Below are 230,686 nucleotides of genomic sequence, written 5' to 3' on the forward strand. Positions count from 1 at the left end.
GCGAGGACCGCGCCGAGCGCGATGGAGAACACCGAGGCGAAGGCGAAGGCCCGCAGCGTGTTGCCGAGCCCGCGGAGCAGCAGTTCCTGGATGCCCTTGTACTCGAACGGCGACCACTTCGCGGAGGTGAACTGGTCGGTGTCGAAGAGGAGATAGACGACCCAGCCGACCAGGGCGAGGATCAGGGCCGTCGAAATGATCCCGTAGACCAGGTGCCGCTGCTGGGTCCTGGGTCCCGGGAAGTCGTAGAGAGCGGTGGATTCCTTGGCCAGTTGCGCGGTCATCGGGCGACTCCCCAGCGCTTTTCGAGGATGTTGAAGACGGCGCTGATGAAGAGGGTGATGATCAGGTAGCCGATCGCGATCCAGACGAAGGTCCAGATGATGTTGTAGCCGAGCTCGCTCAACGTCTTGTACGTGCCCAGGAGTTCGGTGACGCTGAACGCCCCGGCGATCGCGGAGTTCTTCGCGAGTGCGATCAATGTGGAGCCGATCGGCGGGATCACGGACCGGAAGGCCTGCGGAAGCACCACCGTGGACAGGGTCTGCCCGAAGGTCATCCCGAGGCTTCTGGCCGCCTCGCCCTGCCCCTTGGGCACGGTGTTGATGCCGGAGCGCAGCGCCTCGCAGATGAACGACGAGGTGTAGCAGCCGAGCGCGAGCACCGCGAAGAGCTGGAAGGGCAGCACCAGGCCAAAGCGCGGCAGGCCGAGCAGCACGGCGAAGAACAGCAGGGTCAGCGGGGTGTTGCGCAGCACGGTCACCCACACCGTGCCGAGCACCCGGAACGAGCCGACCGGCGAGACCCGGCAGGACGCCATGACGAAGCCGAGCACGAGCGCCAGGACCGAGGCGTAGACGGTCAGTTCGACGGTGCCGAGGAAGCCCTTGCCGTACAGCGAGAAGTTCTTGGTGAGTACGTCCATTGCGGCCTCAGCTCGCCGGGTAGCGGTCGATGGGCGGGGCGGGGGCCGCGGGGCGCCCGGACAGGCCGAGCGTCGCGGCGTAGGCCTTCTTCCAGTCGCCGTTCTTCTCGTGGGCCTCGATGGCGTCGTCGAGCGCGAACCGCAGGGTGTTGTCGCTCTTGGGCACGCCGACGCCGTACGGCTCCTTCGAGAACGGCTTGCCGACGACCTTGAGTTCGTCGGGCACCTTGGCCGCGTAGCCGCTCAGGATGGTGTCGTCGGTGGTGACGGCGGCGACCTGGAAGGTGAGCAGGTTGTCCACGCACACGGAGTACGTGTCGTAGGCGACCATGTCGACCTTCGGGTAGTCCTTCTGCATCCGCTGGAAGGGTGTGGATCCGGCGGCCGAGCAGACGCGCTTGCCGTCGAAGTCCTGGGGCGCGGTGAGCTTGTTCTCGTCCTTGCGGACCAGCAGGCCCTGGCCGGCCATGTAGTACGGGCCGGCGAAGCCGACCAGCTTCTTGCGGTTGGCGTTGATGGTGTAGGTGCCGACGTAGTAGTCGATCTGGCCGTTCTGCAGGGCGGTCTCGCGGTTCGCCGAGGCGATCGTCTTGAACTCGATGGTCCCCGGGTCGAAGCCGAGCGAGGCGGACATCATCTTGGCGATCTCGATGTCGAAGCCGGTGTAGACGCCGGTGGCCGGGTCCTTCTCGCCGAGGTAGGGCTGGTCCTCCTTGGCGCCGACGATCAGGTGGCCGCGGTTCTTCGCCCGCCGCCACACCGAGGACTCGGGGAGGCTGATGTCCTTGGCCACCGTGTAGTGCGGCAGCAGTTCGGCCTTCGGGCCCTTCACCGGCGGGCTGCCCGACTTGCCGCAGCCGGCCACGGCCAGGGCGAGGAGCAGGGCGGCGGCGAGCGCGCGTCGTTTGCCCATCATCGTTGCGTACACCCCCGCTCAGTGCTTGAGGATCTTGGAGAGGAAGTCCTTGGCCCGGTCGCTGTGCGGGTTGGTGAAGAAGTCGTCGGGGGTGCGGTCCTCGATGATGCGGCCGTCCGCCATGAACACGACGCGGTTGGCGGCGGAGCGGGCGAAGCCCATCTCGTGGGTGACGACGACCATGGTCATGCCGTCGCGGGCGAGTTGCTGCATGACTTCCAGCACCTCGTTGATCATCTCCGGGTCGAGCGCGGAGGTGGGCTCGTCGAAGAGCATGACCTTGGGGTCCATGGCCAGGGCGCGGGCGATGGCCACGCGCTGCTGCTGGCCGCCGGAGAGCTGGGCGGGGAGCTTCTCCGCCTGGGAGGCGAGGCCGACCCGGTCGAGGAGCTCGTGGGAGCGCCGGTCGGCGTCCTCCTTCTTGCGGCCCCGGACCTTGATCTGGGCCAGCGAGACGTTGGCGAGGACGGTCTTGTGCGCGAAGAGGTTGAACGACTGGAAGACCATGCCCACTTCGGCGCGGAGCTGGGCGAGGCCCTTGCCCTCCTCGGGGAGGGGCCGGCCGTCGATGGCGATCGATCCGGACTCGATCGTCTCCAGTCGGTTCATCGTCCGGCAGAGCGTCGACTTGCCCGAGCCGGACGGGCCGATGACCACCACCACCTCCCCGCGCCCGACGGTGAGGTTGATGCCCTGGAGGACGTGCAACGTCCCGTAGTGCTTGTTGACGTCACGCAGCTCGATCAACGGATCGACGGCCATACGCTGTCCTGCCCACTCATCGCGGTGTCGAGGTCAGCGCAAACTATCCAGCCCGGTAGGGCACTTCATCTCGACACGCATAAATAGGGCATAAAGCGTATTTTGGCCGCACCGGATCCGCGGGCGCTCAGGTGCGGAGCCGATCAGGCCTCCGAGGCCTCGGCGTACACCTGGAACAGCTCGGGAGCGCCGGTCGTGGCCCAGGTCAGGCCCGCGTCCACGACGTCGATCTCCCGGCCGGAGGCGAGCCGCACCACCGGCTGGCCGCTGGGCCACACGTCCCAGCTCGCGCCCGGGACGGTGCGCACGATGACGGTGCCCAGATACAGGCCGGCGTCATTGCCCAGCCAGGGCAGCTCCTCCGGGTCCTCGCGCCAGCGCGGGGGCAGTTGGTCGAGCGCCTCCAGCGACGTCGGCGAATCGTCGAGTTCGAGCTTGTTCTGCCAGGCCCGGGTCCGCAGCAGCTCGCACTCCGAGAGCAGCTCGGCGACGCCCTCCGGGTCTTCCCTGACGGCCCCGGGGACCGCCACCCCGGGCGCCGTTGCGTGCCGCTTTCGCCAGTTCTGGAGGAAGTTCATACGATCCAGACTCCCATTCGAGGCTCAGTTGCACTACAAGGCACGCGGGGTGCCACGTCAACCCCGGGGTGACGCCAGGACCTCAGACCTCCAGGTCCACGACGACCGGCGCGTGGTCGGACGCGCCCTTGCCCTTGCGCTCCTCGCGGTCCACGTAGCTGTCCTTGACGGCCTTGGCGAACGGCTCGTTCCCGTAGACCAGGTCGATGCGCATGCCCCGGTTCTTGGGGAACGCGAGCTGGCGGTAGTCCCAGTACGTGTAGGGACGGTCGTACTTGAGCGGGCGGGGCACCACGTCGGACAGGCCCGCCTCGCGCAGGGCGGCGAGCGCGGCGCGCTCGGCGGGGGTGACATGGGTGAGGCCCTCGAAGACCGCCGGGTCGTAGACGTCCTCGTCGGTCGGCGCCACGTTGAAGTCGCCGAGCACCGCGAAGGGGCGCTGCCCCGCGGCGTCCTCGGCGACGGCCGCCTTGAGGGCTTCGAACCAGGTCAGCTTGTACGCGTAGTGGTCGTGCTCGACCTCACGGCCGTTGGGCACGTACACCGACCAGAGGCGGACGCCGCCGCAGGTCGCCGAGATCGCGCGGGGCTCCTCCGTCCCCTCGTAGTCGGGGCCGCCGGGCAGCCCCAGCACGACGTCGTCGAGGCCGACGCGGGAGACCAGGGCCACCCCGTTCCACCGGCCGGTGGCGTTGACCGCGGACTCGTAGCCGAGCTCGCGCAGCTCGGCGGCGGGGAACCCCTCGGCGGTGGTCTTGGTCTCCTGGATGCACAGCACGTCCGTGCCGGTGCTCTCCAGCCAGGCCAGCAGGCGGGGCAGCCGGGCGGTGATCGAGTTGACGTTCCAGGTGGCGATGCGCATGGATCCCAACCTACCGCCCGGGTGTGACACTCACAGCTGCGTCGAGTCCCCTGGCGTCAGGCGGGCGTGCTCGGCGCCGCCGAGGCCGCCGATCTGCGAGTCGTAGATGGGCCGGGCCAGGTCGGTGAGCAGGGCGTCGTGGATGTCGATGGCGCGGCGCGGCTTGACCTCGCGCACGTAGTCGATGACCTCGGAGATCTTGTTCCAGGGGGCCATCACCGGAAGCATCAGGGTGTCCACGGGCTGGTCGGGGACGGTGAGCGCGTCGCCGGGGTGGAAGACCGAACCGTCCACCAGGAAGCCGATGTTGGTGATGCGCGGGATGTCCGGGTGGATCACCGCGTGCAGTTCGCCGTGCACCTGGACGTCGAAGCCGGCCGCGCTGAAGGCGTCGCCGTGGCCGACCGTGTGGACGCGGCCGGGGAACGCCGCCGAGATCTTCTCCGCGACACTGCGCAGGGTCCAGATCTCGGCGGCGGGGTTGGCTTCGAGGCCGGTCCGCAGCCGCTCCTCGTTGAAGTGGTCGAGGTGCTCGTGGGTGACCAGGATGGCGTCGGCACCGAGCGCCGCGTCACTCTCGCTGAACGTACCCGGGTCGATGACGAGGGTGCGGCCGTCCTTCTCCAGCTGGACGCAGGCATGGGTCTTCTTGGTCAGCTTCAGGTTCATGCCCCCATCCTGCTCCGGGCGCCGCGGACAGGCGCGGAATCAGGTCATCCGCGCGGGGTCGTTTCCTCGCGGATGACCGCGCCCGCGACGCGGAACGCGGCGTTCGCCGCGGGGACGCCGCAGTACAGGCCGGTCTGGAGCAGCACTTCCTTGATCTCGTCGGGGGTGAGCCCGGCGCGCAGCGCGGCCCGGGTGTGGGCCGCGAGGTCGTCGAGGTGGCCGCCCGTCGCGAGCGCGGCGAGGGCCACCGCGGCCCGGGTCCGCCGGTCGAGGCCGTCCCGCGCCCACACCTCGCCCCAGGCGTGGCGGGTGGTGAGCTCGTCGAAGTCGGTGCCGAACGCGTCGGCACCGGCCGTCTCGGCGTCCACATGGGCGTCGCCGAGCACCTCGCGCCGGATCTTCATGCCGAGCTCGTACGCGTCCGGGCTCGCGGGCGGCTCGACGGGGGCGGGGGCCGTTTCCTCGGCCGGAGCCTCGGGCTCGAACGGAACCGCCGGCGCCATCGGCGCGGGCACGGCGAGCGGCGCCGGAACCGCGGTGAGCCCCGTAGTCGAATCGGGCACAGCCTGCCAGGCCGTGGAGAAGTGGCGTACGAGGAGGTCGGTGACGGCGGCCGGCTGCTCGACCGGGGCCAGGTGGGACGCACCCGGCACCACGGCGAGGCCGGCGCCGGGTATGCCCGCGACCAGGGTCCGCGCGTCCCCGGGCCCGGTCACCCGGTCCTCGGCGCCGACCAGGGCGAGCGTGGGGGCGGTGATGCGGCCGAGCTCGGCACGGATATCGAAGGCGGCGAGCGCCTCGCAGGCCGCGATGTAGCAGGCGGGGTCGGTGGTGCGGACCATCTGCACGGCCCACTCCACGATCGCGGGCTGGGCGGCGGCGTAGCCGACGGTGAACCAGCGCTCGGGTGCCGAGCGGGCCATCGGGTCCATGCCGTTGGCGCGGACGATCACACCGCGCTGGCGGAACTCGTCGGCGGTGCCGAACCGGGGAGACGCGGCGACCAGGGCCAGCGAGGCGACCCGGTGCGGGTGGCGCAGCGCGAGATCGGCGCCGATCGCACCGCCGATGGAACAGCCGGCGTAGCCGAACCGCTGGACGCCGAGGCCGTCGAGCGTGGCGATCAGCCGGTCACCGAGCTCGGCGACGGAGTGGGCAGGCTCGGCGGGGGCACCGCCGTGCCCGGGCAGATCGAACCGGACCACCCGCCATGTGCCGGCCAGCTCGGGTATCTGGCGGTCCCACATGTGCCATGTGGTACCCAGGGAGGGGCCCAGAACCAGGACCGGAGCGTCTTCTGGCCCGTCAACGCGGTATTGCAGGGTATTCGCAGTCGTCTCACTCACCCGACCACGCTCCCACGTCTCACATTTCTCTCACCACAGGGGTCGGGAGGCCGGTGAGACCAGTCCATGCATGGGCCGCCGCACGAAGATCTTCCACGTCCGGCTTCACGTACCAGCGCTTCGTGGCCCTGACGTCGGTGTGTCCCGCCCATCGGGCGAGGAGGTGGTCAGGGACCCCATGGTTCGCCAGGTAGGTAAAGCAACTCGCGCGGGCATCGTACAAACGCACCCGCCGCAGCGCGTTCTCCGCCATAACTCCGTACGCCTGCCCGCGCAACTGCCGCACGTCGAGCGGCGCCCCGAGTTCGTCCACCAGCACGTACCCGCTGCCCTCGTACGCCCGCCCCGCCGCCAGCTCCTCAGCGGCTTGAGTGGCCTTGAAGTTCCTGAGGGCTTCTCTGACCGGAGCGGGCAGCGGAAGGCCCCGCTCGCCGGCGAGCGACTTCGTGTCTTTCTCCACCACGGTCTTGTTCCCCACCAGCGTGCGGGTGTTGGCAACGGCCAGGGTGGCTTTGTCCAGGTCGAGATCGGCCCAACGCATGCCGCACACCTCCGCCGGGCGCAGACCCATCAACGACAGGAGGAACGGGGCGTACAGCCGGTGGTCCCTCACCGCGCGTACGAAGGCATGGACCTCCGTGACACTCCAAGGCGGCACCTCGGCCTTGGCCCGCCGCTCCGCCTTGCGCGCCTTCCGGGGGATCCTGACCTCCTGGGCCACGTTCACCGCGACCAGACGCCGCGCCACGGCCCGGTTGAGGGCCTCCTTCAGCCGCGCGAGGGACATCTCTACCGAGGTCACCCTCAGACCGGGACCCGCCTTCGTGGCGCGTATGCGGCCCTCCCGAAGCGCCCACAGCATCCATGCTTCGACATCGTCCTCGGTGAGCTCTTGGAGCCGGATGTGCCCAAGCCTGCCCCGGACACGGTCCAGGGTCACCCGGTAGGTGGAGATCGTGCTCTCTTCCAGGTCTTCCGCCTTCTTGGCGAGCCACTGATCGAGCCACTCGTTCACGGTCATCTTGTTGCGCGACACGAGCGCCCCATTGTGGCGACGGACCGCAATACGTGCGTACTCGGCCTGCGCCTCCTTGAGCGTGCCGAGGGTACGGGTCAGCTGCTTACGCTTCCCAGTGGCCGGGTCGGTCCCGACGTCGACCACAAACCGGTACCGGACCTGCCCCTTCGCGTTCGGCGGCAGCTTCTTGATCGGTTCAGACAGGATCACTCACTCTCCTTGAGGGCGTGGAAAATCCACATTGGCGGCGCCATCGCTGCCTTTCAGCGAAGGGACACCGCAGTCATCAGGACAGCAGACAACAGCGCCCTCCTCGCGCGGTTTGCAGCGCTGTCTGCTTCATCCGCCACGGCTCCACTGCCAAGCACAACCGAATGCGAACACCCTCAATACTCGGGACGATCCCCGGTTTCGGTAACCGGGGATCACCTGCTATGTATCGCCCTGCACGGCGAGACCTTGCGCACCCCTGCCATATCGTTCTCGGGTCACGACCGGAACACGCCCCTGGGCCCCCGCGCGACTGGCTGGGACAGCGCGGCAGCCCGCCTCAGTCGGGCACACCTCTGGCGAAAACGGGAGGTGGGTCCCCAACTGCTTCCAGGGACCCACCCGGACCTGACGGACCTGGGTCTCATCGCATCGGTCAGACCTGCAGGATCAGCGCTTCGACCTGTTCGAGCGTCGCCATGCTGGCCTGGGCCGCGGCCCGTACCTTCGTCAGCTTCTCCATCCACTCGATCCGCTGCTCGGCCGGGAGCGCATCCTCTCCGAGCTGGACTCGCAGACGGTGAGCCTCCTCGAAATCGGTCATCAGGGTGTGGGCGGAGTCCACCGCCTGCTGGTAGCCCCCCTCAACGAGCTCGACACGGGCGGGCAGCTCCCGCCGCAGTGTGGCCAGCAGATCGCGCGGGTCGGCCAGCGGTACGCCGTGTGCGGTGGTGGCAGTGGGATCCGTGTTAGTCCCGGCGGCCGTGGAGGAGTTGGCGGTGCTTCCGGCGGCGGCCGGGACGGGGCGACCGAGCTCCACGGGGAACGTCTCGTCGAACCATGCCTTGTCGGCGACGTAGTTGGTGGGCCGTCCCTCGGTGTCAGGAGCGATCACCATCCCTGCGGTGATCGGCGTCCGGTCCTCAACCCAGTGCTGCTCCCCGTAACAGATCAAGGGCGTGCCGTCTTCCGCCTCGGGCGGCTTCATCGCGTCCGGGTGTTCCAGCACGGCCTTCGCGAATGCGAGGAGAAGAGCCCGGCTGATGTCCGGAGCGCTGCTCGCCGTGTACGCCAGTGTGAGGGCGGCGAGGGCGCTTTTGGGGGTGCGGCGTACGCCCTTGCGGCCGTCGCCCGCCTCGCTGCCCTGGCCGGGAGTGATGAACGGCTGCGGAGCGTGGATCAGGGCCGGTGCCAGCCGCTGGACAAGGGCGGCCCAGGCGGTCGCGTCGCCGGCCTCTGCCCTGAGGAAGAGCGCCTTGAGTGACCGCGGGTCCTGTCCGGCTCCCTTTGTGGTCTCTGGGACGCCGAAGAAGCCGAGGGCGGAGAGGATGTTGCCTCGGTGCAGGAACAGTTGGGCGACGGCGGCGGACCACAGACGGGTGCGTGCCTCTGCTGTCTTCGCCTTGGTCTGGCTCCACGCCGGCTCCTGCAACGTCCCCCTGACGATCGGCCAGAAACGTCCCGTGTCAGTGCGCGCGTTCGTCACCTTCGGGGTCTCGGGCGGGATCTCGGGAAATACGAGCGCAGTGATGGCGCGCACCGCGATGTCGCGGAGCACTGCCGGGGAGACGACGTCGCCCGCAGGAACAAGCGGCACAAGCGGGTCGAGTGATCCGTTGGCCGTCAGCGCGTCGCGTACCCCGGCCGGATCAAGCAGGTCCACGCCACGCGCGTCGGGGAACGCCTCGGCGAGCGCGTCCGCGAGGAGGGATTCGCGGGTGTAGGAGTCGACGAGCGTTGCGAACAGGGCGATCAGGCGCGCGTCCTCGTCGTAGGGCTGGATGCCACGCAGGTGGTCGTTGACGTTCAGCGTCCGCAGGACGTGTTCCAGTGCCGCCGGCTTGGTGCAGCCGATCACGATCTCTGCGGAGACCGTGGCGACCTTTTCGGCCCGGATGGACGGGTCGGTCGCCTCCGTTTCCGGCTTGGCGCCGGCCTCGTTGAGCCGGGCGGAGAGCCGGTTGAGGATTTCCCGCTGACTCAGCAGCAGACGTCCGGAGTCGGCCTTCTTGTCCTTCGGCATCGGCAGAAGAGACTGGGGCACTCCCGTGACCAGGTGCTCCGGACGCACGCGGAAGATATTGAGACGGGACTGCGCGCGGTTGTTCCCGGTCACGGCAGCCAGCCGCCAGAGCTTCGACACCATGCCGTCGGGGTGGGTGATCTGCCACTGCTGCAGGACATTCATACCCTTGGAGAGCTGCCCCGCGTCCACCAGCGACTCGGCGAGGTCGTAACCGCGGGTCTTCCCAGCACGCTCCAGACACTCAGCGGCGTACCGTTGCATGTGGAAGGCCACCGCGTACGGCTGCTCAGCAAGAGCCAGCGCCGCCTTCGACTCCCCGTCCTCCACCGCGGCGCGGACCACTGGACGCGGCCGTCGGCCACCGAGGGCAGTGAGGATGGCCTGACACTCGCCTTCGAGCTCCCGCACCCGGCGCTCAGCGTCCTCGTGCTTCTGCACGGCCGCCGACAGGGCCTGCGCGGTGTATGTGTCATCCCCGGCCGCGCGACGACAGGTCTCTCGCTCCTTGTCGGCGGACTTCGCGGTCTTCCTCGCCTCGTGCAGCGCCAGCTCGGCGGCGATGAGGTCCTTGACGCGCTGACTGGCCTCCACGACGGGCGGCGACCAGCAGCTGACGGTGCGGTCGTTGAGGTCCCACGGAACCACCGCAGCGCCGTGGACATCGCACATGAGCAGGAGTACCTGTTCCTCGCCGGCCTGTACGAGACGGTAGGCCGAGGGCTTGAGTACCTTCTTGCTGTTCCGGGTGGCGATCAGGCCCTTGATCTCGGTGTCCGGGAGAGCGGTGGCCAGACCCTCGGTGATCGCCTGCCGGGGAGGGGGCACGACCCCGAGTTCCGCGCAGGTGTTCTCGATGGCGTCTGCGAGGTTCCGGCCCCAGACTTCGGTGCCGATATGCGGGAAAATGCCATCAGGTCGTTTTGCGACCATGGTGTTGTCCTTCCACCCAGGCGTCCTGGGCGAACACAGAAACTCCCGCCCGTCGGGAGCGTGTCACGCGCCCGAGCGCCGAAGCCTCGTGCCGACGAGGGACAAGCCGACACCTGTGAGTGGGTGTGCGACGGTCCTCGCCCCGTACGGTCCACCTGCCAACGCCCGAAGAACGACCAGCCCAACAGCGCCTCGGCGGCACCTGGACATCTCGCAGCTTGCTCCTGCTCCGCCGATGGCGGCATGAGGCGGACGCCAGTGATGAGCCACCGACGTGCACCACGGAATCTGCCACTACGGCCGAAGATGCGGCGATCCTAAGCCGCCGAGTTCACCAGATCAGATGAAGTAGTTTGCCAACCGGCTACATTCTTACGTGGGTTGAGATAAGTCGCCGCCGCAGGGGTCCCTGGTGAGATGGCACCCCGGTACTCCTCTACGAATCTCGGCCACCCTCTGATTGGCACCGGACCTCGGCTCAAATGGTGAAGGTCACAAGCATTGACCGCGGGAAAACCTGTGTCAGCAACGGCTGTCGGCCCGCCACCATGGGTGCATGAGGGTGATCCTGGACAACAACGTGTGGTCGTACGTAGGCATCGAGGGCGCGAAGGCCGATCTCGAGGCCCTGTCCAAGAGCAAGCGTCTGTCCATTCGGACGCCACCAGCCACGCTGCTCGAGGCCCTGCGCACCAGCGACCCGGAGAAGCGGGACCGCATCATCGACGCGATGACTTCGCGACACTGGGTGCGGCTGCGTACCGAAGTCGATGTCGAGTGTGAGGAGTTCGTGGCGGAGGCGCGTCGAACACGCCCTCAGTGGGTACGCCAGCTGCCCCAGCCCGGACGGCCGGCTGACCTGCGGGATTTCTGGACGCGCGGTATCTGGCGGGAGGCGGCACGAGACAGCGCTCCGCTCGCGGCCCGCCAGCCGAACCTCACGGACACGGACGAGGACCGGGTCTTCGACGTCATGAAGAGCAACAGCCTCTCGATGCGTGAGGCCAAGTGGCACGGGGAGAACCTGTCCAAGGTCACCTACACGGCCGCCGAGGTCGCCTCGGACGCCTACCTCGCGGGCTGGCAGCGCGGAACTCACGTCGCAGGATGGCGCGCCGAAGGGCGAGACGTGTTCCGGCAGGCCCTAGACCGCCACGACCTCAAGACGTGGGCGGGGCACGACACAACGTACGGCGACTGGCTCGCCCCGTATCTGAAACTCAACCACGTGCTGCGGGACCCCGAGGACTTCACCCGGTTCTGGCTCACGGACGTCAACGAGGAACGAATGCCGCGCAATTGGCTGCGCTGGGTCTCTGGCGTCGCACTGCTCGAACACAAGGTCACCAAGAGCACCGGCCGCGACAATCAGCTAGCCTGCTATCTCCCGGACTGCGACGTCTTCCTCTCTGAAGACCGGCGCTTCGTCAGCGCCTTGCTCCGAGTTAAGGAGACGGCGCCCATGTCTCTGCCGGAGATCCACTGGGTCGACATCGAAGCGAGCGGCGGCAAGGTCGTGGACGTGATCGCAGCCGCCCTCATCTGACGGGCGCGGCGCCCAGGCCGTACAAGACGCGACTTCGCGCACTTCCAGAGACGGTCCACGCACTCGGTTCTCCTGTGGCGGCGCCGCGGTCGGCACAGGAGAACCGTAATCCTGCCCACCTGGGGCTTCAGTGCCCGGACGGGAGCCCTGAGCTCCGGTACCACCGGCGGGCAAGCAATGGGCTTGCAGCACAGCACCGGGAATCAGTCCTGCCCTTGGGGCAGCCTGGATCGCACTCCGGCCGAGCGCTACGCGCCACGCTCCGACACCTTCGTTCAGGTCGCTTCATGACCGGCATGCCCTCTTCACCGCAGTATGCGCCACGAAGTCAGGGCACACACGCGGGAGTTCGAACCAATCCAGCGGCTGACCCCGCGGCGGCTCCGCCGGTTGTGGGCCCTCCACGCGTTCACAGACGCCGTCCGCCCAGTGCGGCACGACGTGGCCGCTGGACACTCGGAGGGCTACCCCCAACCACGGTCAATGGGAGTGCAGTTGGACTGTCCGCAGTGCGTGGTATCCCTGGATACACACCACCGTGCAGATCATGCTCGGAATATTTTGAGGCATAAAACCGTGTATCCTTAGCAGAGTTGAGACTTGCCGAGGTTGGAGGTGGGCCGTGAGTGATCAGAAGGAGTTGGTCGCGGATCCCGCCATGCTCACCCTGGCACGCGACTCGCGGGGTTGGACCCAATCCGAGCTTGCTGACCATATGTCTCGCGTGGACGGCAACCGCATCACGCAGGGGTACGTAAGCCGGGCAGAAGCCGGACGGATCCCGGTCCGGGCTGAGCGGGTGTACCTGTTCGCCACCGCTCTTCGCTTCACGCCCGAAATGCTGTGCCGGGTTGCCAATACAGCCGGGGTGGGCATCGGGCTGATACACCACCGCAAGCGGGCCTCACTGGGAGCCCCCGCGCTGCGCCGGATCCACGCGACGCTGGCGCTCACCCGCCTCCAGGTCGAAGCAGTGACGCACGCGGCGGCCCTCCACCGTCCCCACCGGTTCAGGCCCATCGGGGTCAACGACTTCGATACCCCCGCGGACGCCGCGGAGACGCTGCGCGAAGAATGGAACGTTCCCGCCGGTCCCATCGACGACCTAGTCGCGCTGCTCGAAGACGCCGGCGCCCTAGTCGTCGTCCGCGATCTGGGCACCACCGAACTCGACGCCGTCAGCCAGTGGCCGCACGACCGGACACCGCTGGTGCTCCTCAACTCCACTGCTCCTGCTGATCGTTCACGTTTCAGTCTCGCTCACGAGCTGGGCCATCTGATCATGCACCGCGAGCCGGGCGAGGGACGTGCACAGGAGACGCAGGCCGACCGGTTCGCCGCCGAGCTCCTCATGCCACACGAAGTGATCCTGAGCGAGCTCAAGCCCGGCATCGACGTCGGCCGCCTCATGGACCTCAAAGCCCGCTGGGGGGTCTCCATGGCCGCCCTCATCCGGCGGGCCGTGGACCTAGGCGTGATCAGCGAATGGCAGTACCGCACGCTCATGGTCGAGTTGTCCGCACTCGGCTACCGCACCAACGAACCAATCGCCATCCGGCGCGAGACCCCGCGCCATATCCCTCAGGCCGTCATCCGGCTTGAGGGACAGCACCACCTCAGTGCGACCGAGACCGCTCACCTGGCGGGCCTGGGCCGTGAGGAGTTCCACGAGATCTACTTGTGCGCTTCTTCTCCGTCCGGACACAAGGACGTGTCGGACCCTTCTGCGAGGTGATTCATGAGCAACGCCCCCGATCCCAGGCGGCGACCGCCCGCCGTGAAGACGCTCGACCACACCGTGGCAGCGGTGCCGCTCCTGCAGGGACGCGTACTGCTGCACGAACACCCCCAGCCAATTCCCCGGCCTCGTCCTGCCCTGGATAATGACCTGGGCGGCGTGGTCATGACCGGCCCCAACGCCGACGCACGCGCCTTCCAGCTCCGCACCGACGTCGGCTACCAGGGCACTCTGCTGATCGACAGCGCCGTGTACACCGCGTACACGGCAACGGCGGAGGAACCGTTCATGGCTCCGCCCGACGAACTGTTCGGCGCCGTGGACGACTCTTTGAACTTCCAGAAGGCTCGGGGGGCAAGCGCAGCACTGACACCCACCGGCTACATACCGCCGGCGAACTCCCGTGCCCTCAAGGCGGTACTGAGGGAAGCCAACCGGATCGAGCGAGCAGACACCCTGGTCTCCCTTCCGATCGACGTCACCTGGCTAAACCGAGAGAACATCAGTCAGCTGATCGCGGTCTGCGTCAAGATCCGTCACCCCAAGGCCGTCATCCTCTTCCGCCAGTTCGACCCGCTGGAGCAGACGAAGGACGTCCCAGCCAACCTACGCCGGCTGTTCACCGAGGTCGAGCACATGTCACTGTTACGCACAGATCTCGCAGCACTCGACGTGATGGCGCATGGTGCCCTCTGCGCGGGAATCGGTGTCCGAAGCTCACTCCGCCACGCGATACCGCCCGACGAGAAGGCGCAGATAGGCAAGCGTGGTGGCGGGCCGACATATCCGCACGTGTTGATGCCGCAACTGATGTGCTTCAAGGGCGCCGAGTCACTGTCCACCCTCTACGCCAACGCAGATCCGGCGACCTGCGCCTGCGAGGAGTGCAACGGGCGGGGTCTCGACCGCTTCTTCCTGTCTGACGGCGCCACACGACGTGAGGCCGACAGCCACAACATCTTCACCTGGAGCGAATGGGTCAGCGACATGGCCAGCTACCCCGCGGGCACCGAGAGCAAGACGTGGTGGCGCAACAAATGCGCTGCGGCCGTCGACCGCTACGCACTGGAAAACCAGCGCATCGGCCTGGGCGCGAGCCCCAGGTCCGGGTTCCAAGTACCCGCGCCGCTCAGGGCATGGGCGACGCTGCCGGTCACGCCGTAGCCGGACGCGAGACCTCAGGCCAGCTGACGGTGGACGTCTTCCAGGAACTTCCAGCCGGCAACCGTATGGCGCCTGCGCACGAAGGGGCTTGGCGGCACAACAACCTCGACCGCAGCCCCCTGAACGTGCAGCAATCCGATGCCGTAGAAGTCAGCGCGCATCACAGCCTCGTCCTTACGCCGCAACACACCATCGATCAATACGGAACGAGCAGCGAATGGTGTGAACCGCTCGGCCTGCTCCATCGCCGACTCCCAGCTGCGTCCAGGCACGAACACCATGTCGACGTGGACCGGCTGGGTCGCCAGACGGATAATCAATCCATCGCGTCGCACCACCGCCCCCTTGCGCAGGTATTTCAACGCTCGACGCTCCCTGTCGCTCAGTGATCCGGCAGGAACAGGCTCACCGAGTGGCAGCGCCATCAAGAGGTTCAGAGCATCCGGTCGCGTCAGCGGAGCCATCCCCGCTGCTGCCCGTCGCTTCCGCTCGAGCGCCTCAAATCGGTAGGCCACAACGACCTTCGCCCCAAAGGCTTCCACGACCGCCAGGCTCGCATCGCGGGGTACGAGGTCGCCGGGAGCCAGCGCTCCCGCAACCACACCCAAGGGCTCTCGTGCCGCGATCGCCATCGACCAACCCGCCCTCGTCCTGCACCGACGCTCTCCCCAGCAGGGCTGTACGCGCTCATCCTTACCGCTTGCCCCGCGCCACCGGAAGCAGCCTCAACAACAAAACCAACGGACCTCAACCGGCCCTAGACACGGGAACGCGTCCAAACGAACGGCAAGGCTAGTACGGACACTCGTGCGATCGTCGGCAGCCTCCCCGGATAGCTCGACATCGGTCATCCGCCAACCTCTGGCTGCACAGTCTGCACCCACAACGGGTCGCGGACGGGCAACTGCGATCGTAACCATCTCGCGCCACGATGCCTACAGTTGTTCTGAGCCGCCCCGAAGTTCTCGGACAGTGGTCCCCGATAGGATCATGGTCAGGAACGGCGGAGAGAGTACGTGGCACCAAAGCGCAGGAAGTTCAGTCCTGAATTCAGGGACGAGGCAGTCAAGATGGTGATCGTGGAGTCCGGCCGATCGCCGAGGTCGCGCGGGAAATCCAGGTGAACGAGGGAACTCTGGGTACCTGGGTCAGCCGCTACCGGCAGGAGCACGTCGGCGAGGAACCGCCCCTCAATATCAGCGAACGTGCTCGCCTGCGTGAGCTGGAACGCGAGAACCGTGAACTGCGGATGAAGGCCGACTTTTTGGGAAAAGCGGCAGCCTTCTTCGCCCAGGAATACCGGTGACGGAGAAGTACGAGTTCATCGACGGTGAGTCCGACAATTTCTCCATACAGCGTATGTGCGCCTGGGCAGGTGTATCCACGTCCGGTTTCTATCACTCGCGTTCGCGGCCTCTGTCGGCAACCGCCGAGCGCCGCGCAGAGCTCAAGGCGATCATCCAGCGGGTGTTCGCCGACTCGCACGAAACCTATGGTTACCGGCGCGTCCATGCAGCCCTGGAGCGGATGAACGTGCAGGCCGGGCCGGAGCTGGTCCGCGCCCTCATGCGCGAGCTGGGTCTGGTACCATGCCAGCCCCGCCCGTGGCGGACCACGACCATCGCCGACGAAACGGTGTCGGCCACGCCCGACTTGATGGCCCGCGACTTCACCGCGGATGCACCGGGACGTAAACTGGTCAGCGATATCACATATGTTCACAACTGGGCTGGGTTTCTGTATCTCGCGACGGTCATTGGCTGTCACACTAAGGCCGTGGTCGACTGGGCGATGGCTGACCACATGAAGACATCGCTCATATCGGACGCACTCAACATGACGGCACGGAACATCGACCTCGCCGACGGCTACATATTTCATTCGGATCGCGGCAGTCAATACACTTCCCGAGAACTCCGGACGAAACTTGGTCCGTTGGGGCTCAGAGCCTCCGTCGGCCGTACCGGAGTCTGCTGGGACAATGCCATGGCCGAATCATTTTTCGGGGCCCTGAAAAATGAGCTTGTACATCGAACGTCGTTCCCGACGCACGCGCACGCTCGCCAGGCAATCGTCCGATACATCGAGATGTTCTACAATCACAAACGCCTCCACTCCGGCCTCGGCTACCGAACCCCCGCAGAAGTGCACGCCGAGTACGAAGAGTTGCAGGCCACAGCATAGAAACCCCTCAACGTCACTGTCCGAGGAACGCAGGGCGGCTCAGTCCTGGGTGCGCGGGTCGACCCGCAGACGGGTGAACACGATGCGATGGAGCGCGGCATTGGCCTGACGGTCGCCACCACGGTTGAGGCGACGGTAATGCCGGCATCCCGAGGAACGCTCGACAGGACTGACCCCGCACAGCGCAGCAAAGGACGCCTCACTGTCCAGGCGTTCCGGGTTGTCCCCACCGTGATCAGCAAAGCGAGAGCCGTGTCCGGACCGATCCCCACCACTTCGAGCAGCTGCAGGGCATGACATTCCACGAGCCGGGCCAGACGAGCGTCCATATCCCGGATCTGCTCGGAGAGCTGGCCGATCCGGTGAGCCAGCAGCCCCAGCGTGATCCGAGTGGCCTGCAGAACCGACTCCTCGCCGACCTCCTCGTGACCGCTCACGTCGGCGAACCGCGCACAGGTACGGAAGAGTTCGGCATTGCCCAGTCCGGCCAGCTCTTCTCGCAAGGCTGGGTCAGCGGTAATGAGGACGGACTTGAGCTGGTTGATGGCCTGGGTACGGGCTTTGACGGCCGACACCTTCGTGAGTTTGTACATTCTCGCGATCTGCACCGGCCCGTCGCCCCCTTTGGCCCGGGCGCGGGCCCGCCCGCTCAGCACGGCTCGCGCCGCGTTCTGGGCATCGAGCGGATCCGATTTGCCGCGCAGACGGCGATCTGCCCCGTCCATCCGATTCACGTCAAACACGTCTATGCCCTGGGCCAGCAGATAGCGCGACAGGGACGCCCCAATGGAGCCGGTCCCCTCCACCCCGGCCCGCCCCACCACACCCAACTTCCTGGCCCACTTCAGCAGATCGCGGTATCCAGCCGCGGTCGCCGGGAACTCGGCAGTGGCACGCACCGTCCCCATCATGGAGAGCACCGCAGCCACATGCGCATCCCGGTGCGTATCCACTCCCAAAACCACCTCCCCCGCAGGGCGACGACGGGTCTGCGGAGCAGGCGACCTACTGGACATGCCCGTTCCCCTTCCGGTCCGATGGTGCGTCGCGTTGCCGGCACCGGGCCGCGTCGGGCGGTCAGAATCGTGAGGACGCCACAACAATCGGCAGGCCCCTATCGGGACACACCCCGCCAGCCCGGCACCGACAACGCACCATCCCCGGCCAACAGCCGACACTGCGTGACGAGGGCACTTCGGTCAAACATGTCATGAGTCAGACCCCAGACCCGGGACAGCACCCGCCCATCCTCCCGCCCCTCACAACACATCGACCCCCGTGCTCAAACCTGATCGTCAATCGAGACCATTCGACAGCCGACGCCCAGTACCGACAGGGCATGCGCAAACAAGAACAGTGGCTATGCGTGTTCTGCCCGCGCTGAGGATTCGGCGCAACACGCTGGATCGGCACTTCCGACCACGGCCTGTGCGGGCTTGACCGTCACATGGGATCATGCGGGTCGGACTCAGCGGCAGTGGTTCCGCCGAACTCCAGCTCAATTTCGTTCATGTCCTGCCGAGTGAAGAAGCGCAGCTGCGCATTCCGCTGCACAGTCACCTCCAGCATGTGCTCGTTGACGTCTCCCACCAGGCTGACATCGTGTGCGGAGATGTAATAGTCACTCTTCAGCATGCAGCCTTCGAGGACTAGCTCGGCGTCCACCGTCAATTGCCCGAGAACCAGGCCGTACTCGTACTCCTCCACAATGTCCCAGGCGATCGAATCCATGTCCGGAGTGATGTCCTGGATCCTCAGGTCCGTGAGGCCGGGCGGTAGTGCCACACCGTTCAGCGTCCAGGAGCTGTCCATGGCCTCGTCCGTGGACCCATCCTCGACGGAATCGCCCAAGAGCTGCTCACAAGCCGACTCCACCGCACCGGCCAGGGTGTCCTGCCTGAACCCGCTGATGCCAAGGGAGGGGTGTATTGCCTCACGCCCAGCCGCTTCGATGACTGTTTCGGAGTCGTGGGTGTGGTGATCCGGGACAGGTAGCCGCATGGTCACGAGACAGGATTTCTCGCCGTCGGCAAACACCGCCGCGTTCATGGTGGAGACGCAGTCGACGAGATCGGACACCTCGGCCCGCGCCTCTCGGTCAAGCACGAGTTCGAAACTCACCGAAGGCTCGGCGTTCCAACTACGAGCGGCTCCGTCACGCGCGACGCGGATTTCGAACAGGCCGGCTTCCGAAGACCAGACGATATCGTCGCGAGCCATGTCACGTTCGGCGGGGATTCCCCGGTCGACGAGGAAGTCTTGAACGGCGTTGACCAGTGCCATCTCACTGTCGGCCTGCTCGACTCCGTCGATGAAGCCCGCTGCGAAAGCGAGCAGCGCGAGCAGAAGACGATCCGCATCCCTCCGGAAAGCATCTCGATAGGTGACAGGAAGAGCCGACCGGAGGTGCTGTTGGACCGATCTGTAGACCGCCGCGACCGGAGCGGCGGCGTCGACTCCTCCCTCCTCGTGAGACTGGGTCGAGGAAGACCGGGATTGCCAGGGCCTCCGTCCGGTGACGTCATCTTCTGCCTCGGCCGAGGCCACGATGGCCTCGCCGAGACGGGCGGGGCTGCCTGTGTAGAGCCAGCCGCCGGCGCGGTCCGCCGAGTCGGAATCGAGCGGTGCGAACTGCCCCTGTTCCGCTGGTTCGACCAACTCCGCAACCCCGCGACGAAAAGGCTCGGACACGGCGAAGAAGACATGGTCAGAGCCCTGCACCGCTCGGCGGAACCCGCCGAGGAATGCCTGCTGAGCGAGGCGGCGCGCCTCACCCGCCGCCGGGGCGGTCTCCCCTGCGGACGCGGCGATTCCCAGCGTGACGACAAGGTCCTGGAGTCCTTCGTTGTACGAGGCCAGGGCGTCGGGCAGAGCGGCGAGGAGACGGCCGGTGCCGAGCAGGGCCGATGCGCCCTCGATCACGACCATCAGATCGGGTGAGCCTGCGGCGGGCGTTTCAGTCACCGTCCCGTCCACGTGTGCCTGGCTCACGAGCGTGGTCAGGATGCCCGCGACCGCGCGGTCGACTTCCCGCGGACCGATAGGCAACTGCGCTCGGCTGTATGCCTTCACCTCGATGGCGAGGCAAACCGAGGCCGGGACAGCGGCCTGGGCGGGGCCGATCTCCTCCAGCTCGTACGGTGTACGCAGGTATCGGGTCAGTGCAGTTCTGAACGCACGGTCCGCGATGAGCGCGCGCGCCGTCAGGGTCAAGAGCCTTTGAGGTTCCCGGTAGTGTCCGACGACGAAACCCACGAGAGCGTCGTCGTACGACACTGCCGCGCCGGAGAGCTGTGGCCAGCCGGTCGCGGGGTGCGGCTCGGTGACCTCCACGACAGGCAGTCTCCACTCAAGGTCGATGTCACCGCCCAGCGTGACGGGGTCGCTCACCTCCGAGTGGGCATGGATGCGCACCGGCATCTGCCGACGTCCGGTCGGCGCCGCCCACCTCAGCCGGGTGGGAACGCGGTCCGCCCACGTGGCCGCGTCGATGACGTGCTCCTCAGCCATCAGGAGGGCGACTCCGGGCCCGCTCCCTTCGGAAGACCACACGCGCCGGCCGCGCACCGTGGCTCTGCCGTGAATCAGCCAATGCTCCGCCCCCGCTGTGGCCGCACCCTGAGCACAGGTGAGAACCAGGCGTGGCGTCAGCAGAATGCCGGCCCCTTGCACGGACCCTGGTTCCGGGGGGGTGCTCGTCCCGACGGTAACCATGCGCTCCGACAGACCATCGGAACGGGCAAGGATCGGCTCGTGGGGTTCGCCGGACGCGGCCACCTCCCACGACGTTCCGGAGAAGGACGTCAGCTCCCTGCTCGTCGGCAGTACGGCCTGTGCGGGCCCGGCACCACGTTCAACCAAATCCTCTATTTTCTCACGCTGTGCGTCAATGACAGCGGTGAGGCGTTCGTGCGCGTCTAGAACTTCAGGAGTGGCGTAGAGGCGACACAGGTCCTCGTAACCCGTGCGGTTTCCGGGCGACATGCTGAGCTGATGCAGCGGCTCGTGCGGGGACGAGGACCTGAGGAAGTAGCCGACAGTGAGGCCCTCGAGGCCGGTGCCCTGCCGCAGCTTGGCGCCGCCGACGGCCACGACGCTCAGGCCACTGTTGGGGTACTCGTTCCATGGCGGCATAGTGTCGGAGATGCCGTTGACGCTGATGACCATGATCGTGCTCACTGCGGCGGCCAGGTGTCCGGGCATCTCGTCCCACGAGATCGCCTGTTGGTTCGCCGTAGGAAACGCCTTACTGGTCGGGACGAAGTCGGTGCGCCACAGCTGTTCGAAACGGGCCATCATGCGGCGCGCCTCCGGACTGCCCGGCTTTCGGAACCCCTCGACGATGGCTTCGAGACGCTTAGCCAACAGCTCGCGCACCTGTGTCTGTACGGCTACGAACCGACTGACCGACACCAGCATGGAGTTGTGCGCCCCGACATGGCCTCTCAGCCGACGCACGGCGCAGGCCAGTATGAACGCGTCAATGGCCGAGGACAGTGACTCCGGCAGCTCGCGACTCGGCACGTGGTCAGAGCGGTGCCGACTCGGCAGCCAGGGCTGCTCGTCGAGCACTTCGCGCACGGGGGATGGCTGTCCTTCGAGATCGAAGGGGTTCAGCGGTGGCTGGATGCTGTAGACGAAATCCGGGATCAGATCCGGGAGCGGCAGGACGGGGGCGTAGGTGCAGCTGACGTAACCGGTCCTACTGGAGGTGGACAATAGGCGGTGCACTCTACCGTCCACGGCCGCAGAGGTTCTTTCCCTCCCCATTCCGCTGTTGCTCGTGTCGATGATGAGCAGCGGGCGGCCAGTGGACGACCCATGTGCCTCCAGCCATTGGCACAGGGCGTTTACGGTTCGGGCATTCTTCTTGATCACGCAGACTTGAGGAAGAGGCTCCTCCCGTCCGGGGACCGGCCGCAGTCCCATCGCTGGTGTGAAGTCACCGTGCTCGGTGCTGTCTGTAAGGGAGAGGATGTCAAGTCGGCGGGAGTCGACCATGGCGCCTGCGCCGATGTAGCGAACGTCGTCCTCGGACAGTACGGATCTATTCCTACTGTCGAACCCCAGCAACCCCTCGTCGACTCGTCGTTGCATCTGGGCTCGCTCGGTATTGGTCGTGCCAGCGAGGATGACGATCCTTCGGTAGCCGGAGTCGATCGCCTTGGCCGCGAGGCCGATCACGGTCATGTTCTTGCCCGTGCCGATGGGGGTGATGACCAAGCCCGACCGGCTCCAGGGGCCCGGGCGTTCCGGGTCCTCGAGCCGGGACAGGATGTCGTCCGTTACCCGATCAAGTTGGGGGGAACCTCCCAGGGGGAGAGCCTGCCCCTGGTCCAGGAAGGTCTGGTAACGGTCCCAGAACCGCAGTTCCCGCGCGAAATCGCCGTTGCGGAACCACGGCACATGCCCCCGTGCATCGTCCAGGACTGCGGCAGGCACGAACTGGCTTACCACAGCCTCCAGTTGCTTGCGCAATTCGGACCTGTCGGCAGCCAAGCCCTGCTCGGCGAGCATGTTGACGACTACGTCCACGGCATGGTCCACCTCCTGGCGGCGCGCGGCCCGGTCCTGAGGCAAGAAAGCCAGCGCGAGCCGCAGGGCGTGGTCGGTAGTGCCTGAGGGCTCCGCAGTCCCGGTCCGCTCCGGAGGAGCCGTGCCGTCGGGCGGCGTCGGCGTAGGGAACCCGAGAAGTTCCAGCGTCCGCACCAGGGCCATCCCGGAGGGCGTTGCCTCTGCAGCGAGCTCCTCCGTACCGTCCGCTCCGCCCACTACCGCAGGCAGCCGTCCCCCGCTGTCCCGGCCGGAGGAGATGTGGCGGCTCAGCACCTGGCTAAGCAGCAGTACCTCGTGCTCGGTCAGCGCCTGCTCAAGACGCTCTCTTACTCGGGGGGCGAGCTGCAGGACCACGCGGCCCGAGGGGTCTGTGTCCAGCGTGTACAGGCCAGATCCGAGCAGCTCGGCGAGGTCTTCTGTAGTCGCGTCAGGTACGAGTTCCTTACGGAGTACGTGCAGGAGATGCAGGCTCAGTCTGTCAAAGGCGGAGGAGAGCACCGCCAGCCGCGCGGCGGCGGGTGCCGCCGTGCGCAGAAAGCCCTCCGTGCGCTCCTCGGGGGTTCTGCGCATCATGGGCCGGGCGGCGCCAAACGGCCTTAGCCGACCGCCAGGTGGGATGAGGGCCACCGAGCAGCCGTCAGGCGCCGCGCGCATCACCGCCCGGGACCAGCGCCCCAGGGAGTACGGCGAGAGGGACAGTACGGGCAGCGCGAGCCAGTCGTCCCGGCCCGTGCCGTCCACGCGTTCCGCGCCGTGGGCCAGCAGCGGTGGCAGCCGGAAGGTGAACCCCGTATTGGGGGCGCCCGGTACGCCGAGGGACGCCCGGGCTGTCGGGAGGTCGAGACCTGTGCGGCGCCACAGCTTTGGAGGCAACGGGTTGAGCAGCGCGACGGGTTCGCGCTGTGACCAATCCCGCAGCTGCTGCCAGATCTCCGGTTCCCGCCAGGCTGCGGCGGTGCAGTCAGACACCACGATGACCAGACGGCGGCCGTCAGGAGAGCCCAGTTGTCCCGTCGATGTCGGCTGCCCCTGGCGGTCGGTTAGCTCAATGCCGGAATCGAGGCCCAAGTCTCGGACCTGGAGGGTGCGGAACGCTCCGAGCCGGTCGAACAGGCCTGTAAGGGCATCAACGGTTTCCCGCCAGACCTGCATCGACGGCGAGCGATCGACGACGAGCACCAGGTCGAACCAGCGCTCGGGGGCGGGCGCGAAGGCAGGGATCAGCTCCCCGCTGCGGGCGTAACCGTCTACGGTCGCGTCCAAGTCGAGCGCGTACCGCCGTCCCGCTCGCCACGGCCGCTTCCAGGCACGCAGCGCTCGCGTCAGCTCCAGCGCCGAGGAAAGAGCCGAGGCGCCGGGGACGGCGACCGCGTGCCCGGTGACTCGGCCGGAGGACCCGGGCAGCCTTTCGTGGAGCGAGCGGACCCCCTGGTCGCCCGCTTCCGTCGGACGATCACGCGACACGGGGTCCTCACCAGTCAGGGCCGGCGGGTCGGATGGCGGGGGCAGGTGTGCCTTCGCGGCGGGTTCAGGGACCGTACCGCCGGAGGCGGACGTGCCCGGCACCGCCGGTATCATGCGGGAAGCCAGCCAGATGGCTTCTGCGAGCGCCGTCGCGTCGAGCTCGGGACCCGCCGCGCCGAGCGCCGTCACTACCCGGCCCAGGGCCACGGCCGAAAGCGCCGGCTGCGTTGCGGACGGAGAGTCTTCAGGCACCGGTCAGCTCGCGCAGGATGAGATCCCTGACATCCCGCGCGGCCTCGCCCTCTGGAGCCCGGGCGCTGGTCAGCACGTGTACGGCGTTCAGCAGCTGGTCCACAGCCAGGCTCTCGCCCGCGTTCAGCCGTGCCACGAACGCGTGAATCAGCGCGTCCACCGAGCCGCCAGGCCCACCGCCCGTGCCGAAGTGGGCCTCGACGACCCGGCGTAGGGAGTCCGCGTCGGGCGTCGGCATCGTGTAGCGGATGCACCGCCTCAGGAAGGCGGCAGGGAAGTCACGTTCGCCGTTGCTCGTCAGCACGATGAACGGAAAGTTGTCGCACTGCACTCGGCCTTTGACGATCGGGTGGACGTCGTCACTGCCCCATGCGCGTACCTGCACGACGTTCTGCCGGTAGCGCGCCAGCTCCGGGACCTCGAACTCGCCATGCTCCAGTACGTCCAGGAGGTCGCTGGGCAGGTCGAGGTCGCTCTTGTCGATCTCGTCAATGAGCAGGGCGCGGGGACGCTCTGTCGGTAGCAGGGCCGTGCCCAGCGGTCCGAGACGCAGGAAGGGGGCGATGTCGTCGTCGCTGAAGCCCCCCGTCAGACGCTGCGCGTGGATACGGCCGAGCGCGTCATAGCGGTAGAGGGCATCGGTCAGTGTGCTGCGGGAGGTGATGTGCCATCGCAGCGGATCACCGAACCCCAGTTCAGCCGCGACCTGTTTGATGACGGACGACTTGCCCGACCCGGGAGCCCCAGTCAGGAGCAGCGGACGACGTAGGGCAATCGCGGCATTCACCGCCTCGACCAGCCGGGGCGGGGGCCGGAACCGCTCGGGCTTCGGGTCCCTGGGGAAGGTACGCCAAGGCGGCGGGTCGCCGAGGTCCACGTCCCGGGGGATGCCATCACCGACATAGAAGGGGGTCCAGGTCATTGCGCGCTCTCTCCGTCGCAGGAGTAAGTTTCGAACCAGTCGCAGAAGTTCAGCCATTGCTCGTCGAGCCACACGGACCGCACGCGTGCCAGGTCGGTGTGGCCGTCCGCCGAGCCCTGCTGCTCGGCCCCCTGCCTCCACAGGGCCCGGTACGCGGCGCTGAACTCCCCCGGGAGCTGTTCCCAATACCGCTCCACGCTGTCCCGCGAGGGCGTGGGCAAGTCTCCCGGGGTGTCCGGCCACAACACGATCGGAGCGGATGGGAGCAGGCAGTCCAGCAGCTCCGCGAGCCGCTCCGGCCGGTGGCTCAACGCCAGGGCGCCGTCGTACCAACCGTCGCCGAGGCGCTCGACAAGTTCGTTCAGCGCGGTGGTCTCCGTCTCACCAAGCCAGCTCACGGGGGCTCCCGCGCCGGACTTCAGCGCATCGAGCTGTTGTCGAGCGAACTCGTTGATCAGCCCGAGGTGGGCTGGCAGGGACAGCCTGTCGCTCCATCTCAGGACGACGTCGTAGTGGACCCCCAGCCGCTGGACCAGACGGGCCTGCTCGGGGCGCCAGTAGGCGAGCAATGCGGAGGAAGCGGCGATGTCAATGCGCCTGAGGCCGAACCCCATCCGGCGCGCCTGCGAGGTCGCCCACTTCAGCACCGCGCCCAGCTGCTGCTCGACGCCGTGCTGCGTCGCAGAGCAGCCGAAGTCCTTGCGGTCCACTGGTGTGTCACCGTCGAGAAGCCAGACCAGCAGGGTCTCGGGCCACTCGTCGGCAACGGCCGCATGCAGGCTGATCACCAGCCGCAGCCGGTGTCCGGCGGCCTGCTGCTCCTGCGCGGCGAAGGCGTCGGCGAGTTCCACGGCGGCACCGCGTCCCCTCGCCCACGCCGCAAGCCGGGGTGTGTCGCGGCCGAGGCCGTCCACTACGGCCAGCGTGGCGACAAAGTCGGTCAAGGGCGCCGTGGGGCTGCCCTTGGCGAGCGGTACGCGCAGGCAGAGCGACTCAACGCAGTCCCGCAGCAGTTCGTCGGCTTCGGACTCTGGTGCCGGACGGCGCGCCGCGACCGCGTAAGCACGCCGAATGCGGTCCGACTCCAGGGGTTTGCCCGGCCAGTCGGACGAGAGGAACTCGCAGGTCCGCACGGCGTCCATCAGCCGGTCGAGGACACGCTGGGCGTAGCCGATGTGCTGGCGGGTAGTCGCCACGTGTTGGTCCAGGGCATCCAGAGTCCCGCGCAGGCGCCCGAGATCGTTGACCGTTGTGATCGAGAAGCTGGTGACCGCCTCGCCGAACGGTTCGAGGGCCCGCCGCAAATCCGCCGCACCCACTGCCCTGAGTAGCCCTCCCGCCCGCGCCGTGTGCTGTGCGTTGCGCGCGAGCCAGGGTTCCGGCTGGTAGGCAAGACCATCCATGGTCACCAGCCGGGAGTCGGTGTCCGTCGTCCGATTGACAACGTCCCTGACCTCCGCCGGCGAGAGGAACTCCCCTGCACCGGGCAGACCCTCGCCGACGAAGCGTGCAAGGGCGCGGCTGAAGGCCAGATCGTGGGCGGACTCCCCAGCGCTCACGGCCATCAGGAGCGACAACCTGGTCACACCCTCACGCACGCCTCCGGCCAGCAGGCCGAGGTCCGGCACCGCCCCACCCGCGTGGCAGGCGTCCACCAGGGCGATGACCTCCCGCACACCGTGGACGTCCAGGGCCTGGCCGAGCAGGTGTCCGACGTCAACAACGCTGGTCGACACGTCTTGGAGCGAGTCGCTCGCCATGAAGGAAAGCTTGGGGACCCGGCCGAGGTTGGTGCCATGGCCGAGGAAGGCGAGCACGAGCACCGCCTCCGCCTCCCCAGCCCGTTCCGCCGCCGCCCGGACCATCCTCTCGACCTCGTCACGCTTGACGTCCACGCCACACAGCAGCGAAGGGACCTCGGGCCCGGCCTGGGCACAGCCGCCCAACTGCGGGTCCGTAAGGGCTCGGTGGAGGGCTCCGGCGGTCTCCTCCAAACCAGTGAGGAGCCCCATGTCCGGGCACTGCGGTGCGATCACCAGCAGATGGCGTCCCGGTGCGGACGGTCTCATCCGACGGTGGCCGCGTCGAGCGCCTCGACGAGAGGTCCCGCCACGGCAGGCTGCGCGAGGTACTTAGCGGCGGGGTGCACGTACAGCCCGTCGGAATCCACCCGGCGGCTCACCGGGGCTACCGCAGAGGCGTTCGGGGCGACGCACCGCTCCAGGCCGACGCCGCCCGTGACGAAGTCGTCGCGGTCCCAGAAGTTCAGCCAGCGGCCGACCACCGCCGGAGTCCGCACCGGCTGGGGGCGCATCCGGGGGTGTACGGCCGTGCGCATCCCGATCGGCGATCCGAGCGTGACGAGCAGCGGCACCTGCGCGGGGTGCTCCTGGAGGGTTTCGAACGCCACCACGGCGCCCAGAGAGTGCGCGACGACGACGGTGGGGCCGATGGGGTCCAGCTCTGCGGCCACCCGGGCGCGGATGCGCTCGTCGATACCGCAGCCCGCCTCGTCGACGTGCTTGCGGGCCAGATACCACCTGACCTGGCGCAGGTCACCCAACATCGCCGCCCCGCTTGCCCAGCCACCCAGCGTCCGTAGCCCGGGAAGCGCGAAGAGTGCGTTGGCCCCGGCAGACAACCGCCGTAGGATGTCACCGGTCCCCTGCTCCTCACCCGTCGGAGCCAGCTTGTTCCTGGTCAGCCGAAGCAGTTGTGCCTCGTAGTCGTCTTGGGGCGCGGCCAGACGCTCGTCGACCCCGTTGAGGAGTATCTCCCGCAGCTCTTCGTCCTCGGACGGCTCGACGGGAGCCGCCGATACCCGGCCGGGAGCTCCGTGGGCGGGAAACAGATCTCCGTAAGAGGCGAACCGTACGTCGACGGCTCCTCCGCCGATCAGTTCCACGACTCTTCGAGAGTGCCCGGCGGCACGCGCACCGTCGGTAACGGCGCGCAGCCATTCCTCCAGCACCAGCTCGGCGTCACGCGGCTTGCCTACGCCGTGCACGAAGACCAGACGCGGCCTCATCGAACCTCCCCCAGCTACGATCCCCCGCGCCCAGATATACCGTTGGGCGGCCCCCCAACAATATCAACGCGGTTGCGGCTGGTGGGGCCCGTCGGCTCGCGAAAAAGTCGTCAAGCCGAGACGTCTGGCCAGCCGCCCTGTAGCAGCCTGATCGTGCGTGCGGACCATGTTGATGGCGGTGGTGGTGAGGAGATGGTGCAGGTGTGTCCTGGCGAGCCCCCAATAGCGTGATCTGCGCATCTCGAAGGCGTGTACTGCCTGCCCGATCGTGCCCTCGACCCCGGCTCGCTGGTGGCATCGCTCATACCATTCTTCGGTCTGCTGGCCGGGCCTGATCTGCTGGAGGATCTCGTGTTCGGCGCGTGGTCTGAGGGTGAGGCCGCGACCGACGGCGGAGGTGGTGCAGTGTTCTCGCAGCGGGCAGAGCGTGCAGTGCCGTTCGGCGAACTTGACCCGAGTGACCGGGGTTCCCCGATGGCTGGTCGTCTCACGCCAGACCGTGCTGCGGCGCCCATTGGGGCAGATGGCGTGTCTGTTCTCCCAGTCGATGGTGAAGTGGCTGTTGTCGAAGCCCAGCCCTTCGGCCTTGGCCCGAGTGGTGTCGCGGGCGAGGGGGGCCAAGCAGTTCCAGCTGGTGGTCCCTGCGGGCCAAGAGGAGCTGTTCGGCGTCGATGTAGCCGGCGTCGACCAGGTGCACCGCCGGTAGCTGTCCGTGGGCCGCCAGTTCCCGATGGACTCGCTCGGTCACGGCGATATCGGGCACCGGAGCAGGTGTGGTGACGACGTTGACGATGAGATGCGGTGCATCGGATTCACATGTCTCCGTCAGGTGCGCCCTGTAGCCGCCCCACGACAGCTCCCTCTTCACGCCCGGCCGTACTTCGAGGTCGCGCGGGGTGCGCAGCCGCAGACTGCCAGGCGGGGCGTTTTTCATCTCACGCCACTGAACGATCCCTTCGCGGATCTGGAACTGCTGGACCCATATCTGACGCAGGGTCTCCACCCCGGCGAGGCCCCGCAGTCCCTCCGGTGCCGCGGGCGACATGACGGCGCGGAGCAGGTCCATGCCGTCCGCGCCGACCTGATCCGCCATCGCGCGCCGGGCAGCGCGCCGCTTGGGGTAGTGCGCCTCCTCCGGGCGGGCGATGTACCGGTCGAACCACTCCAGCGGCGCCAGACCCGCCAGCCACGGCCCCGCAACTCCGAGGGCGTTCAACGCCACCCGCATCGTCTCGACCACGAATCAAGGCGGCTCAGGTCCCGGGCGGCCGCCAGGACGTGGGTGGAGTCAGTGCGCTGGTGTCCTCCGCTGCTGAGCAGCCCCTTGTTCCGGGCGGCGTCCAGCAGGGCGTCGAAGAAGATCCGGCCGAGGTCCGCCGTGACCAGCCAGCCCCGGAAGTCACACAGCACCGTGAAGTCGAAGCCCGTGTAGGCCAGTTCCAGGCCCAGGGCGTACTTCCAGTCGAGCCGGGCCTTCACCGCATGGGCCGCCTGCCGGTCCGTGAGACCGGACCATCCCCGCGTGCGCGGGGAGCAGGCTGCCTGAGCTGTGTGTTCTCTGGCCAGCAGCCTTGTTTCCACTCACTTCCAAAAGAAGCCGACATACAGCCCTTAACGGAACCGTGAGCTCGCAGGTGAGCCGACGACTCGTGGTCCACTTCAGGAAGTACCGGATCAGGTAACGACGTTGGCTGGTCGCTCCGGCGATCCAGTCGTCGATGTGCTCTTGGGCGAGGTCGGCGAGAGCCAGGCCGTGTTGGTCCATCCAGGCCAGGAAGCCCAGGGCGCCGCTGACGCGGCGCCGCAGGTCTCGGCCAGCGGAGACAGGATGACGGCGGGTGGCGGCCCGCTGGCGTGCTCGCCGCTGAGCCGCCCGTTCGGCGCGCGAGCCGTGATGGTCGCGCTCGCTGTCGCGACGGTGGTCACGGCGCTGTTGGCCGTTCTCCTCAGCTGACGGCCAGCTGGGTCTGTTGGTGTCCTGGGCAAGGATGAATGGCCTTCCCTGGGCAGGGCTTTGTCCGTTGTGGAGGAGGAGACTTCCACCGAGGCCCTGCCTTGCGGGCCGTGGTCTGAGGAAGTGGGCCAGTGGAGATTCCTGCCGAGCAGCGCGGTGTCATCACAGAGATCGTGGAGGCGGTCCGTGCGGGGCAGCACTGGCGGGTCGGTGTCCTGATGGAGCGATTCGCGGCGAAGGCGGACCTGCCTGAGCTGTTGGCCCTGCGGGCGGCTTTGACCGAGGCGCTGTTCCGGCAGGAACGACCTCTCAGTGGCCATCAGAGCAGACTCCCAGACATCACAGGGCAGTACGAGACGCAGGGCGATACATAGCAGACGATCCCCGGTTAGCAAAACCGGGGATCCTCCGCACCATTAGTGGTCCACCGCCAATCCCTGCCCGTCACGTCGAAAGGCAGCATCACGACGACACCCCACAACTCCACACCCTGCTTGGGCCACCGCCTCCGCAGAAGATCTCTAAGCCGCGGCGTAGCTGAGGCGGAACAGGTCCTGGGCACGCTCCAGGTCCCGCTCCGTACGCAGCTGCAGCTCCAGGTCACCCGTGCCGTGGTGGCCAAGCCCCGTCACATCCCGGGTCAAGCCGGGGACGAGGTCGACTTCCTTCGGGTCGGCCTTGAGGTAGACGAGGAGCTTGGTCTGCTGCGGCGGGCAGACGCTGGCGAAGTTCCGCAGCCGCCGGTAGGCGCGGTACTGCTTGCGCTGCACCCGGGTGACGCCGTCCCCGAGTCCGACCAGGACCTCGTCGACCGCCTGGGCGAGCCCGGCCATCGCACCGCCCTGCTGTCCAACCGGCGGCGCCCCCGGCGCGCGGCGGCGTACCCGCTTGGCCTCGACCGAGCGCCCCGTGACCGAGGCCACGGTCTCCAGGCCGAAGTGGTCGCTGCCGTAGTACCGGTAGCGGACCAGGTCGATGCTGCGCAGGTGCTCGCGTACGGCATGCGCGTCGTAACGGGTGAAGTCGCCGGCCACACAGATCAACCGGGGAGCGCTCCACAGGATCTGAGACGCGGCCATCCCCCCGAGCCGGTCGCGGACCAGACTCCGGAAGGCATCCTTATGGTTCGTCATCCAAGCCATGTAGTAGAGGCCCTGGTTGATCACGCCTGCGTCGGTGCCGCGCTTGTACTCGACGATCACCGGCGCCCCGTTCTCGTCGAGACCCAGCGAATCGATCCGCCCGCCATCCACACAGTCGATGACGTACTCGCTCGCCAGGAACCTGACCCCCAGCATCGTCTCCATGTGCGCCTCGACGAGATCCTGCACATCCGCCTCGACCACAGCCAGACGCGGCATGACCTCACTCACTCCGCCCGCCGTGTTGAACAGCTTCAGACCGACCACTCCCCCACTCGCGATCACGATGCCAAAAGGCAACGTCACAGAGTTCGGGGATATTTCCACGGCCGAAGCCGTCTTGAAAGGACCGAAGAGTCACACATGCACAGCCAGAACGACGCGATATCCGATACGGACGCCCAGCACAGCCCCGCGCAGATCCGCGCCACCTGGGGCGGAACCGGCAGCGTAGAAGATGCCTCCCGGGCTTTCGGGTTCTCCCGGGCCAAGGGCTACGACCTCGTGCGCCGCGGCGAGTTCCCCTGCCGGGTCCTGCGCATCGGCCGCAGCACCCGCGTCGTCACCGCATCCCTCCTACGCGTCCTCGACACCGGCGAGCCCGAGTACAGCCGAACCCAGGACATAGGTTCCATGCCAGCCTGACCACCCCGCGCAAAAGCCCTACCAGCCGACCGCCTCGCGTGCTCCCGCGCGTACACGAAAACATCCTCATGCCACGCAAGCTTGCTCATAGGATCACCAGGTGCTCACTGGACAGCAGACCACACCTGTGCGCGTTCCTGACGTGCCGGAGACGCCTTCTGGCACTCCGCGCCATTTCATCGCGCGCCGCCGCCTACGAGAGCGCCAACGCCTGATTGACGTACGACGCACGCGAGTCAATCGGCATTGGGACCTCAACGAGTCTCTGGAGTTACCCGATGAATCTCAGAGACTGCTCCTGCGCCGGGAGATCCGGGGAGCGGCGTCCCGACGGGCCGCCGCAGCCTACAAAGCGAGCCGCCTGACCCGGCCGATCACCATCCTGCTGGGCGCCTTCGTCGCCTTCACCCTGGTGGCGCGAGGAGAGTTCACCCCAACGGGACCTGCCTCATCACTCATTGGCAGCTACGTGGCCGGAGCCGGTGCCGCTTGCTCTCTCCTTCTCGTTGCACCCATAACAGTTATTGCCACTGCATACTCCGTCGCCCCGTCACTTCGTGACCAGTTCGACCGATGGACCCTCTACGCTCTGGCAGGCGCGGCCCCACTCGTTTTCCTCCTTTTTGCGGTTATCAACCTCGCTCCCCCACCCGCCGGATCAACCTTCAACCCAGCGGCAGCTTCCAGCAGCGCGATGGCCCTCTCGGGAATCGCCCTCATCGCAGTTGGCAGCCTGGTAGGACATGAATGGCTCATGCGGCACTGCAATGCACGCCAGTGCCGCCCCTACGACCACGTGGCGCTCTACCTCGTCGATGCGGCCGCTTCACTGCATCGTGATCGGCATCGCTGGTCCAGCGACAACCACGTGGTCAAGTGGCGGGGCATGCTCGACGTTGTCGCAACACAGGCGGAACGCGACGCCCGGCTCACGCGGCGCATCGGCACCACATATGAAGGCACCCATTCGGAACTGCGAGACGAAGCCCGACGCATCGCTGCTGTCATCCGAGGCCACAAGCGTGATCTCGCCGAGGCTTATTCAGCCTCAGACGTGGAGGCCGTGGCCACCTCTCTTATTTGCGGAGCACAGGCATTCTGCGCCGGCGACCGCACGGCACTCTTGGCCAACGCCCCAGACCAGGTGCCTCAAGTGAACAGGTTCGCCGCAGCGACGGCACGCATCACCCCTGCGGTACTGCTCATCGCCGCGGGCATCCTGCTCCCCATGGTGCCTGCTATCGGGCACTCGGGACTGGCGTCGAGCCTGCGCTGGTATCTGATCTCTCTCGGGGTCATCATGTTCATCACGACGCGCCAAGATGTGACAACGAAGATCGGAGAGGCGGTAGCCAAGGCTCTCTTCAAGCAATAGAGCTCAGGACGACAGTCCGCAACTCCACACCCCCGCCCGGCAGGTGGCTCGGTCTCGGGACCGCTACGCCGCCGCGTATCTGAGGCTGAAGAGACCCTGGGCGCGCTCCAAGTCCCGCTCCGTACGCGGCTGCACCTCCAGCTGGCCAGTGCTGTGGTAACCAAACCCCACCACGTCCCGGGTGAAGCCAGGAACAAGGTCGATGCCCTTCGGATCGGCCTTGAGGTAGACGAGCAGTTTGGTCTGCTACGGCGAGCAGCCGCAGGCGAAGTTCCGCAGCCGTTGGTAGGCGCAGCACTGCTTGCGCTGGATTCGAGTGACACCGTCTCCGAGGCCAAGCAACACCTCGTCGGTGACAGCAGGCACCATCCGCAACGGCAGTCGACATGCCTGTGACAAGACGCTTCGGTCGAAGAAGTCGTGCATCAGACCCCGTCCGGAGCGGTGCTACGCAACCTTCCCACTGCCCTCAGCGCCACCGCATGCCCCGAACGCTCCCAGGGGACTTCGTCCGAACCGGCACCGAACCTGCTCTGGACGGGATAATGATGAGTTGACTGCTCGTCCGCCCGTGATCGGCAGTGACGGACTGCCCAGTGGCCCGCCCTGCCAGCTGCCCCTCGCAGACTTCCTCCCGCTCCTCCACCAGGTGGTGCGCTACGCAGTCCTGGCCGCTGGCGTGTGAGCACCGGCGGCTCACCCCGACTCGAGGTGCAGCGGCATCACACCGCGGGGCCCTGCCCCAGCGGCACATTCTCCCGACAGGCGAGCAGCCCGAGATAGCCACTCTCAGGGGCTGGCGCACCACGTCGGCGAAATCGACGGACAGGGCGACCACAATCCGCCAACGTTCGCCAGCATCGCGACCGCGCCGCATGGCGTCGGAGTGCTGGTGATCGATGACAGCGGGGACCGCAAGGACGGCAGCGCGGCCGCGTTCACCTGCCGGCAGTACCTCGGCCGTATCGGCAAGACCGACAACGGGATCGTCACGGTGACCGCGGTGTGGGCCGATGAGCGGGTGTACTACCCGGTGCACGCCGAGCCGTACTGCCCGGCGCCGCCGGGGACGGCGACAAGAAGGACCCGGTCTATCACACCAGGTGGTGGCTGGCCGCCGGCCTCGCCCTGCGGGCCGACGAGGATGGCTTCGCCTTCCGGGCCGTCACTGGCGACTGCGGCTACGGCGACGTCGACAACTTCCGCGCCGCGCGCTGCGCGAGGCTCACCTGCCGTTCGTGCTGGCCGTCCGCCCCATACGCGGCACCTGGGCCCGCGAGACGGACGCGCACACCCCCGTCGAGGCAGCCCGGCGCCTGGCCTGGGAACTGCCCCGCCGAACCGAAGCAGTTCAGGATGTCGTCGCGATCCATGAACCTGATCTGGCTCCGCTTCGCCGCGTAAAAGCGCTGCCGCTCCCGGAGTCCACAACCAGTACGAACTCCAAGCCGTGCAGCACCACCCAACCGCCGCAGGCGACATCCCGCGACCGGCAGCCCCAGCGACGGCGGAGGCGGCGAACCCGCCGCGATCATCACCGTCATCAGCCTGACCAGTTCGGTCCGGCCCGGGCTCCATGGAGTGTCACCCCGTGGGACCGGATCGTGAAGAAGCCCATCAGTCGCAATGGCGAATCCAGCATATAGTCCGCTAATCAGACACATGAACGCTATGCCCCATTATCGCCACGGCCATCATGCCGACCAGCAAGGTGACTGACTTCTGCGAACCCTCCCGAACTGACGGTAATGGCAGGGGTGTTGGCCTTGGCGGATCATCGCGGCCCGAGCGTCGTCGTGCGCCGAGATGACGTTCAGAGCGAGAGGTGACTGAAGGGGTTCCTGTGCGTAATTTGTGTCAACCCTGTGTTGGCATGTACAAACCTCTTTGCTGTTGATCATTTCTTGGTAGGGGATCTCTGTGCGCCCTGCGCGTCCGATCGTGCTTTGTGTTGCGTTCCTGATGGCCGTGCTGGCCGGAACGGAACAGGCCGCGCTGGCTGCGCAGCTCGGAAGTCCCATTGCGGTGGGCGAACTGCCGGGCCAGGGATGGGGATCGGCGGCCGGGCGCGGGCACGAGACGTCGCCCGACGCCACGTCGGCGGCGGCCTCGGGCGGGAACAACGGCGCCTTGCGGGCGCCGGGCGAGCTGCCCCGCGACGCCGCTGATGCGTCGAAGAACGCACCTCTCGGTGCGAAGCCGGCCCAGCCCGTCATGGGCAAAGCCGAGCCGGTACCTGCACCCGATGCCGCAAACCTGCACGGTTTCGACGAGCAGGCGAGCAAGGAGCAGGTCGCGGAGCGGGCCCGGCAGGCCCGGACGTTCCTGAACGAGGACGGCACGCGCACCACGCGTTTCTACGACGAGCCTGTCAACTTCCAGGACGGCGGCCAGTGGAAGGAGGTGGACACGCGTCTGGTGCGCTCTGCGGGAGCGCGCACGATGTCCGCGTCCGACCAGGGCTGGGCACCGGCCGCTACGGAGTCGCCGATTTCGTTCGGGGACTACGCGAACAGCGACCCCGTGGTGCAGATCGCCTACGGGCAGGGCGCCTCCGTCGGCTATGCCGTCGAAGGTGCCTCGGCTGCGAAGGGCACCGCGGACGGCAGCGTCATCCGCTACCCGGACATCCGCACGGCTGCGGACCTGGAGCTGCTGGCGGGCAGTGACTCCGTCAAGGAGACCGTTGTCCTCAAGAGCAAGGACGCCCCCACCGAGTGGCGTTTCCCCCTTGCGCTCAACGGGCTGACGGCGCGGCTCGCCGACAAGGGCGGCGTGGACTTCGTCGATGCGGGCGGCACCGTGCAGGCGTGGATGCCCCCGGGCTGGATGGAGGACTCGAAGTCCGCAGAGAACGCCAACCAGGGAGAGATATCCTCCGGCGTCCGCTACAGCCTCGTCGAGGAAGCCGGGCGGCAGATTCTGGTCGTCTCGCTGGACCAGCAGTGGCTTTCTGACCCGGCACGTGTGTTCCCCGTCAAGGTGGACCCCTCCGTCAACCGGTTCGACGCGACCGTGGCCACCTACGTGCAGTACCCGTACAACCAGAACTTCACCAGCGACACGGTGATGAAGGTCGGCACGCCCAATGGCGGCAGCAGCAAGGCGGCCGGGCTGCTGCGGTTCGCGGGCGTGGAGAACACACTCAAGAACGCCTGGGTGCTCAACGCGAACCTGTCGCTGTACAACACGTGGTCCTATTCGTGCGCGGCGCGGCCGGTGACCGTGCACCCGATCACGTCCAACTGGTCGGAGAAGACGACCACCACTTATCCCGGCCCGCCGACGGGCAGCGCACTGGCGTCCAAGAGCTTTGCGCACGGCTGGCGTCCCGCGGGCACCAACAACTGGGCCTGTGGACCGGCCTGGGAGGGGATACCGCTGGGCAGTGACGGCCGTCAGCTGGTGGATGACTGGACGCACGGGCGCAAGCCCAACTATGGACTGGCTCTGAAGACGTCTGAGTCCGACAGCGCGAGCTGGAAGCAGTTCGGCTCGGCCAATTACCCCGGTGGCAAGCCGAGCTTGGATGTGACCTGGAGCAAGTACGGCGCCGCCTATGAGGTGGGCGGGTTCGTGACTCCGGTGACGGCGACGGCGGAAGGGTCGATGAAGGTCACGGTCACCAACCGGGGACAGCAGACCTGGGCCAAGGGCGGCAACATCAAGCTGAAGTACGACCTGTATGACGGCTCCGGCAACCGGCTGGGGGACGCGAGCAAGATCCGCTGGACGCCCATGCCGAACGACGTGGCGCCCGGTTCCAGTGTGACGCTCGAAGCGAAGATCGCTCCGCTGACGCCGGCCACGTACACCCTGGTGTGGACGATGGACGACGTCGGAGTCAGCGCCTTCAACGTGGACGGAGTGCCCGGCTACGCCATCAAGTTCGACGCGGTCAACATCCCCCCGCAGCTCACGGCCGAGGCACCGCCGAGCGGCATGGTGGCGGACTCACTGACCCCCACACTCTGGGCTGAGGGCAAGGACCCCGATCACTACCCCGCCGCCCTGGAGTACTCGTTCGAGGTGTGCGAGGTCAACGGCAAGGACACGCGCGTCAACTGCCGTACCGGTGACCGCAGCGCGGCACAGCAGTGGTCCGTACCCGACACCTGGCTGTCGTGGGGCAAGCAGTACGCCTGGTATGCGTATGCCTACGACGGCAAGGACAACTCGTCCCGCCCCAACCCGGCCTTCTTCACCACCCAAGTGCCGCAGCCTCCCATCACCTCTCATCTTGGGGGCGACGACGGTCAGGAGTTCGGCTACCGGGCGGGCAACTACGCCACCTCGTCGACGGACGCCGCGATGCCGTCCGTGGGACCGGAGCTGGCCGTCAGCCGGACCTACAACTCCCAGGACCCGCGCACGGAGAACGCTTTCGGCCTGGGCTGGATGTCGCGCTTCGACATGCACCTTCAGGGAGTCCCGTGGGGCGGCCCCGGTTCGCTGGTGCGCGTCACCCTTGAGGACGGTTCCCGGATCCAATTCGGCAGGAACCCTGACGGCTCCTATTCCGGTCCGTCCGGCAGCACCATGACGCTCACCTCCCATCAGCTGGCCGGAGACGCCTACAACTGGACACTGCACCTGCGTTCAGGAGTCACCTACCAGTTCACCGGAACCGGGGCGCTTCAATCCATCACCGACAGCGCAGGGCGTGTTCAAAACCTGTCTCGCAGTGATGGCGACGGCGCGTTGCGCTCGGTGACCGATGCCCAGTCCGGACGCTCACTGTCCTTCACCTGGGGCGACAACGGGCACGTGGCCTCCGTGACCACCAGTGCCGTTGGCCCCAAGGCAGCCGGCCTGACCTGGACGTACACCTACAGCGGCAACCGCCTTGCCAAGGTGTGCCCGCCTAGTTCCACCACTGCCTGCACGGTCTACGACTACGAGGACGGCTCGCTCTACCGCACCAGGGTGCTGGACGAGAACCCGGTCTCCTACTGGCGACTGGGCGAGAACGACGGGGCGACGGCCGCCAGCGAGGCGCCGTCGGCAACGGGCGTGAACAGCGCTCTCTATCACAATGTGCAGCTCGCACAGCCCGGCGCGATCACTGGCACCGGCAACACGGCAGCCGGCTTCGACGGCACGAGCTCGTCTGTCGAGCTGCCCCAGAACACGCTGCGCACCAGCACCTTCCTGTCGGTCGAGCTGTGGTTCAAGACTTCTAAGCCCGGTGTGCTGATGGGCTTCCAGAACGGCCGGCTGGAAGACGGCGCGCCGTCCAACTGGACCCCGACCCTGGCGATCGGCGCCGACGGCAAGCTGCGGGGCCAGTACTGGAACGGCAAGGCCCAGCCGATCACCAGCACGGCATCGGTCACGGACGACTCCTGGCACCACGCAGTGCTCACCGGTGCCAGCACCACTCAGTCCCTCTACCTTGACGGCGCCCTCGTGGGCTCGCTCGGCGGAACGATCAGCCACCTCGACCAGTCGTACACGTACCTGGGTGCGGGCTACTCCAGCCCGGCCTGGGACGGCAGTCCGGCGGGGGTGCGGAACTTCGCGGGTCAGATCGACGACGTCGCGGTCTACCAGCACGCCCTCGGCCTGGACGCAGTCAGGGACCACTTCGCGTCCCGTGCGCCCTCTGGACGGATGACCAAGGTCACCAATCCCTCCGGGCGCGTGCACGCCTCCGTTACCTATGACGCCGGGACGGGCCGCGTGGCTCAGACGACAGACCAGAACGGTGGCACCTGGAAGGTTTCGAACCCGGCCTACTCGGCCGGTTCGGCCGCCTACGCGGATGCCGTCCGGGCATCGGGGCCGGCCAACTACTGGCGCCTGGGCGAGCGCAGCGGCGCAGCAGCAACCGATGAGATAGCGAGCGGTGGCGACGGCTCCTACCGCGATGGCGTGCTGCTCGGCGACGCGGGTGTCTTCGCCGACGGCGACAGCAGCGCCATCACCCTCGACGGCACCAAGGGCGCCGTATCCGTCCCCATCGAACCGCTGACCCGCTCCAACGCCCTCTCGGCCGAGCTGTGGTTCCGCACCACCAAAGCGGGCGTTCTGCTGGGCTTGCAGAACGCAGAGCTCGGATCCGTCCCGACGAACTGGGACCCCAGCCTCCTGGTTGACTCCGACGGCCTGCTGCGCGGGCACCTCTTCAACGCCAGCGGAGGTACCGGCGCCATCAAGTCACCGGCCAAGGTGACCGACAACGCCTGGCACCACGTGGTCCTCACCGGTTCCACCAGCGGTCAATCGCTGTACCTGGACGGGACGAAGCTGGGCACGGTGGCCGGCGCCGCCAAGCCGGACGCCGTAGACCACGCCTACCTCGGCGCCGGATACTCCGGCACGCCCTGGGACAACGGCACCCCGGGAACCCGCTACTTCACCGGCCAGCTGGCCGAAACAGCCTTCTACGACAAGGAACTCGACCAGCAGACGGTCTCCGCCCACTACCGGGCCCGTACCCGGCTCCTGACCGGAGGCAGCGACCGCTACCAGGGAACCGTCCTGGCCGACGCCCCGGCACAGTACTGGCGCCTGGACGAGAACACCGGCGCTCAGGCCCGCAACAAGATCGGCGCCTACGGCGGCTACGCCACCTACAACAACGCCACCCTCGGCACCGCCGGCCCCTTCGGCGCGGGAGACGGCTCGGCGGTCACGCTCAACGGCAACAGCAACGTGGCACTTCCCATGGACATCCTGGGAACGCCGAACGAGCTGTCGGCAGAGCTGTGGTTCCGCACAGCCAAGTCGGGTGTGCTGCTGGGCCTGCAGAACGCGGAACTCGGGTCGGCCCCAACCAACTGGAACCCGATCCTCCTGGTGGACTCCGACGGCCTGCTGCGCGGACACCTGTGGAACAGCAACGGTGCCACCGGCGCGATCAAGTCCGTCGAAAAGGTGACCGACAACGAATGGCACCACGCGGTACTCACCGGGTCGTCCAGCGGTCAGTCGCTGTACCTGGACGGGGCGAAGCTGGGCACCGTGTCCGGCGCCGTCAAGACCGAACCCCTCAGCCGCGCCTACCTGGGCGCCGGATACTCCAGCCAGCCCTGGGACAACGGCATCCCGGGAACCCGTTACTTCACCGGCCAGCTGGCCGAAGCAGCCATCTACGGCCGCGCGCTCAGTGACGACCAGGTTGCCGCTCACTACGGCGCCGTCCACTCCTCCAGCACCTCCGCGCTGGCCTCGACCATCACGGTGACCGACCCCCAGGGGCAGACCAGCAGCACCACCTACGACGCGCTGCGCGGCCAGCGCACCGTCAGCTCGACCGATGCCGCAGGCGGCCGGACCGCCTTCGCCTATGACACCGGCGGATTCCTGAACACGGTCACGGACCCCAACGGCCACTTCACCATCACCGGCCATGACACCCGCGGCAACACGGTCTCCACCACCAAGTGCCGTGACATCAATGCCTGCTGGACGTCGTTCACCGAGTACTACTTCAACGCCGCCGACCCGAACGACCTGCGCAACGACAAGCCGGTCGCCATCCGCGACGCCCGCTCGGCCAACCCGGCCGACAACCGCTACAAGACCGCGACGAGCTACACGCCCCTGGGCCTTCCTGCCTCGGTCACCCTGGCCGACGGACGCAGCTCGGCCATGACTTACACCACCGGCACGGAGCCGGCCGTGGGCGGCGGCACCACCCCGGCCGGCCTGGTGGCCTCGACCACCACGCCCGCTGGCGCCACCACCGCCTACACCTACTTCGCCAGTGGCGACATCGCACAGGCCACCGCACCGTCCGGCCTGATCACCACCTACACCTACGACGGGCTTGGCCGGAAGATCACGGAGACCCAGGTCTCCAAGAACACCCCCGCCGGCGTCACCACCACCTACACCTACGACTCCATGTCCCGGGTCACCACCGAGACCGGCGCCGCAGTCAAGAACGAGATAACGGGCACCACACACGCTGCGCAGATCAGCCGGACCTTCGACGACGACGGCAACCTCCTCACCCAGACCAGCGAGGACACGGCCGGAGGCGACACCAAGCGCGTCACCAGCAACCACTATGACGACCACGGCCTCAACGACAGCGCCACCGACGCCGCAGGCAACCAGACCACGTTCGGCCACGACGGCCTGGGCCGGGTGAACCGGCAGACCGACGCGGCAGGAAGCACCTACACCTACACCTACACTCCGCGAGGCCAGCACGCCGAAACGACGCTCAAGGACTGGACGGGGGACCTCTCCGGCCAGACCCACGACCTGGTCGTCGCCTCCAACTCCTACGACCCGGCAGGCCGCCTCGCCACCGTCACCAACGCCATGGGCGCCACCACCGCCTACACCTACTTCGACGACAACCTGCCGGCCACCACTACGGCCAAGCAGGTCACCCAGGCAGACGGCACCAAGCACGACATCGTCCTGGAATCCAACTCCTATGACGGCGCGGGCCACCTGACCCAGCAGGTCACCGGCGGCGGGCGCACCACGGTCGTCAACACCGTGGACGCCACCGGCCGCACCACGGCCAGCACGCTGGACCCGAACGGTCTGAACCGCACCACCACCTACGCCTACGACGCCGACGACCGCATCACCGGTCAGACGCGCACCGTCGACGGCTCCGGCACCAAGCAGACCGTCTCCACCGTGTACGACACAGCCGGCAACCCCACCAAGTCGACCCTCTCCGACGGCACCACCAGCCGCATCACCACGCAGACGTACGACGACCGCGGCCTGACGACCTCTCAGGTCAGCCCCCGCGGCAACACCACCGGCGCTGATGCTGCCGCGTACACGACCACGAGCCGCTACGACTCGCTGGGCCGCCTGGTGCAGCAGACCGCGCCCCCGGCCTCGGTAGAGGACAACGGCGCCGCCGCCCAGACCGTGCAGGCCACCACCCGTACCGGCTACAACACCTTCGGCGAGCCCACCGAAACCCAGGACGCCCGCGGCGCCGTCACGCGCAACGAGATCGACAGCCTCGGCCGCACCACCGCCGTCACGCTGCCCGACTACACCCCACCCGGCGGCGCAAAGATCACCGCGGTCTCGCGCACCCGCTATGACGCCCTGGGACACGTCGCCAGCACCATCGACCCGCTGGGCCGCACCACCACCTTCGCCTATGACCAGCTGGGCCAGCTGGTCCAGAAAACGGACCCGTCCCTGGGCAAGAGCCTCAACCAGGGCCTGACCACCAGCACGACGACGGACGTAAGCGGAGCCGGCGTGAGCCGCTACAGCTGGACACCCACCGGCCTGCAGCTCTCCGCCACCGGCCCCACCGGAGCACGGACCGAATCGACCTACGACGAACTCGGTCGCCGGATCACGGCCACCACCATCGAGCGCTACCCCACGCAGCAGAACCTGACCACTCGCTATACGTGGGACGACGCGAGCAACCAGACCGCGTCCACCACGCCCGGAAGCCACACCACCACCGCCACCTACAACGCGGCCGGTGAACCCACGACCGCCACCGATGCGATGGGCGGCATCACCAAGTCTGACTACGACGGCCTCGGCCGCCAGACCCAGACCGTCGACGCCACCGGCCGTAAGAGCACCATGGCCTACGACGTCCTCGGCAACCAGACCGCCCTGACGGATTACGCGACAGGAACCACCGCACTGCGCACGGTTTCCGCGGAGTTCGACGCCGACGGCAACCGCACGGCCGCCGTCTCGGCAACTGGAACCCGCACCACGTACGCCTTCGACGCTCTGGGTCGCATGACCCAGCAGGTCGAACCTGTCGCCGACGGCCGCGCCATCACCACACGCTTCGGCTACGACGCCGCAGGCAACCGCACCCGTCTCACCGACGGCCGCGGAAACTCCACGATCTACACCTTCACCCCGTGGAACCTGCCGGAATCGAGCGTCGAACCGGCAACGACCGCGCACCCGGCCGCAGCCGACCGCACCTGGACCACCGTCTACGACGCAGCAGGCCAGAGCATCTCGGAGTCCCTGCCCGGCGGCGTCAGGCGCGACCGCACCTACGACGCACTCGGCCACCTGACCGCCGAGACCGGCACCGGATCCGAAGCCGCCACCACCGCAAGGTCACTGCAGTACGACCTGGCCGGCCACATGACCTCCGCCGGAACGGACGGCCTGCTCGGCCGCAACACCTACACCTACAACGACCGCGGCCAACTCCTCACCAGCGACGGCCCAGGCGGCAAGACCGGCTACGCCTACGACGCCGACGGCAACATGACCCAGCGCACCACGAAGGCGGGCGCCACCCTCTACGGCTACGACGCCGCCAACCGCATCACCTGGACCCAGGACGCAATCACCCAGAACCAGATCTGGTCCTCCTACGACGCCGCAGGCCGACCCACCCTGAACCAGTACGCCGTCATACCCCAGGGCGGGAAGACCTGGGCAGACTCCGTCGTATCCGCCCGCCGCGCGTTCGACTACGACAGCCTCGGCCGCCTCGCCGACGACAAGCTCACCGACCCGAACGGAACGAACGAGACGGCGTCGACCGCGTACACCTATGACCTCGACGACCGCCTGACGAAGAAGAACACCAAGGGAACAGCCGGAGCAGCCGACAACACCTACGGCTATGACCAGGCAGGCCGCATGACCTCCTGGAACAACGGCACCACCACCACGCCCTACGGCTGGGACGACGCCGGCAACCGCACCACAGCAGGCTCGACGACCTCGTCCTACGACGAACGCAACCGCCTACTCAGTGACGGCACCGCCACGTACGCTTACACAGCCCGCGGGACCCTCTCCTCAGTCACCGGACTCGCCGGAGGACCCCGCAACCTGACCTTCGACGCCTTCGAACGCAAAATCACCGACGGCGCCACGAACCTCGCCTACGACTCACTCGACCGCGTCCGCCAGAACGGCCAGACCACCTTCAGCTACGACGGCGGCTCCAACAACCTCACCGATGACGGCACCAGCCAGTACACCCGTACCCCAGACGGTTCCCTGCAGGGCATGACCAGCGGCACCACCCGCCAATGGGCGGTCACCGACCAGCACACCGACCTCGTCGCCGGCCTCACTCCCGACGGCAAGGCGCTCGTCGGCTCCACCGCCTACAGCCCGTTCGGAGAGAAGGCAGCCTCCACCGGCAGCAACTCGACACTCGGCTACCAGTCAGGCTGGACAGACCCGGTCTCCGGAGACGTCAACATGGCGGCCCGCTGGTACGCGCCAGGCGGCGGCAGCTTTGACTCGCGGGACACGCTGCAACTTGCCCCAACTCCCTCGGCCCAGGCCAATCGCTACACGTACGGGACCGGCGGTCCACTGAACGGAACAGATCCCAACGGGCACTGGTGGAACCCCAGCCGCTACTACGACACTCTGATGACGTTCGCAAGACCATCCTTTTGGGGCGCCTTCTCTGTCTTCTACCTTGGCGGAGACGACACCATCGGCAGCGGCACGTGCGGAATCCTCGTTGACCGCTGCACGAGCAAGCGTCTCAGTAACAGCCTCAGCCAGCAGGCCAACTCCATGCGCGAAGGTTGGACGTCTGCGCGGATCACCGGCTCTTGGTCCAGCGGGTCCAGTGGCCGTGGTCGAGGCACGCACTCGGGAAGCAAATACCACTCTGGTGGTGGACGGCAAAAGACCTGCAATGGCTCGTGCGGTAGGACCATCACCACTCCCCGCCCCCCGGAGATCGACCAGAATCCCAACAACGGAAAGAACCCCGCGCCCGCACCCCCTCGGCCACCGCTACTCCCTGTCGTCCCCGTGGCGACATGGGTAGTCGGGCAAGGCGTAAACGCCGTACTGTCAGTGCAGGCAGCCCTTGACTCAATCCTGACCATTTTCGTTCCGAAGCTCATCAACGACGGAAGAGAACTGTTTCAGCCGTCCCCAGACGATGGTTCCGGTGGCAAGAACCGAGGCCGAACGCGCGACGATGGCAGGTGTGATGACGGGCCGGGGTTCAGCTCCACTGGCCACGTCACCTATCTGCCGCGGGAACGGTACTACGACGCCTTCGAGGGCAGCGAACAGTGTCGCGCGACTGGGGTCTCCGGCATCATCGACGGCAGCGACTATAATCCTGGCCGCAAGCGCCCTGGAACCAATACGAACAGTTCCACGCGGCCACCGGGAATGCGTGAGATCGATGAGCTCGAAGGAGGGGATCCCGCTAACGGTCATCTGCAGCCAGCGGCTACTACAGGTTCCGGAATCGACCTGAGGAATCTGGTTGCTGAATATGAAAAGACAAACACCCCCTACTTGAGCACCGGCGTGGAGAAGGACCTGGTGCAGCCGATCAAGCAGGGTAAGCATGTTGCTTTCTCGATTATCCCTCGGTACGAGGTAGATGATGCGGGGAATGATCGTTCACACTCCGGCATACCGTCGGCCATCGAGTACAACATCAATATTATTGAGGACGACGTTTCAAAGCACTGCGTCGTCTATCAGAACCCAAAGGGGGGTCGGGTTACTGGAACCCCAAATTGTCGCAAGATGTAGGAGAATAGAATGAGTCGATACCTGGAGTCCCTGTTCCAGATGATGGGACATTATGAGAACGTCCCATCACGCACGGAGGAATGGCGAGAGATCGAAGACGAGTTCGCGTTGAATCTCCCTCTGGATTTTAAGAAATTCATTGAGGGTTACGCCCCAGTGGAGCTGAACAACCGCCTCCGTTTCAAGCATCCAAGTACCGAGAGGCGGAACCTTTTGTGTTGGATGCGGGAGACCGTGGAGGCATTCCAGGAGTGTGAATGGGAGGAGATTACTGCACCCTCTCTCGACCCCAAGCACCTGTCATTCGGGAACGGTGGGCTGGTTCCCTTGGCGTCCACGAATGGAGGCGAGTACCTCTTTCTGCTCGCCAGGCCCGGCGATGCCGCACCGCTGCTCGTAGTGCACGTCGGAGACGATGACGACTTCTACGAGTACGACATGAGCTTTGCCGAGTGGCTCTATCGCTATCTGGCCGACGAGGAAATGGCTGGGCCAAACAGCAGCCTCGGCTGGGCCGGTCCTATACAGGTGCACAAGCTCCCCACGTGACGCGGGGTCAAGTCCTCCCCGCCGACGCAGGGGTGCGCCGGTCCGCGCGCGAATCCCCTACCAGAAGTAGTTCCCCGCTGGTGGGGGCCCGTGGTGCCGCGTGCTCCGCATCGGCCGCAGCACGCGGGTCACACCGCGTCTCTGCTTCGAGTGCCCGATAGCGGCGAGCCCGAGTACAACGGAGCCCACGAAGGAGACTTCTGACCATCCTGACCAGACACGCGAAGGGGCCCCGCCGGAGCAAGCTTAGGTTCTAGTAGTCCTTGTACCCCCAGCTCGGGGGATGCAATGGACTTCAAGATCCGTGCGAGCCGCAAGGAACACGGGCCCCGGAAGCTGCAGCGGGAACGGGAAGAATACTCCCGGCTCGTGCAGCTGTGATTCGGCAACGTAGACGCGAGCCGACGTGTCGGTGTCAGGACCGTTCGGGGGCGTGAGGTCAGGCGCTGGCCGCGCCGTCCATGGTGATGACGCCGCCGGTCATGTAGGCGGCATTCGAGGTCAGCAGGAAGCCCACGAGCGCCGCGACTTCGTCGAGCCGACCGAGGCGTCTCGCAGGACATGGCGCCCGGTGGGTAGTACAACCTCGGCAGGCAAGTCGACAGGAACGGCCTGCCGACTCCCACGTTCGCAACCAGATGTACGGAGACTCGGAGATGCCGCCGCCTTCTCCGCCCCGGTGATCGAGGCAGGCGGGCGGATCTTCGACGTGTAACCAGGCACGCAGATCGTCGACTGCAGGTTCGCCTGCGTGACGGCCCGCGTGATGCTCACGGCGCGCATCGGCGCGTTCTTGGCGAGCCGGTGCCCCGACGGCGCAGCAGGCGCTAGAACCGGGCCAGATCGTCCACGCCGACGCCGGACCAGTCACATCGCAGTCATCCAGCATGAGCCACCAGGACGCCAGACCGTGCACATCAGCCCCGCACCTTATGGAGCGAATACCCCTCCTGCCGGGGGTATTCCAGGCACTCCTCGGCCGGCCTGACGACCTGCCACTGACGGTCAAGGACGACATAGGTGACCGCGTCGCCGATCACCACACGCTGCCGAACAGCCATGACAACGACCATAGACGGTGACCGAAGGCTGGGGTCGGCGTCGACAACAACATCACTGTCGCGAGCGAACTACCCAGGATAGACACTTATATTGCTCGCGAAACAGTTGTTCAGCCGATCGCAGTATCGCCAGCGGCACCCCAACTCGCCCCCGGACTACCACCTGATCGCCCCAGAGTTGGGCGGCGACCCCACTGCCCCGGAATCTGTGGGTCCGCCGTCACAGGGCCACAATGCAGGCGCCGGCCCCAACAACCAGAAGGACAGCGTCGAGTCCAAGCTCCATACAGCCACCTGCTCCGGCAAGGTCCAACGGGCAGCCGCGCAGAGTCCGATCTCGGCGAACTCGACGACCCCGCTGGCCAAACTCGGTCTCACGTAGTGTCGGCCCCCGCATCGGGCGGCCCGCTCACCGCATCGGCTGCGAACGACCAAGGCCGATACGGCAGGGTGAGGAAAGTGCCGCCCCAGCGTGAAACCCACTCCGCGGGCCGCCGTAGCAAGCACTGCACCCCACAGAGAAGGCGGGCGAGGTGAACAGCGAAGCGGGCCCCGTAGTCCGGCCCGAAACGCCCCGAGGGGCAGCCCACATCGGATGCGCTGCCCCTCGGCTTGTTCACTGGGTCAACGGCGGCACCGGATGCTCGTCACCACCCAGGTGAGGGCCGCCAGGACGAGACCGAGCACTCCGAGCACGACCACGTCGACGAGCGCGTGGACAACGCCCGCACTCACAGCCTCGACGAAGTGCGCGGTCCGCGCCGGAGCAAACATCAGCACCCCGGCCGTAATGCCCAGGAGGAACACGGCGGCGACGATCACTACGCCGGGCGTTCCTCCACCTCTGGGCGGGGGTAAGGGCATACTGCCCATGAGACCTGCCTTTCTCTAACCGGTTCGGTGGGCGCTCCCGCCGGGGCTTCGTGGAGCTGTGAGAGGTGAAGCGGGTCCCGGCGGGAAATCTTTGAGCGCGGCTACGTCTGGGCGTGTACAGATAGTTCACCAACCTGGACGTCTGGTTGGGCACCGCCCCCCATGATGGCCGGGTGAGGCACCCATTCCCACCACCCCATCAGAGACGCGGCGTTGGCCGCGACAAGGGCCATTCGGAGTGCGGCCGCTCGCTAAGTACGGCCCGGCCCTGCCATCGTTACCCCACGCCATACAGCGAGACCTAGCGGTAGCCCACGACCGTCGACGCATGCTCGATGGGCGCCAACACGTAGGCCGCCAGAAGTCGGTACGCGACGATGCGGCGGAGGCCAGACCTTGCATCTGGGGCCGCGTGCGCAGGCCCCGGCCAGCCAAGGTCCCAGACTTCATGGGGCTTTGATCAGTGTGCGCGAGCTGAGGACAGGCAGCTTCCGAACGGTCAGACACACGCCGCCGATACGTATTTCCGCTTGCGATCGTGACCTTGAAAGGGCCTTGCTCTATGGCCCAGCGGGGACGGCCTTGCATCCCAAGCTCCTCTCGAAGTGGGCCCGCTGACTACGAGCCCCTCGACGTTCCCAAGCGCCATGGGAGCACAGCAGGCTGGCGCCGGGAAGGCAAGTTGGCGAACGTAGTAAAGAGGTAGGCACCGTGCAGTAGCGCAAGTAGGCCGTCGGGGCTGGAGATGGGCCTCAAACATTTCCAGCCCCGATATCCCCACGTGCACAGGGAGCAGAACCGAGGCCCACCGGAGGTGGCCCAACGCGTAGGACCATCCCGCGTGCGCGGGGAGCAGCCTTGTCCAGTGCGCCGAGGGTGTCGAACAGCGGGACCATCCCCGCATGCGCGGGGAGCAGTACCGATGCCCCGCCCGTACGTACTGCTGAGCGGGACCATCCCTGCGTGCGCGGGGAGCAATGTTTGGCACTCTTAACTACCGGGCCATCCCCGCACGGCGGGGATCCAACAAGCCGATTATGCGCCGTCCGCTTCCCCTTGCTAGGGGCTTCGGGCCAGCCGCTGACGACGCCACGAACGCGACGCCCCTCGCAAAACCAGGCCGACCGGGCCTTCAGCTAGCCTCTCGGCGTGCACGGGGAGCAGTTCACCACCCAACCGGCGATTTTGGCACAGCCGGGACCATCCCCGCGTGCACAGGGAGCAGTTGTCGAAGTGGTTGCTGCGGCCGCAGTCCTCGGGACCATCCCCGCATACACGGGGAGCAGATCTCGTTGTAGAGCACGGAGGCGGCCACGGTAGGACCATCCCCGCGTGCACGGGGAGCAGCGGCGCGGTCGGGTGAGCACCGGCTCGCCCGCGGGACCATCCCCGCGTGCGTGGGGAGCAGCCATGGCCGGGGATCCGTCGTCCGACGTCGGCAGAACCATCCCCCCGTTCGTGGGTAGCAGATCTTGAGGAGGTTCTCCAGGAAGGGTTTGAAGGGACCATCCCCGCGTTCGCGGGGAACAGTTCGTGGTCGTGGGTGGCGTGCGCGAGCACGTCGAGACCATCCCCGCGTGCACGGGAAGCAGATGGGCTCGTACGCCCCCGCGCTCGCCACGTGGGGACCACCCCCGCGTACGCGGGGAGCAGCGGAGTCCGAGACGGGCGATGGGGCCGAGGTGGGGACCATCCCCGCGTGCGTGGGGAGCAGTCCGCCCGCTCGCCCCCGTTGATCGCCTTGGCGGGACCATCCCCGCGTGCGTGGGGAGCAGTCTTCGCGGCGGCGGGCGAGGTTGTCGAGCATGGGACCATCCCCGCGTGCGTGGGGAGCAGGCCGTCCTGCAGTCGATTCCAGGATCCACGGCGGGACCATCCCCGCGTGCGTGGGGAGCAGTGATTCCTGGGCCTATGCGACGACCAGGCGTCGGGACCATCCCCGCGTGCGTGGGGAGCAGTTCCCACCAGCGGGCGCTTTTCCGGCAAGCGCGGGACCATCCCCGCGTGCGTGGGGAGCAGGGTGGGTGTGAACCAGGTTGAGACCGGGCGAGGTGGACCATCCCCGCGTGCGTGGGGAGCAGTCTGGGTCAGGCGCCGCATGCGCGGGTCATCGGGGACCATCCCCGCGTGCGTGGGGAGCAGCAGGTCGGCGAACAGCCGTACGCGGGTGCCGGGGGACCATCCCCGCGTGCGTGGGGAGCAGGGGGTCGTGGCGAGCGGGTCACGTACGGGCAGGGGACCATCCCCGCGTGCGTGGGGAGCAGCCGGCAGCGGAACGGGTGATCCGCAGAGCCTCGGGACCATCCCCGCGTGCGTGGGGAGCAGCTCGAACCCGAGAGCCTGGCGCTCCTCTTCCCCGGACCATCCCCGCGTGCGTGGGGAGCAGGGCACCTCCCTGCCGTCGAGGTCATCGGTGTCGGGACCATCCCCGCGTGCGTGGGGAGCAGCAATCCCTGACCGCGGTCCGCCCCCAACCGGGGGGACCATCCCCGCGTGCGTGGGGAGCAGGACAAGACGACGTCGGCCGCAGTCAGCGGCTTGGGACCATCCCCGCGTGCGTGGGGAGCAGATGCTGACCTGGCTCGGTCTGGTGATCGCCACGGGACCATCCCCGCGTGCGTGGGGAGCAGACCAGGGGAGTGGTGAGCGAGCAGTCGATCTGGGGACCATCCCCGCGTGCGTGGGGAGCAGGCTGCCTGAACTGGGGGTTTGTAGGCGGGCAAGCTCGTTTTTCCTCACTTGCAGTGAACCCGGCATATAGGTGCTATAGGTCAATTCCGCCCGCTCCTCAGTGCTTCCCGAATCTGCGGCGCTTCGCGGCGTTGCTCCATCCAGGTTTGGGGGTGGTAGCAGCGGTCGGTTTGGTGGTGAGCCGGCGGATCAGGGTGAGGCCCTCGTGGTCGGTGGGGTGCCAGGTGTGGTCGTGGGTGCGGAAGGTGTAGCCCTGTTCGGTGTCGGTCGTGTGGGCAAGGAGGGCACGGCCTTGGTTGGCGTACTGCTGGACTTCGGTCCAGAGAGCGTCGCGGATGCGGGTGTTGGGGTTGCCGATGAAGACGCCCGGTGAGATCTCCAGGAGCCAGCGGGTGAGGAACCCCCGTAGGCCGGCGGGGCAGTTGGTGAGCACGATGACGGTCACCAGGCGTCTCCGTAGGGGTCGTGGTTGTGGCCGGCGGGCAGGAGCGTGTCGCCGTCGGTCTGGAGGGTGACGGTGTCGGTGAATTGGTCTGGAGCGGTGTCGGGTCCGGGGGTGGACTGGCCGAGGAGGAGGTGTTTGATGTCGGTGAGGCAGCGGTCCATGAGGCCGGTGCGGTGGATTTGATCGCGTAGGGCGCGACGGGTTCGGGGGCCTGGGTCCTCGGCGCTCTCGGCTGCGATGTCGAAGGCGAGGGGGATGCCGATCTCGGTTTTGTAGAGGTCAGCGATGTCCAGGACGAAGGAGAGTTCGTGGCCGGAGTGGATGAAGCCGAGTGCGGGTGAGCAGCCGAGTGCGGTGACGACGGCGTGGGCGATTCCGTACATGCCTTGGGCGGCTGCGGTGACGGCTTGGTTGACGGTGTCTCCGGCGGTGAAGTCGCCGGGGGTGTATTGGCGTCCGCGCCAGGCGATGCCGGTGCGTTGGGCGTGCTGTTGGTAGCACTGTTTGACGCGTCGGCCTTCACGGCCCAGGAGTTCCTGGCGGGTGAGGCCGGCCGGGTCCTCGTCGGGGAACCGCAGCCGGTACATGGCGCGGGCCACAGTGAGGCGGGTGCGCCGGTTGGCCCAGGCGGTGGCCTGGGCCTCGGCGAGGGCTGAGGAGCGGCTGAGGGCGCGGCCGGCGGCGTAGTAGCGGACGCCGTGTTCACCGACCCAGACCACGGCGGCACCGGTCTCCCCCAGCACGCTCATCGCCTGGTGGGTGATGCGGGTGCCGGGGCCGAGCAGGAGGGTGGCGATGGTGGCGGACGGGATGTGGGTGATGCCGTCGGCGTCCTCCGCGGTGATGGCGTTGGCGTCGCGGTGGATGGTGCACCGTTCGAGGTAGACGAAGGAGATGCGGTCGCTGGCGCGGGTGAGTTCGCGTGGGCTGGACTGGGGCCGCTGGCCGACGGTGGTCACGGGTGCGGCTCCTTCAGGTCAGTGGGGCGAGGGTCATCAGGCCGCAGCCGTATGCCTTGGCCTTGCCGATGCCGTGGACCAGGGCGCGGCGCAGGGCGTTGGGGTCGGTGACCTGGAGGCGTCCGTTGTAGGTGACGGTGGTGACCTGCACGCGGTGTCTGGCGGAGGTTGTCTCTTCGCGTTTGGCGAAGTCGAGGCGGCGGTGTTCGGCGACGGTGACCTGGTGGGTGTCGCCGTGTTCGGTGAGCCGCTTGTCCTCGGGTGTGGTCAGGATGCTGAAGCCGCAGCGTTGTTGGCGCTCGGGGTCGAGGAGCCAGCCGATCTGGTGGGTGGGGGTGCGGTGGGCGGTGCGTTTGGTGGGGGCGCCGTCTTTGACCCGGACGTAGTGGACGGGGTTGGCGGTGAGCCGGAAGCCCCACGTGGAGCCTTCGCTGAGGCCGGCGAGGAAGGCCGCGTAGTCGTAGGTCTGCCAGCCGGGGGTGCCGGTGGCCGCTGCTGCGGGCCAGCCGGCCTGTTCCACGAGGTGGGTGAGGTCCGGGCGGTCCGGGCTGACGATGTAGAGGAGGGTCTCGGCTTTCGCGTTGTGGTCCAGGCGCCACAGGACGCGGGGGGTGTCGCCCTGGGTGGGCAGGATGGCGGGGAAGGCGGACATGACGCCGGCGTGTGTGGCCTGGGGCGAGGTCAGCAGTTTCCGCGCCCCGGGGCGTGCGGTGTTGAAGCGGAATCGGGTCAGGTACATCAGTCGGTTACCTCGGTCAGGTGGCCGGTCACGTCGTGGGCAGGCGCGGGCGCGGGGGGCGCGGTCTGTGCGGCCGGGTTGCGGACCGTCACCGTGGTGGTGTGGACGGTGCGCAGGGCGTACTGGCGGTGGCGGGGCGAGAAGGTGAGCGGCTGGTCGCGCACCGTGTCGCCGACGGGCGTGAGGGCCGCGGTGGGGTCGTGGCCGGCGGAGGTCCTGGCCTCGGTGAGGAGGCGGAGGGGGATTTCCTGCTCGCGGCGGCGGCGCCGCTGGTACCAGGGTGAGGCGCGCCATGGTTCGGCCGTAAGGGTCTCCTCCAACGTGGCGCCGGTGTGCAGGTCGAGGGGGATCGGGCGGGACGGCGGGCAGGAGCGGCGGCCGAGGTAGGGCAGGTAGTGGGGGCAGTTGAGGGCGGTGTGGAGGGTGGCGAGCAGTTGCGGGTCTCCTTCGACGGCGGCGACGAAGACGGCGTCGGCGAGGTAGAACCGCTCCGATACCGGCATCGATTCGCCGGTGTCGGCGTGCTGGGCGGTCTGGAAGTCCCGCAGGCGGGTGCCTGCCTGGTCCACCCGTACGGCGAAGCGGAGTTGGGCGAGGTCGGTGATGTCGGCGTCGCGGTTGCGGCCCAGCGCGGAGGCGAGCAGGCCGATGACGCCGCTCTTGGTGGGGGCCGGCTCGGTGGTGCGGCGGGTGAAGCGGGCCGAGGCCCCCCAGGACTGCAGGGGGCCGGCGAGCTGCAGGGTCAGGACGCCGTGGCTGTTCATCCGCGCTTGCCCAGGCGGTCGGCGACAGCCGTGGCGACGGTGTCGACCAGGGTGGCCAGTTTGGGGATCTGGATACCGATGGTGTCGAGGGCGGTGGTGGCGGGGCCGATACGCAGGGTCCAGGTCTGGGTGGAGTCCTCGTCGCCGTAGGCGGCCTCGATGGCGGGGATGTACTGCGCCAGGCGGGTGCAGGCGGCCGTCATGTGTCCGCCGCTCTGCCCGGCGGTGACGGGTTCCTCGAAGGCGGAGACGTAGCTGATGGGGCGGGTGGTGCGCAGGGTGACGATGGCGGCGTCGGGCAGGGTGTGGTTGCCGAAGGTGTTGATCTTCCCGGTGGGCAGGGAGGCGAGGAAGCCGTGGACGAAGGCTTCGACGGCGCGTCGTACGGGGGTGGTGGTGTCCTCGTCCTCGCGCAGACCTTGGCCGAGGTTGCGGGTGAGGGCGTCGACGTCGAGGGCGGCGTAGCGGTAGAGGGTGGCGGAGTTGAAGTCGATGGTGCCGATCATTCCGGCGCCCGGTTCGGCGGCGGTGTTGCGGTCGTCGACGGCGGTGAAGTAGTCGGACTCGTTCTCCACCCGGTGCACGCTCAGTGCGTGGGCGACCTGGGCGGCGGCATCCACGTTGAGATCGGCGGAGTCGGCGACCATCCGGCCGAAGAGGGCGATGTCCACGGAGTGGCGGGTGTTCGCGATCGCCTTGGCCCGGGTCTTGTTGTCCTTGTCCTTGAAGAACGCCTTGATGTCGGCGGCGCCCTCGACAGCGAGGCGGGCGAGCCCGTCGAGCTGGCCGGCGCTGAGGAACATCAGGTAGGAGGACTCGGGTGCGGGCGCGGCGTCGCCGTTCTTCTTGGCTTCCTTGGCCTTGCGCTCCGGAATCTCGATCTTGGAGTTGGTGGCCGTCTGGACCGTCTCGGCGGCCAGCGCCCAAGCCTCCTTCTCGTTGATCGAGGGGTCGAGAGCGGTGATGCGTCCGGCGAGCAGTTCGGCGACGCGCTTGCTGCGCACGCCGAGTTCGCCGGGGTCCAGGAGGTTGGTGAAGAAGGTGCGGGTGGCGCGCTTCCATGCCTGGCTGGAGACCCGGGCCCGCCGCACGCCGCCGTAGAAGGCGGTCTTGGGGGTGCCGGTGTCGTCCCGGTTGATGTTGCTCGGCGGGACGTTCTGCAGGGCGTGGACCTCGACGATGATGCGGCTGTTCACAGGGCGTCCTTCGGGTCGGGCACATCGGCGTCCGGGCCGGCGCCAGTGATGTCGGATGTGTCGGGGGTGTTGCTGGTGGTGGGCCGGTCGGCTGTCGTGCGGTAGGCGTGGAAGGAGCGGCCCCAGGCGCTGCGGACCGCGGCGGCGCCGCCCGGGCGTGCCCAGGTGTGGAGCTGGTCGGCGAGCAGGGCGTAGTCCAGGGCGATGTCCTGCTGCCGCAACAGCAGGGCGATCTCGCGCAGGCGCAGGGAGAGCATCGGCATGCTGGCGGCGGTGCCCGCCCGCACGAAGCGTTTGCGCAGCGGCTCGTCGATCTCACCGCGGGGCATCAACGCACGGACGGCGGCGCCGAGTTCATGTCCTCCCGTTTGATGCATGGCGGTGCGGCGGGACTGCTGGTGCACCGCCCACAGGGTGAGCGCGGTGTGGACGGCCTCCTCGGCCCGCACCACGTCGACTTCGCCCCCTCCGATCGGGGCGTACAGGTCGGCGGTGTCCACCAGACCCCACAGGTCGGGGACCGTTCCCGCACTCTTGCCGACGCCGCGCCGCAGCCGGGCAAGGGCTGCCACCGCGGCGGACTCGTCGCCGAGATAGCCGCGCTGGAGCCGTGTGATCTCCCGGCCGACAACCGTGCCCGCCACACCGGGCCTTGCATAGGGTCGCTTCGAGCCCGGGGGCGTGCTGCTGGTCATGCGGGCACCTTCGGGTGGTCGGGGCCGCTAGCTTCGGCGTCGGCGGCCGGTTCGGCAGGGGGCGCGGCCAGCGGCAGCGCCCGGTTGAGCCAGGTGGCGAACCACTGGGCCGCATAGTCGGAGCAGAGCCAGACCTCGCCCTTGGGACCGGAGACGACACGGCCCGCCCACGCTCTTTGCCCGGCCTGGGCGATGAGCTGGCGTCCCCGTGCGCGGATCTCGGCACGGGCAGTGCGCTGCCACTGGGCACGCCGCTGCTGCGGGTCGTCGCCGTCGGCCAGCGAGGCAAGCCAGGTGCGGTAGAGCCCGTCCAGGGCGGCATAGCCGAGATCGAGAGCCGTGGACCGGGAGGCATCTGGTTCCGCTCCGGCGGCGCGGGCGAGGTCACCGGCAAGGTTTCCCAGTGCCTTGACCGCACCGTTGGCGTCCGCGACCGCGTCGATCGCGCACCGCCCCAGCCGCCGGTCCACTTCGTGCAACAGGGCAAGAGCGACGGCGACGCCGTCCTCGGTGATCTCCTCGATCACCGACTGCTGGGTGCCGTAGACCGCTCCGTACGTCCTGAGCCGGACCATCGTGTCCTTGGGCAGGAACCGTTCCGTGGTCAGGTGGGCCAGCCAGTGCACGATGCCGGGGCGCAGCGCGTTCGCCGGCTCATTGCGGGCGGAGGTGTCCTGGTCGCGGGGGGCGATGAGAGCAGCCAGGCCACGCCAGGCCGCACGCGAGGGGTCGTGCTCGCGCGGCATGTAGACCAGGGGCCGGCCGAGCTTCTTCTCCTGGGCTGGGCTGCGCCGCCAGCCGGTCATCGGCTCCAGGGTCTGGCGGTCCTGGATGCTCAGCGGATCACCGTAGGTCAGCACCACCCCGTACACACCCTGCGCATCGAAGTGCAGCCGCAGCCGCCTTGACTGCCAGGTGTACAGGTCCCGCACCCCGAACGGCCGCCGGGCCAGGTCGGCGGCGGCGCCGGGGCCACACGGCTCGCGCCGCCAGGCCGGACGGTCCCCTCCCGTTGTGCGCACCACGTCGGCATCCGCAGCGATCAGGTTGAGCAGCAGCGTCTCGCGCAGCGTATGGCCCTCGGCCAGTACTCCGCCGATGTTCCCTGCCCAGCCGACGCCCTGCGGATATGCCTTACCGGCCTTGGCCCTCGGGTCGCCGACCGTGCCGGTCTTGATGCCGGAGGTGTCGTAGGCGTGGGCATGGACGGTCCAGCGGGCGGCCTCGGCAAAAGTGATCCGGTCCGCACCAGGGAAGCGCATCGTGAAGAACGCGTCGCCGTTGGGAACATCGGCAACGATGCGGTTCAGGGAGAAGACCTCGCCCTTGGATGTGCGCAGCCCGGCCGTCTGGAAGAACGGCGTCGCCGGATGCAGCAGATCGAACCGCTCCCGGTGGGTGTCGAGATAGCCCTCGACGGATCCGAAAGGGGCCTCGTCCTCCCACAGGTCGGCCCACTGCTCAGTGTCCTTGGGCCCGTCCACGGCATCGTGGACAATCGCCAGCAGCAGCCGCATCAGAGCGAAGTCCTGCGTCGGCAGATCCCCCGCCAGACGCCTGATCTGCCCCGCCTGCACAAAAATCTGGCGCAACGAAAGCTCTGCCGTGCTGCCGTCGGTGCGTAACACCGGCAGCCACGGCCGGCTGGTCAGGTCCCAGGACGCTAAGTCGCCGGTGCCTGCTGCTTGTTGCTCACTGTTCACGCGTCACCTCCAGTCCCTCGCTCGGTGAATAGCTGAGACGGAAGCCTGCCAGGCGGGTCTGACAATCCGGGCCGAGAACGAGAAACAGCTCCCCAGCCAGCCAATGGCACTCCTTGGACTGCCAGGCCCGGGGGCAGAATTCCTCCAACTCGGCGATCACCTTGTCGATCACGTACGGCTGAGACAACTGCATCGGCAGGCGCAGGCCGCAGGAAGCCGCCACCCGCGCAGCCCGCGGCTCGGGCACCGCATGCTCGGGCAGCACCAGACCACCCTTGCCCGGGTCCAGCCACTGAGGGGTGGTCAGCGTCCCGTCGGACAGGCGCTGGATGATCAGGACTTCGAGCGTCTCCTTGCCGTCACGGACCTGCGCTCGACCACCACGGCTGTCGTCCGCGTCCCCGGCGGCGCCCTTGACCCAGCCCGTCAGCGCCCGCCCGGCCCTCAGGACGGGCGCGAGACGATAGGTGTCCGCGCGCAGTTCCTTGTCCGCCAGCTCGTCCTCATGCGCACACCGCGCCTCCTGCATCACCTCAGCCCACTCCACCGGGCCCACCGCCCCTGGCCCGTATGCCTGCTGGACCAGCGGGCTGATGTCCTGGGGCAGGCGCACCGGCCCGCTCTCGCCCTCAAGGTGCGGCAGGAGGACGGCCAGCGACCGCAGCAGCGCATGACGCCCATAAACCCTGACCGATCCCGCCACGGGGCGAGGCACCGACTGGCTCCGGTCGACCCCGGTCAGCACACAACGGGCGGCTGACAGCAGGGGCGGCCGCCCGCCGCGCGCATGCCGGTGGAGGCGGCCCATCCGCTGCAGGACCAGGTCAACGGGGGCCAGGTCGGTGACCAGGAGGTCGAAGTCGATGTCGAGGGACTGCTCGGCGACCTGGCTGGCGACGACAATGTGCAGAGCGGGACGCTCGCTGCCCGGCCCCGCTTCACGGCCCGGCGGGCCGAACCTGGCCAGCAGGCCGGCGTCCTTGGCCGCACGGTCCGGGTCCATGAAACGCGCATGCGCCACGGACACCGCCTTCCTGCCGAACCGTGCCCGCAGCGCCTTCGCCGTCTCCTGCACCCGCGCCACCGTGTTCCGCACCACCAGCACACACCCGCCGCCTGCCAGCAGTTCCGTGAGCCGGTCGGCCAGTTCCGCAAGACCGTCGTCCAGCCACTCCACCTCCACCAGGCCGCCGCGCCCGGACGCCCCGGGCCGCTCCACCACCGGACATCCCCCGGGCGCCACCACCGTCAACAGCGGATAGCCTTCGTCCTCCTCCAGGCCAGCGAACACTTCCGCGTGCCGCTCTACCGCAACGCTTCCGGCATACGCTGCGGCCAGCGCGCGGCGCCGCCCTGCCGGGAGCGTCGCCGACAGCACCACCACCGGCACCCGGTACTCGCCCAGCCACGACAACACCCGGTCCAGATAGGAGTTCATGTAGGCGTCATAGGCATGCGCCTCGTCGACCACGACGACTTTCCCGGCCAGCGCAAGATGCCGCAGCGCAAGATGGCGGCTCTTCAGCCCGGCGAACAGCAACTGGTCGACGGTCCCGACGACGAACGACGACAGCATCGCCTTCTTCCGGCCACTCAGCCACTGATGAGCCACCAACTCGGCCGGCATGAACGGATCCCGCGCGCCGCGCGGCACCACCCTCGCTTCACCGTCCAGATCCACAGCGCCGATCGGCTGCGAGGCGGCCATCAGCCCGGCGAAGTCCTCATTGAGCGCAGCCTTGGAATGCGCCAACCGCACCGACCACGCAACACCATCCGCCCCAGCAGGCAACCGCCGCAACCAGTCCAGCAGGCGCGGGAACATGCCGTTGCTCGTCGCCATGGTCGGAAGAGCGAAAAAGCAGCCACCCGCACCACTGCGAGCAGCGAAGATCTCAGCGACCGCCAGCGCGGCCTCCGTCTTCCCCTCCCCCATCGGCGCCTCAATCATCATGAGCCCCGGTGCCGGCACTTCGCGGGCGAGCCGGACGGCCGCCTCCTGCACCGGCCGCGGCCGTGCGCCCGGCGCCAGCTCGAAGCGAGCGGCAAACAACTCCGTCGCCGATCCCCCGGGCTCCTGCGGGCGCCACGGAGCAGGCAGATCGAGCTCGCGCCAGGCCGCCGCGACCCGCTCTGCGCCACTGCGCGAAACAGCCTCGGGAAAATACGGGAAGAGCTCCGCATTACTGGCGATCCAGTCAGCGACGATCACCAGAGCCGACAGCACCGCCTGCACACTCTGCGGCAACTTCACCCGCTGCCACGCGGCCAGACGTTCCGTCACCCCGAACTCCACGGCGCAGGCAACGAGCAACTCCTCCTGCACCCCCAGCCACACAGCCTCCGACCGCCCCGGCGTACGCAGCAACTCAGGGTGATCATCCAGATCCCTCACCTGAACCTTCTCCGGCGGAAGCCCGTGATGACCACCCACCACCACAGCGAACTGCCCACAGCTCTGCGGCGACCAGCCATGCCGCTCCTCCAGCCACTGGGCCAGCAGCATCTGCCCGGCCAGCCCGTGCGGCGCCATCCTCCGGTCGGCCATCCCCTTCGGCCCCTGCATCTCCAAACCGGCGTCCCGCATCCGGCCCGCCAGCGAATCCACCTGGCACGCGAAAGCCGGCGTCGCCTTCCCGATGTCGTGCACCCCCGCCAGCCACACCGCCAGCAACCTCGCATCCGCCTCCCCACCCGGCAACACCTCCGCCACCAGCGCACGCACCGCCCCCGGCACCCACCGGTCCCACAACAGCCCCGCCACCGCCCCGCTGTCGGCAAGATGCCGCCACAACGGCAGCCACCCCTCACTCCCGAAGTCATACTTCGCCCACACAGCCCGCGCCGCCGACGTAAGCCCCCCACCCAGACCACCCACGAACGCCCACTCCCCATCACTACCGCACACGCAGAGCCTCCCCGCAGCCACAGCACTGCCAGCTTCTCCACACCCACAGAGACTTCGCCATGAAAACAGCCGCCACCCACAACAAGCCCCGACCAGCACCTAGACTCAGCAACCCCCGCCAGCCGCCCCTCAACCCGGCACCCCCAAAGGACAACGCTAAATACCGAATTGGCCCGGCATGAGAGATTCCAGCAAAGCGAGCAAAACACTCCCCGACCCGAACAGAACCACCAGGCCAGGGAGCCTGCTCCCCGTGTACGCGGGGATGGTCCAGGTTGGAGACCGGCAGCAGCAGGGAGGCCGAGCTGCTCCCCGTGTACGCGGGGATGGTCCCTGCCCCTTGGGAGTCGTCACGGTGCCGGTCTCCTGCTCCCCGTGTACGCGGGGATGATCCCGAGCAGACCGCCATGGGCCGCAAGACCCTCGCCTGCTCCCCGTGCACGCGGGGATGGTCCCAAGGGGATGGGGCTCGACGCGGACGGCCGGCCCTGTTCCCCGTGCACGCGGGGATGGTCCCGGCAAACTTTCTCCCCATCAAACCCAGGAAGACTGCTCCCCACGCTCGCGGGGATGGCCCCGATATCCTCAGGCCCGGACACATTGACGTCGTCTGCTCCCCACGCACGCGGGGATGGTCCCCTTCGTAGTCCCCGCCCAGGACGAGCTCTCCCCTGCTCCCCGTGTACGCGGGGATGGTCCCCGGTTCGAGGTGGAGGCCGAGCTCAAGCGGCACTGCTCCCCGTGTACGCGGGGATGGTCCCAGCCGGCGCATCGGCAACCGGCTCGCCACTGTCTGTTCCCCACACACGCGGGGATGGTCCCGTGATGTTCGTGGCGGCCATCAGTCCGAGCGCCTGTTCCCCACACACGCGGGGATGGTCCCCTCGACAAGGTGCTCGCGGTCGCCGCCGGTCTCTGCTCCCCATTCACGCGGGGATGGTCCCGGGGTGCTCGCTCGCCGGATCACTCGCCGGTTCTGCTCCCCGCGTACGGGGTTCTTCCCGGTCCAGCCGGTGCCCTGATAACTGCCAGGGACTGCTCCCCGCGCGGCAGGATTGCTCCCTCCCCTCCCAGACCCGCGTAGCGTGGTCCTGGCTGCTCCCCACGCACGCGGGGATGGTCCCTGGATCCCCACCCCGCCCGGCCCTTCGGATCCCTGCTCCCCGTGTACGCGGGGATGGTCCCTACTGCAAGCCGCCACGCGCGTGGCCTGCTCACTGCTCCCCGTGTACGCGGGGATGGTCCCGTTTCCCCCGCCGGGGGCCGGCCCTCCGCGTCCTGCTCCCCGTGTACGCGGGGATGATCCCATGTCGAGCCCGGCTACGTGGTGCTCGGCGTCCTGCTCCCTGTGTACGCGGGGATGGTCCCGGCTACGCCACGTGGGAAGACGTCCTGTTCAACTGCTCCCCGTGTACGCGGGGATGGCCCTGACACCGAAAGGTGTGCGGCCTGTGCCCGGGAGTGCACCCCGCGTGCGCGGGGAGCAGAAAGATCCGAAGCGATCCAACCACCCCACAGATCATCTCGTTAGGAGTTCTTACAAAGCAGAGTCGCGAGTGCTTGGTTAGGGGCCATACGGGCTATGCGAGTTGGGCGTCAGCGCATAAAGCCCCCTCTCCGCCACCACCCACGTGTCAGTCACACCGCCGAAGGAAACAGCTTCCGCTTACAGCTCATCGGGCGACGCGACGGCTCCCGCACTGCGTACGACGAGGACGGCGGGCCCATGCAGCTCAAGTCCAACGTGGTCAAGAAAGCCTGACACTTCCGGCAGTAGGGACCGTGCTGCGCAAACCAGTGCGCCGGGCATGCGGTCACGAAAATGTGAATTGACCCTCCAGTACGGCACCCCACGGTCCGCCCAGGCGCGGTGCACCTTTCGCGAATGGCAACCACACTGCGACCATCAAGCCCCACAAAACATGGAAGGCCGTCCTCTCGTTTCCGAGAGAACGGCCTGCGACCATGCGTGAAACGCTGGTCGGGACGACAGGATTTGAACCTGCGACCCCTTGACCCCCAGTCAAGTGCGCTACCAAGCTGCGCCACGTCCCGATGCCCCTCTGACCTGGGGCTTCCCCGGCCAGCCGTGCACGAAAACCATACCAGGGTGAAACCGACGCCCTCCGTGATCACTGCTGGCTGGCCGCATCTGCTGCACTGCACGGAGCTGATAGTGGCGTAAGCGGCGCGGGTGAGTGCTCGGCGTTCGGCGCAGCCGTGAGGTCGCAGCGGGCCGGGCGGACGGTGACGAACAGGGTGGCCAGATTGTGCCGTGCGGTGAGGCGTTGGGCCAGTTCGGAGAGGGCTGTGTCCGGAGGCACGGTGTCGTCAGGGCGGTAGCCAAGCACGAGGGTCGTGTGTTCTTCGATGCCCGCCGGGGTGTGGACGATCCGCGTGGTGGCGATGGCTGGCTGTTCGGGGGTTCCGAGGGTGATGAGGAAGGTGGGGGCGCCCTTCTGTGCGCGGGTGCGGGCGAGTTCCGTCAACTCTCGCTTGGACCAGGGGAGGTTGACGGGTTCGGCGGTGCCCCAGCCGGTGGGTGGGGCACCAGTGAGGTGCTGCCAGGTGGCTTCGAGTGCGCCGCCGAGGACGAGGTCGGCTGTAGCGGGGTGCACGGTACGCAGGGAGAGAGCGAGCTGACGCTCGCCCACCGGGGCAGCAGCGCCGGCGGTAACCGTGAAGGGCTCGGCGACGCGGGGCGTGCCGTCGGGGGCGCGTTCCTCAATGAAGGCGCCATCGCTCCACTGGAGTCGGGCACCTCTCAGTCCGTCGTAGTAGCCGGTCTCGGGATGTTGGACGACCCAGCGGTGCGAGCTGAAGGCCAGAGCGGCACGGATAGGGAGGGTGAGGCGGCTCGTGGGCGGGGTGACGAGCTGCACGGCGCGGCCCTGTGCGGCAGCTTCGGCGAGGGCGTCGGAGAGCCAGGTGGTCAGCGCGATGACGGGGCGGTCCTGGACGACGACGGACACCCGGTCGGTGTGGATGTCGACCGCCGGCGGCTGGCCGGCGGGGACCGGCGGGAGCGTGATGGGGGAAGGGAGCTGGACGACGTCGGTGTGGGCCACGTCGGGGGGCCAGACGGCGCCGCCCAGGACACTGGTGAGGCGCCCGGCGAAAGAGGCAGCGAGGCGCTCGGCTTCGGGAAGCGCGCCGATGGCGCGGGCCTCCGTCCACCAGAACGGGCCTTCAGGCAGGGGGACTTGGACGCCGAGGAGACGGCGGATTTCATCTGAGTGGTGGACCAGCTGCGGGGCCTCGACGGAGAGCAAGGGGATGCCGTCGGGAGTGCAGAGCTGGAGGACCGCGCCGTCAGCGAGCGTGTTGACCGTGAGGTCGGGGCCGCCCGCATACAGACCCGCGAGGAGGGTGGCCGGGTCGGGCATGGAGGGGGTGAGGGCGATGACGTCCTTGGTCACGGCTGGGGCTCTTCCGGTCGGTGGGCGTCGTCGCTCACAGAGGGCTGGACAAGTTGGTGGTGGCTGCCGCGGCGGATGAGGATGCGGCGGCCGGGCGGTTGAAGAAGGCTGGGGGCATGTCGGCCTCCGGTGCGGTCACCGGTCACGTATGCCCGCCGCCCTGATGTCCGTGGACAGAGGACATTAGGGGGAGGGCATCGATCCGTGAGCGAACCGCTTGAGTGCGCTTCATTCCCGCCCTGAAAGGTCCTGGAGGTCCTCCAGCGAATCAGCCGTCCGCAACGAACCCGAGGCGACAGCGCCACCCCGTGAATCTGCGCGTGGCAGGGTCAGTTCATGCAGTGCCCGCGTCGGGGACAGGCCGCGCGCCTTCGCCTCGCCGAGGCGCCCCAACCACTCGACGGCGGCATCGAGCGCCGCCTCGCCCATGGGAGTGCGCGGTTCGTATCCAGCGGCCTCGTCGGACGCGGATACCCACAAATACCCGATGGCTGTTCCACCGCTGGCAACTTCGAAGAAGTTGACCGGCGATTCGGTGACAATGTCGAACTGTGAAGCGCCGTCTGGCAGTTGCTCCAGGAGCCGGTCCGCCCTCCCGGGAACTTCGAACATGTACCAGAAGTCCAGCAGATCCGGGTCTTCATCGGGGAGAGCGTCGAACCCCTCCTCCGACGGAACGCCGAATGAGGTGGTGTCCCCGGGGACCACGTCGGCATCGAGGAGGCGTGTGATGCCGGTGAGCGCGGATGCGAGACGCGGTGCGTTCTCCTCTTGCACCCCCGGTTGTCTGTATCCGCGAAGATCGTGCGACATCCAGGCATCGCCGAAGGTGCGAAGCGTCGCGGTTTCCGCGCCACTTGCCCAGGCATCGACAGTGACCATGAAGAGCCTCTCCACCCGGTGGGGAACGCCTTCACGCAGAACGACACCGGGAATGGACAGATCCACCGACACCAGCGACGCCACCTCAGGGTCCACCAGGCGCAAGACGTGGGCCAGTTCGGTATCAGCCGGAAGGTCCGCCGTCGCCGGGACGCGTAGCGCACGCCGGATGACGGTCGTCGTACCGCTGATCCCGTCCCGTACGGAGATGTCGCACAGGGCATCGTGATCGACGGCGAGGCCCACGCTCCTCAAGACCAACCATCCACGGAGGGCCTGTCGCGCGCAACGCGTCGCCAAGTCGCTGCCGGACGGTGGGCTCTTGGTCTCCCAGGACCAGCTACCGACGGGGAGCGTTGTGATCAAAGCGCACCTCCTGCATCGGCCTCTGCGCCCGCCGGACCACGATGGACTCGGCAACTCGTACCGCAAAGAGGTACGCCACCGTGGGTGATGGACACCGGCGTTCATGCACTCCACGGAGCGTCTACGGGGTACCGATGCCAGTACCACGGCAAGAGGGCCAGATCCTTGATGCTTCCCTGAAGATCGCTGGACAGTGCGCTCCCTCCGTCGTCGATGGTCAGATCGCGGTAGACAGCATCCAGTTGGCTCACGAGTGCTTCGAGTCGGCGCCGCTTGGCCTCTGGGACGTCACGCAACTTCGATTCCAGCTGCGACCGGTATTCCAGGTCCTCCTGGTACAGGCGGGCCGAATACCAGCCGTCCGGAGGCCAGTTCGTGCTCATGCGAATCCCCAGCCTCTCCCACATCACGAGAAGGCTCCGAATGTTCCCGAGGTCGTCGGCCGTACCGGGCGGTACCGCAGCGTCAGTGAGAGGGGTTGGAATCTGGTAAGCGCGTACGACCTCGGGCAGGTGCGTGACGGTGAGGTGAGGGAAACCTGGTACTGGAGCTTGTGCTGCTTCGACTGCAAACCCGGACTTGTTGTCGTCGAGTTCCGTTGTGCGAGCGAGCGTCGTGCTGCCGTCCGGCAGGGCAACCGTGCGAATCCAGGGGAGACCGCCGTCCCACGAGAAGAACACCGGGATCCCGAGGCGCTGGGCCAGGAGCGACGCCAACTGCGCTTCCGAGGGGTGCTGCTCGACCTCAGCTGCGGCGTAGATGCCGAGCGACCACGTCAAGTCCCCGTCGAGGCGCTCGTATTCACAGGTGACGATCGCGTCCCAGTTCCGGTTTTCCAGTTCGGAACTGTCTGAAACGTCGGTCTGGGCTACCTCGACACGGAAGGTCTCGGCAAGGATCGCGGGCAGACGGTCGAGGATTTCCCCTTCGGGGAGCAGAAGGCCGTACATCATCCGTAGTGCTTCCTGTACAGCGCGTACATTTCGATCGCCTTTTCCACGGCTTGAGGGTTTTCACGGAACTGAGGGGCCTTGCTGAACATTTTCTCTACCTTGCTCATGTCTCCGTTTGCCTGCATGATCGCCTTGAGTGCCGTGTACTCAGCCCGGTTCATTTCGACAAGCCCAGGCCCGTCCACAGGGAAGATTCTGCCGCTGGGCTCGACAGCGTACCTTCTGCCGTTGATCTTGTAGCGGTGAGTTGCAGGGTCGAACTCGGCCCGCCCCTGGGCAATACCCGCAATGTCCTCCCGGACCTTGTCCCGTGTCTCCGGCAGGATCACGGTGTTCTCGGAGTCCGGAGAGCCTTTGCGCACGCCCACGAGCTCATGCCGATAGTTGGGGTAGAGCAGGGTCTGTCCACGGGCCGGCCCAGCGATGTCATCGCCGGCCTTCCACTCCTTCTGCGGACCGGGCTGATGGCCCTCGGACGCCCCGCCGCTCCTCCCCGAACCGCTGCCGGAACCAGATCCGCTTCCACCGCCCGAATGCGATCCCGACGAGGGTTCTCCGTGCCCATGATGAGACTCTGCTCCGGCATGGCCGTCATGAGTGGGCTTGTGCTCGGACGAGCCACCACCATCGTGGTTCGCATGCGGTGAGGACCCGTCACCCGCATGAGCGTGGGCCTCGGGTGCGCGTCCGCCGACGCCGACGAGTTCGTGTTCGTGGGCCGGTGTGGTGGCGGGGGTGCGCTGGTCGGCTGGGAGCTCGTGCGGGGCGGGCTTGGTGTTGGGGATCCCGTCCTTGCTGATGGTGAACTGGCCATCGCCGACGTGGAGTTTGGAGCCGCCCTTCAGGTCGATGATGCTGTGCACGCCATTGGCTTCGGAGGTCACCTTGGTGACGGCGGCGATGCTCTTGGCGAGCTCGGAGACCTTGGGCAGGGCACGGACACCGGTACCGACGACCTTCGCGGTCGCGCCGATCGGGTCGAGGACCTCGCCCACCTTGGACAGCACGCCTGCCGTGCGGGCGGCAACAGAAGCGGCCTCGCCGACCCTGCCCGCCGCGCCCGCCTTCGAGGCAGCGCCCAAGGGCCCGGAGGCGAAGGTGAGGACGTTGAAGACGACGGTGCTGGCTGCCTTGTCCGGGTTGGTCTTCCAGTCGTCCCAGGCCACCAACGACTTGGCGAACGCCTTGGCGTAGGGGCGTCCTTCCGGCCCGATCTGGTCCACCGGGCGATTGCCGTCCGGGTCGCGCAGGTAGTCCACGGCCCCGACGATCGTCAAGGTCAGGCCCTTGCGGGTGTCCTGCCCCTTCTGGCCGGGGCGGAACATGTCGACGAAGCCGGTGGCCGCGCCCTTGATGTTCTCGCCCAGGCCCTCGCCGAACTGCTGGAGGTGCCAGTCGATCCCGAAGGGCAGGTGGGAATAGTGCTCCGGGGTGCCCCAGGGGAGCTTGGCGTCCCCGTCGAGCTGCCCCTCGCTGAAACCGTAGGGATTGCTCTGCTTGGGGCTGCCGTTTGCAAGATGCCACTGAGTTCCGTGCACCACGGCGGTGATCCTGTCGGCGGCCGCCACTTCGGCGTCCTGGAAGGCCCGCACGGTGGCCGCCACCTCGTGCATCAGCGCGTTGTGGGTAGCCATCTTGGCTTTGTCGTGGTGCCACTTGGGGTCGATGTCGCCCTGCCCCTGGACGGATGCGACGAACGCGGCGGCCTCGAAGCGCAGCCGCTCCAGCTTGTCCACCAGCGGCCGGATCTCGGAGGCATAGGTCTCCAGGGCGCCGGCCACCGTCTCCAGCTTCGAGGCAAAGCCGGCGGCGGTGTCGTGCACGCCCTGAGTGGTCTGGAACAGATACTCGGCCTCGGGCGCCCGGTAGACGCTGCTCAGGTGCCGGAAGCGGGTGTTGACGTCACCGCCGCGCTCGCGGATGATCTGCGCGGCCTTCCGCAACCGGCCGACCTCAACCTCCACCGCCCCGACGTCACCGGTGTAGGTGGGCACCTTGTCCGGGCTGATCACTTCCCGGCCCCCTTCTTCCGCGCCGCCTCCAGCACCGCAGCGACATCCGGCGCCCGCTCGGCCTGGCGCTGCGCGTCCGACGCCTGCTCCAGCGCCCCGCGCTGATAGCAGTTCGTCGCCTCGACCGCACCGTTGATCGAGTTACTGGTCCGCAACGGCAGGAACACCACATCGGTCTCGGTGCCCTGCATGAACTCACTCAGCGCGACAGCCACCAGGCCCGCCTGACCGCTGCCGTGCCTGGCCCCGCCACTGAAGTCCAAGGTGCCCACGGACAAGGCCGCGGCCTCCACGCCCTTGCCGTACAGCGCGATGCCGTCATGCAGGCCACGCTCGGCCTCCTGCACCCGCGACAGCACCGAACCCACCCCGGCCGGATCGATGTCCCACCCCGTCACGCCAACCCCCGCAATCCGTGTAACCCGCCCACTCCGCAGCCCGCTTCCCTCCCCCACCCGCCATCGAGCCGGCGGGACGGACGTTCCAGCCACGCTATCGATCGCAGTGCGGGCCTTCGACAGGGCAGTGCGAGGCCGTTGCTCCCCAGTACTACTTGCCCGCCAAACAGACCCGCCGCCTGAACAAGCAGGCCGATCAGCGTGCCCACATCACCGCTGGAGCCCTGCGTGGACGCGTCAAGCGTCGACAGCGCCGGTTCACCCATGTCGAGCTTCCCGCGCGTCCCACCCCGCGGATATCGGTCAACGTGGCCGTGTGCCGGACGCGTTGATCACCAATCACTGTGTGATCAGGTATCACTCACGCCTCGCAGCTGCCTGACAGCCTCCCCCAACAACGTTGCATGCGCAACGCAGATGAGGGCCTCGTGGCCTGATCCGGCCCACGAGGGTCCGAAGTTGCGCCACCCCTGCAGCTCGGCCCGCGCGACACCCCCGCCGACACCGACATTACGGCCGCTGCACCCTGGCCACCCCGGACCACAGCTGCTGTGGCGAATGGCGTGAACTCATAGCGGGGCGAGGAGCATGAGGATCTCGTCACGGTCGCTGCCTGCGGCGAAGCGGAGGGCGCCTGGCCACCGGCCGACTTCCTTCCAGCCGAGCCGCCCGTAGAAGTCCTCCAAACCAACGCCGCCGCGGGCGGCCAGATGCAGCTGCTCCAGGCCCATCTCATCCCTGGCGACCCTGCGCACTTCATGCATGAGGGCACGGCCGACACCGCGTCCGCGTACGGCGGTACGGGTCTGGACGTGGTGGAGAGTGCCCCAGTGCGCGACCAGCTCGAAACGGTCGCGACGGACGTTGAGCCAGCCGGCGAGTTCCCCATCCACGGTCGCCGTCAGGAGTCGACTGGTCTCGGGGGAAAGCAGGTCGACGACGCGTTCGAGGGCCGGAGTCACCGTGGCGGCATCGACAGGGGGAAGGGAAAGCCAGCCGCGCCGCCCGCGTTGGTGACCTCGACCCAGCACTCGGCGAGGGCATATCGGAGCTGAGAGGTGACGTCGCCAGGCGAGGTGAACTGCTGAAAGGTGAAAGCGTCGGCGGTCATCCCGAGAGCATGGCACCCACCTCTGACAGTCCAGGGCGCCGGGTGAAGAACCGGGCTCCGCATCCATCCCCGCGGACGCGGAGGTGTTCCGGCTCCTGGAACGCTGGCAACGACGCCAGCGGGTCATGCCCCGTCGCGGTGGGGGTGTTTCATACGCGAACGATGCGGCGGGCGTTGCTTCGTCAGCCCTCCTCGCGAACGCGAGGTGTTGCCTACCGTCGGGGACTGAAAATGATGCAGGGCGGGACCCCCGAGATCACGCCAGTTCCCGAGGGGGGTCAAGCACCCGGAGGCACTGGACAACCGGTTCCGCTTCACATCATCTTCACAGGCTTTGCCTAGCATGTGCGTGCCTCTGGCCTATTCCGGAACCCCCCTCGTCCGGCAGCAAGAGGCGAGGGGTTTTCAACATATTCCCTGTTCCGCCCTCACATCGTCTGCCTAGGGTGGGCGCTCGCATGCACAGAATCTTCACCAATGCCTGTGCGCGCGACTCATACGGCGGTCGGGGGGCGCCGCCCAGGGGAGGCTCGTGTCGTCATGGTGCCGTGGCTGCATGGCATGCACCTCTGTCGGTGCGGTGAGTCCCTGATGCGTGGTCAAGCAACTGGCTCTGCCCGTTCTTGGCTGGCTCCCGGCTGTCGTCCTCACAGGTGTGAACGACGACGTAAGGAAGTTCAGTGCGCTCCAGTCCATGGTCCCGTATGCCGGGATCACGAAGATCAACGGTTCTGACTTCGGTCATAACGTCCGTCACTGCGCTGGCTGTTGCTGCCGGGCTCACTATCCAGCCGGGGTCGCTCGACCTCGGCCGGGACGAGGTCAGCCTGGTCGCTGATTCCTACGACGGCTACGACGCCACGGCTGCTGAGCAGCTGCGTGCGGATCAGTGCGTGGCGACGTATGCGCTACGCAAGGGCGGCAGCAACATGTTCGCCCTGGCGCAGGGGGCAGTCAGCTCACCGCCCGACCAGCTTCACCAGAAGCTGCGGCGGGACATCATGGACGGCAAGACCCCGCTGCACCAGGCGCAGAACGCGGACACTGGCAGCAGTGATCAGTGGCTCAAGAAGGTCAGCGACGAAGAGTATGCGTGGTCCACCTCCATCGGCGGCCTGGCCTCCTTTCCGGGCGTTTCGTCGGGGACGATTGCCATCGTCGACCAGACCGGGCTGCGCCCTTGGCTGTATCAGGCGTATTCGGGCGGGCAGGAGTTGTTCTCCCCGTGGTTCGACCTCTCGCCCACTGCGGATGACAAGACGAAGGCTGCCGCGCTGGCGATCGGCGATCAGCAGTACGTCTCGGGTGGCACGCCGCAGGAGCAGCAGGCGTGGGTGCTGTGGAAGAAGAACTCCGGGAAGATCGAGCCCAATCAGTACTTCGTTCCCCGGGTGTTCGCCGATGACGCCCGTATCTTCCTGTCCTCCGGCGGCTTCCCCCGCACGGCCCCGGCTCCGGGGACGGCGGAGTTCCGTATCGCGGTCGAGGACCTGAAGGCCCGTTTCGCCTCCTGTAACTGGCATGACCCGATAGACCCGAACCGAGTGTTGGGCAAGGAAGTAGCTCAGGCGCACGCCGAGTGGCAGCAGGAGATCGTCGGCCAGGCAACGCAGCGCAACCAGATCCTCAGCGCCAGCACGGACGCCACGAAGGCCCTGCAAGAGGGCTCGTTCAGCCTGACCAGGCTCCTGGGGCAGTCATGGATCGCTGACAACGTCACGCGGTGGCAGGACTACTGGGCGCCTGGAGGCGCCGGGTGGGTCGGTGACGCTCCCGCGGTGATCCAAGTGCACGCGGCCCAAGGCAAGTGCCTGGACGTCGAGGGCGGCAGCAGAGCCAACGGCGCCGCCGTCCAGCTGTATACATGCAACGGATCATCTGCTCAGGACTGGCAGCTCACCGCTAACGGCTCCCACTATGAGCTCCGCAACTCCAGTGGACCCGGAATCGATCTCCTCGCCAAGTGCCTTGATGTGGCGGGTGGCAAGACCGACGACCGCACGAAGATCCAGGTCTACCAGTGCAATAGCACACCGGCCCAGCAGTGGGACTTCAACCTGCGTGCCACCACGCCGATCAAGAACGTGGGCGCAGGCAAGTGTCTGGATCTGAACAACTTCGTCGAGGGCAGGGACACGTGGCTGTGGCCGTGCACCGGTACTGCGGGCCAGCAGTTCGACGTCAAGCCCACCGGTCACCGCAATTCCGACCAACCGAACCAGGCTCAGTTCGACAAGGCCAAGAGCATCCTCACGGGAGCGCAGAGCGCGGCGAAGCAGCAACTGGCGGTCCTCCGCGGCCAGCTCGCTACCGCGCAGAAGGCTGCCACCGCCTCGGATGCCGCTGAGCAGGCCGCCTACACGATCGCCGACGCGGCTGGCGCGCCGCGCGGCCGTGGGCTGCTGGTCGGTCAGCAGAAGGACCAGGTCACCAAGGGTACGGTCGCAGCCCTCCAGGCGATGGTGGCGGCTGCCGAAACCGCTGAGGCCGCCACCCGCGCCTCCGCGGCGGACAGCCAGACCATTACTCAGCGCGCTCTCGCCCAAGCCGCGCAGGTGCAGACCGAGTTCCGCAAGAAGGCCGCCGAGACGGCCGAGTTGCAGGCCAAGGCCGCAGCTGACGCGGCGAAGATCCACCGGGACAACGCGAAGAAGGACAAGGAGACGGCGGAGGCCAAGCTCGCCGACACCTTGAAGGCCGAGGCCAGCGCGAAGGCGGCCGCTGCCGACGCGCACGCCAAGCGCCTGGCGGCGGAGGCCGAGTCGGCAACGGCGAAGGCGGAGAAGGAGAACGCCCTCGCCAAGCAGGCTGAGGCCGCCCAGCACAAGCAGAACGCCCAGACCGAAGCGGGCAAGGCCAAGGACGCGAAGGACAAGGCGGGAGTCTCCGAAGCAACAGCCGTCGATAAGAAGAACGCGGCGGTCACGGCACGCGACAATGCCAAGGCCAAGCGGGACGATGCCTGGGACGCTCAGCAGAAGGCTGATGCAGCTCGTGCCAAGGCCGACGCGTTGGAGGCATACGCTCAGGCTGCCGCATCCGATGACGCGGCCAAGGCGTCCCGGGCAGCGGCCGATGAAGCGGCCAAGCACGCGGATGCCGCCGAGGCAGCCGCAGGCCGGGCGCGTTCTGAGGCCGACGCTGCCTCTACCGCTGCTGCGGACGCTGATGCTGCGGCCACCCGGGCCGAAGCAGCCGCCAAACGGGCCCGCGCCGATGCGGACGGCGCCCAGGCCGCGAAGGTGAAGGCCGATGCGGCGGTGACGACCGCGACCAGCGCCGAAGCCGACGCGATCGCGGCATCCCAGCACGCGTCCGCCGAAGCCAACATCGCCGTCAAGCTCGCCGACGAGGCGGAGGAGAAGGCCAAGACCGCCAAGTCGGAGGCGGACGCAGCGAGCAAGGAAGTCCCCAAGGCGGTTGAGGCGGCGGCGAAGGCCGCCGGTTATGCGCACATCACCGCGCAGGCCGCCGAGGATGCCGGCCACGCCGCGTCACAGGTGGTCAAGCCGGCCAACGACGCGATCGAGCTCGGGTCCCCCTACATCACCACCGACTCGGCAGCCGGCCTGGTCGTGCTGGCCGGGCAGGGCGCCAAGACGATCGCCGAGCAGCAGAAGGCGGTCGCCGAAGCCCACGCGAAGAACGCCCAGGAGGAAGCGGCCACCGCCCAGGCTCTCGTCGAGCAAGCCAAGGCGGACACGAAGGAGGCATACCAGCACGCGGCCAACGCCGCCCGCTACGCGGCCAACGCCGCCCGCTACGCCGCCGACGCGCGCGGCTACGCCACCGAAGCCCTCGGTTACGCATCTGATGCCGCCACCGCCGCGTCCAAGGCCGCCGACTCACTGGCCCGCACCGTCGAGTACGACCGCCAGGCCACCGAAGACGCAGCCGCCGCCAACACCGCAGCCGGCCAAGCAGAGGGCTACGCCAAGGAAGCCCGCACCGCGGCCGACCAGGCAGCCCTCGACGCGAATGCCGCACACGCGGCAGCAGCCCAAGCCACCCAGGACGCCAAGGACGCCCGCGCCGCAGCCGACCGCGCCAACACCGCAGCGACCGAAGCCGAACAGGCCGCGAAAGACGCCGACAAGTTCGCCAAGGAAGCCCAGGACGCTGCCGACCAGACCACGACGAAGGGCAACAACGACCAGATCACAGCCGGAGCCAACACCGGCGTCGGCAACGTCTTCTACGTCCTCGATCACATCGAGCAGATCGGCGAACCCGAGGACGTCAAGAAGGACAACTGCAACATCATCATCCACACCGGTGACTGCACGATCACGGCGACGATCCACTTCAACGCGTTCGTCGACCTGTACATGTGCACCGCCGAGGGCATGCCCGCAACCAAGTCCGGGTGCCCGGCCTCAGCCACGACCTACCTCGGCCCCAAGACACTCCTCGACCTGAAAGACACAGTCACCCACACCCTCACGATGACCCAGTTCAACTCGGGCATCGACCCCATCAAGATCCTCCTCGGCGACTTCATCGAATGCGCCAAGAAGATCCTGCCCGGCAACGACGGCGGCAGCTGGACAGGATGCGCCTGGGCCGCCAGCTGGTTCGTCGGCGGCAAAGCACTCACCGCCATCGCCGACGCCCTCCACGCCCTCAACGCCTCCCTCAAGACAGGCATCGGCTTCACCGACGCCTGGAACGGCCTCCGCTCCCTCGGCCTCACCGAAGAAGCACTCGCCGGCATCGGCACCAAGGCACTCAGGGAGCTTGGCGAGAGGTGCGCCACTGCAGGCGCTCGCACCGCCGCGTTCACCATCGCGGTTCGTGCCGTAGGTGGCGGCGGAGGATACTGCAAGTGGCTGGAGTTGGGCGGCCCCGGCACCTGGATAACCGAGACAGAAAGCATGAGTGCGACTGATCGCGCATATGAGCAGAGGGTGACCAACGGAGTCCCGTCCGGCATCTCATACAAGGTTCCCGCAGATTTCAGACCCAGTGGATTCGTCAAATTTGACGGGTACCAGAACGGTAAGCTGCTCGACGCGAAGAACCAGAATCTCGAAAAGCTCATCGGTAGCGACGGGAAGCTCAAACCGTTTGTCACAGAGCCGATCAAGCAGGCCAGAGACCAGTCCCAAGCAGCGAAGGGGGTTCCCATCGTCTGGTACGTGTCTGACGAGAAGACCGCCACTGCCTTCAAATACATGATGGCCGACAACAACATCACAGGCATTACCGTCATATTCCAGCCATAGAATACGGTCCGACGGGTGTGCCGCCACGCCAAAGCGGGGGCACACCCGTCCCCCCCCCGGGGAGGAAGTACGATGAGTCACGAACTGTGGATCCATAAATTCGCCGAGGGCGAGCCCGTAGCACCCGACATGGATGTGATTCGAGCGGTTCTGCAACCTCACTCTGTCAGCTCGCGTCCACCGATAGTCCGTGACGATGGAAGCATGGCGATCTGGATCCGTGCCGACGACGGCGGCGACGCCGAGTTGATCGCCAGTGACAGCGGCATTCTGGTCGACCGCCCGGCGGGTGGCCAAATCCTCGGCATCATCGCTGAACTGGTCACACAGCTCGGAGCGGTGATCATCGACCCGAGAGATGGCATGTTCATCTGCCGAGACGAAGAGCGCGCCCACCTTCCCGCAGAGTTTCAACAGGATGCCGTTGTCATCGAAATGACAGGTCCGGCTGTCCAAGACGCCACAACGGGGCCAGGCCGTCACTAAAAGGATCCCTGATGGGCGATCCCCCCTCCCCGCAAAGGGTTCGATCATCTGCTACTGGAATTACTAAAAGAAGGAATATGGATACTCATCGAAAAGCCGTGTATCCGCATGTGACCGCTTTCGGTGGCCTTGGACCGGCCGAAGCAGGCAGCGACGCTACGCGGATGCGACACCAGACTTCCACCCTGGGGCCACCGACCGCACCGCTATCGAAACGATAAGTCCTCCAGGGTCAAGGTCGCCTAAACGCCACCCGCTCTGCGGGATATAGGGGCCGCACGCAACTCGACGACTGTCGCCGAGCGCGAGCTTTGACGCAAGAGCGGAAAACGACATATCGACTGCCCCTGCGGGCCCTTAGTCTTTGTCGGCAACAGATAAAAGGGTGTCCGCAGTGAGCGGCGTGAGGCGGATGGAAGAACCCTTCCCTTTGATCGCGCCGCTCCGTACCGTCACCACACAGCGTCCGCCCGCGCGAGGCATTCCCGCAGCGTTGTCTCCGGCCACGGAGATCGAGAAGCTTACGTCCCCTGCTGTCCCAGACCAGCCCGCCCGGCAGAACCGGTGGACCGCGACGACAGGGCCCACCAACTGCCGGAAGGCGTATGAGACAACGCCGCCTCAGCGCCCACCCTGGAATTCAAGTGAGTTTCGATATTTTCGTGTGCCGGTTTATTGATGCCGAGCAAGTTTCTCTGGAAAAGAAGACTATTCATGACGTACTCGACGCGCACGTGACGGAACGCGACCCCGAGCACCTGGAGGAGGTGCGGGCCTCCCTGACCGAGGCCGTCCGCACCATGACGTCGGGCGGGCCAGGCCGCGTAGCGAGGACCGGGGGCGGCGCTGCGTGGGGAAGCGCTGCACACGCCGGGACGCCGGTCGTGCGCTCGCGCGCGACCGGCGTCCCTTGCCCCGTGAGAACCATCCCGGTGGAGCAGACGGATCGGATGGATCAGGTGGCGCCGTGGGCGCCGAAGCCCACCGCCGCCAGCGTGGAGAGCGCGTAACGGAGGTAGCTGAGGTTGGCCTTCATCATGGTCGTTCACCTCCCTTCGGTGACCGGGTTGCGGGTGCGCGGGGTGAGCGGCTCGGCCCGCAGGTACTGCCGGGTCGGCCGTTCGACGCCGCGGGTCAGTCGCCAGTACAGGTACTGGGCGACGATCACGGGGCCGAGGAAGACCATGACGGGGATGGTGTGCCCGATGGCGTCCCTGGCGATGAGGACGAAGATGAGTGCGGTGGTGGCGAGCCCGGCCAGCAGTGCGCTCAGCCCGGCCGTCCTGCCGTACGCCTTGCGCATCACGAGCGGGAAGAGGGAGAGGAGGAGCAGGTCTCCGAGCCCGATGAGGAAGCTCGTGGGGACGTCCTCCAGGCCCCAGCCCACCAGCGGGAAGAGCGGAAGCTTGGTGAGTTTCACGAACAGCTGGAGCGTCACCGAGAACTGCCAGGTCACGAGGGCGTCATAGCCGGTGAGCACCGCGGCGAACACCGCCGCGTGCGCCGCCTTCAGGCCGCTCTGCGCCCAGAGGTTGGCCACGCCGATCACGACGATCACCATGATCGCGTCATTGGTCAGCAGGAACGCCTCGTTCCGTACGCCCACGGTCAGGCCGAGCACCAGGTCCGCCGCGATCAGCGCGAGGCACACGGTCCACAGGGGCCTGCGCCCCACGACGGGTTCGAGCGCGACTTGTAGGGCGCCGATGGTGAGGAGCGCGAGCAGGACCACCACGACCGCGATCGGCAGTTCCATGTAGAGGAGGGGGATCAGGACGAGCCCCGCCATCGCCACCATCACGTCCGCGAGGTTGATGACGCCGAACGGAGGCCGCGCGATGCGGTGCCGCCGGAAGTACCACCAGCTCCCGACCGTGGCCAGCAGCGTGAAAGCGGCCACCACGAGCATCGACTGGATCACGGTCGCCCCCTTCGCCCCGCAGCAGCGGACTTCTCCGACGCCGTCACCAACGCCGTCACCGCCGACGCCACCGCGGGCGCGGCCCTGGCGAAGTCCCCTTCCCGCAGGTCACAGCGGAGCGGGAGCGGGTGCAGCAGTTCGTCCTGGCTCTGTACGACCCTGAGCTCGGCGAGGGGCACGCCTTGGCGCTCCAGCGCGACGCCGATCTCGGCCCTGAGCCCGGGGCCGTCCGGGGCCATGACCTCGACCACGACCCCGCCCCGCGCCCGCCAGAAGCCGAACCGGGCGGGCAGCGGCACTCCGCCGACCGACTCCAGCGCCTCCACGACGGGCCGCACGAAGGTCCAGCCGTCGTCATGGCCCACGGCCTGGCGTCGTTTACCGAGGAGCTGGGCGAGCGCGGGCAGCCGGCTCATGGCGCAGTCCGGCGGGTGCACCATGGTCTGGACCACGTCCTCGGTGTCGTACCGCAGGAGCAGCGTGGTGTCGCGGAACGGCGGCAGCGGGGTGCCGACCAGCACGCCGGGCTCCCCGTCGGCGACCGGGAGACAGCGGCCGTGGAGGTCCAGCACTTCGACGAGGCAGGTGGCGGGCTCGTAGTGGACGTGCCCTCTCTCGCACCGGATGCCGCCGAAGGGCACCAGCTCGGTCAGCGCGTAGTTCTCGTCGAACTCGAGCTCGCCGAAGACCTCTTGGGCGCGTCGGCGCAGGCCGGGCGTGAGGATCTCGCCCCCGACCAGGATCCGTTCGAGACCGAAGTCAGCGGGTCCGTAGCCGAGTCCACGCGCGGTCTCCACCAGGAGTGCGAGGTAGGACGGGTGGGCGGTCAGCACGCTGATACGGGAGGTGTGCCCGGGAATCGGATGGTGCTCGGCCAGCGTGGCGAGCGTCTGCTCGGGGGCGATCATGCCGCCGATGCGCACCACCGCTCCCACGGCTGCGGCGGCGAATGCCGTGGCGTGGGCGGCGATGCGGTTGCGCGGGCTGATCCCGAGCAGGATCTGGTCCTCGGGGCGGAACGTCTGCGACTGGAAGTGCGCGAGCGCGGCTAGCGTGGCCATGAGGTGGAGTTCGTCGTCAGAGAGCCACACCATTGTGGCCCGTCCAGTCGTCCCCGTCGTCGAGCATCCGTGGGCGGGGGACGCGCCCTTCCGCACGAAGGCGGAGGGATCGTCGCGCAGCGCCTGCTTGGACGTGACGGGGATCGCCGAGAGGGAGTCGTGGTCGACGGCGGCCGGGTCGATTCCACTGCGCCGGAACACCTCCGCGTAGAAGTCGGTCTCCCGTGCGGCCCGCAGGGCCTGGGTGCGCAGGCGTCGCCCCTGCACCAGCCGCCGCGTCTGGGGGTCGAGCGCCGCGCCGCCGAGCAGGTCGTCGTCTTCGGCGGCGGCGACCGCGCCGAACTCCCGCTGAGCCGCCCGCATTCCGTCGAGCAACCGGTCGAGCGACCGGCGGTGGAACGGTCTGCCGAACGTCATCGACGTGCCGAACCTCGCGGCGGCGATCGCGCTCACGAACATGGAACCGCCCTCCTCTCACCTCGTGTCGGCCCCGCCGCTGACTGCTGGCTGCTGGCTCGTGACCTCAACTGTGGAGGGCGGAGGAAGAGCTCGGTATCCCAAGATTCAGGGATAGCAGGCCAGTTGACCCCGGCACTCACCCCGTCCTCATGCTCTGTCCGGCGGCAGGAGAAGTGGGAAATACCCGGATTTGGCGGGGTGGTGTGTGCCAGACTCGGCGCATGACCACGGGGGTGGGTTCATTGAGTTCAGTCGGTACGGTGAGTCGCTCGGCGCCGGAAGCGGCGGCGCGGGTCGGCAGCGTCACGGAACTGGGCGGCGAGCTCTCGCGCCAGCTGAGCCGAGTGGTGCCGCACGACGGGTATCTGCTCACCGGCTACGACCCCATCACCGGCGCGCGGTGCTTCCTCGCCTGCGAGAACGACTACGACACGCGCGCGCGACGCCGCATGGACTTCGAGAACGCCCTCGGCAGGACCCGCAGCCCCGTCGCGGAGCTCATCCACGGCAGCTGCCCGGCCCTCGTGCTGGGGGCCGGGGCCCAGGACGAGGGGCCGCAGGCGCGAAGGCTGCACCGCCTCATGGCCGCCGACAGCTACGGCAGCGAGCTGTGCATCGCGCTCACCCAACGCGGTGTCGCCTGGGGCGCGTTGGTCCTGCTGCGCGAGCGGGAGTCGAGGCCGTTCTCGCCGACCGAGGCCGCACGCGCCGCAGAGCTGGCCCAGCCGCTGGCGCAGGCCGTGAAGCGATATGTGACAAGCAAGCCGCTACGGCCCCGGACCGGCGCGTTTCCGCCCATCGTCGCGGTCATCGACGGCGACGACCAGATCGCCGGGGCTACTTCGGCAGGGCTCGCCCTGCGCACGGTGCTGCCCGGCGTCTACCCCACGCGCCCCGCCGGCGGCAAGGAGACGTTCGGCTTCGTCTGGCACATCGCCTACACCGCGCGGCGCACGGCCGCACCGGCACTCACCCGCGCCCCCACCGCCGCGGGCTGGTTCTCCCTCCAGGCGCAGCCCCTCGAAGGGGCGACGCCCGGCGCGGTGGTGGTGACCCTCCAACCCGCCCCGGCCACCGACCTGTTGCCCGCGCTCGCCCAGTGGTACGGCATCTCGGTCCGCGAGCGCACGGTCATCGAGCAGGCCCTCGAAGGACAGGCCGTCAAACAGATCGCCCGCCGCCTCGCCCTGTCGCCGCACACGGTCAACGACCACTTCAAGGCGATCTACCGCAAGACCGGCGTGACCAGCCGGGAAGAGCTGATCGCCTGCCTGGCCTAGCGGTGGTTTGTTGGACCGGGCATCACCGCAGGCCAATGTCCTCGACATGTTCGATATCGGCAGGCACGGTATCCCCCCTCCACCGCAGTCCAGCATCATGGTCAGCTCACCGCCACACTTGATCCCTTCCGGATCCAACAAACCACCGGTAGCTGATGGTTTTGATGCCGTCCCAAAGTCGTGCAGCGGACACCGAGTCGGTGGGAGGTCCTCGTGCCGCGTGGAGCCCGTGCTGCACACGTTTCAGGGGTCCCTATCGTCGGTTCGTCGGCCGCAGACTGTCGCTGGTCAGTAGGGTCCACTCATGAGCGACGCAGTTGACGCAGACGAGCTGTTGAGGCGCATTCGGCACGCCAGGGATTGGGCCCTGGCCCAAGAGGACAAATGCCGAGCCAAGACAGAAGCGGCAGAGGACGCAGGAGAAAGGCTATTCCTGCAAGATCAGGCTCGGGTCCTCAACACGGTGCGGGCGGTACTTGACGAGATCGTGGAGCCCGGCAAGCACGAAGGGGAGTAACCACCCGATGTCGTCGTTGCCCTGATGGCAGCCACTCACCAGCCATACGGGCGCCGTTGTTCCAGCTCCTGGCTCGCCGTCCGCCCGTACCAGTGGTGGACGCGATGTGTCGTCGAGTGCCGGCCACCGAGGAGCGCCGTCGGGACGGCCAGGACCACGAGGTGCGCCGGGGTGCGTGGATGTCCAACCCGAAGACCCACCGCGACAAGCCGAACGTCGAGCAACTCGCCCAGCTCACCGAGTCCGGCACCGACTGGACGTAGGAAGCCGGGTGACCTGCCCCGGGGAGACTCGATGGCCCGGGGGGGGCAGGGTTGGAAGAGCGCGCAGGAGGCCCAGGTCAGGACACCCCCGGGACCCTTGCGCGTGAGAGGCCGGCCGGGGCGAAATCTGCTGTACGGCCCGCGCGGCATGAGGTCATCACCCGGCGGGGTGAACTCGCGCACCGGCCCGCTTGGTCCGGGATGCGCCGGGCAGCATGAGGGCGGGCCCGGAGGGAACGGCGACCCGACTCGATCGCAGTCGCTCTCATGGCGGTCGCGAGAGCCCTCCGGGCCCATTGACGCCCGACCCGTCGCCCCCCGTCAGCACATCGAACAGATCACCATCGACGGGCAGGACCACGAAGTACGGCTCGGGGTGTGGGTCACCAACCGGAAAAGCCGCGGCGGTGGGAACTGAGGTGCCCTGCAGTTCTCGGACAGCGGTCGTGAGGGTTTCCTACGCTGCGGCCTGCAACTCTTCGTATTCGGCGTGAGCTTCTGAGGGAGTCTTGTAGCCGAGTCCGGAGTGGAGGCGCTTTCGATTGTAAAATATCTCGATGTAGCGGACGATCGCCCGATGGGCATGTGCACGCGTCGGGAACGCAGTTCGGTGGACCAGCTCGTTCTTGAGGGCGCCGAAAAATGATTCTGCCATCGCATTGTCCCAGCAGACTCCAGTGCGACCGGCCGACGCTCTGAGCTTCAAGGAGCTGAGTTTACTTCGGAGTTCGCGAGAAGTGTACTGACTGCCCCTGTCTGAATGGAAGATGCAGCCCTCCGAGAGGTCTAGATTCCGGGCTGCCATGTCGAGTGCATCCGAGATGAGGGAGGTCTTCATGTGGTCGGCCATAGCCCAGCCGGCCACGGCTTTGGTGTGGCAGTCGATGATGGTCGCGAGGTAGAGGAATCCTTCCCAGGTATGTATGTAAGTGATATCGCTGACCAGTTTTCGGCCTGGTGCCTTCGCAGTGAAGTCACGGGAGACCAGATCGGGCGTTGCTGGCGCCGTATCGTCTGCGATCGTCGTGACCCGCCATGGCCGTGGCTGGCACGGGACCAGCTCCAGCTCGCGCATCAGCGCACGGACCAGCTCGGGTCCGGCCTGCACGTTCATCCGCTGGAGCGCCGCGTGGACGCGCCTATAACCGTACGTTTCGTGTGAGTCCGTGAAGACCTGGCGGATGGTGGCCTTGAGTGCCGTGCGGCGCTCAGCGGTGGCCGACAACGGCCGTGACCGCCAGTGGTAGAAGCCCGATTTGGATACTCCCGCCCAGTCGCACATCCGCTGAACCGGATAGGTGCCGGACTCGCCGTCGATGAACTCGTACTTCTCCGTCACCGGTATTCCTGAGCGAAGAAGGCCGCCGCTTTTCCCAGGAACTCGGTCTTCATCCGAAGTTCCCGGTTCTCCCGCTCCAACTCCCGCAGGCGGGCGCGTTCGCTGATGTTCAGAGGGGGTTCCTCCCCGGCGTGCTCTTGCCGGTACCGGCTGACCCAGGTGCCCAGGGTTCCCTCGTTCACTTGCATCTCTCGGGCGACCTCGGCGATCGGGCGGGACTCCACGACCACCATCTTGACCGCCTCGTCCCGAAATTCAGGACTGAACTTCTTACGCTTCTGTGCCACGTGCTCTCTCCGCCGTTCTGGACTTCGATCCTATGGGGACCGCTGTCCGAGAACTTCGGGGCGCCTCACATTCTACTGAGGTCACCCCTAGACCGGGGCCAGCCTTCGTGGCACGTACGCGGCCCTCACGAAGCGCCCACTGCATCCATGCTTCGACATCGTCCTCGGTGAGCTCTTGGAGCCGGATGTGCCCAAGCCTGCCCCGGACACGGTCCAGGGTCACCCTGTAGGTGGAGATCGTGGTTTCTTCCAGGTCTTCCGTCTTCTTGGCAAGCCACTGATCGAGCCACTCGTTCACGGTCATCTTGCTGCGCGACACGAACGCCCCATTGTGGCGACGGACCGAAATACGTGCGTACTCAGCCTGCGCCTCCTTGAGCGTCCCGAGGGTACGGGTCAGCTGCTTGCGCTTCCCGGTGACCGGGTCAGTCCCGACGTCGACCACAAACCGGTACCGGACCTGGCCCTTCGCGTTCGGCGGCAGCTTCTTGATCGGTTGAGACAGGATCACTCACTCTCCTTGAGGGCGTGGAAACTCCACATTGGCGGCGCCATCGCTGCCTTTCAGCGAAGGGACACCGCAGTCATCAGGGCAGCAGACAACAGCGCTCGCCTCGTCCAGCGGTTGCGTCGCTGCCTGCTTCGTCCGCTACGGCCTTACTGCCAAGCACAGCCGCGTGCGAACACCCTCAATACTCGGGACGATCCCCGGTTTCGCTAACCGGGGATCGTCTGCTATGTATCGCCCTACACGACGAGACCTTGCCCGTCGCAGTCATAGCGACCTCCTTCAGGAGGCCGCCTGGCAGCACCGCAGGACAGGGAAGGCAGAGCGCGCGTCGAACCCAATCAACCCGTCGCCGGTGACCCACTCGAGGGCGCAGGTCGCAACGCATATTGAAGTACCAACGACGCGGGTATCGCACCGCGTTGCCATCGCGGAATGCAACACTCAGCCTCACCCACTCATGTATTTCACGGCGAGCGCACTACTACGCGTGCAAGACAGAGGTCCGCCCTTGAACGTCTCCCCGCTGCCAGCACTGATGCTGTCAGCCAGAGCCGCCGGCGATCTGCCCATGACCATCAGGCTTCAGCAACCTGGATCAAGATCGCGAAGGACTCGTCGATCCACCCGACAACCAAACCCACCCGCCTCGCCGATACTGGCTCGGCGAGAGATAGCCAACGGCTTCCAGAGCCCCCGGCTCCGTCGAAATCGGTGACCGCATGGACTCCTCGATCGGCCTCACCGACCCGTCACACGTCAACGAGTTCGGCGGGGCGCAAGAGGAGCCTGGCCGTAGTGATTGTGGTGGGCCAGGGGTACGTGGCAGGAATCGACGACATGACCTGTGCATCACAGCACGGGCCAAGGTCCGCTCACCGCCGTGTCATGTTCATCATCCAGTGCAAACGCTACCGCGCACGGGTCACCTCCGGGCATGTGCAGCAGTTCAACGGCACCGCGCGGCCCCACCACGGCGCCGACGTGGCCATCATGATCGGCCTCGCCGGGTTCACCGAGCCCGCTGCCGCGTTCGCGCGCCAGCACCACATCACCGTTCTCGGCCGCGCCGAGATCAAGAAGTGGGCGCATGGCACCCACCTGTACCAAGCCGTCAACATCCTCACCTGACGTGCCTCCACCCGTCCGTCGGACACAGTCCAAGGAGAATCCGGCCCGTGCCGCCTGAGCCACGAGGGCAGACCGCAGCCTGGGCGAAGTCACTGGGCTGCCTGATACTCCTGGTCCTCCGAGACGGCACCTTCTACGAGTCAAGAACCCCCACCGTCACCCTCGCCGCATGACTATCGCAAACACCCGCATACCAGGCACCACGTCCTTGACGAAGGACATAGAGACACCCCCCCGGTTGCTCGGCGCAGGGTATCTGATCGTTGTCCGCGGGGCGTCAGTTGGTCGGGGGCGGCAAGGCGTGGCCAGCAAGTTCAGGCGAACTCCCAACGCAGCGACCGCTCCGCCTCGGTTCTGCTCGAGTCGCTTGACCTCACGACGACTCGGCGGGCACGTCCGTGTCGGCTGCAGTCGCTTGGCGGTTCATGACGGACAAGGAGAGTGCTGCTCCTTCCAGCGCGTGCTGTGTGGCGAGCAGCGCGGTGAACTGCGCCGCTCGCAGTGAGGTTGGGTCTGTCGCGTCATAGGCGGCACGAAGAGCCTTCGTGGAGGCTGCTACCAAACCGTCGAACGGGCAGCTCGCTGCTGGGGGCCTTCTCCGCCTCGTCGGGCACCAGAACCTGCTTTGTGGCACGCGCGAGGAGCATAGACAGCTCTCCGACCGCGCTTCCGGCCATACCCAGCAGCCCAGCCAGATCGTCCAAGGTGGTTGCCTCGTGGGCGTGCTGACGGATGAGCTCGAACCCTGGAACCCTGGGCTGGTGGGGAATCTCGGCGTTCGCACTGTCAGCTGTCGGGGCTGGCGCGGGCGGCAGCAGGGCCTCCAAGAGGAGCCGATCGCCGTAGAGCGCGGCGTGTACCGCCGCAGCGACCCGGCGCGCCTCGAGCTCGCCCGCCAGCCCCGTCACCGTGAAGTACTCCGGTCCCACCGTCCCGGTGCGCGCAGAATCTCTGGACACCAGAGCCACGATGACCTGCTCGAGAAGATCCAGACTTCGCTGGGAGGCGTCCCAGCCTGGCGCAGTCAGCACGTCGACCTTGGCCGTCCAGGTCCCTTGGCTGCCGGCCAGCACACACACGAATGGGACCCGCGCCCTCTTCGCTGCCCGATACGCGGCGTTGAAAGCGTCCAAGTCACTGCCATCAGGGATGAGTTCGGCCGCCAAGGGCCCCGAGATCGCCATACCCAGGAGTGTCTCTCAACTCGCTCGATGCGCGTGGGAGAAGCGGCGGGTAGAGGCACTGCGCGTCCGGCGTCCCCGGCGCGAGCCCTCCGCTGGGGCACGGCTGGTGCAGCCGCTATCCGAGAGCCTCTCTCAGTTCACCTGGCTCGTAGCGCAATTGGAAGGTGTGCGCATGCTCACCATCCATCCAGTACAACGTCATGGCTGAGAGTACGCTCTGCTTCACCCAGCGGGTGCGTGAACGTTCACCAGCATCCTGGTCCAAGATCCATGCCTCCACTTGTTTGGGGAGGCCGAAGGTCAGCTCGTACGCCTCGGGATCCGCGGCCGGCCGTACCCGCCAGACCGGGTGCGGCGTCGCCTGATGCAGTCGCCGCAGACGCACTGCGTGGGTTGGTTGCTCCAGGGCATAGTTAACGAACGCGTAGAGGTTGTTCGACGCGAGCCCCAGGACGAAGGGTGCAGCCGGGAAAGCGAGCATCAGGCCCAGTGTGGATCGGGCATGCAGGTTCTCGATGAGAACATCAAGCGGTTCCGTCACAGAGGGCTGCGACGTAGCCGGTCCTGTATTCAAGTCGAGTAGCGGCCGACGCAGGTAGTTGCGAATCTCGTTCACCGTTGGCCGATCCGCTGTCGGCAAGGAGTCAATCGCCGCATGAACGGCCTTGACCGTGTCCTTTACGAGCTGCCGCAGGACGGTGAAGTCCGGCAGGGACAGGTCGATCAGGGATATCTGGTGAGCCAGTGCGAACTCCTGCGCATCCGCAGAGAATCCGGAAGTGGAAAAGATCGCGTAGCTGTATCGGTAGCGCGTCCTGGGCCGCCTCGGCCCGCTCCCGGCGCTGACCGTGGTGATCACATTCTCGTTGACGTCGTGAACGACCCCGTGGCCATTGCGCACCGTGGCGAGCTGCACCTTCTTCGTCGTGAACTTCGCCTCGACAAACAGTCTGACCGGCAACGAGAACGGTGGCACATACCGAAACTGGCCCAGTGCGTCGGCCTGGTGCCAGGCACCTCGCCCGCGGACCACGAGGCCGTGGTTGCGCTCTTCCAGGACCTTCCATGGAGCCTTTTCCTGGTCGTCGTCGGCTGTGAGCACCTCGTATCCGCTGGACCGCAGGAGCCACGCAAGCACTTCTTCCAGGATGTAACCCCGCAGCACTGGTTCAGTGATCATGCCGAGACCCTAACGGGCGCCATACTCGACTGCTCTGGCTGGGGAGCCGTCCGATGTCAGCCCCTCCTCAATGCACATCGCTGTTGTCCTTCATGAGGCGGCGTAGCTGCGCTCGAACAGAGTTCGGGCACGCTCGATTCGCTCTCGTTGCGGAGGTGGACTTCCAGCCGGCCGGTGCCGTGATGGCCGGGCCGATCGTGGCTGAGAGCGGTGTCGCCCGGGGCCGCCTTCAGGCGGACGAGGGCCTGGTCGGGCGGACTTTGGAGACGCGGGCGAAGTTCTGCAGCCGCCGGTAGGCCATGTACTGCTTGTTGTCCACGCGCATCACGTCATCGCCGAGAGTAGCCAGCATCTCGTCAACTGCAGACCGCAGTACTGCCCGCACCCGACCCGAACGAGTGATTGCCTGGCTGGGGCGAGGCGTGTGGGCTGGACCCATGCATCGCTGGTCCCCCTTGAACGAACGGCAACTCGCTCTTCTCGGTCGCCTGAACGCGGGCGAGAGCCTCGCCGCCCAGCCGGTGAGTGATAGGCGCTCGGCCTACGCGCTGCGGGATCGCGGGCTGCTGACCGTGCGACGGAGCGGGGGCGCCTTGTCGGCCGAGGTGACCGAGGCCGGCAGGTTCTATCTCCAGCACGGCCACCACCCGGACCACCCGGACCATACGAGCCAGAACTCGCGCACCACGGTTGCGGCCAGTCCGCCGGGGAGCCGCCCCGCTACACCGGTGAGCAAACCAATACGCCCGACCGCGGCCGCCAACCACGGGACCGCCACGGCCTCGAAGAAGGCGCCGAAGGTGCCAATGGCGTACAGCGAGCGGCCGATCCCGGTCGCGCGGCGGGCGAAAGCGCTTGATCTGATCGAGCGGCTCGTCGAACGGCGCGAGGTCATCATCCACGAACCTGACGAGGCGCAGGTGACCGAGTGGCGGCGCGTGATTGATTTCGCGAAGCGGCACAGCCTGGTCCCGCCGGGCAATCGGATCGAGAAATTCCGTATGTTCAACCGCACCCGGGACCTGCAGATCTCCCTCCTGGACGGCGCGCATCCCAACGCTGGCCGGCAGACGCCGGAGGACGGCCCGCGCGTTCCGGTACCCGTGCAGTTGCGTTCACCACACCCAGTTGTGTCCTCGCTGCGCGATGACGAAGGCCGGCTCGTGATGCCGGCCGAGCTTCGCCGTCGCGCCCTTCGGCTGTTCCAGGCGCTCGTCGCTGAAGCCGTACGCAGGGGGCACAAGGTGGCGGACCATCCGGTCGCCGACCGGCATCGCCGCCACGGCTACTCCTACAACGGCCGCGTCACGGCGCCGAGTTATTCGCGTCGCAACGGCGAACTGAACCTGGTCGTCGGCAAGTTCACGTGCACCGTCACCATCCAGCAGGAGAGCCCGCAGTCGTCAGACCCCCTACGTGCCGAGAAGCTCATGCTCGAGTTCAGCCCCAGCCGCTCCGCGCGCCGCCGTCAGTGGGCCGACCGCAAGCGCTGGGTGCTCGAGGACGTCCTGGGTGCGGTACTCGACGAAGTCGAGTTCTGCGCGGCCGAGGACGCCAAGCGCGAGGAGGAGGAGAAGCGCGCCAAGGCGGAGCGGGAGACCCGCTGGCACGAGGCCATGGCCGCAGCAAGGCAGCGGGCCGTCCAGGCCGAGCTCGCTCGTGTGCTGGGCGAACAGGCAGGGCAGTGGCGGGAGGTGGCGCTCCTGCGCGAGTACTGCGCGGCCCTGGAAGTGCGCATAGCCGAGGCGTCGGCGTCCGAGGAGGCGCAGGTCGCCTCGCCACGGGAGTGGCTGGGCTGGGCCCAGCGGCACATCGAAGCGATCGATCCGCTGCGCCGGCTCCCAGGGATGCCCACTCCACGTGAGCCGAAGGCCGACGAGCTGAAGTCCTACCTGAACGGGTGGAGCCCGCACGGCCCGGAATCCCATACAGGCTGGGGGAACTACTGAGATGACCCCGCACCCCACGTCTGCCGACGACGACCGAGCCACGCATACTCCGGAGCGTCCGGCTGCGGTACTGCGTTCGCTGCCCGGGCGAGCGAGGCCGCGCAAGGAAGCCCTGCAGGAGTACGAGCAGGAGAGTGCCCGACTAGGAGAAGGCCTACCCGCGGGCCTGGGGGCGCTCCTTGTCCCCGAGGCAGAGCAGTTGTACCGGTGGCGCATCCAGCTGGACTGCGGATGCATCCACGAAGTCTGGACGCGCGGCGAGGAAGACCTGCCCAGCGAGCGACGAAGGCACGGTCCGGAGCAGGAGCAACTGCAGAAAGGGCAGATGCTCTGCGTTCACGACGATGGCCCGCCTGCCCGCTACCAGAACATCGTGGAATGGGGTGAGCGCACAGAACACACCTTCCCAGCAGATCCCGTGGAACCCCGCCACGGGCTAAGTCCGCAGGAGTGGGCGGCGATGCGCCATGACAAACCGCACACGCGAGCGTTCTGGAAGGTGACTCTGGCCTGCGGACACATCACCGACACCATCGCCCCGAGCCTGGAGTGGAAGCCCGCCGACGGACCTCGCCTGACCGACGCCGACCGGGTTGCGGAAATGACCGAGGAGTTCGAGGAATTCTGGGCATCGAACCCGACCGGCCAGTCTCCCCGCGAACGTGAACACACTCGGAGGGTGCTCGCTCAAGGGTGGCCGCGCCCCGAACCCGAGGAGCTCTGCTACACCTGCCGCTGGGTGCGGTGGATCATGGCGTACCAGCGCATCGGCTGGCTGATCCCCCGCGCGAAGCAGCCGCAGAGACAGCAGCCACCGTCACGCGCCACCCTGGAGCGCAGGCTTCGGCAGATGGAGGCCGAGGCAAAGCAGCTGCGCACCCAGCTAGCCCAGTTAGATTCGCATACGGAAGATCGGCCACAGACCTAGAGTCGTGGCGCGTCCCCTCCCGGTGGCCCATCACAAGACATCTGCTGGGATCTCCACATACTCCTTGCGCAGGGTATCGACGATCTCGTGAGTGTCGGAGTAATCGGCGTCGTCGATGGCGGCAATAGCACGGACGCCGATCGCCGCGTTGGTCGCGAACGCGGCCCGCATGCCCGCGACATCAGCCAGCGCGAGCGGCTTCTCGTCGTGCTCGTGGGCCTGTTTGAGCAGTTCCATGGTGACGCCGACAAGGCAATCCGCCGCTGGCCAGACGACCCGGTCGCCGTCGTAGAAGCCGACGTTCCAGGTACCGCCTTCCGAGATAATCGACTGGTCGTTCACAAAGAGTGCGTCGTCCTAGCCGTTCAACTGGGCGGTGCGGCGGTGCGGCGGTGCGGCGGTGCAGGAGTGTGGCGAACAGACCGACGCTCTTCACCTGTGGCACGTCCCGTCCGTACGAAACGGATTGGACCCGCAGCCGAGGCAGCGGCAGATCGGCGGCAGGCCGGGAGGTGACGAGGATCTGCGGCTCGGCCGGGGCTGCGGGTTGCGCTAGTTGATGCAAACCGCCGCACATCAAAGCAGACCGACGACGGCCAACGCCTTTGACTTGTCTGCGGGCTGGTGTAGCACATGCCCGTGTTCAAGGCTTTTCAGCTGTACACCGCCCTTGGGGACGAGATCGGCGTGGAAGGTCGACCATGCGCGGCAAACCGGGCAGACCTCGCCCGTCAGGAACGGGCGCAGCAGATGCAGCTCGTGTGTGGAGTCCTGCAGGTAGAGACTGCCGGGTTCCAGATCGTGTCTCAACGAAGTGGCAGCCTTGGTCGGCACAACGGGATGGTCCCCCGTCAACTCGCGGTAGCGGACGTCGGTCGATTTGGCGAGGGTGTCCCAGCGGGCCTCGGTGACGTGCCATAGCGGGAAGTCGGCGAGAAACCTGGATCGTTCAACGAGCAGGGTCAGGTCGGCGAAGGCTTCTGTGACCGCGCGGGGGAGATCGAGGGGATCGATACGCCGGAGGTGGGCATCGTCGTTGCGACGGTCGCTCAACCGCTGGCGCGCCTCGACGGCGTCTCGGTCCGCCAGCAGGGAACGGATGCTGTGGATGGGGTGCTGGTGCGGCAGTTCGCGCAGTTTGCGGCTTGTGGCTGCCTCCTGCATCACGGCAGCCCAGTCACCGAGGCCCGGGCCGCTGCGCCCGCTGGTGAGCTTCTCCTTGATCGCCGCGGTGGAGCCCAGCGCGACCTCGGCTTCCCAGGCGAGCGCCAGCGTGAGCAGCGCCATGTAGCAGAGCAGGATTTCGGCGGTGTCCAGAACGGCGTTGTAGGCCGCCCTCTGATCGCCGGCGCTAATGCGGGCTTCGGTTTCACGCCATCGGGAGGCGATGGGGAGAGGGAAGCGCGTGCGCACGGTGTGCCCCAGGTTGTCGAGCAGTGTTGCGGCTTCCACACGCAAACGCAGCCCACGGCCCTGGTCGATGATCCTGTCCCGAGCCTGAACCGCCGTTTTGTACGTGAACGCGGACTCCAGAAGTGTTGCTGCTTCTTTCGCCCAGGACTCAAGGCGGTGGCGGGCGGCATCAAGATCCTGGAGCGCCGTGGTCAGGTCGTTGTCCGGCTGCGGCACGGGCAGTTCCAGGAGCCGCTTCACCGTGATGTGAAGGCTGGATCTGCCGACCAGCCGATCGGCCAGCGGCGTACGCAAGAACTGGACGGTCAGACTGATCTGTTGTGGCGAGATGGCGGCACGAGGGCGCAGGGCGACTGTCGTGTGGGAGGACGCGACGGGGAGGTCCTGCGCGGTTACCTCGGCAACGATCAGACCTGGCGGATCTTGAGGTCCATGAATCTCGCGGAGGATGAGGTCGCCTGGTCGCAGGAGGTATTCGGGCGGAGCCTTGACCCAATAGCTGTCGTTGGCAGGCAGCGCGATGGAGCCATCGCGCCGTACGTCACGGCCTCCCAGGAGCCGGATAGCACCGGGCTGCTCCTCGGAGCTGAGCCAGTGCGAGTGTCCCGCCATGTGGATGCGGGGGACGGTCTCGTACAGCTCTCCCAGCGTGGTGAGGCTGCCGAAGCCCACCAGGTCGGCTTGCTGCGATACGACATCTGGATGGTGACGGTCGAAGTCGAGGCCCTCTGTAGCAGGCGGGAGGTCTCGGATGACGTAGCCGTACCGGGTACTGCCTCCTCCGCGCTTGAGCAGGATCTGGAAGTCCTTCTCGGTGGACGCCTCGTCGTCCCCATGCGGCGCCCGGAAGATCTTCATCGGGGGTCGGTGATCCTGCTTGGCCTGCAGGAAGCAGACAGCCACGACGACAGCCTGATGGACCTGAGGAATCACACCTGTGCTGTAGATGACGGCCATGACGTCCCAGTGCTCGGCCAGTGTCCTGCGCAGCCCTGCCGCACGCGGCGATTCCGAGACCCAAAGTTCGGCAGGCGTCAGGACCGCCATGCTGCTGCTGGCGTCCGCGGGGCGACATGCACCAAGAACATCGTCGTACGCGTAGAGGGACACATCCCGACGCGATGTCCGAGCGCCGGTGCGGCGTTGCCATGGCGGTACGAGGAGAAGTGGGCCCTGCCCCATGAGGCGTGCGGCGCCCGGGCCGAGGTCCTGCCAGGCCGGTTCCTGAACCGAACGCCACTCCGAGGGCGGTGCGAAGGAGGGTTGGCCGTCTTCCGAACTGGTGGTCAGTACCGTCACGGGCCCCGGCGCCAGATGCGCGAACGCCATCATGAGGATGCGCTCGAATGACGGGCTGAGCGATCCGATTCCTTCGGGCATCCTGCCCCTCCACCTCAGCCCTCGGCACAGGTCGGCAGACGCTTCGGCGACCCCGCCTCCCGGTATACGAGCGGTGATCTTACCGTCGTGCAGAGAGGTCAATCGCGGTATTGGGGCACACCGGTAAACCGTCAGGTGCTGGCGGGGGCGGGAAGCCGATCCCTCGCCGTGGCGTCGGGGCGCGGGCTGGATGTCTGCCATCCGTCCTGGAGGACCTGGCGGGCCGGGCGCGAGTTGTGGAGGCGGAGGAGATCAGTCGCTGGGTCCCGTTGGGCTGCGCGTCATGGGCGTTCTGCAACCGCTCCAGCAGAAGACGGCGCGCGTGTCTCGGGCCTGTGCAAATGACGCAGCGCGCAGCTGTGGTCCCGGCTTTTAAGGCTTCGCACCATGCGATCCACGCAGCACATCCAACCCGTACTCGCGTAGTTGGGCCGCGTATGAGTCGTCCGCGTGTGATTGCACGATCCCCCTACGGAGGGCCGTTCTTGAGATCTCTCAGGTTCGGTTCCCGGGATCCCGTCTGATCGAGTCGATTGGGCGGGATCTTCTGGTTTTCGGGGGCGACTTGGGCGCCGGCCGGGGCTGAGTGGCGGTTCCGGGGGCGTGTGGGTCGGCTTCCGGGGGTGGCCGATGCCCGGATGCACGTGGTGGTGTGGCTGCGGGACCGGGGACGTCTCGTGGCGGCGGTTGGTGTGGCTGTTCACTTCCGGATCATCACGGTGCCCGGGGCGGGGGCCGTGCGTCGGGCCGCGGGCCGGACTCGTCGGGATCGGTCACAGGGGCGCCGTCGTCGTAGGCGTCGATGGGCAGGTGCTCGCCGCGGGTGGTCTGGCAGAAGACGTCCAGGATGTGCAGGTTCGCGACGGTGACCATGAGGGCGACCAGCAGGGTCTGGGCGACGCGGCCGTGCGCGAGCCGGTTCTTCGGCTCGGAAATATCGATCTTGTGGCCCTTGAGGATCCCGTTGATCCCTTCGTTCTGGGCTCTAACGACCTTGAAGGTGTCCCTCCAGGAGTCGGTGAGGTAGGGCAGGTCCTGCCGGAACTTCTCGATCGTGCCCAGGTCACCGGGGCGGATGGTGATCGTCTGCTGGCGGCAGACATCGGGCAAGGGGTCGGGCGGAGCCGGAGTGATCACGGTGGGGCGGGCCGCCGGATGGGCCTGCCGCTGCCGTGGATCGGTCAGATCAACGGTCCAGGAGGGGGTGCGGCGGGCTGGGCGGCGGGGGCAGTTGACGGTGGGCGAGGTGCCGGCGGCGGGGCAGGCGAGCCGGATCGCCCCGGCCGGGTCGGGGCCCTGCTTGAGGTGGAGGAAGTACGGCTTCCGGTTGTCGACGCGGGTCTGGGTGATCTCGTCCGGCCGGCGGGCGGCGGCGTCGTCGAGGTGGTGGGTGGCGTTCGCGAGGACGAGCGGGATGAGAGGGCAGGTCAGGGTGCCGTCGATGAGGACGGCGCCGCGGTGGACGCCCTGGGCGCCGCGCTGGTCCTGCTTGTAGTCCAGAGCGAGCCGGTAGCCGAGAGCGCGGGCGGGCAGGGCGAACGTTTCGGGGCGGGCGTCGGTGTAGAGGCGGTCGACGGCCAACGTGCCGATGGGAAGCTGGAGTTCGCCCAGCGGCTTGAGCAGGGCGATCGCGTTGGCTCCGGTGCGCATGCCGGGGTAGTCGACGACCAGGCCGAGCACGATCTGCGCCACCCGTCCCGGGCGCGGGTGGGCGGCGGCTGCGAGGGCGAGATGCCCGCTGTGCCCGAACGTCGGCTCACTCGCCCCGCCGCTGTAGTGCCAGCCTGCCGTGGGATCGAGAGAGGCCAGGTTCCGGCGGGTGCTGGGCGGCTTGTGCCAGGAGGCCAGTGCGGTGGCGTCGATGCCGACATCGCCGTGCCAGTGTTTGAGCGCCCCGCAACGGCGGGCGATCTTGACCGTGGCGGTGATCAGAGCGGTGCAGACAAGATGCAGCACGGTCTTCTTGCGGACGTGTTCGGGATCGGTGTCCTCCCAGGCCGCGGCGAACACGGCGGCCTGATCGAGTCCAAGGCGGCGCCGGCGGTCGCAGCGGGCCGGGTCGAGTGCCGTGGTGACGCGGTCGAAGGCACGGTAGAGGCGTCGGGAGAACGCCCACGCGCCCTGTGTCGCGATGTGGATGCCGAGCTTTGCCTGGGCCGTGGGCGACAGGCTGAAGGCGAGGATCCGCCAGGCTTCGGCCACGGCGGCCTTCCCGGTGTAGTGGACCGCCAGCAACAGGCCGGTCAGCACGGTCCGCGGCTCCAGCCCGGCAGGTCCCGGACGTCCTGTCAGTTCGGCGTCGATCAGGTCGAGGGCGCCGGAGCGGTCCAGCAACGCGGCCAGCTGGAACACCTTGGAGTCCGGGATGCGCGCCGGGGCGTCCGTCGTGGGCCTGGGGCGGCTCATGCGCGAGGCCGGATGACCGGGCGGTGGCGCTCTCATCGGCTGCCCCGCAGCAGCCGGGCCGTCTCGCTGTCGCTGAGCGGGGGCACCAAGTGCTGATAGCGGGCGAGCGAGGCAGCCGAGGCGAGCCCGGCCGCCGCCGCGATCACACCGTGATCGATCCGGCGACGCATCAGGGAGACGATCCAACTGGCCCGCAGGCGCCGGGCGCTCAAGCCCGGCAGTGGCGCCTCGGGGCGATGCTGCCAGGCCCAGGAGGCGATCAGGTTGTCCGGCGGCGGCTCACTATGGCCGGGACGGAACAGGAAGTCGCCCCCGGCTCCTTCGGCCAGATGCGCGAGATCGTCCTCCCATTCGGCGCGGGCCACCAGCAGACGCCCGAGCACCCGCGCGTCCAGCACGCAGGCTCCCGACCGGGTGCGGCGGACGTCCGTGCCGCGCAGCCGGGCGACCTCCCCGGGAGCCAGCCCCATGCCGTCGGCCAGCGCCATCAGCGCCAACGCGTCCGCCCTTGCCCTGGGCCGCAACTGACCGGCCCAGGTGCGCAAGGAGGCGATCTCCCGCTCTTCATAGGGTGGTGCGGGCGCCGGCGGAGCCGACAGGTGCAGCCCTTCGCTCTCACCGGCGTTGTCCCAGACGAGCACTTCGCGCACCCGCCGCAGCCATGTGCGGTAGGTGCGCAGCGTGCCGGGCTTGAGGCCCGCGCAGCCGGTCAGCACGAACGCGTCGATCGTCTCGTTGGTCAGCCAGGCCGCCGGTTCGCGGACCACCCCCCGGCCCTCCGCCCAGATGGCCAGGCGGGCCACCACGTGCAGCAGGTCCTCCACCGCGTAGGGGACGCGCTCGACGGTCGCGGCCACCACCGTCTTCACCAGCGGTCCGACCTCATCCCAGGCAGCCGCCGGCTCGCGCGGGGCGTACGCGTCGATGACCGAAGACGTTGCCGGATCGAGGGCCATGGACCACGAATAGCGGCAGGACAAGCTGCCACCCAAGTCGCGTACGACCTCAACGGACAGGAGCGTGGAAGCATGGTCGGAGGAAGCGCGCGCTCCCGCGCGCCGCGGGAATGTGCCCGTGATCCGCAAGCCTGGCCCGACGCAGTCGTCGACGACGTCGCCGCAGCAGTCGTCCAGGCCATCGCCCGCCGCCTCGCCGACGCCCTGCGTGAGCGCCACCTCAGCCGCCGCCAGGCCGCTGACCTGCTGGGCGTCAACCGGCAGACGATCGGCGACGTGCTCGACGGCCGGACCTGGCCCGACGTCGCCACCATCGCCCGCCTCGAAGCGAGCCTGAACACCCCGCTGTGGCCGCCGCTTGCGCGCCGGTAACGGTGCAGGCATCGTGCGCCCAGCCTTCCCGGCTCCAGCTCACGGTCTGCAATAACCGCAGGCCAGGGCCCAGTTACGGCCCGGCGAACCCAATACGCTGCAACAGCACTATCGTCGAGGACGCGCGAGCCTCTTCGTCACGATTCAAGGTCGCTCACGCAACCTGGGCGCCGTCGGGACTGATCCTCCCGGCGGCGCCGCCTCACACGTCCTCGATCACGGCGCCGTCCACCACCGCAGTGGGCTCGGCCAGCTCGCCGACCCCGGGCGCGATCGCGAACAGCCCCACCTCGTCCTCGGTCAGCCAGCCCTGCTTGACCAACCGCTTCAGCTTCACCCGCATCCTCTCCACCGGCCGGTGATCCGTATCCCAGCCGACCGCTTCACAGACCGGCTTGGCCCGCAGCGGCCGCCCCGCCGAGGCCAAAGCGAGGACCACGTCCTCGTTCGCCTCGGCCAGCACCTTGCCGTCCGCCCGCATCACCGGCGCCGACACGACCAGCCGCTGGGCCGCGGCAGCAGCCACCGGGGCCGGGCCCCGGCTGCCCGCATCCGCCGACGGTCCCCTCCCGGCAACCTCGTCCTCGCCCTCGGCCAGAACCTCCGCCACCGCCGCTTCGGCCGTCGACCACCGCTCCAGCTGTTTCTCCTCGTCAGCGAGCTCCTTCTCCAACGCTGCGATCTGGCTACGCAGGTCCTCCACCCGCGCCCGTGACACCGACGCCCTCGCCCGCAACCTGTCCAGCACCAAAGCCATCACCCGCCCCGAGACGGAACCCGTCAACTCACCACGCCTGACACCGAGTTGGCGGACACTTCATCCCACACTGTACGAGGTGATCATGAATTGGAGCAGAAGGATCCCCCGTACCCCCACGGCACCGGGCAACGATCAAGCCCACGCCGGGCAATGATCTCCGCACCCCTTCTCTCACCGCTGATCAGCGGCACTCAAGAACAGCCCTACGGATCCTTATGAGAGGGCATGAAGTCTGATCTTCCTCGGTTCGTGATCGCTCGATCGTGGAACTGATCGTCGCGCGGGCCGTCTGGCGGGTCGTCTGGCATGCATGTCCATGCCGAGATGCGGGGCGTGAAGAGAGATCCGCACCCGAGTGACTTAGCGGACGAGCAGTGGGCGTTGATCGAGCCGATGATCGCGGCCTGGAGGCAGGGCCGGATCAAGCGGTCGGCGACCGGAGATCCGGGGTCCTGCGACCTGCGGGAGGTCGTGAACGCGATCTTCTACCAGAACCGGACGGGCTGCCAATGGCGCTACCTCCCGCATGATCTGCCGTCCTGGTCAGCGGTGTTCTACTACTTCGGCCTGTGGCGCCAGGGCGGGCTTGACCAGCGCTTCCAGGAACTTCTGCGCTGCTAGGTGCGGTAGAGAGCGAAGCGATTAGAGGACTCGTCCCTCGTGATCATCGACACCCAGTCGGTCCGCGCGGCCGCGGATGCCCCCAAGACCACGACGGAGTTGGACGCCAACAACAAGGTGTCGGCCGCAAGCGAGGGCTGGCCGTCGATGTTCTCAGCCTGATCATCGGCGTCGTGGTGCTGGCCGCCTCCGCCCACGACAACGCCGCCGGCACCGCCCTGCTCGACCAGGTGGCCGGATGACCTCGCGCCGGGTCTTCCCCTCGGCCGCCAGCCACTCGTAGTACGTCTGGGTACGCGGATCCCAGCACAGTCGGGATAGCGCAATAGATCCACCGAACGCGGCGTCGTTCACCAGAACGTACCAAGAGCCAGCCGCTGCAGTGCGCTTGCCGGGTGCTGGGTGCTGGGTGCTGGGTGCTGGGTGCTGGGTGCTGGGTGCTGGGTGCTGGGTGCTGGGTGCTGGGAGATGCAACACATAAATCGCCGCGAGCGGAGATCAAGGATGTGCTCCGAGGTGCTCCTGGCGATCACGGAGTACCAAGAGCTCCCCTACCGGATTCGCCATCGTGAGGCGCTGCGGCACCCTGGACGCACTCACCTGCTCTGGACCAGACACCTACTCCGGCAACGGCTACACGCTCTCCCCGACCCACAGCGCCAAGAGGGTCGGCAGCCTCACTCTCGACCTCACGCGGCCCCCCAGGGTCAGTGCGACCCGTGCCCCGTCAGGACTTCGTGCACCCGTGGTGTCGCCGCCCGCACCATCAACTTCCTCCCGCGCCAGCTGCACGAGCTCCAGGCCCGCAACCGTGCTGAGAAGGAAGATTCTGCTTGGCGACGGCTCTACGTCTCCCGCTCAGGAATCGAGGGGACCATGAGCGAGTTCGTCCACGGCCACCAGGCACGGCCCTGCCGCTACCACGGCCTGACCAAGACCCAGGTCCAGCACGTCCTAACCGCACTCGCCGTCAACATCGAACGCCTCAGCCTCGAAGGCCCGGACGGCAGAACCCGTCATCCACGGCCACCCACAGCGTTCCAGCACTACCTGGAATCCCACGGCCTACCCCGGCCGCTCTGGTGGCGACAGGGCAAGCAGTTCCCCCGACAAGATCCCCGACAGAGTCGCTCACTACATCGCAGAACGAACGGTCCACGTGACCGATAGATTGATCTCTTCGTACGGATGGGGGGCGCCTGATGGCAGAGCGCGGAGGTCAGGCAGCTGCAGATGGTTTTCAGTATCAGTACCTTGTCACGCTGGAGGCCCTCCTCGACGCTACGGAAGGCCGGATCGCGGGGGTGGCTGCCGCACTGATCGAGCCCGCGAGCACCCAGGACGACGATGCTCACGACCCCGATGCCGTCGATTTTGAGCTTGTCGACGACGACGGCACCAGCGTGCACGCCGCACAGGTGAAGTCCGGCAGCCTCGGGACGCAGATGTCAGCTCCTGATGCATTCGGCATCCTCCTTCGATTGATCCGTGCACGTCCCAGGGCGCGGACCTATCGGCTGATCACGAATATCCGGCTCCATCCCAAGGCCGTACAACTGAACCGATCCCTCGGCACCGCCGACGTAAACGAGCTCCGCGTGCGTCTGCAACAGCTGATGGAGCGCAGCCGGTGGCGCGACGAGCCTGCGTCCATGAGCGACGACGAGCTGAACCGTCTGCGCCGCGCACGGATCTCGGTGGACTTTCGAGAGCGGTGTGAGCTGCGCGATCAGCTCCGGGAGCGGATGCGGCGGCTTCGCAATGAGCATCGCAGCGGTCTCGGCCACGAGTCTGCCGGCCGCCTCACGAACTATTTGGCGTTCGAGATCCACCGGCGCGCGTCCGGCGAATTCAACGGATTGTTCCCTCTGGCGAAGTTCCGCGAGGAACTCCTGGCGCCTGGCCTCCAGATTGCCTACGAGCTCGGCGAGTTCGACTGGGGCATCATGGTCGGCGGGATACCAGCCCCTCCCGACATCCCCCGGCCGGACCTGGTCGGACAAATCCGCACCGCGTTGACCGGCGGTGGGGAGCGGGTGGTCACTCAATGTGCGCTGCTCGGTCCCTCCGGCATCGGCAAGACCAGTGTCGCTGCAGCGTATGTTCACGACGTGGCGGACTCCTACGACCACATCTTCTGGATCAACGGGGAAAGCAGCGCGTCCCTGCAAGCCTCGTTTCAGAGAATTCATCACTGGCTGCGCCCCCGCGCCGACGGGGACGCTGATGCGGACCGTGGCGGGCTCCGAGACCGGGTGCGCACCCTGCTCAGTATCTCGGTCAGACCCTGGCTCATGGTGATCGACAATGTGGTGGACCGCCGGCTCATAGAGCCGTGGCTTCCCTCCAGCGGGCGTGGTCACATCCTCATCACCTCGACGAACCAGGTCAGTTGGGCAACGCACCGGGCCAAGGTCGCGGTGCAGATCATGGCGCCCGGCCAGGCGTCGGCACTGATCCGGCTTCGACTGGGGCAGGACCAGGACTGGGATGCCGTCAGCGAAAAAGCTGCCGCGGATCTGGCGCAGCGTTTGCAGTACTGGCCGTTGGCGATCGAGCTCGCCTGTGGCCATCTCGCCGGCTGCGAGTTGGGGCCCGGCGAAGCGGCCCGCTACCTCGATCAGATCCGAGATCTGGCGCTGGACGACACGGATGCCATTCCAGCCGGTTACCCCGAAACGCTGGTCGGAGCCATCCGGTTGGCTCTGGTCCGTCTGTTGGACAAGGGAGAGACGCATCCGGCGTCGGCCGGCGCGGCCCATGCGCTCTTCCCGGCAGCCTACTTCGCCTCCCGGCAGATACCGCTGTGGCTGCTCTACTTCTCCACGTTGATGTCGAGCGAAAATGCCACCCAAATCGGCCTTCGCCATCCCGTGGTCTTCGAACCGGATACCAAAGTGCCCTTCACTGTGCACGAAATGCACCGGGCGCTACGGACCGAGTCGCTGGCCCAGCGCGATGAACCCCTCTGTACGCTTCCGCAGCAGGAGTGGTCCACCGTCCACCCCGAGGGTGTGGACGACACCATCAGCGTCAACGAGATCGTGCAGCACGTCATCCGTACGCTTGCAGAAGACGGCAGCAACACCACGTCCGAGGTTCTCAGCCAAGCCGCTTACCACACCCAGGGGTGGCTGACGGCGTTCATCAACGCGGATGACGACGAGCATCTCCTCGCCGTTCTGCCGCACGTACAAAGCCTCGCCAGCCACGCGAGCCGGCTCGGCATCGCCACCGACAACGTGGCTGTCCTGTGGGGCAACCTGGCCGGCGCATACATCCTGCAGGGCATGCTGGACGACGCCCGCGAGGCACTTGAGAACGAACTGGCGTACCTCCTCAACCGCCCAGAACCGGCGCCCCTGCTGGAACTCAAGACCCGCAGCCAGCTCGCTGACGTCCTGCACAACACCGGAGCGGTGACGGAGATATGGCTGCAACACCTGCGCCGAGCCCGGGACCTCGCCGTCCAACTGGCCGACAGCCGACCCCAGGACATCTCCGCGGTGGTCGACAACTGCCTGACGATCCTCGCCAATCACACCGGTCGAACCGCCGCGGCACCCGCGGTGCAGGCGCTCGCAGACGACCTCCGGTCACTGCAAGAACTCCTGCCCCGCACCCACCGTATGCAGGCGCAAACCGAAATCGGCGACCTCACCCACGCGCTGAGCAACGAGAACATGCCGGATCAGGAAGTAGAACGGCGCTGCCAATCGCTGCTGAAGGACGACAGCCTCACACGCCTCCAACGGCTCCAAGTGACCGCGCTCCTCGCAGAATCGCTTGCGTTCCAGCACCGGTGGAACGACACCTGGCAACACCTGCAGGACGTTCGCCGGCACCTGGTCCAGTCGTCGCTGCACCCGCAGGTGATGACGCGGACACTGCATAACGTCGGCCTGCAGGTGGGACTGGCAGTCGCCACCGGCGTACCTGAATGCCGCACGGCGTTCATGACGGCGTACGGCAGAGTGCTCCCCTCACCTGAGCCGGAGTGCCGTCCACTCCTGTCCACCCTCCTCGACATGGCTTCACGCATCCCCGACGGACACCTCAGTCTGGAAGCGGGGGTGACCTGCGTCCCCTACAAGATGCAAGTACTCCACCTGCTCGATGCCCTCGTCGAACGAGACACCGATCGGATCCGCCAGGTCCGAGAGGGCCTGGCTCATCTCGACTCGGCGGACCTTGACCAGGGCAGCGAAGTCGGATGGCGGACTCTCTCCCATGCCGTCGTCGCCGCAGCCGTCAGCAGGACCCTGCACGGTACGTGAACTGCCGCCCTAATGCCGGTCGTCGATCCCGAACTACCTGCGACATAACCTCCTTCGGCGCGACGCTGTCCCAGCGGGTGTCGGCGCACAACACCGGGGCGCTCGTCAGCAGCGGTCCCGGGGCGTGAGACCGGGGACGGGGCTGATGCAGCTTTGTGTGCCAGGTCAGGTGCGGTCACGCGGCCTGAGTGGCCGGTGTGGTCATGACGGTTTCGAATTCGACGGCGCGCTCGGGCGATAGCGGCCGGAATCTGGCCAAACATCTGGATCGGTGTGCCGGTCACCTGCTCTCTGGTCGCCTACGACCACTGATCGCCGCGTCAACCCTCCCGCCATTCATCCAGCCGACATCCCTCCGTGGGGGCTGTTGACCACGATCGACACAGACCCTTCGACGAGGTAGGGATGCTCGGGGAAGTAGTCGATGTGGAGGTGACCACCGTCCTCCGCCGTGGTCATGCCCTGGAGGTTGGCTGCGAGGATCGCCCTGGCGCTGGAATTGCCGCTGATCACCAGGAGCTGCCGCGAGAGGTCGAGCTCGATGCGAACCCCGGGGACGGAGGCTCTCCTCACGTCGATCCCTGCTAAGACTTCGACGTCCGGCAGTGCCGTGGAGCCGATGAACCCCGTGCCCTCGGCAACCACGCCAGCCACGCTGGACAGTTCCTCCGCTGAAGCGGTGATATTCACTTCGCCGAACACGGGATCGGAAACCAGTCGCACGGGCGACACTCCTTCAGGTCGGAGCGCCGCCATGCCGCTGAAGATGTTCGGCCCTACTCCCACCCCCGCACGTCGACCGGACGCAACCACCCGCGCCTGTACACCGAGCTGCTCGATGCGCTCGGCCAGCACCCGCACCATGAACCTCGTCGCCCGCACCACCGGATCCGTTTCCTCACCGCCTTCGGGCAACTGCAGGCAAGCGAGGATCAGCCCGCGGCGCGACAGACTCCGCAACTCGTCCCGGAAGGCTGGATCGGCCGTGATCAAAAGAGCCTTGAGCTGGTTCCCGGCCTGCCGTTTGGCACTCACCGCGGAATTCTTCGCCATCAGATACAAGCGGGCGGAGCCGCCGTAGCGACGACTACACGGACGCCGAGAACCACGAGGCGCTGCGCCGCTATCAGGGCTGAGGCACCGAGGCGGAGGCCGACGCCCAAAGCGCATGCCGCTGTACGCGATCTTCGAGAAGGCGGAGCATGAGCTCCCAAGTCGAGGAACGCGATCTGGGCGGCGCACAGGGGCAGCCCCGCGTCCCGCCGCAGTGCCCGTACACGAACCCACCGTGCAGCCGAGGAACGAGGGATCATCCAGTGAGCAGACCGCAGATTTCGCGCCGGAACCTCCTGGGCCGCACGCTGGCAGCGGCGACAGCGCTCCAGGAGGCCGTTCTGCGCCGGACATCGCGAGGCCCGCAGAGATATCCTCGCCGACCTGATCATCAGTGTGCGCAGGCGGATCGGGCCAGAGCCGACCAACGAGCACTCACCTTGAGCAACGAGATAAGCCCCTGCACCGGAGCTAAGAAGGCCAACTGCTCAGGATCAGGGTCGTCACCTGGTTTACACCAAGGCGGTGTTCAGCACTGCGAGTACTACGCCCGCGTCGTGATCTCCTGCGTCCGCAGCCCGTTGGAGTACTGAACGAAGGTAAGGCCGGTCAGCATCGCTGGTAAGGACCGTGACGAGAGCGATAGCAGCTGTGGCGTCTCCTGCGTCGGCGGCCAGTCGCCACTGCGCCGCTGCCTCATCGGGCCGACCGGCTTCCCGCAGCACATCGCCAAGGTGCAGAAGAGCATTGCGATGCCCTTGTGTTGCAGCCTGTCTGAATAACAGCTCTGCCTCGCCGAGACGTTGCTGGCTTTGAAGAGCAAGGCCCCAGTTCAGCAGGGCGGCGCTGATCCCGGCCTCGGCCGCTGCGCGGTAGAGGGGCTCAGCAAGGTCCAGGCGGTCAGTATCCCGGTAGAGGTTCGCCAGGTTGTACTGGGCGCGTGTGTCCCCCGTGCCGATCGCGCGCTCGTACCAGGCCACCGCCTCCTCCAGCCGGCGGGTCGCCTTGAGGAGGTTGGCCAGGCAGAAGACCCCTTCTCTGTCTCCCGCCTCCGCACGATGACGGAACAGAGGTTCCGCCTCCCGCCAGCGGCCTTCCTCCGCTAAGAGAATGCCCCAGTTGAGCAGGCCGTCCGGGTCACCTGCCGCGTTCGCGCGCTCATACGCGGCCATGGCCTCCTCCGCCCTGCCCGCATCTCCGAGGAGTACACCGAGGTTGAATTCGGCGTCGGCGGCGCCCGCCAGTGCAGCGCTGCGCAGGCAGGTCTCGGCGTGGGCAAGCTCGCCCCGTTCCCGCAGGAGCAGTCCGAGGTTGTTCCACGCCACGGCGCTTCCTCGTGCTCCAGCTCCCTGTAGCGCCTGAATCGCTTCTTCGTGGCGGTCGGTCTTCCAGAGCAGGTTTCCCAGATTCAGCAGGACGCTGGCGTCCTCCATGTCTGCCTGCGTCCTGTATACGCGCTCGGCTTCCTCATGCCGGCCCATGTCGGCCAGGATGACGCCGAGGTTGTTCGCGGCACGGCGGATGCCTGCGTTGGCCATCGCCTGCCAGAGGAGCACAGCGATCGACGGAGCGCTGCAGTTGGCGTTGAGCGCCACCGCGAACATGTCGTCGAGGTCGTCAGCTCCATCCATGGCCTGGAACCAGACGAGCGTGTGAACCGGAACGTCTGCCCGCTGGGCCTCAGTTATCAGCTGAGGGTGCACCTGCCATGTGTCTGCCCCCGCTGGGAGCAACATGCTGCTGACTCCGCACCGCACTCTCCCGGCCCAGGCCAACGCATCTCCCTGCGATTCCGGGCGGAGCAGGGCGCCACCGCTGTCAGCGAGGTGCAGCAGATGGGTGTCGAGCAAGAGGCCGGTAGACAGAGGTCCCTTAAGGCCAGCTCTGGCCAGATCGATGGCAGCCCACGTCAAAGCCGCACCGCGTGGACTGCCACCCGCGCGGTCGGCCAGCCGGAGTTCGCGCCAGAGCCGAGGAGCTGCGGCAAGGCTCTCGGCGACCCCGATCGCAGGGCCGGTCTGTTCTGCCCGCACCACACGAGGGTCCTGAGAGGAGCGCGCCCTGTCGCGCTCCGCCGTACTCCAGCGTCGTTCAAGTACGAGCGGCTCCATCTGTTTCAGCACAGCGGAGCCACTCCACTGCTCATAAGCTGTCGCATCAAGGGTCGCGAGAAGCACGGCCTTTGAACGGAGTAGTGGGCCGATCTCGCGCGCGCCAAGACACTCGTCTTCGAGGTAGCGGTGCAAATCATCCAGCAGCAGCACGCAAGGCTGGGCCGCCACAGCGATGTCCACGACCAGCTGGGACACTTCGTTGGCGTGCGGCTGCACAAAGCGGTGACCGGGCAACTCGGCTCGCATGGCTTCATACAGCGCGCGGGTCTTGCCCGCAGCAGAATCACCCACCAGGAGAACCGCTCCACCTGACTCCCCCGCCAGACGCACGCGTGCTCGCAGCGCACTGTCTATGTCTCGCGCCACGTAGGCGGTCAGCGTGCCGCCTACACCGAAAGCCACTCCGGCCTCCATCGGCGTGATGTCTGACACGCAGGGCAAACCATGAACATCCAGCAGCGGGTGCGGGGTGCGGAACAGGCCCTCGATGGAGGGATGTTCGAGGGATCTGGCTTCCAGCCAGCGAAGCCCATGCACGCCCAGCGAGAACGGATAGTCGCCGCAGAGCTTGTTGAACCAGTCCCACTCAAGCGGCGTGAAGTCGTATGGGATGACAAGAGTCCAACCTGCCGGGTCATCCTGCGCCGCCCGATCCAACGAGTCGCGAATTTGACGGCGTTGGCCAGGATTCAAGCGCCGGGTGAAGCTCTTGATCTGAAAGACGTGCTGTCGGCCATCCGGCAGCATTAGCGCTGCGTCCACCCCACGGTCCCCGCCCGCCCCGTCCACATGACGGAGACCGGGATGCACCATCCCAAGAAGCGTCGCCACCCCGTCCTCGAACACCTGCGGGTCCCGGGCGAGTTCCTCCCACCGCGACCATCTCCCCATGTCGGCAGTGTGCTGCACACACGGGCCACCGCGCTGGCAAATGCCCCCCAGCCCTGCCACGTTCCTGACCGGGTTCGCCGAGTTGCGGCCCCTCATGGCGGACGCGGTGCCCCACCTGTTCGACTTTCCGCTTGACGCTCTCCAGGTACAGGAGGTCCGAGGGGGGTTCGCGGTACGAGGCCGATGAGTCCGCGAGACCCCGACGATGTTCTGGTGCGCCAACGGCGTGCGCACGAGGTCGGAGCGTCAAATCCGGGGCGCCATCCGCTTCGGCATGAGGGCGGTCGAGCAACCAGCAAGGCTACGAGGCAATACCCCACTGAGCGACGCCGGGCGTGCCAAACAGGTCGTCGAAGCGACGGGCTCCCCGGGCCGAGATCAGAAGGTATGCGGCGCCCGATCCCGCAATGCTGTGCGGCCCTTCCTGTCCTGCTATGAGGACGTCGTGCGGCGCCCACGCATCGAGGTCGTCGAACACGTAGTAGACCGGGAGGTGTGTCCAGGCAACGAGGTGCAAATGCGCCAGCACCGCGGCGCGTTCAACAGCGTGCCGCCCCGTTTGCCTGCTAGTCATGCTGCCCTTGCAGTCGATCAATACAAGGTCCTTGGCCTTCGCCGCAATGAGATCCGGGAACCAGCGAATGGAACTCTCGGTCTGCTGGAGGGCGCCTTGAAGCGCCCGGCTTAGCTGCCCCTGGCCCCAGAAGTCGACCTTCCACCCTCGCTCGATTAGCTGTTCGGCGACGTACCGTTCATGAGCGTCACCTATTGCTTTCCGCTGCTGAAAGCTCGTCATGGATGCAGTGTGGCCCGCAGAACGAGGCAGGTAACCTGGCGTGGATTGAACCTGGCCAGTCCCCGTGTGTCTCAGTAGGTCTCACTGTGTTCGCGTCAGTCCGTGGACGTCCGGCTACGTCCGGGGATGTTCATCGCAACTTGGCCGAAATTCGACGGCGCAACTGCGCTGGCTGCAGGGTTGTGGCTGTGGGTGTCCGAGAAAGTGGAAGACTTCCCGGGCCGCGTTGCGTTTGAGGCACCGGATGAATTCGCGCCGGTTCTTGTCCTCCTTGATCCGGTGCTCGTAGTACTGCCAGCGGAGGATTCCCCCGATGGGCTGTGCGTTTCACCCGCGGCGCCGGGCACAGCACCACGGTCATTGTGGGTCGGGTCCGGCGCGGGCGCGCTGGTGGTGTGCCCGCATGTGGACCTGTCCGAAGTGCCCAGAAGCGAGGGACCGACACCGCTGGGTCACGCTCACGGCCTCGGTGTGGCACTGGTTGGAGGCTGGATTCGCTAGCCACACGCCCCAGGATCTCGGTCGAGACGGGACGCGGCGCACCATCCGGAGACCCATGTGCAGTCTGTGCGAGGCGGCCCAGGAGCCTGGCCGTGTCCTCATGGACTCCGACGCCGGGTTCGGCAGCCGAGCTGCGAGCGTCAGGAGGCGTTGCGTGACGTGATCAGCCGGTTGGTCAGCTCCACGGTGCTCAGGTACCACCAGAAGATCCAGTCGAGGAACGCCTCGTCGTACTCGCCCCGGTGGTCGGCTCGGCGGGGGCGCAAGTCAAATCGGTTGGCGATCTCGAAGAGGGCACCTTCGTCCTTACCGAGCTGGTCCTTGATCAGGGTGCGGCGCTCCTCAAGAATGCGGCCAAGGTTGAAAATGGCCGACCGCTTGCTCTCGGGTGAAGCGTCGCGGCTCCGGTAGAGCGCGATGGCGTGGCGGACGCCGGCAGTGATGTCGGGTGGGCTGTCGTTGAGAGCGTGGTGCATCAGCTGGCTGCGGGCGTCGTCAGTGACAGCGACCAGGCGGCCGAGGTCCTCGCCTTCCGCGGCCAGCTCGTACTCGGTGCCGGCAGCGCGAAGCAATTCGTTGACCTTCGCGCGGTACAGGATGCGGGCCGGCCCGTTGTGGAACTCCGAGTGGTGCCAGCCACAGTTGCAGAAGTCATGGTAACGCCGCATCCGCGGACGGCTGACAAGGTCGTGGAAGACCTCGATGAGGCCGTAGAAGGTGTCCTCGTCCCAGGTCTCCGGGGCCAGGGGCCACAGGCCGGGAATCCCCAGACGTCGTTCGATCAGCACAGAAGCGTCGGGCAGCACGTCCGGGGCATCGACGCACTCCTCGCCGAAGTGCTCGACCAGGTAGCCGTTGTCCGCGAAGTCGCCGACCACCCTGGCGAAGTCACGGCGGGCGTCTTGCACGGTGCTTCCGTCGAGGGGCGAGCCCCGGCCCTGCCTCTGCGGCCAGTACGGCCTGGGCACAGCCGCGGGTCGGATCTCAGAAGCCCGGCTGATGAGTTCGGAGAACCATTCGTGCTTCGTCACCACCACGGACCGGCCTCGCCCGGAGGCCGTGCTGGCCCAGGGATCGACGTCGTGGTGGTTCGCCCTCTCCCTGAAGTCCGCAACGGCCGCCGCCCCGGACAGGGCCTCGGTCATGAGCCACTCGGCGCGGTCTTCCCAGGAGGATCCTGCCGACTTGAGGATGCGCTCGCCCTCGGACACGAACAGGAACGCGGGCCACGTCAGCTCGTAGTTGCTCAGCTCCAGACTCACGGCGTCATCATCACCCATTCGCACGCCAGCTGCGCCGGGATCCGAACGAGCTGACCACACAATGCGGCCCCGAAGCATGCGGCTGAAAGCATCGGGGAGCAGGTGACCAGTCAAGCCGTCGGGACTGAGTGTGTGGCCGTGGTCCCGGGATCAGGCCATCGGTTTCTGGCAGCGAGCGGCCTCACTTGCGGCGGCGCGTGCTCAGGGTGCACCGCCAACGGCGCCCGGCCGGTGGCTGTCGCACCGCCATCCGCACGCGTAGAACCGTGCAGGCGCCCCGCACTTCGTCACCCCTGCCCCGCACTCCCCCCGGTACAGCGACGCTGGTCCAGCGGTGGCCGTGTCGGTCACCATGGACCGAGGTGCACGCGCCACAGGAATGTCCGCCAGCGGGACAACACTTGCCTCGTCCACTGCCGGCATGCGCACCCGGCAGGTCGGATCGCCCTCGCCCATCACGCTCTTCGCCTGCCAGGGGTGCGTTACAGCAGGCGGAGGTTCCCCCCTGCTCGCATCGCGGTAGGCGGCGTAGTCGGCCGCCGGGGTCCAGAACTCGTAGGCCGTCCGCTTCACCTTCACCGCCGCCCGCACGTACAGCCCGGACGCCGCGTCCCGGATGAACGGGTCAAAGGGCACCTCCGTCGGCCGCGTCGTCGGATGCCACTTCCCGCACTTCCCGGTCCCCTTCCGCGGGCACGGCCCCGGGAACCGCTCATCACAGCGCACCAGATCGATCCGGCGGACACCACCGCGAAACGGGAGCGGGCTGTCACGCCGCATAATCAGCTCGAAGGGCAGCTTGTCCGTGCGCAGCCACGGCACCACCAGTGCCTCCGCCAGTGCCCGGCTGTCCGTCTGCCACGCATCCACCAGCCCCACCCGTCGGGCAGCCGCGTCCCGCGCTGCGATCTCCCGGGGGTTGACCGGTGACAGCTGCGACTCGAAGCCCAGCAGGACACCGTTCGCTCCCCGTATCAGAACGTCGCTGCGAACCTTCCGGTCCTTGCTCGCCCGCTCCGCCGTCGCCTGGTGGCCGCCTTCCTCCGCCGCGCGGACCGCCCGCTCCTTGTACGCCTTGTGCTCATCCGACTCCCCACCACCACGGTGCCGGTCCTGTGCGTCGCTGCGGGTATGTGAGGCGACCACCCGGCCCATCCGCCGGTACAGGTACATCGGCTCCGTGTAGCCCAGCCTTTCGCAGATCTCCGCACACGTGAGCCCGCGCACGGCTACGGGCAATCGGCGGTCCGCCAACAAGCGTTCCAGGAGCACGGCCCCGCCCGCCACTCCAAGATCCGGCTCGGTGAGGTCCAGCTCGCGATCGAAGCCCACGAGTTTCACGTATCTGTTCGGCACTTCGGCCTCCCCGCGCTGTAGGACCACACCGAGCCGCTTGACATTCGGGGCATTCCCCCAAGCGTGATCCAGTAGTCCACGGGCCTGGGTCGGAGGCCGCCGTTGAAGATTGCGCTGTCGGCGCCTGAAAACGGCACGGCTGCCAAGGCTCGCTGCCACCAGCCTCCGCCCACGCAGGCTCGGCATCATCCACGCTCAGGACGAACCGGTACGCCCGGCGTTCACAGGCAAGGCGCTGACGGGGATCACCGCCGACGTCCTCCGCACAGGACAGGATGCATGGCCGTACCCACTGACGGCCGCCCTCGCCTCTCCGGAGCGAGGACCCGACCATGCGCGAGCTGAGCGTCTTCTATCACGTGAAACCGGGGCCGAGTTGCTCCGCGCGCTGCACAATCAGGTTTGAAGGATGTGCTGTTCAGATCCATCGCAGGCCGAAGAGGCCCGCGACACGGCTTCGACGTGGAAGGTGCGAATGTCGAATGGCCCACGATGACGCCTACCACTGGCCTCCCGAGCTGTTGGAGCTGCTGATCGAGCTGGTGCCACGGCTGAGCCGAAGCAAGGACGGAGTCCTCGAATTCTTGCGCGGAGCGGGCGTCAGTGAGGAACTGCTCGCCGTACACCGGCAACAGCTCGCTGCGGACAGGACAACAATCAGCAAGTACAAGATTGTTCGTGCCGTGCTCAGCCAGATCAACGAGCAGGGCGACGCCGGCCTGCAAGTCCGACGAGAGCTACTCAAGCGGGCAATCGAGTTCGAAGACTTCTCCACGCTGTGGCCGGACGATCGACTACCGGCTCAGGGACTACAGGCGAACGTACGAAGTCTGGTGAACGTCAAGGACTCGTTCACCCGGATGAACCAGGCACGTGACGACGAACGGGCAGCACGGCTTGCGGCACGCACCGCCGAGACGGAGCGCTTGGCTCGGCGGCATGCGGAATTCGCAGCGCTTCGAGGCCGACTCGCTGACCTCTTCAACGAACTGGACCCAAGGAAGCGGGGCACCGCCCTCGAAGGCGTACTGAACGATGTCTTCAAGACCGAAGGGATCCTAATCAGGGAATCCTTTATCCTGCGCAACGAGGATGGCCAGGTGGCCGAGCAGATCGACGGCGCGCTGGAAAAGGACGGATCCCAGTATCTCGTGGAGATCAAGTGGCGGGGTAAGCCTGTCGAGATCAACGCGATGAGCCGCCATCTCGTTCGGGTCTACGGACGTTCGGAAGTCCGCGCGCTGTTCATATCGGCCTCCGGGTTCACCGGGCCGGCGATCAAGGAAAGCGAGCGGGCCCTGAACCAGCGAGTGATCATTCTCGGTGAACTACGAGAACTCGTCCTCCTGCTCGAACAGGAAGGTGATGCCGCCCACTGGCTGCGTGAGAAGGTCCGCATCGCTCAGCTCGACCGGCGCCCCCTCGCTGTACTGGGCACCGACTTCTGAATGCCCCTCGCCCAAACCAAGACTTCACGTGCGGGTGCGTCCGGTCGCCGCACCAGCCACCGCCGGTGCGAGGCGCGGACCTCAGCCGTTGGAGCGCCTGGGCGTCCGGGGCTGGCCTACCGATGACCGGACCGGGAGCAGGCCCGATGCGGCAGACGACACGCCTGAACACCGGAAGGGGCACGAGCCCCCTGTCAGGAAGTCGAGCAGGCGGTCATAGGTAACGCCCGACCATAGGAAGCGGCGCAAAGCGACCTCGCCAGATCCGGGCCAAGCCGCGGAGCGCGCTCGCTCCCCGGCCCCGGCCGACGCACGAGAGACCCCCGCGAAAACAAGCCGGCGGGGGTCCACATCAGTCACAGCGATCACACGAATGTCACGAACAGCGTCGACGCACCTGAACCACAAGGCCCCAATCAGGGCAAACACTCCCGCCCTGGACCACGTAGACGCCAAAAGACGCCTTCGCCTACCTGTGCCATGTGGTACCCAGTGAGGGGCCCATGACCAGGACCGGGGCGTCTTCTGGCCCGTCAACGCGGTATTGCAGGGTGTTCTTCGGTGTCTCGCTCACCCGCCCGACCCTCTCATCAGTCACCGACGCCCCTATAACGGGGGGTCAGTAGAGACCGTTCTGACCAGGTTGAAGACCTCGCGGGCGGCATATCGCTTGAGGCATCGGATGATCTCACGCCGCGTTTTGCCCTCCTGGGTGCGGCGTTCGTAGTACGCCTGGGTGCGCGGGTCGTGGCGCAGCCGGGTGAACACGATGCGGTGCAGGGCTGCATTCGCCTGCCGGTCGCCACCATGGTTGAGCCGGCGCGAGGTCCGGCCGCCCGAGGAGTACTCAATGGGGCTCACTCCGCACAGCGCGGCGAAAGACGCCTCGGTGCTCAGCCGCTCGGGATTGTCGCCCATGGTGATCAGGAGCGTGGCAGCGGAGTCCGGGCCGATACCCACCGGCGCGAGCAGCTGCGGGGCATGGCGTTCAACGAGCCCGGTCAGTCGCTGATTCAGCTCATCGATCTGCCCGGTGAGCTGCTCGATGCGCTGAGCCAGCATGCTCAGCGTCATGAGAGTGGCCTCAGCTACAGGGTCCTCATCGCTCCCGCCGGCCTCGCCCTCACGCGAGCTGAGGCGTGCGCAGGTGCGGAACAGTTCGCGGTTGCCCAGGCCGGACAGCCGTTCCCGCAGGGCTGGGTCGGCTACGACCAGGACGGCCTTGAGCTGGTTGATCGCCTGGGTGCGGGCCTTGACCGCGGAATCCTTGGCGATTTTGAACATCCGAGCACTTTGCACCGGGCCGTCGCCGGTCTTGGCGCGGGCCTGGGCGCGACCGCTGAGCACGGCCCGCGCGGCAGCCTGGGCGTCGAGCGGGTCCGACTTCCCGAGCAGACGGCGGGCCGAGCGGTCGGGCCGGTTCACCTCGAACACCACGACCTGCTGCGCCAGCAGGTAACGCGACAGGCCCGCGCCGAAGGTACCGGTGCCCTCCACCCCGGCCCGCCGCACCGTCCCTAACTCGCGGGCCCAGGCGAGCAACCGACGGGTATCCGACCGCCGTGGCCGGAAAGGACTTGGTGCCCAGGATCTGGCCCAGTGGGCCGACCACCGCGGCGACATGAACCTCGCCGTGCGTGTCCACGCCCAGGACGACCTCACCCCGAGCGGGCGGGCCCGTACTGGCGGAAGAGGTGCTGCGCTGTCTGGTCGTCATGCTGGTCCGCCTCCCGCGTGGTGATGTGCTGGGTGGCTGGCACCTGCCGGTCGGGCGGTCTGAACCGTGATGGCGCCTGAAAGACGGCAAGGCCCCTATGGGGGGACACGCCCTGTGGCTCGGTTACAGCAGGCACCATCCACAACGGCAGTCGACATGCCTGTGACAAGACACTTCGGTCAAAAAAGTCATGAGTCAGACCCCCGCCCCGAACGGTGCTACGCAACCGTCCCACTGCCCTCAGCGCCACCGCATGCCCCGACCGCTCCCGGGAGACTTCGTCCGAACCGGCACCGAACCTACGCTGGACGGGACAACGACGAGTCGACTCTCCGTCCGCCCGTGACCGGCATCGACGGACTGCTCAGTGGCCCGCCCTACCAGCTGCCCCTCGCAGACTTCCTCCCGAAAGTCCTACCACGCAGCACACCTCTACGTGATCTTTGGGGTGGTATCCGGGCTGTACCACCGGGAGTTCACCAAGCTCCACGGCTTCGGCGGGCGAACCCAGCTCGCACTCGTACACACGCATCTGCTCGCGCTGGGCATGCTGGCCTTCCTTGTCGTCCTGGCCCTTGACAAACTGTTCGAACCGTCTGGGGCCGGGCTGTTCACCGCATTCTTCTGGGTCTACAACGCGGGCGTCGTCCTCTCCGTCGCCATGATGTTCGTCCACGGCAGCCAGACGCTTCTCGGTCGTCCCGTGCCGGTGGAGGTCTCGCTGGCCGCCGGCCTCGGCCACATCCTTCTCACGGCCGGGCTCGTCCTGCTGTTCGTCCTTATCGGCAGGCGCCTCAAGGAACTTGCTCCGGCTCGCGGCCCGAAGGCTGCGGCTCCGGTGCCCGACCACGACGCCCGCGTTCTCCGGTGACCGCCGTGCCTCGTCGGCGTGCCACCGAACACACTCAAGAGGTACGCCCTTCCAGAACCGGTGCACGGATCGGCGTCAGTTGCGAACGGCGGGAGAGGCTCGGACGGCGACGTTCTGGGCAGCCTGGTTGAAGGCGTGTATCTGAGGTGCGGTGTTGGTGACAAGCCAGGTAGGTGCCCATTCCAGAGGCGGTGCATCGCTCAGCGGGAGATAGGCGACGCCGGGGCGCGCGTAGAAGCGCGACACCTGGGCGCCCATCACGAAAGCACCTTCGCCGGCGTCGATCAGAGCCAGGGCTTCCTGGAGCGTTTCGAACTGCGGGCCCGGTTCGACGGGGCGGCCTGCGGGCGTCAGGTGGGGTGTGCGGTCCGCGCGCCAGTAGTCGGGGAACGCTCCGGCCACCTGCAGCATTTTGACCGCGACCAGGTCTTCCAGCGAAACGCTGTCACGGCGGGCGAGCGGGTGCCGGGACGACACTCCCAGCACGCGGGGTTCGGAGAACAGGACCGGCCCGGTGACCATGTCGGGTTCGTGGTGCGGCAGGCTCACGACCAGGAGGTCGACATCGCCTGCGCGCAACCGCCGGAGGCCGTCGACGATCTGCATTTCCCTGGGCCGGGCCCGCCAGCCGGGGTGACGTCGGTCGAACAGCTGGGCGGCCTGGACCATGAGCTGTCCGGCGGCGGCGCCGAGGAACCCAACCTGGAGCACGCCTCCGACACCGCGCGCGGCGTTGGTCGCCTTCTCCAGCCCGGCCTCGATCTGGTCGTAGGCCGGGCGCAAATCGTCGTGCAGCAGCCGACCGGCCTCGGTGAGGCGGACATGACGGCTGCTGCGTTCGAACAGCGGCGTACCGATGTGGCGTTCCAGCCTCTTGATGGTCTGGCTGATCCGGGCGGTGGTCACGTGCAGACGGTCGGCCGTGCGGCCGAAGTGCAACTCCTCGGACAGCGTCAGGAACGCCTCCAGTTCAAGCCGCTCCAGCACTCGATCCTCCGGACGTTAAATCCACCTAAACGACCGTTGCACTATGTCAGCTTGTTGGCGCATCAGACCCGTAGGAGTCTGAACAGGCCACCATCACCTGGCATTTCCGACCCTCACCCGGGGGCCTTCCCCGGGTGAACTGCCTTCCGGCTGCCGCTGGAAGCGGCGAGGGAAAACCGAACCGAACCGCCCCCTTCCGCGGGACCGTCGGCGACGCCTGCTCCTCCCTCCGGGCCCGCCCTCCCGAGCCCGAAGCCTCTGCGCTTTCCACCCGCACGGCCGGACCACGACGGACGGCGTGCCAGACACAAAGGAACTTCACTGTGCGTGCCATCGGTCAGGACTCCCTCGGCGGACCGGACGTCCTGAAGATCATTGAGACACCGCGCCCGGTGCCCGGCCCCGCCGAAGTGCTCGTCCGGGTGCGTGCCGCAGGGGTGAACCCGACCGACTGGTGGCACCGGGCCACCGGCGGGCTGGCGGGCGCTGCTCCAATCCGCCTGGGCTGGGACGTGTCCGGCGTGGTCGAAGCCACCGGACCGGGTGTCGGCCTGTTCCAGCCCGGCGACGAAGTGTTCGGCATGCCGCGCCAGCCGGCCCCTGCCGGGACCTACGCCGAGTACGTGGTCTCCCCGGCCCGGCACCTGACCATCAAGCCGCCGAGGCTCTCCCACGTGGAGGCCGCCGCGCTCCCCCTGGCCGCGCTCACCGCGTGGCAGGCCCTGGTCGACACGGCCGACGTCCGTCCCGGGCAACGCGTGCTGATCCATGCCGCGGCGGGTGGCGTCGGACACCTGGCCGTCCAGATCGCCAAGGCGCGTGGCGCGCATGTCGTCGGCACCGCTCGCGCCGCCAACCACGACTTCGTACGAGGACTGGGCGCTGACGAGGTCATCGACTACACCCGTACCGACTTCACCACCGCCGCCCGCGCCATCGACGTCGTGATCGACACCATCGGTGGTGACTACGGGCCGCGCTCCCTCCGGACCCTGCGCCCGGGCGGCATCATCGTCTCGCTCGCCTCCCCCGCCGAGGCGCACCTGGCGGCCGAGGCCCGAGCTCTCGGACTCCGCTCCACCTTCATGATCACCGAAGCCGACCAGGCGGGGATGAAGGAGATCGCCTCCCTCGCCGGATCCGGCCTGTTGCGGGTGCGCATCGACACGGTCCTGCCGCTCGAACAGGCGGCCAAGGCCCATGAGATCGGCGAGACCGGCCGTACCACCGGAAAGATCGTCCTCACCGTCTCCGCCTGATCTTCCCCTGCGCCCCTCCTTGTCACGAGAGCAGGACCATGCGTTTGTTCCTTTCCTCCTGGAAACTCGGGGACGCCCCCGAGCTGCTGGACGACCTCGTCAAAGGTGCCCGGACCGCAGCCGTCGTCGGCAACGCGCTGGACGCACTTCCCGCCCCGCAGAGACAGCAGGCCACCGGCCGAGAGGTCGCGATGCTGCGTGACCGTGGCTACCAGGCAACCGAGGTGGACCTGCGGGACCACTTCGGTGATGCGGGCACACTCGCCGAGCGTCTGTCCGGCTTCGGCGTCGTCTGGGTCCATGGCGGCAACCCGTTCGTCCTGCGGCTGGCCATGGCCCTCAGCGGTGCCGACAAGACCCTGACCGGCATGCTGCGCCGCGACACCCTCGTCTACGCCGGTTGGAGCGCGGGCGCCTGCGTCCTGTCGCCCAGCCTGCGCGGTCTCGAACTCGTCGACGACCCCGCCGACGCCGTCACCGCCTACGGCCTGCCGACGCTCTGGGACGGCCTCGGCCTCCTGGACTACGCCTTCGTTCCCCACTACCGCTCACCGGTCCCCGAGAGCGAGCCGATCGAGCACGTCGTGGAGCACTACGACCGCGAAGGAGTGCCCTACCGCGCCTTCCGCGACGGCGAGGTCACCATCGTCGACTGACCGTCGACCGCTGCAGGCCGACAACCCCACTCGAAGGAGGATTCCGTGACATCTGTACGACTTCAGGTAGACAAGCTTGCCCCGCACATCAACCGCGCACTCAATGCGCTCGACGCGGCCTCCCGGAAGGTCAGCCTGGAGCCCGCGCTGCTGGAATTGGTGCGGTCACGCGTCTCTCAACTCAACGGCTGCGCCTACTGCGTCGATCTGCACACCCGGGACGCACGTACGGCAGGCGAGACCGAGCAGCGCCTCTACGCACTGCCCGTGTGGCGCGAGACCCCGTTCTTCACTGACCGCGAACGGGCTGCCCTGGAGCTGGCCGAGGCGGCCACCAGTCTCACCGAAGGCCCTGTCACCAACGAGGTCTACGGCCGGGCGGCCGCCGAGTTCACCGAGGTCGAACTCGCCGAGCTGATCTGGACCATCACCGTGATCAATGCCTGGAACCGGCTCGGCGCCACCGCCCGGCCCTGGCCGCTCGACCGACCGAGGTCACGACCGGGTCAATGAGCGGGCGGCACAAGCCGCGCGGTCCACGGGCCCCTTGGTCATCAACGGCCGGGCCCCGGTCGAAAGCTCTCCGGTCCGTGTCGTCCGGAGGGTGGCCGGGGTCTGCCGCCACATGACCGTGCACGTGCAAGAGACGCACAGTCCCCTCCCTGTCCCCCCTCCCCGTCCTTGAATTGGAGTCCTCACATGCGCGTCTTCGTCACCGGGGCCACCGGCTACATCGGAGGTTCGGTCGCTGATCTGCTGCTGCGCTCCGGACACCGGGTCGAGGGGCTCGTCCGTACCGAGGACAAAGCCCGTGAGCTGAAGCGGCGAGGCATCACCCCCGTCCTCGGTACGCTCGACGACGGCGCGCTGCTCACCGCGCGTGCCCGCGAGGCCGACGCCGTCGTCAACGCCGCCAGCAGCGACCACCGGGGCGCCGTCGAGGCACTCGTCGAAGGACTGGCGGGCACCGGCCGCGCACTGGTGCACACCAGCGGTTCCAGCATCGTCAGCACCGACTCGCGCGGTGCTGCCGCGGACGAGGTGTTCACCGAGGAAATCGTCGCCCCGGGTCGAGCTGGCGCCCCGTCGAAGAGAAGGCCGACCGTGTCGCCCTCGACCGTTTCGTCCTGGGCGCGGCGGGCAGCGGCGTGCGGTCGTACTGTGCAACTCCCTCGTCTACGGACACGGCCGGGGCATGGCTCACGACAGCGTGCAGATCCCCGCGCTCGCCCGGCAAGCTCGCGCCAGCGGTGTCGTGCGGTACGTGGAAGCGGGCCGCAACATCTGGTCGACCGTGCACATAGACGACATCGCCGACCTCTACCTGCGCGCCCTCACCGACGCCTCGGCCGGATCCTTCTACTTCGTCGAGAACGGTGAGGCGTCGTTCGCCGACATCTCCGCCTCCCTCGCCTCGGCACTCGGCCTGGGCCCCGCCGAGTCCTGGGACGCGGACACCGCCGTCGCCTACTGGGGGCACGAACTCGCCTTGTACGTGCTCGCCTCCAACAGCCGCGTACGAAGCAGGGGTGCCCGACTGGGCTGGCGTCCGGCCCACCCTTCTGTCCTCGACTGGATCGAGAGGGACTGCCTGTGTCAATCCCACCGAACTGTGGAGATCATCTGAGCGGCCAGCCCCAGCGGATGTTCGGCCGCGAGGGGCATCCCACACCCCTGCGGCAGGCGTTCGCGGCTGCTCCGTCGGCGGCTCGTACACGAGACGAGCGACAGGGCATCTCCGAGACCCTGGGGGCCGGGGACGCCATCAGCGAGGCAGCGTGACGAGCCTCGTCTCGTAGGCGGTGATGACGAGCTGGACGCGGTCCCGGGCGCCCAGTTTGGTGAGCAGGCGAGAGACGTGCGACTTGGCGGTGGCCACCGTGATGAAGAGGTCCTCGGCGATCTCGGTGTTCGACCGGCCGCGTCCGACCAGGGTCAGGACTTCCCGTTCCCGCTCGGTGATGCCCTCGACCAGTCGTGGGGAGGGTGCCGGGGCGGCTTCGGGGCGCCCGGCGAACTCTGCGATCAGACGGCGCGTGACGCCCGGGGCGATCAGCGCGTCGCCGGCGGCGACCACGCGGATCGCCGCGAGGATGTCGTCGAGCGCCATGTCCTTGACCATGAAGCCGCTCGCGCCGGCCCGGAGCGCGCCGTAGACGTGGTCGTCCTCGTCGAAGGTGGTCAGGACGAGGACGCGGGTGGTCGCCGGCCCGGCGGTGATCAGGCGGGTGGCCTCGATCCCGTCCATGCCGGGCATCCGGATGTCCATCACCACGACGTCGGGGCATATTTCCCCCACCAGCTGGACCGCCTCGGCGCCGGTGGACGCCTCACCGACGACTTCCAGGTCGGGGTGGTCGGCCATGATCACGCGCAGGCCGGACCGCACCAGCGGCTGGTCGTCGACGAGCAGGACGCGTACGGGACCGCCGGTCATCGGGCCTCCACCGGAACTCCGGCGGGGTCGGGCAGGGGCAGCCGCGCCGCCACCCGGAAGCCGCCCTCGGGACGCGGCCCGGCGCTGAGGCGGCCGTGCAGCAGAGCGACCCGCTCGCGCATGCCCACAATGCCGAAGCCGTGGGCCGGGCCGTCCTCGGTGGCGCCGCGCCCGTCGTCGACGATTTCCACGGATAGTTCCCCGTCCCCGTACTCGATGGTCACCCGGCAGTGTCCGGTGTCCGCGTGGCGGACCACATTGGTCAGCGCCTCCTGGACGATGCGGTAGGCCGACAGGTCGATGTCGGCGGGCAGCGGGCACTGTTCCCCGCCCCGGCGCACGTCGACCCGTACGCCGGCGTCCGCCGTCGCCGCCGCCAGCCGTTCGAGGTCTGCCAGACCGGGCGAAGGCGCGAGCGGTGCCCGCCCCGAGACCTCCGTGTCCGGGTCGGCCTGACGCAGTGCCGCCAGCGTACGCCGCAGCCCTGACAAGGTCTCTCTGCTGGTGGCTTCGATGGCTCGCAGCGCCTCCTGGGCCTCCGTGGGCTGTGTCCGGATGACCCGGCTCCCCACTCCGGCCTGGATGGCGATGATGCCGATGCTGTGAGCGACCATGTCGTGCAACTCCCGTGCGATCCGCAGCCGTTCGGCGATGACGGCCTCGGCCACCTCCTGTGCGCGCAGCTCCACCGCGTGCTCGCGGCGCTCGCGGCTCAGCAGACCGATCGTGCAGGCCGCGGCCATCGCCAGGAGGGCGATCAGGAGGTTGAGGATCAGGCTGTCGCCGTGCGCGAAGCCGCCGACGAGCAGGACCTGGACGACGAGGGAGGTGGCCGCGGCGACGGTCGAAGCCCGCCGCGCGCGGGTGGCGACGATGAAGCCCAGGACGAGGTCCACCGCCAGATACGACAGGAACTGGCCCTGGTACGAAGCCGACAGATCCACACCGGCGGAGCTCGGGGGGCCCACCACCACGGCCGTGGACCCGAAGAGCGCCAGGGCCAGGGCCAGCACCGGGCTGCGTCGCAGGACACCGACGAGGAGGCTCGCCGCCAGCAGTGCCCCGATGCCGTGGACCGTGCCCGAAGCCCGCGGCGCGCCCCCGATGAGCAGACCCACCGCGAGGACGTACAGCACACCCCCCACCCAGGCGGTGACCTTCGTTCTCGTCATCGGCGGTGTGCCCGCGTAGGAGGAAGGTCGTGCCCGGCGACGCGCGCGGGCAACGGGGTGGTCGGTATGTCGTTCATCCCGCGAGGCTATCCAGCCGCCGACTCTGCGGCATCGGCCCGTGGGCGTACGCCCACGGGCGAAGGCGGCCGGGGGTGATTGCCGCCCACGGCCCCATGACCGGACGGAGCCCTCCCGGCAGGGTTGTCCATGTGATCGAAGTCAACGAACTCACCAAGCACTACGGCGCCAAGACCGCCGTCGACCAGCTGTCCTTCACCGTGCAGCCGGGCCAGGTCACCGGCTTCCTCGGCCCCAACGGAGCCGGGAAGTCCACCACCCTGAGGATGATCCTCGGCCTGGAAGCCCCCACCGGCGGCACCGCCACCGTCAGCGGAGTCCCCTTCCGCAGCCACGCCCGGGGGCTGCGACACGTCGGCGCCCTCCTCGACGCGAGCCAGGTCCACGGCGGACGCACCGCCACGGCCCACCTGTCCGCCCTGGCCCGCAGCAACGGGATCTCCCCGCGCCGGGTGGAGGAGGTCCTGCACGAAGTGGGGTTGACCGACGCGGCCAGGCGCCGCATCGGCGGGTTCTCGCTCGGCATGAAGCAGCGCCTCGGCGTCGCCACCGCCCTGCTCGGCGATCCGCCGGTGCTCATGTTCGACGAACCGGTCAACGGCATGGACCCGGAAGGCGTGCTCTGGATGCGCCGCCTCTTCCAGCGCCTCGCGGCCGAGGGCCGCACGGTCTTCCTCTCCAGCCACCTCATGTCGGAGATGGAGAACACCGCCGACCAGCTCATCGTCATCGGCCGGGGCCGGCTCATCGCCGCCGAGTCGGTACGGGACTTCGCGGCCCGCAGCACCGGCCTCGGCGTGGTGGTGGGCACGCGGCAGGCCGCCGAGCTGACGGGGGTGCTGACCGCCGCCGGCGCGTCGGTCGAGCCGGAGGGATCGGCGGGCGCCGAGAAGCTCGTCGTGACCGGACTGGCGACGGACCGGATCGCCGCGCTCGCCTTCGCGAACGGGATCTTGTTGAACGAGTTGACCACCCGGACCGCCTCGCTGGAGGCGGCCTTCATGGAACTGACCGCCGACAGCGTCGAATACCAGGCAGGACAGCCGCGATGACCACACAGACATCCGCCCCCGCGACCACTTCGGCCGCGTCCCTCGCCGAGCCGCCCGCCCGGTTCCGCGACCTGATCGCCTCCGAGTGGATCAAGATGCGGTCCCTGCGCTCCACCCCGTGGGCCCTCGCCTTCATCACCCTGTTCGTCATCGGGTCCGGCGCCGTGGCCACACTGGCGGACAAGGCCGCGGGCTCCGAACCCGGTAGTTTCCTGGTCTACGACGCTTTCCCGTCGACCGGTTACATGACGCTGATGCTCGTCGCCGGCAGCATGGGCGCCCTCACCGTCGTGAGCGAGTACGGCAGCGGGCTGATCCGCACCACCACCGTGGCCGTCCCCGCCCGTGGTGCGGTGGTGCTGGCCAAGGCGGTCGTCACCGGCGTGCTGTGGACCGCGGTCGGCACGGCCGCCTCCATCGGATCCTTCCTGGTCTCCCAGGCCATCCTGGACGGGCACGATGCCGGCGTTCCGATCACCCACCCCGACGTGGTCCGTCCGCTGGTGGCATCCGCGCTGCTGGCCCCGGTGTGTGCCTTGGTCGGCCTGGGCCTTGGCGTTCTGCTCCGGCATGCCGCCGGGACCATGCTCACCAGCGTCTTCACCCTGCTGATGCTGCCCACCATGTTCTCGGCGAGCAACCGCTGGTCGGCAAACGTCAAACACACGATGGTCTCGGCCGCCTGGACGCGCCTGGTCCAAACCTGGGAGCCGGATCCCGGATCCCTGGGCTACACCGCCACGCTCCCCGGCTCCTGGATCGTGTACGCCCTCTGGCCACTGACCGCGGTCGCCCTCGCCGTGCTCGTCGTGAGGCGCCGCGACGTGTGATCGTGCCTCCAGGGCACGAACAGCGCCCTGGAGGCACGATCCGAACGCTCCCCGGTCAAGGTTCATGGACACAGGTCAGCTGTGCCGGTGCTCTCCGCACGCAACTGCATCCTTTGGCCTACTGCGATTTCGGCCCTGCGAAGGACGATCCTGCGGCACCGCTGCGAGAAGGTTGAGCCGTGCGAACAACCATCGGATACACCGCCGAAAGCATCGGCTACGTCGTAGGAGCCCAGGGGCTTGTCAGCTTCGCTTCGCAGACCTTCTTCGGTACAGAGTGGGGCTGGATGCACAAGGTCGTCGACCTTCCATCCACCGCTTACCTCGGCATCCTCGCCGTGGGGCTGGCGCTCATCGTCGGCGGGGTGAAGACCCGGAAGACGCCCCAGCGCCAGAAGGTCACCTGACCGGCGGACCTTTCAGCCCGTAATGAGCTGGGGCGAGTGCGCGCTTGCTCGCAGGCCCCACACCGTTCTGCCACGAGGTTCTCCAGGTGCTGAGGTCTCAGGAGTCATCTACTTCCGGTGTCGCAGGGTGTAGGACACCGTGACGACGGCAACCAGAGGCCCCCACAGCAGCATCGGCACGTAGCACGCATTCATGATCAACGCGGCCATGCCCTGCGGGGCCTCGGAGCCACCCGCCTCGGCCGGCCAGCCGCCCCAGAACATCTGCGTCGTCAGCGCGGTGACCGCGAGCGCCCCCAGCAGCGCCGGAACCACCGCCGCCCAGGAGCGGGATCCAGCTCGGCACCTTCTCGCCCCAGGGTTTGACCAGGCCGAGGGTCATGAGTGCGAGCCCCTCGGTGACGAGGGTCAGCAGGGTGATGTATGAGGAAGCCTCCAGACCGGGTTTGCCAGGAGCAATGCTCATGACCTGTGGATCGGCCTCGGGTTGGGTACGAAGGGCGTACCTTCCCGAGTGATCGACTTCTGGTCATCGAGTAGGCCGACGTTGCACCGTCGGTCGGGAAGGCACGCCCGCGCTGAGCGTAGTGAATGCCGATGGAACGATCGAGACCGGCTCCCTGATCGACGACATCGTCCGCGAGGGCGCGAGGCGGATGCTGGCCGCCGCCCTGGAGGCTGAAGTCAACGCCCATATAGCCGAGTTGGATGATCAGTGGGACGAGCACGGCACCGCCTGGTGGTCCGCAACGGCTATCACCAGCCCCGCTCGGTGACCACAGCGGCCGGATCGATTGAGCTCAAGGCCCCGCGCGTCAACGACAAGCGCGTCGATGAGGCGACGGGTGAGCGCAGGCGGTTCTCCTCGGCGATCCTGCCGCCGTGGTGTCGCAAGTCCCCGAAGATCAGCGAGGTACTGCCGCTCCTCTACCTCCACGGGCTGTCCAGCGGGGATTTCGTGCCCGCGCTCGAGCAGTTCCTCGGATCCTCGGCCGGCCTGTCCCCGGCCAACGTCACCCGGCTGACCACCCAGTGGCAGGCCGACCACCAGGCGTTCAGCGAGCGCGACCTGTCCGCCACGGACTACGTCTACGTCTGGGCCGACGGCATTCACCTGCGTATACGCCTGGATGAGGCGAAGGTCGCGGTCCTGGTCGTCATGGGCGTGCGTGCGGACGGCACCAAGGAGCTGATCGCGATGGCAGACGGCTACCGCGAGTCCTCGGAGTCCTGGGCGGGCCTGCCGCGGGACTGCCGGCGGCGCGGCATGCGCGCTCCCGTCCTGGCCGTCGGCGACGGCGCCCTTGGGTTCTGGAACGCGCTGAACGAGGTCTTCCCCGAGACCCGCCACCAGAGGTGCTGGGTTCACAGACGGCCAACTGCCTCGACAGTCTCCCGAAGTCGGCCCAGCCCGCGGCGAAGAAAGCCATCCAGGACATCTACAACGCCGAGGACAAGAAGCACGCGGCCACCGCGGTCAAAGCGTTCGCCAAGCAGTACGGCGCGCGGTTTCCCAAGGCGGTGAAGAAGATCGTCGATGACGAGGACGAGCTGCTGGCGTTCTACGACTTCCCCGCCGAGCACTGGATCCACCTGCGGACCACGAACCCCATCGAGTCGACCTTCGCGACCGTCCGGCTGCGGACGAAGGTAACCAAGGGCGCCGACTCCCGCGCGGCCGCCCTGGCGATGGTCTTCAAGCTCGTCGAGTCCGCCCGGGCCCGGTGGCGGGCCGTGAACGCGCCCCACCTCGTCGCCCCCGTCCGCGACGGAGACCGCTTTGAAGGCGGACACCTCGCCGAGCGCCCCGAGGCTCACGCAGCCTGATTCACCGGGCGCTGCGGTCAGTGCGCCGAGTCCGGAGTCCCCACGGGCAGTGCCAGATCGCCCAGATGCGTGAGCAGCACATCGGTACATGCCCGTGGGGAGAGGATCTCGGGGTGCAGGAGGGCGCTGAGGCTGAGTCCGTCCAGGAGCGCCGTCAGCCGCTCGGTCTCGACGTCGAGGTCGAGGCCGGGGCGCAGGGCGCCTGCCGCGTCGAGCCGGGTGAGTACGCGGCACATCAGCCTTCTCGTGCCTTCGGCGGCCTGGCGCGACAGGTCACCGAAGGCCGGGTTGGTGCGGGCAGCGGTGTTGAAGTCCAGGAAGACGGTGACCTCGGCACGGCGGTGTTCGTCGAGCGGCAGAAGCTCGGCCAGGAGCCCGGCCGCGAGCTGGAGCTGTTCGGGGCGGGGGCGGCTGCCCAGGTCTCCGATCCGCTCAACGTGTTCGAGCAGTCGACTGCCGACCCGGTCGAGCATCGACTGCATCGCGAACCGCATCAGGTCCTGCTGACTGGCGAAGTAGTGACGCAGAGAGCCGATGTTGAGCTGGGCCTCGTCGGCGACGGCTCGAAGCGAGGCCCGATGCAGACCTTCGCGGACGACGACTCGGAACAACGCGTCGACGACGTGGCGACGGCGAGCGATCGGGTCTACATGCTTAGGCACGGAGCCTTTCTATCACACCCGTGATACAACAGATGTATCACAGCCATGACATAACGAGTGGAGGACTCTTCGTGGAGACGTACCTCAATCTCATGCTCATCAGGTTCGGCCTGATAGTCGGCGGTCTCGTGGTGCTGGCGCTGCTGGTCTTCGCCATCGCCCTGACTCTCAAGCGCAGGGGGAGGCTCGACGAGGTACGCCGGTATGCGGACCCCGCAGTGAGGGCCGGGCTGCGCGCCGCTACCCGACGGCTTGAGGGCCGGAAGAACGGGGCGGCCTGGTCGCGGCGACAGGACGGGCGGTGATGGTCGGCCTCGGAGCGGAGTCGCCGGACCTCCTTCACCACCTGTTGCTGGACCGTGCGATCAAGGTCGTCATCGTGGTCGTGGCGCTGGGCGTCCTGGCGCTCGGGATGACGGTGATCTGGCGAAGAGCTGGACGGGCAAAGAAGCGGCCTGACTGAGCCGATGGCACTCAACCGATCCACAGCTATTGACTATTCCTCTCCCGAGAGGCCGTTTCGCAGGTTGTGGTCACGCTGTAGCGCGCGTAGGGGCTGGACAGTCCGGCCCGTCACTCCGAGGGGGGTTGTGAGTGTGCGGGGTCCCGGGGCTGGTCAGACCTCGGGACCCTGGTGCAACGCCTCTCCGCGGCCCCGGTCCCCCAGCCCGCCCAGCCCGTGCCGGTCCCGGTGGGCTGGGGGAGCTGGTGTTCGTTCAGTTGGCCGTGTCGGGTTGTGTGGTGGGCGACCTGTATGTGGGGTGGTGGCATCCAGGGTCAGTACGTTCGCTTCTGCGGGGCCGCCCGCACAGCCCGGAGGCCGCTGGTGGACAGCGGGCGCACCGGGCCCCCATCACGGCCCCACGGCCCGGCCTCCTGCCCGCCTCTGACGGGACACACAGAGACGCTGCGGGGCGCGCCAGTTTCGACTGCTGCTCGGCTCTGTGTCCGCCAGACAGGCCCAGGGGTCGCGAGGATGAGGAGAGGCGCAGCCTGGTCCCGTCAGCGGCTGGCTGCGCCTCGTTGCGTCAACGACTGGATCACCGAACGGGTTACCCATGGCCGGAGCAACAGCCATCGATGGCAACGGCTTACGTGCACGCCTCCCGCATCAGGCTCTGAGCCGTCAGGGAAGAAGGAGCCGAGGCGGGTGGCCGGCCACTATCAGGTCCGCGAGGTGAGCGTTGGCCCGAATGGGCACTATTTGTGACGTTTTGCGCATGATCCTCGTTCCTGGGGTGTCTGGTGGATCAGGTCGGACAGGTCGCGGCGTCTGGTGCGGTGCACCGCAAGGCGCCGGAGCGTCTTCATAGGGGTCCCCTCTGGCCCGTGAGGGCTTGAGGCAGGAGCTGTGGGGACGTTCGCAACGCGGCGGGGTGCCGTGCCGGACCCCGCGACCTGTCCGTGGTCCACCGGACACCGCCCAGGGGCGGCGGGCTTCCCGCAGGGCGAGCCGGCCACCCTCTCTGATCCACTGAATGGGAGCACATCGTGATCAAGCAGGTTCTCGCCGGGTCTGCCCTCGCCGTTGCCGCAACGATGGCCGTCGCAGCCCCCGCCTCGGCGCTGGGTGCCTCGGACTTCGGTACCCGCAACGGCAACACCTCCATCGCGGGTGAGGCGGGCGGCATCCTCAACACCTACGGCGCTCCGCTCGCCAACGTCGACCTGCGCTGCGCGGTACCGCTGCCCGAGGGCGAGGGCATCGGTGGCCACCTCCTCGGCGGCCCCAAGGCCGCGTGCAACATCGCACCCGTCGACCAGTACCAGGCCCCCCAGAAGCTCCTCTGACAACAGTCGACCACCGCGCCTGACCCACGGCCCCCTGCCACGCAGGGGGCCGTGCGCACACCCGGGGCCAGTGGGCAGGCCACCGTCGTTCCGCGCTGGCACACCGAGCAGCTCACCGTCCACGGCCAGGACCACGACCTACGGCCCGGGATACCGGTCTCCCACCGCACGAGCCGCCCCTGCAAGGTGTCGGCGTACAGCCGAACTTCACGCGACCGCCGACACCAGCCGAACGGACAGCAGCTCGTGCGGCTCGCCGGGCGCGCAATGGGCTGGGCGGGGGATGCGGGGTGACCGGGGCTGCACGGAGACGTTGAACGGGCGCAGGATCACGTTAGAGAGTGCCCCCAAGGGTCCCGGGGTCCGACCAGTCGCCCCGGGACCCGGCACACTCACCACGCCACCGGGCCGGACCCGGGCACCGCACAGTCGCGTCCATACCGGCGGCACCGGCAGGCCAGGAACGTTCGGTTCTGCGGGTCCGCCCGCGGCGGAGGTGCGGAAGCCACGGCGGACAGCGGCCCACCACCCACGGCTCGGCCTTCTGCCCGGCCTCGGCAGGGCGTGCACAGACGTCGCGGGGCGCGTCGGCCTTGTGACTGCTGCGCCAGCGAGTTGAGCATTGGCCCAAATGAGCACGATGTGTGACGTGTTGTGCATGTTCCTCGTTCCAGGGGCGGCAGGTTCGCCACTCCCCCAGGGCGGGCCTGCCACCCCCTTTACCGACCCACCGAATTGGGAGCATCACCGTGATCAAGCAGGTTCTCGCCGGAGCGGTTTTCGCCGCCGCCGCAACGATGGCCGTCGCCGCCCCCGCCTCGGCAAACACTCCGGTGCCCCAGGGCCACAAGACCGCCGCCGACGCGATCCAGAGCGTCCTCGCCGCCGCCGCGGGCCCGACCACGAGCGGCACCGGCACCGGCTGCAACTGCGGCACCGTCAGCGGCGCCACCAGCACCGTCACCAACCTCACCGGCACCAGCAACCTCACCAGCCCCGTCAGCAACCCCACGGGCGCCGTCAGCAGCCCCGTCAGCAACCTCACTGGCACCACAGGGAACCTCACCGGTGGCCTCACCGGTGCCGGTGCCGGCGCAGGTGCGAGTGGCACCGGTGCCACGGACTTTGGCACCCGCAATGGCGACACCGTCATCACGGGCGCAGACGGAGACGGAGCGGGCGGCATCCTCAACACCTATGGCGCCTCACTCGCCAACGTCGACCTCCGCTGCGCGGTCCCGCTGCCCGAGGGCGAGGGCATCGGCGGACACGCCCTCGGCGGCCCCAAGGCCGCATGCAACATCGCACCCGTCGACCAGTACCAAGCCCCCCAGAAGCTCCTCTGACACACCAGCCTGGACGCGAATGTCCGGTGCCCCGGCCCGACCCGGCGTGGCCGTCAGCGTGCCGGGTCCCGGGGGCTGGAATTGGTCAGACCCCGGGACCCCTGTGCATCTCCGCCCGGCTCAACGGCGCTCCGCGGCCCCCGTCACCTCGCTTCCCCCGCCCAGCCCATCCCGAGCCCGGCGAGCCGCGCGAGCTGCCCCGCGCTGAACTTGTCGCGCCGTGACTTCTCGTTGGACACCGACACCCCCAGGCACACCTCGTGGTCCGGCCGTGTTCGCTGAGTAGACGCCTGGATTGGATGAGAACGGTGTGCGCCACGAAGTACCACGTAATCGAGTGGAGGTGAAAGGCCGACACCTCCGGGCCGTCGCAGCGGTCCGGTGAAGCTGGGGGCAGCCTGATCCGGGGAACGCCGGGGAGGGTGGCAAGCGGCCCCGACAACGGCGGGACGTGCCGGTACTACCGGACAGCGCGGGTCCGTCTAGCGAGGTCAGAAGGTGTAGCGAGAGCGAACCAGTGGTTGAAGCTCCGTAAGCATTCAGCCGGCTCAAACCTGGTGGATATGGGCCGGTATGCAGCGCGTGACTCGGCCGTCCTTGGATGGGCGGGGCAACTCCGAAGCCGGGTTCCGTTTCCGGTGGGGAGGCCACTCCGAAGTCTGCGGCGTAGGCGTGGCGATGTTGTCGGAGTAGAGCTGGGCACCTCCCTGACCGATCGATTGTGTGGTGAACGTGGGAACCATCCGCGGTCGCCCGAGCTGCCGGACAGCCAGTTCGGCGGTGGGCAGGTCCGTTGCCGACTGATGGCCGTGGGTGGGGCGGAGGCCCCGCAGTAGTCGCGGGAGTATCGACCCGTCATGGAGACCGGGAAAGCCGGTCGCAGGGCCAAGGGGGCCAGCAAGTCAGTAGCTGAAGTACTGGAACGTCGGGAGGGTCGCCGGTGAATACCGACGAGCTGGAGCGCGCCTTGTATAAGGCGGAGCGCCGGGTACTGAAGATCCAGACCAAGCTGCACCGTTGGGCTCGTGATGATCCTCATCGCAGGTTCGACGACCTGTTCAATCTCGTTGCCGATCCCGGCTTCCTGCTGGTGGCCTGGGATCGGGTGCGGGGTAACAAGGGTGCACGCACGGCCGGGGTGGACGGACGCACCGCGTCGTCCATCGCACTGTGGGTTGGGGTCGAGGAGTTCCTCGACGCGCTGCGGTCGCAGATCAAGGACCGCAGTTTCCAGCCCATGCCGGTGCGGGAGCGGATGATTCCCAAGTCGGATGGCAAGCTGCGCCGTCTGGGGATCGCGACGATCACCGACCGGGTGGTGCAGGCGTCCTTGAAGCTGGTGCTGGAGCCGATCTTCGAGGCGGATTTCCTCCCGTGTTCCTACGGTTCCGCCCGAACCGCCGGGCTCACGACGCGGTGGCTGAGGTGCGTCTACTCACGTCCATGAAGTACGAGTGGATCGTGGAAGGCGACATCAAAGCCTGCTTCGACGAGATCTCACACCCCGCTCTCATGGAGCGCGTGCGGGTACGCGTCGGGGACAAACGCGTCCTGGCCTTGGTGAAGGCGTTCCTCAAGGCGGGCATCCTCAGCGAGGACGGCCAGCTGCGGGACAACGACACTGGCACCCCGCAGGGTTCGATCCTTTCGCCGTTGCTCAGCAACGTCGCTCTCTCGGTCCTGGACGAGCACATCGCCCAGGCGCCGGGAGGCCCCGGCCCTGATGCCAACGAGCGCCGGAGGCGTCGACGCCGCAGTCTGCCCAACTATCGGCTGGTCCGGTACGCGGACGACTGGTGCCTGATGGTGCATGGCACCAAGGCAGACGCCGAAACGCTTCGCGAAGAGATCGGGGAAGTGCTCTCCACGATGGGCCTGCGCCTGTCGCCGGAGAAGACTCTGATCACCCACATCGAGCAGGGCCTGGACTTCCTCGGCTGGCGCATCCAGCGCCACCGAAAACCAGGAACCAACCGGTACTACGTCGACACCTACCCCGCCAAGAAGGCCCTGCGGGCCATCATGGCCAAGGTCAGGACGCTGTGCCGGGAGGTCGGCACGAACCAGCCGCTTGACGCCCTGTTACTCCGGCTCAATCCGGCAGTACGGGGCTGGTGCGCCTACTTCCGGCCCGGAGTGTCTTACGCGACCTTCTCCTACCTGCGCCACTATCTGTGGCACACGGTGTGGCGATGGGTGCAGCGCAAGCACCCCAAGACGGGCCTGAGGAAGATCTACCGGCAGTACTGCGGCCGCAGATCTTGGTGGGCCAGTGAGAACAGGGAGCTGCTCGACCCGATCACGGTAGGCACCACTCGCTACCGCTACCGGGGCACGGCAATTCCCACTCCCTGGGACACCACGGGATGAGGACAACCACCACGACGCCCTCGGGGCTTGTGGAGAGCCGGGTGCGGTGCCAAGTCGCATGCCCGGTTCGGGAAGCGGCTCCGGGGAAACGGGCCGGTCGAAAGACCGGAACCGCGCCCCGGGCCGACTTCACCAGGCACCCCCGGTGTTCTCAGTTTGAGACAGCTCCTGAACGAGTCGTTTGACAGCCGTTCATGCCCCGTCCGGGTCAACTGCCTTGAATATGCCTGCCGTTGCCTGCGGGGGCGGCGCGACATTGGTGCGCATGCAGCATTCACAGAGGAGAACAGAGGCGGCCCCATGGCGCGCCGGGGGCCGGCGGGGGCTGATCGGTCTGCTGATTGGGGCCCTGTGCGCGGCATTCCTGCTCGCGGGCGGGGGTACTGCCGCGGCTGCGCCGCCGGACTCGAACCGGATGGCGACGTGGAACATGCAGCGGGCCTCTGGCCGGTGGACGTATGCGCTGGGGTTGTCGGACAACGCGAGTGTGGTGGCGTTGCAGGAGGCGTCCATAACGCCGCCGGCGGGGGCGGTGTCGCTGGGGCGTATCGGCCGCAACATCCGCGCGTACCGGATCCCTCCGACCCGCACTCGGGGTGAGCGGTTCGTGTACATCCTCTACCAGGGCGCCAACCCGGCCCGGGGTGTCAATCCGGCCATGATCACGTCCTTCAGGCCGGACCGGGTGGAGGAGATCGCCGGGGTCTACCGGTCCGCTCTCGGCGTCGTGCGCCGGGCGGACAACACGCTGTTCGCCTCCATCCACGCCAGTGCCAGCGGCGGCACCGACGCTGCCTCCCTGGTGCGCCGGGTGGCCACCCGCTCCCGGCAACTGGCCCTGGCCAACTGGGTGGTACTCGGCGACTTCAACCGGGCGCCCCGCTTCCTTCCCGTCGGCGGAACCACCGGCATCCCTGCCAACTCGCACATCTACGAGAGCGGCGGGCCCACCCAGCTCAGCGGCGGCCGCCTGGACTACGCCGTCTCCAACGTCCTGACCCAGAACTGGCAGGCCGCCCGCGGAAACCCACGGGGCAGCGACCACTGGCCCATCACCTTCTCCTCGCTGCGCGCCGGCGCCGGGCCCGCCCGCTTCACCCTTGGTGACAACGGCGGCAACGGCGGCGTCCTCGACGTCTACCAGGCCCGCAAGACCAACGGGACCCACATCATCCTCTACCACCCCGACAACGGCACCAACCAGCAGTGGACCCTGCACCCCGACGGCTTCCAGAACAGGTCCAACCGCATCGTCAGCGTGAACAGCCATAAATGCATGGACGTCGACAACGGCACCGCGAGCAGGGAGGGCTCCCAGATGAACATCTGGGACTGCCACCGCCACGGCCCCACCACCGACACCCAGAACTTCATCCTGGAACACCCCATGCCGCTGTTCCCGAACCTGACGACCATCACCAACGAGAGGACCGAGTACCTGCTGAACGTCGCCGGAAACGGCACCACCGACGGCACCCCCGTCATCCAGTACGAGCAGCAGTACGGCCCCCTGCCCTTCCCCGCCGACAACGAAGCCTTCTACCTCCACCCCATCAGCTGACCCCCGATCCCGCGGGGCCGGTGTCAGGCCGCAGCAACCGGCCTGACACCGGCCCCGCGGGCTGCTGAAGAGGGGACAGGGGCAATGGAATCCAGCGGCGCGAGCCAGCCGCGTACCGACCAGGCCGCCTCTCGGCGCTCCCTGAAACGCCCCCGGACGGCGGCTGGGCCCACCTGGTGGACGACCCGTTCTTCGGCTAAGCGGTCTTGGATATTTGCTGTGCGGCTTGGGGAGGAAGGGCTCCGGCAAGAATTTCGTAGACGAAGATCAGGGCGAGACTCTGGCTATCGGGATGTAGGTCAGCGGGCATCCTCTCCTCGTGTGACAACGAACTGTTCGAGCTGTTACCGCACTTGACGTGGGTGGTCGTCGCCTCGGTGGACGCCACGGGCCCCACCGTGGTCATCCAGGCCCACACTCACGGCGATGTGTCCGCGTGCTGTACGGGTTGCGGTGTCATGAGCGACTGGGTCCACAGCCGCTATGTGCGCCACCTCGCCGATACCGCTCTCGGTGGGCGGCCTGTCCGTATCGACTTGAGCGTACGGCGCTTGTACTGCGAAAACCCGGCCTGTATGAAGGTCACCTTCGCCGAGCAGGTCGACGGACTGACCGTGCGCTACCAGCGCCGCACTCCGCTGCTTCAGCACCTGGTGGAGATTCTCGGCATTGTCCTGGCAGGCCGCGGTGGTGCGAGGTTGCTGTCCATCCTGAACACGGCACTTTCGCGCACGAGTGTGCTGTTTCACCTGATGAGAGTGCCACTCCCGCCCGCGATCACACCGCGGGTGCTTGGCGAGACGATTTCGCCCTATACGCGGGCACCTACGGGACCCTGCTGGTCGACGTTGGCACCCGGCTCCCGCTCACCCTGTGGGAGGGCCGCGACGCCGAGACGCTCAGCACCTGGCTCGGCGAGAATCCAGGCGTGGAGGTCGTCTGCCGGGACGGCTCGCCCTCCTACCGGCAGGGCATCACCGCCGGCGCACCGGACGCGCTGCAGGTCAGCGACCGCTTTCATTTGTGGCAGGGGCTGTCCAGGCGGGTGCCGGAGATCGCCACCGCACACCGGAGCTGCCTGCCTGCCGCGACGCCCGATCCCGAACCTGTCATCCCTGAGCCTGCGGAGGTCAAGGACCCGGAGGTGGCCGATACGCCCGCCAGACGACACGCGAAGCGACTGTTCGAAGCGGTGCACGCGGTGACCGACACCGCCCGCGACCGCAGCCACCACTCCATCGCCCGCGAGCTCGGATTGAACCGGCGCACTGTCCGCAAGTACGCGCGGGCCACCACCTGGCAGGAGTGCATCCGCGTCACTACCCGCGCAGGCCCACACCGCTCGACCCGTATCTCGGCCATCTGCGCCAACGCTGGGACGAGGGCGAGCACAACGCCTTCGTTCTCCACCAGGAGATCGCCGCCAAGGGCTACCAGGGCCACTACCAGCAGGTGAAACTCGCCGTTCAACCCCTGCGTCGTGGGCTCCCCTTGGAAGAAGTCGACGAACGGGCACCCACACCGCGGGAAGTCGCTCGATGGATCGCCACCGCCCCTGACCAGCGCGGCCTTCACGTCCGTGAGCGGCTCGCCCGCCTTCTGGAACACTGCCCGGAACTACAGCGCACCCACACGCTGGTCCGCGAGTTCGACACCATGCTCGACGCCCAGGACGCCGCCCTGCTGCCCGCCTGGCTCGACCAGCTCACCACCTCCCATCTCCCGGCCCTGGCCAGCATGGCCAAGTCCATCCGCGAGGACGAGGCAGCAGTCGTGCAGGGGATCACCACATCCTTCAGCTCGGGAGTGAACGAAGGTCGCATCACCGACGTGAAGCTCCAGAAAAGGATCATGGGAGGACGGGCCGGTGTCCCCCTGCTCCGGCAACGAGTCGTGCTGATCGCACACCTCCGTCGCCACTATCCAGGCTCCCACTCACCTGTCCCGCCCTGATCTTCGTCTACGAAATTCTTGCCGGAGCCACGTTCATGTGTACGCCGACAGCGCCGGCCCCAACAACCCGAAGGACAGCGTCGAGTCCAAACTGCACACGGCCATCTGCTCCGGCAAGGTCCCGCTGGCCGCAGCGCAGAAGGCGATCGCGACGGACTGGACCACCGCACTGGCCATACTGGGCCTCAACTAACCGCAGGCAGGCCGACACGGCTGTCGGGGCGGGTAACCGGACCCTCGCGGTCGCCAACGATGCGGGGCGGCGGCATCCCGGCCGGGCCCGTCAGTCCGCAGGTCGGTACCGGCCCAGCATTGCTGTCCGGCCGCACTCCTGGAGGCTTCGGTACATCGGGACCTGTTCGAGGAGGGCATCGAGGGGTCGGCGGGCGCGATCTCCGGCTCGAGGGCGGGAGGTTGGGGCCTGGGTGTCCGCGTGCCGCCTCGTCAACGGAGTCGACGGATATGACATCGACTGCAAGATCGACGGCTTCGGCCCCATGCAGCTCAAGTCCGGCGTGGTCAAGAACGCCTGACACTTCCGGCGCTACGGGCGGGGCTGCGCGAACCGGTGCGCCGGCAACGGTCGCCACGGGGCCTCTGCCTGGCGGCTACATGACGGACGTGCGCCGGGCATGCGGTCACAAAGCTGCGCATTGATCCTCCAGTACGGCACCCCCTGGTCCGCCCAGAGACATGCGCCTTCGCCGACGGCGACCGCGCTGCAACCACTCGACTTTCGATGTCCTGACGGGTCTGGTTGATCACGCCGCCGCGTCGGAGCTGGCTACGGCCCGTGCGTGCTGGACGGCGCCGATTTCCTGATCGGTGGGCCGGCCCGGGCGGTTGGGCGGAAAACAGGCGGCGGTGATCACGCGGCGGAGCTTGGCGGCCATGTCCGACAGTGACGGCTCGGCCTTGGTGGTGGACCTGGGTGCGTGCTCGCGGCGGTCGGCGGCGGCGCTGGGGTGGTGGCCGTGCAGCGCGTACCAGATCACGGTGATCGTGTAGCAGTACAGGCCGAACGAGCCGGTGCGCTCGACCGCGGCCAGGGTGCGGTTGTGGGCCTGCCGGTCCCGGCGCTGATCACCCGCTATGCGTGGCACTGGTCGAATGAGGTCACCTTCGCCGAGTGCCGCGACCTGCTTTCAGGCCGACGTGGCGGGGCTGCCAAATCGACGTCATGCTCCGATCCTCTGGCACCTCACGGCACGGCCATGTGGCGGGCCCGAACGGGGGGAGAGCTGTCCCCGTCTGCCCGTGTCGCGGCGCGGGACTTGCTGGGGGCGAGTGATGATCGGCGGGCAGCCACCGGACCCGACGTACCTCTCTATCCCCGGGTGTCATCGGGCCGGCGCGGTAATGCCGCCCGCCACCTTCACTCCATGGCCTCCCCGGCATCCAGGGGCGGAGCAGCTGCGCTGAACCCTCTGGGAGCGCGGGGTTCCCGGAGAGGGCTCAAACAATGACGTCTTTCGTGCACCGGTGCGGGCCCGGCGAGTTCTCCTGGCCGTGTTGCTGGTCCTCGCCACGGTGACAAGCCTGCTCCAGGCAGGCTTGTTTCCGGATATTGCCCAGGCCCAGGCAGACCGGCACCGGGCCGGAACGTTCAACATGCAAGGCGCTCAGGACCGCTGGCAGCAGGGCGTGTACGCGGCGGCCAAGCAGGTCGAGGTCCTCGCCCTGCAGGAAGTCCCGGACGCGATGCCTCCGGATGCGGAACTGGCGGACGGTGCGTATGTGAAGCAGTGCACGACGCTGGCCCACGGATTCACCGTTGAGCGCTACCGGTGGGCGGACTGCCGACCGCCCCTGCCGGGCCCGCCGCAGCGGAGCACCTGCATCATCTACAAGGTCAAGACACAGCGCAGGAACCGGTCCCTGGCCATCGTCGTCAATCAGCCGGCCGACTCGGTGCGAGCGGTCCAGATCATCCCCCCTCAGCCGGTCAGGCCCGGCGACACGGTGGCCGACGCTGCCAAGCCCGCCCTTGGCGTCCGGCTTGCGGACGGAACCTGGTTCTATACCCTCCACGCACAGAACAGACCGAGCCGCACCGACCAGCGGAACGACGTCCCCAGCTTGATCGGCAAGATTTCCGCTGATGCGGGCAGCAGCGACTGGGCAGCCATGGGCGACTTCAACCGCACGCCCGACTCACTGGAACCGCTCCTCGCCTCGGATTACCCGGACGCGAAGATCGTCCGATCAGACCTTTCCACGTATCCGGTGAAAGGCCCGAAGGACGAGTTCGACTACATGATCACCAGCGGGGTGACCGACAACCAGTACACCGGATTCCGTCTGACCTACCTGGACGCCTCCGACCACTACCCCGTCGGCTTCTGGACCAGCACCGCCCCTCCCGCTCCCAGGCGGGAGTTCCCCTGCGGCCCCATCGACACAGTCCTGCGGGCCGGCAGGGCCGCGTGCGTGCCGACGAGGAACCCGGCCATCGTGTCGCTGGGCGACAGCTACCTCTCCGGCGAGGCCGGGCGATGGGCGGGCAACGCCGACACCGGCGCGCAGGGCTCGGCGTGGGGAACAGACCGCGCGGCTGCCAACTGCTCCGCGGATGAGAAGACGTGCGGCCACGACCTCGACACGGTCTACGGCCCCACCTCCTACGCCCCCGGCGGCAACAGGTGCGACCGCTCCGACATCGCCCCGATCACCTCCGCCGCCCACCCCCGTGTCCCGTCATGGCGGCGCTTCAATCTCGCCTGTTCCGGTGCGACGACGAACGAGATCACCCGCCCCTACACCGCCAAAGGCGAGGACGCGCAGACCGACCAGCTCGCGGACATCGCCAAGAGGTACCAGGTCAAGATGATCGTCGTGTCGATCGGCGGCAACGACCTGGGCTTCGCGAACATCGCCGAAGGCTGCGCCCGCGAGTTTGTGAAGTGGATCTCCTGGGATCCATTTACCGACTACTGCAAGGACTTCAAAGCGAATTCGACGGCGAACATCAGCAAGCAGCTGAACGACGTCAGAGCCAAGGTCACCACTGCTCTGCAGGACATCCGCGCCGCCATGCACGCCGAAGGCTATAAGGACGAGGACTACCACCTGGTGGTGCAGTCCTATCCCGACACACTGCCGCCCAGCACCGAATACCGCTACACCGAGAAACGCGCCCGGTACGCCGACGGAGGCTGCCCGTTCTTCGATGTGGACACCGACTGGGCCCGGCAGACCCTCGTGGGCGGGATGAGAAGCCAGCTCCGGGCAGCCGCCGCGTCAGCGCACGCTGCCTTCCTGGACACCAGCAGCGCCTTCGCCGGCCACGAACTGTGCAGCAACGCCTCCCAACAGGCAACCAACAGCAACTCCTCGGCCAGGCCCCTGGATTCCCAGCAGGCGGAATGGGCCCGCTGGGTGCCCTACCTCACCTCCTCGACCCTGTTCTGGGACTCCCAGGGCGACCAGCAGGAGTCCATCCACCCCAACGCCTACGGCCAGCAGGCACTGGGCACCTGCCTCACCCTGCTCGGCACACCACCGCCCAGCACCGCCACCGAGTTCACCTGCCACAACGACGGACGCCACGGCACCAACGGCATGCTCATCGACGAGATGGGTCTTCGTATGCACCATGGTTTGAGCCATCCCGCCCACGAGTGATGGCCGCAGGTGGCTGCCATCACGGCGAAGGCCGGTCCGGCCGTCTTGGTCCCCCGGCTACCGGCTGCCCCGGGGTCAACCCTCGGAGTTCGGAAGCTGCCAGTCGAAGGGCATCAGATCCCGCTCCCAGGCGGGCGATCCGGCCAGTGCGTCAGCGGCCTCAGGCGCGCGCAGGAGACAGCGGTGGCGCAACAGCTCGCGCCGTTCACCCGATGTCAGGAGCCTCTCCTCGGGGCTGAGATTCTCAGGGTGGTCGGGGTGCAGGTCGGCACTGCCGTCGATCGGGCGGTCCCCCGCCACGTTGAGACGATCGCCGGCCGGGGTCCGGTAATCGAGGCGGAAGTCGGTACGCCACTGGGAATTGCTGCCCCAGCCCTGGGACAGGTCTACCGTCGGCCGGTGGCGGCGCCGGAAGGTCCAGTACAGCGGTGAGCAGTCCGCGACGCCACGTTGGGCGTACTTGATGCCGGAGCGGATCCGCACGCCGGCCCGGCTGAACAGCAGCCGGCCCAGCATCAGGCCGGGCCAGAGGATCTCGGTGATCTCGATCGGCGCGTGCGGGTCGTCGGCCTGTTCGACCTCGACGATTTCGTGGAGGAACGGGTCGAAGGCGTCGCCGTCCTCGAACAGCGTCATGCCGAGCGAGGTGAACACGTCGAGGTACTGCCACTCCGAGAGCAGGGGCCGCGGGTCCGGGGAGCCGGGCTCGTCGGAGGAAGGCTGGAAAGTGAGCAGCAGCCGGTCGCTGACCCGGTGCAGAGTGTAGAGCTCCCACACGAGTTTCTGCCCGGTGGGCTCCGCTCCCTTCCCGGTCCACCATGCGCCATCTCCGGCCGCTGTGGCCAGCCAGGCGCGGTAGCCGCCCTGGGCCCGATCGAGCCACGGCACGACGATCTGCTCGTACGGCTCCATCCCCTCGTACTGCCCCAGGGCCTCGTACAGTTCCCGCGCATCCACCCCGTAAGACATGCCAGGAGCCTACGGGAGGCACGGGCAGCGTCCGAGCTGAGGCCCGGACCCGGACGACGGCCGTGGAGACCGATGGTTTTGTGAAGGCACTCCACTCAAGGCGACCCGGTCAACAGCCCTCAAGGAACTTCCGTGGATTAGCACTAGGGCGTGTCCGACGGGTCATGCGCCGATGGTTGGGTTGTTCGGTGAGTGGGAAAGGGCAGCTTTTCACGGCCCTACGGGGCCACTCGCCGGGCGGCTGGCTGTTTCAATGCCCAGGCTGACCGCTTTATCTCTGGCATGTGTGGGTGTGGAGCGGGAGGGTGGGCCCGGCACACGCACTCCACCCAGGCGGCCCCTCCTTGGGGGCGCGCACGGTCGGCAGAGACCCGGGCCCGGACCCTACTCGGGACACTCGCGACCCCTCCTCGGTCGTTTCACCGCCGGTTCATGCGGTTGCGATACCCCGGATCCCCGGGCCCGTCCGCTCTGGCGGCCGGCAGAACGGAGTTCTCCGTGTCTCCCACGTCCCTTGCACGCCATCCGCTGAGGCGGTTGTTCCGCAGGCTCGCCGTCCTCGCCTCGGCGACCGCGCTCGGTACCGCCGGACTGCTGGTCACCGCGGGCCCGGCCCACGCGGACGCGGTCATCCAGATCACCGACTCGGCCGACCCGGTGCCGGTCAACACCCCCTACAACTACACCGTCACCATCCCCGACACCGGCCCGAACAACGAGCCCGCTGACGTCACCGTCGACCTCAGCGGCGCGGCCGCAACCTTCACCGGCTCCAGCACCACCGGCTCCATAATCTGCTTCAGTGCGTCCGGTACCCACGCGCACTGCGGGGCCTTCATCCCCCACGGAGGCCCGGCAACCATCACGCTGACCGTGCTGCCTACTGCCGGCGGAACGGTCACCGCCAGCGCCGTCGCGACCGGCGACATCACCGGCTCCGACAGCACCACCACCACGATCGCCTCACCCCACGCCGACATCGCCGTGAACGTCACCGGCCAGCCCCACCTGGGCATCCTCGTGCCCTACCTCACCTACACCCTGAACGCCCACAACAACGGCCCCGCCGCCGTCACTTCGGCCACCATCACCGCCAGCCTCCCCCCGGGTGCCGCCGCCATCAACCTGTCCAGCGGCTGCACCACCAGCAGCTCCACGGTGACCTGCACCTACGGCGCCATCGCCAACGGCGCCGACAGCGCCAAGTCCTTCCGCATCCCGCTGCACCTGCTCTCGCTGGGCCACGTCTCGGTCACCGGCGTCCGCACCACCTCCGCACCCACCGACAACAACGCGGCCAACGACACCGACACGGCCACCTGCACCGTCATCTCCCTCATCCTGGCCACCTGCCCCTGACCCATACCGCGCCCGCTGGTCCAACACGCCCCTCGACGGGCCGGCGGGCGCCACCGAGCACCTCCTCCAGCCACCGACCCCAGGGAGACCGCGACGTGTCCCCTCGTTCCGGACCCTTCCCCTGCCGTCGGGGACATTCAGTCAGCCATGGCGTCCCGGAGGACATGCAACACCAGTCAGGTCTCACCGGCGGAGCCACAGCCGGATTGCGGCGACGGTGACCGTGCCGTGAAAGACGTAGGCCCTCATGCCGAAGCGCATCACCACAGCACGGTTGATCTTCAACCTGCCGATGAGCCGCTCGACTTCGTTCCTGTGTACGTACCGTTGCGGGGAAGCCGACAGGCCGACCGCCCGCGCTCCCACGGCGTCGGCGGTTGGCACGCTGGTTCTCGGGCTCGGGAATGGTGTGCCGGATCTGGCGGCGGCGCAGATAACGCCGGTTATGGCGGGAGCTGTACGCCTTGTCGCCGCTCAGATGATCCGGCCGGGTGCGCGGGCGCCCACCGGCCGGACGCTGAACGTGGATCTGCTCCAGGACGGGAATCATCTGCGGGGCATCGCCCCACTGACCCGGTGTGATCAGCAGGGCCAAGGGCCTCAGCCCGCCTTCACCCGCCAGGTGAACCTTTGTGCTCAGCCCTCCCCGAGAACGGCCAAGGGCTTCATCGGCACGGTGCTGGACGGGGCGGGTGCGCTTGCCGGGGTTTTTGCGGCGCCTGCTTGCGGGCGCCGGTAGCATGCTGGTGAGCGCGGCACACGGTGGATTCCACGCCCACCATAGACCAGTCGAGTCGGCCCTCAAGATCGGCTTCGGCCTGGACCGCCCGCAGGATCCGGTCCCACGTGCCATCCGCTGACCAACGCCGATGACGGTCATAGGCCGTCTGCCACTTCCCGAAACGCGTCGGGAGATCCCGCCACGGGATGCCGGTCCGCTGCCGGAACAGGATCCCGTTGATCACCTGGCGGTGGCTCTTCCACCTCCCGCCCCGCCCCTCGTTCCTCGGCAAGTACGGCCTCAGCCGGGCCCATTCCTCGTTCGACAAGTCGCCCCGCCCCACACCGACCGGAACGACGAGAGGCCCGGACAGTCACGTGACCCATCGGACACGCCCTAGGGGCTTCGGGCCAGCCGCTGACGACGTCACGGACGCGACGCCCCTCGCTAAACCAGGCCGACCGGGCCTTCAGCTAACCTCTCGGCGTGCACGGGGAGCAGCGCCCAGTTCTTCGACGAACCGGCTGACGCCGGGACCATCCCCGCGTGCGCGGGGAGCAGAAAGATCCGAAGCGATCCAACCACCCCGCAGATCAGCTCGTTAGGGGTTCCTACAACGCAGAGTCGCGAGTGCTTGGTTAGCGGCCATACGGGCTAGGCGAGTTGGGCGTCAGCGCGTACAGCTCCCTCTCCGCCGCCTCCCCCGCGTCAGTCACACCGTCGAAGAAGCCGGCGAACCGCGATGACGGGAACCTTGACGACGCTGACGGTGCCCCTGGAGAAGAGCGACAACAACAATGATCTCGGCGACGAGGAACGGCATCGCATCTTCGCTGGTCGCGGGATTGCACTCATGTGGGAGTTGGAGCCGTAAACACCCGCGCAATCCCCGGTACTGCCCTGCGCGTTATTGCACGGAACCTGCGTGTGGAATTTGAAGATCTACGCGAAGGCGCCGAAATGCGATGGCCGTGAAGGCCGAGACACACCGCTTCCACATGCGGGAAGCAAGATTCCGGACAACGATTCCCGCGGCTCCCACCTGTGAATCCACCGCATGGCCAGCACATAGAAATCGTCCCCACGCGTTTCATGCTGGCCGAAACCAACCCACACGCTTCAACAGGCCATTGACGCCCCGTTTTTTACACCTGAAACATGACCCCGCCTTATCCGAACGAAAGGATCACGATCGGTGAAAATGATCAAACGCGGGGGAATCCTGCTGGCCGCACTCGTCGCGGTCAGCTCGGCATTCACAGGAGCCGCCACAGCAGACGCCGCCCCACCCACACTCCAGCCCCGCCACAGCGCCACCGCCCAGCTCACCCCGCTGACCGCGCAGAACGTCGCGACCGAACAGGCCGTGACCTGTACCGTCGGCCAGGTCAGAACGGACCGCACCAGCTCGTGCGCCTCCGGCGGTCTCCGCGTCGACTTCTACATCGAGCCCGAGCACCAGTACCAGGGCAGCGCCAACTTCGCATGGACCTCCAACGTCCAGCTCGACGCCCGCAACCGGCACCGCTGGACCGACAAGGTCACCCTGCGGCTGCTGTCCACCAACGTCGCGGCCGCCGAACTCGGCGTCGCCACCATCACGGAAACATGCGGCCACTGCACCTCCACCGGAGGCACCCCGCAGATCACCACCCTGGGCACGACGCGGAACTGGGACATCGTCATCGACTCCCCCGGAGCGGTCACCAACACCGACGCCCAGGCCCCGCACCTCAACTACGAGGCCGCCCCCTACACACCGGTCAGCATCGACCTCGGCCCCAAACTCAACGTGCGGTGCGACAACACCCCCCGGATGAGCCCGGCCGCCGCCGGGGGATGCGTCTACCCCGACTACACCCCCAGCTACAACATCTCCGTCACCGGCCCCTTCGACCAGGTCGCCTGGCACATCGACTGGGCCCAGCACAACCTCAAGAACCACTGGGGATGGCAAGGCCACGGCCCCGCGCTGACACGCACCATGGACCAGACCCTGATACGCGCCAACCGGCGCACCGCCTGCCCCTCCTCGATCCCGCGCCCGGCCGGGAAGAGCTGCGACGAATACCCCTTCGCCTCCACCCACCAGGGCGCCAGCGTCAACCCGGACTTCTCCTGCCACATGCTCCCCGCCGCGCAGAACCGCCTCGAAGGCCGCGCCCGGCAGTCCTGGTACAACGCCAACAGGCTCTTGGAGAACGACAAGTTCTGGGTCAACGTCACCAACATCCCGACCGCCCAGAGCGACGCCGCGATGCACCCGCTGGTGCAGTGCCCGTAACACCAGCCGCGTAGCGTAAAACCCCTGGGGGACAGCGAACATGCTGTCCCCCTTCCGCCGTAAGGAGCCCTGCCATGGCCTCACTCATCGACCGCGTCTCCGACACTCACCTCTTCATCGCCCACGGCACCCTCGACCTCATCGACCTCGACACCTTCGAAGACGTCCCCCTCGACCACACCGCCAACGGACTCGTCGCCGCTCGCGAGGACTACGCCGCGATCGTCTGCGCCGTGGAAGGCGGAGACATCGACGTCACGGCCGAACTCTGGGACGGACCCCCCACGCTCCACCTGGACGACTGGCAGGACGCCGCCGAAATCTCCTTCACCTGGACCACGGCCCGCATCTCCATCGGCCCCGGCGAAGAAGACCCCGACGAGGCACCCGTGCTGGCCCTCCCCGGCCCCGGCAGCTACCGCCTCCTGGTCCACGGAAAAAACCGCGACGCCGGCGACGTACGCGAAGCCGGCGACCCCGTCGAGACCTACCTCCTCCAGCTCTGGCCCGCCCCCCTCGCCGACCCCGTCACCCACAAAGCCACCAGCGCCTACGGCGCCAGCATGCGCGAGCCCGCCCCGGCGCCCACCGGCCGGCGCCCCGACTGGTACGACCAGAAAACCAGCGGCTACGGCCCCGACCACCCCGCAGCCCAGCAGTAGCACAACGAAAGCCCCAACCCTCAACACCAGTGAGGCTTGGGGCTTTCCGCAGAAAGAAAACGGCTTCCGCTCACAGCGCATCGGGCAACGCGACGGCTCCCGCACTGCGTACGACGAAGACGGCGGACCCGTGCAGCTCAAGTCCCGCGTGGTCAAGAAAGCCTGACACGTCCGGCGCTACGGAGGGGGCTGCGCGAACCGGTGCGCCGGCAACGGTCGCCATGGGGCCTCCGCCTGGCGGCTACATGACTGTCGTGCGCCGGGCATGCGGTCACGAAAATGTGAAGTGGCTCTCCAGTACGGCGCCCTACGGTCCGCCCAGGCCAGGGCGACGTCGGCGAGGGACTGCGTCATCACGGACGGGACATGGCCCGGCCACTCGCGACGCTCTGGCTCACGTGATCATTCCCGGCCGGAACGCGAGAACGACGGAGCCCTGGGCCTGCCATACGGACAGTTCGTCGGTCTCGATGTGCCGAGGCTCGATAGTTGTCACTGACGGCACCGAATAGGCTGCGGGAACATCCAGATCGAAGCAGCCTGATTGTCATCAGAGAGGCGCGACACGTGTCACACACAGCCGATTGGCGGCGTTCCTGTCACCGGGGCAAAGCGTGACTCGCGAGGACCTCATCAACATGCTTTGCGATCAGACTCCGGCATGCGGACCTGCTCGTGACGCCTTGATTGCGGGGGGGGGCCTTCGTCGTGTGGGACGGTTTGGTCCCTGCCAACCGGCACGCGGGTGTGTTCGGGATTCGATTGCGTGCGGCCTCTAGGCGTGGCCACACAGTCGAGGGCCTTGCCGCGACCGTCGACATCCTCCGGCAGGCTGGGGGAGAGCTTCTCCGTACCGGCTGCATCGACGCGGTGGACATGTCGTCGGTGTTCACGATCTTTCTGAACTCCTCAGCGACAGCAGTGGTGGCCTGCGCCGGTGGACGCCGGCCCGCCCCTCTTGAGCCGTGACAAGCTAGTTGGAACCTGGTCACGAGAGTTGGATCCAGTGAGGCCGGCGCCGACTAACGAGCTCGTGCACGGTTGGCGGTAGCGCGCCGAAGGCCGCGGATTGGCGGTTGTTGTTCACGTTCGCGTACTGCTGGCCATCGTGGCGACCTGCTGGTGCGAGAGCAGCCCGGCCACGGCTTGGACAATGTCGCTCACGTGCTCGCGGCGGCCGTGGTGCCGGGCGAGGGATCTCCAGTTCTTCAGGTGACCGATGCCGTGCTCGACCCGGATGCGGCGTGAGGAGTGCGCCTTGCGCGGGCGTTCGTGTATCTCCTCGTACCACTCGGGCGGGTTCTTCTTGAACTTGCGGTGTGGTGGCGTCACCACGCGCCCGCCGGTCTGGGCACCCAGCCCCTGGTAGCCGGCATCGGCCAAGATCTCCACGGCGGGCCCATCGACGAGCAGCTTGACCAGGCCCAACTTCCTGGCGTGCGTGATGTCCGCGCAGCTCGCCGGCTCGGCCGGGCTGCAGAACAGCAGCCGCCCCTCGGCGTCTGTGACGACCATCGACTTCACAGCGTTCTGCTTGTTCTTCCCGGAGATGAACTTCTCCCGGTCCTTGCGTCCGGCAGCCGGACGGCGCACCCGGACCTCGGTCCCGTCGATGATCCCGGTGCCCCCGTCGGCGCCGAGGTGGTCGATGACCTCGGCGAGGGTGCGCAGCCGCAGACCGGACGCGATCGTGCAGCCCCGCTCGGCGAGCAATGGCCGCACTTCACCGATCGCACGTGTAATGGTGGAGCGGTCGACACTGAACCAGCAGGCGAGTACGTCGTGCGTGGCGCCATGCCGGAGATGCACCAGCGTTGCCAACAGCCGGTCGACGAAGACCAGTTTGTGTTTAGCCCCAGCACCCAGGGCTCTGCGGCGAGGACGCGCAATGAGTGCCGCCTGGTGACGCTCATGCCACAACGGGCCGATCTCGGCAACGAGTTCAGCGATCACGTCGGGCGACAGCCCAGTGATCCGCTGGCTTCGGATGATTGCCGCACGAACCCGGTTCCCCACCACACAGACCATGATCAACGATCAAGGTCTCGGCGCGCTACCGCCAACCATGCACGAGCTCGTAAGGCCGCTTCAGCGACATCCCCATCTGCTATGTCCATCAGTCGCGCCAGTTCGCCCCGTCCACGCCTGATCAATTCGAATGCTGCCCCCGGATCAGTTCCCTGTGGCAACGGAACGTCGGTCAGAACATCGGTGAGCGAATACGGACTCAGCAGCCATCGCTGTAGGGCTCGCCAGTTCTCCCCGCGCGCTTCAGAGATACTGGTCGACCACGGCTTGCCCTGGTAGACGGTACTGTCGGTGCCATATGCGGTTAGCAATCCAGAGCGGCGTACCAGACAGGGAAAGCAGATACCGCAGTTGGGCGGTCCGCCGCACCATTTTGTGGGCGACTTGCCACAGCTCAGCGTGGCTTCCAAGTCCGCCCGTGCAAGGCCCGCGTCGCTACCGGCCTTGCACACCTCGCCTTTCGTCATCCACGCCCAAGGGTTGACCACCCGAACTGCTCCCTGATCACCTGCGACAGTACCGATCAATGAATTCAGGCGAGCCAGCGTCCAGGGGTGAACGGAACGAGTTGAAAGGGCTGCGGAACGCGCTGGAGTCAACGGTGGGTTGAGGGCGAGCTGTCCGTTCTCGGGCACATGAACGGTGTCCACTCCATGTGCAGTTGCAGCACGTATTGCTCCAGCCGCATACAGCAGGCCGCGCGTACGTGAGGACCGCTCAAGGCGTCGGCCGGACCCGTCACCGTGGGCGGTCTGACTCATCTGAAGCAGCATCAGCCGTCGTGCACCGCACAATCGCTCGACGGATTCATACACACGTTGCTGAAGGCTCAACAAGCTGCCACCCTCGCCGAACATCACGAGCAGCATCGGCTGGGAGGCTTCGTCGCAGGCGCGAACGGCGGCCCAGCTCAAAGAGTCCAACCCACCCGAAAACACGGCCACTTCGCCCGCGCGCTCGGCGCCGAAATGCGGGATGGCCTCCTGTACGTGGTGGGCTGCCAGAGGGCGGAACTCTATATCCCAGAGATCTGCCGTAAGGATCTGGAGGAGCGCGGCGAGCTCGCCGTCCGTGCTCTGCCACCTCTCGTACGCCGTGACAGGGACGCAGAGACGAATGCTGCGGGTCCAGCGATCACGCGCACCCTCCCGCCGTGTGTACTTGTCAGCGATGAAGGCTGCCCTGGCCACGCGGAACAAATCCTCTGCCCAGTCGGGGACTTGCCCCGGTAGCCGATTCAGCCCTGTGATGCGTCGCTCGTCCTCGCGGAATGAGTCCTCGCCGATCTCGGCCCATCGACCGCCATGAGGCCGATCTCCGGGGTGCTGACGCCACCACAGGGCGAGCTCGGAATCCATCGTCATGCCACAGCCCCCTCATCTCCGACGACCTCTTCAGCGATCAGACCGAGCACCTTGCCTACGGCTCCGGGTACCAACTTCTCGGCGATCTTCGGCAGCACAAGTGACGGATCCTGGGTCATGTCCACCACCGACTTCGCGGTGTCGACTGCCTGCGCGAGTTCCGTAGCCTCAGCGGACCGCTCACAGGGGTTCGGAACCAGGTCAACCACCTTCTCGGCGATCCAACCGGCGATCTTCCCCTCGGGATCAACCAGGATGAGAGCCGGCACAGCCGGCTTGATGACGTGCTCGGCGACCACCGACCGGAGAAACTCTCCCACCATGTCGGCAAAGAACAACTGGTAGAGGTCACAGAGGATGTCCCAGGCGAAGCCGCCCCCGGCGGCTCCTGCGCCCATGACGTCATCCAGCTCAGGATGCCTGTCCCGCACGTCGCGAACCGCTGCAGCCAACCCCCTACGCACCGCAGCATCGGCCAATGTGCCACCATCTCCGCCGACCTCAGAGACTAAACGGGCAATCAGCGCATTCTCGGACCGCGCTCCCTCCTCGGCCAACGAACCCAACATTCCGGCGAGCCGCTCACCGGCCGCGCAGGCAGTGTCGTAGAGACCAAACGCCGCTGGATCGGTGCGGAGCGTTTCTTGCAGGGCACGCAGATAGTCCGCGGCGATCTCACCCAACTGCTGATCGGGATCCCGCGATCCGCACGGCCAGCGCGCCAGTCGCCCACCAGAGGAGGCCCACCGCCCTCCCTTCGGCCCCTCCCAGCGTGTGGATGTACCCATTGCGACACCTCCCCCTGCCCCCGGTGTTTGCCCCACCCTCTTTGCCATGGCATCAGACCAGACGCAGCGCAGATAGAGCGTGACTCAGCCAGGGCGAACGGTTGTGGTCGGCACGTGAGCCAGGGGGCGAGGGTCACCTTCTGTGGCCCTCGCATCCGCATGCGGGGAGTCCTCATACCAGGGGTGACGAACGGGGAACGAAGAAGCGGGGCTCGGCGCACCCCGGACTGACAGAATTAAGCCTTGCGTCCGCCGCCGCTTCGGACTACTGCCTCATCAGAACGAGCGTCAGGATATTGCTCCTGACGCCCACACTGCGCATAGGGCGCACACGCAAGATCGCGGACCAGGAGCCTTTGGCGGTCGGTTCGAGGGATGCCGCACACAGCTCCTCTGAGATCCAACGAGTTCCGCGAGCCATTCGAGCTGCGACCGGTCGGTAGACCCGTCGGTCGCCTGCCCCGGGCCTCACCGGCGCAGCCCGGCTCGCCTTACATCCTGGCTGCCGCCAGCGCGCACTCAAATGCTGGGCCGACATGGCACACCAGGGGCACCGTCCACCACGTCCCGTTCCGGAGCCCTCGGCTCAACGGGCCCCTTCCTCGAACGCTGTGGCCCCTGCCAGCACCCTGCCCCGCGGGGGCCTCAGTGACCATCACGTGTCACGTTCCTGTCATCAACACGGTCGACGCACCTGGACCACAGCGGCCCCACCAGCGTGAACAGCATCGATCTACACCATGTGGACGCCAGAAGACGCTTCCGCCCACCTGTGCCATGTGGTACCCAGTGACGGTCCCAAGACCAGGACCGGGGCGTCCTCTGGCCCGTCAGAGCGGTATTGCAGGGTGTTCTTCGGTGTCTCGCTCACCCGTCCGACCCTCTCATCTGTCACCTGCAGAGCTACCGCCAGGGTCAGAAAGTCTGGGTCGACGCGGGCATGGACGCCATGTGGTCCGCCTCTACCAGTCCCATTCAGTCTCAGCAGTCCTCAGTCCTCAGTCCTCACTGTCTACGCGTACCGGGGCCGTGCGCCGCGAACGTCGCCCTGCTCCACCAGTACAACCGCCTGGCCGTCCGCCGGGGACGACGCCTCGAACTCCACGACACCTTCGTCCCGTTGGGGCCTGCAGCCTCATCTGCTGGAGGCGTCCGAGGAGGACCGGACCATGATCGCTTGGGCGGTGGCTCCGAGGTGTCCGGCCACGGGACCTCTGAAAACCCGTTGGGCGGGCCTGGCGGCCACTGCTAATCTCCCGGAGGCCGTGCGAGAGAACGAGGAGGTGGTACCCGTGAACGCAGTATCGACATGGGTGCTCTCCTCCGGGGTCACGGTCGGGCGATAGGTCGTCCGGGAGCGCCGTTCCATGGCACTCCCGAAAGGCACGATCATGCAATTCACTTCTGAACAGCGTCTCGACGACGGCGTCCTTGAGCGCGAATTCATCCTCGGTGAGATCCCCGGCATCCTGTGGACGCCCGGATTCGCATCCGCACCCTCGCCGCTGATCCTGCTCGGCCCCCCTCCTCTCGGGCTGCGCAAGGCGTACCCCCGCCTGGTGGCCCGAGCACGGCACGCCGCGGCGGACGGCTTCGCCACGGCCACCATCGAGCTTCCCGGGAAGGGCGACCGGCCCCGTTGGCCCGCCGCCGAGCAGGCTCTCGCCGACCTGCGCCGGGCTATGGAGGCCGGCGAACCGGTCAGCGACGAGATCATCGACGCCCTCATCCTCCCGCTGGTCGACAAGGCGGTCCCGGAATGGCAGGCCGCCCTGGGCACCCTCCTGACGCTGCCCGAGATCGGCGGCCCGGTCGGGTACTCGGGGGGAGTGATCTCCATCGGGACCCGGCTGGCGGTGGTCGAGCCGCGCATCTCGGCCGCTGTTCTGTTCGCCGGGAGTTTCGTCCCTCGCGCCATGTTCGAGGAGGCCCGCCAGGTCTCCATTCCGCTGCACGTCCTGCTGCAGTGGGACGACGCAGGCAACGACCGGCAGGCGGCCCTGGACCTGTTCGACGCCTTCGGCTCCAAGGAGAAGACGCTGAACGCCAATATGGGCGGGCACACAGGCGTCCCGCAGTTCGCAGGGGACGCCGCGGCCGGGTTCTTCGTTCGGCATTTGCGCTAGCCGCAGGCTGGCCCCGCCTCCGTGCCGGGTAGACGGCAGGCGACGCCAGCCGGCACGCCGCTCGTCGAGGACAGGCCCCGGCCCACCTCGATGGCGGCGGTCGGCAGGTGCACAACCGCCCCCGATCGCGACGGTACCGGCCATCGGCGGTACCAGCCGGTCGGGGCGGCGCTCAGCCACCAGCGCCTCCATCAGCTGGGCCCACGCCGTGAGGCTGCGGGCCGGGGATGCGAGTGTCAGGCGCCGGCCGCGTACTGCCAGAACTCCCTGATCACCGGGGCCGGCACCGGGCTCATCGCCGCCACCTGGGTCAGCAGGATGGTGATCGCACCCGTTGCCGGGATCACGTGCGCCGTGGTGCCCGTGCCGCCGACCCAGCCGTAACGGCCCGGGACATTCCACGGGTTGGTCCGGTCGATATCGACCGAGCCACCGAAGCCCCAGCCCTGGCCCTCCAGGAACAGCCGGCCGATGTCGCGCTGATCCGGATTCGTATGGTCGGTCATCATCATGCGTACGGAGTCGGCCGACAGCACCCGGGTGCCGTCGGCCGCCAGCCCGCCGGCCAGCAGCATCCGGCAGAAGGCGAGCCAGTCGTCGGCGGTAGAGACCAGTCCGCCATTGCCGAGCGGCAGCGCGGGCAGACTGCTCCACTCCCCGTCCGGGCCGTCGGCGAGCTCCAGACCGCCGTCGTCTCCGGAGCGGTAGTAGCTGGTGAACCTGCCGCGTTTGACGGCCGGCACCTCGAAACCTGTGTCCGACATGCCGAGCGGACCGAAGATCCGCTCGGCCAGGAACTCCGGCAGCGACTGTCCGGTGACCCTGGAGATCAGCACCCCCTGCAGTACGGAGCAGGTGTCGTACAGCCAGGCATCTCCCGGCTGGTACAGCAGCGGAATACTGCCGAGCGCCGACATCCACTCGTCCGCCGGCGGGAAGTTGCTCGGCACCCGGCCGTCCTTCTGCACCGTGAACAAGTGCTGCACCGCGGGCAGGGTGAAGTCGGAGGAGAATCCGTACCCGGCCTGGGAGGCCAGCACGTCGAACACGGTGATGGGCCGGGCGGCCGGCACCACGTCGTCCACCGGGCTCGCCGGAGTGCGTACGACCAACGGCTTCTCCAGCTCCGGCAGCCACGTCCCGACCGAATCGTCCAGTGCGAGCCGGCCTTCCTCCACCAGGACCAGCACCGCTGCAGCGGTAACGGACTTGGTGATCGAAGCGACCCGGAAAATGGAGTCCCTGGTCATCGGGGCGCCGCCCACGACGTCCTGCGAACCGATGGCTTCCACCTCGACCCGGTCGCCGCGTGCCACAAGAGCGACGGCGCCCGGCAGCCTACCGGCACCTACGTGGGCTTCAAGCAAGTCGTGCAGGGTAGTCATGAGGCCGCCTTCCAGGAGGTTGCTGCCGGAAGACAGACTCCCGCACGGGCTAGGAATCATCGGCGTCGACAGGTCTGGTGGCCGGCCCTGCGTCACAATCACAGCCCCTATGAGCGGGTCCTGGCTATAGCCATCTGCAGATCGGGTGGTCGCGGTGACGGGGTCACTGAATCTGTGGCTGCCCCGGGTGGGTCGGCTAAGACGCCGGTGCCCGGCCAAGAGCTGAGCGGGACCGGCCGCGACCGGTAGGGCAGCAGGGCCCGGACCGCGCGTCGCGGTCCGGGCCCTGCCCCATGCGGTGCCGCCCTGCGGCGGCGGTGCGTCAGCTCTGTGCGGTGTCGTCGCCGGTCTGGCCCGCGCCATCGGCCGCGCCCGCCTTCTCGCGCATCTTGCGCACCAGCTCCGCCTTCTGGTCGGCGGCACTCTGGCGGTCGAGGTTGCGGTGCGGACCGTTGTTCTGCCGTTCGGCGCGGGACAGCCGCTTGCGCTGGCCGCCGCCCATGCCCACGGGGTTGTTGATGTTCTTGCTCACGGTCACGGGTTCTCCCGGTAATGAAGTGAAGTGATCTACGGATTCATCGGTGGGGGACGGGCGCGGCGACATCGAAGGACGTCAGCAGGGGCCCGTCACGCGCTCACTCGTAAATCGGCGTCTGGAAGAACATGACAAAGACGTTACCTGGTTCCGTCGGCCCCGCACACCAACTTTTTCGCCGCCCCGGTGCCCACCGGCCAGCGCCCCGACTGGTACGACCAGGAAACCAGCGGCTACGGCCCCGACCACCCCGCAGCCCAGCAGCAGGACGACGAAAGCCCTGATCAACGCCGTCGCCACCGGCAGACCTCTTGACCTCTGCTGCCCGGTCCGGCGGACCGCCGCTAGCGACTGAGCGCGTCGACCTCCGCGTAGCTGGGGATGCCGGCGGGCAGGGGCTCGCCTTCCCGGATCGCGACCGCCGTGGTGACCGTGGCGTGCAGGGCTGCGCGGAAGAGCAGGGAACCGGTGCTGACCCGCCGCACGCCCAGCTCCCCCAACCGGTCGAGGCCGAGGGCGGGAAGGTGCAGCACGTTGACCGGCACCGGCACCGCGGCGGTCACGGCGGCGATGTCCTCCTCCCTGGCCAGGCCCGGCACGAAGATCCCGTCGGCGCCCGCGTCCACGTACCGTCGCGCGCGGTCCAGCGTCGCGGGCACCGAGGCGTCGAGCCCGAGCCAGTAGGTGTCCGCGCGGGCATTGAGGAACACCGCCGGTGCACGGCTCTTGACCTCGCGGATCAACGCCGTCTGAGTCGCGGGGTCGGCCAGCCGGTCGCCCCGCCCGTCCTCCAGGTTGATCCCGGCGATCCCCAGATCAGCCAACTCCGCTACCAGGTCGCCGACTTCCCCCGGGTCGGCGCTGAAGCCCGCCTCGATGTCGACGGTGACCGGACACGGCAACCGGACCAGCCTCCGCGCCAGCGCGAGGGTCTCGGCACGGGCCATTCCCGCGGCGTCAGGCAGGCCATGGGCGACAGCCACGCCGAGGCTGGTCGTGCCGATGGCGGCGAATCCGGCGGCGGCCAGCACTGCGGCCGACGCGAAGTCCCAGGCGTTGGGCAGCAGCAGTGGCCGGTCCGCGTGATGCAGTGCGTGGAACGCGGTGCTCAACGGGTCCTCGTTTCCACCAGGCCGGCCGCGAGAGCCGGCGTGTGCTCGCGGCCGGGGCAAGTATGGGGGCCGATCCCGAAGGGCACTTCGGCGAGGCCGACCTCCACGAGCCCGCCGTCCGGCGCCACTCGGCCCGTCAGGGGCACCGGCGGATCGGTGCGACCGGCCACCGTGCTGGCGAGCACCTCGACCGGGCCGTCCCCACGCCCGGCATCGACGGAGGCCAGATCGGCCACCGTCAGCGCACGTTTGCGGCGATGGGCAGCACCATTGCTGAAGCGCGCGACGGACGACCTCAGCCAGGCACCACCACCGGGCGGGGAACCGGGCACCGCAGGGACGACGAACTCCGGATCGGTCAGCACGGCATGGCTCAGCAAAGGCATGGCGCCAGGTTAGTGGGCACATCCGACTGCGCGGCTCGGCCCGCAACATGCGAGCGCGAGCGTCTTCTCGCCGCGCGAGGGGGGCGGGCTCAGGCCGGGGCCGCCGCCTCGACCTCGCGGGTGGTCTTGGTCCAGCCCGTCTGCCCGCGCACCATGCGGAACAGGGCCCGCCAGGCGCAGAGGAACGACAGGTAGTTCATGACGACGAAGGAGTGCCCGAGCAGCAGGGCACGGCCCACGCCCACGCCCCTGTCGCGGCGCAGGTAAGTCCAGGAAGTGATGAGCGCGGGGGCGAAGGTGAGCAGGTACCAGGCGGCGAGGTTGGCAGGCCACTTCAGGTGGGTGGCGTTGACGGCGGCCGCCCGACGGCCGCGCAGCACCAGCACGTTGGGGCTGCGGATGAACCAGATCAGGCAGTACTGGAAGAGCAGCGACCACGGCAGGTCGAGCACCCAGGGGACCAGGAGGTAGGCGAACATCTCCAGGGCGGCCAGGTGCCCCATCCGGGGCGCGTGCCAGATCTCGCCCATCCGCCGGATCGCCGTCATATGGCCCTGGTACCAGCGGGTGCGCTGGCGGATGAGCCGTCGCAGGTCGCTCACCCCTTGCTGGTCGACGGACGCGTGGGCGGTGGTGCGCAGCCGCCAGCCGCGTACGGCCAGGCTGATGGCCAGGTCCAAGTCCTCGGTCAGCGACTGTGACCAGGGGCGTTCGCCCAGTGCGTCGAGCGCGGAGAGGCGGGTGAACTGGCCGTTGCCGCCGAGGCTGACGGTGGACGTCCAGTTGCGGCCGAACTGGGTGACGGCGGCCATGGCCCAGAACTGGTAGTCCTGGAACCAGGTCAGGAAGTTGCCGCGGCGGTTGCGGATGCGTACCCCCAGCTGTACGCCGCCGACCCGGGGATCGTCGAAGATCGGCAGGATGTGACGCAGCGCCCGGTCCGAGAGGCGGCCGTCGGCGTCCATGACGCAGACGACCGTCTCGGCCGGGTCCTGGCCGCGGGCCGCGACCCGCTCGCGGATCAGCCGGATGCCGTGGTTGAGCGCCTCGCCCTTGCCCTGGCGGGCGTTGGGGGGTTCGCGGCGCAGCACGGCCACTTCCCCTTCGCCACCGGCTGCCCGCGCCCCCGCCCGTTCGGCCACCTGGCCCGTGGCGTCGTCCGAGCCGTCGTCGATGACCACGACGGTGGTACGGGGCCCGAGCAGCCCGGTGACCGTGGTGGCGATCACCGACTCCTCGTTGAGGCAGGGAACTAGAACGTAGAGGTCGCGGTGGTCGAGACGGCCGAGGTGCGGGCGGTCGTACGCGCTGTCCCCCTGGACCCGCAACGCGGCTTTCTGGCGGCGCAGTTCGAGGAGCCCGGCGCCCATGGCGACGGCGAGATAGCCGGCGGACAGGCCGATGACGGTGTAGCCGATGGAGTCGACGGCCTTGAGGAGGAGGCGTTTCACCGAGGGATCTCCTGTTGTGGACGGTCCGTCAGGGATGCGCCCACGGAGGCGGCCGGAGCCGGGTGCGGACGGCGGGGCACGGGCAGGCGGGGTGTTCCGGTCCCGGGGGCCGGTGCCCACCGCTCCCTTCCGGTCCGCCGGCGCTGCAACTCCCGCCCCAGGACGAACCCGGCGGGCAGCACCATCGCGCCGATCGCCGCCACCAGGGCGGCGCGGCCGGGCGCCCCGGCCCGGGCCGCGGCCATGCCGCCCACGAGCGGCCAGGTGAATCCCATGTACATGGCGCGGCCGTACCTCCGGGCAGGGGGGATGAGCACGAGTCGGGGCGGGACGAGGGCTCGACCACTGTCACCCAGAATTCCGCTGCTGGCCAGACCCCGAAGCGGCGCGTACGAGACGGCCGGAGGCTGTTTCGCGCCGACCCGGGGGTGACGGGATTCCCTTAATCCGCAAGCACACCTGGAATTTTCCCATCCCCCACCGTGAACGCTGCCCGGATTTGGCCATTCATGCCGGATCGGGGCCATTGCACGCCGCGGAGCCTCAGAGTTAGCGTCGTCGGCGGGCCACGCTCAAGACGATGGGTGTTCGGCCCTTCAGCCTCCGCGCCTTTGCGCGTTCCTCCATTCCGCTGAGCGACGGGCGGTGATCCAGTGCGCCAATTTTTTCTTCGCAATGCCGTCGACGCGACGGTCAAATATCCCGTGCGACGGACGGAGAACACATCGCGTTGAACGAACGCCAGCGCATCGCCGTCATCGTGGGCACCCGCCCCGAAGCCATCAAACTCGCCCCCGTCGTTCAGGAGCTGAAGCGGAAACGCTGGGCGCTTCCGGTCGTCGTCACCACCGGCCAGCACGGCACGGTGGTCCGCGACACCCTCGCCTGTTTCGGGCTGCGGGCGCAGACGGAGCTGACCCTGCCACCGGGCGCGCACTCCATCACCGAGCTGACCGCCGGCCTGCTCAGGGGGCTGGACAAGGGGCTGAACACGCCCGCGGCCCACGCGGTCGTGGTCCAGGGCGACACCTCATCGGCCCTGGCCGGGGCGATGGCCGGGTTCTTCTCCTCGATCCCCGTGGTGCACGTGGAGGCAGGGCTGCGCTCCGCGGATCTGCGCAGCCCGTTCCCCGAGGAGGCGCACCGGCGCATGATCGCCGAGGTGAGCGATCTCCATCTGGCGCCCACCCACACCGCCCAGCGCAATCTCCTCGCCCAGGCAGTGGCGGCCGAGCGGATCGTGGTGACCGGCAACACCGTGATCGACGCGGTGGTCTCCGCGAGCCGCCGCCCGCCGGCCGGGCCCGAACCCGCGTCACCGCTGCATCGCATCGAGCGGGATTCCGCTCCGCTGGTTCTGGTGACCGCGCACCGCAGAGAGAACTGGGGCGCTCCGATCCGGCGCATCGGGCAGGCGGTGGCAATTCTCAGCCAGGAATACCCGGACGTCAGCTTCGTGGTGGCGGCACACATGAATCCGGTGGTGCGTACCGCGATCGAAGATTCTCTCCGTGACCGCCCCAATGTTCATCTGCCGGGTCCCATTCCGTACGACACCTTCGCCCGGCTCCTCGCCCGTTCCATTCTCGCCATCACGGACTCGGGTGGAATCCAGGAAGAGGCAGCTGCTTTTGGCGTACCGGTTCTCGTGACCCGTGACAACACCGAGCGGACCGAGGGGATCGATTCCGGCCTCGCGCGCCTGGTCGGCACCCAGGAATCGGAGATCGTCGCGGCCGCGGAAAAGGAATTCGCGCGTGAGGGAGCCCTCTTGGGTGCTGCTGACCAGCCACTCGTACGACGCAATCCCTACGGCGACGGCAGGGCGGCCGGGCGCTGTGCGGACGCCTGCGGCTGGCTGCTCGGCCTGGCACCCAGACCGTCCGACATCCCGATGGACTTCGGCAAGGAGGAGTGATGGCGACACCAACTGCTGTGGCCAATGGCACGATCACAACGGTGGCGGGTACCGGCGCCGCCGGGTACGACGAGGACGGCGTCCCCGCCACCGACACCGCACTCAACGGCACCGGGGTGGCCACGGACCGGTCCGGCACGTTCTACATCGCCGACACGAACAACCACCGGATACGCAAGGTCGGCGCCGACGGCATCATCCGGACGATCGCCGGCACCGGGACCTCCGGGTTCAGCGGTGACGGCGGGCAGGCCACCGCGGCACAGATCGCCCAGCCGGTGTCGGTGGCCGTGGGCGCCGACGGCAGCGTGTACTTCGCGACGTGGGGCTCAAGTCGCGTACGCAAGGTGGCGCCCGACGGCATCATCACCACCGTCGCGGGCGGCGGGACGGGGACCGCGGACGGCGGCAGGGCCGTCGACGCCGGCCTCAGCAACGTCTTCGCCATCGCGCTGGACGGGGCCGGAAACCTGTATCTCACCGAACGCTTCGGCCACAGGGTGCGCAGGGTCGGCACCGACGGCGTCATCCGGACAGTCGCGGGCACCGGGGATCCCGGGTACGACAAGGACGACGTCCCCGCCACCACCGCCAGACTCAACGGCCCCAAGGGGCTTGCTGTGGACGGGGCCGGCAACCTCTACATCGCCGACACGGGCAACCACCGCGTGCGCAAGGTCGGCGCCGACGGCGTCATCCGGACGGTCGCAGGCACCGGGGATCCCGGGTACGTCGCGGACGGCGGGCCCGGGGTCAAGACCCGGCTCAACTCCCCCGAAGGTCTTGCGGTGGACGGCGACGGCAACCTCTACATCGCCGACAGCGCCAATCACCGGGTGCGCCGGGTGGACCCGGGCGGCATCATCACCACCATCGCGGGCACCGGCACCGGCGGCTACGACGCCGACGGCACCCCGGCCGACGCCGCGCGGCTCTACTTCCCCAACACCGTGGCGCTGGACGGCGACGGCAACCTCTACATCGGCGACGGCAACAACAACCGCGTGCGCAAGGTCGCCGGGGCGACCCGCTTCGACCCGGCCAGGTTCCCGATCGCCGACCTGTACGGCGCGGCCGTCGCCCCGCACACCGTGCAGCGCGGCCAGGAGTTCGACGTCGGCGCCCGGATCCGCAACCGCGGCCCGAACACCGTCGACGGGGAGAGCGTCACCGTCGTCCTCACCCTGGCCGACGGCCTGACCGGCGGCCCGGGCACCACCGGACGGCGGCTCACCCGCACCTTCCCCGGCGTGAAGATCGTCCCCTACTTCCAGGCGCTGCCCAACGGTTGGGACCACCTGGACGCGCTGTTCCGCGTCAGCGCGCCCGAGACCACTCCCGCGGGCACCTACGAATGCACCCTGGAGATCCAGTACAGCGGCGAGCTCAATCTGAAGGACAACACCTTCGTCCTGCCCGTGACGGTCGTCGTCCCCCGGGACGTCAGCGACGAGACCGCCCTGGAGATTCGCCAGGAGACCGTGCCCGAGGCGGCTCCCGGGCAGCAGACCAAGTTCAACGTCCTGTTCAACTCGCCCACCGGACAGCCGGTCAACCCCGGAGTCGTCACCCAGCGCTTCACCGCGCCCACCGGCTTCGTCTTCACCGGCCAGCCGTCGTACGGCTATTACGGGACCATCCACGGCGTGATCACCGGAAACCTGGACTATCTGATCGAGGACGACGGCCGCATCCTGACCATCAGCGCCAACCCGCACGTCAACACCACCACAAGCGACACCGGCCCCCTCGTCTACACCATCGGCATCCAGGCGCTCCCCGGCGCCCGGCCCGGCGTCTCGGCCGACGGCAGTGCCGGCGTCGGCAAGCACGCCCCCATCCAGATCTCCGGGAAGGTCACCGGCTCCGGTCAGGACGAACGGGCGCTGCGGGTGGCCCAGGAGAGCGTTCCGCAGGCCGCACCGGGTGCGACGGCGTCCTTCAACGTCGAGATCCGCTCGCTCAACGACGTGCCGGTCGCCCCCGGCACCCTCGTGCAGCGCTTCACCGCCCCGACCGGCTTCGCCTTCACCGGCGGCGCCTCCTACGGCTACTACTACGTCAAACCGGCCGTCACCGGAAACCTCACCACCCGCATCGAAGACGGCGGCAAGACCCTCGTCGTCGAGTCCGACCCACACGTCAACACCGGCAGCACGGACGCGACGGCGCTGCTCTACACCCTCTCGGTGCGCGCCCTGCCCGATGCCGCACCCGGCTCGTACGAGGACGGGAAGGCCGTCATCGGCCGACTGGCCCCCGTACCGCTGTCCGGCCACATCCTCTGACCCCGACAGGAGCAGCAATCATGACAACCGCAGCCAGCACGGGAACCGGTCCGCAGCCCACGGGCCTGATGGAAGGCGCCATCGCGACGGTCGCGGGCAACGGCGTGGGCGGATTCATCTCCGACGGGGGGCCGGGGGCGCTGACCCGGCTCCAGTACCCCTACGACGTGACCGTGGACAAGAACGGCAACCTCTACATCGCCGACCGCAACAACCACCGCATCCGCAAGGTCACCCCCAACGGCAACATCACCACCGTCGCGGGCGACGGCCAGGCCGGATACGTCTCCGACGGCGGGCCCGCGGTCGCCACCCGGCTCCACTATCCCGGGGGCGTGGCGGTGGACGACGCGGGCAATGTCTTCATCGCGGACACCTACAACCACCGCGTCCGCAAGGTCACTCCCGCCGGCAACATCACCACCGTGGCGGGCAACGGCGAGGCCGGATACGTGTCCGACGGCGGACCCGCCATCGCCACCCGGCTCCACTACCCGTACGGGGTGGCCGTGGACCGCAGCGGCAACCTGTACATCGCGGACCACTACAACCACCGCATCCGCAAGGTCACCCCCAACGGCAACATCACCACCGTCGCGGGCAACGGCGACGCCGGATACGTCTCCGACGGCGGACCGGCGATCTCGACCCGACTGCACTACCCCGTGGCGGTGGCGGTGGACGGCGACGGGAACCTGTACATCGCCGACCGGCACAACCACCGCATCCGCAAGGTCACCACGAACGGCATCATCACCACCGTCGCGGGCAACGGCACGGCGGGCTACGTCTCGGACGGCGGACCTGCCATCGGCACCCGGCTCCACTACCCCTGGGGCCTGGCGCTCGACGAAGCCGGCAGCCTGTACATCGGCGACGGGCACAACCACCGTGTCCGCAAGGTGACTTCGGACGGTGTCATCACCACCGTCGCGGGCACCGGCACCGCCGGATACGTGGACGACGGCGGCCCCGCCGCGGCCACCCGCCTCTTCTACCCCTACGGGGTGGCCCTCGACCGAGCCGGCAACCTCTACATCGCCGACAGCAGCAACCACCGCGTCCGTGGCGTCACGAGCGTCGCCCAGATGACCCCGCCGCCCCCGCCCTCCGCCGACCTGTACGGCGAGGTCGTCAACCCCTATCGGGTGCAGCGCGACCAGGAGTTCGACCTCGGCGCCCGGATCCGCAGCCGCGGGCCCAACCCGGCCGACGGGCAGTACGTGACCGTCGTACTGACGCTGGCCGACGGTCTGAGCGGCGGCCCGGGCACCACCGGGCGGCGGCTCACCCGCACCTTCACCGGGCAGCAACTCCTCGCCCACCAGGGCACGTTGGACGGGGTGTTCCGGATCACCGCGCCGGACAGCACCCCGCCGGGCACGTACACCTCCACGCTGGAGATCCAGTACGGCGGCGACCTCAACCTCAAGGACAACACGTACACGCTGCCGGTCACCGTCGTCGTACCCGAGCCGATCGCGGACGAGAAGGCGCTGACGATCTTCCAGGACACCGTGCCCGAGATCGCGCCGGGCCAGTACACCGCCTTCAACGTGAAGTACACGGCGCCCGCCGGGCAGCCGGTCAACCCCGGCACGATCACCCAGCGCTTCACCGCCCCGACCGGCTTCGTCTTCACCGGCCATCCCACGTACGCGTACTACGAGACCATCCACGGCGTCGTCACGGGGAACCTCGCCCACCGCGTCGAGGACGGCGGCCGGACCCTCGTCATCACGGCCAACCCGCACCTCAACACCACCACCAGCGACACCGGTTCGGTGATCTACACGATCCCCGTGCAGGCCAGGAACGACGCCGTGCCCGGACGGTACGACAACGGCTCGGCCAGCGTCGGCAGGCACACCCCCGTCCAGCTCTCCGGCAAGATCACCGGCACCGCCCAGAACGAGACGGCGCTGCGCGTGGTGCAGGAGTCGATCCCGGCGGCGGCTCCGGGCCAGACCACGACCTTCAATCTGGAGTTGCGCTCGCTGAGCAACCAGCCGGTCAACCCCGGCACCATCGAACAGCGCTTCACCACCCCGACCGGCTTCGCCTTCACCGGCGGCGCCTCCTACGGCTACTACTTCGTCCAGCCGTACGTCACGGGGAACCTGGACGCCCGTATCGAGGACGGCGGCAAGACGCTGATCGTGTCCTCCAACCCACATCTGAACACCGGGTCCACGGACAAGACCGCGCTGATCTACACCCTGGGCATCCGGGCCCTGCCGGACGCCAGGACCGGCACGCAGCCGGATGACGGGCAGGTCGTCGTCGGCCGCCTCACGCCGGTACCGCTGACCGCCCGGGTGCTCTGACACCGCCCGCGCGGACGTCCGGCGTCCCTGCCGGGTGATCCGAACAGCCATCGCTCCGGCCCGGTTCCGTACCGGTCCGGAGCGATGGCGTACCTGATGTCGGCCAGGGTCGTCGACGCGGAGGCGCATCGACGGGCCGACAGGGATCAGATCCGAGCGACCGCGGCCCGGTTCAGGCGGGTGCGCAAGGTGGCGGCGAAGTCCTCGGCACGCCCCAGTTGCTCGCGCGTCCTGGTCCCCTACGCCCGGTACCGGTACAGGATCCGGCCGCGCGTGAGGTCGTACGGGCTGAGTTCCACGAGCACCCGGTCTACCGGCAGGATCCTGATGTAGTTCTTCCGGATCTTCCCGCTGATGTGCGCGAGCACCTGGTGTCCGTTCTGGAGCTCCACCTTGAAGGTGGCATTGCGCAGGCACTCGACGACGGTGCCCTCGACTTCTATGCCCTTTGCTGTTCTTGCCAAGTTCTGTCACTTCTCCGTTCGGTGATGGTGAGGTTGGTGGGATCGCAGAGAAAACGCGATCGCGTGGAAGGCCACCATGGCGGGGGTGGGGCGGGGCGTCAGCCGCGGACCAATTCCAGGTTGCCGCCCACGCGCTGGGCGCCGACGCCGCCGAACAGCGCCCTGGCCGGTCCGTTGGACTCGTCCACCTCGGCCCATGCCGTCGCCTCCCCGGAGCGGTGCAACGAGCCCAGCGCCTGGGCCAGCATCGCCCGGGCGATGCCACGGCGCTGCCGGTCGGCCCGGACCGCGATCAGCCCGATCCGCGGCCGCCGGGGTACCGTCGCCACCCGGAGCAGTCCCACGTAGCGGCCCGACTCCGCCGCGACCACGTACTTCGACGGGTCGACCACGGTGCTCCCGGCCGGGCGGGGCAGCACTTCGGCCGGCATCGCCCGCCAGCCGAGCGTGGCCTCGACCTCGTCGCGGATCGTGCGGTCCAGAGCGCGTAGCGGCCCCTCCTGCGCCTCACCGGCAGGCACGATCGTCATGCCCGGCGGCAGTCGCACAGAGCCCAGCCCGGTGGCTTCCGGGTCAGTGGGCACGAGGTACTCGCGCTCGCGGCGCCCGATCCTGAAGCCCGCTCGCTGCCAGTTGGCCGTCGAGTCGAGGTCGGCTTCGTCGACCACGGTATGGAGCGGCGCCGGCAGGTCCGCCACCATCGCGGCGGCAAGCCGGTCGAACGCCGCCCCGTGCCACGCGTCCACGCTCACGAAGAGCCGGCCGTCGAACCGGTGCGCCGCGTCGCCGCGGCCGACCACCCGGCCGTCCTCCACGGCGTGCCACTGCTGCTCCGCGACTCGCGTGACCACGACCGCGTGCCCGTCCGGGCCTGGAGCGAAATGCACAGAATTCATAGGGTGCTGCCTTTCGGAAGTGCCTTGTCGTTGTGGCACTCCCGGCGACACCCCTGTGTCAGCCGCCCGCCGTGACGAAGAGGGGGAGCACCCACGTGCTTACTGCGTTCACGGGTCTCACCTCCTGGCGGTCTGTCACGTTGTCGCGCACGCTACCGGCCGAGGTCCGCACACCTCAACCTCTTTTTCTTCCGCGCCTTACGGGGTCAGGGGGTGGCCGTGGACACCACGAAAACGACCGGCTTGTCCGGGTCGGTCTCGTCGACGGTGATGTTCTGGGTCGGCAGCGGGTCCTTCTGGGCGTGGGTGGTGCCCGCCCAGTCGTGGCCCGCGGAGAAGGGCCAGCCGACGCGCTTGGCGTCCTCGGGGGTGACCGTCACGTCCCCGGGCTTGAGCGCGGCGGTGCTGGTGCCGCTCTCCTTCATGAACTCGGCGAGGCCCGCCGCGCTCGTCCTGAAGTTGACGTAGAGCTTGCTGACGTTCCAGGTGTTCGACTCGTAGAAGTCGACGCCGACGGCGTCCGCCGGGATCGGCACGTTGTAGATGCGCCGCTGGGCCTTGGACGGCCAGTCGTGCTGGAGGGCCTGCTGCGCGGCCGAGGACTCCTTGTCACGGCCACTGGTGCGGCTCTGCTCGGCGGAGATCGCCAGATAGCCGGCGGGCACGCCGATGAGCAGCACGATGATCACCGCGGTGATCCAGCGCCGCCGGATCATGTGCTGGCGGGTCTCGGGGGGCTTCTCGTCCGGCGGCGGGGACTGGCGCGGCACCGCGGGGCGGTCGGACGGTGTCATCAGTCGGATCCCTGGGTGGTGCGGGTGGTGCCCGTCCTGCGGACGGCTTCGGCGGCCTTGGCGTACCGCTCGTAGCGCTCGACGCGGCGGCGGTTGGCCCGGCGGAAGCGGCGGGCCACCAGGCGGGCGAGGTCGGCGGCGCCGACCATCCCCGCCTCGGGGCCCAGCTGCGCCTTGGCGATCCTGGCCTCGGGGCGGTAGCCGCGGCCGGTGAGGTGGCGTCTGAAGGCGTCCCTGGCGGGGCCGATCAGGAGGTCGTCGGCGGCGCTGACGCCCCCGCCGATGACGAAGCAGGACGGATCGAGCGCGGCCGCCAGGTTGGCGATGCCGACGCCGAGCCACTGGCCGATGTCCTGGAGCAGTTCGACGCACATGGCGTCGCCCTCGCGGGCCAGCTCGGTGATGAGCGGCCCGGTGATCTCGGGGATGTTCCCGCCGACCCGTTCGATGATGTTGTACGCCACCGGGGAGTCGGCCGTGGCCAGCTCGCGGGCCTCGCGGACCAGGGCGTTGCCGGAGCTGTACTGCTCCCAGCAGCCGCGGTTGCCGCAGGCGCAGCGGTGGCCGCCGGGCACGACCTGCATGTGGCCGAACTCGCCCGCGACGCCGTACTTGCCGCGCTTGACCTGCCCGTCCTCCAGGATCGCGCCGCCGATGCCGGTGCCAAGGGTGATCATGACCAGGTGGTCCTCGCCGCGTCCGGCGCCGAAGCGCCACTCGGCCCAGGCGGCCGTGTTGGCGTCGTTGTCGACCATGACCGGCACCGCGAGGCGGGCCTGGAGGGCGTCACGCAGCGGCTCGTTGCGCCAGGCGAGGTGCGGGGCGAACAGGATGGTGGAGCGGTCGGCGTCGACCCAGCCGGCCGCGCCGATGCCAACCGCGTGCACGTCGTGCCGGTCGGAGAGGTCGAGGACCAGCTCGGTGATGGTGTCCTCGACTACCTTGGGGCTCTTGGACTTGTCCGGGGTCTCCGTGCGGAGCTTCTCCAGGATGTTCCCGTCCGCGTCCACGACGCCGGCCATCACCTTCGTGCCGCCGATGTCGATGCCGACGGTGGGGACCCGGGGGGCCGTCAGGTGCGAGCGGCGTTCCCGGGTGCCTACGGTGCGCAGCACGGTGGCCCGGGCGGAACCCCGGTGGGCTAGGGCGAAGTCGCGGTACGTGGTCATCGGGGCCGATTCTGCCACCCCTGCGGAAGGCGGACCTTGCGCCGGGGGCCGCCCCGGTGGCCCGGGGCGGCCGGCTCACTCCTTGTCGGACGGGCCGCCGAGGTGGCCGGGGGCGGGGGCCCGCTGGAGTTCGTGGCTGAGCTCTTCGAGCTCGCTGCCGCCCGCCATCTGGCGGGTGAGCTCGTCCAGGGTGATGTCGGAGCGCAGGTGGCTGCCGGTCATCGTGCCGCGCTTCAGGAGCACGAAACGGTCTCCGACGAGGTAGGCGTGGTGCGGGTTGTGCGTGATGAGAACCACGCCGAGTCCGGCGTCCCGGGCGGCCGCCACGTACTTCAGGACGACGCCGGACTGCTTCACGCCGAGCGCCGCGGTCGGCTCGTCGAGGACGAGGACCTTGGCGCCGAAGTAGACGGCGCGCGCGATGGCGACGCACTGGCGCTCGCCGCCGGACAGGGTGCCGATCGGCTGGTCGACGTCGCGCAGGTCGATGCCCATGCGCAGCAGCTCCGCACGGGTGGTGGCGCGCATCTTCTCGACGTCGAGCCGCTTGAAGGGGCCCTTGCCCTTGGTCGGCTCGGAGCCGAGGAAGAAGTTGCGCCAGACCGGCATCAGCGGGACCACGGCGAGGTCCTGGTAGACGGTGGCGATGCCGCGGTCCAGGGCCTCGCGCGGGTTGTTCAGCGAGACGTCCTCGCCTTCGATGCGGAAGTCGCCGGCGTCGTGCCGGTGCAACCCCGCGATGATCTTGATGAGGGTGGACTTGCCGGCTCCGTTGTCACCCAGTACGCAGCTGATCTCCCCGGCGTGCACCTCCAGGGAGACGCCTTCGAGGGCGCGGATGTTGCCGTAGTACTTGCTGACGTCGTCGAGCTCGACGAGCGCCGTCCGCTCGGCCGTCTTGTCCGGTGTGGTCGTCATGCTGTCGCCTCCGCCCGCTTGCGCACCCACGCGTTGAGGAGGGTGGCGAGCAGGAGCATCGCTCCGAGGAAGAACTTGAACCAGTCCGGGTTCCACTCCGCGTAGACGATGCCCTTGCTGGTCATGCCGAAGATGAAGGCGCCGACGGCGGAGCCGATCGCCGAGCCGTAGCCGCCGGTGATCAGGCAGCCGCCGATGACGGCCGCGATGATGTAGATCAGCTCGTTGCCGACGCCCTCGCCGGACTGCACCACGTCGAACGAGAACAGCAGGTGCTGGCCGGAGACCCAGGCCGCGAAGGCGACGCCCATGTAGAGGCCGATCTTCGTCTTGAAGACGGGGACGCCGACCGCGCGGGCCGCGTCCGCCTCGCCGCCGACCGCGAAGATCCAGTTGCCGAAGCGGGTCCGCAGCAGGATCCAGGTGGCGACCGCGACCAGGGCGAACCACCACAGGATGGTGACCTTCAGGTCGACGGAGCCGATGGTCAGCTGGGAGGCGAAGAGCTTCTTCGCGGACTCGAAGCCCTCCATGTCGGCGATGGACTTCGTCGAGACCGTGCCGCTGATCAGCTTGGTGAAGCCGAGGTTGAGGCCGGTCAGCATCAGGAAGGTGCCGAGCGTGATGATGAAGCTCGGGAGCTTGGTGCGGGTCAGCATGAAGCCGTTGAACGCGCCGATGGCGAGGGTGACCAGGAGGGAGACCCCCACTCCGACCCAGACGTTCGCCGTCATCTGATAGCTGAACATCGAGGAGACGAGAGCGGACGTCGTCACCAGGACACCGGCCGACAGGTCGAACTCGCCGCCGATCATGAGCAGCGCGACCGGCACCGCCATGATGCCGATGGTCGAGGCCGCGTACAGGACGGTGGAGAGGCTGGAGGGCTGAAGGAAGCTTCCGGCGACGACCGAGAAGAAGAGGAAGACGGCTCCGGCGCCGACCACCGAGCCGAGTTCGGGGCGGCCGAGGATCTTGCGCCAGACCGAGCGGCGAAGCAGCCGCTCGTCCTCGGCGATGTCTGTCGCACTCATCGCGTCCCCCGCTTCGTGTACTCCTCCAGCTTGGCGGCCTGGTCCTTGGTGATGATCTGGGGCCCGGTCAGGACCGGGAGCCCGCCGCCGAGGACGTCGGCGTTGTACTTGTAGAGCCAGAGCAGGTCCACCGCCTCGTAGCCCTGGAGGTAGGGCTGCTGGTCGACGGCGAAGCCGAGCGTGCCGGCCTCCAGGGCCGTGGCCACCTTGGCGTTCAGGTCGAAGGTGTCGATCTCGGCGGAGCTGCCGGCCGACTGCTTGGCCTTGACGGCCGTGTCCGCGAAGGGCGCGCCGAGGGTGACCACGGCGTCGATGGACGGGTCGGCCTGGAGCTTGGCCTCGATGGAGGACTGCACGTCGGGCATGTTGGTGCCGGTGACGTAGAGGTTCTGGACCTCGCCCTTGAATGTCTTCTTCGTGCCCGCGCAGCGCTGTTCGTGGCCGACGTTGCCCTGCTCGTGCAGGACGCAGAGGGCCTTCTTCCTGCCGCGCTTGGTGAGCTCGTCGCCGACGGCCTCGCCCGCGATGGTCTCGTCCTGGCCGATGTGGGTGAGCGCCCCGAACTCCTTGGACTTCTCCGAGCCCGAGTTCACGGTGATCACCGGAATGCCGGCCTTCTCGGCCTTGGCGACGACGTCCTTGAGGGCGTCCGGCTTTGCGAGCGTGACGATGAGGCCGTCGACCTTCTGGTCGATGGCGGCCTGCACGAACTGCGCCTGCTGCTGCCCCTGGTCGCTGTGCGAGTAGAGGAAGTCGATGTTGTCCTTGACGGCTGCCTGCTTGGCGCCGTTCTGGACGATGTCCCAGAACGTGTCGCCGTCGCCCGAGTGGGTGACCATCGCGATCTTCCAGCGGGGCGTGTCCACCGCGGCCCTGCCCTGGGCCTGCGCGGACTTGCGCGCGTCCTCGGCGCGCTTGCCGCCGGTGCTGCTGCACCCCGCCAAGGAGACCCCGAGCACCGCTGCCAGCACCGCGCCCATGACGCGTACCCCTGTCCGAACCCTTGCCACGACGCCGTGCCCTTCTTGCTGTACCACCGGGTGCCTCCGGGGCTGGTTCAGGCCTGCCCCGGCCGCCCAAGTATGGGTCACGCGGGGTCCCCGGGCGATCATCGGGTACCGCGGGCGGTGTACTTCTCCAGCGTCGGCACGTCCTTCTCGGTGACGATCGCGGGTCCGGTCAGGACCGGCCTGCCGCCGCCGATCACATCCCCGTTGGTCTTGTTCAGCCACAGTTCGTCGACCGCGAGATAGCCCTGGAGGTAGGGCTGCTGGTCGACGGCGAAGCCGATCTCCTTGGCCTTGAACTGCTTGATCACGGCCGCGTTGAGGTCGAAGGTGTCGATCTCGGCGGAGCTGTTCGCGTCGCCCTTGGCCTTGACCGCGGCGGCCGCCATCGGCGCGCCGAGCGTGACGACCGAGTCGATGTCCTTGGCCGACTGGAGCTTGGCCTCGATGGACGAGGTGGAGGCGGGCGTGTTGGTGCCGTCGACATTGAGGTTCTCGACGCTGCCCTGGAAGGTCTTCTTCACACCCGCACAGCGCTGCTCCAGGGACACGTTGCCCTGCTCGTGGATGACGCAGAGGGCCTTCTTCCTGCCCCGCTTGTTGAGCTCGTCGCCGACCGCCTCGCCGGCCACGCCCTCGTCCTGGCCTATGTGGCCGAGCGCGCCGACCTCCTTGGAGAAGTCGGCGCCGGAGTTGATCGTGACGACGGGTATCCCCGCCGCGACGGCCTTCTTGACGACGTCCTTGACCGCCTCCGGCTTGGCGAGCGTCACGATCAGCCCGTCCACCTTCTGGTCGATGGCCGCCTGCACCAGCTGCGCCTGCTGCTGCCCCTCCTTGTCCGCCGAGTACAGGAAGTCGACGTTGTCCTTGGCCGCGGCCTGTTTCGCGCCGCTCTGGACGATGTCCCAGAAGGTGTCGCCCGCGCCGGAGTGGGTCACCATCGCGATCTTGAGGCGGGGGGTGTTCACGCCCTTGCCGCCGCTCGGCGATCCGGAACCCTTGTCCTCGGAGCTCTTGCCCCCCGAGCTGCTGCAGCCGCCGAGCGCGAGCGCCAGTGCGGCGACGGCCACGGCCGCCGTGGTTGCCGTGCGGGGTGTGCGCATGGGTTCCGCCTTCTGTCCCGGCCGCCCGGTTGCGGCACGTGAGTTCTAGCGGCGGTTCCGCCACACGGTCAATACTTTGTCCGAACATTCTTACTCAAGAGCGCTGCGGGACCGCTCGCGCCTCTCACGGCCGTACGAGCAGCTGGAACTCGAAGGAGTAGCGCGAGGCCCGGTAGATGTGCGAGCCGAACTCGACCGCCCGGCCGGTGTCGTCGAAGGTGGTGCGCTGCATGGTGAGCAGCGGCGCGCCCTCGGCCTCGGTGAGGAGGTCGGCCTCCTGCGCGGTGGCCGCCCGCGCCCCCACCGTCTGGCGCGCGCTGTGCAGCGTGATGCCCGCGCCCCGCATCAGCCGGTACAGGCCGGTGCCCTCCAGGTACTCGGTGTCCAGCGGCAGCAGCCCGGTCGGCAGGTGGTTGCGCAGCCGCGCCATGGGCTCGCCGTGCGCGTACCGCAGCCGCTCCACCAGGTGTACGTCGCTGCCCTCGGGCACCCCGAGAGCGGCGGCGACTTCGGCGGTGGCCGGCTCGAAGGTGTTGCGCAGCACGGTGGTGGCGGGCTTCTGGCCGGCCGCCTCCAGGTCGTCGTACAGGCTGCTCAGTTCGAGCGGGCGCTTGACCTGGCTGTGCACGACCTGGGTGCCGACCCCTCGGCGGCGGACCAGGAGGCCCTTGTCGACCAGGGCCTGGATGGCCTGGCGGACCGTGGGGCGGGACAGGCCGAGCCGGCCCGCCAGGTCGATCTCGTTGCCGAGGAGGCTGCCGGGCGTGAGGGTGCCCTTCTCGATGGCCGCCTCCAGCTGCTGCGACAGCTGGAAGTAGAGCGGGACCGGGCTGGTGCGGTCCACGCTGAGCTGGAGCGGCTTCGGGAAGTCCATCGCTGGTCTGGGCTGCTTGGGCACGGAGCGAGCGTAATGCGCCGGGGATGTTGACGGGAAGTCGTGAAGTTCGATTGTCAGGACAAACTCTTGACAGGATGACCCGCCCCAGCCACGGTGTGCCCATGCGTATCGGAGTGATCGGAACGGGACGGATCGGCTCTTTCCACGCGGGGATCCTCGCCCGGCATCCCCGGGTCGAGCACCTGGTGGTCGCGGACGCCGACGCCGCGCGGGCCGCCGAGGTCGCGGCGCTGACCGGCGCGACGGCCGCGGCCACGGTGGCGGACGCGTTCTCCGGGGTCGACGCGGTGGTGATCGCCTCAGCGACCTCCGCGCACGCCGGGCTCATCGCGGCCGCCGCCCGCGCCGGGCTGCCCGCCTTCTGCGAGAAACCCATCGCCCTGGACGTGCCGGGCACCCTCGAAGCCCTCCGCGCGGTCCAGGCCGCGGGCACCGAACTCCAACTGGGCTTCATGCGCCGCTTCGACGCGGGCTACCTGGCCGCCCGGGAGCTCGTGCGCTCGGGGCGGCTCGGCCGGCTGCACACCGTACGGGCCGTCACCTCCGACCCGGCGCCGCCGCCCGCCGCCTACCTGCCGCTCTCGGGCGGGCTCTACCGCGACTGCCTGGTCCACGACTTCGACATCGTGCGCTGGGTGACGGGCCGCGAGGTCACCGAGGTGTACGCGATGGGCTCGGACGCGGGGCCCGCGATGTTCCGCGCGGCCGACGACGTCGACACGGCGGCGGTCGTCCTCGCCCTGGACGACGGCATCCTGGCGACGGCGACGGCCTCCCGCTGCAACGGCGCGGGGTACGACGTACGGCTCGAACTGGCCGGAGAACAGGACCAGTTCGCGGTCGGCCTGGACGACCGCACCCCGCTGACCTCGGCCGAACCGCACGGCCCCGGCCGCCCCGACAAGCCGTGGCCCGGCTTCCTGGAACGCTTCGCGCCCGCGTACGAGGCCGAACTGGACGCCTTCGTCCGGCTCGTACGGGGCGAGGCACCGAACCCCTGCGACGGCCGCGACGCGCTGCACGCCCTGCGGATCGCGGAGGCGTGCGAGGTGTCGCGGCGGGAGCGGCGGGTGGTGCGGGTGGCGGAGATCGGCGGCTGACGGCTGACAGTTTTCGGCTGTCAGCCGTCAGATGTCAGCTGACATCTGACGGCTGACAGAAATCACCACCTGACCGGCAGCGCCTCCGGCCCCCGCACCAGCATCCCCGTGCGCCACTGGATCGCCGCCGGGTGGATGTCCAGGGCCAGGTCCGGGCAGCGGTCAAGGAGCGTGCGGACCGCGATCCGAGCCTCCAGGCGGGCCAGTGGGGCGCCCAGGCAGTAATGGATGCCGTGGCCGAAGGCGACATGGCCCCGGGCGTCGCGCCGGATGTCGAAGCGGTGCGGGTCCTCGAAGCGCGCCGGGTCGCGGTTGGCGTCGGCCAGGGCGACGAGGACCAGTTGGCCGCCGCCGGGGATGAGGGTGCCGGCGATCTCGACGGGCTCCTTGGTGAAGCGGTACGTCGCCGTCTCCACGGGGTCGTCGTAGCGCAGCATCTCCTCCACCGCGTTGTCGATGAGCCCGTCGAAGTCGGTGCGCAGGGCGGCCAGTTGGTCCGGGTGAGCCAGCAGCGCGAGCATGCCGTTGGAGATGAGGTTGACGGTGGTCTCGTGGCCCGCGACGAGGAGCAGCCAGGCCATGCCGAGGAGTTCGGGGCCCGACAGGTGGTCGCCGTCCTCGTCGTCGGCGGCCCTGATCAGGGCGCTGATCAGGTCGTCGCCGGGGCTGGCGCGCTTCTCGTCGAGCAGGCGCGTCAGGTACTCGTTGATCGCCTTGGCGGCGGCCATGCGGTCTTCCAGAGCGGGCGCCGAGAGGGAGGTGTTGGACCACTGGCGGAAGGTTTCCCGGTCGAGCGTGGGCACGCCGATCAGTTCGCAGATGACCGTGATCGGCAGCGGGAAGGAGAGCGCCTCGACCAGGTCGGCCCTGCGGTCCGGGGCGGCCAGCATCGCGTCGACGAAGCCGTCGGTCATCTCCTGGACGCGCGGGGCGAGTTCCTCGACGCGGCGGGGCGTGAAGTGCCGCGTCACCAGCTTGCGCAGCCGGGTGTGGGCGGGCGCGTCGGAGCCCAGCATGGTGGCGCCGGGCGCGACCGTCCGCACGCCGAGGCCGGGCGCGGCCCTGTCCCACTCCTTGGAGAGCCGGTCGTCGGCGAGCGTGGCCCGCCCGGCCTCGTACCCGACGACGAGCCAGGCGTCGGCCCCCTCGGGCATCCGGATGCGGTGCACGGGGCCCTGCGCCCGCAGCCCCGCGTACACCGGGTAGGGGTCGCGGGTGAAGTCCTCGCCCAATGCGGCGAGATCGACTATGCCGTCGCTGGTCAACGCGTGTCCCTTCAGACCGGTCAGGTGGATACGGCGGACAGTACGTGCCCTGGGCAGCCGCGCACAGCTTCCACCTCTGGTCGAGCGATCGGCCACACACCTTAACTCTCCAGTAGCTTAGAAGGCTTCTACCCTGGTCGGAGCGAGGGAGGCAAGGTGCTGAGGCGTTGGTGGTTCATGGAGAGGCTGCGCCCCGCCGTGCCCGCGCAGCGGCCCGGGGAGCTGTCGAAGGAACAGCAGCAGCTGGTCCTCGACGAGTGGGCGACGGCCCGCGAGCGGCTCGACCGACTGGTGTCGGCGCGGGTGACGGCGGTGGGTGACGTGCTGCGGACGGCCGAACTGCCCCTGTCTGCAACCCCGTTGGCGGCGCGGTTCGGCTCCGATCCGCGCGCCGAGGGCGACTGCTCCTGGGCCTTCGACGCGTTCCAGGCCGCGGGCAAGCTGCTCGACGAGGGAGCCGATCTGCCGGATCTGGCGGCCGCGGCGGTGCTCGCCGACCGCGCGCTCGAACGGTTCGCGGCGGTCCATGCCCGGGCGGCCGGGCAGCCGGTACCCAAGGCCGCCCGGCGCTGCTTCTACAACCCGCTGCACACGGCGGCCGAGGACGCCCACTCCCCCGTCCGCAAGCAGCACCGCCAGCAGGCCAGGCGCCGCACCGGGCCGCGCGAGGCGGCGGCCGACCGGCGCCCGGCCTGCCCTTCCTGCCGCCGCGCGATCCTGGCCGGCCAGGCGCCGGACGTGCTGCCCGCGCTCGTTCCGGTGAAGCTGTCGCGACTGCGGACGGCCAGGGTGCTCGTGCCGTACTACTCGGTGCCGCAGCAGTGGTCGCTGTGGTCGGTCTGCGCCTGCGGGGCGTACGGGGACGAGTGGCCCTCGCTCGTGCTGCGCGGCGAGCACCGCAAGCGGGCGGCGGCCGCACGCAAGGCGTGAGTCACCGGTCCACCGCGTGTGTCACCAACGTACGGGCAGGTGGCGTACGCCCCTGATGAGCATGCCCGGCAGCCACTCCAACTGGGCGGATTCCGTTGCCAGTTGGAGGTCTGGGGTGCGTTCCAGGAGGCTGCGGACCGCAATCCGGCCCTCCATGCGGGCGAGCGGCGCTCCGAGGCAGAAGTGGATGCCGTGGCCGAAGGCGAGGTGGCTCTGCGGGGCGCGGCGGATGTCGAAGCGGTCCGGGGCGGCGTGACGGAGCGGGTCGCGGCCGGCCGAGGCGAGAGAGATCAGGACGGGGGCGCCGGCCGGGATGAGGGCGTCGCCGACCAGGACGGGCTCCTTGGTGAAGCGATAGGTGGCGGTCTCGACGGGGCCCTCGTAGCGCAGGATCTCCTCGATGGCGCCGTCGATGAGCCCGTCGAAGTCGGCGCACAGGGCGGCCAGTTGGCCGGGGTGGCCGAGCAGGGTGCGTACGCCGTTGGAGATCAGGTTGACGGTCGTCTCGTGGCCCGCGACGAGCAGCAGGAAGGCCATGCCGATGAGCTCTTCCGGGGACAGCTGGTCGCCGTCCTCGTCACGTGCCCGGATCAGGGCGCTCATCAGGTCGTCGCCGGGGCGAGTGCAGCGCTTGTCCTCGATCAGCCCGATGAGGTACTCACCCATCTCGCGCACGGAGGTGTTCTTGCCGTCGTTCACAGTGGGCGCGACGGCCTCGTTGGACAGCACCCGGAAGGCCTCCTGGTCGAGGTCGGGCACGCCGAGGAGCTCGCAGATCACCGTCATGGGAAGCGGAAAGGCCAGCGAGTCGACCAGGTCGGCGGTGCGGTCGGGCGCGGCCAGCATGGCGTCGAGCAGGCCGTCGGTGACCTCCTGGACGCGCGGCCGGAGCGCCTCGATGCGGCGCGGGGTGAACTCCCTCGCCACCAGTTTGCGCAGCCGGGTGTGCTGCGGCGGGTCGGTCTCCAACATGTTGGCGCTGACCGGCAGTTCGCCGTACTCCCAGTCGTCGTTGCTCCGCCAGTCCTTGGAGAGGCGGGGGTCGGCGAGCGCAGCCCGTCCCTCCTCGTGCCCGACGATCAGCCACACGTCGCCGCCCTCGGGGGTGCGGACGAGATGGGCGGGGCCCTCGGCCCGCAGCTTGGTGTAGACCGGATGGGGGTTGGCGGTGAACTCCTCGCCGTACTCCCCCAGGTCGATGACAGTCATGGCCCCACCCTCCGCTCGGTTCGTCTCAGCCTACGTCGCCGGCCGGGCCGTCGAGCAGGCCCGCGTCGTGCACCAACAGGGCGATCTGGACGCGGTTGTTGAGGTCGAGCTTGGCCAGGACGCGGGAGACGTGGGTCTTCACGGTGGGCACGCTCAGATAGAGGCGGGCGGAGATCTCGGCGTTGGAGTGGCCGCGGCCGACGGCGACGGCGACTTCCCTTTCGCGCTCCGCGAGCAGGGCGATGCGGGCGCGGGCGCGGGCCGCCCGGTCGCCGGGTGCCGCGGACGACACCTGGGTCATCAACTGCCGCATGACGGCCGGGGACAGGACGGGATCGCCGTTCGCCACCTGGCGTACGGCGGCGACGATCTCGGCGGGCGGGGTGTCCTTGAGGACGAATCCGGCGGCTCCGGCCCGTAGCGCCCGCAGCACCTGTTCGTCGGCGTGGAAGGTGGTCAGGACGATCACCTCGGGCGCGTCGGGGCGGGCGCGCAGCGTCTCGGTGGCGGTGAGGCCGTCGACGTGGGGCATGCGGATGTCCATGAGCACGACGTCCGGGCGCAGTTCCTGGGCCAGTTGACCGACCCCGCAGCCGTCGGCCGCCTCGCCGACGATCTCGATGTCCTCGGCGCCGCCGAGCATGAAGGTGAGTCCCGCGCGGACCAGGGGGTCGTCGTCGACGATGAGCAGACGGATGGTCATGAGGGCCACGGTAGCCAGGCGGCGACCGAGAACCCGCCGTCGGGCCCGCGCCCGTGGTCGAGCCGGCCGCCGGCCAGGGTGGCGCGTTCGGTGAGGCCGATGAGGCCCTGTCCCGATCCGGGCACGTCGGGTACGGGTCCCGGGGGCGCGGGGTTGCTGACCTCGACGGTGAGTCCCTCGCCGGGGCGGCCGGTCACGGTGACGGTGACCTCGGCGCCGGGCGCGTGTTTGCGGGCGTTGGTGAGGGCCTCCTGGGCGATGCGGTAGGCGTTGCGCCCGGTGGCGGCGGGGACGCCCGCCGCGTCCGGGACGCGGCTGTCCAGGACGACCTTCATGCCGGCCTCGCGGGATTCGGCGACGAGCGCGTCGAGGGTGGCCAGCGTCGGCTGGGGCCGGTCGTCGGCGTCCTCGCCGGGGCTGCGCAGGACGCCGATGATCTGCCGCAGGTCCTGGAGCGCCTCGTGCGCGCTGTCCCGGATGACGCCGGCGGCCCGGGCGACCTGGGCGGGCGGTGCGTCGGGCCGGAATTCGAGGGCGCCCGCGTGCACGGAGAGCAGCGTGAGCCGGTGGGCGAGCACGTCGTGCATCTCGCGGGCGATGGCCTCGCGGGCGAGGCGCTGCGCGTTCTCGGCCCGTAGCGCCGCCTCGGCCTCGGCGCGGGCGGCCCGTTCGCGCAGCGCGAGGACGAGCTGGCGACGGGAGCGTACGAGCATGCCCCAGCCGGTGACCAGCAGGATCAGGACGGTGCCCACGACGGCGTTGGTGACGAAGCTGGTGGTCGGGTCGGGGCGGACCACGGGCTGGAGCAGCGAGCTCGCCACGGCGAGGCCGCCCACGGCGAGCACGGCGGGCTTGAACGGCCGGTGCACGGCGAGGCTGAACAGGGCGACCAGGAACGCGCCCGAGGCGACCGGCGCGAAGACCGACACGACGGCGAGCACCGCCGCGAGACCCACCGGCCAGCGCCTCCGCAGCCACACCGCGCAGCAGGCCGCGGCGCCGGCCAGCTGGTCGAGGAGCAGGACGGTGTCGGAGTAGCCGGGCGTCTTGTCGAGGGTGTCGGCCGTGAGCATGCCGATGAGGGCGGCGGCGAGGAAGGCGCAGATGTCGACGACCCAGTCGCGCACGGTGCGCCGCGGCCGGGCCCGGTCGCCGGGCAGCTCGGGGTCGGCCACCGCCGAGGGCAGCAGCCAGCGGAACTCGGGTCCGGCTCGTGTCATGTCGACAAAGTTACGCAGCCCGGCGGGCTCGCGGCGTGATGCGGGCGCGGGACGCTACCAAAGTCGCACGGCCGGAGACTTTGGGTGCGGTGGCGGTGTCCCGACGGCCGACGCGGAGGCCGGGTCCGTCGGCGCAGGCTCGGGGCATGAGGAAGTTTCTGGAGGTCGCCGGGTTCCTGCTGCTGCTCCAGGGCATCGGCGGTCTTGTGCACGAGTGGACGGGGTGGTTCAGCCTGTGGACGCTGGTGCACCGCCCCGATGCGCTGGCGGGCCACGAGGTGTTCGCGAGCATCGTGCTCGCGGTCGCGGGCGTGGCGGTGCTGATCGCGTCGGAGCGGGCCGCGAAGAAGTAGTCAGGCCACGGCCCGGCGCCCCCAGCCGGTGCCCGCGAGGACCAGGATCGCGCCCAACAGGCCGAGTGCGCCCAGGCGTTCGCCGCCGAGCGCGATGCCGGCGGCCGCCGCCCACAGCGGTTCGGTGCCGAGCAGGAGGCTGACGCGGGACGGGGAGGTGCGGCGGACCGCCCACATCTGCACGAAGAACGCGAACAGCGTGCAGAACACGGACAGGAACAGCAGGCCGCTCCACTCGCGGACACCGAAGCCCACGGCCACCGTCCAGGGCGCCTCCCCCGTGCCGGGCACGGCGGCCAGGACCGCGAACACCGCGACGGCGCCGCCCAGTTGGACGGTGGTCAGGGACAGCGAGTCGGCGTCCTGGACCGCCTTGATACGGGCCATGAACAGTACGTGCGCGGTGCGGGCGAGGGCGGCGAGCAGCATCAGGAGGTCGCCCGCCGAGGGTTCGGTGAAGCCGCCGCCCTGGGTCAGCAGGACGACGCCCGCCACCGAGAGCGCGGCCGCCGCGAGGAAGGCGCGTGGCGGCCGGACCCTGGTGACGGCGGCCTCCGCGAGCGGGGTGAAGATCATGGTGAGGCTGATGATGAGCCCGGCGTTGGTGGCCGAGGTGTGCACGACACCGTAGGTCTCCAGGAGGAAGATCCCGCTGAGGACGAGGCCGAGCAGGCCCGCGCCGCGCCACTGGGCGGCGGTCAGCGCACGAAGGCGGCGCCGTCCGGCGGCCACCAGGACCGGCACGACGAGCCCGAAGCGCAGCACCAGGACGGCGGTCACGGTGTGCGCGGTGGTGATGTCCTTGGCGGCGAGGTAGCTGGCGCCCCAGACGACGGCCACCAGGAGGACCGGCAGGTCGGTGAGCCAGGCGCGGCGCGGGGCGAGGCCTGCGGAGGGTACGGCGATCGACGACACGGGCCCGGTCTCCAGACGGTGCGGGGGTGTGGAGACGTCGGCGGCTCGCACGGGGAACGATCACCGTACCCGTACGTGATCGGCCCGGGAAGGGCCGGTCCGCGTGCCGGGCGGGCTCACTCGTCGAGGTCGTAACTTCCGTACCGGGGGCGGCCGGTGGGGCGGTAGGTGTGGACGGAGACGCCGCTGGGGGTGGTGCGGACCTCGGCGACGGCGAAGGAGGTGGGCGGCACCCCGTCGGTGAACAGCCGGCGGCCCGTGCCGAGCACCACCGGGTGGATCATCAGGCGGTACTCGTCGATGAGGCCGTGGCCCATCAGGAACTGGGCGAGGGTGCCGCTGCCGTGCACCTGGAGTTCGCGGCCCGGCCGGTCCTTGAGCGCCTGGATCTCCCGGGCCACGTCGGCGTCGGAGCCCGCGACGACGGTGGTGCGGTGCCACTCGGGATTCTTGAGGGTGTTGGAGACGACGTACTTGGGGAGCGCGTTCAGCGGGGCCGCGATCGGGTGGTCCGGGTCGGTGACGCGCGGCCAGTACCCGGCGAAGATGTCGTAGGTGCGCCGGCCGAGCAGGAAGGCGTCGGCGCCGGCGAACCACTCGGTGATGTACCGCCCGAGCGTGTCGTCGTCGAACGGGGCCTGCCAGCCGCCGTGGGTGAATCCGCCGCCGGGGTCCTCCTCGGGGCCGCCGGGGGCCTGGACGACGCCGTCGAGGGTGAGGAACGACGTGAAGGTGAGCTTCATGGTCCGAGCCTTCCTGAGGGGCGCTCCGGTGCGGTCGTGCCGCGCCGGTCGCATCAGGGGAGACCCCGTGCTCCCGCGGAACTCATCGCGCGGCGCGGCGGCTCATCCCGCGTGGGTGGAGAAGAGCCCGCCCGTGGGGCCCTGCTTGTCGCCGCCCTGTGCCTTCTTCAGGGCGTTGGCCAGGCCTTCGATGGTGAGGGACTGGAGGATGACGCGGCCGTTGCCCTCCAGGGTGGCGAGCGAGAGTCCCTCGCCGCCGAAGACGGCGTTCATCAGGCCCTGCCGGTTGAGGCCGCCGATGCGCTGCACCCCGTACTCGATGCCCTCCTCGAAGGCGACGATGCAGCCGGTGTCGACCTCGATGCGGCCGCCGAAATCGGCCGGGTTGAGGTCGATGAAGTTGCCCGCGCCGCAGATGATCACGGTGCCCGTGCCGGTGAACTTCTCCAGGATGAAGCCCTCGCCGCCGCTCATGCCGGTGCGGCCGCCCTGGAAGGCGATGCCGAAGTCGACGGTGGACTCGGCGGCCACGAAGGCGTCCTTCTCGGCGAACCAGGCCCGGTTTCCGGTGAGTTCGAGGGCGCGCATCTCGCCGGGCAGCACGCCCGCGAAGCCGACCGTGCCCTCGCCGCCGGTGGAGGTGAAGTACTGGAAGGCGAGCGATTCGCCGGCGAGTGCGCGCTGGCCGACCTGCATCGCGGTGCCCATGGCCTGGCGCAGCAGGCCCCCCATGCCCGCGCCGCCCTGGCCGCCGGACTGGTCGCGGCCGCCCCGGTCGGGTCCGGAGAGCCGGGTCTCCATCGACACGTTGGCGGTCTTGAAGAGGAACTTCCCGGCCTCGCAGTAGACGGTCTGGCCGGGAGTGAGGTTCACGACGGCCATCTGCATGGCATTGCCGACGATCTCTTGTCGAAGGGTCACGGCCGGTCTCCTCAGGCGTGCGGGGTGGTGTTGCCGGTGGTCAAGGTACGACACGCGGTACCCGGCTCCGCTGCCGGGGACTCGGTGTCCGAAGGCCGCCAGCGTAGAGGTCCCGCGAGGGCTTTGCTTGAACCCGCAACCAAACACGGATCTGCGAAACCCTGAGAAAAGGACCTCACGATGAACTCGCTCAACGGCAAGAAGGCCATGGTCACGGGCGGCAGCCGGGGCATCGGGGCCGCCACCGCGCTGCGGCTCGCCGAGCAGGGCGCCGATGTCGCCGTCACCTACGTGCAGGGCGAGGAGGCGGCCCGCGAGGTCGTCGCGAAGATCGAGGCGATGGGCCGGCGCGGGCTCGCGCTGCGCGCGGATCTCGGCGAGGCCGCGGCCGCGGCGCACGCGGTCGAGCGGGCCGCGGAGGCCTTCGGCGGTCTCGACATCCTGGTCAACAACGCCGGGGTGGGCGTGCTCGCCCCGCTCGGCCTGCTGAGCCCGGCCGATGTCGACCGGGTGCTCGCGGTGAACGTACGCGGTGTCTTCCTCGCCTCCCAGGCCGCGGCGGCCCACCTGCCGCGCGGCGGCCGGATCATCACGATCGGCTCGTGCATGACCCAGCTGGTGCCGGGGCCCGGCGGCACGCTCTACGCGCTGAGCAAGGCGGCCCTCGTCGGCCTCACCAAGGCGCTGGCGCGGGAGCTCGGCGGACAGGGGATCAACGCCACGGTCGTCCACCCGGGCCCCATCGACACCGACATGAACCCGGCGGACGGGCCGACGGCGGCGGACCAGGCCGCGATGACCTCGCTCGGCCGGTACGGGACGGCCGACGAGGTCGCCTCGATGGTGGCGTACCTCGCGGGCGACGAGGCGGCGTACGTGACGGGCGCGGAGCTCTCGGTGGACGGCGGCTACGCGGCCTAGCCCGTACGCACAAGAACGCGAGGCACCCCGGTGCTGTCGGGTCGGGGTGCCTCGCGTCCGCGGGCGGGTGTCGTGCCGCCCTGCTCTTGGGGGAACGGGCGGGTTCAGCCGCCCAGTTCCTGGTGGCGGGCGGTCAGGCGCACCGAGCCCTCGGCCGTCAGGGAGCCGAAGAGGCGCAGGCGCGAGATGCCGCCGTCGGGGAAGATGTCGATCCGCACGTGGGTGCCCACGACAGGGGCGTCCAGGACGAAGCGGTGGTTGGTGTCGGGCTGCAGGCGCGTGCGGGGCAGCACCTCGGCCCACTCGCCCGACTCGCCGTCGCGCACCGAGAGCGCCGCCCAGCCCGCCGAGTTGCCCTTCAGGTACGCCGTGTCGATCTCGATCGCACGGATCTCCGACTGCGCCGCCAGCTGGTAGCGGATCCAGTCGTTGCCCTTGTCGCGGCGGCGCCGGGTCTCCCAGCCGTCGTCCATCTTGCGGGAGCGGCCGGGCTGGATGGTGTTGGTGGCGGGCGAGTAGAAGCGGTCGGAGGCGTCCTCGACCTGGCCGCCGTTCTCCAGGGCCGCGAGGTCGAAGGTGCCGAGGGTGGCCAGCCAGCGCGGGTCGGGGGCGACCTCGCCGTGGACGCGCAGGCGGGCGACGCCCCCGTCGGGGTGCTGGTTGAGGCGCAGGTGTGTGAAGCGCTGCTCCACGTCCACCGCGAAGCCGTTGACCGCGTGGCCGCCAACTGCCGTACGGGATACGAGAGTTACCCACTTCACGTCGGGGGCGAGGAGCTCCTCGGGCGACGGGGAGCCCGGCACCGAGGCTGCTTCGACGGAGACGGCCTGCGGGTAGTTGCCACGGAAGTGGGCGGTGTCCACGACGATGCCGCGGATCACGCCGGGGGCGCCGAGGCGGATGAGCGCCCAGTCGTGGTCGTCGTCGGTGGGGTGCGGCTGCGCGGCCGAGACGCCGCGGCGGCGCCGGGTCTCCCAGCCGTCCATGATCTTGCCCTTGTGCCCGAAGTGCTCGGGGTCGAACTCGGCGGCCTCGGGCTTGAGCAGGTTCTCGCGCTCGGCGAAGAACTCGTCGTTGGCCGCGATCACGCCCGCGCCGAGGCGCCGGTCGGCGAGGTCGGCGTACTGGGTGAAGCCGAAGTCCGCGGTGCGGTAGTCGGCGTACGGGTCGCCGCCGCCGAACGGGCTGGCGTCACCGGTGAAGGAAGGAAGGGTGCTCACGGTGTCAGTTGTTCCTTTCGAGCAGGCGGCCGGTGGGCTCGGCGATGACGCCGTCGTGCTGGATGCGCTCGCCGCGCAGCCAGGTCGACTTGACGACACCGTGCAGCGTCTTGCCGGCGTAGGCGGTGACGCGGTTGCGGTGCTGGAGTTCGGCCGGGTCCACGGTAAAGGTCTCGTCGGGGGCGAGCACCGCGAAGTCGGCGTCGCGGCCGGCCTCGATGGCGCCCTTCTGGGTCAGCCCGACCAGGTTCGCGGTCGCGGTCGACATCCAGCGGACCACGTCCTCCAGGGTGTGACCGCGCTTGCGGGCCTCGGTCCAGATCGCGGGGAGGCTGAGCTGGAGACCGGAGATGCCGCCCCAGGCGGTGGCGAAGTCGGCGGTCTTGAGGTCGGCGGTGGACGGCGAGTGGTCGGTGACGATGCAGTCGATGGTGCCGTCGGCCAGCGCGTCCCACAGCAGGTCCTGGTTGGCGGCCTCGCGGATCGGCGGGCAGCACTTGAACTCGCTCGCCCCGTCCGGGACTTCCTCGGCCGTCAGGGTGAGGTAGTGCGGGCAGGTCTCGACGGTGAGCCGGACGCCCTCGCGCTTGGCGGCGGCGATCAGGGGCAGCGCGTCCGACGACGACAGGTGCAGGACGTGGACGCGGGCGCCGACGCGCTTGGCCGCGTTGATGAGGCCCTCGATCGCGGTGTTCTCCGAGACGCGCGGCCGGGTCGCCAGGTAGTCGGCGTACTTGGGGCCGGTCAGGTGCGGGGCCGCGTCGAGCTCGTGCGGGTCCTCGGCGTGGATGATCATCAGGCCGTCGAACCCGGCGATCTCGGCGAGCGAGCGCTCCAGCTGCTTCTGGTCCAGCTCGGGGAACTCCTCGACGCCGGATGGCGACAGGAACGCCTTGAAGCCGAAGACGCCGGCCTCGTGCAAGGGCTTGAGGTCCTTGACGTTGTCGGGCAGCGCGCCGCCCCAGAAGCCGGTGTCGATGTGCGCCTTGCTCGCGGCGACCTCCTGCTTGACCCGCAGGTTCTCGACCGTGGTCGTCGGCGGCAGCGAGTTGAGCGGCATGTCGACGAGGGTGGTGATGCCTCCGGCGGCGGCCGCGCGGGTGGCCGTCCAGAAGCCCTCCCACTCGGTGCGGCCGGGGTCGTTCACGTGCACATGGGTGTCGACGATGCCGGGCAGCAGCACGTCGTCACCGAAGTCCTCCAGGCGCGCGCCGGCCGGGACCTCGGCCTCGTACGGCAGTACGTCCGCGATCTTCCCGTCGGCGACGGCGACCGCCGCCGGGCGCGTCCCCTCGGGGGTGATGACGCGCGTCGAGCGCAGTACCAGGTTGACGTCGGACACCCGAGCCCTCACTTCCCAGCGGATTCTTTACCGTGCACCGGATCTTTTCCGTACACCGGAATTCAACGATCTGTTGAAGGAGTTTGCGCCGCCGTCGACGAAGCCGTCAAGAGTGGCCGACGGGTGACGGCCGACACTGCGGCGGGTCTTGGAGGTTTCCACAGAATGGAATTAGAATTTCGCCAAGCAGAATGTAGGTATCGCCACGGGGTGCCGCGAACGAACGGACAAACCCGCTCTGACCGGCAGGGACACCCGACCTGTCCAGGGTGGGCCGGACAACCGCCCGATAGTCTGCTCCTTCGCCTGCCAGTACCGAAAGGAACGCGCCGTGCCGACGTCAAGCGCCAGCACCACCGACGCCTCCAAGACCCCCGCCGCCAGCGGAGGAGTCCAGTCTCTTGAGCGCGCCTTCGATCTCCTTGAGCGGATGGCCGACGCCGGGGGCGAGGTCGGCCTCAGCGAGCTCTCCGCGAGCAGCGGCCTTCCCCTTCCGACCATCCACCGGCTGATGCGCACGCTCGTGGCCTGCGGCTACGTACGCCAGCAGGCCAACCGGCGCTACGCGCTCGGCCCCCGCCTGATCCGCCTCGGCGAGTCGGCGTCCCGGCTGCTCGGCACGTGGGCGCGGCCGTATCTGACCCGCCTGGTCGAGGAGACCGGCGAGACCGCGAACATGGCGCTGCTCGACGGCGACGAGATCGTGTACGTGGCGCAGGTGCCCTCCAAGCACTCCATGCGGATGTTCACCGAGGTCGGCCGCCGTGTGCTTCCGCACTCCACGGGCGTGGGCAAGGCGCTGCTCGCGCACACCCCGCCGGAGGAGGTCCGCGCGCTGCTCGCCCGCAACGGCATGCCGGCCGCGACGGAGAAGACGATCACTACGGCGGACGGCTTCCTCGACGCCCTGGAGCAGGTGCGGCGCGCCGGGTACGCGGTGGACGACAACGAGCAGGAAATAGGGGTGCGCTGCCTCGCGGTGTCGGTGCCCAACTCGCCCACCGCGGCGGCCATTTCGATCTCGGGCCCGGCCGGCCGGGTCACCGAGGCGGCCACGGACCGGATCGTCCCGATCCTCCAGGGCATCGCCCAGGAGCTCTCGACGGCGCTGGCGAACACGGGCGCGCAGGCCTGAGCCCAGCTGGATCCTCGGCACACGAAAACCCCGGAGGTGCGGACACCGCCGGGGTTTCGTGCGTCCGGGCCCCGGGTCAGCCCGCCACCGCGCGCGCCGCGCTCAGGCACCCGTCGGCCATCGTCACCACGGCGTCCATCCGCTCCAGGTGGGCGCGGTCGTGGGTGACCAGGACGGTGGCCGTGCCGCGGTCGCGGGTGAGGGTGAGCAGGAGGTCGAGTATCGCGGCGCCCCGCTCGTGGTCGAGGGCGCTGGTGGGCTCGTCGACCAGGAGGACCGCGGGCTCGTTCATGAGGGCGCGGGCGATGTTGACGCGCTGGCGCTGGCCTCCGGAGAGCTGGTGCGGGCGGCGGTGGGCCTGGGCGGCGAGGCCGACGGCGGCCAGGAGCTCCAGGGCGCGGGCCCGCACCTCGCGCGGCCGGCGGCCCGCGAGGTGGGCCATCACCTGGAGCTGCTCGGCGGCCGTGAGCGAGGGCAGCAGGTTGGGCTGCTGGAAGACGATGCCGATGGAGTCGCGGCGCAGCGCCGCCTTGTCGGCGGGGCCGAGGCCGCCGGTGTCGGTCCCGGCCACGACGACGCGTCCGCTGTCCGGGGTGACCAGGGTCGCGGCGACCGCGAGCAGGCTGGACTTGCCGGATCCGGACGGGCCGACACAGGCCGTCACCGTACCGGCGTCGACCGAAAGCGAGACCGCGTCGAGGGCGGTGAGGCGGCCTTCGCCGTCGGGGTAGGTCAGCGTGATGTCGTCGAGGAGCAGAGTCGAGGAAGTCATCGGGCACTCCCGAGCGCGGTCAGCGGGTCGACGGCGGTGATGCGCCGGATGGACAGGGCGGCGCCGATCACGCCGAGGACGATCAGGACGGCGGCAGGACCGAGCGTCGTGGTGAGGTCGAGCACGAACGGCACCGCGCCGCCCACGAGCCCCCCGGCGAGCGAGGCGAGCCCGGTGCCGACGAGCGTGCCGACCGTCAACATCACGACCGCCTGGCCGAGCGCGTCCTTGAGGAGGTAGGGCGTCGAGGCCCCGAGCGCCTTCAGTACGGCGATGTCGCCGCTGCGCTGGATCGTCCACACCGTGAAGAACGCGCCGACGACCAGCGCCGAGATGACGAAGAGGAAGCCGCGCATCAGCTGGAGCGAGCCGTTCTCGGCCTTGTACGAGGGCAGCGCCGAGAGCGCCTCGGAGAGCGTCAGGGTCTTGGTTCCGAGCTCCTTGTCGGTGGCCGCGAGGTCCGCGCCGCCATCGAGGGTGAGCGCGACGACGGTCGCGGGCGCGTCGTCGGCGAGCGCCGTCCAGGCGACGGGGGTGTGGCTGTAGGAGTCCTCGCCCGCCACCGCCGACACGGTCAGGGCGCGGCCGCCCAGCGTCACCGTGTCGCCCGCCTTCGCGGCCAGGTCCTTGGCGGCGCCGTGCGAGAGGACGGCGGATCCGGCGCGTACCGCGGCGGGCGCCAGGTCCGAGCCGGGCGGGACCGCGAAGGAGGACACCGCGGCCGTGCGCTCGCCCGCCTTCGCGTTCAGCGTGGACACGCCGATCGGCTGGGCCTCCTTCACTCCCGGGGCCTGCCGCCATTTGTGCCAACTGCCGCTCGGCACAACGGAGTTGGTGAAGGACACCGACTGGCCGGACGGCGGCGCGGCGAAGGCCAGCCGGTCGGCGGGCAGGGCGCTGACAGCCGAGGTGTTGTCCCTGGCAAGGCCGGCGGTGAGCCCGGAAAGGAGCCCCACCAGCAGGGTGATGAGCACCACGACCGTACCCATCAGCGCGAACCGGCCCTTGGCGAACCGGAGGTCTCTCCATGCGACGAACATGGGGCCAAGCCTTCCGGGCGGAGCCCGCCGCCGCATCGCACGCGGGCATGTGTCCCCGTATCGAAGGATGCATCCGCACATCAAACTTTCGGTTGACCGGGGCCGCCCGCCTCACCCGTACGCTGGAAGGCCTATGGATTCCGCACGCCCCCACACCCCCGTCGCCGCCCTGCTGCGCCTGTGTCTGCACGCGCTGCTCGGCGGGCTGCTCGCGCTCGCCGCGGTACGGGCCCTCGGCGACGGCGCGCCGCACGCGGGGGCCGTCGTCGCGGCGGTCGTCCTCATGGCCGCCGTGTACGCGGCGGGCGTCGTCCTGCCCGCGGTGCGGCCGCGCACCTCGGCGGCCGCGGTGTGGCTCGGGGCGCTCGGCGCGTCCTGGCTGGCGCTGCTCGTCCTCTCCCCCGAGGCGCTGTGGGCCGCCTTCCCGCTCTACTTCCTGCTGCTCCACCTGCTGCCGCTGCGCTGGGCGCTGCCCGCCGTGCTGGCCACGGCGGGCGCGGCCATCGCGAGTTTCGTGCTGCACGGCCAGCCTGTCACGCCGGGCGCGTTCATAGGGCCGCTGATCGGGGCGGCGGTCGCCGTCGCGACGGTGCTCGGGTACGACGCGCTGTACCGCGAGAGCGAGCGGCGGCGCGAGCTGATCGACGAGCTGGTGGCGACGCGGGCCGAGCTCGCCGAGGCCGAGCGCACGGCCGGCACGCTCGCCGAGCGCGAGCGCCTGGCCCGCGAGATCCACGACACGCTCGCCCAGGGCCTCTCCTCGATCCAGCTGCTCCTTCGCGCCGCCGAGCGCGCGCTGCCCGCGGGCGAACCGGCCCGCGAACACGTCGAGCAGGCCCGGCACGCGGCCCAGGACAACCTGGCCGAGGCGCGCCGGTTCGTGAAGGCGCTGACCCCGCCGGACCTGGAGCACGGCTCGCTGTCCGGCGCCCTGGAGCGGTTGTGCGCGGCGACGCCGGGCCCGGCCGTGCAGTTCGGCGTGAGCGGCACCCCGGTCGAGCTGCCGACGCCGTACGAGGTGGCGCTGCTGCGCATCGCGCAGTCGGCGCTCGCCAACACCGTGCAGCACGCGGGCGCAGGGCGGGCCGAGATCACGCTCAGCTTCATGGACACCTCGGTGGCCCTGGACGTCGTCGACGACGGGCGCGGGTTCGACCCGGCGAAGCGGCGGCCGAAGGAGGAGACCAGCGGCTTCGGGCTTCCGGCGATGCGCTCGCGCGCCCAGTCGCTCGGCGGCACCCTGAGCGTGGAGTCGGCGCCGGGCCAGGGCACGGCCGTCGCGATCACGCTGCCGCTGCCCGTGGCGGGTGCCCGGTGACCGCGGCGCCCATCCGGCTGCTGCTCGCCGACGACCACCCCATCGTGCGGGCCGGGCTGCGCGCGGTCCTCGACACCGAGCCCGATTTCGCGGTGACCGGGGAGGCAGCCACCGCCGAGCGCGCGGTGGAGCTCGCCTCGTCCGGCGCGTACGACGTCGTCCTGATGGACCTCCAGTTCGGGGCCGGGATGCACGGCGCCGAGGCGACCGCGAAGATCGCGGCGCGGCCGGGCGCCCCGCGTGTCCTCGTGCTCACGACGTACGACACGGACGCGGACATCCTCGCGGCGGTGGAGGCGGGCGCGGCGGGCTATCTGCTCAAGGACGCCCCGCCCGAGGAGCTGGCGGCGGCGGTGCGCACGGCGGCCTCGGGCCAGTCCGCGCTCGCCCCGGCCGTGGCGCACCGCCTGATGGACCGGATGCGCACGCCCGCCGAAGCGCTGACCCGGCGCGAGCTGGAGGTGTTGCAACTGGTCGGCGACGGGCTCTCCAACCAGCAGATCAGCAAGCAGCTGTTCCTCAGCCAGGCCACCGTCAAGTCCCATCTCGTCCATATCTACGCCAAGTTGGGAGTGGACTCGCGCACGGCGGCGGTCGCGGCCGCGAGCGCGCGCCGCCTGATCCGCCAGCCGGGCTGAGTGCTTCCGCCCCTCGCGGTTACCGGCTGCGAAGCAGGGTCCTTACGCCTCGGTTCCGCCATGCTGCTGGCATGTCCCCGGCATGACACGGACAGCATGGAGGCCCTCATGCCCCAGACCTGCCGCCAGTACTGGTGGAACCTGCAAGGGCGGTGCAGGCTCAACTTCAACTGGGCCGCCATCAACCACGACTCGACGGTCGTGGTGACCGCGTCCGAGTACAACGTGGACGGCAACGACCCCCGGCACAGCCCGCGCTTCGTCGGCGCCGCGACCATCACCGTCGAGAACATCAGCCCCCACGCGCCGCCCTACGACCCCAACCACGGTGTCAGCTTCGTCGTCAACGTCGACTGGGGTGCGCCCCTGCACGTCGTCACCGACATCACGGTCCTGGACGGTCCGCCGGTCGACATCGAGTACCAGAACGGCTGAGGGGGCCCGATGCCACGCACCGTGCGCCAGTACTGGCACGGCCTCAAGGGCCGTACCGTGCTGAACTTCAACTGGAACGAGATCGACCACGACTCGACGGTCTGGGTCACCGTGTCCGAGTACTCGGTGGACCCGAACGACGTCAAGCACAGCCCCCGGTTCACGGGGGACGCCAATGTCCGGGTCGGCAACATCAGCCCGCACTCTCCGCCGTACGACCCCAACCACGGCGTCACGTTCGTGGTGACCGTCGACTGGGGCGCGCCGCTGAACATCGTCACCGACATCACGGTCCTGGACGCCAAGCCGGACTACCGGCTCTGGGACTACCAGCGCCTCGCGTTCAACATGCAGGCGCAGACCCAGACCAACTGGTGCTGGGCGGCGGTCGCGACCAGCATCGCGCTCTACTACAACGCGAACAGCACCTGGACGCAGTGCCAGGTCGCCAACTCCCAGACGGGGCAGACCAATTGCTGCACTCCGGCGGGCGCTTCCGGCACCGCGTGCAACAGCCAGCAGCCGCTGGACAACCCGCTGCGCATCGTCGGCCACCTGGACCGGATGGTCGCCAACCGGGTCGAGTTCGCCGAGGTGGAGAGCGAGATCAAGGCGGGGCGGCCGCTGTGCATCCGGGTCGGCTGGAAGGCCGGCGGCGGGCACTTCTTCACCGCCATGGGCGTGGACGCCCCGGCGGACCAGGCGATCGTGGCCGTGGACGACCCGATCTACGGCAAGTCCGACCAGATGTACAACACCCTCGCCACCAGCTACCAGGGCAGCGGAACCTGGACGCACAGCTACTACACGAGGGGCTAGGACCACCCATGACACTCCAGTCACCACAGCCCCCCGAGCAGTCGCGCGAGGCGGCCGAGGCCGGTCTTCGGCTGCTTGCGGGGCTCGGCCGGGTCCGCACCGAGGCCCTGCTGCCGGCCGCCCCGGACGAGCTGCGCCTCGCGGACCCGGTGCGGATGTACACCATCGGGCCCGCGGGCCCGCTCGCGGATGCCGAGCCGGTCGCCTGGCGCTATCTGGTCCGGCACGGCAGCGACGCGGTGGCGCTCGCCGAGACGGTACGGGACGCGTCGGGCGAGCATGTCTTCAGCCAGCTGAATTACGGCCCGTTCGTGGCCGGTACGGCGGCCGCGCTCGATGCCGCGAGCGGCCACACGGGCGACGCCGAGGTGCGGTTGCTGCACATTCCGGCCGTGCATCTGATCGCGGTCTGGCTGCACTCGGAGGCGGCCGACGCCCTGATCCCCGCGGCCCCCGCACCGCCGGGCACGGAGGCCGGCCGCGCCTATCCGGCGGACGAACTGCTCGGCCTGCTCTCGCAGTCGAGGCCGCCCACCCTGGCTCCGGACGACGACCGGGGCGGCGGCTGACCAGGACGGGGACGGTCCGGTGGGGGCCGGGCCGTCCCCCGTACGGCCCGGCCCCGGCTCTTTTCACCCGTGCAGGGCGAAGTCCTCGGCCCGGGCGTGCCGCAGGGCCCGCACCGTGTGCCTGGGGAGGCGAGGGGCCGGCGCCGTCAGGACGGCGCTGTGCGCGTGCTGCTGGACGTAGCGGCGCACCGGAGCCCGCCGCACACCCGGCCGCGCGCCGATGACCAGCAGGTCCTGGGGCCGGTCCGCGAGCGCGCACAGCACCCGCCCCGCCTTGCCGCGTACGACCAGTTTCCGCACGGCCACGTCCTCGGGCAGCCCGCCCAGGGCCTCTTCGACGGCCCGGTCGAGCGTTTCGCGCGCCAGGTCTTCGTGGTACGCGGCCCAGGCGCTGTCCGGGTTGCGCGCGTAGAGGATCTCGCCCTCCGGCGGCTCCCACGCGGTCACCGCCACCAGAGCACGGCCGCTGTTACGGGCCTCGTCGACCGCCGCCCTCAGCGCGGCGAGGCTGCCCAGCGAGCCGCTGACCCCGACGACCACGCGCCCCCCGGTCACTTCGCGTGCCCCTTGCGCAGCCGCAGACCGCGGAACCAGAGGAGCGAGATCCCTCTGGGGCCTTCCTCGCGACGCCGCTGCATCTCCCGCTCGAACCGGTCCGTGACCGCCACATCGCGTTCCATGACAACTCACCCTTCTCGGCCTTCCAGGCCAATGCGCTGACAGGACCCGAGTCTGTACGCTGATTGGCCTGGAAGGCAGGGCCAATTCACGGAGGTTGGTATGGCAGGCATGCGGGTGGTCCGGTCCGTGGACACCGTCAGCAGTACCGCGCGCACGCTCGGCAGCCGCCAGCTCGCCGCCCAGGTCACCGCCATCACCGGCCCGCACCCCGGCTACCGCGCCCTCGCCCAGGGCGTGCGCACCCTGCTGCTCGACGGCCGCATCCCGCTGCACACGCGGCTGCCCGCCGAGCGCGAGCTGGCCACCGCCCTTGAGGTCAGCCGGGCCACCATCACGGCCGCGTACGACCTGCTGCGCGAGGGCGGCTACGCGCTGAGCCGGCGCGGTGCGGGCACCTGGACCGAGCTGCCCGAGGGCGCGGCCCCGGCCAATGTGGCCCGGTACCAGGCCCCCGACGGCGTCATCGACCTGGCGATGGCCGCGCCGAGCGCCCCGGCCGCCGAGCTGGCCGCCGCCTTCGAACTGGCCGGGCCCGAATTGGCCTGCCACGCCACCACCAACGGCTACCACCCGCTCGGCCTGCCCGAGCTGCGCGCCGCCGTCGCCGAGCGATACACCCGGCGCGGTCTGCCCACCCTGCCCGAGCAGATCCTGATCACCACCGGCGCCCAGTCCGCGGTGTCCCTGGTGGTGAACCTCCTCGGCCGCCCCGGCGACCGGGCTCTGGTCGAGAGCCCCTCCTACCCCAACGCCCTCGACGCGGTGCGCCACACCGGGCTGCGGATCACTCCCGTACCGGTGACCGAGGACGGCTGGGACATCGAGCTCCTCGAATGCACCCTGCGCCAGACCGCGCCCCGGCTCGCCTACCTCATCCCGGACTTCCAGAACCCGACCGGCGCCCTGATGAGCGCCGAGCAGCGGGCCCGGCTGCTGCGCGCGGCCCGGGCGACGGGCACCTGGCTGCTCATCGACGAGACGATGGCCGAGATGTCCCTGGAGGGACCGGCCCCGGCGCCGTTCGCGTCGCTCGCCCACCAGGGCGAGTCGGAGCAGATCGTGACGGTCGGCTCGCTCAGCAAGACCCACTGGGGCGGGCTGCGCATCGGCTGGGTGCGGGCGGGCTCCCGGCTCGTCAACGAACTGGCCGCGCTGCGCATCCACGTGGACCTGGCGCCCTCACTCGTCGACCAGGTGCTCGCCAAGACGCTGCTGCCGGGCATGGACGACGTCCTGCTCACCCGGCTGCCCCAGCTGCGCGAGCGGCGCGACGCGCTGGCCGAGTCGTTGACCCGCCATCTCCCCGAGTGGCGCTGGCAGTTGCCGGTCGGCGGGCTCAGCCTCTGGGTCGACCTCGGCCGCCCGATCGCCGGGGCGCTCGCGCAGGCGGCCCTGGCCCACGGCGTGAACCTCCAGTCGGGTTCGCGCTTCGCCGCCGACCCCGGCACGCACGAACACCGCCTCCGCATCCCCTTCGTGCACGAGCCGGAGCGGACGGACGAGGCGGTGCGCCGCCTGGCCGCGACCCTGGACGCGGGCCTGCCCGCCTTCACCGGCGAGCAGAACCGGCCGCACTGGGTGGCGTGAACTCGGCCTGAATCTGGGGGAGTTCAGACCGAGCCGCCACAAGAAAGCCTCCGGGCGATCCTCCGGGCGATCAGTACCGGCCCGGCGGCCCGCCGAATAACTCGACCGCTTTCCTCACGTCGGTGACCGCGCCCGCCAGCGCGCTGACCGAGCCGATCGAGCCCGCTATCAGCAGCAGCGAGCGGCGCAGCCGCGGGACCTCCGGGACGCCGCTGATGGCCATCGCGTCAAGGGCCGCCAGCTCGTCCTCCGCCACGGCCCGGTCGGGAAACTCCGCCGGATGACCGGCCAGCTCCCGGCGCAGCCGGGACACGGCCGCCCGCAACTCGCTCACTCTGGGGTCCTCACCACTGCCGGCCACGGCCCTCTGCTCCACGCCTCGCAACAAAAGTCCTCCCCCACGCACGTCCTTGTGCAGGTGTCAAAAACCCGTGCAGCGAAGGTCAACTGCCGGGATTCGCGGGCCAGTTAACGCCATCCGGTGTGTCGTGCGCCACTGCGCGGACGGAATTCGACAGAAGCATTAGGTATATGTGGGGGCATGACGCAACCGATGACAAATGCGGCACCGGTCACGGGGCTGCTGCTCGCGGCGGGCGGCGGCCGGCGGCTCGGCGGCCGCCCCAAGGCCCTGCTCCCGCACCGCGGCCGCCCGCTCGTCGAGAACGCGGTCCGGGTCCTGCGCGAGGGCGGCTGCCGCACGGTGTACGTGGTGCTCGGCGCCGCGGCCCAGGAGGTGAGGGCCCGCGCGGACCTGGCGGGCTGCGTCCTGATCGACAACCCGGACTGGGCGGAGGGCATGGGCTCCTCGCTCCGGGCCGGGCTTGAAGCACTGACCAGATCGGGCGACGCGGCGCGGGCCGCCCTGGTCTCGCTCGTCGACCAGCCCGGCATCGGCGCCGTGGCGGTGGCCCGGGTGCTCGCCGCCCACCGTTCGGGCGATTCCCTGGCGGCGGCTTCGTACGACGGGAAGCGCGGCCATCCGGTGCTGTTCGGCGCGGACCGCTGGGCGGACATCACGGCGAGCGCCATGGGCGACCGGGGCGCCCGCGCCTATCTGAAGGCCCACGAGGCGGAGATCGCGCTCGTCGAGTGCGGGGACGTGGCGGAGCCGTACGACATCGACACGGAGGCGGACCTCGGCCGCCTCCAGTAGACCTGGAGTACACAGGAAGACAGCCGAGACAGTCGGGATCGCCGAGACCCCCGAACCCTCCGAAAACATGGAGTGAACGGGGTGGCACCCAGCGCCATGGTCTGTCGACCCGGAGAATCTCGACATCAACAAACCATTGAACTTCCACTATGAGGAAACTAGTATCCACTGTTCAGAAGCGCCCGTCAGATCAACCGGCGCCCGCAGTCGTATCTCGGAGCCCTGGCACTGAGTGCCATTCATGGCGACCCGGCGGCCGTCAGGGCACCGCCCGCGAAGGAGTGACAGCTCATGTCCGCACCAGCGCCGTCTCCGCTGGCCATCGTCGATGCCGAACCCCTGCCCCGGCAGGACGAGGTACTCACCGACGCGGCCCTCGCCTTCGTGGCGGAGCTGCACCGGAACTTCACGGCGCGCCGTGACGAGCTCCTCACCCGCCGCCAGGACCGCCGCGCCGAGATCGCCCGCACCTCCACGCTGGACTTCCGCCCCGAGACCGCGAAAATCCGCGCCGCCGACTGGAAGGTCGCGCCGGCCCCGGCCGCGCTGAACGACCGCCGCGTGGAGATCACCGGCCCGACCGACCGCAAGATGACCATCAACGCCCTGAACTCGGGCGCGAAGGTCTGGCTCGCCGACTTCGAGGACGCCTCGGCCCCCACCTGGGAGAACGTCGTCCTCGGCCAGCTCAACCTGATCGACGCGTACGAGCGCCGCATCGACTTCACCGACGCCAGGTCCGGCAAGTCGTACGCCCTGAAGGACGCCGACCAGCTCGCGACCGTCGTGATGCGCCCGCGCGGCTGGCACCTGGAGGAGCGCCACCTCCAGTTCGACGGCCGCCCGGTGCCCGGCGCGCTCGTCGACTTCGGCCTGTACTTCTTCCACAACGCGCAGCGCCTGATCGACCTCGGCAAGGGCCCGTACTTCTACCTCCCGAAGACGGAGTCGTACCTGGAGGCCCGCCTCTGGAACGACATCTTCGTCTTCGCGCAGGACTACGTGGGCATCCCGCAGGGCACCGTCCGCGCCACCGTCCTGATCGAGACGATCACCGCGGCGTACGAGATGGAAGAGATCCTCTTCGAGCTCAAGGACCACGCGGCGGGGCTCAACGCGGGCCGCTGGGACTACCTCTTCTCCATCGTGAAGAACTTCCGGGACGGCGGCGCGAAGTTCGTCCTCCCGGACCGCAACGCGGTGACGATGACGGCCCCCTTCATGCGCGCGTACACCGAACTCCTGGTGCGCACCTGCCACAAGCGCGGCGCCCACGCGATCGGCGGCATGGCCGCGTTCATCCCCTCGCGCCGCGACGCCGAGGTGAACAAGGTCGCCTTCGAGAAGGTCAAGGCCGACAAGGACCGCGAGGCGGGCGACGGCTTCGACGGCTCGTGGGTGGCCCACCCCGACCTGGTCCCGATCGCGATGGCGTCCTTCGACGCGGTCCTCGGCGACAAGCCGAACCAGAAGGACCGCCTGCGCGAGGACGTCTCGGTGGCCCCCGGCGACCTGATCGCCATCGACTCCCTCGACGCCAGGCCCACGTACGGGGGCCTGGTCTCCGCCGTCCAGGTCGGCACCCGCTACATCGAGGCGTGGCTGCGCGGCCTCGGCGCGGTCGCCATCTTCAACCTCATGGAGGACGCGGCCACCGCCGAGATCTCGCGCTCGCAGATCTGGCAGTGGATCAACGCGGGTGTCGTGTTCGAGAACGGCGAGAAGGCCACGGCCGAGCTCGCCCGCAAGGTCGCGGCCGAGGAACTCGCCGCGATCCGCGCGGAGATCGGCGAGGAGGCCTTCGCGGCCGGCAAGTGGCAGCAGGCCCACGACCTCCTCCTGAAGGTCTCCCTGGACGCCGACTACGCCGACTTCCTGACCCTCCCGGCATACGACCAACTGGTCGGCTGATCCCGGCAGTTGTCCCCCGACTCCGCTCCCGGTACCGCACAGCACCGGGGGCGGAGCCGTGTCACGTGAACGCCGCCCCCGCCGCCACGAACGCGCAGATCAGGACGAACAGGATGGCGAGGAGCGGGGCCACGAAGCGGAGGTACTTGTTGTAGCCGACCTTCGCCAGGGCAACGCCGCCGATCGTGACGGCGGTCGTGGGGACCCACAGGTTCATCCAGCCGCTCGCCGCCTGCCAGGCCGTCACCACCACCGCGCGGGAGACGCCCGCGAAGTCGGCCAGCGGGGCCAGGATCGGCATCGCGAGGGTGGCGTGGCCCGAGGTCGACGGGATCAGGAAGGCCAGGGGAAGGTTCACCACGAAGACGATCACGGCGAACAGGGCGGACGGGGCGCCCTTCACGACGCCCTCGATCGAGTGCAGCACCGTGTCCGTGATCTGCGAGTTGTTCATGATGACCGTGACACCCCGGGCCAGGACGATGACCAGCGCCGGGGAGATGAAGTCGGCGGCGCCCTGGATGATCGTCGAGCTCAGTTCGGCCTCGCCGAGGCGTGCCGCGACGCCCACCAGGACCGCCGCCACCAGGAACAGGGCCGCCAACTGCGGGAAGGACCAGCCCAGTTCCCAACCGTACGGGGTGGCGTCGGCCTTGCCCGTCAGGGCGCTGGACCACGGCACCACCGAGAAGATCATGAAGGCGAAGACGAGGGCGAGGAGGGTCAGGACCAGTTTGTGGGTCCGGGTCAGTTCCGGGGGCTCGGCCCCGGGAGACGCCTCACTCGCCCCGTCCGCCGGACGCACCTCCGCTTCCCGGTGCTCCAGGTCCCCCGGCAGGAAGCCCGTCAGGGACTTCGACGGGTCCCGCTGGACGCGCCGCCCGTAGCGGACCACGTACAGGATCGACACCGCGGTCAGGACCACCCACATCACGAAGCGCAGGACGATGCCGTCGCCCAGGGAGATTCCGGCGGCCGAGGAGGCGACGCCCGTCGCGAAGGGGTTGACAGTCGAGCACAGCACGCCGATGCCCGCGCCCACGATGATCGTGCCGGTCGCGACCAGGCGGTCGTAGCCGAGCGCCAGCATGAGCGGCACGATCAGGCCGTAGAAGCCGAGGGTCTCCTCCGCGAAGCCCTCGACCGTGCCGAGGACGGAGAAGACCGTCATCACGCCCGCGATGAGCAGCGCGCCGCGCTCGCGGAGGCGGTGGGCGAGGAGGCCGATGCCGCGGTCGAGGGCGCCGGTCGCGAAGACCACCGTGATGAACGCGCCGATGGCAAGGACGAAGAGGAACACCCCGGCGCTGCCGTACAGTTCGCCGGCCATCGTGGGGCCGACCCGGCCGGACTTGGCGTCCTGGATGCCGTACAGGCCGTTGACCGGCGAGAGGAACAGGTCGTTCAGGCGGTCCACGAAGCTCTGGCCGTTGTCGACCCGGTGGTACGTGCCCTCGACGGGCGCCCCGTCGGCGCTGCGGTCGTACGCGCCGGACGGGATGACGAACGCCAGGATCCACACGGCCACCGTGACGATCGCGAGGATCGTCAGCGCGCTCGGGAAGCGGAATCCGCCGGTCTCGTGCGGCGTCGGTTCCTCGAACGGCGGCTCCGGGGGCGGTACTTGGGGCGGCTGTCCAGCAAGCGGACCCGTCGTCATGACTCACCCCCGAACGCCGCCGCGTACTCCCGCAGGAACGCCGCCTCCGCGATCACCGCGCCGCGCAGCTCGGAGAGGAGGACGCGTTCGTTCGGGGCGTGCAGGGCGCACATGCTGTCCTGCGCGCCGAAGAGCAGCACCTCCGCGCCGGGCGCCGCCTTGGCGAGGCCGTTGACCAGCGGGATCGAACCGCCGCTCGCCGCGAAGGCGGGCTCCGCTCCCCAGCCCTCGCGCAGCGCGGTGAGCGCGGCGCGAAAGGCCGGGCCGCCGGTCGCGGGCTCGAACCCGGGGCCGACGTCGCCCGGGGTGACGGTGAGCGGAATTCCGAACGGCCGCAGTGCCTCCAAATGGGCGACCAGCGCGCCCTGCGCCTCCTTCGGGTCCTGCTGCGGGTGGAAGCGGAGGTTCAGTTTGGCGCGGGCGTACGGCACGAGCGCGGACGCGGCGTGGTCCACGCTCGGGGCGTCGATGCCGATGACGGTGACGGCGGGCCCGCTCCACAGGCGTTCGCCCAGGCTGCCGGTGCCGATCAGCGGCACCCCGTCGCGCACGGCCGCGAGGTCGCGGAACTCCTCGTCGGTGTAGGAGGTGCCGGACCACGCCTCGCGGCGTAACCCGGCGACGGCCACGTTGCCGTCGGCGTCGTGGAGGGTGGCAAAGGCGTGCAGCAGGACGAGCAGGGCGTCGGGGGCGGCGCCGCCGAACTCCCCGCTGTGCCGCGCCTCGGCCAGCGTGCGCACCTCGACGATCACCTCGCTCGCACCGCGCAGGCCCGTGGTGAGGGTGGCGAGCCGGGGCGGATGTTGCCCATGTCGGCGATGACCATGGCGTCGCAGGCGAACCGTGCGGGGTCGGTGGGCGGGTGGTCGTCGAAGGCGCTGCCGTACTCCTCCTGGCCCTCGATCACGATCTTGATGCCGGTGGGCGGGCGGCCGCCGTACGCCCGCAGCACGCCCAGGTGGACGACGATGTTGGACTTGTCGTCCGCGATGCCACGCGCCCGCAGCCCGCCCTCGACCGGGGTCGGCACGAACGGGGACGAGCGCCACAGCGACTCGTCACCGGGCGGCTGAACGTCATAGTGGCCATAAAGCAGCACCGTCGGAGCGTCCGGGGTGGGCGGAGGAATCTCGGCGTAGACGACGGGGGCGGTGTCGGGCAGGTCGAGCCGTTCGATCCGCTCGACGCCGGCGTCCCGCAGCAGCTCCACCACCAGGTCGTGCGCTTGGCGCACCGGTTCGGGAGGGAAGCCGGGGAAGGCGATCGAGGGGATGCGGGCCAGCCGTTCCAGGTCTGCCCGCAGCCCGTCCATCAGTGCGTCGACCGTCGATCGCAGGTCCTGGTCCGCGTTCATGGGCCCAATGGACCATGTGGGGCACGGTGCCGCATCCCGTGATCGACCGAGCGCCCTCCTGTGCTCGCCACCCGTTCTGCGAGAATCCCGCGGGGGCGTGCGCCGGGCCGGGGAAGGCCGGCCCCCTGTCCGACGAGAAGTGCGAGGGGTGCGGGGATGCGTGGAGGGCGAGTTGCCATCGTGGGCGGGAGTGTCGCGGGGTGTGCCGCGGCACTGGCCGCGCACCGCGGTGGCGCCGAGGGGATCACGGTGTACGAGCGGGCCGCGGGGCAGCTGGCCGACCGCGGGGTTGGGCTCGCGATGCACAACGACCGCTATGCCGAACTGGAGGCCGCCGGGTACGTGGACGCGGCGATGCCGTGGATCCAACTGGTCCGGCGCTGCTGGTACGTTCGCGACGGCGAGGCCCCGCTGGGCCGCCGCGTCGGGATCCTGCCCTTCCCGTTCCGCACGTACAACTGGGGCCCGTTCTGGCGCGAACTGCGGGCGCGGGTACCGGAGTCGGTGGAGTTCCGTACGGGTACGGCGATCGAGCGGCTCGAACTGGCCCCGGACAGCGCCGAGTTGAGCACCGGTGACGGACGCACCGAGCGGTTCGACTTCGTCGTGGGCGCCGACGGCTACCGCTCGGTGGTCCGCACCGCCGCCCACCCCGAGGTGCGCCCGGAGTACGCGGGCTATCTCGCCTGGCGCGGCGCCTTCCCCATCGAGCGGCTGCCCGATCCCGGGCTCTGGCCGGTGGAGGACTGCGTGTACGCCGTCTTCCCGGGCGGGCACGCGATCATCTACCGCATCCCGGACGGCCGGGGCGGCCACCGCGTCAACTGGGTGCTGTACGCGGCGCCGCCGGACGGCCACGGTCTGCCCCTCGACTCCCCCACCAGCCTGCCGCCCGGCACCCTCACCGACGCGCTGCGCGCCTGCGCCCTGGAGATCGCGGACACCCAACTCGCGCCGTACTGGGGCCAGTTGATGCACCTGACGGCACCCGAGGAACTCTTCATCCAGCCGATGTACGACTTCACGGCGCCCCGGTACGCGGTCGGCCGGCTCGCCCTGACCGGGGACGCCGCCACGGTGGCCCGCCCGCACACCGGAGGGGGCGCGGTGAAGGCGCTCCAGGACGCGACCGCCCTGGGTTCCGCGCTGACCTCGGCCGCGAGCTGGCCCGAGGCGCTGGCCGCCTACGACACCAGGCGTTCCACGGTCGGGCGCAGCATGGTCGACCTCGGCCGCCGCCTGGGCCTCGGACTCGTACAGCAGAGCCCGGACTGGAGCGCGATGGACCAGAGCGGCCTGGAGAAGTGGTGGCGACAGGCGGACGGATCGAGCACGTTCGGCGGCCGGAAGCTCTCCTGACAGCTCAGGCGCGCGACCACGGTCGACCGACTCCTCAAGGGACGACCACGGTCGGCTGCGCCGAGAAGTCGCCCCACTTCCCGTCCGGCAGCCTCGCGCGGATCTTCACGCTGTAGCGGGTGCCACATGACGCGTACGGACCTGGCGCTGCTCGCCTGCGCAGTGACCCCGCCGGGCACGGACGGGCTCTGCCGGTCCGTGCCCGGCCCCGCACGCGGTGAGCAGCAGCAGGGCGACGCACAGTCCAGGCTCCCCCGCACAGATGCGTGGCGCGGCCGGCGATGAGTTTTCGTTCCCCGTGCCGTCTGCCTTGCATGAGCAGCGAAACGAGCGCCCCAGCACCCCTCCCGGACCTCGGCCCCGCGGCGGCCGAGCTGACACGGCTCCTCGAAGGCGTACGCGACGAGCAGCTGGAGGTCCCGACGCCCTGCCCCGCGTACGTGCTGCGGGATCTCCTCTCGCACATCGCGGGCCTCAGCGTCGCCTTCCGGGATGCCGCGCACAAGGAGTTCGTCCCCTCGACCAGCACCGCCCCGGGCAGTGTCCGGCCGCCCGCGCCGGCCGGGGACTGGCGCAAGTCCATGCCGGAGAACCTCGCCGCGATGGCGGACGCCTGGCGGGACCCGGCGGCCTGGGAGGGCGAGACGCAGGCGGGCGGCCTCACGTTCCCCGCGGCGATCGCGGGCCGCGTCGCCCTCGACGAGCTGGTCGTCCACGGCTGGGACGTGGCGCGAGCCAGCGGCCAGACGTACCGGCCCGCCCCGGTCGACCTGGAGGTCTCCTACGGGCTCCTCGCCCCGTCGAAGGACGACCCGGCCGCGCGGGGCACCGCGTTCGGGCCGGCCGTCGACGTGCCGCACGAGGCGCCGATGCTGGACCGCCTGATCGGCATGAGCGGCCGGGACCCGGGCTGGGCCCACTGAGCGACGCTCCGCCGGGTGTGATCCTTACCAGTGCGAAGGACGCACCAGGGACGGCGGGAGCTTCGTCGTCCCGTCACCCCGCGCCGCGTTCAGCTGGGCCTGGGTGAGGAAGAACGCCTCGGTCAGGTCGGCGCCGGACAGCCGTGCGTCGCGGAAGTCCGCGCCGATCAGGTCGGCCATGCGCAGATCGGCTCCGCGCAGGTCCGCGGCGATCAGGAAGGCGCCCCGCAGGTTCGCGCCGCGCAGGTCGGCGCCCTTCAGCTTGGCGCCCATGAGGTCGGCGCCGCGGCGGTCCTTCTTCTTGCCCTTGAAGTCGGCCCTGACCAGCTCGCTCGCCTTCAGGAGCAGCTTGTTGACCTTGTCGCGGTGGGCGGGCACGTCCAGCTCGGCGAGGGCCTCGGGGGCCAGCGCCGTGAACGCCTCGGTCTCCTCAAGGGCCGCGCGCAGCTCGGCGTGGACGGGCCGCGCCTTCGGCAGGGCGAGCGCCTCGGTGACGTACCAGAGCAGCTCGTGGAGCTGGCGCATGACCGGGAAGACCTCGAACATCGAGGCGGCGGTGTCCGGCGCGGTACGCCAGTCGCGGCCCCCGAAGGTCCCCTGTGAGACCTTCTGGCCGGCACCGAAGCAGTCGTACACCGTACAGCCCTGGAAGCCGCGCCCCCGCAGGTCGCGGTGGATTCCGCAGCGGAAGTCCTGCTGGAGGTTGGGGCAGGGCTTCCCGGCCGGTTTGTCGATCGCGAAGTCGGCGGACGCCGCGTAGGCGAGGGCGACACAGCACAGGCCGAAGCAGTTGCCGCAGTCGGAGACGAGGGTCAGACGGGTCGCACCCGGGGCCGGGGCGGCTGCCTCGTGGTTCTCGGACAACGTGCGGGACTCCTTCTGGCTGGTCGTGCGACGTGCGGCGACGTCGGCCCGCCAGTTTAGTCGCGCCCCTCCCCCGCCGCCGCGACCGGCACCTTGAGCTGGTTGAAGCCGTAGTACACAGCGAGCAGGCCGTGCGCGGCCAGGGTCAGCGGGGCAGAGACGAAGGCGAGCGCCACCGTCGCCGGATAGGCGAGCGAGCCGATCGCGAAACGCATACGAGTGGCGCGGGCGGCCGCGTTGTCGACCCGGTCGTCGAAGAGGTGGCCCGTACGGGTCAAGTGCCACCACAGGGCTTGGTAGTTGAGGGCCATCACGACCATCAGGCCGCTGTAGACGACGGCCGCGACGTGCGAGGCGCCGGGCTCGCGGAGGTACTCCGCCATCAGCGCGGCCGGCCAGGGAATCGCGACCACCGTCATCAGGAGCAGCAGGTTGAGGAACATCAGGGTGCGGTCGATGCGGGCCACATAGCTGAACAGGGTGTGGTGGTTGACCCACATGATCCCGATGATCAGGAAGCTCACGACATAGGCCGCGTACGAGGGCCACAGGTGGCCCAGCTCCCGCCACAGGTGGTCGCCCGCGTGCGGCGGCACCTTGATCTCCAGGATCAGGAGGGTGATCGCGATGGCGAATACGCCGTCGCTGAACGCCTCCACGCGGCTCGACTCGGAACGGCTGGTTTCAGTCACCCGGGCAATGATCCCCACAACCGCCCCGGCTGCAAGACCCTTCAACTTCCTTGTGCCGCAGGGGTGTACGGCCGCTCCGCGGCAATGGTAGGAAAGTTTCCTAACAGAACACTGGAGCGACGAACTCCTCATGGAGGTCCAGGTGCACACCCCCCACCGCAAGACCACCGCACGTCGTACCAAGATCGCCGTACGCGCCCTGCTCGGCACCGCTCTCCTCGCGGTTCCGGTCACGGCGTACGCCGCCGAGAATCCGGCCGCCGCCACGGCGGACAATGCGACGGTGAACAACGCCGCCGCGACCGGGCTCGACGACCCGGCGAAGAAGGACATAGCCATGCAGCTCGTCTCCAGCGCGGAGAACTCCTCGCTGAACTGGAAGGCTCAGTACAAGTACATCGAGGACATCAAGGACGGGCGCGGCTACACCGCCGGCATCATCGGATTCTGTTCCGGCACCGGCGACATGCTCGACCTGGTCAAGCTCTACACGGCCCGCAATCCCGGCAACGTCCTCGCGAAGTACCTGCCGGCCCTGGAGAAGGTCAACGGGACCGACTCGCACAAGGGTCTCGACCCGAACTTCACCAAGGACTGGAAGACCGCGGCGTCGGAGACGGCGTTCAAGGACGCCCAGAACGACGAGCGGGACCGGGTGTACTTCAACCCGGCCGTCAAGCAGGGCAAGTCCGACGGGGTCGGCACGCTCGGCCAGTTCATCTACTACGACGCCATCGTGATGCACGGCGACGGAAGCGACCCGACCAGCTTCAGCTCCATCCGCAAGAAGGCACTCGCCAAGGCGAAGCCCCCGTCGCAGGGCGGCAACGAGACGACGTACCTCAACGCGTTCCTGGACGCCCGGGTCTGGGCGATGAAGCAGGAGGAGGCGCACAGCGACACCAGCCGCGTCGACACGGAGCAGCGGGTCTTCCTGAAGAAGGGCAACCTGAACCTGGACACCCCGCTCGACTGGAAGGTGTACGGCGACCCGTACCACATCGGGTAACAGCCCCCACAGGAACGGCGGGTACGGCAGCGGAGGGCTGCCGTACCCGCCTTTTCCGTGCGTTCTCCGACCGTACTGCGGCCGAATTCGCCCGAGTTGGCCGATATTGCTTTACGTAACCTTTGCGGGCCGTATTCTCTTCTTCACCAGATCATTACAAGCACCCGATCGTCCGAAAGAGCCGCCGCATGCGCATATCAAGGCCAGCCGTCCGTACTCTGCTCATCTCCGGCCTGCTCGGTGCGCTCGCCTTCACCACGACCGGGTGCCAGGACGACACCGCCAAGCCCGCGAAGCCTGCGGCCAGCAGTCCGGCCGCCGCCCCTTCGGCGTCCGCTTCCGCGACCCCGTCGGCCAGTGCGAGTCAGAGCCCGAGCGCCCCGCCGACGTCGAAGCCCGCCGCCCCGACGCCCCCGCCCCCCAAGGCCCCGCCGAAGCCCAAGACGAACGGCCCCAGCCTGCCGCCCCCGAGGAACGACGGCGGGGGCAACGGCGGCGGGGACAGCGGCGGTGGCGGTGCGGGCAGCGTCTCCTACAAGAACTGCGCCGCCGTCCGCGCCGCCGGAGCCGCTCCCCTCCATCGCGGCGACCCCGGCTACGCCGCCCACCTGGACCGGGACGGCGACGGCATCGCCTGCGAGAAGTAGGAGGTCAGGCGGCCTGTCGCTGGGTGAGCCGCCAGGTCATCCAGTCCGCGCCGTCCTCGAACCGGGCGCTCGGGAAGGCTGTCGCACCGCAGCGCACGCGGTGCAGCCGCCCTTCCGCTTCGAGGAGCGCCAGATCGCGGTAGACCGTCATCCGGCTCACCCGCATGTCACGCATCAGCTCGGCGACCGAGACATGGCCCTTGTACTCGACCCGTTCGGCGATGCGGGCCCGGCGGCGGTCGGAGGTCAGCACGCGCCACCTCGCGTGCCGCGGCCGCCGAGCGCCATCCGGTTCCAGGTGTGACGCCGGCCGCGGACCGCGACCGAGTAGGAGTAGAGGAGCTCCGGGTCGCACATTCCGGGGATGAAGGAGTCCCCGAAGTGGTGGGCGTCGACCCCTATCTCCTTTGCCGTGAGGGCGAGTTGGGGCACCACGTTGGTGTGCGAGCCCTCCTGGCTGGTGCCGATCGCGCCCATCACCACGGCGCCCGCGTCCTGCACGGCGGCGACCGCCTCGGCGGCCAGCTCCTTGGTGACGCCGGGCATGGTGCCGGGCAGCGGAAGGACGACGCCGTCGGCGCCGGCCTCGACGAGCGAGGTGAGGCGCGCCGCGGTGACGCGCTCGGGGTGCCCGGCGTGGTGCATCTTGCCGCTCCACAGCGCCACGTCGTCGCCAAGTCCCTTACGGAGCACGGCGGTTACCCTGGCGAGCCCGTCGTACGAGCCGCCGGTGCCCGGGTTCGCGGTGAGGCACAGCATGGCCGCGCCCATGTCGACGAGCCGCTTGGCGTACTCGGGCGTGGCCCGCCGGATCTCCGGTACGTCGCCGGGTTCGAGGTTGATGCCGACCGGGCGGCCGATGTGCGCCGCGAGGTCGGCGATCGAGGTGAAGGTGCCGAGGCCCGGCAGGGTCAGCTTCGTACCGTCCCAGGCCCGTTCGATGAGGTTCAGGACGACGATGTCGGCGCCGAAGGCCGCGACGAGCTCCATGTTGTGGACGCCCCGGCCGTCCTCGCCGGGGATGAGCGCGGCGCGCTCGGCGAAGACCTCGGCGACCATGGTGCGGCCCTCGGCGGCCGCCACGGCGGCGGTGAGCTCGCGGCCGCGCAGCGCTGCGAGCTCTTCCCGGTCGAGGTCGAGGATGCGGGCGGTGTTCTCAACTGGCTTGTGATGCATGGCTACTTGGCCTCGGCCTTCAGGAGTTCGGCGAGCTCCTCGTCGGATTCCCGGCCCGGCGTCGGCAGGTTGAACCTGGTGATCGCGAAGCGGAAGACGACGTAGTAGAGCACCGCGAAGCAGACGCCGACCAGGGCGAGCAGCCAGGGCTTCTGCGCGATGCCGAGGTTGAGGAGGAAGTCGATGGCGCCGGCCGAGAAGCCGAAGCCGTCCTTCATGCCGAGCGCCCAGGTCAGCGCCATGGAGACACCGGTGAGCACCGCGTGGATCGCGTACAGGACCGGCGCGATGAACATGAAGCTGAACTCGATCGGCTCGGTGATGCCGGTGATGAAGGCCGTGAGCGCGAGGGACATCATCATGCCGCCGACGACCTTGCGGCGCTCGGGGCGCGCGCAGTGGGTGATGGCGAGGCAGGCGGCGGGAAGGGCGAACATCATGATCGGGAAGAAGCCGGTCATGAACTGCCCGGCACTCGGGTCACCGGCGAGGAAGCGCGGGATGTCGCCGTGGGCGCCCTTGTAGTCGCCGGCCTGCCACCAGGGGAAGGAGTTCAGGAGGTGGTGCATGCCGACCGGGATGAGTCCGCGGTTGGCGACGCCGAAGATGCCGGCCCCGACCGCGCCCGAACCGACCAGCCACTCACCGAAGTGGTGCAGTCCGGCGCCGAGCACCGGCCAGATCAGACCGAAGACGATGCCGATGACCAGGCCCGCGAAGGAGGACAGGATCGGCACGAGGCGGCGGCCGCCGAAGAAGCCCGCCCAGTCCGGCAGCTTGGTCCGGTAGAACTTCTGGTAGAGCAGGGCCACCACGATGCCCATCACGACGCCGCCGAGCACACCGGCGTCGACCGGGGCATCATTCATGACGATCTTGCCGTCCACGACCGCCGCGACCTTCGGCAGGGTGCTGTCGGTGAAGGTGGCGAGCACCTTCTGGAAGACCAGGTATCCGGCGACGGCCGCGAGTCCGGTCGAGCCGTCCGCCTTCTTGGCGAAGCCGATCGCGATGCCTACGCAGAACAGCAGCGCGATGTTGTTGATGATCGCGCCGCCGCCCGCGGACATATATCCGGCGATCTTGGTGACGACGGTCGGGAAGGACTCCCGGCCGAGCATGTCGGTGTTGCCGAGACGTACGAGGAGGGCCGCCGCCGGCATCACGGCCACCGGCAGCATCAGGCTCCGGCCGATGCGCTGCATGACGGCCATCACGCCGGAGCCCTTTTTCTTCTTCTCGGTCGCGTCCGTCTTTGCGGCCGTACTCATCTGCTTCCTCCACGGAAAGGGTGGTGTTGCCGTGGCAGGGAGCGCAACATCCGAACGGGCCGCATCCCGTGGTGGGATGCGGCCCTTCCGTTCTAACACCGTGAACAGCGGATGAATGGGCTGAGCGGGCAAGGGGCGACCTAGGGCCCGGCAGGTTGAGCCACAGGTCCCGTGGCCGGCCGGGACCTTCCGGGCCGAAGGACTGGCCGAAGGACTGAAGGCTCAGTGCACGGCGACCGCCGGTTCGGCCGAGGTCAGGTCGTCGTCGGCCGCCGCCTCGGCCCGGTTCCTGCCGAAGTGGTTGAACGCCAGGTTGAGGACGATGGCCACCACGCACCCGGTGGAGATCCCGGAGTCGAGGACGACCAGCGCCTTGTCGGGGAAGGCGTGGTAGAAGTCCGGCTTGGCGATCGGGATCAGGCCGATGCCGACCGAGGCCGCCACGATCAGCGCGTTCTCGCCCTTCTCCAGGGCGGCCGTCGACAGGGTCTGGATGCCGCTCGCGGCGACCGAGCCGAACAGCACGATCCCCGCGCCGCCGAGCACCGGCAGCGGTACGAGGGAGATCACCGAGGCCGCGACCGGGCAGAGGCCGATGACGATCAGGATGAGCCCGCCGGTGGCGACGACGAACCGGCTGCGCACCTTGGTCATCGCGACGAGCCCGATGTTCTGGGCGAAGGCGCTGGCCATGAAGCCGTTGAAGACGGTGCTGAGCACGGATCCGAGGGTGTCGGCGCGCAGGCCGGCTGCGATGGTCTCCTGGTCGGCAGGGCGCTCGACGATCTTGCCGAGGGCCAGCATGTCGGCGGTGGACTCCGTCATGCAGACCAGCATCACGATGCACATCGAGACGATCGCGGCGACGTCGAACTGCGGGGCGCCGAAGTGGAACGGCGTCGGGAAGCCGACGACGTCCGCGTTCTTGATGGCGGCCAGGCTGGTCTTGCCCATCGGGATCGCGATGACCGAACCCGCCACCAGACCGAGCAGGATCGCGATCTGCTGCAGGAAACCGCGCAGGAGTTTGCGCAGCGCGAGCACGATGACCAGGGTGATCCCGGCGAGCGCGAGGTTGGAGAGGGAACCGTAGTCGGCGGCCTTCTCGTTGCCGCCGGAGGACCAGTTGAAGGCCACCGGGAGCAGCGATACGCCGATCAGGGTGATGACGGTGCCGGTGACGACCGGCGGAAAGAAGCGGACGAGCTTGCCGAAGTACGGGGCGGCTATGAAGCCGAGCAGTCCGGCGACGACGACCGCGCCGAGGATGACGGGGATCGCGTTGTGGCCGTGCTCCTTGCCGATGGCGATCATCGGGGTGACGCCGGCGAACGAAACCCCGTTCACGAAGGGCAACTTGGCGCCGATCTTCCAGATCCCGAGGGTCTGCAGAAGTGTGGCGAGGCCCGCGGTGAACAGGCTCGCGGCGACCAGAAAAGCGGTTTCCTTGGTGTCAAGACCCACAGCGGGGCCGACGATCATGGGCGGGGCCACCACACCCGCGTACATCGCGGCCACGTGCTGGAGGCCACTGGTGAACATTTTCAGCGGGGGGAGCGTCTCGTCGACCGGGTGCTTCTCGCCGGTCTGGGCGGGGCTGACTGCGAAGTTGCGAAACCTGGGCTGTGCGGCCACGGCGGTTCCTCCGGTCGGTTACACGTCGGCGGTGGACGCGGGTGTCATGGAGGTGGTGCGTTGTGGTGCGTTGAGCAGCTGGAACAGGTGGTGCAGGGGCAGTGCGAACAGCGCGGCTGGCTGTTTGACGCGGGGTGACACCGATCGGTCTGCGGGTGGGGCCGAACGGTTGCGGGCCGGCCGAGCAATGGCCCGTGGTGCTGGGACGGTGCGGACAGCGCGGGGATCACGCTTCCGGTACGGCCGTGCGGTCGGCGCGGCTCGCGCCAACTCACGGTGTGCGTAAGGGGATTGATACGTTCACCGTTCCGGGGAGTGCGTACGTCCTTGTAGTACGCACTCCCCGGTCCAGCTGCCGTGAACCCCGCTCGGGTCCACGGCGACCGGCCGAGGGCCGTCCCCCTCGGCCGGACTCCTTGGGGTCAGGCCTGCGCGACGATCCGGGCGAGGCGCTGAGCCTCTTCGCGGGTCGCCACCGCGATGGCGTCCTCGTCGACCGTGGTGAGACGGCTGTTCTCGACGATCTGCCTGCCGTTCACGAACGAGGCGGTGACGGGGGCCGCGGCGCCGAAGACGAGCGCGGTGACCGGGTCGGCGATGGAGGCGTGGGCGAGGGTGTCCAGCTTCCACAGCACGAAGTCGGCGAGCTTGCCGGCTTCGAGGGAGCCGATCTGGTCGGCGCGGCCGAGCACCTGGGCGCCGCCGTAGGTGCCCAGGCGCAGCGCCTGGCGGGCGTTGAGCGCGGCCTCGCGGTGCTGGGCGTTGAGGCGGTTGATGAGGAGCGCGTTGCGCAGCTCGGTGTGCAGCTCGCCCGACTCGTTGGACGCGGTGCCGTCGACGCCGAGGCCGACCGGGACGCCCGCCTTCAGCATGTCCGGGACGCGGGCGATGCCGGCGGCCAGGCGTGCGTTGGAGGACGGGCAGTGGGCGACGCCGGTGCCCGTGCGGGCGAAGGCGGCGATGTCGGAGTCGTTCATGTGGACGCAGTGCGCCATCCACACGTCGTTGCCGAGCCAGCCGGTCGACTCGAAGTAGTCGGTCGGGCCCATGCCGAACAGCTCCTTGCAGAACTGCTCCTCCTCCACGGTCTCCGAGCCGTGGGTGTGCAGCCGTACGCCCTTGGCGCGGGCCAACTCGGCGCCCTGCTTCATGAGTTCGGTGGAGACCGAGAACGGCGAGCAGGGGGCGACGGCGACCTGGGTCATCGAGCCGAACGAGGCGTCGTGGAAGCGGTCGACGGTCTCGGCGGTCGCGGAGAGCGCGCCTTCGAGGGTCTCGACGGCGAAGTCCGGCGGCAGGCCGCCGTCCTTCTCGCTGCGGTCCATGGAGCCGCGGGCCAGGGTGAAGCGCACGCCCATCTCGGAGGCGGCGCCGATGATCGCGCCGGACAGGTCGCCCGAGTTCCGCGGGTAGACGTAGTGGTGGTCCATCGCGGTGGTGACACCGCCGCGGGCCATCATCGCGAGCGAGCCCTGGGCCGCGACGCGCCCCATCTGCTCGTCGATGCGCGCCCACGTCGGGTAGAGGGCGACGAGCCAGTTGAAAAGGTTGTGGTCGGTGGCCAGACCACGCGTGATCCACTGGTAGAAGTGGTGGTGCGTGTTGATCAGGCCGGGGGTGACCAGGTGGCCGGTGCCGTCGATGCGGCGGACCACGTTTTCCAGGCCCTTCGGGGCCTGACCGGCTCCGATCGACTCGATCTTGTTGTCGGCGACGACGAGGTAGCCGGAGGCGTACTCGGTGTCATTCGCGTCCACGGTGGCGATCGCACAGTTCTCGATGACGATGCGCTGGGGGGCTGCCGAAGGTGCCATGGTGCTTCCTTCTTTGTTCAGTGGCGGCTGTTACTACGGGGCACGGCAGGACCCTACGAGGATTTGAGTACCGGGGCGGTGACGCTGCTCCGGGTGCCGAGATGGTGGAAGAAAAGGTTGAGCAGGACCGCGGTGAGCGCTCCCGCGCTGATGCCGGACCCGAGCACGGTCTGTGCCCAGGCGGGGAATCCGGCGTAGAAGGTGGGCGCGGCGAGCGGGATGATGCCCGCCCCGAGCGCCACGGCCACCAGGATGATGTTGGAGCTGTCGTCGAGCCCGGCCTCGGAGAGGGTACGGATACCGCTCACTGCGATCGAGCCGAACAGGACGATTCCGGCGCCGCCGAGGACGGGCATCGGGACCAGCGAGACGACCGCGCCGAGCACCGGGAAGGCGCCGAGCACGAGAAGGGCTGCGCCCGCGACGGCGACAACGTACCTGCTGCGTACGCGAGTCAGCGAGACGACGCCGACGTTCTGGGCGAACGCGCTGGTCGGGAAGCCGCCGAAGACCGGGCCGAGCAGCGTCGCGATGCCGTCGGTGCGCAGGCCGCGGGCGATGGTGCGCCCGTCGGTGCGGCGCTCGCAGATCTCGCCGATGGCCAGCATGCCGGCGCTGGACTCGGTCATCAGGACCAGCATCACGATGCACAGCGACAGTACGGCCGCCGGGTGGAACTCGGGGGCGCCGAAGGAGAACGGTGTCGGCAGGGCGGCGACGGGCGCGGACTTCAGGGCCGAGAAGTCGGCCATCCCGAAGGGGATCGCCGCGAGCGTGCCGATCAACAGGCCGAGCAGCAGGGCGACTTGGCGCAGGAAGCCGCGGCCGAAGCGCTGGAAGAGGAGGATCACGACGAGCGTGAAGGCGGCGAGCGCCAGGTGGTTCATGGACCCGAAGTCGGCGGCGTTCTTGTCGCCGCCCTGGGCCCAGGACACGGGTACGGGCATCAGCGTGACGCCGATGAGCGTGATCACGACACCGGTCACCAGCGGCGGGAAGAAACGCAGCAGCCGGCCGAAGAAGGGTCCCACCAGGAGGCAGAAGACTCCGGCGACCATCACCGCGCCGTAGATGGCGGGGAGTTGATGGCCCTTGGCGCTGGTTTCGGCGATCGCGAGCATGGGCGCGATGCCGGCCGAGGAGGCGGCGTTGACGAACGGGAGCCGGTTGCCGGCGAAGTTCGCGACGCCGAGGGTCTGCAGGACGGTGGCGAGCCCGGCGATGAGCAGGCTGGCCGCGATCAGACGGGTCTGTCCCGCGGTGTCCAGGCCGACGGCCTGGCCGATGATGAGCGGAGGGGTGACGACGCCCGCGTACATGGCGGCGATGTGCTGGAGCGCGGCGGGAACGAGCCGCGCGGCAGGAAGCTTTTCGTCCACCGGGTGCACGGCACCTTCAGGTGGGGTGGTACATGGGCCGTCGGCTGTTGCCGGCCCGACTGCGGGCTGTGCCATGGGGATTCCCTCCGGTCTGGCCGGCCCCCGCCCGGCTGCGGCCGGGCGGGGGCGGGCTCAGTGCCGCGTCAGAGGTTGGTCATGTCGACCGGGATCTGCGGCTCGACGCCGTCGCGCAGGACGGTCGCCTCGATCAGACCGTAGGGACGGTCGGCCGCGAAGTAGACCTCGTTGTCGTTCTTGAGCCCGAACGGTTCGAGGTCCACCAGGAAGTGGTGCTTGTTCGGCAGCGAGAAGCGAACCTCGTCGATCTCGGACCGGTTGTTGATGATGCGCGAACCCATCTGGTACAGGGTCTGCTGGAGCGAGAGCGAGTACGTCTCGGCGAAGGCCTGCAGCATGTGCTTGCGCACCTGCTCGTAGGACTTCTCCCAGTTCGGCGCCTTCTGCTCGTCGTCGCTCCAGCTGAACCGCCAGCGGGCCGAGACCTGCGTCGCCAGGATGCGGTCGTACGCCTCCTGGAGCGTCGTGTACTTGTCCTTGACGTAGCCCCAGAACTCGGAGTTCGTCGAGTTCATCACGACGAGGTCCTTGAGGCCCGAGATGACCTCCCACTTCTCACCGTCGTAGGTGATCTGGGTGACCCGGGTCTCCTGGCCCTTGCGGACGAAGGAGTGCTTGACGTCGTCGGAGCCGATGAACTTCGAGTTGGCCTCGGAGGTCTCGATGCGCTCCCACGAGTACTCCTCGATGCGGATGCGCGCGACCTTGATCGGCTCCTGCGAGGTCACGAAGTGCCGCGCGAGGTGGATGCCGAACTGCTCGGCGGACTCGATGCCGTACTCCTTGGCGAACGCGTACACCGTGTTCTTGGTGGTGTCGGTCGGGAGCACGTTGGCGTTCGAGCCGGAGTAGTGCACGTCCTCCATGTCGCCGGACAGGGCGACGGAGACGTTGAGGTCCTTGATGTGGTGCGTGTCGCCGTCCCGCGTGATCTTGACGACGCGGTTCTCTGCTTTGCCGTACTGGTTCTGGCCGAGAATCGTGGGCATGTCTGCTAGCTCCCTCGGTAAACGGAGTAGCCGAACGGGTTGAGCAGCAGCGGTACGTGATAGTGCTCGCCCGGGGCGACGGCGAAAGTGATCGCCACCTCCGGGAAGAACGCACCGCTGTCCCTTACGCGGGGGGCGTCCTGCTGCGCCTCGGCTTGCTTCTTGGAGAAGTACTCCTCGACCTCGAAGTCGAGTCGTACGTGGGTGGTGCCTTCCGGCAGGGCCGGCAGGTCCTTGCAGCGCCCGTCCGCGTCGGTCGCGGAGCCGCCGAGCGAGATCCACTCGGCGTCGGAGCCCGAGCGGGCCGCGAGCTCGATGGCGACGCCCTCGGCGGGGCGTCCGACGCTGGTGTCCAGGATGTGCGTGGACACCGAGGCGGTGGTCGCGGTGCTCATCAGTCCTTGTCCTCTTCTACGAGACGGGTCAGCCGGATTCGGTTGATCTTCCCGAGTTCGGTGCGCACGATCTCGCGCTCCTCCTCGGCGGTGTTGCCGATCCGGGTCTTCACCGCGTCGCGCATCTGCTCGCCGGTGGCACCGGTGGCGCAGATCAGGAAGACGTGGCCGAACTTCTCCTGGTAGGCCAGGTTCAGTTCGAGCAGCTCGGCCTTGAGGGCCTCGGAGGCCCCGGCCATGCCGCGCTGTTCACGTGCGGAGGTGGGGTCACCGGGCTTCGGCCGGCCGATCGGCGGGTGCCCTGCCATCGCCTCTTCCAGGTCCTTCACACCCAGCTCGGCCAGAGCGGCGTCGCTGGCGGTGAAGAGGTCCTCTGCGGTGGCGTACGGGCGCTGGGCGAGCAGCTTGCTCCCCCACGCCGAACTGGCGCACACCTCGTGGAGCGCGGCGAGCGCCGCATCGTCCTGGGAGGTGTTGAACCGGGCGAGGCCCGGCGTCGAAGTCGTAGTCACGGCGGCCTCCGTGGCCTTGGTGCTGAACGGGCTGCGGATAGCTAACGCCCTCCGAAACATCCCGTCAACACTTTGTTGAAAACTTGGGGTTACAAAAACCGCCGCCCGGTGGCCGGACGGCGGTTCGTTGCGCGGGGGGTGCCTGAGCAGGCACCGAGCGTGCTCGCTCAGTCATCCTTGGCGGAGTTTTCCCTGTTCAGGTAGTTGTACACGGTGAACCTGCTGACCCCGAGGGCCGAGGCGACGGTCTCCACGCCGTGTCGCACCGAGAAGGCGCCGCGCGCCTCCAGGGTCCGTACGGCGGACTGCTTGGCCTTGCGGTCCAGGGCCGCGAGCGGCATGCCGTGGCGGCGCTCCATGGCGGCCAGGATGTGATCCAGGGAGTCGGAGAGCTGGGGCAGCCGCACGGCCACCACGTCCTCACCCTCCCAGGCGAGCACCACGTCGTCGGGCAGCGCTTGGGCGGGCGGCAATATCTCCGCGCCCATGGCGTCGACGAGCGGCTTGACCGCCTGGATCAGAGGGTGGTCCGCGGGTTCGGTCACTTCTCGCCCTCCCCGATCACGTTGACCTGGAGCGAGACACGGGTGGCGCCCGCCGCCAGGGCCTTGCGCAGCAGCGCGTCCACCGCGGTGAGCACCTCGTCCGCGCCGCCTTCCGCGGTATTGCCGAAGGGGCCGACGTCGACCGCGTCGAGCCGGGCCGCCTGAATGACGTCGCGGGCGACCACGGCATGCGGGGGCGCCTCGTCGAGGTCGAAGGGCTCGGTCGTGAACTCCACTCTCAATCGCACGCGCTCAACCTACTGCGAGGTCGACGAAATCCGGGAGGCCCCCTTGACAAGCTCGCCAGTCCCCCTGCAACCTTCCATCAAGCAGAAAACAACTTCCGCAATACGGAAGGAGCGCACACCCCTCATGGGCTACTCGAACCAGCGCTTCGATGTAAACCTTTCGATCCTCTTCACGGAACTCCCGCTCCTGGAGCGCCCGGCGGCCGCGGCCGCGGCGGGCTTCACGGCGGTCGAGCTGTGGTGGCCCTGGATCGAGACCCCCACCCCCGAGCAGGCCGAGCTCGACGCCCTCAAGAAGGCGCTCGACGACGCCGGCACCCAGCTGGTGGGCCTCAACTTCTACGCCGGCGCCCTGCCGGGCCCCGACCGCGGCACGCTGTCGATTCCCGGTGAGGAGTCGGACCGCTTCCGCGCCAACATCGAGGTGGCGGCCGACTTCGCCGCCTCGGTCGGCTGCAAGGCGCTCAACGCGCTCTACGGCAACCGCGTCGAGGGCGCCGACCCGCAGGTGCAGGACGCCCTCGCCCTGGAGAACCTCGTCCTGGCGGCCCGCGCGGCCGACCGGGTCGGCGCGATCCTCCTGGTCGAGGCCCTGAACAAGCCGGAGTCGCCGCTCTACCCGCTGGTGAGCGCCCCGTCCGCGATCGAGGTCGTGGACAAGGTGAACGCCGCGACGGGTCTGGGCAACGCCAAGTTCCTCCTCGACATCTACCACCTTTCGATGAACGGTGAGAACGTCGCCGAGGTCATCGAGGCGTACGCGGACAAGACCGGCCACGTGCAGATCGCCGACAACCCGGGCCGTGGCGCGCCGGGCACCGGCTCGCTGCCGCTTGAGGAGCTGCTCGACCAGCTCGCGAAGGCCGGCTACGACGGCTGGGTGGGCCTGGAGTACAAGGCCGCCGACGCCGCCGCCTCCTTCGAGTGGCTCCCCGCCGAGGCCCGCGCGGCCCGTTGAGGCGTAGGGGGACGCCCCCTGGCCCCCGGGGCCTCAACTTCTTGACGTACCAAAGCTTTTAGGAAGGCAGCACCCTCATGAGCAACCTCCCCAAGATCGCATGGGTCGGCCTCGGCATCATGGGCTCCCCCATGTCCGAGAACCTGATCAAGGCCGGCTACTCGGTCACCGGCTTCACGCTGGAGCAGGACAAGCTGGACCGCCTCACGGCGGCCGGCGGCACCGCGGCCGGCTCGATCGCCGAGGCCGTCAAGGACGCCGACGTGATCGTCACGATGGTTCCGGCGTCCCCTCAGGTGGAGGCCATCGCGTACGGTGAGGCCGGCATCCTGGCCAACGCCAAGCAGGGCGCGCTGATCGTCGACATGTCGTCGATCACCCCGCAGACCTCGGTCGACCTCGCCAAGAACGCCGCCGAGAAGGGCATCCGCGTCCTGGACGCCCCCGTCTCCGGCGGCGAGGCCGGCGCCATCGAGGCCGTCCTGTCGATCATGGTGGGTGGCGAGCAGGCCGATTTCGACGCGGCGCTGCCGATCCTTGAGGCCCTCGGCAAGACCATCGTGCTCTGCGGCCCGCACGGCTCCGGTCAGACGGTGAAGGCCGCCAACCAGCTCATCGTCGCGGTCAACATCCAGGCCTGCGCCGAGGCCGTCGTCTTCCTGGAGAAGTCGGGCGTGAACCTCAGCGCCGCCCTGGACGTCCTGAACGGCGGCCTGGCCGGCTCGACCGTCCTGACCCGCAAGAAGGACAACTTCCTGAACCGGGACTTCAAGCCCGGCTTCCGGATCGACCTGCACCACAAGGACATGGGCATCGTCACCGACGCCGCCCGCAACGTCGGCGCGGCCCTTCCGGTCGGCGCGGTCGTGGCCCAGCTGGTCGCCTCGCTGCGCGCCCAGGGCGACGGCGGCCTGGACCACTCCGCCCTGCTCCGCGCCGTCGAGCGCCTCTCGGGCTCGCAGGTCTGACCCGCTGAAACACCCCCTCGGGGGTCCCCAGATTTCCGGGCGGCGGCGGCGCTGACACCTGTCCTGTCGCGCCCAGGCGCCGCCGCCGCCCGGAAGCTCACACTTCATTTTCAACAAACTGTTGACGTTCTGTTCCGAGCGAATTTACGCTCCAGGGACTGCGGAACAAGTCACCAGTGCAGCTCCAGTACGGAAGGTCACGATGTCGAAGCGCGTGCTTACGACCGAGTCCGGCGCCCCCGTCGCCGACAACCAGAACTCCGCCACCGCCGGCGTCGGTGGCCCCATCCTGCTCCAGGACCAGCACCTCCTGGAGAAGCTCGCGCGCTTCAACCGTGAGCGCATCCCGGAGCGTGTGGTGCACGCCCGCGGCTCCGGCGCGTACGGCTACTTCGAGGTGACCGACGACGTCACCGGCTTCACGAAGGCCGACTTCCTCGGCGAGGTGGGCAAGCGCACGGAGACGTTCATCCGCTTCTCCACCGTGGCCGACTCGCTCGGCGGCGCGGACGCGGTCCGCGACCCGCGCGGCTTCGCGCTGAAGTTCTACACGGAGCAGGGCAACTACGACCTCGTAGGCAACAACACGCCCGTCTTCTTCATCAAGGACCCCATCAAGTTCCCCGACTTCATCCACTCCCAGAAGCGCGACCCGTTCACGGGCAAGCAGGAGCCGGACAACGTCTGGGACTTCTGGGCGCACGCCCCCGAGGCCACCCACCAGATCACGTGGCTCATGGGTGACCGCGGCATCCCGGCCTCGTACCGTCACATGAACGGTTACGGTTCGCACACCTACCAGTGGACGAACGCGCAGGGCGAGGCCTTCTTCGTCAAGTACCACTTCAAGACGAACCAGGGCATCCGCAGCCTGTCCTCCGACCAGGCCGCCGAGCAGGTCGGCAAGGACGCGAACAGCCACCAGACGGACCTCCTGCAGGCCATCGAGCGCGGCGTGAACCCGTCCTGGACGCTGTACGTCCAGATCATGCCCGCCGCCGAGGCCGCGGACTACCGCTTCAACCCGTTCGACCTCACCAAGGTGTGGCCGCACAGCGACTACCCGCTGCAGCGCGTGGGCCGCCTGGTCCTGGACCGCAACCCGGACAACGTGTTCCAGGAGGTCGAGCAGTCGGCCTTCTCGCCGAACAACTTCGTCCCCGGCATCGGCCCCTCGCCGGACAAGATGCTCCAGGGCCGCCTGTTCGCCTACGCGGACGCGCACCGCTACCGCCTGGGCGTCAACCACACCCAGCTGCCGGTCAACGCGCCTAAGGCGACCGAGGCCGACAACTACGGCCGCGACGGCCTGATGGCGACCCGCAACGGCCGCCGCACCGACAAGAACTACGAGCCCAACTCGTACTCGGGCCCCGCCCAGACGGACGCCGCCCTGTCGGCCCCGCTCGCGATCCACGGCTACACGGGCACGCACGCCGCCCCGGCCCACGTGAAGGACGACGACTTCTTCCAGGCGGGCGAGCTGTACCGCCTGATGTCGGACGACGAGAAGTCCCGCCTGATCGCGAACATCGCCGGCGGCCTCTCGCAGGTCTCCCGCGACGACGTGATCGAGAAGAACCTGGCCCATTTCCACGCCGCGGACGCCGAGTACGGCAAGCGCGTCGAGGAGGCCGTCCGCGCCCTGCGCGAGGACTAGTCGCCCGGTTCAACCTCCAGACCGTGCAAGGGATTTGACGGGAGGTCAAACCCTTTGCACAGTCCGATCCGCCGACCCGGATGAGGGGTGGTCGGCGGATATGGACAACCCGAGGATCGCGGCGGTGTGGCGATGCCAGTGCGGTGGTGAAGGCGTGCGCGCCCCCCTTCCTGACCTGAAGGAAGGACCCGGGCGCCCACGCCAATCGCCGCCGCCGCGATCCCCGCAACCTCCCCCAAGAATCCCGCCCGGCGGTGCGAACGTCCTGTCGCGCCAGCCTCGTTCCGCCGGGCGGCAACAACTCCACAGCCAGGACGCTGGGTTCGGTTTACGGTCCCGAACCGAGCGTCCGATGATCAAGGCCCTACCTGTCGTTTCAGGTGGGGCCTTGATCTTCTTCGTGGCTTTGACGATGGCGCACATGAGCTCGGCCGACGCGAGTCGCGGCCCGAATCCGAGATCCCGAGCAGCACCCGCTCGGGATGGGGCAGCCGGACTCATATTCACGTGCCGGCATCGCCATCCGCAGATACCGTGGTTCTCGTCCAGGTGCGCAGGCAGCGGCTACTTCGTTTTGGGAACGGGCGGTTGCGGGTTCGAGTCCCGTCGTCGACTTCGGGTCGGCGTAGCTCAATGGCAGAGCACCATGTACCGCCGCCGACCTTGAACTCTGGACGCATGACGGGCCATCAAGGGCGGTGGGCGGGCGTGAGTGCCGGCTGGGAGTGGGACGACAGCCTGTTCCGGGGTGCCGCCGCCTATTACCGGCGCGGAAGGCTTCCCTATGCGCCCGGTCTTGCGGACGTACTCGCCGACGTTCTCAAGCTCGATGGGCACGGGCGCCTCATCGACGTGGGATGCGGGCCGGGCACTCTCGCCCTGGGCCTGGCTCACTTGTTCAGCGAGGTCGTCGGGGTGGACGCGGACAGTGGGATGATCGCCGAGGCGACTCGCGACGCCGCCGGGCGCGGAATGGCCGGGAAGGCGCGGTGGGTGCGGGCTCGGGCGGAGGAACTGCCCGCCGGTCTTGGCGCGTTCGGCGTCGCGACCTTCGGTCAGTCCTTTCACTGGATGGATCGCGACCTGGTGGCGGCGACCATGAGGGACATGCTCCGGCCCGGCGGAGCGCTGGTGCACATCGCGGATGTGAAGACCGAGACACCGACCCTCGACGGCCTGCCGCACCCTCCGGCGCCCCACGCGGCCATCGAGGAGCTGGTCAGGCGCTACCTGGGGCCCGTCCGGCGGGCCGGCCGCAGCGTGCTGCCGCACGGAACGCCCGGCGATGAAGCGGCGGTGCTCACGCGGGTGGGATTCACCGGCCCCGATCGCCACGTCGTTCCCGGCGGACAGCCGCTGGAACGCACGTCCGACGACGTCGTGGCGTGGGTGTTCTCGATGTCGTACGCGGCTCCGCACCTGTTCGGCGCGCGCGGCGAAGCCTTCGAGGCGGACGTGCGTCGGCTGCTGAGGGAGGCCTCGCCGTCGGGGTGGTTCTCCGAGCGGCAGCCGAGCACCGAGGTCTTCGTCTGGCGGAACGGCCCCGCCGAGGTGTGATCCGGGCCCGAGCGGCCTCGCTTCCAGCCCGCCGGGGCGCACCCGTAAAGGGCTCGGCATCCACTGTCACCAATTCGGTGTATTCAGCTGCAAAGGCAGTGATCTCGACCCCGAGTGCGCGTCACCCTGATCCCCGTGCGCAGAACCCGCCGTTCTGCCTGATCCGGCCACCCTCGGAGGGGTCTTGAAGACGAAGGCATCGAAGTACCTTGCCATTCCGCTGGCTTGGGGACTGGCGCTGGGGCCGGCGTCGGCCACGAGCGCCGCTGCCGCACCGGCCACCGCCCGGCCCCACCTACCCTCAACCCCCGCGGCCCACCACGCCTCCGCCGCCAAACGCACCGTGCTGACGAACGCCGACGACGACCGGATCGTCGTCGTCACGGCCGGCGACGACATCGAGGTCCGGCTCACCGGCTCTCGCTCCCAGGGGCTCACCTACACCTGGAACGTTCCGCAGTCCGGCGACTCCGGGGTGCTCCGGCGGACTGCCGCCCGCACCACACCGACGGGCGGTGCCAGCGCCGTCTTCCACGCCGGGAAACCCGGCGTCATCATGATCGCCTCCGTCCGGACCTGCCGCCCCGACCCCGGCCACGTATGCCCTCTCGTCGTCGTGCCCTGGAAGGTCACGGCGAAGGTTTCACGGGAGTGACCCAGCCGCCCCCTCCCCCGAGCCGGCGGCTCCCGGTCGACCCCGTGAGCTGCCGCGCCGCGAAGTCCGGCAGCTCAACCACCGATGCCCCAACCGCCCACGTACATCTGCCACTTGAGCCGTCGCAAACGGCGCCCGGCACAGGGTCCGGCCATGCACAATGAGGCATGACCACGATGCTCGTATCCGCCGCCGCCCGCCGCACCCTCCCGGTCCCCGCGTCCGGCCCCCGCGTAGCGCTCGCCGCCCGCGCCGCCGCTCAGCACGCGGGGCTCGCCCCTGCCACCCTCGACCGCATCACCACGCCGGGCGACACCACGCCGTCCGCATCGGCGTTCCAGTCCGCGTTGTAGGGGCGCCGTCCACACATCGCCATGGCGCGCCGTCGATGTCGCAGTGGCGCCATCGGACCGCGCCGCGGCGCCAACCGACTCGTAGTGGCGTCGTCCCACGTACATGCCCGCCTCACCGCCTAGAATCGGCCTCGATGATTGAGACGATCGTGCTCGACATAGGCGAAACACTGGTACGCGACGACCGCTACTGGGCATCCTGGGCCGACTGGATCGGCGTCCCCAGGCACACCCTCGCCGCGCTCGTCGGGGCGGTCGTCGTTCAAGGCCGCGACGCCGCGGACGCGCTGCGTATGCTCAAACCCGGCATGGACGTCCGCGCGGCGTACCTGGCCCGGGAGGCGGCGGGCCGTGGCGAGCACCTCGACGAGACCGACCTGTACGACGACGTACGGCCCGCCCTCGGCGGGCTCCGCGAGCTCGGCATCCGGGTCGTCGTCGCCGGGAACCAGACGATCCGCGCCGGTGAACTCCTGCGCGGCCTCGACCTGCCGGCCGACCTGGTGGTCACCTCCGACGAGTGGGGTGTGTCCAAGCCCCAGCCCGCCTTCTTCGAGCGGGTGCTGGAGGTGGCCGGGTCGGCGCCGCACGCGACCGTGTACGTCGGCGACCATCCCGTGAACGACGTGTTCCCCGCCAAGGCGGCCGGGCTGCGCGTCGCACACCTGCGGCGCGGGCCCTGGGGTCACTGGTGGGCGGACGATTCGAAGGTCGTCGCGGCGGCGGACTGGCGGATCGACTCCCTCACCCAGCTCACCTCCATTGTCACTGACAAGTCGTCAACTTCCCTATAAATACGCCGAGTTGGCGGCGCATGGAAAGGCAGGGCCCCACCCCCTTGGTCTTGAGGGGTGGAGCCCTGATCTTTCAGCGGGGCCGTATCGCGGTGCTACAGGGTGCGGTTGCTGCGCCCGTCGCAGTAGGTCCAGTTACCGGACTGCGAAACGGGCACGTTGCAGTACGCGGTGCGCACCTGGTGCGGCGAGTTGCGGACGCCGGTGATGGTGACCTGGCCCTTGTACCAGTATCCGGCGCGGCCGGTGTAGCCGGTGCCGGGCGTGTTGAAGTAGCCGGTGCACACCCAGGCGTTGTTCTGGTTGTGGCCGCAGACCTGGACCTTGTCCGAGTAGTACGTGGACACGGCGACCTGCTGCCCGTTGGTTCCGGCCGACGCGGTGGTGGCTCCCGTGAGCGGAAGCGCGGCGGCTCCGAGGGCCGCCACAGCTATCGCCGCCTTGCGGATGGGTGTCATCGTTCCCCCTGGTCGAGTGGGTTCCGCGAGCGTTCTCGCGACTCACCACACCTTGCCGATCCGGCCCGCCCCGGGTCGTCAACCGAGGGTTGGAACCGGGGTAAACCCGGGCGGTAAGCCCCCGGTTGGGGGCGTTCGGCGGTCAGGGGTTGTTGAACGTCACCTCGGGGTTGGCGGCGGTCGGTCCCGCGAGGACCGGCCGGTCGACGCCCCGCAGCTGCTTGTCGAAGAAGGCGCCCACGTACGTCCGGACGAGGGCGACGGAGCGCTGCGCGGGCAGCGGCGAGTGCGGGAGGCCGAAGTGGTCGGCGATGACCGGCTCGTCGCAGAACGTCATGTGCTCGGCTCCGGCGACGGTCAGCCAGCGCTTCCAGCCGTCGAGGGCGGGCCACGTGGCGTCCCACGTCTTGTCCTTGCCCCCGGGGCGGTGCGTCTCGTCATCGGTGCCCAGCATCATGAACGGCCGCCCGCCGAGGCCCTTGGGCGCGAGCGTGTCCCAGAACGCGCCGTCCATGTTGACCCCGGCATCGATGCGCCCGTCGCGCGCCATGGCGGCGAGGGCTGCGGCCCCGCCGATGGAGTGGCCGGCCATGCCGATGTGCCGCTTGTCGATCGCGGCGGAGTACTGCCAGGCCCGGCGCTTTGCGGTGAGGCGGTCCAGGAGGTACGACGTGTCCGCCGCGCGCGTCGCGGTGACCACGCTGCCGGGTGTGCCGTCCTGCACGGCCTTGCAGGCGACACAGGTCAGCAGACGGCCGCCGGGGAAACTCGTGCCGAACGACTCGTAGGCGTGGTCCACCGACGCGACGACGAAGCCGCGGCTCGCGAGGTCCTCGGCGAGCGTGGTGAGCGAATAGCGCGGGGCGCCGAAGCCCGGAGAGAGCACGATCAGCGGATGGCCGCCCCGCGCGGGCTGCGCGCCGATCCGGGCGTGTGTCCTCGTACCGGTGACTTCTCCCGCCCTCGCGGGGTCGATGCCGAGCTCCTTCAGGAGGACCGGGGCCTCGGCAGGGGTGGTGTACGGGGCGGGGTGGCCGGTGCCGGGGCGGGCCGCAGGGTAGGTGAGGGTCACCATGAGCTCACGGTCCTGGCTCGGCACCCAGGGGTCGCGGCGGGAATGGTCGACGAGGTGCAGGGTGTCCGCGCCGATCGCGTACTGGCCGGTCGGGCGAGGGAGTTCGATCCGCTCGGCGGCGAGCGTAGAGGCGGCGATAGTCGAGGCGGCGGGAGGCCTCGGTGGGGCCGCCTGGGCGGTGGTCGCGGCGGCGAGCGGGGCCGCGAGGGCTAAGGACAGGGCGACGGCCGTGGCCGCGCGGGAGATTTTGACCATGGACGACACGCTAGGCGGACCGTTCGTCCGCACACGTCCGCCTCAGGTGTCGGAACACGTCCGCCTCTGGTGTCGGGACGGGCGTCGATTCGTACGCCCCGGGTTGGATGCGGTCCGTATGGATTGCGGACGGTATGGATTGCAGGCCGTACGCATGGGGGCGGCGGGGCGGCAGGTTCACCCGGAAGGGCAGTCCTCGCGGGGCACGGTGGGCCAGGGGCGCGCCGCCCGGCCGGGCCGCGGCTGCGGTCCGGACCGGCGGCTCTCGCCTGACGGCGAGATTTAGAGCTTGTCCATGCGGGTGTACGGGCTGACGATTCGGGCCTGGCGGGAGCCGAAGTCGACGAGCATCGCGACGCCGTCCTCGACCCCGATGATGGTGCCCAGGCCGAACTGGTCGTGTGTGACCCGGTCTCCCAGGATGAAGTGCTTGGCCGCCGGAGCGTCCGGGGCTTTGAAGGGGCTGGTGGGCAGGTGGCGCCGGGGCGCGGATGGCTTCGTCATCGTCACCCCAGTATGCGCCGCGAAACGGCCTGAAGGGCAGGCCCGACGGATGACGATGGGGAATCGATCCGGTATCTGCGCCGACCGGAACGCATCCTGGTGCGAAAATCGTCACGAATTGACACGCAACCCCATGGTTGCAAATCTGGAATCGAAGGTGCGCGAGCGGCGCCCGAGGTGCGCATGCGCGACGTCCGGGGATTGCGTATGCGCGCCGCCCGAGGTGGGCGGGCGCCACGCCGCAGGGCAGGTACGCACGACGCCGGAGGTGCGTGTGGACGACGTCTTCAGGGCGCTCGCCGACGCCAGCCGGCGGCGGCTGCTCGACCGGCTCCAGGCGCGGAACGGGCAGACGCTGCGGGAGCTGTGCGAGGACCTCGCCATGTCGCGTCAGGCGGTGAGCAAACATCTCGCGGTGCTCGAAGCGGCGCGGCTCGTCACGTCCGTGCGGCGCGGCCGGGAGAAGATCCACTATCTGAATCCGGTGCCGATCCAGGAGTTGTCGGAGCGCTGGATCGGCAAGTACGAGCGCGGCAGGCTCGACGCGCTCGGCAGACTGAAGCGGAGCCTGGAGGAGCAACTCACCATGGACAAGCCCGAGTTCGTGTATGTCATCTATATCCAGACCACCCCCGAGCGACTCTACGAGGCCCTGACGGACGCCGAGTTCGCGCAGGAGTACTTCGGCGGCTGGGGGCCCATGTCCGACTGGCGGGTGGGTTCGCCGGTGCTGTGGAAGACGGGCCCGGACGGGACGTACGAGGATCTCGGCCAGGCGGTCATCGAGGCGGTGCCGGGCCGGAAGCTCGCGTACACCTGGCACCGGCTGCTTCCGATGCACCGTCAGCTCTTCGACACGGAAGGGGAGTTCGCGAGTGCGCGCACGGAGCAGTCCCAGGTCGCGTTCGACATCCAGCCGGCCGAGACGTCGGCGCTCGGGGTGAAGCTGACCATCACGCACGACGGCTTCGACAGCGTGGACAGCGAGATGCTCAAGGGCGTCAGCGACGGCTGGGTGATGATCCTCTCGACGCTCAAGACGCTGCTCGAACGTGAGGAGAGCCCGCGCTAGAAATGCGTCCGGCCCCCGCTCCCCAGTGCGGGGGAACGGAGGCCGGACCGTTCGGGTGGCTCAGGAGGCCTGGAGGGGGCGGATCGCCGTCGGGGCGTGGCCCGGCTCGGTCGCGATCTCCTCGAACTCCTTGACCGCGCTGATGTCGGACGTCGGGCTCATCGAGATGTTCGTGACCCGCTCCAGGATCGCCTCGACGACGACCGGGACGCGGAACTCGGCGGCCAGCTTCTTGGCCTCCTCGAACGCGGGCAGCAGCTGGTCCGGCTCGGTGACGCGGATCGCCTTGCAGCCCAGGCCCTCGACGACCTTGACGTGGTCGACGCCGTAGACGCCCAGCTCCGGAGAGTTGATGTTCTCGAACTCCAGGTTGACCTGGAAGTTGATGTCCAGGCCGGTCTGCGCCTGACGGATCAGGCCCAGGTAGGCGTTGTTCACGAGAACGTGGACGTACGGGATCTTGTGCTGTGCACCGACCGCCAGCTCCTCCAGCATGAACTGGAAGTCGTAGTCGCCGGACAGGGCGACGACCGGGGTCTCCGGGTCGGCGGTCGCGGCACCCAGCGCGGCCGGGATGGTCCAGCCGAGCGGGCCGGCCTGGCCGCAGTTGATCCAGTGGCGCGGCTTGTAGACGTGCAGCATCTGCGCGCCGGCGATCTGGGAGAGGCCGATGGTGGTGACGTAGCGCGTCTCGGGGCCGAACGCGCGGTTCATCTCCTCGTAGACCCGCTGCGGCTTCATCGGCACGTTGTCGAAGTGCGTGCGGCGCAGCAGCGTCGACTTGCGCTCCAGGTGGGAGGCGACCCACGCCGAGCGGTCGGGCAGCTTGCCGGCGGCCTTCAGCTCCTTGGCGACCTCGACGAAGAGCTCCAGGGCGGCCTTCGCGTCGGAGGCGATGCCGTAGTCCGGGGCGAAGATCTTGCCGATCTGGGTGGGCTCGATGTCGACGTGGACGAACTTGCGGCCCTGGGTGTAGACGTCGAGCTTGTAGCCGGTGTGGCGGTTGGCCCAGCGGTTGCCGATGCCCAGGACGAAGTCCGACTCCAGGAACGTGGCGTTGCCGTAGCGGTGGGCGGTCTGCTGGCCGACCATGCCCGCGTTCAGCTCGTGGTCGTCCGGGATGGTGCCCCAGCCCATGAGGGTCGGGACGACCGGCGTGTTGGTGATCTCCGCGAACTCGACCAGGAGGTCGGAGGCGTCCGCGTTGATGATGCCGCCACCGGCGACGATCAGCGGGCGCTCGGACTCCAGGAGGAAGGTGATGGCCTTCTCGATCTGGGCGCGGGTCGCGGCCGGCTTGTAGACCGGCAGCGGCTCGTAGGTGTCCGGGTCGAAGTCGATCTCGGTGAGCTGGACGTCGATGGGCAGGTCGATGAGAACCGGGCCGGGGCGGCCGGAGCGCATCAGGTGGAAGGCCTGCTGGAAGACGCCGGGGACCTGCGCGGCCTCCAGGACGGTCGTCGCGGCCTTGGTGACCGGCCCGGCGATCGAGGCGATGTCGACCGCCTGGAAGTCCTCCTTGTGGATCACCGCGACCGGGGCCTGGCCGGTGATGCAGAGGATCGGGATCGAGTCGCCGATCGCCGAGTACAGGCCGGTGATCATGTCGGTGCCCGCGGGGCCCGACGTGCCGATGCAGACACCGATGTTGCCCGGGTTGGAGCGCGTGTAGCCCTCCGCCATGTGGGAGGCGCCTTCGACGTGGCGGGCGAGCGTGTGGTCGATGCCACCGCCCTCCTTGAGCGCCTTGTAGAAGGGGTTGATCGCCGCGCCCGGCACGCCGAAGGCGTGGCTGACGCCTTCGAGCTTGAGGATCTCAACTGCCGCTCGGGCAGCGGTCATACGAGGCATGGGGTGCTCCTGCTTCGGCCGGCGGACTCGGCTCCGACGGGCCACCTGGCCGCGCCATCTTCGAGCCCTATTCCGTAATGCGGAAGTTTCATTCTGCTATGTGGAAGCAATGTAGGACGGGTTCGCCAGCGCGTCAAGGGAGGACCGGGATGCGCGAATCGGCCACACCGCGGTCGCGGTTGATGGACCATGGACCGCGGAGCCCCCGGGCAGGCCGCGCCGGGGGGCCGAGTCCGGCGTGGAGCGGAACCCGTACGGGTCGCGTCGTCATGGAGGTGGGGGCGGATGAACGGTGAAGGCGTACCGGTGCGCTGCCCGACCTGTCGGCGCGATCACGTCTATGTGCCGCCGGCCTACCCCTGCGTCTGCGGGGCCCCGCTCGCGCCGCCCATCCAGCGGGGCGCCGCGCCCTCGCCTATCACGCACCGCACCTGGACGGACACCTGGGTCACGGTCCGGTGCCGGGCGTGCGGCCGACAGAGCCAGTGGCCGCAGCCCGAGCTCGGCTGCTCCTGCGGCTGTGTCCTCAGGGTGCCGGTGCGGCCCGTGACGGCGCCGCCGGCGCCCGCGCAGGTCCCACAGCCGTCGGCGGCACGGGCCCGCACGGCGTTCAGGCCACTCACGATCCGTACCGCGAGGGACGCGGTGACCGCGGCCGGGCTCTATCTGACCTGGCTCGGCTTCAGCGACATACTGCAGGCCGAGCCGCCCCCGGCCTCCGGCATCGACCTGCGCGGCCGGGGCCTGGTGGCCCAGGTCGACCCGTCGACGCGGCCCGCCTCGCTGAAGGCCGTCGAGTGCCTGTGGCTGCACGGGATGGCCACGTCCGCGCGCAGCGTCCACTTCTCGCTCGCCGGGTACGCGCAGGACGCCAGGGCGCGCGCCGACCAGCTGCGCGTCCCGCTGTTCGTCCTGGACCTGACGGGCACGCCGCAGCCGGTGAACGACGCGGCTCAGGAGCTCGTCACGACGGGTGCCTGATCAGGCGCCGTAGCCCTCCCGCAGCTCCACCTTGCGGACCTTGCCGCTCACCGTCATCGGGAACGCGTCGAGAATCCGCAGGTGGCGGGGGATCTTGTAGTGGGCCAGTTGCTCACGGCAGTACGCGGTGACCTCGTCCAGGGTGGGCTGGTCCGCCGGGTCGCGCGGGATGACGCAGGCCAGGATCTCCTCGCCGTACTTCGCGTCGGGCACCCCGACCACCTGCACGTCGGCGATCTTGGGATGCCGGTACAGGAACTCCTCGATCTCGCGCGGGTACACGTTCTCGCCGCCCCGGATGATCACGTCCTTGATGCGGCCGACGATCTCGACGTAGCCGTCCTCGCGCATCACCGCGAGATCGCCGGTGTGCATCCAGCGCCCGGCGTCGATGGTCTCGGCGGTCCGCTCCGGCTCGTCCCAGTAGCCGAGCATCACGCTGTAGCCGCGGGTGCGCAGCTCGCCCGGCTCTCCGCGCGGGACGGTGACGCCGCTGGCCGGGTCGACGACCTTCACCTCGACGTGCGGCATGACCCGGCCGACGGTGCCGGTGCGCCGCTCCAGGTCGTCGTCGGTACGGGTCTGCGTGGACACCGGGGAGGTCTCGGTCATGCCGTAGCAGATGGACACCTCGGCCATGTGCATCTCGGCGACCACCCGCTTCATGACCTCCGCGGGGCACGGCGAGCCCGCCATGATCCCGGTGCGCAGCGAGGAGAGGTCGTACGCGGCGAAGCCGGGCAGGTTCAGCTCGGCGATGAACATCGTGGGCACCCCGTACAGCGAGGTGCAGCGCTCCTGCTCGACGGCCCGCAGCGTCGCCTCCGGGTCGAAGGACGCGGCCGGGATCACCATGCAGGCGCCGTGCGAGGTGGCCGCCAGATTGCCCATGACCATGCCGAAGCAGTGGTAGAAGGGCACCGGGACGCAGATCCGGTCGGCCTCGGTGTAGGAGAGCAACTCCCCGACGAAATAACCGTTGTTGAGGACGTTGTGGTGAGAGAGCGTGGCCCCCTTCGGGAAGCCGGTCGTGCCGGAGGTGTACTGGATGTTGACCGGGTCGTCGCAGGACAGCCCAGCCTCGCGGGCCGCCAGTTCCGCGCGCGGCCGCCCGACCCCGTCGGCCATGAGGCGGCCCCACCCCGGGTCGCCGATGAACACGGTCCGCCGCAACGCCGAGCAGTTGCCGCGCACTTGCTCGACCATCGCCCGGTAGTCGCTCGACTTGTGGGACAGCGAGGCGAAGAGCACCGAGATCCCGGCCTGGCGCAGCACGTACTCCAACTCGTGCACGCGGTAGGCCGGGTTGATGTTGACCATGACCGCGCCGATCCGCGCGGTGGCGTACTGGACCAGCACCCACTCGGGGCAGTTCACCGCCCAGATCCCGACCCGGTCCCCCTTGGCGACCCCGGTGGCGAGCAGCGCACAGGCCAACTGCTCGACGTCCGCGCCGAATTGGGCGTACGTCCAGCGCCGTCCGGAGGCGACGTCGACGAGCGCCTCACGCTCCCCGTACGCCTGGACCGCGCGGTCCAGGTTGCCGCCGATCGTGTCGCCGAGCAGGGCGGTACCGCTCACCCCGTGGGCGTACGAGTCAGTCACCATCGCAGCGCGCCTCACTTCCTCAACCGTGGCTCCCAGCATGCCCCGACCGGCCCTGACCTGCCTAGGCTTGCGCGTGAGGAAGATCGACTCGATGGGTGTCCTGCTCGTCGAACCGGCGGGGGCGACCGGCGGGGGGAGCCGCCCGGTGGGGCGCACCGTCCGGCCGAGGCTGACGGCCGGACGGGGGATGGCCATCCGTCAGGCGCTCGGCAGGACGGTGCGCCCCGGCTTGTCGGGTGCGTTGGAGGGGCACCGGCGAGGCGTTCCGGGGGGATCGTGGACCGGGCCCGCGATCCGTTCCGGGTGACTTCGCGGGCACCATCTTGCCGGGGCCGCACGAGGGCGCACATACGGACTTCAATAAGTCGCCGCGGACTGTGCTTCCCTCACCCTCTTCTCTTCGGAAAACGGCGCCCACCTGCCCCTTTACGTCAACTGGGGTTCGGATTCGGGCCGTTCAATCGTGCTCGCTCCGCTCCGGGCGGGGCGGCCCGGTGGCGGAGGCCCCGTACAGAACGATGTCCCACAGCTCGGCGAGCCGGCCGATGGCATCCGTGGGCGCTTCAGCGCCGGGGTCCGGCCCGGCGTGGGCGCGCAGGCGGAGTTGGGCGTCCACGCCCGTGACGAGGCTGGCGGCGAGCACCGTCACCGACTCCGGATCCACCGAGTGGCTCAACTGGCCCTCGTTTCGCGCCTGTTGGATGAGGCGGCGCAGTTCGGGCAGCCACGCGGCCGTCCAGTCGGCCGCCTCGCGCGGGCGCTCCCGGGTCAGCCGGGCGGCGGCGCGGACCTCGGCCTGCTCCTCCAAGAGCCGGGCGACAGCCAACAGCACGGCCCGCGCCAGACGCAGCGGCGAGGCGGGGAGCGCGAGGACCTGGGTCACGGCGGCCCGGGTCATCGCGCTCCCCCGAGCCTGGAGTTCGTCGGCCAGGGCGTTCTTGGCCGGGAAGTGGAACGTGAGGGCACCCAGCGAGATCCCGGCCGCGGTGCAGATGCGGACCAGTGACGTGCCGGCGTAGCCGCCCCGGTCCATTTCGACTGCGGCCGCACGGATCACGGCGGCGCGGGTGCGGGCCGCGCGCAGCTGTTTCACCACGGCCGCCGCCCGGTGCGGTGCCCGGGACAGCAGTGCTCCGCGGGCGCACCCGCGGAGCAAGAGGGGGGCGGGCAGCCGGGTCGGCCGCCCGGCCGGCACCTCCTCGTCGCCGCGCGCCATCGGGTGCCTATCAACCTCGAACACCTTTCTCCGCACCGGCCTGCACAAGACGGACACCTTCCCCGGCCGACGTGCCCGGCGGCAACGCCGACTTGCCGAAGTCGCGGTGGGGATCGCCCCGTCCGACCATAAACAGAAATAGCGTTCGCTATATTTTAAGGTCCTACCGGCCGCCGACGTTCAGAGGGATTCACCGTGGCCTTATCGCATCGAGCAGTCCTGCCGCAGCCTCAGTACGCGGACGACCGCGTGCCCGACTTCACGGGTTTCACGGAGGACGTGTTCGGCCATCTGCCCCGCGTCGACCAACGCCGGTGGGCCGACGCCTACTTGTGCGGGCTGCTCACGGCCCCGGGCAAGAAGACGGTCTCGCGGCTGGCCAAGGAGGCCTGTCTGCCTCGCGGGGCGGCGCAGGCGCTGCAGCAGTTCATCAGCGCCAGCCCGTGGGACTGGAGCGCGGCGCGCGAGTCGCTGGCCCGCAAGGCGGCCGCCCGGCTGCCCGGCCACAGCTGGACGGTCGGCACGATGCTGGTGGAGAAGCGCGGTGAGCACTCGGTCGGCGTGCACAGGCGCTTCGTGCCCGAGGCCGGCCGGACCGTCAACTGCCAAGTGGGGATAGGGCTGTTCCTCACCTCCGGCTCGGAGAGCATCCCCGTCGAGTGGTCCCTGCTGATGGACGAGACGTGGTGCGGCGACGAGGTGCGCAGACGCCGGGCCCGGGTCCCCGACACCGTACGGGCGAAGCCGGCATGGGCTCATGCCCTGGAGCTGACCGACCGGCTGGCCGCGTTGAAGGTGTCCGGCCCGGCTCCGCTGGTGATCGACCGGCACTGCGCCCTCGATGCCGCTCGCCTCGCGGCCCATCTCCAGCTGCGCGAGCGGGACTTCGTCCTTGAGATATGTCCCGACCAGCCCGTGCTGCCCGCGCCGCATGCAGCCACCGGAATCGGCGCCCCGCCCGGACCGGACCGGCCGGTGAGCGCGCGGCAGTTCATGCGGGAGGACGGGGCGCGCCACCCGTCCGTCATCGACGTGGAGCAGGGCGGCCGGACGCGGCGCGTCCAGGTGTTCTCCGCGCCGGTCCGGCTGCCCGGCGCTTCCCCGGCCGCGCCCAGCACCGGGCGCGTCCACCGGCTGATCGCCGAGCGGTTCTCGGCGGGGCGGCGCCCGGCCCGGTTCTGGCTCACCAGCCTCGGCGACCGCCGGACGGACGAGGTGCTCTCGCTGCTGCGCGGGCCCTCGCTGACCCACACCACCGTGCGGCGCCTTGAGGACGACTTCGGGCTCCTCGACTTCGAGGGGCGCTCCTACCCCGGCTGGCACCACCACATGACGATGTCGTCCGCGGCCTACCTCTACCACCGCCTCCAGCACTGCGCGCGACAGCCCGCCCGCCTGTGACCCGGCGGGCCCGGGGAGCCCCGGCACCGCGCCCGCGAGCCCCCGGGCGAACGGACCCGCGCCCTCGCCGTCCCTCAGGAGGTACTGCCGCGCTCGGCGGGGAATCCGTGGGCGCGGGCGGCCAGGACCACGATGAGGACCGGCGCGAGCAGGACCAGGATGCTCCAGGGGAACGAGGTCGAGCCCAGCAGGTTCAGGAGGATGCCGCCGACGATGCCGCCGCCGGCCATCGCCACGTTCCACAGCGTCACCAGCATGGCCTGCGCGGCGTCCGCGTACTCACCGCCCGCGTCGCCGACGGCGGTCTGGAGCAGCGTCGGGGCGCCGCCCCAGCCGAGCCCCCACAGGGTGACGGCGACGTACACCATGGCGGTGCTGTCCGAGAGGACGGCGAGGACGGCGGCCCCGACGGCGATCAGCAGGGTGCTCGCGATCATCAGCGCACGCAGCCGGCGGTTGATCTGCGCGCCGACCACCCAGATGCTCACCAGCGAGGCCGCGCCGAACACCAGGAGCACCAGGTCGGTGGAGCTGCCCATGCCCAGCTCGTCGAGGAAGG

General features: G+C 68.7%; 194 protein-coding genes, 1 tRNA gene, 10 pseudogenes and 1 CRISPR repeat array (2 of these 206 cut by a window edge). Of the genes and pseudogenes, 84 read left to right on the forward strand and 121 right to left on the reverse strand.

Annotated features, from left to right (window positions below):
* From OHA17_RS07880 to OHA17_RS07925, 10 genes are all read right to left on the reverse strand, one after another.
* Positions 1 to 284, reverse strand: the start of a protein-coding gene (locus OHA17_RS07880; protein WP_398877175.1) for an amino acid ABC transporter permease. The gene continues 601 nt to the left of window position 1, outside the view; 284 of the gene's 885 nt are visible here — the first part of the coding sequence; its start codon is at positions 282 to 284; its stop codon lies off the left edge, out of view.
* Positions 281 to 925 (reverse strand): amino acid ABC transporter permease, encoded by a 645-nt coding sequence (locus OHA17_RS07885; RefSeq protein ID WP_398877176.1) that lies wholly within the window; start codon positions 923 to 925, stop codon positions 281 to 283. Before OHA17_RS07885 ends, OHA17_RS07880 begins: the two co-directional genes overlap by 4 nt.
* A 7-nt stretch (positions 926 to 932) precedes the next feature.
* Entirely contained in the window at positions 933 to 1,838 is a 906-nt protein-coding gene (locus OHA17_RS07890) for a glutamate ABC transporter substrate-binding protein (RefSeq protein ID WP_406505289.1), read from the reverse strand.
* Positions 1,839 to 1,859: 21 nt separating this feature from the next.
* Positions 1,860 to 2,603, reverse strand: coding sequence for an amino acid ABC transporter ATP-binding protein (locus OHA17_RS07895; protein ID WP_398877178.1), 744 nt, complete (start codon positions 2,601 to 2,603; stop codon positions 1,860 to 1,862).
* A gap of 143 nt (positions 2,604 to 2,746) precedes the next feature.
* Complete coding sequence (locus OHA17_RS07900) at positions 2,747 to 3,181, reverse strand: DUF6278 family protein (RefSeq protein WP_406505292.1); 435 nt, start codon at positions 3,179 to 3,181, stop codon at positions 2,747 to 2,749.
* Between the two features lie 82 nt (positions 3,182 to 3,263).
* A complete protein-coding gene (locus OHA17_RS07905) occupies positions 3,264 to 4,043 on the reverse strand; it encodes an exodeoxyribonuclease III (RefSeq protein WP_053730786.1) in 780 nt (259 codons plus the stop codon).
* 30 nt (positions 4,044 to 4,073) lie between these two features.
* A complete protein-coding gene (locus OHA17_RS07910; protein WP_406505295.1) occupies positions 4,074 to 4,712 on the reverse strand; it encodes an MBL fold metallo-hydrolase in 639 nt (212 codons plus the stop codon).
* Positions 4,713 to 4,756: 44 nt separating this feature from the next.
* Positions 4,757 to 6,058, reverse strand: coding sequence for an alpha/beta fold hydrolase (locus OHA17_RS07915; RefSeq protein WP_406505297.1), 1,302 nt, complete (start codon positions 6,056 to 6,058; stop codon positions 4,757 to 4,759).
* Between the two features lie 19 nt (positions 6,059 to 6,077).
* Complete coding sequence (locus OHA17_RS07920; protein WP_406505299.1) at positions 6,078 to 7,220, reverse strand: tyrosine-type recombinase/integrase; 1,143 nt, start codon at positions 7,218 to 7,220, stop codon at positions 6,078 to 6,080.
* Positions 7,221 to 7,722: 502 nt separating this feature from the next.
* The gene (locus OHA17_RS07925; RefSeq protein WP_406505301.1) at positions 7,723 to 10,242 is read right to left on the reverse strand and encodes a hypothetical protein; all 2,520 of its coding nucleotides are present in this window, start codon (positions 10,240 to 10,242) and stop codon (positions 7,723 to 7,725) included.
* A 556-nt stretch (positions 10,243 to 10,798) separates the two neighbouring features.
* On the opposite strand from OHA17_RS07925, the gene OHA17_RS07930 reads away from it, so the two are divergent.
* From OHA17_RS07930 to OHA17_RS07940, 3 genes are all read left to right on the forward strand, one after another.
* On the forward strand, positions 10,799 to 11,788 hold the full coding sequence (locus OHA17_RS07930; protein ID WP_406505303.1) for a hypothetical protein: 990 nt from the start codon (positions 10,799 to 10,801) through the stop codon (positions 11,786 to 11,788).
* Positions 11,789 to 12,446: 658 nt separating this feature from the next.
* Positions 12,447 to 13,523, forward strand: coding sequence for an ImmA/IrrE family metallo-endopeptidase (locus OHA17_RS07935; RefSeq protein WP_406510661.1), 1,077 nt, complete (start codon positions 12,447 to 12,449; stop codon positions 13,521 to 13,523).
* Positions 13,524 to 13,526: 3 nt separating this feature from the next.
* Positions 13,527 to 14,690, forward strand: a complete 1,164-nt coding sequence (locus OHA17_RS07940) for a hypothetical protein (protein WP_406505305.1) — start codon at positions 13,527 to 13,529, stop codon at positions 14,688 to 14,690.
* A 14-nt stretch (positions 14,691 to 14,704) separates the two neighbouring features.
* Here the strand turns inward: OHA17_RS07940 and OHA17_RS07945 are convergent, their stop codons facing one another.
* On the reverse strand, positions 14,705 to 15,322 hold the full coding sequence (locus OHA17_RS07945) for a hypothetical protein (RefSeq protein WP_406505307.1): 618 nt from the start codon (positions 15,320 to 15,322) through the stop codon (positions 14,705 to 14,707).
* Between the two features lie 384 nt (positions 15,323 to 15,706).
* On the opposite strand from OHA17_RS07945, the pseudogene OHA17_RS07950 reads away from it, so the two are divergent.
* Positions 15,707 to 16,874, forward strand: a pseudogene (locus tag OHA17_RS07950) (IS3 family transposase).
* 39 nt (positions 16,875 to 16,913) lie between these two features.
* On the opposite strand, the gene OHA17_RS07955 reads toward OHA17_RS07950, so the two are convergent.
* The 9 genes and pseudogenes from OHA17_RS07955 to OHA17_RS07995 all read right to left on the reverse strand — a co-directional run bounded on the left by OHA17_RS07955 (position 16,914) and on the right by OHA17_RS07995 (position 29,677).
* Positions 16,914 to 17,174, reverse strand: coding sequence for a transposase (locus tag OHA17_RS07955; RefSeq protein WP_406510662.1), 261 nt, complete (start codon positions 17,172 to 17,174; stop codon positions 16,914 to 16,916).
* 281 nt (positions 17,175 to 17,455) lie between these two features.
* Positions 17,456 to 17,890, reverse strand: a pseudogene (locus OHA17_RS07960) (transposase); the annotation flags it as partial.
* 427 nt (positions 17,891 to 18,317) lie between these two features.
* Positions 18,318 to 24,101, reverse strand: coding sequence for an SAV_2336 N-terminal domain-related protein (locus tag OHA17_RS07965; RefSeq protein ID WP_406505309.1), 5,784 nt, complete (start codon positions 24,099 to 24,101; stop codon positions 18,318 to 18,320).
* Between the two features lie 37 nt (positions 24,102 to 24,138).
* Complete coding sequence (locus OHA17_RS07970) at positions 24,139 to 25,068, reverse strand: AAA family ATPase (protein WP_406505311.1); 930 nt, start codon at positions 25,066 to 25,068, stop codon at positions 24,139 to 24,141.
* Positions 25,065 to 26,891, reverse strand: a complete 1,827-nt coding sequence (locus OHA17_RS07975) for a hypothetical protein (RefSeq protein ID WP_406505313.1) — start codon at positions 26,889 to 26,891, stop codon at positions 25,065 to 25,067. The genes OHA17_RS07970 and OHA17_RS07975 overlap by 4 nt, the downstream gene beginning before the upstream one ends.
* Before the next feature lie 242 nt (positions 26,892 to 27,133).
* The gene (locus OHA17_RS07980) at positions 27,134 to 28,096 is read right to left on the reverse strand and encodes an alpha/beta hydrolase (protein ID WP_406505315.1); all 963 of its coding nucleotides are present in this window, start codon (positions 28,094 to 28,096) and stop codon (positions 27,134 to 27,136) included.
* Between the two features lie 63 nt (positions 28,097 to 28,159).
* Positions 28,160 to 28,672: a transposase gene (locus tag OHA17_RS07985; RefSeq protein WP_406510663.1), complete on the reverse strand. Its 513-nt coding sequence runs from the start codon at positions 28,670 to 28,672 to the stop codon at positions 28,160 to 28,162.
* Entirely contained in the window at positions 28,584 to 29,336 is a 753-nt protein-coding gene (locus OHA17_RS07990) for a hypothetical protein (protein WP_406510944.1), read from the reverse strand. Before OHA17_RS07990 ends, OHA17_RS07985 begins: the two co-directional genes overlap by 89 nt.
* Positions 29,309 to 29,677: a transposase gene (locus OHA17_RS07995; RefSeq protein ID WP_406505317.1), complete on the reverse strand. Its 369-nt coding sequence runs from the start codon at positions 29,675 to 29,677 to the stop codon at positions 29,309 to 29,311. Before OHA17_RS07995 ends, OHA17_RS07990 begins: the two co-directional genes overlap by 28 nt.
* 106 nt (positions 29,678 to 29,783) lie before the next feature.
* On the opposite strand from OHA17_RS07995, the gene OHA17_RS08000 reads away from it, so the two are divergent.
* Both OHA17_RS08000 and OHA17_RS08005 read left to right on the forward strand, forming a co-directional pair.
* Positions 29,784 to 30,050: a hypothetical protein gene (locus OHA17_RS08000; RefSeq protein ID WP_406505319.1), complete on the forward strand. Its 267-nt coding sequence runs from the start codon at positions 29,784 to 29,786 to the stop codon at positions 30,048 to 30,050.
* A gap of 131 nt (positions 30,051 to 30,181) precedes the next feature.
* Positions 30,182 to 30,424: a hypothetical protein gene (locus OHA17_RS08005; RefSeq protein WP_406505321.1), complete on the forward strand. Its 243-nt coding sequence runs from the start codon at positions 30,182 to 30,184 to the stop codon at positions 30,422 to 30,424.
* Positions 30,425 to 30,571: 147 nt separating this feature from the next.
* Here the strand turns inward: OHA17_RS08005 and OHA17_RS08010 are convergent, their stop codons facing one another.
* A complete protein-coding gene (locus tag OHA17_RS08010) occupies positions 30,572 to 31,459 on the reverse strand; it encodes a transporter (RefSeq protein ID WP_406510664.1) in 888 nt (295 codons plus the stop codon).
* Positions 31,460 to 31,555: 96 nt separating this feature from the next.
* Between OHA17_RS08010 and OHA17_RS08015 the strand changes: the two genes are divergently transcribed.
* Together OHA17_RS08015 and OHA17_RS08020 are read left to right on the forward strand one after the other, a co-directional pair.
* Positions 31,556 to 31,837 carry a hypothetical protein gene (locus tag OHA17_RS08015; RefSeq protein WP_406505322.1) on the forward strand — a complete coding sequence of 94 codons (282 nt, stop codon included), beginning with the start codon at positions 31,556 to 31,558 and terminating at the stop codon, positions 31,835 to 31,837.
* Between the two features lie 100 nt (positions 31,838 to 31,937).
* Positions 31,938 to 33,212: a hypothetical protein gene (locus OHA17_RS08020; RefSeq protein WP_406505324.1), complete on the forward strand. Its 1,275-nt coding sequence runs from the start codon at positions 31,938 to 31,940 to the stop codon at positions 33,210 to 33,212.
* Positions 33,213 to 33,275: 63 nt separating this feature from the next.
* Here the strand turns inward: OHA17_RS08020 and OHA17_RS08025 are convergent.
* Positions 33,276 to 33,563: pseudogene (locus OHA17_RS08025) on the reverse strand (transporter); the annotation flags it as partial.
* Positions 33,564 to 34,104: 541 nt separating this feature from the next.
* Between OHA17_RS08025 and OHA17_RS08030 the strand changes: the two are divergent.
* The 3 genes from OHA17_RS08030 to OHA17_RS08040 all read left to right on the forward strand — a co-directional run bounded on the left by OHA17_RS08030 (position 34,105) and on the right by OHA17_RS08040 (position 46,220).
* Entirely contained in the window at positions 34,105 to 34,587 is a 483-nt protein-coding gene (locus OHA17_RS08030; protein ID WP_406510665.1) for a transposase, read from the forward strand.
* Between the two features lie 587 nt (positions 34,588 to 35,174).
* Complete coding sequence (locus OHA17_RS08035) at positions 35,175 to 45,671, forward strand: LamG-like jellyroll fold domain-containing protein (protein WP_406505326.1); 10,497 nt, start codon at positions 35,175 to 35,177, stop codon at positions 45,669 to 45,671.
* Positions 45,672 to 45,680: 9 nt separating this feature from the next.
* Positions 45,681 to 46,220 (forward strand): SMI1/KNR4 family protein, encoded by a 540-nt coding sequence (locus tag OHA17_RS08040; protein WP_406505328.1) that lies wholly within the window; start codon positions 45,681 to 45,683, stop codon positions 46,218 to 46,220.
* Between the two features lie 917 nt (positions 46,221 to 47,137).
* Here the strand turns inward: OHA17_RS08040 and OHA17_RS08045 are convergent.
* The 18 genes from OHA17_RS08045 to OHA17_RS08130 all read right to left on the reverse strand — a co-directional run bounded on the left by OHA17_RS08045 (position 47,138) and on the right by OHA17_RS08130 (position 69,395).
* The gene (locus tag OHA17_RS08045) at positions 47,138 to 47,281 is read right to left on the reverse strand and encodes a hypothetical protein (RefSeq protein WP_406505330.1); all 144 of its coding nucleotides are present in this window, start codon (positions 47,279 to 47,281) and stop codon (positions 47,138 to 47,140) included.
* Positions 47,282 to 47,905: 624 nt separating this feature from the next.
* Positions 47,906 to 48,103, reverse strand: coding sequence for a hypothetical protein (locus OHA17_RS08050; protein WP_406505332.1), 198 nt, complete (start codon positions 48,101 to 48,103; stop codon positions 47,906 to 47,908).
* Between the two features lie 2,839 nt (positions 48,104 to 50,942).
* Positions 50,943 to 51,290 (reverse strand): type I-E CRISPR-associated endoribonuclease Cas2e, encoded by a 348-nt coding sequence (gene cas2e / locus OHA17_RS08055; RefSeq protein ID WP_406505334.1) that lies wholly within the window; start codon positions 51,288 to 51,290, stop codon positions 50,943 to 50,945.
* Positions 51,287 to 52,249, reverse strand: coding sequence for a type I-E CRISPR-associated endonuclease Cas1e (cas1e, locus tag OHA17_RS08060; RefSeq protein ID WP_406505336.1), 963 nt, complete (start codon positions 52,247 to 52,249; stop codon positions 51,287 to 51,289). The genes cas2e and cas1e overlap by 4 nt, the downstream gene beginning before the upstream one ends.
* Before the next feature lie 13 nt (positions 52,250 to 52,262).
* Positions 52,263 to 52,988, reverse strand: a complete 726-nt coding sequence (cas6e, locus tag OHA17_RS08065) for a type I-E CRISPR-associated protein Cas6/Cse3/CasE (protein WP_406505338.1) — start codon at positions 52,986 to 52,988, stop codon at positions 52,263 to 52,265.
* Positions 52,988 to 53,752, reverse strand: a complete 765-nt coding sequence (gene cas5e / locus OHA17_RS08070) for a type I-E CRISPR-associated protein Cas5/CasD (RefSeq protein WP_406505340.1) — start codon at positions 53,750 to 53,752, stop codon at positions 52,988 to 52,990. The genes cas6e and cas5e overlap by 1 nt, the downstream gene beginning before the upstream one ends.
* Entirely contained in the window at positions 53,749 to 54,948 is a 1,200-nt protein-coding gene (gene cas7e / locus OHA17_RS08075; protein ID WP_406505342.1) for a type I-E CRISPR-associated protein Cas7/Cse4/CasC, read from the reverse strand. Before cas7e ends, cas5e begins: the two co-directional genes overlap by 4 nt.
* On the reverse strand, positions 54,945 to 55,643 hold the full coding sequence (gene casB / locus OHA17_RS08080) for a type I-E CRISPR-associated protein Cse2/CasB (RefSeq protein ID WP_406505344.1): 699 nt from the start codon (positions 55,641 to 55,643) through the stop codon (positions 54,945 to 54,947). The genes cas7e and casB overlap by 4 nt, the downstream gene beginning before the upstream one ends.
* On the reverse strand, positions 55,640 to 57,346 hold the full coding sequence (casA, locus tag OHA17_RS08085; RefSeq protein WP_406505346.1) for a type I-E CRISPR-associated protein Cse1/CasA: 1,707 nt from the start codon (positions 57,344 to 57,346) through the stop codon (positions 55,640 to 55,642). Before casA ends, casB begins: the two co-directional genes overlap by 4 nt.
* Entirely contained in the window at positions 57,336 to 60,182 is a 2,847-nt protein-coding gene (gene cas3, locus OHA17_RS08090) for a CRISPR-associated helicase Cas3' (RefSeq protein WP_406505348.1), read from the reverse strand. Before cas3 ends, casA begins: the two co-directional genes overlap by 11 nt.
* A gap of 316 nt (positions 60,183 to 60,498) precedes the next feature.
* Positions 60,499 to 61,011: direct repeats of the CRISPR family, unit length 24 nt; unit sequence CTGCTCCCCGTGTACGCGGGGATG.
* A gap of 1,221 nt (positions 61,012 to 62,232) precedes the next feature.
* Positions 62,233 to 62,309 (reverse strand) — tRNA-Pro (locus OHA17_RS08095).
* Between the two features lie 77 nt (positions 62,310 to 62,386).
* The gene (locus OHA17_RS08100; RefSeq protein ID WP_406505350.1) at positions 62,387 to 63,673 is read right to left on the reverse strand and encodes a DUF6177 family protein; all 1,287 of its coding nucleotides are present in this window, start codon (positions 63,671 to 63,673) and stop codon (positions 62,387 to 62,389) included.
* Positions 63,674 to 63,901: 228 nt separating this feature from the next.
* Positions 63,902 to 64,801: a hypothetical protein gene (locus OHA17_RS08105; protein ID WP_406505352.1), complete on the reverse strand. Its 900-nt coding sequence runs from the start codon at positions 64,799 to 64,801 to the stop codon at positions 63,902 to 63,904.
* 221 nt (positions 64,802 to 65,022) lie between these two features.
* Entirely contained in the window at positions 65,023 to 65,874 is an 852-nt protein-coding gene (locus OHA17_RS08110; RefSeq protein ID WP_406505354.1) for a hypothetical protein, read from the reverse strand.
* On the reverse strand, positions 65,871 to 67,886 hold the full coding sequence (locus tag OHA17_RS08115) for a hypothetical protein (protein WP_406505356.1): 2,016 nt from the start codon (positions 67,884 to 67,886) through the stop codon (positions 65,871 to 65,873). The genes OHA17_RS08110 and OHA17_RS08115 overlap by 4 nt, the downstream gene beginning before the upstream one ends.
* Positions 67,883 to 68,284, reverse strand: a complete 402-nt coding sequence (locus tag OHA17_RS08120; RefSeq protein WP_406505358.1) for a DUF6507 family protein — start codon at positions 68,282 to 68,284, stop codon at positions 67,883 to 67,885. The genes OHA17_RS08115 and OHA17_RS08120 overlap by 4 nt, the downstream gene beginning before the upstream one ends.
* 569 nt (positions 68,285 to 68,853) lie before the next feature.
* Entirely contained in the window at positions 68,854 to 69,246 is a 393-nt protein-coding gene (locus OHA17_RS08125) for a GNAT family N-acetyltransferase (protein WP_406505360.1), read from the reverse strand.
* Positions 69,243 to 69,395: a hypothetical protein gene (locus OHA17_RS08130; RefSeq protein ID WP_406505362.1), complete on the reverse strand. Its 153-nt coding sequence runs from the start codon at positions 69,393 to 69,395 to the stop codon at positions 69,243 to 69,245. Before OHA17_RS08130 ends, OHA17_RS08125 begins: the two co-directional genes overlap by 4 nt.
* Positions 69,396 to 70,099: 704 nt before the next feature.
* Between OHA17_RS08130 and OHA17_RS08135 the strand changes: the two genes are divergently transcribed.
* From OHA17_RS08135 to OHA17_RS08145, 3 genes are all read left to right on the forward strand, one after another.
* On the forward strand, positions 70,100 to 74,620 hold the full coding sequence (locus OHA17_RS08135; RefSeq protein ID WP_406505364.1) for a ricin-type beta-trefoil lectin domain protein: 4,521 nt from the start codon (positions 70,100 to 70,102) through the stop codon (positions 74,618 to 74,620).
* 72 nt (positions 74,621 to 74,692) lie between these two features.
* Positions 74,693 to 75,106: a hypothetical protein gene (locus tag OHA17_RS08140; RefSeq protein ID WP_406505366.1), complete on the forward strand. Its 414-nt coding sequence runs from the start codon at positions 74,693 to 74,695 to the stop codon at positions 75,104 to 75,106.
* 644 nt (positions 75,107 to 75,750) lie between these two features.
* A complete protein-coding gene (locus tag OHA17_RS08145) occupies positions 75,751 to 76,116 on the forward strand; it encodes a hypothetical protein (RefSeq protein WP_406505368.1) in 366 nt (121 codons plus the stop codon).
* A gap of 35 nt (positions 76,117 to 76,151) precedes the next feature.
* Here the strand turns inward: OHA17_RS08145 and OHA17_RS08150 are convergent, their stop codons facing one another.
* Together OHA17_RS08150 and OHA17_RS08155 are read right to left on the reverse strand one after the other, a co-directional pair.
* Positions 76,152 to 77,027, reverse strand: coding sequence for a hypothetical protein (locus OHA17_RS08150; RefSeq protein WP_406505370.1), 876 nt, complete (start codon positions 77,025 to 77,027; stop codon positions 76,152 to 76,154).
* A complete protein-coding gene (locus OHA17_RS08155) occupies positions 77,024 to 78,547 on the reverse strand; it encodes a phenylacetate--CoA ligase family protein (protein WP_406505372.1) in 1,524 nt (507 codons plus the stop codon). The genes OHA17_RS08150 and OHA17_RS08155 overlap by 4 nt, the downstream gene beginning before the upstream one ends.
* Before the next feature lie 260 nt (positions 78,548 to 78,807).
* Here OHA17_RS08155 and OHA17_RS08160 point away from each other — a divergent pair, with 260 nt between their 5' ends.
* The gene (locus tag OHA17_RS08160) at positions 78,808 to 79,827 is read left to right on the forward strand and encodes a LuxR C-terminal-related transcriptional regulator (protein ID WP_406505374.1); all 1,020 of its coding nucleotides are present in this window, start codon (positions 78,808 to 78,810) and stop codon (positions 79,825 to 79,827) included.
* 621 nt (positions 79,828 to 80,448) lie between these two features.
* Positions 80,449 to 80,607: a hypothetical protein gene (locus OHA17_RS08165; RefSeq protein ID WP_406505376.1), complete on the forward strand. Its 159-nt coding sequence runs from the start codon at positions 80,449 to 80,451 to the stop codon at positions 80,605 to 80,607.
* A gap of 457 nt (positions 80,608 to 81,064) precedes the next feature.
* Here the strand turns inward: OHA17_RS08165 and OHA17_RS08170 are convergent.
* Positions 81,065 to 82,233, reverse strand: a protein-coding gene (locus OHA17_RS08170) for an IS3 family transposase (protein WP_406505378.1) whose coding sequence is annotated in 2 segments (ribosomal slippage) — positions 81,065 to 81,981 and positions 81,981 to 82,233 — 1,170 coding nt in all. Because the reading frame shifts where the segments join, the coding sequence is not laid out codon by codon here.
* On the reverse strand, positions 82,217 to 82,744 hold the full coding sequence (locus OHA17_RS08175) for an Arm DNA-binding domain-containing protein (RefSeq protein WP_406505380.1): 528 nt from the start codon (positions 82,742 to 82,744) through the stop codon (positions 82,217 to 82,219). Before OHA17_RS08175 ends, OHA17_RS08170 begins: the two co-directional genes overlap by 17 nt.
* 837 nt (positions 82,745 to 83,581) lie before the next feature.
* Here OHA17_RS08175 and OHA17_RS08180 point away from each other — a divergent pair.
* Complete coding sequence (locus tag OHA17_RS08180; protein WP_361389836.1) at positions 83,582 to 83,872, forward strand: restriction endonuclease; 291 nt, start codon at positions 83,582 to 83,584, stop codon at positions 83,870 to 83,872.
* Between the two features lie 521 nt (positions 83,873 to 84,393).
* On the opposite strand, the gene OHA17_RS08185 is transcribed toward OHA17_RS08180, so the two are convergent.
* The 3 genes from OHA17_RS08185 to OHA17_RS08195 all read right to left on the reverse strand — a co-directional run bounded on the left by OHA17_RS08185 (position 84,394) and on the right by OHA17_RS08195 (position 86,588).
* Positions 84,394 to 85,056: a hypothetical protein gene (locus tag OHA17_RS08185; protein WP_406505383.1), complete on the reverse strand. Its 663-nt coding sequence runs from the start codon at positions 85,054 to 85,056 to the stop codon at positions 84,394 to 84,396.
* Positions 85,057 to 85,171: 115 nt separating this feature from the next.
* Positions 85,172 to 86,236 carry a hypothetical protein gene (locus tag OHA17_RS08190; protein WP_361389840.1) on the reverse strand — a complete coding sequence of 355 codons (1,065 nt, stop codon included), beginning with the start codon at positions 86,234 to 86,236 and terminating at the stop codon, positions 85,172 to 85,174.
* Positions 86,237 to 86,465: 229 nt separating this feature from the next.
* Positions 86,466 to 86,588 (reverse strand): hypothetical protein, encoded by a 123-nt coding sequence (locus OHA17_RS08195; RefSeq protein WP_361389842.1) that lies wholly within the window; start codon positions 86,586 to 86,588, stop codon positions 86,466 to 86,468.
* An 85-nt stretch (positions 86,589 to 86,673) separates the two neighbouring features.
* Between OHA17_RS08195 and OHA17_RS08200 the strand changes: the two genes are divergently transcribed.
* A complete protein-coding gene (locus OHA17_RS08200) occupies positions 86,674 to 88,185 on the forward strand; it encodes a hypothetical protein (protein ID WP_406505385.1) in 1,512 nt (503 codons plus the stop codon).
* A gap of 1 nt (position 88,186) precedes the next feature.
* Complete coding sequence (locus OHA17_RS08205) at positions 88,187 to 89,113, forward strand: hypothetical protein (protein ID WP_361389846.1); 927 nt, start codon at positions 88,187 to 88,189, stop codon at positions 89,111 to 89,113.
* Positions 89,114 to 89,143: 30 nt separating this feature from the next.
* Here the strand turns inward: OHA17_RS08205 and OHA17_RS08210 are convergent.
* The 4 genes and pseudogenes from OHA17_RS08210 to OHA17_RS08225 all read right to left on the reverse strand — a co-directional run.
* A pseudogene (locus tag OHA17_RS08210) lies at positions 89,144 to 89,458 on the reverse strand (aminotransferase class IV); the annotation flags it as partial.
* 231 nt (positions 89,459 to 89,689) lie between these two features.
* Positions 89,690 to 91,906: a hypothetical protein gene (locus OHA17_RS08215; protein ID WP_361389850.1), complete on the reverse strand. Its 2,217-nt coding sequence runs from the start codon at positions 91,904 to 91,906 to the stop codon at positions 89,690 to 89,692.
* 714 nt (positions 91,907 to 92,620) lie between these two features.
* Entirely contained in the window at positions 92,621 to 94,312 is a 1,692-nt protein-coding gene (locus OHA17_RS08220; RefSeq protein WP_406510945.1) for a hypothetical protein, read from the reverse strand.
* 32 nt (positions 94,313 to 94,344) lie between these two features.
* Positions 94,345 to 95,268 (reverse strand): hypothetical protein, encoded by a 924-nt coding sequence (locus OHA17_RS08225; RefSeq protein ID WP_406505388.1) that lies wholly within the window; start codon positions 95,266 to 95,268, stop codon positions 94,345 to 94,347.
* A 72-nt stretch (positions 95,269 to 95,340) separates the two neighbouring features.
* On the opposite strand from OHA17_RS08225, the gene OHA17_RS08230 reads away from it, so the two are divergent.
* Positions 95,341 to 95,640 carry a helix-turn-helix transcriptional regulator gene (locus tag OHA17_RS08230; RefSeq protein WP_406505390.1) on the forward strand — a complete coding sequence of 100 codons (300 nt, stop codon included), beginning with the start codon at positions 95,341 to 95,343 and terminating at the stop codon, positions 95,638 to 95,640.
* Between the two features lie 202 nt (positions 95,641 to 95,842).
* Here the strand turns inward: OHA17_RS08230 and OHA17_RS08235 are convergent, their stop codons facing one another.
* On the reverse strand, positions 95,843 to 96,343 hold the full coding sequence (locus tag OHA17_RS08235; protein WP_406505392.1) for a hypothetical protein: 501 nt from the start codon (positions 96,341 to 96,343) through the stop codon (positions 95,843 to 95,845).
* A 381-nt stretch (positions 96,344 to 96,724) separates the two neighbouring features.
* Between OHA17_RS08235 and OHA17_RS08240 the strand changes: the two are divergent.
* From OHA17_RS08240 to OHA17_RS08250, 3 genes and pseudogenes are all read left to right on the forward strand, one after another.
* Positions 96,725 to 97,257 (forward strand): annotated as a pseudogene (locus tag OHA17_RS08240) (transposase); the annotation flags it as partial.
* Between the two features lie 268 nt (positions 97,258 to 97,525).
* The gene (locus tag OHA17_RS08245; protein ID WP_406505394.1) at positions 97,526 to 98,191 is read left to right on the forward strand and encodes a transposase; all 666 of its coding nucleotides are present in this window, start codon (positions 97,526 to 97,528) and stop codon (positions 98,189 to 98,191) included.
* A gap of 32 nt (positions 98,192 to 98,223) precedes the next feature.
* Positions 98,224 to 101,298, forward strand: coding sequence for an NB-ARC domain-containing protein (locus OHA17_RS08250; RefSeq protein ID WP_406505396.1), 3,075 nt, complete (start codon positions 98,224 to 98,226; stop codon positions 101,296 to 101,298).
* 336 nt (positions 101,299 to 101,634) lie between these two features.
* Here the strand turns inward: OHA17_RS08250 and OHA17_RS08255 are convergent, their stop codons facing one another.
* The 5 genes from OHA17_RS08255 to OHA17_RS08275 form a co-directional block, all read right to left on the reverse strand.
* On the reverse strand, positions 101,635 to 102,351 hold the full coding sequence (locus tag OHA17_RS08255) for a hypothetical protein (protein ID WP_406505398.1): 717 nt from the start codon (positions 102,349 to 102,351) through the stop codon (positions 101,635 to 101,637).
* Positions 102,352 to 102,863: 512 nt separating this feature from the next.
* Positions 102,864 to 105,227 (reverse strand): tetratricopeptide repeat protein, encoded by a 2,364-nt coding sequence (locus OHA17_RS08260; protein WP_361389859.1) that lies wholly within the window; start codon positions 105,225 to 105,227, stop codon positions 102,864 to 102,866.
* Positions 105,228 to 105,657: 430 nt separating this feature from the next.
* A complete protein-coding gene (locus tag OHA17_RS08265) occupies positions 105,658 to 106,152 on the reverse strand; it encodes a hypothetical protein (RefSeq protein ID WP_361389861.1) in 495 nt (164 codons plus the stop codon).
* Positions 106,153 to 106,793: 641 nt separating this feature from the next.
* A complete protein-coding gene (locus OHA17_RS08270) occupies positions 106,794 to 107,915 on the reverse strand; it encodes a hypothetical protein (RefSeq protein WP_406505400.1) in 1,122 nt (373 codons plus the stop codon).
* 201 nt (positions 107,916 to 108,116) lie between these two features.
* The gene (locus OHA17_RS08275; protein ID WP_406505402.1) at positions 108,117 to 109,271 is read right to left on the reverse strand and encodes a hypothetical protein; all 1,155 of its coding nucleotides are present in this window, start codon (positions 109,269 to 109,271) and stop codon (positions 108,117 to 108,119) included.
* A gap of 482 nt (positions 109,272 to 109,753) precedes the next feature.
* On the opposite strand from OHA17_RS08275, the gene OHA17_RS08280 reads away from it, so the two are divergent.
* Positions 109,754 to 110,719, forward strand: coding sequence for a restriction endonuclease (locus OHA17_RS08280; protein ID WP_406505404.1), 966 nt, complete (start codon positions 109,754 to 109,756; stop codon positions 110,717 to 110,719).
* A gap of 606 nt (positions 110,720 to 111,325) precedes the next feature.
* Here the strand turns inward: OHA17_RS08280 and OHA17_RS08285 are convergent.
* The gene (locus tag OHA17_RS08285) at positions 111,326 to 112,261 is read right to left on the reverse strand and encodes an IS110 family transposase (protein WP_406505406.1); all 936 of its coding nucleotides are present in this window, start codon (positions 112,259 to 112,261) and stop codon (positions 111,326 to 111,328) included.
* A gap of 542 nt (positions 112,262 to 112,803) precedes the next feature.
* On the opposite strand from OHA17_RS08285, the gene OHA17_RS08290 reads away from it, so the two are divergent.
* Positions 112,804 to 113,307, forward strand: coding sequence for a DUF2871 domain-containing protein (locus tag OHA17_RS08290; RefSeq protein WP_406505408.1), 504 nt, complete (start codon positions 112,804 to 112,806; stop codon positions 113,305 to 113,307).
* Positions 113,308 to 113,382: 75 nt separating this feature from the next.
* On the opposite strand, the gene OHA17_RS08295 is transcribed toward OHA17_RS08290, so the two are convergent.
* Positions 113,383 to 114,294, reverse strand: coding sequence for a LysR family transcriptional regulator (locus tag OHA17_RS08295; RefSeq protein ID WP_406505410.1), 912 nt, complete (start codon positions 114,292 to 114,294; stop codon positions 113,383 to 113,385).
* Between the two features lie 323 nt (positions 114,295 to 114,617).
* Between OHA17_RS08295 and OHA17_RS08300 the strand changes: the two genes are divergently transcribed.
* The 5 genes and pseudogenes from OHA17_RS08300 (at position 114,618) to OHA17_RS08320 (ending at position 117,836) form a co-directional block, all read left to right on the forward strand.
* Positions 114,618 to 115,553 (forward strand): NADP-dependent oxidoreductase, encoded by a 936-nt coding sequence (locus tag OHA17_RS08300; protein ID WP_406505412.1) that lies wholly within the window; start codon positions 114,618 to 114,620, stop codon positions 115,551 to 115,553.
* 38 nt (positions 115,554 to 115,591) lie between these two features.
* Positions 115,592 to 116,209 carry a Type 1 glutamine amidotransferase-like domain-containing protein gene (locus OHA17_RS08305; protein ID WP_406505414.1) on the forward strand — a complete coding sequence of 206 codons (618 nt, stop codon included), beginning with the start codon at positions 115,592 to 115,594 and terminating at the stop codon, positions 116,207 to 116,209.
* A gap of 45 nt (positions 116,210 to 116,254) precedes the next feature.
* The gene (locus OHA17_RS08310; RefSeq protein WP_406505416.1) at positions 116,255 to 116,722 is read left to right on the forward strand and encodes a carboxymuconolactone decarboxylase family protein; all 468 of its coding nucleotides are present in this window, start codon (positions 116,255 to 116,257) and stop codon (positions 116,720 to 116,722) included.
* Positions 116,723 to 116,908: 186 nt separating this feature from the next.
* Positions 116,909 to 117,157, forward strand: a pseudogene (locus tag OHA17_RS08315) (NmrA family NAD(P)-binding protein); the annotation flags it as partial.
* Positions 117,158 to 117,233: 76 nt separating this feature from the next.
* The gene (locus OHA17_RS08320; protein WP_406505418.1) at positions 117,234 to 117,836 is read left to right on the forward strand and encodes an NAD-dependent epimerase/dehydratase family protein; all 603 of its coding nucleotides are present in this window, start codon (positions 117,234 to 117,236) and stop codon (positions 117,834 to 117,836) included.
* A 138-nt stretch (positions 117,837 to 117,974) separates the two neighbouring features.
* Here OHA17_RS08320 and OHA17_RS08325 read toward each other — a convergent pair whose 3' ends face one another.
* The gene (locus OHA17_RS08325; protein ID WP_406505420.1) at positions 117,975 to 118,646 is read right to left on the reverse strand and encodes a response regulator; all 672 of its coding nucleotides are present in this window, start codon (positions 118,644 to 118,646) and stop codon (positions 117,975 to 117,977) included.
* On the reverse strand, positions 118,643 to 119,818 hold the full coding sequence (locus OHA17_RS08330) for a sensor histidine kinase (protein WP_406505422.1): 1,176 nt from the start codon (positions 119,816 to 119,818) through the stop codon (positions 118,643 to 118,645). Before OHA17_RS08330 ends, OHA17_RS08325 begins: the two co-directional genes overlap by 4 nt.
* Before the next feature lie 209 nt (positions 119,819 to 120,027).
* Between OHA17_RS08330 and OHA17_RS08335 the strand changes: the two genes are divergently transcribed.
* The 3 genes from OHA17_RS08335 (at position 120,028) to OHA17_RS08345 (ending at position 122,185) form a co-directional block, all read left to right on the forward strand.
* The gene (locus OHA17_RS08335) at positions 120,028 to 120,948 is read left to right on the forward strand and encodes an ABC transporter ATP-binding protein (RefSeq protein ID WP_406505424.1); all 921 of its coding nucleotides are present in this window, start codon (positions 120,028 to 120,030) and stop codon (positions 120,946 to 120,948) included.
* Positions 120,945 to 121,778 carry an ABC transporter permease gene (locus OHA17_RS08340; protein WP_406505426.1) on the forward strand — a complete coding sequence of 278 codons (834 nt, stop codon included), beginning with the start codon at positions 120,945 to 120,947 and terminating at the stop codon, positions 121,776 to 121,778. Before OHA17_RS08335 ends, OHA17_RS08340 begins: the two co-directional genes overlap by 4 nt.
* A gap of 179 nt (positions 121,779 to 121,957) precedes the next feature.
* Positions 121,958 to 122,185 carry a hypothetical protein gene (locus OHA17_RS08345; protein WP_406505428.1) on the forward strand — a complete coding sequence of 76 codons (228 nt, stop codon included), beginning with the start codon at positions 121,958 to 121,960 and terminating at the stop codon, positions 122,183 to 122,185.
* Positions 122,186 to 122,293: 108 nt separating this feature from the next.
* Here the strand turns inward: OHA17_RS08345 and OHA17_RS08350 are convergent, their stop codons facing one another.
* A complete protein-coding gene (locus OHA17_RS08350) occupies positions 122,294 to 122,500 on the reverse strand; it encodes a hypothetical protein (RefSeq protein WP_406505430.1) in 207 nt (68 codons plus the stop codon).
* 263 nt (positions 122,501 to 122,763) lie between these two features.
* Between OHA17_RS08350 and OHA17_RS08355 the strand changes: the two are divergent.
* Positions 122,764 to 124,012, forward strand: a pseudogene (locus OHA17_RS08355) (IS256 family transposase).
* Between the two features lie 17 nt (positions 124,013 to 124,029).
* On the opposite strand, the gene OHA17_RS08360 reads toward OHA17_RS08355, so the two are convergent.
* A complete protein-coding gene (locus OHA17_RS08360) occupies positions 124,030 to 124,674 on the reverse strand; it encodes a TetR/AcrR family transcriptional regulator (RefSeq protein ID WP_406505432.1) in 645 nt (214 codons plus the stop codon).
* 71 nt (positions 124,675 to 124,745) lie between these two features.
* Between OHA17_RS08360 and OHA17_RS08365 the strand changes: the two genes are divergently transcribed.
* The 13 genes and pseudogenes from OHA17_RS08365 to OHA17_RS08425 all read left to right on the forward strand — a co-directional run bounded on the left by OHA17_RS08365 (position 124,746) and on the right by OHA17_RS08425 (position 134,228).
* Complete coding sequence (locus tag OHA17_RS08365) at positions 124,746 to 124,979, forward strand: hypothetical protein (RefSeq protein WP_406505437.1); 234 nt, start codon at positions 124,746 to 124,748, stop codon at positions 124,977 to 124,979.
* Positions 124,979 to 125,137 carry a hypothetical protein gene (locus tag OHA17_RS08370; protein WP_406505439.1) on the forward strand — a complete coding sequence of 53 codons (159 nt, stop codon included), beginning with the start codon at positions 124,979 to 124,981 and terminating at the stop codon, positions 125,135 to 125,137. The genes OHA17_RS08365 and OHA17_RS08370 overlap by 1 nt, the downstream gene beginning before the upstream one ends.
* Before the next feature lie 1,028 nt (positions 125,138 to 126,165).
* Positions 126,166 to 126,465, forward strand: a complete 300-nt coding sequence (locus OHA17_RS08375; RefSeq protein ID WP_406505441.1) for a hypothetical protein — start codon at positions 126,166 to 126,168, stop codon at positions 126,463 to 126,465.
* A 51-nt stretch (positions 126,466 to 126,516) separates the two neighbouring features.
* Entirely contained in the window at positions 126,517 to 126,759 is a 243-nt protein-coding gene (locus tag OHA17_RS08380) for a hypothetical protein (RefSeq protein WP_406505443.1), read from the forward strand.
* A gap of 455 nt (positions 126,760 to 127,214) precedes the next feature.
* Positions 127,215 to 127,811 (forward strand): hypothetical protein, encoded by a 597-nt coding sequence (locus OHA17_RS08385; protein WP_406505445.1) that lies wholly within the window; start codon positions 127,215 to 127,217, stop codon positions 127,809 to 127,811.
* A gap of 940 nt (positions 127,812 to 128,751) precedes the next feature.
* The gene (locus tag OHA17_RS08390; RefSeq protein WP_406505447.1) at positions 128,752 to 129,258 is read left to right on the forward strand and encodes a hypothetical protein; all 507 of its coding nucleotides are present in this window, start codon (positions 128,752 to 128,754) and stop codon (positions 129,256 to 129,258) included.
* Entirely contained in the window at positions 129,237 to 130,181 is a 945-nt protein-coding gene (locus OHA17_RS08395) for a reverse transcriptase domain-containing protein (RefSeq protein WP_406505449.1), read from the forward strand. Before OHA17_RS08390 ends, OHA17_RS08395 begins: the two co-directional genes overlap by 22 nt.
* Before the next feature lie 430 nt (positions 130,182 to 130,611).
* On the forward strand, positions 130,612 to 131,742 hold the full coding sequence (locus OHA17_RS08400) for an RICIN domain-containing protein (protein ID WP_406505451.1): 1,131 nt from the start codon (positions 130,612 to 130,614) through the stop codon (positions 131,740 to 131,742).
* Between the two features lie 458 nt (positions 131,743 to 132,200).
* A pseudogene (locus OHA17_RS08405) lies at positions 132,201 to 132,248 on the forward strand (hypothetical protein); the annotation flags it as partial.
* Between the two features lie 332 nt (positions 132,249 to 132,580).
* Positions 132,581 to 132,766: pseudogene (locus tag OHA17_RS08410) on the forward strand (transposase); the annotation flags it as partial.
* 281 nt (positions 132,767 to 133,047) lie between these two features.
* Complete coding sequence (locus tag OHA17_RS08415) at positions 133,048 to 133,695, forward strand: transposase (RefSeq protein ID WP_406505453.1); 648 nt, start codon at positions 133,048 to 133,050, stop codon at positions 133,693 to 133,695.
* 37 nt (positions 133,696 to 133,732) lie between these two features.
* The gene (locus tag OHA17_RS08420; protein ID WP_406505455.1) at positions 133,733 to 133,888 is read left to right on the forward strand and encodes a hypothetical protein; all 156 of its coding nucleotides are present in this window, start codon (positions 133,733 to 133,735) and stop codon (positions 133,886 to 133,888) included.
* Positions 133,889 to 134,120: 232 nt separating this feature from the next.
* On the forward strand, positions 134,121 to 134,228 hold the full coding sequence (locus OHA17_RS08425) for a PhnA domain-containing protein (RefSeq protein WP_406505457.1): 108 nt from the start codon (positions 134,121 to 134,123) through the stop codon (positions 134,226 to 134,228).
* 228 nt (positions 134,229 to 134,456) lie between these two features.
* Here the strand turns inward: OHA17_RS08425 and OHA17_RS08430 are convergent, their stop codons facing one another.
* Positions 134,457 to 134,798, reverse strand: a complete 342-nt coding sequence (locus tag OHA17_RS08430; protein WP_406505459.1) for a hypothetical protein — start codon at positions 134,796 to 134,798, stop codon at positions 134,457 to 134,459.
* Positions 134,799 to 135,306: 508 nt separating this feature from the next.
* Here OHA17_RS08430 and OHA17_RS08435 point away from each other — a divergent pair.
* Positions 135,307 to 137,319, forward strand: coding sequence for a hypothetical protein (locus tag OHA17_RS08435; protein WP_406505461.1), 2,013 nt, complete (start codon positions 135,307 to 135,309; stop codon positions 137,317 to 137,319).
* A 75-nt stretch (positions 137,320 to 137,394) separates the two neighbouring features.
* Here OHA17_RS08435 and OHA17_RS08440 read toward each other — a convergent pair whose 3' ends face one another.
* The gene (locus OHA17_RS08440) at positions 137,395 to 138,288 is read right to left on the reverse strand and encodes a hypothetical protein (RefSeq protein ID WP_406505463.1); all 894 of its coding nucleotides are present in this window, start codon (positions 138,286 to 138,288) and stop codon (positions 137,395 to 137,397) included.
* Between the two features lie 498 nt (positions 138,289 to 138,786).
* Here OHA17_RS08440 and OHA17_RS08445 point away from each other — a divergent pair, with 498 nt between their 5' ends.
* Entirely contained in the window at positions 138,787 to 139,647 is an 861-nt protein-coding gene (locus OHA17_RS08445) for a hypothetical protein (RefSeq protein ID WP_406505465.1), read from the forward strand.
* A gap of 183 nt (positions 139,648 to 139,830) precedes the next feature.
* On the opposite strand, the pseudogene OHA17_RS08450 reads toward OHA17_RS08445, so the two are convergent.
* Positions 139,831 to 140,711 (reverse strand): annotated as a pseudogene (locus OHA17_RS08450) (IS5 family transposase).
* Between the two features lie 858 nt (positions 140,712 to 141,569).
* Here OHA17_RS08450 and OHA17_RS08455 point away from each other — a divergent pair.
* Together OHA17_RS08455 and OHA17_RS08460 are read left to right on the forward strand one after the other, a co-directional pair.
* Positions 141,570 to 142,652 carry a NucA/NucB deoxyribonuclease domain-containing protein gene (locus tag OHA17_RS08455; protein ID WP_406505467.1) on the forward strand — a complete coding sequence of 361 codons (1,083 nt, stop codon included), beginning with the start codon at positions 141,570 to 141,572 and terminating at the stop codon, positions 142,650 to 142,652.
* 74 nt (positions 142,653 to 142,726) lie between these two features.
* On the forward strand, positions 142,727 to 143,314 hold the full coding sequence (locus OHA17_RS08460) for a hypothetical protein (RefSeq protein WP_406505469.1): 588 nt from the start codon (positions 142,727 to 142,729) through the stop codon (positions 143,312 to 143,314).
* A gap of 1,083 nt (positions 143,315 to 144,397) precedes the next feature.
* Here the strand turns inward: OHA17_RS08460 and OHA17_RS08465 are convergent.
* Genes OHA17_RS08465 through OHA17_RS08475 form a run of 3 tightly spaced genes read right to left on the reverse strand, consistent with a single transcriptional unit; the run spans position 144,398 to position 147,389 of the window.
* Positions 144,398 to 145,333: a transposase family protein gene (locus OHA17_RS08465; RefSeq protein WP_406505471.1), complete on the reverse strand. Its 936-nt coding sequence runs from the start codon at positions 145,331 to 145,333 to the stop codon at positions 144,398 to 144,400.
* A gap of 11 nt (positions 145,334 to 145,344) precedes the next feature.
* Positions 145,345 to 146,706 (reverse strand): 7-cyano-7-deazaguanine synthase, encoded by a 1,362-nt coding sequence (locus OHA17_RS08470; RefSeq protein ID WP_406505473.1) that lies wholly within the window; start codon positions 146,704 to 146,706, stop codon positions 145,345 to 145,347.
* Positions 146,703 to 147,389, reverse strand: coding sequence for a hypothetical protein (locus OHA17_RS08475; protein ID WP_406505475.1), 687 nt, complete (start codon positions 147,387 to 147,389; stop codon positions 146,703 to 146,705). The genes OHA17_RS08470 and OHA17_RS08475 overlap by 4 nt, the downstream gene beginning before the upstream one ends.
* Before the next feature lie 1,496 nt (positions 147,390 to 148,885).
* Between OHA17_RS08475 and OHA17_RS08480 the strand changes: the two genes are divergently transcribed.
* On the forward strand, positions 148,886 to 149,620 hold the full coding sequence (locus OHA17_RS08480) for an alpha/beta hydrolase (protein ID WP_406510666.1): 735 nt from the start codon (positions 148,886 to 148,888) through the stop codon (positions 149,618 to 149,620).
* Between the two features lie 236 nt (positions 149,621 to 149,856).
* On the opposite strand, the gene OHA17_RS08485 is transcribed toward OHA17_RS08480, so the two are convergent.
* Positions 149,857 to 151,005: a serine hydrolase domain-containing protein gene (locus OHA17_RS08485; RefSeq protein ID WP_406505476.1), complete on the reverse strand. Its 1,149-nt coding sequence runs from the start codon at positions 151,003 to 151,005 to the stop codon at positions 149,857 to 149,859.
* Between the two features lie 322 nt (positions 151,006 to 151,327).
* Positions 151,328 to 151,543: a DUF6243 family protein gene (locus tag OHA17_RS08490; RefSeq protein ID WP_406505478.1), complete on the reverse strand. Its 216-nt coding sequence runs from the start codon at positions 151,541 to 151,543 to the stop codon at positions 151,328 to 151,330.
* A gap of 183 nt (positions 151,544 to 151,726) precedes the next feature.
* Here OHA17_RS08490 and OHA17_RS08495 point away from each other — a divergent pair, with 183 nt between their 5' ends.
* Positions 151,727 to 151,855: a hypothetical protein gene (locus OHA17_RS08495; protein WP_406505480.1), complete on the forward strand. Its 129-nt coding sequence runs from the start codon at positions 151,727 to 151,729 to the stop codon at positions 151,853 to 151,855.
* Positions 151,856 to 151,884: 29 nt separating this feature from the next.
* Here the strand turns inward: OHA17_RS08495 and OHA17_RS08500 are convergent, their stop codons facing one another.
* From OHA17_RS08500 to OHA17_RS08515, 4 genes are all read right to left on the reverse strand, one after another.
* Complete coding sequence (locus OHA17_RS08500; protein WP_406505482.1) at positions 151,885 to 152,652, reverse strand: isocitrate lyase/phosphoenolpyruvate mutase family protein; 768 nt, start codon at positions 152,650 to 152,652, stop codon at positions 151,885 to 151,887.
* Entirely contained in the window at positions 152,649 to 153,038 is a 390-nt protein-coding gene (locus OHA17_RS08505) for a hypothetical protein (protein WP_406505483.1), read from the reverse strand. The genes OHA17_RS08500 and OHA17_RS08505 overlap by 4 nt, the downstream gene beginning before the upstream one ends.
* 89 nt (positions 153,039 to 153,127) lie before the next feature.
* The gene (locus tag OHA17_RS08510) at positions 153,128 to 154,489 is read right to left on the reverse strand and encodes a glycosyltransferase (protein ID WP_406505485.1); all 1,362 of its coding nucleotides are present in this window, start codon (positions 154,487 to 154,489) and stop codon (positions 153,128 to 153,130) included.
* A complete protein-coding gene (locus tag OHA17_RS08515; RefSeq protein WP_406505487.1) occupies positions 154,486 to 154,770 on the reverse strand; it encodes a hypothetical protein in 285 nt (94 codons plus the stop codon). The genes OHA17_RS08510 and OHA17_RS08515 overlap by 4 nt, the downstream gene beginning before the upstream one ends.
* A 449-nt stretch (positions 154,771 to 155,219) precedes the next feature.
* On the opposite strand from OHA17_RS08515, the gene wecB reads away from it, so the two are divergent.
* Genes wecB through OHA17_RS08530 form a run of 3 tightly spaced genes read left to right on the forward strand, consistent with a single transcriptional unit; the run spans position 155,220 to position 161,022 of the window.
* Positions 155,220 to 156,407 (forward strand): non-hydrolyzing UDP-N-acetylglucosamine 2-epimerase, encoded by a 1,188-nt coding sequence (wecB, locus tag OHA17_RS08520; RefSeq protein WP_406505489.1) that lies wholly within the window; start codon positions 155,220 to 155,222, stop codon positions 156,405 to 156,407.
* Positions 156,407 to 158,695 (forward strand): NHL repeat-containing protein, encoded by a 2,289-nt coding sequence (locus tag OHA17_RS08525; RefSeq protein ID WP_406505491.1) that lies wholly within the window; start codon positions 156,407 to 156,409, stop codon positions 158,693 to 158,695. Before wecB ends, OHA17_RS08525 begins: the two co-directional genes overlap by 1 nt.
* A 20-nt stretch (positions 158,696 to 158,715) precedes the next feature.
* The gene (locus tag OHA17_RS08530; RefSeq protein ID WP_406505493.1) at positions 158,716 to 161,022 is read left to right on the forward strand and encodes a hypothetical protein; all 2,307 of its coding nucleotides are present in this window, start codon (positions 158,716 to 158,718) and stop codon (positions 161,020 to 161,022) included.
* Positions 161,023 to 161,261: 239 nt separating this feature from the next.
* On the opposite strand, the gene infA is transcribed toward OHA17_RS08530, so the two are convergent.
* The 9 genes from infA to OHA17_RS08575 all read right to left on the reverse strand — a co-directional run bounded on the left by infA (position 161,262) and on the right by OHA17_RS08575 (position 169,284).
* Positions 161,262 to 161,486 (reverse strand): translation initiation factor IF-1, encoded by a 225-nt coding sequence (gene infA, locus OHA17_RS08535; protein ID WP_398877194.1) that lies wholly within the window; start codon positions 161,484 to 161,486, stop codon positions 161,262 to 161,264.
* Positions 161,487 to 161,584: 98 nt separating this feature from the next.
* Entirely contained in the window at positions 161,585 to 162,382 is a 798-nt protein-coding gene (locus tag OHA17_RS08540) for a GNAT family N-acetyltransferase (protein ID WP_406505496.1), read from the reverse strand.
* A 206-nt stretch (positions 162,383 to 162,588) separates the two neighbouring features.
* Complete coding sequence (locus tag OHA17_RS08545) at positions 162,589 to 163,176, reverse strand: hypothetical protein (protein ID WP_053725754.1); 588 nt, start codon at positions 163,174 to 163,176, stop codon at positions 162,589 to 162,591.
* On the reverse strand, positions 163,176 to 164,345 hold the full coding sequence (locus tag OHA17_RS08550; protein WP_053725755.1) for an ROK family glucokinase: 1,170 nt from the start codon (positions 164,343 to 164,345) through the stop codon (positions 163,176 to 163,178). The genes OHA17_RS08545 and OHA17_RS08550 overlap by 1 nt, the downstream gene beginning before the upstream one ends.
* Positions 164,346 to 164,420: 75 nt before the next feature.
* Entirely contained in the window at positions 164,421 to 165,263 is an 843-nt protein-coding gene (locus OHA17_RS08555) for an ATP-binding cassette domain-containing protein (protein WP_406505498.1), read from the reverse strand.
* The gene (locus OHA17_RS08560; RefSeq protein ID WP_053725757.1) at positions 165,260 to 166,297 is read right to left on the reverse strand and encodes an ABC transporter permease; all 1,038 of its coding nucleotides are present in this window, start codon (positions 166,295 to 166,297) and stop codon (positions 165,260 to 165,262) included. Before OHA17_RS08560 ends, OHA17_RS08555 begins: the two co-directional genes overlap by 4 nt.
* On the reverse strand, positions 166,294 to 167,307 hold the full coding sequence (locus OHA17_RS08565) for a sugar ABC transporter substrate-binding protein (RefSeq protein ID WP_406505500.1): 1,014 nt from the start codon (positions 167,305 to 167,307) through the stop codon (positions 166,294 to 166,296). The genes OHA17_RS08560 and OHA17_RS08565 overlap by 4 nt, the downstream gene beginning before the upstream one ends.
* 98 nt (positions 167,308 to 167,405) lie before the next feature.
* Positions 167,406 to 168,410, reverse strand: coding sequence for a substrate-binding domain-containing protein (locus tag OHA17_RS08570; protein WP_406505502.1), 1,005 nt, complete (start codon positions 168,408 to 168,410; stop codon positions 167,406 to 167,408).
* Between the two features lie 124 nt (positions 168,411 to 168,534).
* A complete protein-coding gene (locus OHA17_RS08575) occupies positions 168,535 to 169,284 on the reverse strand; it encodes a GntR family transcriptional regulator (protein WP_199826945.1) in 750 nt (249 codons plus the stop codon).
* A gap of 125 nt (positions 169,285 to 169,409) precedes the next feature.
* Between OHA17_RS08575 and OHA17_RS08580 the strand changes: the two genes are divergently transcribed.
* On the forward strand, positions 169,410 to 170,408 hold the full coding sequence (locus OHA17_RS08580; RefSeq protein ID WP_406505504.1) for a Gfo/Idh/MocA family oxidoreductase: 999 nt from the start codon (positions 169,410 to 169,412) through the stop codon (positions 170,406 to 170,408).
* Positions 170,409 to 170,470: 62 nt separating this feature from the next.
* Here OHA17_RS08580 and OHA17_RS08585 read toward each other — a convergent pair whose 3' ends face one another.
* The gene (locus OHA17_RS08585) at positions 170,471 to 171,673 is read right to left on the reverse strand and encodes a cytochrome P450 (protein ID WP_406505506.1); all 1,203 of its coding nucleotides are present in this window, start codon (positions 171,671 to 171,673) and stop codon (positions 170,471 to 170,473) included.
* 156 nt (positions 171,674 to 171,829) lie between these two features.
* On the opposite strand from OHA17_RS08585, the gene OHA17_RS08590 reads away from it, so the two are divergent.
* The gene (locus OHA17_RS08590; RefSeq protein WP_398877202.1) at positions 171,830 to 172,603 is read left to right on the forward strand and encodes a hypothetical protein; all 774 of its coding nucleotides are present in this window, start codon (positions 171,830 to 171,832) and stop codon (positions 172,601 to 172,603) included.
* Positions 172,604 to 172,624: 21 nt separating this feature from the next.
* Here OHA17_RS08590 and OHA17_RS08595 read toward each other — a convergent pair whose 3' ends face one another.
* The 3 genes from OHA17_RS08595 to OHA17_RS08605 are packed head-to-tail and all read right to left on the reverse strand — an operon-like array spanning position 172,625 to position 175,735.
* Positions 172,625 to 173,812, reverse strand: coding sequence for a cytochrome P450 (locus OHA17_RS08595; protein WP_406505508.1), 1,188 nt, complete (start codon positions 173,810 to 173,812; stop codon positions 172,625 to 172,627).
* Positions 173,813 to 173,837: 25 nt separating this feature from the next.
* Complete coding sequence (locus tag OHA17_RS08600) at positions 173,838 to 174,515, reverse strand: response regulator (protein ID WP_406505510.1); 678 nt, start codon at positions 174,513 to 174,515, stop codon at positions 173,838 to 173,840.
* Positions 174,512 to 175,735 (reverse strand): sensor histidine kinase, encoded by a 1,224-nt coding sequence (locus OHA17_RS08605; protein ID WP_406505512.1) that lies wholly within the window; start codon positions 175,733 to 175,735, stop codon positions 174,512 to 174,514. The genes OHA17_RS08600 and OHA17_RS08605 overlap by 4 nt, the downstream gene beginning before the upstream one ends.
* A 146-nt stretch (positions 175,736 to 175,881) precedes the next feature.
* Here OHA17_RS08605 and OHA17_RS08610 point away from each other — a divergent pair, with 146 nt between their 5' ends.
* A complete protein-coding gene (locus OHA17_RS08610; RefSeq protein ID WP_406505514.1) occupies positions 175,882 to 176,088 on the forward strand; it encodes a hypothetical protein in 207 nt (68 codons plus the stop codon).
* On the opposite strand, the gene OHA17_RS08615 is transcribed toward OHA17_RS08610, so the two are convergent.
* The 3 genes from OHA17_RS08615 to OHA17_RS08625 form a co-directional block, all read right to left on the reverse strand.
* Positions 176,089 to 177,003: a DMT family transporter gene (locus OHA17_RS08615; RefSeq protein ID WP_406510667.1), complete on the reverse strand. Its 915-nt coding sequence runs from the start codon at positions 177,001 to 177,003 to the stop codon at positions 176,089 to 176,091.
* 116 nt (positions 177,004 to 177,119) lie between these two features.
* Complete coding sequence (locus OHA17_RS08620; protein ID WP_398877207.1) at positions 177,120 to 177,746, reverse strand: dihydrofolate reductase family protein; 627 nt, start codon at positions 177,744 to 177,746, stop codon at positions 177,120 to 177,122.
* Between the two features lie 102 nt (positions 177,747 to 177,848).
* A complete protein-coding gene (locus tag OHA17_RS08625; RefSeq protein WP_406505516.1) occupies positions 177,849 to 178,667 on the reverse strand; it encodes an AIM24 family protein in 819 nt (272 codons plus the stop codon).
* Between the two features lie 180 nt (positions 178,668 to 178,847).
* Here OHA17_RS08625 and OHA17_RS08630 point away from each other — a divergent pair, with 180 nt between their 5' ends.
* Positions 178,848 to 179,588, forward strand: a complete 741-nt coding sequence (locus tag OHA17_RS08630) for an SDR family NAD(P)-dependent oxidoreductase (protein WP_406505518.1) — start codon at positions 178,848 to 178,850, stop codon at positions 179,586 to 179,588.
* A gap of 104 nt (positions 179,589 to 179,692) precedes the next feature.
* On the opposite strand, the gene alc is transcribed toward OHA17_RS08630, so the two are convergent.
* Together alc and allB are read right to left on the reverse strand one after the other, a co-directional pair.
* On the reverse strand, positions 179,693 to 180,808 hold the full coding sequence (gene alc / locus OHA17_RS08635; protein ID WP_406505520.1) for an allantoicase: 1,116 nt from the start codon (positions 180,806 to 180,808) through the stop codon (positions 179,693 to 179,695).
* 4 nt (positions 180,809 to 180,812) lie between these two features.
* On the reverse strand, positions 180,813 to 182,150 hold the full coding sequence (allB, locus tag OHA17_RS08640; protein ID WP_398877211.1) for an allantoinase AllB: 1,338 nt from the start codon (positions 182,148 to 182,150) through the stop codon (positions 180,813 to 180,815).
* A 331-nt stretch (positions 182,151 to 182,481) separates the two neighbouring features.
* On the opposite strand from allB, the gene OHA17_RS08645 reads away from it, so the two are divergent.
* Positions 182,482 to 183,285 carry an IclR family transcriptional regulator gene (locus OHA17_RS08645; RefSeq protein ID WP_406505524.1) on the forward strand — a complete coding sequence of 268 codons (804 nt, stop codon included), beginning with the start codon at positions 182,482 to 182,484 and terminating at the stop codon, positions 183,283 to 183,285.
* Between the two features lie 76 nt (positions 183,286 to 183,361).
* On the opposite strand, the gene OHA17_RS08650 is transcribed toward OHA17_RS08645, so the two are convergent.
* Entirely contained in the window at positions 183,362 to 184,057 is a 696-nt protein-coding gene (locus tag OHA17_RS08650) for an ABC transporter ATP-binding protein (protein ID WP_406505526.1), read from the reverse strand.
* Positions 184,054 to 185,097, reverse strand: a complete 1,044-nt coding sequence (locus OHA17_RS08655) for an ABC transporter permease (RefSeq protein WP_398877214.1) — start codon at positions 185,095 to 185,097, stop codon at positions 184,054 to 184,056. The genes OHA17_RS08650 and OHA17_RS08655 overlap by 4 nt, the downstream gene beginning before the upstream one ends.
* 133 nt (positions 185,098 to 185,230) lie before the next feature.
* Here OHA17_RS08655 and OHA17_RS08660 point away from each other — a divergent pair, with 133 nt between their 5' ends.
* The 5 genes from OHA17_RS08660 to OHA17_RS08680 all read left to right on the forward strand — a co-directional run bounded on the left by OHA17_RS08660 (position 185,231) and on the right by OHA17_RS08680 (position 188,876).
* Positions 185,231 to 186,415 (forward strand): sensor histidine kinase, encoded by a 1,185-nt coding sequence (locus OHA17_RS08660; protein WP_406505528.1) that lies wholly within the window; start codon positions 185,231 to 185,233, stop codon positions 186,413 to 186,415.
* Positions 186,412 to 187,053, forward strand: coding sequence for a response regulator transcription factor (locus tag OHA17_RS08665; protein ID WP_053725775.1), 642 nt, complete (start codon positions 186,412 to 186,414; stop codon positions 187,051 to 187,053). The genes OHA17_RS08660 and OHA17_RS08665 overlap by 4 nt, the downstream gene beginning before the upstream one ends.
* A gap of 108 nt (positions 187,054 to 187,161) precedes the next feature.
* A complete protein-coding gene (locus tag OHA17_RS08670; RefSeq protein WP_053725847.1) occupies positions 187,162 to 187,488 on the forward strand; it encodes a hypothetical protein in 327 nt (108 codons plus the stop codon).
* 9 nt (positions 187,489 to 187,497) lie between these two features.
* Positions 187,498 to 188,307 (forward strand): papain-like cysteine protease family protein, encoded by an 810-nt coding sequence (locus OHA17_RS08675; protein ID WP_406505531.1) that lies wholly within the window; start codon positions 187,498 to 187,500, stop codon positions 188,305 to 188,307.
* 8 nt (positions 188,308 to 188,315) lie between these two features.
* Positions 188,316 to 188,876, forward strand: coding sequence for a hypothetical protein (locus OHA17_RS08680; RefSeq protein ID WP_406505533.1), 561 nt, complete (start codon positions 188,316 to 188,318; stop codon positions 188,874 to 188,876).
* Positions 188,877 to 188,939: 63 nt separating this feature from the next.
* On the opposite strand, the gene OHA17_RS08685 is transcribed toward OHA17_RS08680, so the two are convergent.
* Both OHA17_RS08685 and OHA17_RS08690 read right to left on the reverse strand, forming a co-directional pair.
* Positions 188,940 to 189,431 carry a universal stress protein gene (locus OHA17_RS08685; RefSeq protein WP_406505535.1) on the reverse strand — a complete coding sequence of 164 codons (492 nt, stop codon included), beginning with the start codon at positions 189,429 to 189,431 and terminating at the stop codon, positions 188,940 to 188,942.
* A complete protein-coding gene (locus tag OHA17_RS08690) occupies positions 189,428 to 189,556 on the reverse strand; it encodes a hypothetical protein (protein ID WP_406505537.1) in 129 nt (42 codons plus the stop codon). The genes OHA17_RS08685 and OHA17_RS08690 overlap by 4 nt, the downstream gene beginning before the upstream one ends.
* 100 nt (positions 189,557 to 189,656) lie before the next feature.
* Here OHA17_RS08690 and OHA17_RS08695 point away from each other — a divergent pair, with 100 nt between their 5' ends.
* Positions 189,657 to 191,144, forward strand: coding sequence for a PLP-dependent aminotransferase family protein (locus OHA17_RS08695; RefSeq protein WP_406505539.1), 1,488 nt, complete (start codon positions 189,657 to 189,659; stop codon positions 191,142 to 191,144).
* A 70-nt stretch (positions 191,145 to 191,214) separates the two neighbouring features.
* Here OHA17_RS08695 and OHA17_RS08700 read toward each other — a convergent pair whose 3' ends face one another.
* Positions 191,215 to 191,532, reverse strand: coding sequence for a DUF5955 family protein (locus OHA17_RS08700; protein WP_078966346.1), 318 nt, complete (start codon positions 191,530 to 191,532; stop codon positions 191,215 to 191,217).
* A gap of 165 nt (positions 191,533 to 191,697) precedes the next feature.
* Here OHA17_RS08700 and OHA17_RS08705 point away from each other — a divergent pair, with 165 nt between their 5' ends.
* Positions 191,698 to 192,300 (forward strand): NTP transferase domain-containing protein, encoded by a 603-nt coding sequence (locus OHA17_RS08705; protein ID WP_406505541.1) that lies wholly within the window; start codon positions 191,698 to 191,700, stop codon positions 192,298 to 192,300.
* Positions 192,301 to 192,591: 291 nt separating this feature from the next.
* A complete protein-coding gene (gene aceB, locus OHA17_RS08710) occupies positions 192,592 to 194,211 on the forward strand; it encodes a malate synthase A (RefSeq protein ID WP_406505542.1) in 1,620 nt (539 codons plus the stop codon).
* 61 nt (positions 194,212 to 194,272) lie between these two features.
* Here aceB and OHA17_RS08715 read toward each other — a convergent pair whose 3' ends face one another.
* Genes OHA17_RS08715 through OHA17_RS08725 form a run of 3 tightly spaced genes read right to left on the reverse strand, consistent with a single transcriptional unit; the run spans position 194,273 to position 197,225 of the window.
* Positions 194,273 to 195,871: a YfcC family protein gene (locus OHA17_RS08715; protein WP_406505544.1), complete on the reverse strand. Its 1,599-nt coding sequence runs from the start codon at positions 195,869 to 195,871 to the stop codon at positions 194,273 to 194,275.
* On the reverse strand, positions 195,868 to 196,623 hold the full coding sequence (locus tag OHA17_RS08720; RefSeq protein WP_406505546.1) for a peptidase dimerization domain-containing protein: 756 nt from the start codon (positions 196,621 to 196,623) through the stop codon (positions 195,868 to 195,870). Before OHA17_RS08720 ends, OHA17_RS08715 begins: the two co-directional genes overlap by 4 nt.
* Positions 196,620 to 197,225 carry a M20/M25/M40 family metallo-hydrolase gene (locus tag OHA17_RS08725; RefSeq protein ID WP_406505548.1) on the reverse strand — a complete coding sequence of 202 codons (606 nt, stop codon included), beginning with the start codon at positions 197,223 to 197,225 and terminating at the stop codon, positions 196,620 to 196,622. Before OHA17_RS08725 ends, OHA17_RS08720 begins: the two co-directional genes overlap by 4 nt.
* A 156-nt stretch (positions 197,226 to 197,381) precedes the next feature.
* On the opposite strand from OHA17_RS08725, the gene OHA17_RS08730 reads away from it, so the two are divergent.
* From OHA17_RS08730 to OHA17_RS08740, 3 genes are all read left to right on the forward strand, one after another.
* The gene (locus OHA17_RS08730; protein WP_406505550.1) at positions 197,382 to 198,584 is read left to right on the forward strand and encodes an FAD-dependent monooxygenase; all 1,203 of its coding nucleotides are present in this window, start codon (positions 197,382 to 197,384) and stop codon (positions 198,582 to 198,584) included.
* Between the two features lie 126 nt (positions 198,585 to 198,710).
* Positions 198,711 to 198,869, forward strand: coding sequence for a hypothetical protein (locus OHA17_RS08735; protein WP_406510946.1), 159 nt, complete (start codon positions 198,711 to 198,713; stop codon positions 198,867 to 198,869).
* 29 nt (positions 198,870 to 198,898) lie between these two features.
* Entirely contained in the window at positions 198,899 to 199,507 is a 609-nt protein-coding gene (locus tag OHA17_RS08740) for a TIGR03086 family metal-binding protein (RefSeq protein WP_406505552.1), read from the forward strand.
* Positions 199,508 to 199,531: 24 nt separating this feature from the next.
* Here the strand turns inward: OHA17_RS08740 and OHA17_RS08745 are convergent, their stop codons facing one another.
* Entirely contained in the window at positions 199,532 to 200,371 is an 840-nt protein-coding gene (locus OHA17_RS08745; RefSeq protein ID WP_406505554.1) for a pentapeptide repeat-containing protein, read from the reverse strand.
* 56 nt (positions 200,372 to 200,427) lie between these two features.
* Positions 200,428 to 201,063, reverse strand: coding sequence for a TMEM175 family protein (locus OHA17_RS08750; RefSeq protein ID WP_406505556.1), 636 nt, complete (start codon positions 201,061 to 201,063; stop codon positions 200,428 to 200,430).
* 130 nt (positions 201,064 to 201,193) lie between these two features.
* Between OHA17_RS08750 and OHA17_RS08755 the strand changes: the two genes are divergently transcribed.
* Together OHA17_RS08755 and OHA17_RS08760 are read left to right on the forward strand one after the other, a co-directional pair.
* Entirely contained in the window at positions 201,194 to 202,072 is an 879-nt protein-coding gene (locus OHA17_RS08755) for a chitosanase (protein WP_406505558.1), read from the forward strand.
* A 188-nt stretch (positions 202,073 to 202,260) separates the two neighbouring features.
* The gene (locus OHA17_RS08760; RefSeq protein WP_406505560.1) at positions 202,261 to 202,719 is read left to right on the forward strand and encodes an excalibur calcium-binding domain-containing protein; all 459 of its coding nucleotides are present in this window, start codon (positions 202,261 to 202,263) and stop codon (positions 202,717 to 202,719) included.
* A gap of 4 nt (positions 202,720 to 202,723) precedes the next feature.
* Here the strand turns inward: OHA17_RS08760 and OHA17_RS08765 are convergent, their stop codons facing one another.
* The 11 genes from OHA17_RS08765 to OHA17_RS08815 form a co-directional block, all read right to left on the reverse strand.
* Complete coding sequence (locus OHA17_RS08765; RefSeq protein WP_406505562.1) at positions 202,724 to 202,972, reverse strand: DeoR family transcriptional regulator; 249 nt, start codon at positions 202,970 to 202,972, stop codon at positions 202,724 to 202,726.
* A complete protein-coding gene (locus OHA17_RS08770; RefSeq protein WP_406505564.1) occupies positions 202,966 to 203,895 on the reverse strand; it encodes a hypothetical protein in 930 nt (309 codons plus the stop codon). The genes OHA17_RS08765 and OHA17_RS08770 overlap by 7 nt, the downstream gene beginning before the upstream one ends.
* 2 nt (positions 203,896 to 203,897) lie before the next feature.
* On the reverse strand, positions 203,898 to 205,166 hold the full coding sequence (locus tag OHA17_RS08775) for a PTS transporter subunit EIIC (RefSeq protein ID WP_406505566.1): 1,269 nt from the start codon (positions 205,164 to 205,166) through the stop codon (positions 203,898 to 203,900).
* Between the two features lie 222 nt (positions 205,167 to 205,388).
* A complete protein-coding gene (locus OHA17_RS08780) occupies positions 205,389 to 206,801 on the reverse strand; it encodes a nucleobase:cation symporter-2 family protein (RefSeq protein ID WP_406505567.1) in 1,413 nt (470 codons plus the stop codon).
* A 422-nt stretch (positions 206,802 to 207,223) separates the two neighbouring features.
* Positions 207,224 to 208,615 (reverse strand): 8-oxoguanine deaminase, encoded by a 1,392-nt coding sequence (locus OHA17_RS08785; RefSeq protein WP_406505569.1) that lies wholly within the window; start codon positions 208,613 to 208,615, stop codon positions 207,224 to 207,226.
* A 53-nt stretch (positions 208,616 to 208,668) separates the two neighbouring features.
* The gene (locus OHA17_RS08790) at positions 208,669 to 210,069 is read right to left on the reverse strand and encodes a nucleobase:cation symporter-2 family protein (RefSeq protein ID WP_406505571.1); all 1,401 of its coding nucleotides are present in this window, start codon (positions 210,067 to 210,069) and stop codon (positions 208,669 to 208,671) included.
* 68 nt (positions 210,070 to 210,137) lie between these two features.
* Positions 210,138 to 211,061: a factor-independent urate hydroxylase gene (gene pucL, locus OHA17_RS08795; protein WP_398877238.1), complete on the reverse strand. Its 924-nt coding sequence runs from the start codon at positions 211,059 to 211,061 to the stop codon at positions 210,138 to 210,140.
* 5 nt (positions 211,062 to 211,066) lie between these two features.
* Entirely contained in the window at positions 211,067 to 211,456 is a 390-nt protein-coding gene (gene uraH, locus OHA17_RS08800; protein WP_406505573.1) for a hydroxyisourate hydrolase, read from the reverse strand.
* Complete coding sequence (uraD, locus tag OHA17_RS08805; RefSeq protein WP_189964698.1) at positions 211,456 to 211,968, reverse strand: 2-oxo-4-hydroxy-4-carboxy-5-ureidoimidazoline decarboxylase; 513 nt, start codon at positions 211,966 to 211,968, stop codon at positions 211,456 to 211,458. The genes uraH and uraD overlap by 1 nt, the downstream gene beginning before the upstream one ends.
* A gap of 167 nt (positions 211,969 to 212,135) precedes the next feature.
* Positions 212,136 to 212,513, reverse strand: a complete 378-nt coding sequence (locus OHA17_RS08810) for a helix-turn-helix domain-containing protein (protein ID WP_406505576.1) — start codon at positions 212,511 to 212,513, stop codon at positions 212,136 to 212,138.
* A complete protein-coding gene (locus OHA17_RS08815; protein ID WP_053725798.1) occupies positions 212,510 to 212,761 on the reverse strand; it encodes a hypothetical protein in 252 nt (83 codons plus the stop codon). Before OHA17_RS08815 ends, OHA17_RS08810 begins: the two co-directional genes overlap by 4 nt.
* Before the next feature lie 124 nt (positions 212,762 to 212,885).
* Here OHA17_RS08815 and OHA17_RS08820 point away from each other — a divergent pair, with 124 nt between their 5' ends.
* From OHA17_RS08820 to OHA17_RS08850, 7 genes are all read left to right on the forward strand, one after another.
* Positions 212,886 to 213,719, forward strand: a complete 834-nt coding sequence (locus OHA17_RS08820) for a TIM barrel protein (RefSeq protein WP_406505578.1) — start codon at positions 212,886 to 212,888, stop codon at positions 213,717 to 213,719.
* A gap of 77 nt (positions 213,720 to 213,796) precedes the next feature.
* Positions 213,797 to 214,687 (forward strand): 2-hydroxy-3-oxopropionate reductase, encoded by an 891-nt coding sequence (locus OHA17_RS08825; RefSeq protein WP_398877242.1) that lies wholly within the window; start codon positions 213,797 to 213,799, stop codon positions 214,685 to 214,687.
* Between the two features lie 202 nt (positions 214,688 to 214,889).
* A complete protein-coding gene (locus OHA17_RS08830; RefSeq protein ID WP_406505580.1) occupies positions 214,890 to 216,347 on the forward strand; it encodes a catalase in 1,458 nt (485 codons plus the stop codon).
* A gap of 678 nt (positions 216,348 to 217,025) precedes the next feature.
* Entirely contained in the window at positions 217,026 to 217,904 is an 879-nt protein-coding gene (locus tag OHA17_RS08835; protein ID WP_406505582.1) for a class I SAM-dependent methyltransferase, read from the forward strand.
* A gap of 184 nt (positions 217,905 to 218,088) precedes the next feature.
* Positions 218,089 to 218,559: a hypothetical protein gene (locus OHA17_RS08840; protein WP_406505584.1), complete on the forward strand. Its 471-nt coding sequence runs from the start codon at positions 218,089 to 218,091 to the stop codon at positions 218,557 to 218,559.
* 167 nt (positions 218,560 to 218,726) lie between these two features.
* Complete coding sequence (locus OHA17_RS08845) at positions 218,727 to 218,912, forward strand: hypothetical protein (RefSeq protein WP_406505586.1); 186 nt, start codon at positions 218,727 to 218,729, stop codon at positions 218,910 to 218,912.
* Between the two features lie 134 nt (positions 218,913 to 219,046).
* Positions 219,047 to 219,706 carry an HAD family hydrolase gene (locus tag OHA17_RS08850; RefSeq protein ID WP_406505588.1) on the forward strand — a complete coding sequence of 220 codons (660 nt, stop codon included), beginning with the start codon at positions 219,047 to 219,049 and terminating at the stop codon, positions 219,704 to 219,706.
* Positions 219,707 to 219,801: 95 nt separating this feature from the next.
* Here the strand turns inward: OHA17_RS08850 and OHA17_RS08855 are convergent, their stop codons facing one another.
* The 3 genes from OHA17_RS08855 to OHA17_RS08865 all read right to left on the reverse strand — a co-directional run bounded on the left by OHA17_RS08855 (position 219,802) and on the right by OHA17_RS08865 (position 221,998).
* Complete coding sequence (locus OHA17_RS08855) at positions 219,802 to 220,164, reverse strand: hypothetical protein (protein WP_406505590.1); 363 nt, start codon at positions 220,162 to 220,164, stop codon at positions 219,802 to 219,804.
* Positions 220,165 to 220,306: 142 nt separating this feature from the next.
* Entirely contained in the window at positions 220,307 to 221,494 is a 1,188-nt protein-coding gene (locus tag OHA17_RS08860) for an alpha/beta hydrolase family protein (RefSeq protein ID WP_406505591.1), read from the reverse strand.
* A gap of 282 nt (positions 221,495 to 221,776) precedes the next feature.
* Complete coding sequence (locus OHA17_RS08865) at positions 221,777 to 221,998, reverse strand: hypothetical protein (RefSeq protein ID WP_053725806.1); 222 nt, start codon at positions 221,996 to 221,998, stop codon at positions 221,777 to 221,779.
* Positions 221,999 to 222,272: 274 nt separating this feature from the next.
* Between OHA17_RS08865 and OHA17_RS08870 the strand changes: the two genes are divergently transcribed.
* Positions 222,273 to 223,070 carry an ArsR/SmtB family transcription factor gene (locus OHA17_RS08870; RefSeq protein WP_406505593.1) on the forward strand — a complete coding sequence of 266 codons (798 nt, stop codon included), beginning with the start codon at positions 222,273 to 222,275 and terminating at the stop codon, positions 223,068 to 223,070.
* Positions 223,071 to 223,130: 60 nt separating this feature from the next.
* Here the strand turns inward: OHA17_RS08870 and gcl are convergent, their stop codons facing one another.
* Positions 223,131 to 224,912: a glyoxylate carboligase gene (gene gcl / locus OHA17_RS08875; protein WP_398877410.1), complete on the reverse strand. Its 1,782-nt coding sequence runs from the start codon at positions 224,910 to 224,912 to the stop codon at positions 223,131 to 223,133.
* 294 nt (positions 224,913 to 225,206) lie between these two features.
* Here gcl and OHA17_RS08880 point away from each other — a divergent pair, with 294 nt between their 5' ends.
* Positions 225,207 to 225,902: a hypothetical protein gene (locus tag OHA17_RS08880; RefSeq protein ID WP_406505595.1), complete on the forward strand. Its 696-nt coding sequence runs from the start codon at positions 225,207 to 225,209 to the stop codon at positions 225,900 to 225,902.
* Here OHA17_RS08880 and OHA17_RS08885 read toward each other — a convergent pair whose 3' ends face one another.
* Complete coding sequence (locus OHA17_RS08885) at positions 225,903 to 227,510, reverse strand: AMP-binding protein (protein ID WP_406505597.1); 1,608 nt, start codon at positions 227,508 to 227,510, stop codon at positions 225,903 to 225,905.
* A 457-nt stretch (positions 227,511 to 227,967) separates the two neighbouring features.
* The gene (locus tag OHA17_RS08890) at positions 227,968 to 228,750 is read right to left on the reverse strand and encodes a TetR family transcriptional regulator (RefSeq protein WP_406505599.1); all 783 of its coding nucleotides are present in this window, start codon (positions 228,748 to 228,750) and stop codon (positions 227,968 to 227,970) included.
* A 171-nt stretch (positions 228,751 to 228,921) separates the two neighbouring features.
* On the opposite strand from OHA17_RS08890, the gene OHA17_RS08895 reads away from it, so the two are divergent.
* Positions 228,922 to 230,127 (forward strand): IS701 family transposase, encoded by a 1,206-nt coding sequence (locus tag OHA17_RS08895; protein ID WP_406505601.1) that lies wholly within the window; start codon positions 228,922 to 228,924, stop codon positions 230,125 to 230,127.
* A gap of 74 nt (positions 230,128 to 230,201) precedes the next feature.
* On the opposite strand, the gene OHA17_RS08900 is transcribed toward OHA17_RS08895, so the two are convergent.
* A protein-coding gene (locus OHA17_RS08900; protein ID WP_406505603.1) for an MFS transporter crosses the window boundary here: on the reverse strand, positions 230,202 to 230,686 show its 3' end. 751 nt of this gene lie beyond the right edge of the window; the window shows 485 of its 1,236 coding nt (coding positions 752-1,236); its start codon lies beyond the right edge, outside the window — the gene reads right to left on this strand; its stop codon occupies positions 230,202 to 230,204.

The organism is Streptomyces sp. NBC_00212 (genome assembly GCF_045206365.1).
In the GTDB taxonomy this organism is placed as follows: domain Bacteria; phylum Actinomycetota; class Actinomycetes; order Streptomycetales; family Streptomycetaceae; genus Streptomyces.

Bases quoted from the DNA above. Each gene is read 5' to 3' on its own strand.
- OHA17_RS07885 (WP_398877176.1), bottom strand. From the start codon at position 925: ATGGACGTACTCACCAAGAACTTCTCGCTGTACGGCAAGGGCTTCCTC.
- OHA17_RS07890 (WP_406505289.1), bottom strand. From the start codon at position 1,838: ATGGGCAAACGACGCGCGCTCGCCGCCGCCCTGCTCCTCGCCCTGGCC.
- OHA17_RS07895 (WP_398877178.1), bottom strand. From the start codon at position 2,603: ATGGCCGTCGATCCGTTGATCGAGCTGCGTGACGTCAACAAGCACTAC.
- OHA17_RS07900 (WP_406505292.1), bottom strand. From the start codon at position 3,181: ATGAACTTCCTCCAGAACTGGCGAAAGCGGCACGCAACGGCGCCCGGG.
- OHA17_RS07905 (WP_053730786.1), bottom strand. From the start codon at position 4,043: ATGCGCATCGCCACCTGGAACGTCAACTCGATCACCGCCCGGCTGCCC.
- OHA17_RS07910 (WP_406505295.1), bottom strand. From the start codon at position 4,712: ATGAACCTGAAGCTGACCAAGAAGACCCATGCCTGCGTCCAGCTGGAG.
- OHA17_RS07925 (WP_406505301.1), bottom strand. From the start codon at position 10,242: ATGGTCGCAAAACGACCTGATGGCATTTTCCCGCATATCGGCACCGAA.
- OHA17_RS07930 (WP_406505303.1), top strand. From the start codon at position 10,799: ATGAGGGTGATCCTGGACAACAACGTGTGGTCGTACGTAGGCATCGAG.
- OHA17_RS07935 (WP_406510661.1), top strand. From the start codon at position 12,447: ATGCTCACCCTGGCACGCGACTCGCGGGGTTGGACCCAATCCGAGCTT.
- OHA17_RS07940 (WP_406505305.1), top strand. From the start codon at position 13,527: ATGAGCAACGCCCCCGATCCCAGGCGGCGACCGCCCGCCGTGAAGACG.
- OHA17_RS07945 (WP_406505307.1), bottom strand. From the start codon at position 15,322: ATGGCGATCGCGGCACGAGAGCCCTTGGGTGTGGTTGCGGGAGCGCTG.
- OHA17_RS07955 (WP_406510662.1), bottom strand. From the start codon at position 17,174: ATGTCATGCCCTGCAGCTGCTCGAAGTGGTGGGGATCGGTCCGGACAC.
- OHA17_RS07970 (WP_406505311.1), bottom strand. From the start codon at position 25,068: ATGACCTGGACCCCCTTCTATGTCGGTGATGGCATCCCCCGGGACGTG.
- OHA17_RS07980 (WP_406505315.1), bottom strand. From the start codon at position 28,096: ATGAGGCCGCGTCTGGTCTTCGTGCACGGCGTAGGCAAGCCGCGTGAC.
- OHA17_RS08015 (WP_406505322.1), top strand. From the start codon at position 31,556: ATGCACAGCCAGAACGACGCGATATCCGATACGGACGCCCAGCACAGC.
- OHA17_RS08035 (WP_406505326.1), top strand. From the start codon at position 35,175: ATGGCCGTGCTGGCCGGAACGGAACAGGCCGCGCTGGCTGCGCAGCTC.
- OHA17_RS08040 (WP_406505328.1), top strand. From the start codon at position 45,681: ATGAGTCGATACCTGGAGTCCCTGTTCCAGATGATGGGACATTATGAG.
- OHA17_RS08045 (WP_406505330.1), bottom strand. From the start codon at position 47,281: ATGGCTGTTCGGCAGCGTGTGGTGATCGGCGACGCGGTCACCTATGTC.
- cas6e (WP_406505338.1), bottom strand. From the start codon at position 52,988: ATGTACCTGACCCGATTCCGCTTCAACACCGCACGCCCCGGGGCGCGG.
- cas5e (WP_406505340.1), bottom strand. From the start codon at position 53,752: ATGAACAGCCACGGCGTCCTGACCCTGCAGCTCGCCGGCCCCCTGCAG.
- casB (WP_406505344.1), bottom strand. From the start codon at position 55,643: ATGACCAGCAGCACGCCCCCGGGCTCGAAGCGACCCTATGCAAGGCCC.
- OHA17_RS08110 (WP_406505354.1), bottom strand. From the start codon at position 65,874: ATGATGTACGGCCTTCTGCTCCCCGAAGGGGAAATCCTCGACCGTCTG.
- OHA17_RS08130 (WP_406505362.1), bottom strand. From the start codon at position 69,395: ATGACCGCCGACGCTTTCACCTTTCAGCAGTTCACCTCGCCTGGCGAC.
- OHA17_RS08135 (WP_406505364.1), top strand. From the start codon at position 70,100: ATGCCGGGATCACGAAGATCAACGGTTCTGACTTCGGTCATAACGTCC.
- OHA17_RS08140 (WP_406505366.1), top strand. From the start codon at position 74,693: ATGAGTCACGAACTGTGGATCCATAAATTCGCCGAGGGCGAGCCCGTA.
- OHA17_RS08155 (WP_406505372.1), bottom strand. From the start codon at position 78,547: ATGTTCGTGAGCGCGATCGCCGCCGCGAGGTTCGGCACGTCGATGACG.
- OHA17_RS08165 (WP_406505376.1), top strand. From the start codon at position 80,449: ATGTGTCGTCGAGTGCCGGCCACCGAGGAGCGCCGTCGGGACGGCCAG.
- OHA17_RS08180 (WP_361389836.1), top strand. From the start codon at position 83,582: ATGACCTGTGCATCACAGCACGGGCCAAGGTCCGCTCACCGCCGTGTC.
- OHA17_RS08185 (WP_406505383.1), bottom strand. From the start codon at position 85,056: ATGGCGATCTCGGGGCCCTTGGCGGCCGAACTCATCCCTGATGGCAGT.
- OHA17_RS08190 (WP_361389840.1), bottom strand. From the start codon at position 86,236: ATGATCACTGAACCAGTGCTGCGGGGTTACATCCTGGAAGAAGTGCTT.
- OHA17_RS08195 (WP_361389842.1), bottom strand. From the start codon at position 86,588: ATGCTGGCTACTCTCGGCGATGACGTGATGCGCGTGGACAACAAGCAG.
- OHA17_RS08200 (WP_406505385.1), top strand. From the start codon at position 86,674: ATGCATCGCTGGTCCCCCTTGAACGAACGGCAACTCGCTCTTCTCGGT.
- OHA17_RS08205 (WP_361389846.1), top strand. From the start codon at position 88,187: ATGACCCCGCACCCCACGTCTGCCGACGACGACCGAGCCACGCATACT.
- OHA17_RS08215 (WP_361389850.1), bottom strand. From the start codon at position 91,906: ATGCCCGAAGGAATCGGATCGCTCAGCCCGTCATTCGAGCGCATCCTC.
- OHA17_RS08220 (WP_406510945.1), bottom strand. From the start codon at position 94,312: ATGAGCCGCCCCAGGCCCACGACGGACGCCCCGGCGCGCATCCCGGAC.
- OHA17_RS08225 (WP_406505388.1), bottom strand. From the start codon at position 95,268: ATGGCCCTCGATCCGGCAACGTCTTCGGTCATCGACGCGTACGCCCCG.
- OHA17_RS08230 (WP_406505390.1), top strand. From the start codon at position 95,341: ATGGTCGGAGGAAGCGCGCGCTCCCGCGCGCCGCGGGAATGTGCCCGT.
- OHA17_RS08245 (WP_406505394.1), top strand. From the start codon at position 97,526: ATGTGCTCCGAGGTGCTCCTGGCGATCACGGAGTACCAAGAGCTCCCC.
- OHA17_RS08250 (WP_406505396.1), top strand. From the start codon at position 98,224: ATGGCAGAGCGCGGAGGTCAGGCAGCTGCAGATGGTTTTCAGTATCAG.
- OHA17_RS08255 (WP_406505398.1), bottom strand. From the start codon at position 102,351: ATGGCGAAGAATTCCGCGGTGAGTGCCAAACGGCAGGCCGGGAACCAG.
- OHA17_RS08265 (WP_361389861.1), bottom strand. From the start codon at position 106,152: ATGACGAGCTTTCAGCAGCGGAAAGCAATAGGTGACGCTCATGAACGG.
- OHA17_RS08280 (WP_406505404.1), top strand. From the start codon at position 109,754: ATGGCCCACGATGACGCCTACCACTGGCCTCCCGAGCTGTTGGAGCTG.
- OHA17_RS08305 (WP_406505414.1), top strand. From the start codon at position 115,592: ATGCGTTTGTTCCTTTCCTCCTGGAAACTCGGGGACGCCCCCGAGCTG.
- OHA17_RS08325 (WP_406505420.1), bottom strand. From the start codon at position 118,646: ATGACCGGCGGTCCCGTACGCGTCCTGCTCGTCGACGACCAGCCGCTG.
- OHA17_RS08330 (WP_406505422.1), bottom strand. From the start codon at position 119,818: ATGACGAGAACGAAGGTCACCGCCTGGGTGGGGGGTGTGCTGTACGTC.
- OHA17_RS08340 (WP_406505426.1), top strand. From the start codon at position 120,945: ATGACCACACAGACATCCGCCCCCGCGACCACTTCGGCCGCGTCCCTC.
- OHA17_RS08370 (WP_406505439.1), top strand. From the start codon at position 124,979: ATGGTCGGCCTCGGAGCGGAGTCGCCGGACCTCCTTCACCACCTGTTG.
- OHA17_RS08400 (WP_406505451.1), top strand. From the start codon at position 130,612: ATGCAGCGGGCCTCTGGCCGGTGGACGTATGCGCTGGGGTTGTCGGAC.
- OHA17_RS08435 (WP_406505461.1), top strand. From the start codon at position 135,307: ATGCAAGGCGCTCAGGACCGCTGGCAGCAGGGCGTGTACGCGGCGGCC.
- OHA17_RS08440 (WP_406505463.1), bottom strand. From the start codon at position 138,288: ATGTCTTACGGGGTGGATGCGCGGGAACTGTACGAGGCCCTGGGGCAG.
- OHA17_RS08455 (WP_406505467.1), top strand. From the start codon at position 141,570: ATGATCAAACGCGGGGGAATCCTGCTGGCCGCACTCGTCGCGGTCAGC.
- OHA17_RS08460 (WP_406505469.1), top strand. From the start codon at position 142,727: ATGGCCTCACTCATCGACCGCGTCTCCGACACTCACCTCTTCATCGCC.
- OHA17_RS08470 (WP_406505473.1), bottom strand. From the start codon at position 146,706: ATGACGATGGATTCCGAGCTCGCCCTGTGGTGGCGTCAGCACCCCGGA.
- OHA17_RS08480 (WP_406510666.1), top strand. From the start codon at position 148,886: ATGCAATTCACTTCTGAACAGCGTCTCGACGACGGCGTCCTTGAGCGC.
- OHA17_RS08485 (WP_406505476.1), bottom strand. From the start codon at position 151,005: ATGACTACCCTGCACGACTTGCTTGAAGCCCACGTAGGTGCCGGTAGG.
- OHA17_RS08505 (WP_406505483.1), bottom strand. From the start codon at position 153,038: ATGCCTTTGCTGAGCCATGCCGTGCTGACCGATCCGGAGTTCGTCGTC.
- OHA17_RS08515 (WP_406505487.1), bottom strand. From the start codon at position 154,770: ATGTACATGGGATTCACCTGGCCGCTCGTGGGCGGCATGGCCGCGGCC.
- OHA17_RS08525 (WP_406505491.1), top strand. From the start codon at position 156,407: ATGGCGACACCAACTGCTGTGGCCAATGGCACGATCACAACGGTGGCG.
- OHA17_RS08530 (WP_406505493.1), top strand. From the start codon at position 158,716: ATGACAACCGCAGCCAGCACGGGAACCGGTCCGCAGCCCACGGGCCTG.
- OHA17_RS08540 (WP_406505496.1), bottom strand. From the start codon at position 162,382: ATGAATTCTGTGCATTTCGCTCCAGGCCCGGACGGGCACGCGGTCGTG.
- OHA17_RS08545 (WP_053725754.1), bottom strand. From the start codon at position 163,176: ATGACACCGTCCGACCGCCCCGCGGTGCCGCGCCAGTCCCCGCCGCCG.
- OHA17_RS08550 (WP_053725755.1), bottom strand. From the start codon at position 164,345: ATGACCACGTACCGCGACTTCGCCCTAGCCCACCGGGGTTCCGCCCGG.
- OHA17_RS08555 (WP_406505498.1), bottom strand. From the start codon at position 165,263: ATGACGACCACACCGGACAAGACGGCCGAGCGGACGGCGCTCGTCGAG.
- OHA17_RS08560 (WP_053725757.1), bottom strand. From the start codon at position 166,297: ATGAGTGCGACAGACATCGCCGAGGACGAGCGGCTGCTTCGCCGCTCG.
- OHA17_RS08570 (WP_406505502.1), bottom strand. From the start codon at position 168,410: ATGCGCACACCCCGCACGGCAACCACGGCGGCCGTGGCCGTCGCCGCA.
- OHA17_RS08575 (WP_199826945.1), bottom strand. From the start codon at position 169,284: ATGGACTTCCCGAAGCCGCTCCAGCTCAGCGTGGACCGCACCAGCCCG.
- OHA17_RS08580 (WP_406505504.1), top strand. From the start codon at position 169,410: ATGCGTATCGGAGTGATCGGAACGGGACGGATCGGCTCTTTCCACGCG.
- OHA17_RS08595 (WP_406505508.1), bottom strand. From the start codon at position 173,812: ATGACTGTCATCGACCTGGGGGAGTACGGCGAGGAGTTCACCGCCAAC.
- OHA17_RS08600 (WP_406505510.1), bottom strand. From the start codon at position 174,515: ATGACCATCCGTCTGCTCATCGTCGACGACGACCCCCTGGTCCGCGCG.
- OHA17_RS08605 (WP_406505512.1), bottom strand. From the start codon at position 175,735: ATGACACGAGCCGGACCCGAGTTCCGCTGGCTGCTGCCCTCGGCGGTG.
- OHA17_RS08610 (WP_406505514.1), top strand. From the start codon at position 175,882: ATGAGGAAGTTTCTGGAGGTCGCCGGGTTCCTGCTGCTGCTCCAGGGC.
- OHA17_RS08620 (WP_398877207.1), bottom strand. From the start codon at position 177,746: ATGAAGCTCACCTTCACGTCGTTCCTCACCCTCGACGGCGTCGTCCAG.
- OHA17_RS08630 (WP_406505518.1), top strand. From the start codon at position 178,848: ATGAACTCGCTCAACGGCAAGAAGGCCATGGTCACGGGCGGCAGCCGG.
- OHA17_RS08650 (WP_406505526.1), bottom strand. From the start codon at position 184,057: ATGACTTCCTCGACTCTGCTCCTCGACGACATCACGCTGACCTACCCC.
- OHA17_RS08655 (WP_398877214.1), bottom strand. From the start codon at position 185,097: ATGTTCGTCGCATGGAGAGACCTCCGGTTCGCCAAGGGCCGGTTCGCG.
- OHA17_RS08660 (WP_406505528.1), top strand. From the start codon at position 185,231: ATGGATTCCGCACGCCCCCACACCCCCGTCGCCGCCCTGCTGCGCCTG.
- OHA17_RS08670 (WP_053725847.1), top strand. From the start codon at position 187,162: ATGCCCCAGACCTGCCGCCAGTACTGGTGGAACCTGCAAGGGCGGTGC.
- OHA17_RS08675 (WP_406505531.1), top strand. From the start codon at position 187,498: ATGCCACGCACCGTGCGCCAGTACTGGCACGGCCTCAAGGGCCGTACC.
- OHA17_RS08680 (WP_406505533.1), top strand. From the start codon at position 188,316: ATGACACTCCAGTCACCACAGCCCCCCGAGCAGTCGCGCGAGGCGGCC.
- OHA17_RS08690 (WP_406505537.1), bottom strand. From the start codon at position 189,556: ATGGAACGCGATGTGGCGGTCACGGACCGGTTCGAGCGGGAGATGCAG.
- OHA17_RS08695 (WP_406505539.1), top strand. From the start codon at position 189,657: ATGGCAGGCATGCGGGTGGTCCGGTCCGTGGACACCGTCAGCAGTACC.
- OHA17_RS08705 (WP_406505541.1), top strand. From the start codon at position 191,698: ATGACAAATGCGGCACCGGTCACGGGGCTGCTGCTCGCGGCGGGCGGC.
- aceB (WP_406505542.1), top strand. From the start codon at position 192,592: ATGTCCGCACCAGCGCCGTCTCCGCTGGCCATCGTCGATGCCGAACCC.
- OHA17_RS08715 (WP_406505544.1), bottom strand. From the start codon at position 195,871: ATGACGACGGGTCCGCTTGCTGGACAGCCGCCCCAAGTACCGCCCCCG.
- OHA17_RS08725 (WP_406505548.1), bottom strand. From the start codon at position 197,225: ATGAACGCGGACCAGGACCTGCGATCGACGGTCGACGCACTGATGGAC.
- OHA17_RS08730 (WP_406505550.1), top strand. From the start codon at position 197,382: ATGCGTGGAGGGCGAGTTGCCATCGTGGGCGGGAGTGTCGCGGGGTGT.
- OHA17_RS08735 (WP_406510946.1), top strand. From the start codon at position 198,711: ATGACGCGTACGGACCTGGCGCTGCTCGCCTGCGCAGTGACCCCGCCG.
- OHA17_RS08740 (WP_406505552.1), top strand. From the start codon at position 198,899: ATGAGCAGCGAAACGAGCGCCCCAGCACCCCTCCCGGACCTCGGCCCC.
- OHA17_RS08755 (WP_406505558.1), top strand. From the start codon at position 201,194: ATGGAGGTCCAGGTGCACACCCCCCACCGCAAGACCACCGCACGTCGT.
- OHA17_RS08760 (WP_406505560.1), top strand. From the start codon at position 202,261: ATGCGCATATCAAGGCCAGCCGTCCGTACTCTGCTCATCTCCGGCCTG.
- OHA17_RS08770 (WP_406505564.1), bottom strand. From the start codon at position 203,895: ATGCATCACAAGCCAGTTGAGAACACCGCCCGCATCCTCGACCTCGAC.
- OHA17_RS08775 (WP_406505566.1), bottom strand. From the start codon at position 205,166: ATGAGTACGGCCGCAAAGACGGACGCGACCGAGAAGAAGAAAAAGGGC.
- OHA17_RS08785 (WP_406505569.1), bottom strand. From the start codon at position 208,615: ATGGCACCTTCGGCAGCCCCCCAGCGCATCGTCATCGAGAACTGTGCG.
- OHA17_RS08790 (WP_406505571.1), bottom strand. From the start codon at position 210,069: ATGGCACAGCCCGCAGTCGGGCCGGCAACAGCCGACGGCCCATGTACC.
- pucL (WP_398877238.1), bottom strand. From the start codon at position 211,061: ATGCCCACGATTCTCGGCCAGAACCAGTACGGCAAAGCAGAGAACCGC.
- uraH (WP_406505573.1), bottom strand. From the start codon at position 211,456: ATGAGCACCGCGACCACCGCCTCGGTGTCCACGCACATCCTGGACACC.
- OHA17_RS08820 (WP_406505578.1), top strand. From the start codon at position 212,886: ATGGGCTACTCGAACCAGCGCTTCGATGTAAACCTTTCGATCCTCTTC.
- OHA17_RS08825 (WP_398877242.1), top strand. From the start codon at position 213,797: ATGAGCAACCTCCCCAAGATCGCATGGGTCGGCCTCGGCATCATGGGC.
- OHA17_RS08830 (WP_406505580.1), top strand. From the start codon at position 214,890: ATGTCGAAGCGCGTGCTTACGACCGAGTCCGGCGCCCCCGTCGCCGAC.
- OHA17_RS08835 (WP_406505582.1), top strand. From the start codon at position 217,026: ATGACGGGCCATCAAGGGCGGTGGGCGGGCGTGAGTGCCGGCTGGGAG.
- OHA17_RS08845 (WP_406505586.1), top strand. From the start codon at position 218,727: ATGACCACGATGCTCGTATCCGCCGCCGCCCGCCGCACCCTCCCGGTC.
- OHA17_RS08850 (WP_406505588.1), top strand. From the start codon at position 219,047: ATGATTGAGACGATCGTGCTCGACATAGGCGAAACACTGGTACGCGAC.
- OHA17_RS08855 (WP_406505590.1), bottom strand. From the start codon at position 220,164: ATGACACCCATCCGCAAGGCGGCGATAGCTGTGGCGGCCCTCGGAGCC.
- OHA17_RS08860 (WP_406505591.1), bottom strand. From the start codon at position 221,494: ATGGTCAAAATCTCCCGCGCGGCCACGGCCGTCGCCCTGTCCTTAGCC.
- OHA17_RS08865 (WP_053725806.1), bottom strand. From the start codon at position 221,998: ATGACGAAGCCATCCGCGCCCCGGCGCCACCTGCCCACCAGCCCCTTC.
- gcl (WP_398877410.1), bottom strand. From the start codon at position 224,912: ATGACCGCTGCCCGAGCGGCAGTTGAGATCCTCAAGCTCGAAGGCGTC.
- OHA17_RS08880 (WP_406505595.1), top strand. From the start codon at position 225,207: ATGAACGGTGAAGGCGTACCGGTGCGCTGCCCGACCTGTCGGCGCGAT.
- OHA17_RS08885 (WP_406505597.1), bottom strand. From the start codon at position 227,510: ATGGTGACTGACTCGTACGCCCACGGGGTGAGCGGTACCGCCCTGCTC.